Below are 182,110 nucleotides of genomic sequence, written 5' to 3' on the forward strand. Positions count from 1 at the left end.
GTATCATCCGGAGGCCTCCCCGGGGCCGCACGATTTGCGGTATCTTTTCGAGCAATTTGCTGACTGGATGGGCAAACGCTGAATCGCTTCGGCCTGACTGCGTCTGGAGGGACTCGAACCCCCAACCCTCGGTTCCGAAGACCGATGCTCTATCCAATTGAGCTACAGGCGCATCTCGGCTATACTATACCTCCAAAGGCCTCCGGCCGCAAGAGAAAGCTTGCTTTTGAGGACAGCTGCGTATGAAAAAGGACTTTGTCGTAATTGTTTCCGGACTGCCTCGTTCTGGGACCTCGATGATGATGCGGGCGCTGGAGGCAGGGGGGGTGCCGGTTCTGGCGGACCATATCCGAAAACCCGATGAGGACAATCCCCGCGGTTATTATGAATTTGAGCCGGTCAAAAAGACCAAGGAAGACCCTTCGTGGCTTCAGCAGGCCCCCGGCAAGGCCGTCAAGATGGTTTACCGGCTTCTTTATGACCTGCCGGCAGGGTATCAGTATCGTGTTCTTTTTATGCAGCGGGATATTCAGGAAGTCCTGGCTTCTCAGCGGAAAATGCTGTTAAGAGCCGGCAAAACCGTCGCCCCTGAAGAAGATGCCCAAATGGCCGTCTTGTTTGAGTCGGAATTAGCCCGCTGCCGACAGTGGCTCGCCCGTCAGCCCCATTTTTCTGTCTTTTATGTCGATTATCGAGCGATGATTGAAAACCCGCTGGCCCAATCTCAGCAAATCAGCGATTTCTTAGGCGGCGGCCTCAATGTCCAGGCGATGGCGGCCAGCGTGGATCCAGCCCTTTACCGAAACCGCAACCCCTCTGCTTAGAGAAGCTGCTTGAGGATGTCCAGAAGGGGGCGAAGACGACTTTGGGAAACAGGGCTCATCAGACAAATCTGTATCCAGTTTCTCTCTAATAGATAACCGCTCTCGTAGCTGACCCAGAACCCTGCCTTTTTCAGGGAGTCTCCGATTGTTCGGGAATTGTGCGGTTTCTGCAACGGCAGCGTCAGAATCCCCGGACATGCCTTTTCCTCCGATACGAGCGGCGACAACCCCAGAACAGATAGTTTTTTCCGGAGCCATCGGTCGAGAGAGGCGATTTGTGAATGACGGCACGAATAATCACATTCATTCAGAGCTGCCGATAAGGCCTTCACCCAGTTGGAGGCAATCGTAAACGGCACACCGTCGGCCTGTTCATAAGCATAGAGGTCTAAATAAGCCGGCAGCGGTCTGCTCGGTGGGGTCAGCGTATGATTATAAAAGACCAATGCCAGACCGGCTGCAGAACGCAGGCCTTTTGAACTGCAGGCCGAGGCCAGATACACATCACTCAAGTCAAGAGGCACGTTGCCGACGGCACTGATGCAGTCCAGACAAAGGTGCAGACGATACCGGCGGGCAAGGCCTTTCAGCAGGGTCAGGTCATTCAGCATTCCCGTAGAGGTTTCACAGCAGACGGCCCATATCCATCTCAGCGATGAAATCTGCTCGATCGTTTGGCGAAGAACAGATTCCTCGAAAGCATTTCCCCACGGCAGCCGCAGCGTTTCAAAGTCCAGCCCGAACCGGCCGGCCTGATGGATAAGCCGCTCGCCGAATTCCCCGTTGGACAAAATCAGTCCCTTGCCCGCCAGCAAAGTCAGCTGCGCGGCAATGGCTTCATTGGCCAGCGTACCGGAGCCGGTCAGAATCTGCACGAATTTGGCCCCAACCAATTTTGTAAGCTGCTCCTGTGTCTGACGATGCAGCTGCATGTATTCTCTGCTTCGGTGAGAGATAGGCGGTGCGGCCAGGGCATCCCGGACAGTCCGGGACAGTTCTACCGGGCCCGGAAGCAGATTGACCGGGACAACGTTTTGCGGCACAAAGGAGGTTTTGGCGGCGGCGTGATGCTCAACCGTCAGGTACATCGGCTGAAACCGGGCCTGTCCGCTGCCGACAATCGGGCCGAACGGAACAAAGCCCAAATGCCGATACAGCGGCACCTGATTCAAATAGCCGCTGATTAAAGCCGTATCGTATCCTTGTTCAAGACAATAGGCAGTGGCTTTAGCCAGCAGACCCCGGACGATTCGGCTGCGGCGGGCATCCTTCTTCACAGCCAACAGACGAACCTCACAGGGCGTCAGCCCTTCCGGAAGATAGGCATCCAGATTTTCCAGTTTTTTGTCGAGCGAAAAAGGACGCTTTCCCCGCACAGCCAGCATCCCGAGTACCTGCTGGTCTTTCGTACAGATTATGTAGGTGTTTTCGTCGTGAAACGCGTCTCGAAGGATTCGATGAGGGTTGGCGGGGTGCTGCGGGATTTCCTCTACGAAGGTTTCATAATTCAGCGAGAGGATTTGCTCAAACTCCCAGGGCTCACTGGCAATCTTAAAGGTGTATCCTTCGGTCAGAGTTTCGGTCATGGTTTTTCCCATCTCCATAAGCTCCATCTCCCTCTGAACTGTTTTTGCCTGCATAGAGCGCAATCAGATTCTTCCGATGGGCCAGCAGAATCAGGGCCGCCCAACCAGTCAAAATCCCCGTGGTGCTTCTTGGCAGTCCCAGCAGAAAGGAAACAGCCGGGACTGCGAGCACCGCAATCATTCCGCTAAGCATATAGCGCCGGCTCAGGAAATACAAGACCGCACATACCAGAAAACTTCCTATCGTAAGCTGCCAGTCAAAGACCAAAAGGGCCCCTAAGGACACCCCGAGTCCTTTTCCTCCGCGAAAGGCAAGCTGAATCGGGAAGATATGTCCGATGGCGGCGGCCAGAATACAGAGGGCTTTTACAGGAGCTGAAACCCCCAGACCCCAGGCGGCCAAACTCGCCGCTGCTCCCCGCAGAATATCTGCGGCCAGCACAGCCCAAAACCCCCATCGCCCCAGAAGCCGCCCGACGTTTCGCGCGCCGGCCGAACCGCTGCCGACGGTGCGGATATCCTGTCCGGTCTTCCATCGCACCAGATAATACCCCGATACCAGACACCCTAATCCATAACTGAGCAAAACCGCCAGGACATTTTTCCACAGCATTGTCAGCCGCTTCCTTTCTTGTCCAGACCTTTGAGCCGCTGGGCTCCCAATTGTCCGCAGGCTGCCAGAATCGAACGGCCCCTCTTAAACCGAATCACTGTCTCGATTCCCGCCTTTTCCAGTCGGGCGGCGAACGCCTTGATTCGAGCCGGAGGACTGCCTTCATACGGACAGCCCGGATAGGGATTCATTTCAATCAAGTTTACATTGGCTTTCAGATTCCCTATCAGACGAATCAGCAGGGTTGCGTCTTCGTGGGAATCGTTTGTGTCCTTGAGCATACAGTATTCAAAGGTCACCCGCCTGCCGGTCTGTTTCTGGTAATACCGAATGGCCTCCATCAGCCGTTTGAGCGGTTCTTTGCGGGCAATCGGCATTAATTCCTGCCGCAGAAGGTTATCCGCCGAATGCAGCGAAATCGCCAGCCGCGGCTGAACAGTCCATTCCGTCATCCGCCGAATCGGCTCCGCCAGCCCGCACGTAGAGACGGTGATGTGCCGCATCCCCAGAAACCGCCCCTTTTCATCGTGGAGAATCTCCAGCGACCGGGCCGTTTCTTCCGCATTGTCCAGCGGTTCCCCCATTCCCATATAGACCAGATTGTCTGCGGGCCCTGATTCAGATTCAATCTGATAAACCTGCTCGACAATCTCTGCTGCGGTCAGGTTGCGCTCAAAAGGAATCCGCCCTGTTGCGCAGAAACGACACCCCATCCGACAGCCCGACTGGGTCGATAAACACAGCGTAACCCGCCCTTTATCCGTCAGCCGTACGCTTTCTATCGAACCCCCGTCCGGCAGGCCGAACAGATATTTGGCAGTTCCGTCCGGGTCTGTCTGCTTTTCAAGAAGGGTCAGTGAGGATATCCGATATCCTGAGTCCGCTAACTGCTTGCGAAACGATTTTGATAGGGGAGTAATCCGGTCAAGATTAGAGATATGCTTCTGATGGATAAAGGTAAACAAATAGTCCGCACAGTATGGTTTCTGTCCGAGCCCGACAACCAGCTCGGCCAACTCCGCCCGTGTTTTATTCTTCAAATCATAATCCATCCTGTTCAATATAATAACACAATCTCATTTTTGGGGAAATCGGAAACACAATCAAACGATATTTACCTGTTTTCCATATCTTCAAGTCTGGATTCCCGCCTGCACGAAACCGTCAAGGAGTAGCGAGGGGAATGACAGCGGGTTATAATTAGATACTACGGATTGATTCCCATGCTGCTTTCACCGAGGGTCTGGTTGAGGTCGATATCGGAAATTTCATCGATAATGTCTTCAAATGAATCCTCTGCCGGGACGGTCTTTTTCTGCGGCGGCTGAGCAGCAGGGGGGACCTCTGCCGGACGCATTATCTCAATGTTTTCCGGCCGTCCATCAATCTGAACCCCGAAATAAAGTGTTCCAATCTTCAATACATCCCCCGGCTTGACCGGCGATTCAGAAACCTTTACCCCATTCAGAAAGGTCCCGTTCTTCGACCCGAGGTCTCGCACCGTCAACCGTCCCTGGTCCAGATTCAATTTACAGTGCCGGCGAGAAACGGACATCAGGGGTACACAAAGGTCGCAGTCTTTTCTCCTGCCGATTACTGTGACGGTGCTGGGCAGATGAAAGGCGCGGGTACTGCCGTCTTTTTTGAAGAGAATCAGATTGACCTCCATCCGGCGCTCCTTTCTGACCGAAGATTTCATTTATCATAATATTTATTATATCTATACACAATCTCTGCTTGCAAGACAAAAGACAAAAAGACCCAGCAGATACGCTTATATCTGGTTTTACAAATCCGGCAGTTCGATATAGTCATACCGAATCCCGCCCCAGCTGCGGATAATCTGGATAGTATTTATCCCGGCGTTCAGAGAAATGGGTATCGGTCCGAAAAGGGTCCATCGGCCGTCCGGCGTATTGCCGAACTGGAAGAACTGATTGGGCCCGTTGTTGACCTTCAGATAATCTCCTCGTCCGCTGTAGCAGCAGACGCCTTGTGAGCGAACATAGAGATTATATATCCCTGCGGCAGGGGCCTGAACCGTCCAGATGATACGCGGTGTGCCGCTCCAGTCTATCAGGCAATAGCGTCCGCCGCCGGCCGTTGGGTCATTGTAAATCCCGCTGCTGCCGCCGACCAGCTGCGAAAGGTCGGCATCCTCCGCCTCAAACCGTCTCGGATTGGAAAGCACCTCTACACTCACATCGGCACTGTTCGATTGATTCAGGGCATTGGTGACCGTAAGTGTGAGCCGATACATACCGATTTGGGAAAAAGAAAAGGACGGATTCGGCTCTCGGGGATTGGAGCAGATGTCTTCGATTGGCGGAATCGGCTGGGCCGGTCCTGTGTACTGAAGCGTCCATTCAAACGTCAGCGGTCCCACGGCTCGAACTGTCGGATTCATTTGTATTGAGGGGGTTGTGCTTCCCTGCAGGACCAAAGTTCGGTTTTGACCGGCTGAAAGCACCTGCGGGGGACTCTGATAATTTTTCAAAAGCATCCACTGCCCGGCCATCCAGGCAAAATCCTTTTCATCGACGCGGCCGTCCCCCGTCCAGTCGCAGGCGAGATTGACGCCGTTTTGAAGCCATTCACCGGCAAGGGCTGCCAGATTGTCTAAACCCATCACCTCAGTAATTTTCACGGCAACATCCCGTTCGAACATTGGAATCGAGCTCTGCAGGATGCCGCTGGATGAATAAGCGGATGTCCCGTAAGCCGCTCCGCCCGGTGCGCGCGTCAGATAATAATCCAGATTATACCAGCCGTCATCCAGCCCCTGAACCGTCAGTGTCTGCCCCTCAATCCAGCCGTGAGCAGTTCGACCTTCCTGGCTGTCGATATCATAAATCCAGAGCAAGGCCCGCCGCTGCTCGGCAAGCCCCAGTGTATCCACATAGGAAACCGTGTTCGGTCGGAACTCATACCGCCGTATCTCTATCCAGTCCGGCCCGGTGTTGACGACTCGAACGATATGAACACCGGCTGAAATCGGCACGGAAACCTGATAATTGCTCCCGCCTGCCGGCTGCGATTGTGAATAGACAGTATTTCCGTCAATTGTAATCTGAACAGTGGCCCCGGACCCGGACACATTTTTGACAAAGAGGATAAATTGTCCCGCCTCCGGCATATTCACATGGAAATAAGGATTGGACTTTTTGCTGCTCCAGGGCGCGTGCAGATAAACAGATAAAAAGGCCTGTCCAGTAAAACCGTCATCTGTCTGACAGCAATGCAGTCCCTCGATCGGCATATCCTCAAAACCATCCATCAGCGGTTCAGCGACGATGATTTCATTCCCTCCGACAGTGCGAGTCAGGGGTGCCAATGCGGCCAAATCCTCCCCTTGGGCGAAAAGACTCAGCGGAAGAAAATCCTCGCTCCAGCCGTATGGGTCAATTCGGTCCCACCACCACGGATGAGCGCTTTGTCCCAGAAAAAGGCCCGCCCAGATGCCGTTGCGAATCAACAGGCGGTCATCATCCATATTCTCTGAAATATTGCCGAACTCTCCGACCAGCACCGGCTTATGAAATCGTTCCCAAAGAGCCGGTATCATTTTCTTGGCTATGTCAATCGTGGGGCTTTCATAAGAGTGCTCCTGCACAATATCAATCTCATCCAACTCATACAGCGAGGAAGAGAGCTGATAATAATCACTCGTGGTTACCGGGTGCCGATGCGGGTCGATGCTTTTGATATAAGCGGCCATCTGCTGATGCCATTGCCGGACTTCCTCGCGGTAGGAAGCCGTCCACCAGTTCCATGCATCCGAGCCGGTGTACTGGACCTCATTCCATAATTCCCACGCAAAAATCGCCGGCGAGTATCCCCAGCGGGCGACAATATACCGGTATTTATTTTTGGTCAGACGAATAGCCTGGGGATGCGTAAAGAACTGTTCCGGGGCTGACAAAAATCCGCCTTCAGATGCGTATATCTGGTTATACGGGTTCTCATTCCAGTTCGGATTTACACGTGTGCTGAAGGCCCCGTGATACTGCAGGGTCAGCTGAATGGCGATGCCGTTTTGCTCCGCTGCCTCGATGACGGCATCCAGCCGCTGCGCCGTCTGCATACTCAGCCGACCTACGCCCTCAAAATACGGATGCCCCCGCCATTCGAGAATCAGTCCGCCGTCTCCGCTCCACGGGCACATCCAGATACGCGCCCAGTTTTCGCCGACATTCTTCATTTGTTCAAAATAGTGACAAAAGCCGGCCACGCCCGCCCAGCCGCTGCCGGTCCAGGCAACATTTCGTCCGATATGGATTCGCGGCTGGCCGTTGTCATACTGGAAGGTCCGACCGTCGGAATGAATCCGGATAAATCCTTTGTCCTGCCCCGGAACGCACACAAAATGTCCGCCGGTATAAAGTGTTTGCACCCCCGATGCATCCTTCAGATAAATCGAATACGTATAAGGCCCGACCTGCGTTGGGGAGAAGCGGAATCTCCACTGTTCCGGTCCCGGATTGGAGTAGGTTTCCGGATTCGAACCGCTCACTTGATAGGGACGGTAATAAAAAGCGGGTACATACAGTGCGGTTGAATCCGGACAGGTCATCTCCGCCCAGATTTCCACAATGTCGGCATCAAATGGATTGCTGTAGGATGTATCGAGGGTGAAGACGGCTTCGTATTTTTTGTACTGTTCAATTGTGTCGGCATTCTGGGAAAAGGAAGTCAGCACAGCGGCGTATGTATTCAGGCAGAACAGCCCAAAGAGCCACATTGAGAATCCGCACAGGTGCGGATGACTGGTTTGCCCCCTCCGTCTTCGGCGGCTTGTCATCGGTCCTCTCCTCAAATCCTAACTGCCGTACCTGATTAGATTAGACCAAAATTGCCGCCGTTTTTCAAGAGCTGAACGGTCCGTTATTGCTGGATTTCAACCCTGACTTCGTCCGCTTCTCGGGCGGCTTTCTCGATTTGAGCTTTGGCCGACAATCGCTCCGGAATATGGGGCCGCCATTCCGAAAGGGTCAGACACTGTTCCCCAATCGACCGAAGTTTCCGGTATCGGGCTTCAAGCAACTCGTCGATGCTTTTGCGTTTTAACTGATTGAGTGTCCGCACAAGATACTGTTCAACGTTGTAAAGCGTATCGTGCAGATTTCGATGCGCACCGCCCAGCGGTTCCGGAATAACTGCATCGATTACTCCCAGTTTGATGAGTTCTTTGGCCGTCAGTTTCAGGGCTTCGGCCGCTTGCGGTGCCTGGGTGCCGTCGTGCCAGAGAATCGCTGCACAGCCCTCCGGCGAAATCACCGAGTAATAAGCATATTCGAGCATGGCCAGCCGGTCGCCTACCCCGATTCCGAGTGCTCCGCCTGAACCGCCTTCGCCGATAACCACACAGACAATCGGGACCCGCAGCCGCGACATTTCCATCAGATTGACGGCGATGGCCTGGGCTTGCCCCCGTTCTTCGGCTCCTACCCCCGGATAGGCCCCGGGTGTATCAATCAGGGTTACAATCGGCAGGCCGAATTTCTCAGCAAACTTCATTTTCCGCAGTGCCTTGCGGTAGCCCTCCGGATTCGGACAGCCGAAATTGCAGGCGATTTTTTCCTTGATTTCCCGTCCTTTGTTTTGCCCGACAATCATCACCTTGTGTCGGCCGATCTGTCCCAGCGCTGTAACAATCGCCTTGTCATCCCCGAAGCAGCGGTCCCCGTGCAAGGTCCGAACGTCCTTGAACATCATGCTCAAATAATCCCCTAACAGCGGCCGGCGCGGGTGTCGGGCTACCTGAACGGTCTGCCAGGGGGTTAAGTTGCTGTATATTTTCTGCAGGAGCTCCGTCTGTTGGACCTGAAGCTGGCGGATTTTTATGGCATGTTTGCCTTGGAGGGAATCTTCGCTTTCCAACTGGGCTATCTGCTGGTCAATCTTGGCTACTTCTTCCTCAAACGGAAGATAGGGAACCGGCTGGCCGTTGCTGTTTGCACTGCTCATCGTTTAGAGGTTTCCTATAAATAAAAAAACTCTGAACACCTTTCGATGATTCAGAACATGATTTTCGCTTCTTTTTATCCTGAAATCTGGGGTGTTATGATACCAATTTCTTGGTCCAAAAGAAAGAAAAAAATTGACTTTCGGAAGCACCGGCGGTACTTTCTTAAAACATTACAATTCTCCGTTTTTTGCTGTAACTAATTTTCAATGAAAGAGTTAAAAAAAATCAGCGTCATTGGAATGGGTCTGTTGGGGGCCAGCATTAGTCTGGCGGCCCTTCGGGCTTTTCCATCGGTTCTGGTCTGCGGGTTCAGTCATCGTAAACAGACGCGTCAAAAAGCCCGACGGCTCCAGGTCGCCGGAGAGATTGCCGAATCGCTCGAGGAATGTGTTCGGGATGCAGATGTAATTATCTTTGCTACACCAATAAGGACATTTCCGGTATTGTTTGGGCAGATCCGCCCTTTTGTAAAACACTCCTGTGTTATTACCGATGTCGGTTCAACCAAGCTGATGGCTCATCGGTGGGCCCGGGAGATTTTCAATTCTAACATTGCGTATGTAGGTTCGCATCCTATTGCCGGCTCCGAAAAAAGAGGGGTGGATTTTGCCCGGGATGATTTGCTGGCCGGGGCCAATTGTATTCTTACGAAAACTCCCTCCACCCGGCTGTCAGCTTTGCGTCTGTTAAAAAAATTTTGGGGACGGCTGGGCTGCCGGGTTCTGGTTATGACGCCCCAGCGTCACGACCGCATTTTCGGGCATATCAGCCATCTGCCGCATATTGCTGCGGCGGCTCTGGTGAACGCCAACAGCGCTGATATTCTACCTTTTGCCGGCAAGGGCTTTCTGGATACCTCCCGGGTGGCCTCCGGCCCGGCCAATATTTGGACGGACATCCTTCTGACCAATCCGCGCAACTGCATTCAGGGGATTGACCGGCTGATTGCGGAATTGAAAAAAATTCGCACGGCCATCTCGCAGCAGGATGAGCGAAAAATTGAATTTCTGCTCGAAAAAGCCCGAACCAAACGGGAAAAAATGATTGCCGCCAAACTCAAACAGAAAGAACTCTTTTAATCCTCATACGGAGTTGCAAGCAGGTCATGACTGTCAAACTGTGGCGTTTTGAAGTTTCGAGTAAACCGGGTTTTCGTGATGTGCACGGACAGGCCGTCTTAGCGGATATCCGCGAATGCGGGGTTTCGTCCGTTCAGGAAGTTATTTTTGCCAAAGTGTATCTGATTGAAGCCGATTTTGATGAAGTGTTTGCCCAGCGGGTCGGTCAGGAACTTCTTTGCGACCCAGTCTGTCAGGAGTTTTTAATCGGGCGAAGCACCGTGCCGGCCGGACCGATGCCCGCCTGTGTTCTGGAAGTGCATCTGAAAAGCGGTGTAACCGACCCGGTGGCAGAGTCTGTCTTATTAGCCCTCCGGGATATGGGGGCCCAGACGGTCGAGCATGTTCGAACGGCCCGCAAGTATATTCTGCTCGGAGCGCTGACCGATAAAGACCGCGACCGGATTATCCGCCGCGTTCTGGCCAACGACTGCATCGAGGAGGTAGTCATCGGTTCCGATGCCGAACCCCCCAGTCCTCATACGCGTCCTTACGAACTCCGCCTGATTGAACTGCCGATTCGCGACCTGGATGACGAGGGGCTTGTTCGCCTCAGCCGCGAGCGCGATTTGTTCCTCAATCTTCTCGAAATGCAGACCATTCAAAACTACTACCGGCGCATCGGACGGGAGCCGACGGATATCGAGCTGGAAACGCTTGCGCAAACGTGGAGCGAGCACTGCGTTCACAAAACGCTCAAAAGCAGTGTGGAGTTTGACTGCGACGGACAGGTGTTTCACTTCAGCAATCTCCTCAAAGAGACGGTTTTTAAGGCCACGAAGGAATTAAGCAAACCCTGGTGCATTTCGGTTTTTTCGGACAACGCCGGCGTGATTGAATTTGATGAGGATACGGCGGTCTGTTTTAAGGTCGAAACTCATAATCATCCCTCCGCTCTGGACCCGTACGGCGGAGCGGCCACCGGCATCGGCGGCGTCATTCGGGACCCAATGGGCACCGGCCTTGGAGCCAAACCCATCGCCAATACGGATGTTTTCTGCTTCGGCCTGCCGAATACACCCCATGACCAGGTTCCCAAGGGGGTGCTGCATCCCCGGCGTATTATGAAAGGGGTGGTGGCCGGTGTACGCGACTACGGGAACCGAATGGGGATCCCCACGGTCAATGGGGCGGTTTATTTTGACAACCGATACATTGCCAATCCGCTGGTTTTCTGCGGCAATGTCGGCCTGATTCCACGCGACAAGTGCTTCAAACATCCGCAGACCGGCCATTTGATTGTGGTTGTCGGCGGACGCACCGGACGCGACGGCATCCACGGCGCTACCTTCTCCAGCGGGGAAATGACCCATCAGCATGAGGAAATCTTCTCACACGCCGTGCAGATTGGAAACGCCATCACGGAAAAGAAGATGCTCGACACCCTCCTGCAGGCTCGGGATGCCGGTTTGTATGAAGCCATTACGGACTGCGGGGCAGGGGGGCTCAGCAGCGCCGTCGGCGAAATGGGCGCCGAGCTGGGAGCGGAGGTGGACCTCGAAAAGGTCCCTCTCAAATATCAGGGGCTGAGTTATACGGAAATCTGGATCAGCGAGGCCCAGGAGCGGATGGTTATCGCCGTCAAGCCCGAAAATCTGGAGGCGATTCTGCAAATCTTCGCCGCCGAAGATGTTGAGGCCACCGTCATCGGCCGATTTACCGATGATAAGAAACTTACGCTCCGGTATAACGGTGTTCAGGTCGGCCAGCTGGAGATGGATTTTCTCCACGAAGGCATCTGCAAATACAGTCGAAAGGCCGTCTGGCGGACGCCGTGTTTGCCGGAACCTCAGTTTCCGTCCAAAGACTCCTACACCGAAGACCTGCTGGCGATTTTGTCCTCTTATAATGTTGCCAGCAAGGAATGGATTATCCGCCAGTATGACCACGAAGTGCAGGGCGGCAGCGTGATAAAGCCGCTGATGGGAGCTGCTAACGACGGCCCGTCGGATGCGGCGGTGATTCGTCCGAAATATCATTCCAACCGCGGGATTGCGATTGCCTGCGGGATGAATCCGTGCTACGGTGATTTGGACCCGTATCAGATGGCTCTTTCCGGCATCGATGAAGCCGTCCGCAATCTGATTTGCGTCGGCGCCCGATTTGACCGAATCGCCCTTTTGGATAATTTCTGCTGGGGGGACTGTTCCCGCCCGCAGACGTTCGGCTCGCTGGTGCGGGCCGCTCAGGCCTGCTATGACGGGGCCAAGGCCTTCGGAGCCCCCTTTATTTCCGGCAAAGATTCGCTGAACAACGAGTTTGTCTGCGAGGACGGCACGCGGATTATCATTCCGCCAACCCTGCTGATCAGCGCCGTCGGTCTTGTGGAGGATATTCGCAAATGCGTTACGATGGACCTGAAAGAGCCCGGCAACTTTCTCTTTATTGTGGGGTTGACCCGCAAAGAAATGGGCGGTTCTCATCTGAGCCGTCTGCATGGTCAAACCGGCGGCAGGGTGCCGACGGTTGACCTGAATCTGGCTCCGCAGATTGCTCAGCGGCTTTCCGAAGCGATTGCCGACGGTCTGGTGCGCAGCTGCCATGACTGTTCGGAAGGCGGGCTGGCCGCGGCCCTGGCAGAGATGGCATTTGCCGGCGGGTTGGGCATTCAGGCGGATTTGCGGGGACTGCCGGTTTCGCAGGACTGCCGGACGGCCGCCGAACAGCTCTTCAGCGAATCCAACTCGCGGTATCTGGTGGAAGTGACGCCCGCCTGTTATCATGCCTTCGCCAAACGGATGCTGAATCTGCCGTTTGGGCAAATCGGTGAGGTGGTGGAACAGCCGCGGCTGCAGATTCGCGATGCCCAGCAGCGGCTTGTGATTGATGCCGACCTGGATGCGCTCAAAGCGGCCTGGAAAACCCCCCTTTCCCTTGGGTGAAATTTTTTGTGAGGATTGCATAGAGTATGACGACTGTTCACGCTGTTGTGCTTCGGGCCGCTGGAATCAATTGTGATTTGGAAACCCAGCATGCGCTGGAACTGGCCGGCGCCGCCGTTCAGCGGATTCATATCAACCGGCTCAAGGAAAAGCCGGCTTTGCTGGATGAGTTCCAGATTCTTGTTCTGCCGGGCGGATTCAGTTATGGGGACGATGTCGCCGCCGGCAAAATCTTGGCTAACCAGATTCTTCATCATCTGCGGGATGCGATGAGAACTTTTCTGGAAAAGGGCAAACTGATCCTTGGAATCTGCAACGGCTTTCAGGTACTGATTAAGACCGGGCTTCTGCCGGGCTTCAACGGCGGCGGGCAGACCTCGTTTACTCTTACGGACAACGACAGCGGGCGGTTTGAAGACCGCTGGGTTTATCTGCAGCCCGGCACCGACCGGTGCGTTTTTCTGGACCCGGGCCGGCGAATCTACCTGCCCGTCGCTCACGGCGAAGGCAAACTGGCTGCCAAAGACGCGGCGGCTCTTGAGCAGGTCCGGCAGGGCGGCTATGCCGCCTTTCGCTATGTGGATGCCGCCGGCAATCCGGGGCCGTTCCCTGTCAATCCGAACGGCTCGGTCGATGACATTGCTGCTTTGACGGATTCCACCGGGCGCATCCTCGGCCTGATGCCCCATCCGGAGCGGTTTGTCCGCTGGACGCAGCATCCGCACTGGACGCGATTGAAAATCAACGAACAGGAACCTGCGGACGGAATGATGATTTTTACCAACGCCGTCCGGTATATTCGTGAGCACTTTTGAAGAATGATTTGAGGCATCTATGATTCGAGTCAATGAACACTTTCTCAAACTCAAAGCGGGCTATCTGTTTCCTGAAATTGCCCGGCGTGTGGCGGCTTTTGCCAAGACGCATCCGAATGCATCGATTATCAAACTCGGCATCGGCGACGTGACCGAACCGCTGCCGCCGGCCGTCTGCTCGGCGATGGAACAGGCCGTTCGGGAGATGGCCCGCCCGGAGACTTTCCGCGGCTACGGCCCTGAACAGGGCTATGAATTCCTGCGCAAGGCCATCGCAGAAAATGATTATCAGGCAAGAGGGGCTCAGGTTTCACCGGATGAAATTTTCATCAGCGATGGGGCCAAATGCGACACCGGAAATCTGCAGGAAATCTTCGGACTTGACATCAAAGTAGCTGTGACTGACCCTGTATATCCTGTTTATGTGGATACCAATGTGATGGCCGGCCGAACAGGACCGGCTGATGCGTCCGGACGATACAGCGGAATCGTTTACATGCCCTGCACGCCGGAAAACAACTTTGTTCCGGACCTGCCTAAAGAACCGGTGGACCTGATTTATCTTTGCTATCCGAACAATCCTACCGGGGCGGTGGCCACACGGGAGCAGCTGAAAAAATGGGTCGATTATGCCCTCGAGCACAAGGCTGTCATTCTCTTTGACGCCGCGTACGAGGCGTTCATTCAGGATGAATCGATTCCGCATTCAATTTATGAAATCGAGGGGGCCCGTAAAGTTGCCATCGAATCCCGCAGCTTCTCCAAAACCGCCGGTTTTACCGGTGTCCGCTGTGCATTTACCGTTGTTCCGGACGAGCTGACGGCTTATACAGCCGACGGCAAGCCGGTTGCCCTTAAACCCCTCTGGAATCGCCGTCACTGCACGAAATTCAACGGCGTCAGTTATATCACGCAGCGGGGCGCCGAGGCCGTTTATTCTCCGGAAGGCCGCCGACAAATCCGGCAAATCATCTCGATTTATATGAAAAATGCCGACCTGATGTGCCGCTCGCTTGGCCGGCTTGGTTATTCCGTTTACGGCGGTCAAAATGCTCCTTATGTCTGGCTGAAGACTCCGAAGGGGATGGGCTCATGGGAATTTTTTGACCTGCTTTTGGAAAAACTGCACGTTGTAGGCACACCGGGAGCCGGCTTCGGGGCCGCCGGAGAAGGGTTTTTCCGACTGAGTGCCTTCAATCACCCCCAGAAAGTTCAGGAGGCGATGGACCGTTTTGCCTCTCTGCAAATATGAGCGGCACCGTCAAAGCATATGTCGGACTGGGCAGCAATCTGGGCGATCGCGAACAGACTATTCGCCGGGCGGCACAATATCTGCAGCAGCAGGCTGGGGTTTTGTCGCTGCGGCTCAGTTCACTGAGCCGCTGGCCCGCTCTGGGTGATTCGGAACAGGCCGAATATCTCAACGCCGCGGCTGAAGTTGTCACAACCCTTTCCTGCCGGCAGCTGTTCGACCTGCTCAGGCAGACAGAGACCCAATTCGGCCGGCATCGAAACAGACGCTGGGAACCTCGAACCCTTGATTTGGACCTGCTGTTGTACGACACCCTCGTTCTCGAGGAGCCCGACCTGGTTGTGCCGCATTCCCAAATGCATCTTCGTTCTTTTGTCCTGAAAGGGCTTATCGAGCTGAACTCTGACCTTGTATGCCCCCGCCTGCACCGTCCGCTTCGTGTTCTTGCTCAGCGGCTCAACGGCGGCAATTTTGCTCTGGACCCGGGGCGGCTTCAGCTGGTTTCGATAGGGGGGCTCATCGGTGTCGGCAAGTCCACGCTGGCGGAGCGGCTGGCCGGCGTTCTTTCTGCCCATCTGCTCAAAGAAGAATACGACAAAAATCCTTTTCTCGAAAAGGTCTATTACGGCCAGTCTCATCTGGCGCTTGACTCAGAGCTCTTTTTTCTGGGCAGCAGCGCCTCCCAGCTCCGCAAAGACGGCAAACTTCGACAAGGCGCTGCCGTCAGCGATTACGTTTTTTTTAAGGCCCTCATTTACGCCCGGCAATGGCTCGATTCCGATGCATTGAGCCAATACATGCAGGTGTATGAATCGGTGGCCAACCAAGTCCATACGCCTGTTCTGGTGATTTTTCTGGAAGATACGGTTTCGAACTGTCTGGAACGCATTCGCCGCCGAAATCGTCCCTATGAGCAGGGAATTGATGCCTCTTTTCTGGAGGCCCAGCGGAACGGCTATGAAGAAATTCTCGCCCGCTGGACGGCTTGTCCCGTGATTCGGCTGAATGCCGCCGAATGTGTTCATCCGGAACAAATTCTTCCTCTCGCAAAGGAAATCTCCTATTATCTGGCAGGAGAAAAACTATGGAAGTCATAACGACCGTTTCGGAAATGCGGCAAAAGGTCCGGGCGGCACGTTTCGCCGCCAAATGGATTGGACTGGTTCCGACGATGGGGGCCCTCCATGAAGGTCACGGCTCCCTGATTCAACGAGCTGTTTCTGAATGCGATACAGTCATCGTGAGCATCTTTGTCAACCCCACTCAGTTCGGCCCGAATGAAGACCTGGCCCGTTATCCGCGGACTCTCGAGGCGGATATCCGTTATTGTGAAAAACTCGGCGCTCATTGGATTTTTGCTCCATCCGTCGAAGAGATGTATCCGCAGGAACAGCTGGCCTGGGTGAACGTCGAGAAGGTAACCGAAGGTCTCTGCGGAGCCCGTCGTCCGGGACACTTTCGCGGCGTGGCCACTGTTTGTGCAAAACTCTTCAATATCATCCAGCCCGATATTGCCTATTTCGGTCAAAAGGACGCCCAGCAGGCCGTCGTCATCCAAACGATGGTTCGGGACCTCAACTTTCCGCTTGAGGTTCGGGTCTGTCCCACCGTCCGCGACAAGGACGGGCTGGCCCTCAGCAGCCGCAACCAGTATTTGTCCAAAGACGAGCGGAAAAAGGCCCTTTGTCTCTCGCAGGCCCTTCAGAAATGCAGGGATCTTATCCAGTCCGGACAAGCCAATCCCGATGAAATCCGCCGGGCTGTGCTGCCGTTTTTTGACCAGCCCGATGTGTTTCTTGAATATTTTGAACTGGTGGACCCGCAGACCCTCCGGCCGCTGACGGAGATTCGAGGTGCTGTTCTGGCTGCCGCCGCCGCCCGGGTCGGAACGACTCGGCTTATCGACAATCTTTTGATAGACTTGCAGGCGCCGTCCGCTTGAGGTACAATATCCCTTTTTGTGAGAAAGGAACAAAGCGGATGCTTATCAAGGCATTAAAAGGCAAGATTCATCGCGCCCGGGTAACCGATACAAAGATTGACTATCCCGGCAGCGTCGGCATTGATGAAGACATGATGAAGGCGGCGGGGATTCTTCCGTATGAAGAAGTCCTGCTGGCCAATGTTTCCAACGGAGCCCGTGTTGAAACCTATGTGGTTCCCGCACCCGCCGGGAGCAAATCGCTGATTGTGCTCGGAGCCGCCGCCCGTTTCTTCAGTCCCGGCGACATTGTCATTGTGATGAATTTCGGCTACTTTACTCCGGACGAAATCAAAACTCACAAGCCCCGCATTATCCTTTGCGATGAGCACAACAGGTTTTCCCCTCTGGGTTGAGCTGGATGCATCCGGAACTGTTTGAAATCCCGTTTCTGCATCAAACCGTCAAAAGCTGGGGGGTTATGGTCGTTCTGGGCTTTCTGGCGGCCCTGTGGCTGATGCGCCGGCTTGTCAAGACGCTTGGTGAAGACCCTGATATCCTTGGCAATGCCGCCGTTTATGCCCTCATTGCGGGCGTCATCGGGGCTCGTGTCTTCTTTGTCGTTCATCACAGGGATCTGTTTGTCGGCCGCTGGATGGAGGTCTTTGCCGTCTGGCAGGGCGGGGTGGAACTGCTCGGCGGAGTTTTGACGGCCCTGCTGGTTCTCTGGCTGTATCTGAAGAAGCAGAAACGCTCCATTCGTCTGTATTTTGATGTGCTGGCCATCGGACTGATGGTCGGCATCGGCTTCGGACGCATCGGCTGCTTCTTCAGCGGCTGCTGCTTCGGCAAATGCACTGACCTGCCCTGGGGTGTCCGCTTCCCTTACGGCTCTTTGGTCTATCAGAGTCAGATTCATCCGGACCCGAAGCGTCATCGGGACAAGCCCTATCTGGACCTGCCTGCCGACTTTTTTGGCATCCCCGGTCCCGATGGCAAATGGCTTCCGGTCGATGAGCCCAACAAGCACAATGCCTATCTAAAACCCTTTGAAGAGCTCACCCCCGAACAGCAGAAACAGGTCTCTGAAGGTCCGTATCGGTGTCTGAAGGTTCATCCCACGCAGCTGTATTCGAGTGCCAACGGTTTTCTGCTGGCGGCTGTGCTTTTGGGGCTCTGGAAAAAGTTCGGACGGATGCGGCCCGGTGTGACGGCTGGTTCAATGCTTATTCTCTACGGGATTACCCGCTTCTTTCTTGAAACCCTCCGGGATGACAATCCCTTTGAATACAGCGGTTTCTGGCTTCTGTATCGGGGCGGCACCATCTCGCAGAATATGGCGATTTATCTGATTTTGTTTGGGATTTGCGTGATTGCATATTCGCTCTGGAAGCCGTCTCCGCTGCCCGCTGTTTCTCCCGCTGCTTCCCCAAAGAAAAAATCCTCCAAATCCAAATAGGTTTTCTTTAGTAGGCCGCTAATTGACTGAGGACGCGGCAGAGGCCGTCCATCTGCTCTTGTGTATGGGCGTATTGTATGCTCAGACGAAGCCGAGCTGCACCCTTAGGGACAGTCGGGGGGCGAATGGCGGTCACGAAATACCCTTCCGCCTCCAGCCGGCCGGCCCACCGGAGGGCTTTTTCGCTTTCGCCCAAGATTATTGGGATAATTTGAGAGGCCGTTTGCCCGATATTCAGGCCCATTTTCATCAGCTGATTGCGCAGGTAAGCGGCGTTTTCGGACAGTTGTTTGCGGCGATGGGGCTCGTTTTGAATAATTCGAATGGCTGTGAGGGCCGCTGCCGCACAGGCCGCCGGAGCAGCGGTTGTATAAATCAAAGGCCGTCCGCGATTGATCAGCAGGTCGATGACCGCCGCCGGTGCCGCCGCCAGGGCCCCTGCACATCCGGCCGCCTTGCCAAGTGGGGCAATCAGAATATCAACGTTGTCCAAAATCCCCAGCTGTTCGGCCAGTCCGGCACCGCTCGGACCGAAGCAGCCCAATCCGTGCGCCTCATCCACAATCAGCACCGCCCCGAACCGTTCCTTGAGTTCTGCCAGGATGTCCAGCCGGGCCGGGTCGCCGTCCATAGAGAAGATGCTTTCGGTCACGATGTATTTGCGGCGGTATTTTGCATCCGCCAAAAACCGCTGAAGCCGTTGGTCGCTTTCATCCCGGTATGTCCGAAAATCAGCCCCGCTGGTCCGCACGGCATCCACAATCGATGCATGGCAGCGGTGGTCCATCAGCACCAAATCCCCCTTGGCCGGCAGGGTCGTCAAAATCGTCTGATTGGCCGACCAGCCGGAGGGAAAATACAGCGCCCGCTCCTTGCCTGCCCAGTCGGCGAAGGCCTCCTCCAGCTCCGTGTGGGGACGGAGGGTTCCGCAAATCAGTCGGGAGGCTCCCGCTCCCCAGCCGTACTTTTGAATCGCTTCGACAGCGGCTTTCCGGAGCCGCTCATCTTCCGCCAGATTCAGGTAATTGTTGCTGCAGAACAGCACCTTCTCCCGCTGCGGCTGGTCGGCTGTGCGGACTGTCGTTCCGTGAACCTCGGCAATTGTCCGCAGCCGACGACGCAGATTAGCCGCCTCAAGAGACGCCAGCTCCTGTTCGAAATCTTCAAATCCGTGCATTCGTCTTACGCCTTTTCTCTGCAATTTGTTGGAAAAGACATCATTTTCCAGTGCTTTTGCGGTTTTGGCAAGTTTGTATCGGCTTTTGGTTTTTGAGGTGTCGTGGACATTCGGCATTCACCACGGATTACGCGGATTTGATAATGAAGAAAGGACGGGCGAGTCGAGTCAACAGGGAACAGTGAAGAGGGAGGAGGCATTCGTTTCTTTGGGCTTATCGCCTCGAGCTGTTTTTCCGGCAGGTGGTTTTATAGGCCGGCGGGCGGGTTTGGCCGGCAGGGGAACAGAGTTTGTCTATAGACAAAAAAGCCGGCGGAGGGCCGGCTTGGAAAAAACAAGGAGGATTCCGGGATTACATATACATTACGTCGGGGTGTTTTTCGAAGGGTATTTTGCGGAACCAGGCGGGGGAGGCTTTGATTTTGATTTTGACGATGTCGTTAAGAATCAGCATTCGGATGCGGCTTGGGCCGAGCGTCGGATGTTCGAACTCCAGACCCTCCAGCCAGCTGAGGTGTGAGGCCAGTGCCGGGGATTGTTCGAGTTTGATCAAAACTGACTGGAAGAGCTGACTGACCATCATGGCGGAACTCTGCAGTGTCCCGCTGTCGGCGGTGACCTGAAGGGCATCGTTGTTAAACTGCTTCTGTACTTCCTTCAGGACGGCGATAAAACGGGCATTCTGAGTGGGATAGGCCGCATTGAGGACCTGCTCATCGAGGACTAATTCCGCATCCAGCCGGACCTTGGGCCGCGGGGGAGCGTTAGGGCCCAGACGCTGTTCGACGCAGGAAAAGCCGTATTTGCGGACGGCCAGCAGAGACTCTTCGTCAAAGGCGACCATGTTGAACCAATGGGTGCGGCCTTTGTCCCGTTCATTCCAGGAGGCCGCAACGCTTTCGCTCTGGCTGAGGTATTCGAAGAGGGGATCGCAAATGGAAGAAAGGACCTGTGCCGAGGTGCTTTGCCGAAGAATGGTACCGTCGTATTTTTCAAAAACGACTTTTTCTTCGTTGAAGGTCTGAACACAGCCGCTCAGCAGCAGGAAGGCCGGCAGTGCGGCCCATGTGATAAGGCCCGTTCGGTTCACAGTGTGCCCCTTTCGTTTGACAGTTAGATTTCCTTGGCGTGAATCCATTTCATCATTTTTCGCAGTTTTCGTCCGACTTGTTCAAGCTGGGAGTTGTAGTCTTTCTGGTAGAGTTCGTTGAACTTTTTGAGGCCGGACTGGTATTCGGCGACCCATTCTTTGGCAAAAGCACCGGAGGTAATTTCGCCGAGAATCTTCTTCATTTCGGCTCTGGTTTGTTCGGTGATGATTCGCGGGCCGCGGGTAAGGTCGCCGTATTCGGCGGTGTTGGAGATGCTGTAGCGCATGTAGCTCATGCCGCCCTGATACATCAGGTCCACGATGAGTTTGACCTCGTGCATGCATTCGAAATAGGCGATTTCGGGCTGATAGCCGGCTTCGACGAGGGTTTCAAATCCGGCTTTAATCAGGGCCGTCAGGCCGCCGCAGAGGACGACCTGTTCGCCGAACAGGTCGGTTTCCGTTTCTTCTTTGAAGGTGGTTCGGAGGATTCCGGCCCGTGCGCCTCCGATGCCGTTGCCCCATGCCAGGGCAATCTGGAGGGCGGTTCCGGTGGCATCCTGCTGGACGGCCACGAGGCAGGGAACACCGCCGCCTTTTTCAAATTCACTGCGGACGAGGTGCCCGGGGCCTTTGGGGGCGATCATGACGACGTTGATGTCGGCCGGCGGTTTGATGTAGCCGAAATGGATGTTGAACCCGTGGCAGAAGCCGAGTGTTTGGCCCGCTTTGAGGTTGGGAGCAATCTCCGTCTGATAAACCTTGGACTGCACTTCGTCGGGGAGTGTGACAATAATCAGAGCAGCCCCCTTGACGGCGTCTGCAATCGGCCCGGGTTTAAACCCGTGTTCCAAAGCGAGTTTGTAGTTGTCGGTTCCTTTGAGTTCTGCGACGGCGACTTCGATACCGCTGTCGCGGAGGTTTTGGCTGTGGGCGTGGCCCTGGCTGCCGTATCCGATGACGGCGACTTTTTTGCCTTTGAGGGCGTCAATCGGGGCGTCCTGTTCATAATAAATTTTTGCCATTGTGTTTTATCTCCTATTGAAGACTTTTGTTGTATATTTTTTGGTTTTTTCAGGATAAGCAGGAACCGGATTGTTTTCAACTTTTTTCTTTGCTGTCCGTGCAGTTTTACCGACCGCTTTTTTGAAGATTCGAGCTGTTTATTTGCCGTCGTCGGAGTTTTCCGCCTGGACGACTCGGCTCTGACGTGCCATGGCCACGGTGCCGGTGCGGACGAGGTTTTTGATGCCGTAGGGTCGGCAGGCCTCGATAAAGGCCTCGATTTTGCTTTCAGGACCGGCGACTTCAACCATCACGAATTTGGAGCCGATGTCCACAACTTTTCCCTGAAACATCTCGACCAGAGCAAGGATTTCCGGGCGTTTTTCAGGCGGACAGGCGACGCTGATGAGCATCAGGTCCCTGGCAACGACATCCATGCCGGCAAAGTCCTGAACTTTGACGACGGTGACGATTTTGGCCAGCTGTTTGCGGACTTGTTCGACGACGCGGTCATCGCCGATGACGACGATAGTCATGCGCGACAGGGAGGGGTCGTCGGTTCGGCCGACAGCAAGGGAGTCAATATTAAAAGCCCGTGCGGCGAACATTCCAGCCACGTGGGCCAGAACACCGGGTTTATTCTGAACTAAAGCGCTGAGAATATGTTTCATTGTTCATCCTTTCCTGTGAAAAGATGGTTTCGGTTTTCAGGCCATTTCGAAGATATCCAGACCGTCCATTTCGTGGAGTGATTTTCCGGCCGGGACCATGGGCCAGACGTTTTCCTCCGGGTCTACATGAAAATCGGCCACACAGGGTCTTTTTTCTGCGAGCATGGCTTTGATAACGGCTGGGACTTCCTCTTTTTTCTCGGCGCGGAGTCCGACGGCCCCGAAGGCCTCGGCGAGCCGGGCGAAATCAGGGCTTTTGAGGGAGCTGCAGGAGTAGCGTTTGCCGTAAAAGAGTTCCTGCCACTGGCGGACCATCCCCATATAGCCGTTGTTGATCAGGCAGACTTTGACAGGCAGTTCATACATAACGGCGGTGGACAGTTCGGTCAGGGTCATATTGAAGCTGCTGTCGCCGTCGATGTCGATGACAAGGGCATCGGGGTTGGCAATCTTGGCGCCGATGGCGGCCGGCAGACCGAAGCCCATCGTGCCCAGTCCGCCGGAGGTGATGAACTGACGCGGCCGGTTGAAACGATAGAATTGGGCTGTCCACATCTGATGCTGGCCGACACCGGTGGTGATAATCGCCTGGCCCTGAGTCTGTCTCCAGAGTTCTTCGATGACATACTGGGGTTTGATGGTTTTGGCGTTCCGATTGTAGCGGAGCGGATGGCGTTTTTTCCATTCGGCGATTTGGTCGAACCATTCTTTTCGCTCTTTGTATTCGACCAGCTCGAGCATTTCCGTCAAAACGTGTCGGGCGCTTCCGACGACCGGAATATCCGCCGGGACGTTTTTGGAGATGCTGGACGGGTCTAGGTCAATATGGATGACGCGGGCGTTCGGGGCAAAGGCCTTGAGTTTTCCGGTGACACGGTCATCGAAACGAGCTCCCACACAGATAAGCAGGTCACAGTTCTGCACCGCGAAGTTGGCATAGGCGGCTCCGTGCATGCCGAGCATGTCGAGAGACAGAGGGTCATTTTGGTCGAAGGCCCCCAGTCCCATCAGGGTCATTGTAACAGGGATGTTGGCTTTTTTAGCCAGTTTCCGCAGGGGTTCGGAGGCATTGCCGCTGATGACGCCTCCGCCGACGTAGAGGACGGGTCTTTGAGAGCTGTTGACGGCCTCTGCGGCGGCTGTAATTTGGCGGGCGTGTCCCCGTTCGCGAATGCGATAGCCCGGCAAATCAAGCGGCTGCGGGGGTGTGGCCGGCACCTGAGCGATTTGCATATCCACGGGAATGTCAATCAGGACCGGCCCCGGTCTGCCGGTGGAAGCAATAAAGAAGGCCTCGCGGATGGTTTGGGCCAGTTCATTGGGGTTTTTGACAATCACATTGTGTTTGGTGATCGGCCGCGTAATGCCGGTTGTATCGGCTTCCTGGAAGGCGTCGTTGCCGATCAGTTCCGTGCGGACCTGTCCGGTTAAGGCGACGAGAGGGACGGAGTCCATCATCGCGGTAGCCAGGCCGGTGGTCAGATTGGTGGCACCCGGACCGGATGTGGCGACAACGACACCCACCTTTCCTGTAGAACGGGCATAGGCATCAGCCATGTGGCAGCCGCCTTGCTCATGTCGGGGAATGACGACGCGAATGGGGGAATCATAGAGTTTGTCAAACAGCGGCAGTACGACGCCGCCGAGGTATCCGAAGAGCACATCGACCCCGTGCTCGAGGAGGGTATCGACAATAATCTGGCTGCCGGGTTTGGTTTGAACGGCTGTTTTTTCGCTCGTATTGTCTTTCATTGGAAACTCCTATACAGAAAGTATTTTTCTGCGTCCGGATGCCTAAGTTTGCGCAGAAGAGCGGTATTTTTCGGAAGTCGGTTCGAAACACGGGGGAGTCGGCTGTACGCCGCAAAAGGCATGTCTTTTCATAATGTTTCTCCTGATAAACATACTGTTATACCGAATTCTGCGGCATTGAAGGCATCGGCCGTCGGTCTCCACCGGCAAACCCCGAGTCTGTCCGGCAGAAACGAACGGGTTTTTTGAGCCCGCCGCAAAATCGTCATCACAACGCTTTGTTGTGTTTCAGGACGATTCTTCGCCTGATTACGAAAGAACCACTACACAGTATATCGGTTTTTTTCGGAAAATCAATTCCTTTTTTGTTTTTCGGTGAAAACCTGTGTAAAGTTCGATTGCAAGCGGCGATTTTGGCGATATAATGTCGAGTATAAGAATGGGTCACGGAAGATATCCTGCGGTGGGAAGGATTGTAAGATGTTTAATTTTAACAGGTTAGCAGTTTTTGGACTCTGTGCGGCTTGGGGCTTTTCCGTGCCGGGAATGTGTGAGCAGACTTGGCGATTGTCGCCTGAGTCGGGCTGGCAGGAGGTTTCCGCAAGTCCGGAGGGGCAATTTCTGCTGAAACTTTCGGAAATCAAGCAGCAGATTGAACAGGGTGACAGCGGGGCAGCGGAGCGGGCCCTTGACCATTTGCAGACGGATTTTCCACAGTTTTCCGGGCCTGATTTGGCCCTTTATATCCAGGGGGAGAAGCAGTATATTCGAAATAACTGGTCGAAAGCGGCCAAGCAGTATAAGAAATGTCTGACGGATTATCCGGACAGCCCCCTGCTGATGGCGGCGGCCGAACGGCTGTATTCGATTGGAGCGGCTTATATGGGGGGGCAAAAGAGGCCGTTTTTGAAGATTTTCCGGCTGCCGGCTTACGAAGAGGGAGAAAAAATCCTGCGGGACCTGGCTGACCGCTGGGGGCGGGCACCGCTGGCGTATCGGTCGCTGATTACGATTGCGGAAAACCAGGAACGTCGGGAGCAGTATCTGGATGCATATCAGACATGGTCGGAGATTGCCGACCGCTGGCCGACGGGAGAGAGCGGACGAATTGCTTTGCTGCGAATGGCTCAGACGCTTCATGCTTCGTATCGAAGTCCGCATTATGATGCAACGGTGCTGCGGGGGGCCTCGAGTTATTTTGAGGACTATCGAAAGCGGTATGAAGCCAGTGCATCGGAACTGGGGATTGAACAGACGCTGGAGATGATTGCGGAACAGCAGGCCTACAAGATTTTTTTTGTGGGGCTTTATTATGAACGAACGGAACAGACAGGGGCGGCTCTGATGTATTATCGAACGGCGATGGAGCAGTTTCCTGGGACCCGGGCGGCCCAGATGGCGAAAGAGCATACGTCGGCCCTGGAAGCGGGGCGGAGTCTGCTGCCGGCCAAGAGTTTCCGGCGGAAGTGCATCGAAGCGGGGGCGAGTTTTCTGGACCACTGGTTTGGTTTGGGATATGTGCTGGATTTGCCGACGGGAAAAGAACGGAAACAGCTGAATCCTGCGGAGGGAGTCTAACGTATGGATAAGGGACGGCAAAGATGGATTCTGTTTGCCGCGGCGGTGTGCGGACTTCTGATGACGTTCGGATGTTCCGGATATACCAACCGCTGGCCGTATCCGGAGCAGATACGGACGGTTTATGTGGAGATGTTTGATACGTCGGATTTCCGCCGCGGGTATGAGTATCTGCTGACGGATGCAGTGTGCAAGCAGATTGAGGCCCAGACGCCTTACAAGATTGTATCAGACCGGAAGGCGGCGGATTCGATTCTGAGCGGAACGATCCGAACCGGACAGGGGGTTTTGACGGTGGACCGTCATACCGGCAGGCCCCTGGAGCAGGAGGCCCTGGTGCATGTGACGTTTACGTGGAAAAATCTGCGGACAGGGGAGGTTCTGATTAATCAGGAGACGGTGGCGGCTTCGGAGCCCTATTCGGCTTTTCTGAATCAGGATTTTGAATATTCGGCCGCCCGTGCTGTGAACAAGGCGGCACAGCGTCTCGTAGAGCGGATGGAATCGGGCTGGTAAACGGCGGAAACGAAAAAGACCCTTTCAAGAATGATTGCAGTTCAGAACCGGCAAGGAAAAGACAAATATCTATGACAGAAAAAGAATCCAAGCGCGGACCGAAAGTTCCGCTTCCGAATTATCAGCGGGGTCCTTTAAGCTGGCTTTTGATTGGGCTTGTGCTGATGCTGATGATTTCGACACTGATGCGGATGCAGCGTGTGCAGGAATTGACCTATTCGCCGGAATTTCTGGACCACGTTCGAGCCGGACATGTTAAGTCCGTCGTGATTCACGAGGGCAAGGGCAAAATTCTCGGAGAATTTGACCCGAAATTCATTTCAGACGGCAGGCCCGCACGGTTTGAGGTATCTGTGTCCGAGGTGCTGAAGGATGAAACTCTGCTTCCGCTGCTGGTTTCCCAGCGGGTTGAAGTGAAGATTCAAAAGCCCGATATGTGGGCCCCTCTGCTTTGGAATCTGCTTCCGTTTGTGCTGCTGATTGCGCTGATTTACTTTTTCTTTATCCGAAACATCCGTACCGGCGGCGGGATGCTGATGAATTTCGGCCGCAGCAAGCACCGGGTCCAGGGCAAGAATACCAAGAAGACTTTTGATGACGTGGCAGGGATTGAGGAAGCTAAGGAGGAAGTGGCGGAAATTATTGAGTTTTTGAAGAATCCGAAGAAATTTCAGAAAATCGGGGGCCGTATTCCCCGCGGAGTTCTTCTGGTCGGCCCGCCCGGCTGCGGCAAGACGCTTCTGGCTAAGGCGATTGCCGGCGAGGCGGATGTTCCGTTTTTCAGCATTGCCGGCAGCGATTTTGTGGAGATGTTTGTCGGGGTCGGGGCCAGCCGCGTGCGGGATTTGTTCCGGCAGGCGAAGGAAAACTCCCCGTGCATTATTTTTCTGGATGAGATTGACGCCATCGGCCGCAAGCGAGGGCCGGGATTTGTCAGCGGGGGCCATGATGAGCGGGAACAGACGCTCAATGCAATCCTGGTGGAAATGGACGGTTTTGACACGAATGACCAGGTGATTGTGATAGCAGCGACGAACCGTGCGGATATTCTGGACCATGCGCTGACGCGTCCGGGGCGGTTCGACCGGCAGGTAGTAGTTCCGCTGCCGGATTTGAAGGGGCGGATGAAGATTCTCCAGATTCACGCTCGGCGGGTCAAATGCGGCCCGGATGTGGATTTTGAGCGGCTGGCCCGCGGGACGCCGATGTTCAGCGGAGCGGAACTGGAAGCGCTGATTAATGAGGCGGCCATCAGCGCGAGCATGCAGAACAAGGATTATGTGGAGATGAGTGATCTGGAGGAGGCGCGGGATAAGGTGCGGTGGGGCCGTGCCAAACGCAGCCGGGTGATTGATGAGTATGACAAGCGGCTGACGGCGTATCATGAGGCCGGCCATGCCCTGGTGCAGTCGCTGCTGCCGGATGCCGACCCGCTGCACAAGGTGAGCATCATTCCGCGGGGGCCGATGGGCGGGGCGACGTTTGCACTGCCGGAAAAGGACCGGCTGTATTATTCGAAACGATTCTGTCTGGCGCAGCTGCAGATTTGCTTTGCCGGGCGGATCGCCGTCAAGATGGTTTTCAATGACATAGACAGCGGCGCTTATTCCGATATTCGGCAGGCGACGGCGCTGGCTCGTCAAATGGTGACGGAATGGGGGATGGGCGAAGAGGTCGGGCCGGTTTATTACGGGGCGGACGGGACGGATTCGTATTTCTACGGGCCGATTGGAGCGGAATATTCCCAGAAGACGGCGGAGTTAATTGACCGAGAGGTCAAGAAGCTGCTGGACGCGGCTTATGCGAAGGCAGAGGAACTGCTTGTGCAGCATCGGGATGCGCTGAACCGTCTGGCGGAGGCCCTGCTGAAGTATGAAACGCTGGATGCCGAGGAGGTTAAACTGATTATCAGCGGGGGCAAATTGGAGAAGCCGACGGTTTCGGATCTTCTGAGTATGGAGCAGAAAAAAGTTCCTCCGTCTTCGAAGGAAGAAGATTGGAAAGAATAACAGGGCGGTTTAAGGCGGGTATATGACCGGCAGGTTCGCGGGGATTCGGCGGCTGATTGTCGGCGGTCTTTTTGTCTCTGTTTCTTTTTTTTCGAGGGGCGGGGAAGCTTTGTCTGTGAACCAACCGAAGGGGAACGGTTCTTTTTTTGTGATACGAGTTGTCGATGAGCAGACAGGGCGGGGGGTACCGCTGATGGAGCTGAAGACCACCAACGGAATTTCCTTCTGGACGGACAGTCAGGGAGTCATTGCCTTTTTCGAGCCGGGTCTGATGGAGCGGGAGGTGTACTTTTTTGTGCGGGGTCCGGGGTATGAATATCCGGCGGACGGCTTCGGCAATCGGGGGGTGCGGCTGCAGGTGAAAGCGGGGAAAACGGCTGAAGTTCGGGTTAGGCGTGTGAATGTTGCCGAACGGCTATATCGCATTACGGGCCAGGGCATCTATCGGGACAGTCTGCTGGCAGGGCTTCCGGTACCGCTGAAAAATCCCGATTTAAACGGACAGGTGATGGGGCAGGATTCCGTTCAGACCTGCTGGTACAAAGACAGACTGTACTGGTTTTGGGGAGATACGAATTGTCCGTTTTATCCGCTGGGGAACTTTGCGACCTCCGGGGCAGTATCTGTGCTGCCGAGGCAGGGCGGAGTGGACCCGGCTGTTGGAGTGGACCTGCACTATTTTACGGACGAGAGGGGCTTTTGCAAAAAGATGGTACCGCTGCCGGAGGAGGGGGTCGTTTGGATTGAGGGGGTTTGTGCTGTAAAGGATTCGGAAGACAGGGAACATATGACGGCCTTCTTTTCGCGACGCAAAGGACTTGCAGAGCCCCTGGAGTACGGCCTTCTGGAATATGACGATTCGGCCTGTCAGTTTCGTCCGGTGCTTCGAAGCGAGAAGAATTTGGTTCCATTCGGCGGCGTCGGTCATCCCTTTGGGGCGGTCTGCGGTGAAAAACGCTATTTTTATTTTGCTGTGCCGTTTCCCCTGAGTGTTCGACTGCGGATTTCCGCCTCCTGGGAGGATATGCTTTGTCCGGAACGGTATGAGATTTTCACGGCGTTGGGCGGTTCTCCGACAGGTTCGAGCGGCGGCGGGGCGGGGTATCGGTGGATTTCTTTGAGGGAATTGCAGACTCAATGGAAATCCGCAGATGAACTGAAGAAGGCCCTGCAGAAAGAAAGACAGAACAGTGCCCTTTTGTATGATATCAGGAGCGGGGCTTCCGTTGTTCCTCATAACGGTTCAGTTTCCTGGAATGCGTACCGGCGGAAATGGATTCTGATTGCGGTTCAGCAGGGCGGGGAATCCTCCTATTTGGGGGAGGTGTGGTATGCGGAGGCCGACACACCCGCAGGGCCGTGGGGATATGCTCAAAAGGTTGTTTCGCACGAGCGGTATTCCTTTTACAATCCGAAGCATCACCCCTATTTTGACCAGGAGGAGGGACGCATCATTTATTTTGAGGGGACGTACAGTTTTACCTTCTCCGGTTCGGCGGAGACGGCTGTGCCGCGGTATGATTACAATCAGATAATGTACCGGCTCGATTTGTCGGATGAACGCCTTCGGCTTCCGGAACCGGTTTATGAGATTCACAGGAATGACGGCAGGCCGGAGTATTTGTTTGGTTCGCAGGTCAGAAGTGAACAGAAGGAGGGAAACGTTGCAGGGATAGCATTTTGGACCGTCAGTCCGGACAGGGCTTTTGAAGGACTGATTCCGATTTATGCGGCGAGGATGGAAGACGGACAAATCCGATTCAGCAAAGAATCGGGCGGCGGGACGGAAAAACCTCTTTTCTATGCCGTGCCGGCGGGGACGGAAGCATCAAGTCGTGTCCTTGTTCCTTTGTTTGAGTACAGACACAAGGAAACCGGTTTGTTTTGCTATTCGGTTGGAATGCAAAAGGGGACAGAGTGGGAAAAGGGTTCAGAGCCGCTCTGTTGGGTCTGGAAAAATCCGTCCGAAAAATGGACGGCGGACTGGGAAGCGCGGCCCTGGACTGCGTGGTAAGGCCGAAACATTTCTTTTCAAAAACCTGACGGGTTGTCTTGTCATTTTGGCAGGATTTTTCTAAAAGACATCGGAGATTGAAAATTTTGTATCTTTCTGTATTACAAGGACTTGTGCTCGTTTGTCTGTTCTGGCACGGATTTTGTATTATAGAAAAGTGACGGTTGAACAAGAAAAACAAGTCAATCGTACTTTCAGGAAAGGGAGGTGAGATCTATGGCACTGATTGAATTGGTACCCTGGAGAACAGGACGCAGAAATCTTTCGGTACGAGGCAGCGAGCTTGAAAATCCTTTCGTGGCGCTGCAGCGGCAGATGAGCCGACTCTTTGATGATTTCTTCAGTGATTTCGGTCTGCAGCCCTGGAAAGGATGGACGGGTTTTGACGGCGGATTCTATCCTCGAATGGATGTGGCTGAAACCGATAAGGAAATCACGGTCACCGCCGAACTGCCCGGGATTGAGCAGAAAGATATCGAGATTTCTCTGGCAGACGGCGTTCTGACCCTGAAAGGGGAGAAGAAGCAGTCGTCTGAAGAGAAGAAAGAGGGCTACTATCATTCCGAGCGCAGCTTCGGGGCCTTCAGCCGATCGGTGGCGTTGCCTGCGGAGGTGGATGAAAACAAGGTGGAAGCCACATACAAAGACGGTGTCTTGAAGATCCGCCTGCCCAAAACCGAAAACCAGAAGGCTCGCGCCAAGAAGATTGAGGTCAAAGCCGGATAATTCCGGCTTTCCAAAAGAGGGCCCGGAAGGCCCTCTTTTTTCTTTTTTTAAGATTGGACATTTGAATGGAAAGGAAGGGATCTATGTTTCGAAACATCCGGAGTCGAGCGGTCTTAACGGTTTTTGCAGGAGTATGGATGCTGAGTCTGCCGGTGCTGGCGGGCTCAAACGAGACGGCGGAACTTAAGCGAACATCCAAAGCCTTTACGGAAGCAGTCAAAGAGGTTCTGCCGGCGGTAGTTGCGGTGCAGTCGGAATATACGGTGCAGGGGATTTCCTACCGCTCACCGTTTGAAGACGATTTTTTTGAGAGATTTTTCGGACCGAGATTCCGGATGCCTGTGCCCCGGGAGGAAAAGCGTATTGGTCAGGGGTCAGGTTTTCTGATTTCCGAAGATGGGTATCTCCTGACCAATCATCATGTTGTGGCGGATGCAAGCAAGATTACAATTCTGCTGCATGATGGCCGTCGTTTTGAAAACGTGGAGATTGTCGGTTCGGATGAGAAGGCCGATTTGGCTTTGCTGAAGATTCCGGATGTGAAGGGGCTGCCGACTGTGAAAATGGGCAATTCCGATTTGCTTGAGGTGGGCGAGTGGGTGATTGCGGTCGGCAATCCGTTCGGGCTGACGGAAACAGTTACGGTTGGGGTTGTCAGCGCCAAGGGGCGGCGAATCCGAGGCGATGACCCCGGTGTTTATGAGGATTTTATTCAAACGGATGCAGCGATAAACCCGGGCAATTCCGGCGGACCGCTTTTGAATATTGACGGGGAGGTAGTGGGGATTAATGCGGCCATTGTAACGGGCGATACGGGTGTTCGCGGCTATATGGGAATCGGGCTGGCAGTGCCGATTAATATGGCCAAGTCAATGGCCGAACAGATGATGAAGACCGGCAAATTCGTCCGCGGCTATGCAGGAATCGGGCTGCAGGATTTGACGGAGGATATTGCACAGGGTCTGGATTTGAAGATTCGCAAGGGGGCGATTATTACACAGGTGTATGAGAACTCGCCGGCGGAGGAAGCCGGTCTGCAGGCGGATGATATTGTCATTTCAATTGACAACCGGGAGATTCACAACAGTCAGGATGTCCGCAATGTGGTTGGATATTCGGCGCCGGGGACGAAGCTGACCTTTGTGGTTTTGCGGAACGGAAGTGAGAAGAAGATTACTCTGACGGTCGGGGCCCGTCCGGTGGCGGAGGATATGATTGAGCAGCTGGGGATTCAGGTCAAGAACAGCGATGACGGAGTCGGTGTAGTGATTACGGATGTGAAGGAAGACAGCGATGCAGCACGGGTAGGGCTTCAGTCCGGGATGGTCATTCTGAGCGTAAACCGCGAACGGGTCAATTCGGTCAAGGAGTTCAAAGAAGCTCTTCGAAAGGCCGAAGGCAAGGACAAGGTTATTTTATCCGTCAAGGCGGATCGAATGACGTATTATGTGGTGCTGCCGCTGAAAAAATAACGGCGGAAGATGTGCGGCGAATTCAGCAGGCATCGAGAGGATTCTCTCGATGCCTGCTTTTTTTATTGTTTTTGGGTTAACTGACGTGTGAGATTTTCAATTCGCAGGCGAATCTGTTCATCGGTTTTGAAGATTTCTTCGATTTTGGTGCAGGCGTGCAGGACGGTGGAGTGGTCTCGTCCGCCGAGGTGACCGCCGATTTCCTCCAGACTGTGGCGGGTAAGCTGTCGGCCCAGATACATACAGATTTGCCGGGGCAGGGTGATGCTTTGGCTTCGTTTTTTGCTTTGGAGGTCTGTAATGCGGATATCGAATTCCCGGCTGACGGCTTCGATGATGTCGGCCATGGTGATGGTTCGCTGGGCGGCGGTCTGCTGAATGCCGAGCGCCTGGCGGGTCAGTTCGGGAGTAATGGGCTGGCCGACGGTTCTGGCGGTGGCATACAAAACCGTCAGGGCGCCTTCGATTTCACGAATGTTAGACTGGACGTGTTCCGCAATCATTTCTGCAACGCCCTCGGGCAGGTGAATGCCGCGAAGGCCGGCCTTCTTTTTGACGATGGCGATGCGGGTTTCATAACTGGGCGGGTCCAGCCGTGCAACCAGACCCCACTTAAAGCGGCTGATGAGACGCTCTTCGAGAGAAGGCAGTTGAGCGGGCGGGCAGTCGGCGGTCAGAATGATTTGCCGGCGGTTGTTGTAGAGGGCGTTAAATGTATGGAAAAACTCCTCCTGACTCTGTTCGCGTTCCCGGAGAAACTGGATATCGTCAATAATCAGAACATCGACACTGCGATGCTGATTTTGAAAGTCGGCCAGTCGTCCCTGTTCAATCGCGCTGATAAAGCCGTTGACAAACTGTTCACAGCTGAGAAAGCGGATGGACAGATTGCCGTTGTTTTCACGGGAGGCATGACAAACGGCGTGAAGGAGATGGGTTTTGCCCAGTCCCACGCTGCCGTATAGAAAGAGGGGGTTGTAAACCGTGCCGGGATTCTGGCTGACGGCGATGCAGCTGGCGTGAGCCAGACGATTGCAGGGACCGACGACGAAGTTGTCAAATGTATAGTCGGGATGCAGACGCAAACCGTTCAGGGAGGCCGTGAAGACATTTGAGTCCGCGGAAACGGGGTGAATAGAATGGAAACTGACGGAAACAAGGAAGCCGGTGATTTTCTGTGCGGCTTTGGTAAAAACGGACAGGCAATGGTCATTCAGGTAGTCGACTTTAGTCTGATCCGGGCAGCCGATGTCGAGATGGCCGCCGCTGAAGGACAGTGCAGTCAGGTCGCTGAACCAGGTGCGGACGTTGACGGGGTCCGTCGAGCGGACTTCCTCGAGAATCTGCTCCAAAATATATGCCGGTTCCTGCTGTTTCACCTTTTCTTTCCGCGAGTACGGGGCAGAAGATTTTTGTAAGAACCCTCCTGTCCTTGCTGTTCCCGAAAAAGATACTGTATCGATTCCCGGCGGTTCTGTCAACGCTGAAACAATTCGCATCTGAGCAAAATCGTCAGAATTGAGCTTGCAAAAGATTCAGGATTTTGGCACACTGATTGCTTCATCAAAATGAGAATCGAGGATGTGGTGCTGATATGGGTTTCTTTACTAAAACGGTTCAGTATCTCCGCGAACATCTGAGCAAGACGCGAAGCAAAATTGCCTCCGGGTTGGCCGCGGTGCTCGGGTTGGGCCGGGATTTGGATGAAGAGATTCTCGAACGCCTGGAAGAGACACTCATCAGCGATGATATCGGGGTGGAAACAACCCAGCGGCTGATCGAGGATTTGCGGAATGCCTACAAGAAGAAGGAGATTGTCAAGACCGATGAGGTGATTCCGTTTTTGAAGGAACATATCAAGAACTACTGGCCTGTGGAGGACCGTCGGCTTAAGACGGCGGCTTCCGGCCCGACGGTGATTCTGGTAGCCGGGGTGAACGGGTCGGGCAAGACGACAAGCATCGCCAAGCTGGCGTATATGCTCAGCCGCGGGGGCAGAAAAGTGATTGTGGCGGCCTGCGATACGTTCCGGGCGGCGGCGGTCGAGCAGCTGAGTATCTGGGCGGAGCGGATTGGGGTGCAGATTGTCAAGCACAAGCAGGGGGCGGACCCGGCGGCGGTGGCCTATGATGCGGCGTCGGCGGCCCTGGCTCGTCAGGCGGATTACCTGATTCTGGATACGGCCGGACGGCTTCATACCCAGAAGCATCTGATGGAGGAACTAACCAAGATTCGAAATGTGGTTTCCAAGCATATCCCCGGTGCACCGCACGAGGTGCTGTTGGTGGTGGATGCTACGACGGGGCAAAATGCCATTCAGCAGGCCAGGATGTTTACACAGGCGATTGATGTGACGGGGATTTTTTTGGCAAAACTGGACGGAACGGCCCGGGGGGGAATCGTGATTGCCATCAAGGATATGCTGAATATTCCGGTGAAGTTTGTCGGGCTGGGGGAAACGCCGGAGGATATTGCCGAGTTTGACCCGCAGGAGTTTGTGGAGGCCCTTTTCAGTTAGCAGCGGAATTTTCTTGACAAAATTTCTCGGTTGTCTTATAGGTCAAGTCTGATGGAAGGAAGACGGCGGTTGAGAGCCGGAAAGGGTTATAAAGTCTTTTGAATATGTGATTTAGCGGGCGTAGTTCAGTGGTAGAACACCAGCTTCCCAAGCTGGATACGCCAGTTCGATTCTGGTCGCCCGCAGTCATGGAGAGGGGGGATTGATTATCTTTAAGTTGTCACCGGTGTCTTGGAGTTCGTACAGTCGTGCGCGGGACTGGGGGCTCATTGTGGGGTGGTGGACGACGAGCATCAGTCGGCCGTCAAAGGTTTTAAAGATCATGCCGTGTCCGCTGTTGTCGGTCAGAAGCGGCGGAAGCTGCCGCCAGGGGCCGATGAGGCGTCCGGAGAGAGAATAGGCCAGGGCCTGGGCGTATTGGCCGTCCTGAATCCAGCTGGACCAAAGCATCAGGAGCCGGCCGGTTTTGGTGCGCCAGAAAAAGGGGCCGTCTGTAACGAAATTTCGCGGCGGGTCATTGGGTTCTGCCTGCCAGGGCTGTATCCAGGGTGCGTCGGAACCGCGAAACAGCAGGACGGGTTCCCCGACAGCAATGGACAAGTCATCTTGGAGGGGGACGGCTTCAATTGTACCATCAGTAATCTGAATCCATTCGTGACAATAGACCAGCCAGGGCCTGCCGTCTTCGATAAAAAGGGTTCCGTCCAGCGTCATTCGTTCCGGCGGGGCGGTCGGGCGGTCTGTGAGGGGCTTAAAGGGGCCTTCCGGACTGTCGCTGACAAAAACCTGTGTGCCCCGCATATGAGTCGTTTGTCGGCTGCGAGGGCCCATCGGGAGCCGTTTATCGCGATTGTGGAGGGTGACGAACAGGTAATATTTGTCTTTGTATAGATGAACTTCCGGGGCCCAGGCGCCGTGGGCCGGGTTGGCCCATCCGTTTTTTGGAACTTCGAAGACAACCTTGGGACCCTGCCATTTGTTGAGGTCTTTGCTGGTATAGACGACAACGCCCGCCTGACCCCGCGGCAGAGCACCGGAGGTGACGGAGGTATAAAGGTAATAGGTTTGGCTTTTGGAATCGGGCAGAATGAAGGGGTCGTGGACGCGAAAATCCTGCAAAGACATTTCAGAGGCAATCAGGATACCTGACAAGAGGACTGCCGGTGTAAGAAGGGACCGTATATGCTGTTTAAAACTCATTTTTATTTTTCCTTGTTTCCCGGGTTTTCCGGGAAATAGTTTATTTTCGTTTTGGGGTTTTTGAAAGGGTTTATTGAAAAAAGAGTATGCGGAGTTGTCTTCGGTTTGAACAGAGGATAAAATGGAGGGTATGAAAATGGGGCGAATGATTCGGATGGGGGTTTTGGGGGTGTGGGCAGGCGGGGTTGTTTTTTTCTTATGTTCCTGTCGGAAGCTGCTTCCGAATTCTTCAAGGGAGGACAAGCCGAGGACTTCTGCTGAACGGACTGATGCGGCGGCTGTGCCGGAGCGTTCGGCGGGGTGGAATCGTCCGCGTACGGCGGAACGGCAGCGCGAGCGGATGCAGATGGTCAATCGGATTCGGCAGGAATACGGCCTGACGGATGAGCGGGTTTTGGAGGCGATGCAGAATGTGCCGCGTCACTGGTTTGTGCCCGCCTCGCAGCAGCCCTATGCATATCTCGATTCGCCGCTGCCGATTGGGTACGGGCAGACGATTTCACAGCCGTTTATTGTGGCATATATGACCAGCGTGCTGAAGTTGGAGCCGAATGAGCGGGTGCTTGAGATTGGCACCGGGTCAGGATATCAGGCGGCGGTGCTGAATGAGTTTACGCCCCATGTGTTTACGATGGAAATTGTTCGTCCGCTGGCCGAGCGGGCGATCGAGACGTTTTCCCAGTATGGATACGAGACGATTCAGGTACGAATTGGGGACGGCTATAAGGGCTGGCCGGAGGCGGCGCCGTTTGATGCCGTTATCGTGACGTGTGCGCCGGACGAAATCCCCAAACCGCTGCTGGAGCAGCTCAAGCCGGGCGGAAGGATGATTATTCCGGTGAGCAGCGAGAGGAGCGTGCAGGAACTGGTCTTGGTGGAAAAGGACAGCCGGGGAGACATTCGCAGACGTTCTGTAATGCCCGTGCGGTTCGTCCCGCTGATACGGGAGAAAGACTAATTTCAGAGACGGATGAAAGGCCGTAGGAAAAACGGCGGCTGTCCCTGATTTTAGGCCGGTTTCCGAGCGGCGGAGGCGCAGAAACGGCCCATCAGCATCATTACACGGTTGAGTTTGTCGGGGGAGCCGTCCATTTCGGCATAGGCAGTGATTAATTCGAGCAGTTCGGGGTCAGGGTCTTTGCGTCCGTACTGATGGGAGGTATTCACAATGCCGGCATCCAGGCCGTATTCCATAGCCTTGGCGACATAGGCGCGGCAGATGCCGATTTTGCGTCCGGGCAGGTCTCGGCAGCAGTTGCTGATGCCCAGCGAGCAATGACAGTGTTTGAGTTTGGGGTCGCTTTTGATGCGTTTGATGGTTTCAAAGGCGCGGTAGGTATAGCCGGGAATGCCGGGTTCCATCGGCAGGTCAATGGCGATGGGAAAGACGGTAGAGTCGAAGAAGATTTCTTCGGGCTTGAAGCCGTACTGCATGGCTTTGTCGTAGAGGCTGTGGGCCAGCTGGACGAGCTCCTCGACGGAATGCGAGCCGCCGGGGCCTTTGGGACGGCCTTCGGTCACCAGCAGGCCGATGAAACGGAAATCATACTGACGCTTGAGGGGCATAATTTGATCGGCCGTGAAGACTTTGATGGAATTGAGCAGCGGAGGCTTGACGGGCTGGTCGGTGTTGTACCATTCCTGCAGGCCGGCGATGAGGACGTCATTGTTGCTGGTATCGATGCAGACAGGGACCCCTTTGCCCCAGCGGCGGACGAGTCTGACGTATTCTTTCATCATCCGCACGGCGGTTTGCGGATTGTCTTCTCCGAAGGCATCGAGGTTGACGGCGATATAGTCGGCTCCTTCATCGGCTTGGGTTTCAATGAGGGCCTGGATGTACGACAGCGGGCCGCTGGGGGCGATATAGGCGTTCGGGCCGAGGGCATCCAGTTCTTTCATCACAGCGCCGGTTTTGGGAATCGAGGCATGGATGGCTTCGCCGATTTGAATCAGAGGTGCATGCATCGTATGGTCCTTTCCGAATAGATAGTTGATAATCGAGCTCGTATGTTCAAGGGACGGGATGCGCGGTTTGTTGATGCGGGTGCGGAGAGTCTGCCGGCCGTCGGGCTCGGTAAGGGCGAATTGATAGACCGTTTCGCCGACGCAGATACGGTTCAGATTATTGCCGCAGAAGCCGTCCACGGCCGCATCCCCGCAGGGGACATTGTCGAGGCCTTTTTCGCATTCCCCGATGGTGCAGCTGCCGAAATTTTCAGGCAGATAACAGTCGCCGCATTCTTCGCATTCGAAGAGGAGGTATTTGACGGGTTTCTCGACGGCATTAAAGAGTTTATAGGTACAGTTTTGTTCGTTATCGGCTCGGAAGAAACGAAGAGTCTTTTTGAAGGCATGAAAACCGATATGGTTTGGGTCAAGCAGGAACCGGTGCATAAAGTCAAAGAATCGTTTGCGGACGGTTTTTCCGGGAGTTGAGAGCGGGGTTTGTCGGCCGGTGTCATCGTAGAGATAAAAGGTCTTTTTCGGGGGCCAATAAAGGTTGTCTTTGAAGGGCTGCCAGTCGGTTCCGATTTCGGCGGCTCGACGAAGGATACGAATAAAGGTTGAGTAGTCGTGGACGCCGCCGACATCGATGCCCGCGGCACCGAGAGCTCGGTACATCGCAATCTGCTGCGCGGCCCGCTCGATGTGCTGTTCAACGGATTCAGATTGGAGTTTGGCCAGAAGTTCATCACTCACGAAGCATCCCGGCAGCTTGATGTCGTGCATCAGGCGGGGAGCAGGGGTAAGGGTCGTGAGCCAATAGACATTTCCGATAACGGGAATGCGGATATGATTGTCTCGGAGATACTGCATTAACTCGAGGGATTTTCTCCAGTCCCAGCCGACCTGAGTGATGAGGAATTGGGCACCGGCGGTGATTTTCTTTTCCATTTTGTAGTATTGCTGCATCAGGGACGGCTCGGTGTATTTGAACGGCGATACGGCCGCACCGGGAAAGAACTGATGGATCGAATCCCACTGGCCGGGTTTGGCATTCAGGACGGCTTTTTGGTTTTCGCGTTTGATTAGAGAAAGCAGGCCGATGGATTCGAGTTCGAAGACGCCTTTGGCGGCGACGGGTTTGTCGCCGGTAAGGGCAAGGATGCTTTCGATGCCGCGCTGACGGTATCCGATCAGGGAACTCAGGAGCGAATCCGCGTTGGCGTCTTTGCAGGTCAAGTGAGGTATGATATCCAGATTGTCTGCAAGGTGATTTTTGTCGAGGACGGCGATGACATCGGCGGGGTCGAGATTCGCGATGCCGCCGGGATTTTGAGGCAGTGTGATGCCGGCTAAGATAAATTCGGCAGGGATATCCTGGCTCCCTTTTTCCTGATATTGTTTCAGGAAATTCAAAATGGGGGCAAAGCTGTAATTGGGGCCGCCGGTCAACTCGGCAATGACGGCAAATTTTTCCTGTTTCTTTAAGATTTGTCTGAGAGTTTGTTTGCCGGCCATAAAGTTCTCCACAGGGCTGATTCCCGCTTTCCTTCTTCGCGGAAGCTTCGAAGGATAGGATGCGGAAATGACAGCGGAACATTTTCTTAGCAAGTATTATGCATAAAGCCGGAGAAGAATAAAGAACGGAACAATTAGAATTTTCGCTCTCGAATAAAGATTTTCTATTCCCTCAGAAATAGAAATGTGGAAAACCTGTGAATAAACTCCATGTTTTTAAGTTGAAATAAGATATATTAGACCGGTATACTTTTCTTTTAATGATATAAAAATCCAAAAATCGAGAAATAGGGGATCTTTCTGAAATTCTTTATATTCGTAATTCATTTTTAAAAAATGACTTATATGCGTATTGCTGTTGAAATGAAGTAGGATACCGACCAGTATGTATATTATTATTGATTTGTTAGATTTTTGTGTATTTTGGATTTTACAACATGACAATTGTGAATGATTAGTGGATAAGTAGTTTTTCGCGGAGGTTCTTTCCCGCCTAAATAAATAATGGAATGAGCAAAGGATGCAGAAAATCTGCTGAAGAAAAAGATTTCTTGACAGGTTGGGTTTTGTTTATTACTAAGTCATCAAGAGAGTTCAAGAAAAGAAAATGAAAAAGGAGGTCAATGTATGGTTCCAAACATGGAGGGTCAAAATCCGGCCGCTGCAACCAATGAAAGTGCAACCCCATCCAAGGATGCTTTGAATCTAGCGGTTTTGTGCCATGTGCTGGGGTTTTTTACGAGCATTCTGGGGCCGCTGATTTTATGGCTGATGAAGAAAGATGGCGATGCTTATGTGGAACATCACGGGCGAGAGGCCCTGAATTTTCAGATTACGCTTTTGATTGCTTATCTTGTCGGCGGGATTTTGAGTTTTGTTTGCATAGGATTTGTAATAATTGCGGCGGCGTGGATAGCAAATATTGTTTTTTCTATTTTAGCGGCGGTAGCGGCGTCGAAAGGACAGCGGTACCAGTATCCGGTATCTCTGCGGCTGATTAAATAATGAGGGGAGAAAACGAGGCGGCATGTCTTTTTCCTGTGAAAGGAAAGGACATGCCGTTTTGCTGCGCCCGCAGAGCGGAAGAGTCGTTGCAAAACTGCCGGGCGTTGTTATGATGGCCCTGATGGCAAAAGATAGGGAAAAAGAACATCCGTTGGGTACAGGGCCGATCGCCCAGAACAAGAAGGCCCGTTTCGAGTATGAAATCGTTGAAACGGTCGAGGCGGGGATTTCTCTGTTGGGAACCGAGGTCAAGAGTCTGCGGGCCAAGCAATGCGACCTGGAGGGAGCTTACGCGAAGATTCAGGATGGGGAATGCTGGCTGATTGGGTGCAAGATTGCTCCGTACCTGCAGGCGGGGGGAGCCAATCATGACCCCATCCGAAAGCGAAAGCTGCTGCTGCATCGCAGTCAGATTCGCAAGATTCGAAGCAAACTGGAACAGCGGGGGTTTACGCTGGTGCCGCTGAAAGTCTATTTCAATGCCAGAGGATATGCAAAGGTGGAATTGGGGCTGGCGCGGGGAAAACGCCAGTACGACAAACGGCAGAAGATGCAGGAACGCCAGATGAAGCGGGATTTAGAGAGGGGCAGGAAGAAATATAAAGGGAAGTTTTAAATCCTAAACCCTAAATCCTAAACAATTCAGAAAACCAAACGGGAGAATGCCGATGGCTGATGAAAAAAAGATTATTGTTGATGAGGATTGGAAAAGTCAGGCCCAGAAAGAAAAAGAGCAGCTGAAGGCGCAGGAGGAGGCCTCCAAGAAGGACGGCTCGGATAAGGGGCCGATGGAAATGCCGCCGGCGGATTTTCTGGGGCTGGTAAGCATTCTGGCTTCGCAGGCGTTCTATGCGCTGGGGGTGATTCGCAGTGCGGCGGACAAGGACAAGGAGATTGAGCCGGACCTGCCGATGGCACGATACCACATCGATTTGCTGGCGATGCTGGAGGAAAAGTGCAAGGGAAATCTGACGAGAGAGGAACAGGCCGTCCTGACGGAAACGCTCTCTCAGCTGCGGATGGTGTTTGTGAAGCTGTCGATGTAAAGGGATTGTCCTGGGTATTGAGAGAACGTTCAGGATGGAGACGGAGCGGTTGTATGTGCATGGGTATTCGGAGCGGGAGGCCCTTCGGCTGTCGGACCAGGCGGAGACGCTTTCGTCTCTGATTCATCGGGATGTGCTGTATCCGCCCGGCTTGAGGGTGCTGGAGGCAGGCTGCGGAGTCGGTTCCCAAACGGTGATGCTGGCTCGGCAGAACCCGCAGGTGTCATTTGTATCTGTTGATATTTCCGCGGATTCGCTGGAGGAGGCCCGGGCTCGTGCCGCTCGGGAGGGGTTTCGGAATGTGAAGTTTGAACAGGCGGATTTGTTCGAGTTGCCGTATGGGCCGGGCAGCTTTGACCATGTTTTTTTGTGTTTTGTGCTGGAGCATCTGCCCAAGCCGGCGGAGGCCCTGCGAAAACTGATGCGAGTGCTGAAAGCCGGTGGGAGCATAACCGCTGTGGAAGGGGATCACGGGTCTGCGTTTTTTCATCCGGATAATTCTTTTTCACGCCGGGCAATTGAATGTCTGGTAACGCTGCAGGCGAGGGGCGGAGGGGATGCACTGATCGGCAGACGGCTTTACCCCCTGTTTGTGCAGGCAGGGCTGAGAGAGGTTCGGGTGGAGCCGCTGGTGGTTTATGCAGATGCAAGCCGCCCTGCTATGGCGGAGGGGTTTACAAAAAAGACCTTTGCGGCGATGGTAGAGGGGGTGGCAAAAGAGGTCTTAGCGGCGGGTTTGATGAGTCCGGAGGAGTGGAGAATGGGGGTGGAAGGGCTTTATCGTGCGGCCGAGCCGGACGGAACGTTTCATTATACATTTTTTAAGGCCAGGGGAATCAAAGAGCTGTGAGTACGATTCTGGACGAAATTCTGGCTCATAAGCGGCAGGAGGTGGCGGTTCGGAAGGAACAAGTGCCGCTGGAGGAACTGCGCAGGAAGATCAGCGGGCTTCCAAAGTGCCGCAATTTTTATCAGGCAGTAACGAAGAAAAATCCCCGCGGGCTGAATGTGATTGCGGAGGTCAAGAAAGCCTCTCCATCGGCGGGGATCATCCGAGAGCATTTCGAGCCGGTGGAGATTGCGCGGATTTATGAGCGGTGCGGAGCGGATGCCGTCAGCGTCCTTACGGATGAAAAATATTTTGGGGGGAAACTGGAGTATCTGACGGCAGTTAAAGAAGCGGTGCGTCTGCCGGTGCTGCGGAAGGATTTTATTGTGGACGCCTATCAGGTGTATGAGGCGCGGGCGGCGGGGGCGGATGCGATTCTGCTGATTGCCGAGGCACTGCCACAGGGCCAGATTATGGATTTGATGATTCTGGCCAATCAGCTGACCCTGACGGTGCTGCTGGAGGTGCACGAGGCGGATCGTTTGCTGCAGATGCGCAGTCTCATCGGGTTTCCGCAAAAACACTACAGTGTGCTGGGGATTAACAACCGGGACCTTCGGACGATGAGGGTGGATTTGAATCATACCCGTCGGCTGGCGGAACTGGCGGACAATCGCCGGGAGGTGATTGCCGAAAGCGGGATTCATACGCGGCAGGATGTCGAGATGCTTAAAGGGCTTGGAATCGGAGGAGTGCTGATCGGTCAGGCCCTGTGCGGGAGCCGCTCGATTCAAGAAAAGTTTGAGGAGCTGTTCGGCGGCGGGAGCGCATAGGTGGACGGTCTGATTCTGCTGAGTATTGGATTGGTGATGGGGCTGTTTGGGGGGCTTTTGGGGATTGGGGGTTCGATTGTGATGATTCCGGCGCTGACGCTGGTTTATGGTGAAAATCAGCATCTATATCAGGCGTCTGCGATGATTTGCAATTTTTTTGTGGCCGCCGCTTCGATTGCGGCGCATTGGCGGGCGGAGGCATTTGTCGGGTCGGTCTTGAAGCGGCTGCTGCCTGCGGCGGTGGCGGGGATTGTCCTTGGGGTAGCCATGAGCAACTGCCGATGCTTTGAGGGCCGAAACAGTTTCTATCTGGCTCGAATGTTCGGGGTCTTTTTGGTGTATGTGGCGGCGTACAATTTGTGGAAATTCTGGTCTCCGCCTGAACCGAAGAGGAAACCGCCTGTCTCAGAGCGGGTTCGAGGATTTTTTTCGGCAGGAATCGGGTTTTTGACAGGTATCGGAGCCGGGCTTTTAGGAATCGGTGCGGGGACGGTCTCCACGCCGCTGCAGCAGCTGTGTCTGAAAATGCCGCTTCGGAATGCAATGAGCAATTCGGCAGCGGCGATTGTTTCGATGGCATGGCTGGGGGCGATTTATAAGAATGCGACACTGACCGAACATGGAATAGCGGTTGGGGACTCCATACGCATTGCTCTTTGGGTGCTGCCGGCAGGGATGGTTGGGGGATATTTGGGGGGGATTTTGATGCACAAATTGCCGAAAAACCTTGTGCGGGCGGTTTTTACGGCGGTGTGTATTTTTGCGGCCTATCGTCTGCTGACGATTCAGCCGAGCCGATAAAAGAGCAAGAGGCTCAAAAAAATAAGAAGGAGCCGGCTGTCTTTACACCACGGGCTTGTGCCCGTGGCTATATACAAAAGAAAGGCCTTTTGAAGCCCTCCAAAATAACCGTATTTTCCTCAAAAAATACCAAAGTCTGGGTTTGTTTACATCTGATAGAAAGAAGAGATTCCGAGAGCAATAAAGGGATATATGGAGTCTAAAGATACATTTTTGAAGTTATTTCTTGCTCACAACACCCATTTGTTCAGTTTTATCCTGACGCTGGTTCCGAATTATTCAGATGCGGAGGATTTGCTGCAGGAAACAGCTTCCCTGATGTGGGAAAAGTTTGAAACCTATCGTCCCGGAAGCAGTTTCTGGGCGTGGGCGCGTCAGATTGCCCGGTACAAAGTCGCCAATTATTATCGGGTGAAAAAAAGCCAGTTTCAGCTGGACGAAGATTTGCTGGAGGATTTGGGGGCGGCTCATGAACGGATGGTCGGCCATTTGAATGAGCAGAAAGCAGCATTGACCGGCTGTCTGAAAAAACTGCGTCAGGAGGATTTGAATCTAATTCGGATGAAGTATTTTCAGAATCTGTCGATTGCCGAAATTGCCCGCCAAAGCAATCGGTCGATTCATTCGCTCTATAAGCGAATTTCCTTTATTTATTTTCTGCTGCAGGACTGCGTACAGAAAACCCTGGCGGCGTGGGATATCCGGTATGAATCAGAATGAGCAAATCCGGTTGTATGAACTGATTACAGCGTCTGTCGATGGGACAATCAGTCCTGAAGACTTTGCCCGTCTGAGGGAGATTCTTCGGCGGGATGTCCGGGCTCGCGAGTTGTATGCCGATTATATGGCGATTTTGACCCACATCAGAACTTTGCCGGAGTTGCAGGAACAGATGGAGGCTGAAAACGGCGAGGACAGCGGGCTGGATATGGAGCTGTGGGCGGCGCTGGCGGCAACGGAAAGGACGGCGGAAACGATTGACCTGCCGAAGAAAGAGGAACCGGTATGCCGGGAAGAGAGGAAGGAAAGCCGGCGAGAACAGCCTGTTATCAGCCGCCTGTCGCTTTATGCTCTGCTGATGTCGTCGGCGGCACTGATTTTTCTGGTGGTATATGCCTTCTTATTTACGGGGGTTTCGCGGCCGACTGTAGCGCGGCTGTCAAAAACAGCCGGAGCGAAGTGGGGAGATGGGAGTGGGCCTCTGAGCTGGGGCAGCGAGCTGAAGACCGGCCCGCTGCATCTGGCGGAAGGATATGCGGAACTTCTTTTTGAGGGCGGAACGACTCTGGTGGTGGAGGGACCGTCGGTGATGGTTCTGGAATCAGGCAGTCAAATCTTCCTGCAGGAAGGCAAGGTGGTGGCGAAGATGGAAGGTGGAAAGGAGGGGTTTGTCGTTCGTTCGCCTTCGGCCAGCGTAGTGGACTATGGGACGGAGTTTGGGGTTCAGGTGCATCCGACAGGCCATACGGAAACTTATGTGTATGAGGGGCAGGTAGAGATTCGGGATTCTTCTAATCCGATTCGCTTTCGCCAGCGTCTTCTTCTCAGTGCCGGTCAGGGTGCGGAGGCGGATGCGGGCAGCCGAATTGCCGTCAAGCAGATTGACCCGACTCGGTTTGTCCGGACGGAAGAGATGGACGTCCGTTTTCAGGCCCAGAAAGAGGGCGGTTATTATCGTTGGAAGGCCTATTCGTATTCGCTTCGCCGCGACCCGTCTCTGGCGGCTTATTTCCCCTGCGAGCGTGTCCTGTCGGACTCGGACGTACTGGAAAATGTTGTGTCGGAGCGATTTGGAGTCGGACACGGCCGACTGGGGGGCGGCTTTGCCGCTGCGCCGGAGTGGACGAACGGGCGATGGCCGCAGAAGGGCGCCTTGCAGTTTGACCGACGGAAGGGACAGGGGGTTCGAGTGCCTTCCCATCCGGCGCTGTGTCTGACCGGACCGATTACGCTGGCGGTGTGGGTAAACCTGCAGGAAAATCCGGAGGCGATGGGCGGTCATATTCTTTCCTGTCGGGACAACAATCGGGTCAATTTCCAGCTCAGCTATTTCAACGGATGGACCAGCGCCGGCCAGGAGGATTATACGATACAGTTTCTGCGATATCAGACTTTCACGAAGCTCAGCAGTCAGCCGCTTTTGCTGAAACCGGGTCAGTGGACATTTCTGGCGGTGACGCATGACGGCAAGACGGTGTCGTTTTATGTCAACGGGATGCTTCACAGTACAGTCCCCTATGTGTATCAGGCGGAACCGGTGTCGGCGGATTTGCTGCTCGGCGATGTGGACGTGCCCGGGGTGGATTATTCGTTCAAGAGGTTTCACGGGATTTTGGATGAGGCGGCGATTTTCAATCGTGTTTTAACTGCGGAGGAGATTCGGCAGATGTATGAAGCCGGCAAACCGTGAGGGGATGGGCGTGCAATTTTAGCGGAGGTGTGATGAAGCGATGACGCAAAGAAGCGGCGGGGAGAAAATGAGCCGTCAGATGGGGGTTGGAACGAAGGGTTTGTTCGAAACAAGCGAGGGGATTTCCTCTCTGAGGAAGGGAACTTTTATTTCTACGAGGCAGTTTTTAAGGGAAAGGGTCTGACGATGAAGAGGATGAGAGGCGGAATTTTGGAATTATTTGTTTGGCTGGCCTGCGGGGCGGCCGCCGTGGGATGGACAGGGAGCGTATATCAGGGTGTTTATGTGGATGCGACGGAAAGCAGCACGGCGGCGGTCAGCGGTCAGAGCCCGTGGAACAGCGGAACGGGGGATACGGCGGGTCTGTGGAAGCTTCGCAACACCTTTGGCAACGAGATGATGCTGTGGGAGGCCAACGGCAACACATCTTACTTGGGGGACTGCCCGATGCTGGTGACGACGGTTTCCGGACTGATGCCGGGATTTCGGTATGCGGTTTCCGTGGTGTACTGGAATCCGTCGGGGCAGAATATTCGTTTGCTGGCGGGGTTGAGTTCAGACAGTTTAAGCGAGTTTAATACGAATAACGGCAGCAGCCGACAGACCGGGGCAGTGGATGCGGACCGGTATGAGTATGAAGGTCTAATTGGAACGGCTCAGGCGGACGGCGCGGGGACGATTCGGGTTTATATCGACGACATCGCCAATACGTACCGGAGCTGGTACGACGGGCTGACGGTTCGGGCGCTGGGGGCTTCGGAGCCGAGTCCGGCGCACGGGGCGACGGATGTGCCGGCCGGACAGAATCTGACGCTGCAGTGGGCGATGCCGGCCGATGCAGCCAACCCGAATCAGCCGAGCCCCTATGTGAGTAAGCATTATTTGTATTTGCGGAAGAATGACCCGAATCTGGCGGGAGTCGTTCCTCTGGAAGTAACGGTCTCCTCGAATCCGGCGGCTCAAAGCCAAACGGTGTTTGTGGAGAACAATGCCGTCTATTACTGGCGGGTCGATGAGAGCATTCAGGGGTCGGGACCGAATGACCCCAATACGGTTCGGGGTGACGTATGGTCGTTCCGGACGACACAGACGATACCGAGTTTTGAGCCGCCGTACGGCAGCCAGCCGAGCGGGGCGGCGGTATTTGTCGGACAGGAAATTACTTTAACGGCGCAAGCGGGCGTTTCACCCGGTCAGGACAACGCCTTTTCTTATAAATGGTACAAAGGGCCGTCCGGTGTAACGACTAACCCTGTGCTTAATGAAGCGGGGCATATTGAGGGAGCGACGACGGCGCAGCTGAAGATTTGGGTGCAGCCGGGCGACGAAGGATATTACTGGTGCCGGGCGACGAACAGTCAGGGCAGCGGCAATTTCGCAGCGGCCCGGATTGTGCTCAAGAAGCTGCTGGCTCATTACACATTTGACGGCACGCTGAATGATTCGGCAGGAGCTAATCATGGGACGATGAGCAGTCCGGTTTATACGGCCGGCATCAGCGGCCAGGCGCTGGTATTTGACGGCACGCAGCCGATGAGCATCGGAACGGGCGGGTATCCGAACGGCACGGAAGGAGGCGGGCTGTCGGAGGGAACGGTTTCGTTCTGGATTAACTCGTCGGTAACCGGAGCCCACAGTTTTATCGGAAGCGCCAATGCCGCCGACGGGACGATGCTGAATATTCACTACTCCAATGCCAATGCGGTGCAGCTGTATGTGCAGAATGCGGCGTCCAGTCAGATGCTGGTGCAGTTCTCGTCTCCCATCAATCTGCGGAACGGGCAGTGGCATCTGCTGACGTTTGCGTGGAACAGCGGGACGGGGCAGGGTTGGATTTACCTGGACGGACGGCTGGCCTATACGGGAACTTCCACGGCGGTCAGCGGGTTTACAGGCTGGCAGTATCCCCTGACAGTGGGGGCATTCAACAACGGAGGGACGCCGGCTTCTTTTTATAACGGAGCGATGGACGACCTGCGGGTGTACAACTACACGCTGACGGCGGCGGAAGCAGCACAGCTGTATGTGGATTTTGTTCCCGGAGCGACGATTTGTCCGACGGCGCCTGGATATGATTTTGACGGAGATTGCCGGGTTGACCTGGCGGACCTGGCGGAGTTTGCAGTCGGCTGGATGGACTGTGGTCTGATTCCGGCGGATGCATGCAGGCAGTAGGGTTGAGAGAGAAAGACATAAACAGGAGAAGAAACCATGAAAACGGCAAGATATATAGGCAGTTTGATTTTGATCGGGCTGTTGTGCGGGAGTGGATATGGGGCGCAGAGTTATCTGGACGCCCGGGGCGGAGCGAGCGGCAATACGGTGAATGCAGCAACAGGCAGCCCGACGGACTGGTGGGTTTCCTCCCCGTTGCAGGATAACCTCTGGGGTCGACGGACGGGCTTTGCGAACAATCCGAGTTTTACGCTGGGCGGTGACAGCGATATTCTCGAATCGAGCGGAACCGGCAGCGGACGGGAAAACAGCCCGATGATCAAGACGACAATTTCCGGTCTGCAGCCGGAGATGTATTACAACCTGTGGGTGGTGTACTGGTCAGCCAATGGTCAAAACTGGTGTGTTCGGGCGGGGCTGACGTCCTCGAATCTGCCGCTGTATGACTTTACCGGTGCGGCGGGAGCGACGGCCGGGACTCGCACAGGCAAAACGGAAGGAGACCGAAACGAACTGACGGCCTATCTGGGCTATAAAGCCGCCGGCGCAGACGGGAAACTGTCGGTATTTGTTGATGACAAGCCGTCGGATGCCTCCCAGGGCGGCTGGTATGACCGGACGTGGTATGATGGACTCCTTTATGAGGTGTACAATGTGCCGTTTGCTCCTTCGCCTGCGGACGGGGCGGTGAATGTGCCGACCTCGACGGCGGTGCTGTCTTTTACGCCGATGCGGGACCCGAATCATCTGAATCAGGAGAATCCGAAGATTCTGATGCACAAGGTTTATTTTGATGATGACCCGAATCTGGCGGATGCGGACGATTTGCTGGCGACGGTGCCGGCGGGACAGAGCCAGACGCAGATGCCGACTCTGCAGCCGAATAAGACGTATTACTGGCGGGTAGATGAGATTCTGGAAGATAACAGCGTAGTAACGGGTGTTGTCTGGTCCTTTCAAACGGTCAAAACGATGCCTGATTTCAATCCGCCCATCGGGTATCAGCCGGTCAATACGGCGGTCTTTGTCGGAGAGGATGCCGTGCTGACGGCGGCGGCGGGCGTCGGCAACTTTACGTACCAGTGGTACAAAGGGACCTCCGGGGATACGAGTCAGCCGCTGTCGAATGAGCCAGGACACATTTGGGGAGCGAACAGTTCCCAATTGACGATTACCGCGGCGGCGGCGGATGAAGGGCTGTATTGGTGCCGGGCGAGCAATGAGCTGGGTTCGGCGAATTCCAATGCGGCGAGCATTGCTGTCAAACGGCTCGTCGCCCGCTGGACGATGAACCAGTCGGATTATCAGGCGGGGCAGTATCTGGATGCAAGCGGAGAAGGGCATGCGGCCGTCCCGAACGGAGCTCCGGCTTTTCTGGAGGGTGCAGACGGCCAGGCGTTTGGGGCTGTTCAGGTGAATTCGGAAAACGGATTTGCCGATGCAGGAACGTGGAATCCTTCCGCTTACACCGGGCAGATAACGGTTTCGCTGTGGGCCCGATGGAACGGACAGACGGAGCCGGCCAGCTGGCAGGGACTGATTGCCAAGCGGGCCTCTTTTGCGGCAGACGGAATGATGTGGCAGCTCGAGGTGGACCAGACCAACAACAACGTGGTGTACAAAAACGGAAGCAACACGGCGGTTTCATCAGGGCCGCTGCCGATTGGACAGTGGGCGCATGTCGCGGTGGTGTTTGACGGGACGACGGCGGTGCTGTACCGCAATGGTCAGCAGGTCAGCAGCGGAGCGGTTCCGTTCAGCACCGGCACATCCGCTCCCCTGGTGATCGGAGCTTCTGAAAAAAGCACGGCGGGAGTCTTCAGCTGGCCGTTCTCGGGCGGGCTGGATGATGTGCGGATTTACAATTATGCTCTCGATGCGGCGGCGATTGCCCAGCTGTACGTGGATTTTGTGCCGGGTGCATCTGTTTGTGTGGACAACCCGGAGATGGATTTGAGCGGTCCGGAAGGACAAGCAGACTGCAAAGTGAATTTGTATGACCTGGCGGAAGTGGCACGGCAGTGGCTGGTCTGCAATCTGATACCGGCGTCTGCATGTGATTAAAAGGTAAGAGAATGTTCACAACGGGGTCTGTGCCGTTCGGCACAGACCTTCTTTTGGGGGGACTTCCAATGAGAGGACCTCAGAAAGGCATCATGATGAGAACGGCTGGATGGATTTGGATTTGTCTGCTTGGAGTGAGTGTTTGTACGTTTGCCGGGCCGCTGGTTGTGTTAAACGACAACGGCGGGTGGTGCTGGTATCAGGATGAGCGGGTCATTGTGCAGGGACGCAAGCTGATTGTCGGCTCGATTGCCAACGGGGCCGGCGCCGGAGGAAGCACACGCAGCGGGGATATTGAGGTGGTGTCCTATGACCTGGACAGCGGTGCGTTGGTTCGGGTGACGCTGCATGACAATCTTCAGGCGGATGACCATGATGTGCCTGCGTTTCTGGAACTGCCGGACGGCCGGCTTTTGGCGATGTACACGCGGCATTTGTCGGACAATCTGATTCACCGGCGCATCAGCGTCAATCCGTTTGATGCGACGGTGTGGGGGAGCGATGTTCAGCTGACGCGCGGAGCCAGCACGTCGTATTCGAATCTGTTCCGGCTGGCCGGTGAAAACGGCGGCAGCGGACGGATTTATGATTTTTATCGGGGTGAAAATTACAATCCGAATTTTATTGTTTCGGATGATAACGGACAAACCTGGTCGTATGGGGGCTGGCTGCTTCGAAAGGACGGACAGCGTCCGTATGTGAAATACGCCTCCAACAATTTCGACAAGGTTTTTCTGGTTTGCTCGAATGCCCATCCGCGGGAGTATTACAACAGCGGTCTTGGAGGAACAAGCATTTTTGCGGGCTATGTATATCAGGGCGGGCTGTATCGGATGGACGGGGTGAAGGTGCGGGATATTACGACGACGGATGCGGCGGCACCGGAGACCCTGACGCTGGTGTATGCAGGGGATTGGACGCATCGGGCCTGGCCGACGGATATTCATCTGGATGCGGACGGCAGACCGGTGATGATTTTCTCCGTGCAGGTTGCCTCCAGCGGAACCTTTGACGGCAGCGACTTGCGGTATTTTTATGCCCGATGGGACGGCAGTCAGATGCGGACGTATCCGCTGGCGTATGCGGGCACCGCGCTGTATTCGGCGGAGAATGACTATTCGGGGCTGGCGGTGATTCATCCGGAGCAGACAAATGTGGTTTATATTTCCACAAATGCACATCCTGTGACGGGCCAGCCGCTGATCAGCGGGGCCGACGGAAAACGTCATTATGAGATTTTCCGGGGGACAACTGCGGACGGCGGAGCGACGTGGACATGGGAGTACATTACGAAAAACTCCACGGCGGACAATCTTCGGCCGATTATCCCCATCGGGGGCGAGGAGACGATTCTGCTCTGGATGCGGGGGACGTATTCGACATATACGAGCTATAACACGCAGGTGGTTGCGATGTTTGACCCGGAGCCGATTTTGCCGTATGAGCCGGAGATTCTCAAACAGCCGGAGCCGGTGAGCGTTCCGGCAGGCGGACGGGCCGTTTTTAAGGTGGAGGCAGCGGGGCTGGAGCCGCTTTCGTTTGCGTGGTATAAGGCCAATCCGTCCGGTTCGGATGTTCTAATCGTGGAAGGTTCACCGGTTCTGGTTCTGGAGGAGGTAGAGGCCGGTGATTTCGGACGGTACTACTGTGTGGTATCGAATTCGGCCGGGTCGGCCATTTCCTCCTCGGCAATGCTGATGAAGGCGGATTTGCTGGCCTATTGGCCGCTGGATGGTTCCTATCAGGATGTCAGCGGAAATGGATATGATGCGGTGGGCGTGGGGAGTCCCTCGTTTACAACCGGCTATTTCGGGCAGTCTGTTTCTCTGAACGGCAGCAGTTATCTGAACTGCACGAACAGCGCTGATTTAACGCTGGCTGGCGGCGGGACGATTTCCGTATGGGTCAAAACCAGCGGGTTGAGCACAGCATGGGCGACAATCATCGGCAAGGGACGGTACTCGTGGCGGCTGTGCCGAAACAATTCGACCAATGCTGTCTCCTTCCATTTCAATTCGCCCAGTTATGAATATCAGGCCAATGGTGATAGTCCGGTGGTGGATGGGCAGTGGCATCATCTGGCGGCGACGTATGACGGTCAGGTCATTCGGCTCTACGTGGACGGACAATTGGATGCCTTTGCTCTGACAGCGGAGGCCGTCAATGAACGAACAGACCCGGTGTATATCGGAAACCGGTCGGATGCGGCCCGATACTGGACGGGACAGATTGATGATGTGCGGATTTACAGTTTTGCGATGGGGCCGGAGGAGATTGGGCTGCTGTATGAGGAAGGGCGGGCGTGTTATTGGATTGAGCCGTTTGATTTTGACCGGAACTGCCGAACGGATATCGCGGATTTGGCGGTTTTGGGAGGACAATGGCTGGACAGCGGCTGGGAGGGGGATGTGTGTGTGAGCCGTCCGGAGGCGGATTGGACGGGAGCTTCGGGTGAGCCGGATTGTGCCGTGGATTTGTATGAGTTTGCGGAGCTGGCATCGGGCTGGCTGGAGTGCACGGTGGTTCCGTCCGCTGATTGTCTCTGATTGAAAATAAGAGTGTGTGAAGTGTGTTGTGAAGCATACGAGAGGATTTGAACGGGAATTGTAAACTTTTTGTGGAGGAAAGAATGATGAAAAAGGGTGGTTTGATTTTGCTGATGCTTCTGCTGGCTGGTCTGCCGGCATGGGGGGTCATTTATGTCGATGCCGAAGGCGGGGCATCGGGGAATACGGCCCGTGCCAGTGATGGAGATGTGAATGCCTGGTGGACGACGGCTACGGCTCCGGATGGATTGTGGGGCCGGAGGGCGTTCGGGTATGACCAGGACGGTGTGCTGAACGGCGCCACGAAGGATATCTTTGAATCGAGCGGCACCGGCAGCGGTCGGGAAGACAGCGTAGCGATTGTAACAACCGTTTCCGGCCTGACGCCTGGGCAGTTCTATCAGGTCGATGTAGTCTATTGGTCTTCGAACAGCCAGAATTGGTGTATTCGGGCGGGATTCAGTCTGGACAGTATGCTGCTGTTTGACCGGCTTGGGGATGCCGGCAGCGGAGCCATTGCGGGCACTCGGATTGAGGGGATTCAGGACGGCGACCGGTGGGTTTTTACAGGAACCATCGGAACGATCGCGGCGGATGGGAACGGCCGGATTCGGGTTTATCTGGATGACAAGCCGTCGGATGCCTCCCAGGGCGGCTGGTATGACCGGTCGTGGTATGACGGGCTGATTCTGACGGAAGTGCCGGAGCCGACCACAGGTTTGCTGGCGGCGGCCGGGGCTCTGCTGGGAATTCGTCGCAGGAAATAAATTCTGTTTTTGCACACAATTTCTGTTTTTTAAAAGCCGTCTCCACACGAGACGGCTTTTTTGTTTTGCGGCTTTTAGCGAGAGCGGCTGTTGAGTTTTTGGACGGCGGAGGCAGCCAGGGCGCGGAGGTGAGGCAGGGCGTGGTCCAGAAACATCTTGTAGGACCGGCAGAAGTAACTGGGGGTTTTTTCTGTTCCTGTTAGGGGGATTCGGTCTTTGAGGCATCCGCCGCCGCACAGGTCCAGGTAGCGGCAGACCAGGCAGGAGTCGGCGATTCGGCGTTTTCGGCGGATAAAGTTCTGCTTAAGCGGGGAGGCCGCCAGCTGTTCGAGCGGGGTATCGAGGAGATTGCCCAGACGCGTTTCCGGTGTGACGAAAAAGTCGCAGCAGTAAGCGCTGCCATCGTGCTCGATGGCCAGATAATCGCTGCACAGCCGGCCGAAAGTACACTCGGCGGCAGGGCCGCCCGCCAGGACATTTATGAAGTTGTCGAAGGTGCGGACGCTGAGTTTTTCCGTCCAGCCGTCCAGCCAGCGGTCGAAAAACCGGCACAGGAAGCGGCCGTACTGCTCCGGAGTAATGCTCCATGAAGCAGGCTGAGAGGGATTATCAGGGTCGATTTCAAAGCAGGGGACCAGCTGGAGGTAGCCGAAACCCTGGGCGGTAAAGAAGTCAAACAGGAGGTCCGGCTCGGGGATATTGCGGTCATTGAGCAGGACAAGGATGTTGAATTCGACGGCGGCCTTTCGGCAGCTGTCAATCGCGCGGAGGACTCGGCTGTAGGTGCCGCGGCCGGCATAGTCTTTCCGATAGTAATCATGGATTTCCTGCGGTCCGTCCAGACTGATGCCCAGCAGGAAGTTATGTTCGGCGAAGAAGCGGCACCAGTTGTCATCGATAAGGACAGCATTGGTCTGGAATGTGTTCTGGACGGATTGTTCTTCGGTTCGGTATTGTGCCTGGAAGCGGACGGCTTTTTTGTAGAAATCCAGACCCATCAGGGTTGGTTCGCCTCCCTGCCATGCGAAGGCATTCATAGGAAATCGCAATTGAAGGTACTGTTTGCAGAGGCGTTCGAGGACGGCTTCGCTCATCCGGCAGGGCGAGTTGGGAAAGAGTGCCTTTTTGGGGATGTAAAAACAGTACCGGCAGGCCAGATTGCAGTCCGGCCCGGCAGGTTTGATGAGCAGTGTAAACGGCTGAACCATCGTTCGGTTATCCTCTGGCTCCCCTCAGAATAACTCGGTTTCCGTCCGTCCAGTTGTCGCGGTAGTAAGTGACGGCTTCGAAGGTGTCGCTCAGGGAGGCCATTTTGTCATTCAGTTTGCTGCGAAGTTCATGCAGGATGCTCTGGTACTCCGGATTGGAGACCAGATTGGTCGTCTGATAGGGGTCGTTTTGGTTGTCAAACAGGAGCTCCTGCGGTGCATTCGCCTTGGGGATGCGGAATCTGGCATAGGTAAAGCGTTTGGTTCGGACGGCCCGCCACTTGTGGCCGACATCCCAGGCGGCGGTGGCCCCGGTCCCCTGCAGAAAAGCAAACTCCGGCTGCGGGCCCGATTGTCCCAAAGCCAGATGGGCCAGATTCATCCCTTCCCATCGAGAGGGGATGGGCAGCTCGAGTAGGCCGAGAAATGTCGGGGCGAAATCGACGGTCGACAGACAGGCATCGGAGACGGCACCGGCCGGGATATGTCCGGGCCATCGAATTAGGAAAGGAATGCGGCCGGCTTCTTCGTAGAAAATGTTTTTGGCACGGCGGCCCTGGGAACCGAACATTTCCCCATGGTCGGAGGAAAAGACAACGATGGTATTTTCAGCCAGGCCGCTGGAGTCGAGGAACTGCATCAGTCGTCCGAAGTTCCAGTCGAGGTTGGTTGTCATGGCATAGTAGTTTCGTCTCCACTTTTCGAGGGAGGCGCGCTCCGCGTCAGACAGACGAGCCCAGTTGTCTGCGTAAGGGTCGTTGGTCGGTTTGTAGTTGGGCGGGTTGGGCAGAGAAGTCTTTGCAAACATGTCCCGGTATTCGGCGGGGACGTTTTCGTCGTTCCAGGGGTCGTGCGGCGTGCCCCACGACAGAACCATCGCAAAAGGCCGGGAGGTTTTGACGGCATTGCATCGAAGCCAGCTGATGGCCAGGTCGGTTTGGGCATCGGGTTCATAGACCCCCGGGCCGTAATAAATTTTTTCTTTGGATTCGGTGTGGTAATAGGTGTTGTAGTAGTCGTGATGGAAGTTATAGGCGGCCCAGAAGCCGTTGAAGCCGAGCCGGTGGACGCCGCGCGGGACAAAAGAGTTGTTGGGGTTGTCGTGGTCACCGAGAACATTGGCGTAGAGGTGCCATTTGCCGATATAGGCAGTTTGGTAGCCGGCACGGGTCAAAACATGACCGAGGCAGTCCTGGTATGGGTTGAGCCGCAGCTCGTTGATGACCATTCCGTGACTGGTGGTGTATTTGCCGGTCATCAGCGTAGCCCGGAAGGCCGAACAAACGGGGGTGTTGGCGACAGTGTTGACGAAGTTAGTGCTTTGAGCGGCAAACCGGTCCAGATTCGGAGTGACGGCCTGCCCGGTATAGTGAGTGCCGTTCCAATAGCGGGCATAGCCGCAGTGGTTAAGTCCCAGCTGGTCAGCAAGAACAATCAGCAGGTTCGGTTTTGAGGGGGAGGAGCCGGCGAAAAGAGAAGGAGCCATTCGGTTCAAAAGCAGCCCGGCGGCTCCGAGAGTGCCTTGTTTGAGAAGAGTTCGGCGGCTGATTTTGTCTGACGGATTCATTTCCATCTCCTGTGTGTCATCTTAACAAAGGAAACAACGGATGAAAACGGTTTCTTCCTGTCACGGACGGGTCATTTTCGGACAGCGGTTTGATAGAGATGCTGAATCTCTTTTTCCGAAAGGACCCGATTGAAGAAGGCGATATCCGTGATGGCACCGGAAAATCCGGTCCCCAATTCATCGAGAGACTGTCCGAAGGACAGCTCTGTGTACCGTTCAAGCGGGGTTTCCTGCGGACGGGCGGATTGGGCACACAGGCGTCCGTTGATATACATCAATTTCCGAGCCCCTTTAGCGTGCGTGACGGCAAAGAAATACCAGCGGCCCGGCTCGAGGGGGCGGTCGCTGACAATCGAATTGACTTTCCGAGCATCCGGCCGGCGGTTCGGGTAATAGGCGGTATGTTCCAGGTTGCCTGTTTCGGTGATGCACAGGACTCGATAATAGGAATTGTCCGCAATGGCCGGAACAGTTTGGGCGGTCCGGTGAGACCAAATGAGCTGCGGCTCAATTGTATTCGGCCGAAGCCAGCAGAGAACGGTATAGTCGCCGGAGTCATTTTCAAAAATCGGCCAAATTTCAGAGATTCGGACAGACTGCTCAGGCATCATTGCAAGGGCGTAAGAAGGGCTGTCCGGAGTCGAAAAAGGCCCTTGAACAACTTGCAGATCTGAGGAGAAGTGAATCTGGAAGCCGGTTTTCCCTGTAATGTCGGTGAAGGTTTGGGGAAGTTTTTCTTTGAGCCGGAAATACAAAGTCGGCTTCAGTGCCTGGATGGATGCCTCAAACGGGGAAGGAATCTGATAAATAAAATCCTGGACTTTCGGCGGAATAAGAATAAGGGTTTGCCCGGAGGCGGAGGCGGCCTGAAAAGCGGTGAGACGCACGACTTTCTGGGAAGTGCGGAGGTTGGAGCCGAGACGCATTTCCACCGTTCCTTCAAGGACGTGGGCTTCTGTGCTGGCGTACTGGTCCAAAAGGACGCCGAATTTGGTTCCGTAATCAATAATGCACGCAGAGGGCGTCCGAACCGTGAATCCTTCGGCGTTTTTCGAGACATCAGCGGTCAGCTTTCCCTGAATCAAAAACAGCTGGTTGTCATTTTCGAGCCGGAATTCGGCGGGACCTTCGAGAAGAACAAATGCTCCCTGGTCGGTGCAAATCCGTACGAGCCCCTGCAGAAGGCGAAGGGTTTGTTTTCCGAGCGAAGTACCGGGGGAGAAATGTTCAAACTCCTCGTCAAAACGTGCCTGAAACGTTTCGAGAATTTGTCCATGCTGTTTGTCCTGAACCGGCATCCAGTGCGTGTACAGAAGAATCATCAAGGCGGCGGCAATCGAGGCAAGCATCGGCAGCAGACTGCTTTTTCGAAAGGCCGGAGAGGGTTTGGGGAGCGGAGCCGGAGGAGCCGGAGGCTCTTTCTCGATTGCAATAGCCGGAGACGCTTGTTCCATTTCGGCCAAAGAGTGCCACAATTCCGGCTTGAGAAGACCTTCTTCGCCTTCTTCCGATAGTTCCCATTGAAAAAGGCCGGGAACTTTCTGGAAGTGGGCGGTGTTTTCAATAATAGAAAGATAGAACGTTCGCACCTCAGGGTTGTTCTGCAGCAGCTGCTCGAACGCGTCGAATTCCTCCGGAGAAACCGAGCCGTCGAGAATTCGCACGATGGTTCGGGTCAGTTCAAATTTTTCGCGGACGGATTCCATCAGGACTGCTCCAAAACGAGGTTTCGCTCGATGCATTCAAAGAGAAAGTAATGAACTTTGGCGAGGTTTTTATAAATCAATTCGATGGATTTTCCCCACTGCTGGGCAATTTGTTTGACCGGCAGGGACTGCTGATATCGAAGATTGAGCAGCAGCCGTTCTTTTTCTGACAGCCGTCTGATGCAGGTCTTCAGGGCTTCAATTCTGTGGGGTTTTCCGCTCTGATGCGATGTGTACGATTCGGAGAGGAGATGAATCGTTTCAGAAGAAAACCGCAAAGGGCAGCGAGCGGTTTTACGACGGTGCTCCAGAATCAGAAAATAGGCAATTTTGCAGCCCCAAGCGGAAAAACTGGTTCCCGGCTTGAACTCCTCAAATTTTCGCCACATCAGCGAAGAGGTTTCCTGAAAAATGTCTTCGGCGTCGGCGGAGTTGGGAACCATCGTGAGAATGTAAGTATAGATTTCGCCTTGGCATTGGGTGTAATGGCGAAAAAAGATATCTTCTTTGCAGAGATTTATCTTTTCGTTATGTTCTGCCGTCATTTAGAGGTCATCCTGCGTAGTTTTATAAAAATCCTCTCTGTATTATAACCGTTGCCCCCCTGTTATTTTGTAAAAAAAAGAATGCGATATAGAGGGTTGTGGATACATATAATCTGCTATTGGGCAATTGATTTTTCTAAAGTCTATTCCTATTAGGGACTTTCGTTTTTCTTGGGTGTTTTTTTGAGATTTTCCTTCCAATTTTTCGAATAAGAATCAAGTAAAAGTAGGAAAGATTGGAATCTTTCCGATTAAGTGTTTTGTGGATTTGGACGTTCCACAATCAAGGATAATAGAAAGGAATTTGGACGAATGGAAAGAACGTTCTTAAAATATGAGCAGGACAGGGAGGGATGAGCGAAAGGGTTTACATTAATTGAGCTGCTGGTGGTGATTGCGATTATTGCTCTGCTGCTGGCAGTGCTGATTCCCGCCTTAAGCCGGGCGAAGACCTATGCCCAGAAGACATTGTGCACGAACAATCTCAAGCAGCAGGCCTTAGGGGCCCTTTTGTATTCCAACGACAATGACAGCAGGTTGCCTTCGTTCCAGCCGGATGGCGGAGCAAGGTTGTGGTGGCTGTGGGATATGTTGTTCGAGACCACCAATCAAATGGCTCATTATGCGGGTTTTGACGACAACAAAACGTTCTTTTGCCCGGCCAATAAGGTCAAACGTTATGATGATGCTCGTTTTTGGCAATTCAGCTGGTTGGGAAGCGGACCGTATCCGAATCCGGTTCCGCTTCGGGAGGAACGGGGAATTAATCTGAAGGCGTATTATCGGGTTTTGCCGTATATTTATATGTTTGACATTATTATGTACATGAACGGCACCACCCCGGTTTATCGGTCTCAGCAGTACACCACCTTGTCCAATCCGACGGAACCTGCGCATTGGATTCGTCGGATTTCCGACCTGAAATCGGCCGGCACACGAGAGATGATTATGGATGCGGTGATCAGCAACGGAACAAGCCGTCAGGGCAGCAGTTTTGACCAGTTGACGGAGGGCGGGATTGATGAGCTGAGCGGCGGCAATTTATGGGACAATACGAATCATTTTGCCCGTCAGCGGAACAATGCATCTTTGCTGCCGGAAGGGGGAATGATTGCTTATGCGGACGGGCATGTGGAGTGGAAGAGTTTTGCTCGGATGAACCCGCGGATTCAAATCGGGATGTGGTTCTGGTGGTGATGTTTTTTCAAGATCGGCATTTTTAGATGAATTCAAACAGTTCTCAACATGCAAGATTTTTGCGGCTGTATACGGGCATCCAGACGAAGCTGTTTGCGTTTATTTTGTCTGTGATTCATAACCGCAATGACGCGGAGGAGCTGTTTCAGGAGACCAGCGTGATTCTGTGGGAACGGTTTGAAACGTATGAATCCGGCAAACCATTTGCCGCCTGGGCACTGGGAATAGCCCGCAATAAGGTTTTGGAATATCTGCGGGCCAACAAGCGGTCTCGGAAGCTGTTTTCGGATTCGGTTTACGGACAGATTCTTCGGATTGCAGAAGGAGGGCAGGACGACATCGGACAGCGGGTTTCAGCTCTGAAATCCTGTTTGCAAACGCTCAAGGATGTGGACCGCAAGCTGATTTCCTTCCGATTTCATGACAATATCCCGGTGAAGCTGCTTTCGCAGTACACCGGTCGTTCGGCGGATTCACTGTACAAGAGTCTGTCAAGAATTCTTCATTTTCTGAAGTTATGCATTGAGCGAAAGGTTGCCGGCGGAGCTTTATGAACCCTTCTGACTCATTAAAACCATACCGGAAATATGAGCTGCTGCTGCGGCTGATTGAAGGTGATCTGAATGATGCGGGTCTTGCAGAGCTGGAACGCTGGTTTCAGACTTCAGGTGCGGCGGAGGACTATTGGGAGTTTATCAAGAATTATACAGCTGTGAAGATATATGAGGAGTCACGGCTGGATTCTGCGGATTCTGCAGGATCGGCAGACAGTCTGCTGAATGCGGATTTATGGCAGGCGCTGGCTGAAGATGAGCAGACGGCTCCGGAGGTTCCGGTAGTCAAGGAAACCTTCGATCCTGTATCTGCCCCTTCGAAAGAGATTCAAAAGACGCGTCCGCGGGTGAGCAAGCTGTCGATTTATACGCTGATTCTGTCAACAGCGGCGATTCTGATGGTGGTGGTCTATGCTCATCTGGTTGCGTTCCGCCGCGGGGTGGAGGTAGCGACGCTGGAGGACAGCATTCAGGCCAAGTGGGGAGAGGCGGACGGGGCTTTAAAGGCCGGAACGCGTCTTGCGACCCGCAGGAATCATTATCTTCGCGGTGGGGTGGCGAGTCTGAAATTTGACAACAATGCATCGGTGACGGTGGAGGGTCCTGCTGAGTTTGAAATCGTGTCGGAGGACCGGATTCGGATGCAGTATGGACGGCTGTACTGCATTGTGCCGCAGGAGGCGCTGGGATTTTCCGTCGTAACGCCGACGGTAATGGTGGTGGATTTGGGAACGGAGTTCGGGGTTCAGTCGGACTTTAACGGGACGACGGAACTTCATGTGAGCCGCGGGCTGACGCGGCTGTTGGCCGGAGACAAGCAGCGGAAGGTGAGTGTCGAGGCCAAAGAGGGGATGGGCTGGCGAGTGTCCGGGCTGACATCGGAGGTTCAGGAGATTCCGCTGGCGGAGTCTCTTTTTGTTCGTCAGATTAATTCGAAGGCGAATGTGGTCTGGCGGGGCCAGAAAGCCCTGAGTCTGGCGGATATTGTCGGCGGAGGCAACGGATGGGGGACTGGAGCTCCGGAAATCGGCATTGACCCGCGCAGCGGCAAGCGCGGGGAGATTCGAGGCGAAGACCGGGAAGGAAGCCGGGAATACCGGTCCCTTGCCGGCGAACGATATATTGACGGGGTGTTTGTGCCGGAAGGCAGCCGGCCGCAGGTTGTCAGCAGTCAAGGGCATATTTTCCAGGAGTGTCCGCCGACCAATAATGTTTTCTTTGCGGAGATTGTGAATGGGGCGGCGAGAGACCTGACAACGGCGATTTACCGACAGGCGACCTGCCGGATTGGGGGTCGGGAGTTCGGGACGGCGGATTATCCGGGTCTCTTTATGCACGCCAATCTGGGGATTACGTTTGATTTGAAGGCGATCCGGCGGGATTTGCCGACAGGATTTCGGTTTACTCATTTTGCGGCGGAGGCCGGTTTGTCTTCGGATATTGATCGAACGCCGAATGCAGAGGTGTGGGTTCTGGTGGACGGGCAGGTGCGGTTCCATACGCGTCTGCAGGACAAGAGCCAGTGTGTTCCGATTCGGATTGAGCTGAAGGAGACGGAGCGGTTTCTGACGCTGGTGACGACGGACGGCGGAGATGTGGACCATCCGGGCCAGCCGGGAATGCGAGCGACGGATTCGGACTGGTGTGTTTTCGGCAATCCGCGGCTGGAGATGTGAGCGCCTTTTTGTGAACAGATTGATAGAAGTGTGAAGTGTGTGTGTGAAGTGGAGTGTGTTGTGAGGAGTTTGGGAGAAGTGAATTCATGAACCCTTATTTTAGTGGAGGAAAGAAGCGATGAAGAGCAGGATTCTTACGGTACTGGGATTGATGTGTATTGCGGCGATGTCGGTTCAGGCATCGACCATTGCGTACTGGCGGTTTGAGGAAGGCCCGGACCGGGCTCAGGTTTCGCACGGCGGGCTGCCGGATGGTGTCTATTATGAAGGGACAGCCGACAGTTCCGGCAACGGCTATGGTCTGTCTGTGTGGACGGAAGGATGGGCCGGATATGAATATCGCAGCGATGTAGGGATTTCGTATGTTCCGCGGACAGGCCAGCCCAATCAGTTTGCCGTCAAGAATACCGGCGGATATCCGACTCTGTTTACGAATCCCGATGATCCGATTCGGACTATCACCCCTTCGGCCTTTACGATTGAGGCGACATTCAAGCTGGAAAACGGCGGATGGCGGACGATTGTGGGTCGGGACAGCCGCGGGGCTTATGCGGGGAATCCGGACCTGGCGGCACTGTATTTCCAGGCGATTCCGGGCAACGGCCTTGCCATCAAGTTCTGTGATGTTTCGGGCTATTGGCATGAAGCGGTTTCGGCTTCGAACATCTTTACGGGATTTGACTGGGGCACGAATCCGGACGGCATCGGCGTTCCGTGGTACAGCATGGCGGCGGTGAGCGACGGTTCGACGCTTTCGCTGTATCTGCTGCAGATTGGAGCCGGCACCGGCTGGCAGCTGATTGCCCAGACGGATATGACGGCCAGCGGCAGTCCGAATACCGCGCTGACGATGGGGCAGGGCAGCGGGTCTGACTGGATTGCCGGCACGTGGACGGTCGGCCGCGGAATGTATGCCGGCGGTCATACGGACCGGGCGTACGGGTTCCTCGATGAGGTTCGGATTTCGGATGAAGCTCTGTCGGTCAGCGAGTTTCTGATTCCGGAACCGGCCAGCATTGTTCTGATTGGTTTGGGTGCTTTGGGACTGCTTCGTCGCAGGCAGTAAGAAAAAACGGAAGTTTTGCAGGAGACAGATATGAAAAAGTTGTGTATGGCAGCGGCAATTTTGTGTTTGATCAGTGCTCCTGTACTGGCCAACACGGTTGCTTATTGGCGGTTTGAAGGCGGAACGCCGGCGTCTTGTGTGGTTCATACAGGGTCGAACGGGGTTTATTATCCGGATATTCCGGATGTGTCAGGGAACGGCAATCATCTGTGTGTCTGGCAGACCTGCGGAGGCGGCGGATATATCTATCGCTCTGAAGTGGGCACGCCGAAACTTCGTCTGACCGGAGAGGCGAATCTGCTGAGCGTGAAGAACTCCGGCGGCGGGCCGGCGATGTGGTGTTCGGCCCCGGGGCTCCAGTATATGACGCCCGCTCAGTTTACGATTGAAGCTATTTTCAAGCTGGAAAACGGCGGCTATCGAACGATTGTGGGGCGCGACAGTTATGGAACCAATACGGCAGGGACCCCCACCAATACGGCACTGGCAGCGCTGTATTTCCAGGCGGTACCGAACAATGCGCTGGCGATTAAGTTCTGCGATGTGGCCGGCTATTGGCATGAGGCCGTTTCCGAAACCAATATTTTCACCGGTTTTGATTATCCGACAAATCCGGACGGCGTCGGAGTTCCGTGGTATGCGATGGCGGCCGTCAGTGACGGCAAGACCCTGTCGCTGTATTTGATGGAACTGGGCGTTGATACGGAATATCGACTGATTGCCCAGACGGATATGACGGCCAGCGGAAGTCCGAATACAGCTCTGACGGCCGGAGCCGGCGACGGCGGGGACTGGGATGCGGGCGACTGGTCGGTCGGCCGCGGGCTGTATAACGGCGGCCATACAGACCGGGCGTACGGCTATATCGATGAAGTGCGGATTTCGGATTCGGCTCTGACCCCGGATTCATTCCTGATGGGCTCCAGCGCTTATTCGCCTTCCGTTCAGCTTCAGGCGGATTTGGTGCATAACAATGTCCAGGCAACCCTTCAGTGGAAGGCCCCGCGGGATCCGGATTTGAATTCGAGCAATTTGGTCAATCCGGCGGTGGTGGATCAGTATGTGTTTGTCCGGAATGCCGCATCTGCTGATCCGAACTTGTATTATGTCGGAGCGACAGGGACGGATCCGGGGAATACACCGGAGTCTTCCTATCAGATGACTTGGGCCTTCGATGCGGTCTATCAGTGGGCGATTGTGGCTGCGCTGGAAGGTCATGAGCAGTCGTTTACCGTTGGGCAGAGCACGCTGATGAATGTAGACCCGAACAATCCGGTCAGCGAGATTTGGACGTTTGAGTCGCTCTACTCTTCCCCGGTGATTACAGAAGATCCAGCAGGCGTGACGGTGGATGCGGGCGGAACCGCTGTGTTTGAAGTCGAAGCATTCAGCGTCAGTCCGGCCGTCTATCGATGGTACAAGTCTGCGGATAAGTCGAATGCGACGCCGGCAGATGATGTGCAGGTGGGCACCAGCAGTCCGACGCTGACGATTTCCAACGTGTCTGTTGCGGATGAAGGATTCTATTACTGCGTGGTCAGCAACGACAGCCCTGTGACGGCAAGTTCTGCTCCGGCTTATCTGGAGGTCAAACGGCTGATGGCGTGGTATGCCTTTGAGAACAATCTGAACGATTCCATCAATGGGTATCACGGGACGGCGATTCTGCCGGATCCGAATCTGCTGATGACCTATGCGGCCGGTGTGCAGGGACAGTGCATTTCACTGAACGGCACGAATGAAGCGGTCGAGATTCCGCGAACCATCCAGAACGGTATGACGATTGCGATGTGGATTAAAACCACCTCCACAGCGGGTGTCGGCAACGGATGGTTTGACGGCAACGGATTGGTGGACGGCGAGATTGCCGGCTACAATCACAATGACTTCGGCACGGCCCTTCGGGACAGTGTGTTCTGCTTTGGGGTCGGAGACGTCAGCGGTGCCTACGGGAATGTTCAGTCCACAAAGATTGTGAATGACGGCCAGTGGCATTACTGCGTGGCAACACGAGATGCCCAGAGCGGCGAGATTCGGGTGTATGTGGACGGGTCTCTGGAGGCGACCGGCAGTGCTCCGCTGGGTACCAAGGACGAACCGCAGGTTCTGCGGGTTGGGTCGCTGCAGATCAACCTTCATTTCTTTGCCGGTCAGATTGATGAGGTGAAGCTGTATAACTACCCGCTGTCTGAGACGGAGATAGCGGCGATTTACAATCTGGCGACCGGCCAGTCGGTCTGCGTCACCTCAGCTCGTCCGGATGCCAAGTATGACCTGAACGGCGACTGCATTGTGAACCTGGGAGACCTGGCTCAGATCGCCGCTCAGTGGCTCAACTGCGGTCTCTATCCGGATTGCTTATAAGGAAACGTCTTTCGGTAAGGCGGATCCAGTTGGCGATGGGAGAAGCGGATGGAGGGAAACCTCCATCTGCTTCTTCTCTACATTCTTATTTGACACACAATAATTTGGGAAAGCAAGTTCCAGAAGATGGGGGGTATTCAGGCCTTTGTTTGCCCCGTCGGGCAAAAAACCTGAATGGCCAGAGAAGTCCCTCTGTCAGCCGGCAGATCACGGAGACTGTCTTATGCGCAAAAGCCGAAAAAAATTGTGGATAGCGATGCTTTGGATTGGTTTGGCCGCATCGGCCGGTTTGCAGGCGGCGGCGACCTATACGAATCCGATTATTTCGGACGTTGGGCCGGCGGACCCGGCGGTTCTCTATTATGAGGGAATCTATTACCTGTATCCTACGGGGGATAATGTCAGTTATCATGTTTATACTTCATATGATTTGGTTCATTGGAGCAAAGGGCCGAAGGTTTTTGAGCCCGGGGGGGTGAATGTCTGGGCCTCGGATGTATTTTACAATCAGGCGGACGGGAAATTTTATCTCTATTATACGCAGGATTCGAAAATTGGGGTGGCTTCAGCGGATAAGCCCACCGGGCCTTTTGTAAATCAGGGTATTTTGCTGAACGGTTTTATTGACGCTCATCTGTTTCAGGATGAGGACGGCAGTTTGTATTTGTATTTCAGTGATGTCGGTCATATTTATGTGCAGCCGATGTCCAGTCCGACCCAGCTGACGGGCAGTCGTCAGATGATTCTGCAGCCATCCCAATCGTGGGAGATGCAATGGGGGTCGGTGACGGAAGGTCCGTGGATGCTCAAGCACAATGGGATTTATTATCTGGTTTATTCAGGCAGCGGTGCGGATTCACCGTATTATGCAGTCGGTTATGCGACGGCGACGAATCCAATGGGGCCGTTTACAAAATATGCAGGCAACCCGATTGTTTCCAGCGGCAGCGGTGTTTACGGGCCGGGGCATGGAGCGATTGTGAAGGATGCCCGGGGGAATCTATGGCATATTTATCATCAGAAGACGGATACGGAAATCAGCTGGAATCGTTTTATCTGTCTGGACCCAATGTGGTTTGACGGACAGGGGATTCTGCACGGGACTGCTACACGCGGTGTGCCGCAGCCGGCACCGGCTGTTGCGGAGAATGCGGGGGCGGCGGCATACTGGCGGTTTGAGGACGGCACAGCGGGCAGTTTCGTTGTTCATACAGCCTCCGATGGAGTGTACGCTCCGGATATTTTGGATGTGACAGGACGAGGAAATCATTTGAGCGTCTGGTCTACGGGCGGGGGCGGCGGGTATGCCTATCGTTCGGAAGTCGGCGTAACCCCGATTCCGCAGACGGGGGCTGCGAATACGCTGAGTGTGAAGAATACGGGCGGCGGGCCGGCGATGTGGTGCTCGGCGGATGAGCTGCAAACAATGACGCCGGCGGCTTTTACGGTCGAAGCGATTTTTAAGCTGGAGAACGGCGGGTACCGGACGATTGTGGGCCGGGACAGTTATGGAACAAACACAGGTACGCCGGCGTTGTCGGCGTTGTATTTCCAGGCGACGCCGAATAATCGGCTGGCGATTAAGTTCTGCGATGTTTCGGGGGTTTGGCATCAGGCGGTTTCGGCAACGAATGCCTTTGCCAGTTTTGATTATTCGACAAATCCGGACGGAGCGGGGGTTCCGTGGTATGCGATGGCCGGCGTCAGCGACGGACAGACGCTTTCACTGTATCTGATGCAGCTGGGGGTTGATACGGCCTATCGGCTGATTGCGCAGACCAACATTGCGGCCAGCGGCAGCCCGAATACCTCCCTGACGGCAGGGGCCGGCGACGGCGCGGATTGGGATGCAGGCGACTGGTCGGTCGGACGAGGGCTTTATAACGGCGGACATACAGACCGGGCCTACGGCTATATCGATGAGGTGCGAATCAGCCAGGCGGCCTTGGCACCGGAGGATTTTCTGTGCAGCCGGCGTGGGATGCCCGGTGTGATGGCCTACTGGCGGTTTGAGGAAGGGCCGGCGGATGCGCGGGTGCCGCACGGAGGACTGTCCGACGGTGCGTTTTATCCAGCGGTTTTGGATGCATCCGGCAACGGAAATCATTTGTCCTGCTGGTCGGATACCTTTGCCGGTCATGTGTACCGAACGGATGTGCCTGCCTCGCCGGTTCCGCAGATTCAGCAAACCAATCAGTTCAGTCTTCAGAATGAAGATTCTCTGCCGGGATTGTTTACGTCTTCGGCGGGCCGGACGGATGTCGTACTGGATTTGGAAACGTGGGAACCGTTTGCGTTTACGATTGAGGCGTCGTTTAAGCCCGGCGGAAGCGGATATCGGACCATTGTGGGGAGGGATGGAAGGGATGTGGCGACTATCAACAGTTCCTTGGCATCGCTGTATTTTCAGATTCTTCCAACGGATGCCGTAGCGATAAAGTTTGCGGATGTATCGGGCTACTGGCACGAGGCGGTATCGGCATCGGGTGTGATTCGCTATGACGGCCGGTGGTATCATATGGCGGCGGTTTGCGACGGGCAGCGGCTGCGGCTGTATCTGAATGATGTTTCCTCCGGGCTCGGTTATCAGCTTGTCGCTGAAACGAATCTGGCTGCTTCCGGCAGCCCGGATACGCGGCTGGTGGCGGATGATTCGGTCGGGACGGACTGGCACGGCGGCGGCTGGTCGGTCGCACGGGGGCTGTACAACGGAGGGCATACCGACCGGTTTTTCGGTCTGATTGATGAAGTTCGCATTTGCAGCCGAGCACTGGATGTATCGGAGTTTCTCTTCTATGAAGTCAAGTATGCCGGCATTGTTGCAGAGCCGGCGGACTTGACAATTCCTGAAAACGGCGGGCAGGGGTCATTGTTCTTCTCTCTGAAAAATCCGCCTGCTGGAACGGTGACGGTGCATCTGGCTGAACAGCAGCAGCGGGGACAGGTGCTTCTGGACAGGACCTCTCTGACCTTTACGCCGCTGGACTGGAATATGCCGCAGGCGGTGCTGGTTACGGCTGTGGATGACAATGAACTGGAAAATGACCGACAGGAGATTGCTCTTTCGGTGACGGTCGAGAGTGCCTCAGATCCGGAATATGACGGGCTGGAGGTCGAGCCGGTGGTTGTGACGGTTCTCGATAATGAATGCGGTGCGCTGGGATATGCCGTCTCCGACTTTACACTGGATTGTGCGATTGATATGGAAGATTTGGTCTATCTGGCGGAGGAATGGCTTGCGTGCACAGTGCCCGGTCAAGACGGATGTGAGAATCGAAGCGGACAATAGACAATAAACCCACCTGAAGGTGAAGATGGGAAAGGATAAGGTATGAAATGTTTTCGGAATGCCTGGATGACGGTGATTGTGCTGACGGCTCTTTTGGGGACAACAGGATACGGATGGACGCTCAAGCAGGCCCCGCTGATGACTCCGTGGGCCCAACAGGTGAATCCGGATGCTGTTTTGCCGGAGTATCCGCGTCCGCAGATGGTTCGTTCGGACTGGCTGAATCTGAACGGGCTCTGGCAGTATCAGCCGGGCAATGCAGGAGACCCGGTGCCGACGGGACAGACACTGTCGGGAGAGATTCTGGTTCCGTTTCCGGTGGAGTCAGCGATATCCGGAGTGATGGAGCATCATGAGCGGCTGTGGTATCGGCGGACATTTGAAGTACCGTCCGGCTGGCAGGGCCGACGGATTCTGCTGCATTTTGATGCAGTGGACTGGGAGGCGGAGGTGTATGTCAACGGTACCTCTGTTGGGATTCATAAGGGCGGATATGATCCGTTTACTTTCGATATTACTTCGTATCTGACCGGCAACGGACCGCAGGAGGTGATTGTGCGGGTGTATGACCCGACGAACAGCCAGGCGATTGCCTGCGGCAAGCAGGATTTGAATCCGAGCGGCATCTGGTACACGGCAGTCACGGGCATCTGGCAGACGGTCTGGCTGGAGCCGGTGCCCGAAGTGTCGATTGAACGCATCAAGATTGTGCCGGATGTGGACAATGGGCTGGTGCGGGTAAAGGCGATTGTTAGCGGCTCCGCGCAGGGGCTGACCGTGGAAGCTGTTGCCTATCAGGGAACGGAGAAAGCCGGCCAGGTGAGCGGGGCGGCGGGTGAAGACCTGAAGCTGCGGCTGCGAAATGTGCGGCTGTGGTCGCCGGACGACCCGTATCTGTATGACCTGAAGGTGCGGATTAAACAGGGGTCCCAAGTGCTCGACGAGGTGCAGAGTTATTTTGGAATGCGCAAGGTCGGGATTGGCATGGTCAACGGAGTCCAGCGGCTGCTGCTGAACGGAAAGTTTGTTTTTCAGATTGGACCGCTGGACCAGGGCTGGTGGCCGGACGGGCTCTATACGGCTCCGACGGACGAAGCGCTGAAGTGGGATTTGGATATGATTAAGGCGTTCGGATTCAATATGGTGCGAAAGCATGTAAAGATTGAGCCGGCGCGGTGGTATTACTGGGCGGACAAGCTGGGGCTTCTGGTTTGGCAGGATATGCCGAGCATGCGAAGCGATTCATCGGCGGCGCAGCGGACCCAGTTTGAGTGGGAACTGGAGCAGATGGTCGAGGAGCTGGGCAACCATCCGTCGATTATTATGTGGATTGTGTTCAACGAGGGATGGGGCCAGTATGATACAGTGCGTCTGACGCAGAAAGTGATGGAACAGGACCCGTCGCGGCTGGTTTCATGTGCCAGCGGCTGGACGGATTATCCAGTCGGGCATCTGATTGACAAGCACAGCTATCCGGCGCCCGGCGGTGTGGCTCCCACGGAAACCCGAGCCAGTGTCTGCGGGGAATTCGGAGGCATTGGAATGCGGGTGGACGGGCATATGTGGAATCCGAATTCGTGGGGCTACACGATGGTCAATACGGGCCAGGAGCTGGCACAGCTGTATGATGCGTATATTCAGCAGCTGGCCGGTCTGCGGGATGAACTGGGGCTCAGTGCCGGGGTTTATACGCAGATTACGGATGTCGAGGTGGAAATCAACGGGCTGATTACCTATGACAGAAAAGTGATAAAAGCCGATGTGTCGGCGATTCGACAGTCCAATGCAATGAATCGCTCCTTTGAAGGGGTTGTTCCTACGTCGGAAAAAACGGCTCAGATGTGGCGTTATACAACGAGTCAGCCGAATTCCGGCTGGATGAATGAAGGATACAATGATTCCGGCTGGTCGGAAGGCCCTGGAGGATTCGGGACGACGGGTACACCGGGTGCCGTGGTGGGGACGGTGTGGAGTACATCGGATATCTGGATTCGGCGGACGTTTACGCTGCCTTCGCTGACATCGGAGCAGATGGATCGCCTCGTGCTTCGGATTCATCACGATGAAGATGCCGAGGTGTATCTGAACGGCGTTTTGGCGGCTGCGGTGACCAATTATACGACCAGTTATGTCTATCTTCCGATATCCAAGGCGGCTCGAGCGGCCCTGCGGGCAGGCCAATCTAATCTGATTGCCGTGCATTGTCATCAGACGACAGGCGGGCAGTTTATTGATGTCGGTCTGGCCCTCGAGACCGTGCAGGCAACGGATGCCTGCGGACAGTGGGGGTATCCGTATGCGGACCTGAATCAGGACTGCCGGGTGGATTTCAGGGATTTGGCGATGCTGGCCTCCGAATGGTCCGGAATGCTGTGAGAAAACGTATGAGAGCTTGGATAGAAAACGACAGACAGATTATGGAGATGAGAATGGTTCGAATGAGTACGGCGAAAGAGAAGGGAGTCGGTTTTGGAGTTGTTTCAGCGTTTTGTGTACTTGGGCTGTTTGCCTCTGCGTGGGGGCTGCCGGCCTCGTCCCTGGTGCGTCCGCCTTCGGTGCCGCTGGCGGTTTGTGATCCGTATTTCAGCATTTGGTCGGCTTCGGACACGCTCTACGGGGATGTGACCCGGCACTGGACGGGGCGGCCTCATCCGCTCACTTCGCTGGTGCGGATTGACGGGACGACGTACCGGCTGATGAGCAAAGAGCCGGCGGACTTTCCGGTGCTTCAGCAGACCGGCCTTTCGGTGCTGCCCACTCGAACGCTTTATACCTTTGAAGGGGCCGGCGTTCGTCTTCAGATGGAGTTTCTGCAGGCGGCCCTGCCGGATAATATTGACCTGATGAGCCGGCCCGTGGTCTATCTGACATGGCGATGTTCCGCATTAGACGGGAAGAATCACGCGGTCAGTGTATACCTGGATGCCGGGATGGAACTGGTGGTTAATGAGCCCTCCCAGGAGGTTGTCTGGGAGACGCCTTCGATAGAAGGCTTGAAGGTCTTAAAAGCCGGCACGAAACAGCAGAATGTGCTCGGACGCAAAGGCGATGATGTGCGGATTGACTGGGGATATTTCTATCTGGCGGCATCCGAAAAGCAGCCGGTGCAGACCGCTATTGCCAAGGCAGAGGACTGCCGCAGGGAATTTACGGACAAGGGGGCGATGCCGACCCAGATGGACCGGCAGATGCCGCGGGCTGTTCGAGACAATGCACCGGTGATGGCAATGGAGTTTGATTTGGGCAAGGTCGGCGGCGACGGCAAAAGCTGTCGGGCTATTCTGGCCTATGATGATATTGAATCGATTCTGTATTTCGGCAAGCGGCTGCCGGCCTACTGGAAGCGGAACGGCAAGACCATCCAGACACTTCTGAGCGAGTCGGATAAACTGTATGACTCGCTTGTGCAGGCGTGCGAGCGTTTTGATGCGGAGCTGATGGAGGACTTATACAAGGCGGGCGGAGCCGATTATGTCGCCATCGGCTGTCTGGCATATCGGCAGGCGCTGGGGGCCAATAAAATAGCGGCCGACAAAAACGGCATGCCTCTGATGTTCAGCAAGGAGAACTTCAGCAACGGCTGTATGGGGACGGTGGACGTGTTTTATCCGTTTGCTCCGTTGGTGCTGCTGCTGAATCCGACGCTGGCGAAGGCCTCGTTTGTGCCGATTCTCGAATATGGACGCAGCGAGCGGTGGAAATTCCCGTTTGCCCCCCATGACATCGGGACCTATCCGCATGCGATGGGACAGGTATACGGGGGAGGCGAGCGTTCCGAGGAGAACCAGATGCCGGTCGAGGAATGCGGCAATATGCTGCTGCTGGTCGCCGCAGTGGCGGAAGCCGAAGGGACTATTGATTTTGCCCGTCAATACTGGGATGTATTGAGCCGCTGGGCGGAGTATCTGAAGGCCAAGGGACTGGACCCCGAAAATCAGCTGTGCACAGATGATTTTGCAGGGCATCTGGCGCACAATGTTAATCTGTCAATGAAGGCGATTACCGCGCTGGGGGCCTATGCGAAGATGGCCGAGCAGATGGGGCAGAAAGACACAGCGGCCGTCTATCGCAAAACGGCGGAAGAATATGCCAAGCAGTGGATGCAGATGGCCGATGACGGTGATCATTATCGGCTGGCGTTTGACAAGCCGGGCACCTGGAGCCAGAAGTACAATCTGGTCTGGGACCGTCTGCTGAAGCTGAATCTGTTCCCCTCGTCGGTGGGGGAAAAGGAGATGGCGTTTTATCGGAAGGTTCAGAAGCCTTACGGGCTGCCGCTGGATAACCGCAGCGATTATACGAAGCTGGACTGGATTGTCTGGACGGCGTGTCTGACGGGCAAGCAGGAGGACTTTGAAGCCCTGATTGCGCCGATTGTGCGGTTTCTGAATGAAACGCCGGACCGGGTACCGATGACGGACTGGTACTGGACGCACAATGCCAAACATCGCGGGTTTCAGGCCCGCCCCGTTGTCGGCGGTGTCTTTATTCGGCTGATGGACAATCCGGAGGTCTGGAAGAAGTGGGTTTCTCGTGCCGAACGCATACAAGGGATTTGGGCCCCGCTGCCGAAGCCGCCGGTAATTACAGAAGTGGTTCCGACCTCGCGAGACAGTGCCCAAATCTGGTTCTATACGTTTGAGAAGCCGTCGGACAACTGGATGCAGGTGCGTTTTGATGCGGCCTCGGCGGGCTGGAAGCGCGGGCCCGGCGGGTTTGGCACGCGCGGCACGCCCGGCAGCCGGGTGCGGACTGTGTGGAACACGTCGACGATCTGGCTGCGGCGGACCTTTACACTGGACAAAGAGATTCGCCCAGACCTGTGCCTGCTGATTCATCACGATGAGGATGCCGAGGTGTATATCAATGGTGTCCTGGCGGCCAAACTGGAAGGATATTCTACCGATTATCAAACCATCCCTCTTTCTCCCCAGGCACGGGCAGCTTTGCGGACGGGGAACAATGTGCTGGCAATTGCCTGCCGTCAGACTGGCGGAGGCCAATATATTGATGCTGGGTTTGCCTATGTAACCGAGCAGGAATAAGAACAGCGAACAGCCGGCGCAAAAGACGATAGGAGATTTTCAATCGGCACAAAGGACGGCCGACATTCTTCCATTCCCCAAAGCGGGTCTCTTCGATTGACGGATAACAGTTTCAGGAGCTGTTCTAAGGCCTGTCAGCCGTCGCGAGGGAAAAGACGGTACAAATTCCGCTCTCTCAGGACGGTTGGTAAGTGAATGCGGACAGGAAAATAAAGGATGTATTTATGACAATCCAGAGGTATTTTTGTGTAATTCTTCTTTGGGTGGGGCTGGCGGCAGCGGATTCCGTTACGGTTGTCGAGCGTCCGGATATTGCTTCGGTGAATCCGCATTATGTCGGCAGCCGAGCCCCCTTAAAGCCGATTTACTTTCTGGAACTGCCGGTCGGGTCAATTGAGCCGACCGGCTGGCTGAGAGAATATCTTAAGAGGCAGCGGGACGGAATGACAGGGCATCTGGAGGAAATCAGTGCCTGGCTCCAGAAAGAAGACAATGCCTGGCTGAGTCCTGACGGCAAGGGCAAATGGGGCTGGGAGGAAGTGCCCTATTGGCTGCGGGGCTATCAGGATTTGGCGTATCTGCTGAATGAGCCGGCGATGATGGCAGAGACAAAGTTTTGGATTGAGGGGGTCCTTCGCAGTCAGCGTCCGGACGGGGATTTCGGGCCGGATATGCGGCTGGAGGACGGCTCGAGGGACTTCTGGGGCAATATGGTGATGCTGTATTGTCTTCAGTCGTATTATGACCGGAGCGGAGATAAGAGGGTTTTGGACCTGATGCAGCGGTATTTCGCTTATCAGCTGACTGTGCCGGAGGAGAAGTTTCTGACGGGCTACTGGCAGCGGATGCGCGGCGGAGACAATTTGTACTGTGTGCTGTGGCTGTACAATCGGACAGGCGACAAACAGCTGCTCGATTTGGCGGAGAAGATTCATCGGCGGACGGCCGACTGGCGGATGGAGGGCGACCTGCCCAACTGGCACAATGTGAATATTGCCCAGGGCTTTCGGGAGCCGGCGGTTTATTTTCTCCTGAGCGGCAGTTCCCGTGATTTGGAGTTTGCCAACAGAAATTTTTGGGAGGTGCGGAAGCGCTTCGGGCAGGTTCCAGGAGGGATGTTCGGCGGGGATGAAAACTGCCGAGTCGGATTTGACGACCCGCGGCAGTGCATTGAGACCTGCGGCATTGTTGAACAGATGTTTTCGGATGAGATGATGATGCGCATATCGGGAGACCCGTTCTGGGCGGACCACTGTGAGGAGGTCGCATTCAATATGTATCCGGCGGCGGCGATGCCGGATTTCCGGGCCCTGCGGTACCTGACGGCGCCGAATCAGCCTGTCAGCGATGGGGCGGACCACCATCCGGGTCTGGATAACAGGGGTCCGTTTCTGATGATGAACCCGTTCAGCCACCGGTGCTGTCAGCACAATCATTCGCACGGCTGGCCCAATTATGCCAAGTCGCTCTGGTGGGCAACCCCGGACAGCGGGCTTTGTGCAGCGATGTACGCGGCCTGCCGGGTCAAGGCCAAAGTCGGCAAGGGAGTGCAGGTCATCCTTGAAGAAGAAACGAACTATCCGTTTGAAGACCAAATACGGCTGACGGTGCAGCTGTCTGAGCCGACGGCGTTTCCGCTGTATCTGCGGGTGCCTTCATGGTGTTCAAAGGCCTCTGTGCAGCTCAACGGACAGCGTGTGTCGATAGAACCAAAGGCGGGCCGATACATCCGGATGGAGCGTACCTGGCGGGACGGAGACCGGCTGGTGCTGAATCTGCCGATGGAGCTGCGGGTGCAGCGGTGGACGGCCAATCAGAACAGTGCAGGCGTTTCCTATGGGCCGCTGATGTTTTCGCTGAAAATTCAGGAACTGTATGTGCAGGCAGACAGCACAAAGACCGCCGTATGGGATTCAAAGTGGCGGGCGGATGTCAGAAAGGAACAATGGCCTTCCTTTGAGATATACCCGGCGTCGGCGTGGAATTACGGTCTGGTGCTGAAGGAAACCCGGCCGGAGGAAGGATTTGAGCTCATTCGAAGGCCCTGGCCGGCCGATGATTTTCCGTTTACGCCGGAGGCGGTGCCGCTGGAGCTGAAAACCACGGCGAAAAAGATTGTCAGCTGGACGCTGGATCAGTACGGCCTGTGCAGTCCGCTGCAGAACAGTCCCGTTCGGTCCAATGAGCCGTCGGAGACGGTGACGCTGATTCCGATGGGGGCGGCACGGCTGCGGATCTCCGCCTTTCCGGTGATTGGAGAAGGCCCGGAGGCGAAGGAATGGAAACCCCAGACATTTCCCAGGCCGCCGCTGACTTCCCTGACGGCTTCGTATTTGCACGATGAACTATCGGCTTTGTGTGACGGGCTCGAACCGAGCCGTTCCGCAGACCATTCCATCCCGCGATTTACCTGGTGGGACCGAAAGGGGACAACGGAATGGGTGCAGGTCTGGTTTGAAAGGCCGCAGGCGATTTCAAAGTCTGAAGTCTATTGGTTTGATGATACCGGTATCGGACAGTGCCGAGTGCCGGCATCGTGGCGTCTGCTGGTTCTGGAAGGGGCGGCGTGGAAGCCGGTGCATGTTTCAGGGGACTATCCGGTTGTCAAGGACGGCTGGAGCCGCGTTGCGTTTAAGCCGGTTCAGACGCGGGCGGTACGTCTGGAGGTTCGGCTGCAGGACGGCTTTTCCGGAGGGATTCTTGAGTGGAAGGTGCAGTAGAATACAAACCTTTTTGGATGGGTTGGGGGCTGTGCTTTCTTGTCGGACTTACAGGTCCGGGTGTGATGTCATTTGCCTGTATAGAAGACCTTCCGGCCGGCAGCATTTTTTCACAGTGGGGTCGCGAGACGCTGGAGACAATCGAACGAGACCATCGGCTGGCGGGCGGCGGGTATTCGGAAGACCAAAGCCGCACGGAACCGGCCTATGCATGGGGACATTCCATCCTGCTGCTGGCCTATGCGCAGGCGGCAAAAGCGGATTCTGTCTTTTGCGAAAAGACGGAGAACCTGATTGACTTTCTGCAGTCGTATTGGGTTCAGGAAAACGGCATCGGCGGCTATGACTGCTTGCCGGAAGGGCGCAAGAAGGTCGAACGGTATTATGATGACAACGCCTGGATTGCCATGGGCCTGCTGGATGCGTATGAGGCCTGCAGAAAAAAAGACTTTCTGGAGCAGGCGAGGAAAACCATCGAGTTCTGTTTGAGCGGTGAAGCGCCGCAGGGCGGCATCTGGTGGCGCCAGGAGCCGGCCTCCCCCGGACGCGGACGAAATACCTGTTCGACGGCACCGACGGCCTTTGCGTGTCTGCGCTATTGCGAGCTGACGAAAGACACGGGCTTTCTGGAAACGGCACAGCGGCTTTTGCAATGGCTGGAAAAGACGCTCCAGGATGAGGATGGACTGTTTTTTGATCACATTCGGCAGGACGGGCGAATTGGGCGGCGGAAATGGTCGTATAACTCGGCGATGCCGATTCGAAGCTGGGTCCGGTTGTATCGACTGACAGGCCGAGAAGAGTATTTGCAGAAGGCTCTGCGGACGGCGCTGGCCGCTCGAGAGCGGTGGCTGGACGAAAAGACAGGGGCTTTGCACTGTGAAGCGATGTTTGCCTTTACCCTGATTGAGGCGTGGGTCGAGTTAGCGGAGGTTTCCGGTCAGGAAGAGTGGATGCAGAGGGCCCGAAAAGGGATGGAGTATGTTTATCAGCAGGTGCGGGACAAGGAGGGGCGTTATTCAAAACGTTGGGACCGGCCGAATCCGGAACCGATTCAGGAATGGAAGCTGCTGTATCCATCGGCGGCGGCCCGGGGATATTGGGCCCTGGCGGCGGCTTACAAAAACAAAGAAACCAACCAATCAATACGGGAGTGACGATGAAGACGGGATGGAAAATGTGGCGGAACGGAGTCGGGATCGCGGCAATCCTTGCCTTGCAGGCCGTTTGCGGGGCGGCCAAAGAGAAGACGGCGGAGCCCGTTGATTATGTCAATCCGCTGGTCGGGACGGATTCGTGGTTTGGGTTTTCGACGGGCAACACATATCCGGCGGTCGGGCTGCCGCGGGGACTGAATTTCTGGACGCCGCAGACGGGCAAAATGGGCGACGGCTGGATTTATCAGCACGATGCGCACAAGATTTGCGGATTTCGCCAGACGCATCAGCCCAGCCCCTGGATTAATGATTACGGGGCGTTTGCTCTGATGCCGCTGGAGGGCCAGTTGGTTTTTGATGGAGAGAAGCGGGCCAGCTGGTTTTCGCACAAGACGGAGATTGCCAAGCCCTATTATTACAAGGTGTATCTGGCGGATTCGGATACGACAGCGGAGATGACAGTGACCCAGCGGGCGGCGCAATTCCGTTTTTGGTTTCCGGATTCAGAGGCGTCCTATGTGGTTGTGGACGGTTTTCACAAAGGCTCATGGGTGAAGGCCGTTCCGGCAGAGCGGAAGATTGTAGGATACTGCCGCAATCACAACGGCGGAGTGCCGGACAATTTTGCCAATTATTTTGTGGTGGTTTTTGACCGCGATTTTGAAGAAGTGACGTTCTGGTGTGACGGGCAGATTCACGAGGGGGCTCCGGAGCAGAAGGGCGAGCATGTGATGGCGGCGGTTCGGCTGAAGACCCGGCGGAATGAGCCGGTTTGCCTCAAAGCGGCCTCCTCTTTTATCAGCGTCGAGCAGGCGGAGCTGAATCTGAACCGGGAGGTTGGAAGCGATACATTTGACCAGACCTGCCGGAAGGCTCGGGATGTCTGGAATGAACATCTGGGGCGTGTGGAGGTTCGCGGCGGAACCAAAGAGCAGTACCAGAATTTCTATACGGCGATGTATCGCACCCTGCTGTTTCCGCGGGATTTTACAGAGGTCGATGCGCAGGGACAGATTGTGCATTACAGCCCCTATAACGGCAAGGTCCTGCCGGGGCCGATGTACACGGACAACGGTTTCTGGGATACCTTCCGGGCGGCCTTTCCGCTGACAACGCTTTTGTATCCGGAAGAAAACGCGCAGATGATGGAGGGGCTGGCCAATACGTACCGGGAAAGCGGATGGCTGCCGGAATGGGCCAGCCCGGGACATCGGGACTGCATGATTGGTTCGCATTCGGCGTCAATTATCGCCGATTCATATCTGAAAGGAATCCGGGGCTACGACATCAAGACGCTATACGAGGCGATTCTGAAAAATACGGAAAACAGCGGACCGCTCGGGTCTGTAGGGCGGCAGGGTGTGTCTTATTACAACGAACTGGGCTACGTCCCGTCTGATGTCGGCATTCGGGAAAGCGCTGCGAGGACACTCGAGTACAGTTATGATGACTTTACTATCTGGAAGCTGGCGCAGGCCCTTGGGCGTCCGCAGGAGGAAATCGAGCGGTTCCGCAGGCGTGCTCAGTATTATCGAAATCTGTTTGATTCCTCCACGAATTTTATGCGGGGACGCAACAAAGACGGAAGCTGGGCCGGCCCGTTTGTTCCGGAAAAATGGGGCGGCGATTTTACAGAGGGCTGTGCATGGCATTATACCTGGTCGGTTTTTCATGACCCGCAGGGGCTGATTGACCTGATGGGCGGGCGGGAGGCGTTTGTCGCCAAAATGGATGCGGTCTTCACCACACCGCCCAAGTATGACTGTTCTTATTATGGATTTCCGATTCACGAGATTATTGAGATGGCGGTGATGAATTTCGGCCAGTATGCCCACGGCAACCAGCCGATTCAGCATATGATTTATCTGTATGCCTATGCCGGACAGCCCTGGAAGACGCAGAAATGGGTGCGGGAGGTGATGGAGCGGCTGTATCATCCGACGCCGGACGGCCTTTGCGGGGATGAAGACAACGGACAGACCTCGGCGTGGTATGTGTTCTCGGCGCTGGGGTTTTATCCGGTCTGTCCGGGGACGGACGAGTATGTGCTGGGAGCGCCTTTGTTTGAGGAGGCGGTGATTCGGCTTTCAAATGGTAAAAAGTTTATCATTGCAGCCAGGGGGAACTCTCCGGAAAATCGGTATATTCAGTCGGCCAGACTGAACGGGCGAACCATTACCCGGACTTATTTAAAACATCAGGAGTTGATAAAGGGAGGACGACTGGAGCTGAGGATGGGACCGGTACCCAATGAAAAATGGGGCAGCAGGCCGGAGGATGCGCCATATTCGATGTCTCGGGAAAAATAGAAACGGATTTCTGCTCTAAAAGAAACGGGAACATTGTACTGGATTGAAGAAGAGGAACGTATGAAGAACAAAACCGGAGCGATTTTGCTGGCGTTTTTTGTGATGGGGGTCGCCGATGCGATGGGGCCGTTTTCGGAGGCCGTGCGTCAGAATTATCAGCTGAGCAATGTGATGGCGACGCTGCTGTCCTTCTTTGTGTTTATCGCCTTTGCGGTGTTCAGCGTGCCGGGCGGCGTTCTGGCGGCTAAAATCGGTAAGAAGAATCTGCTGCTGCTGGGGCTGGGGCTGAATGCGGCGGCAATGCTGATTCCCTGCCTGTTTGAGCCTGGATTCGCCTTTCTGCTGGGCTGTATTTTTGTGCTGGGGGTGGGCACAACCCTGCTGCAGGTAGCCGGCAATCCCATTTTGCGGGATGTCGGTGCCGAGGGCAAGTACAGCCGGAATCTGAGTCTGGCGCAGGGGTTCAAGGGGGTCGGCAGCACGATTTCGTCTTATCTGGTCACGGCAGCGGCCGGATTCTTTCTGCTGGAGCGTCTGGGCTGGCGGGCGGTCTTCCCGATTTTCTTTGTCCTGATGCTGATTACCTTTATCTGGGCGGCCTTGCTGAAGGTTGAGGAAACCAAAGCCGATGTGCCGCCGAGCATCGGGTCCAGTTTAGCCCTGCTGGGCAAACCGTTTGTTGCCTTTGCCGTCTTTGGAATATTTCTGTATGTAGGGGCGGAGGTGTGCATGGGGCGGTTTTTAATGCCCCTGATGAAAGGAATGGGAGTGGCGGAAGGCACGGCTTCCAAGTTCGGGCCTGCGTTCTTCTTCCTGATGCTCACGGCCGGGCGGCTTTTGGGGCCGGTGGTGCTGCATTGGATTACGCCGCGGATATTTTTCGTGATTTCAGCGGTCCTGGGGCTTGCAGGCGCGCTGACTTTGATGTTCGGCAATGCCATGCTGGCGCCGCTGGGTGTCCTGGCGGCCGGATTGGGCTATGCAAACATCTGGCCGATGCTGTTTTCCATTACGGTCGAAAAAGACCCCAAACACAGCAGTGAGCTGAGCGGGCTGATGTGTATGGCAATCGCAGGCGGGGCAGTCGTGCCGCTGCTGATGGGCAAGTTTGTGGACAGCGGCTGGGGACAGAACGCCTTTTTGGTTCCCGCGGTCTGTTTTGTGTATTTGCTGGTGCTTTCGCTATGGAAAGAAGCAAAAAAAGAGGCGGTTTGTGGCTAATCCTTGCGTTTGGGAGAACAGGAAATGGAGAATTGGAAGAAAGACCCGAGGACAGTACTGACGCTCGATGCGGGCGGTACAAACTTTGTTTTTTCGGCGATGCAGGGTTTTGAGGAGGTTGTCGAGCCGGTTCATCTGCCGGCCTATGCGAATGACCTTGCCAAGAGTCTGGAAACGATGGTCAGCGGGTTTCGGCAGGTGAGCAGCCGATTGAAAACAAAGCCGGCGGCCATCAGTTTTGCCTTTCCCGGGCCGGCGGATTATCCGAACGGAATTATCGATAATGTCGGGAATCTGCCGGCATATGCGGGCGGCGTGGCCCTGAAAGATTTTCTCGAAGAGACCTTTGGGATTCCGGTTTTTATCAATAATGACGGCGATTTGTTTGCATATGGAGAGGCCATTGCCGGGTTCCTGCCGAAGGTCAATCGGATGCTCGAGGAGGCCGGCTCGCCGAAGCGGTATTCAAAGCTGTTCGGCGTGACGCTGGGAACAGGATTTGGCGGCGGGATTGTGGCAGACGGCCGGCTGTATGTCGGGGACAACTCCGCAGCCGGAGAAATCTGGATTGTCCGCCAGAAACGGCATCCGAACAGTTTTGCGGAGGAAGGGGTGAGTATCCGTGCAGTGCGGGGTTCGTATGCCCGGCTGGCGGGAATCCCGTTTGAACAAGCTCCCAGTCCCAAGGAGATTTATGAAATCGGGATCGGCCAGAGAGAGGGAAATCGAGCGGCGGCCGTCGGGGCCTATGCGGAACTGGGTGAAGTCCTCGGCGATGCCCTGGCAAACGCCATTACATTGTTGGATGGGCTGATTGTCATCGGCGGCGGGCTGTCAGCGGCGTATCCTTTGTTTATCGAGGCGGTGCTGAAGGAAATGAACAGGCAGCTGGAAAGCTACAGCGGCAAGAAGTTTAACCGGCTGGTGCAGCGGTGCTTTGATTTGGAAAGCGAAGAGGGACGCCGGGCCTTTCTAGCCGGGCAGGTCAAAGAAATTACCGTTCCCGGCTCCCGGCGGACGGTTTGCTATGATTCGATGAAGCGGATAGGGCTCGGACGGGCGGTGATGGAAACCAGCCGGGCCGTTTCGGTAGGGGCATATGCCTTTGCGTTGAGTCAGCTGGACAGATAATCGCACAATTCAGGAAAGGAACTGAAGATGATTCGGCTGGAAGCCGTAAGCGGATTGATTCAATGGACGGTCTTGCTGGGATGGGCGGCAGGCGGGATTGCCCAGGCGGCCGAACAATATGTCTCCCGCCGTCCGCCTGTGGAAAAGAGAACCTTTGTGAGCGAGGCGGTGGAGGAGACGATTCGGCAGGTCAAACCGCAGATTCGAGATCCGAAACTGGCCTGGATGTTTGAGAATTGTTTTCCGAATACCCTCGATACGACCGTGGATTTTGAAATCATCGACGGAAAACCCGACACCTTTATTATTACGGGCGATATTGATGCAATGTGGCTGCGGGATTCGACCTGTCAGGTCTGGCCTTATATGCCGCTGATTCAAAAAGATGCAAAACTGCGTCAGATGATTGCAGGACTAATCAATCGTCAGACAAAGTGTGTTCTGCTGGACCCGTATGCGAATGCGTTTTACAAGGATATGAATCGTCCTTCTCACTGGGCGTCGGACCGTCCGGCGCCGGGGCCGAGTGTTCATGAGCGCAAATGGGAGGTGGATTCGCTCTGCTATGTGATTCGGCTGGCGTATGAATATTGGCGGCAAACGGGAGATATGTCCTGTTTTGATGCCGACTGGGACCGGGCGATGCGGCGGATTGTCTCCACATTCAGAACAGAACAGCGAAAGGACGGGCAAAGTCCCTACCGATTTATCCGGGTTACATCGCGAATGACCGATGCGCCGGTCTTTGACGGGACGGGTCAGCCGATGCGTCCGGCGGGAATGATTGCTTCGATGTTCCGTCCCTCCGATGATGCGACCGTGCTGCCGTTTTTGGTCCCTTCGAATCTCTTTGCGGTCCAGACGCTGCGGCAGCTTGCGGAAATATACGAGAAGGGGCGAATAGATAAGACCTTTGCGCGGGAATGCAGGCAGCTGGCCGACGAGGTGGAAAAGGCCGTTTTGAAATGGGGGACAGCCAGACATCTGCAGTTCGGGACGATTTACGCCTATGAGGCGGACGGATTCGGCAATGTTCTGTTTATGGATGATTCGAATGTGCCCAGCCTGCTGTCGCTGCCGTATCTGGGCATTTGCCGTCCGAAAGACCCGCTGTATCAGCGGACGCGTCAGTTTCTGCTGAGTGAGTGGAATCCCTGGTATCTGAAAGGCAAAGCCGCCGAAGGGGCCGGCAGCCCGCATACCGGCAAGACGCATATCTGGCCGATGGGCGTCATTTTGCGGGCGCTGACCAGTCAGGACCCGCAGGAGATTCAGATGTGTCTGCATCTGCTGAAAACGACAGACGCCGACACGGGTTTTATGCATGAGGCCTTTCATAAAGACAATCCAAACGATTTTACCCGTCATTGGTTTGCCTGGGCAAATACCCTTTTCGGCGAACTGATTCTGAAGGTGTATCACGAACATCCGGACCTGCTGAAGCTGGAAGAGATTTAAGGGGCGATTTATGAATTTTCTTGTTTTGACGGCTGCCGTCCTGTGTCTGGGCGGCAGTACGGCGGAGAGTGTGTCTGCAGAAAAACTTTCCATCCAGCGAAGTCCGCTGTATGGCCCCCTCAAGCCGCTGGAGACAGGGCAAACCATCTATGTGTTTGTCAAAAAAGCGGATACGCCGGACAGTCAGTTTGTTGCCGTGCAGACCCTGCAGGGGATTGCGGCTCGAACGAGCGGCCCTCGGATTTGGATTGACTTGGGAGATCCGACGTTTCCGGAATATCTTTCCGCCAAATACCGGGTTGTATTTGACCGAACGTATGCAGAAGATTTTGCAGGCCTCCTTGCTGCCCTGAAGTCCTGTACGAGCAGCCGGTATGTGTTGTATGATTTGCGTGATCGGCCCTCGCTGAGTGCGGCGACGACGATGGCGGGGCTTCTGGACGCGCCGGCGGCGGATGTCAGTCTCCAGGAGGTTTTTGAAAGGGCCGGCTATTCGACGGCTATGGATCTGCGTGAGAAAGACTGCCGATGGGTGTATGAGAATTATAGGAAGCAGATAAGTCCGGAGGCGATTATCATTCACACCCATACCCGCCGGCAGCATCCGAGTGCGGCCTTTCTCCGAGACTGGGGACCGGCGCTGCGGGCACTGGACTGGTGGTATCCGGATAAGGAGCTCTCACGGAAGGTCTATCAGGAAATCGCTGTCTGCTCACCGGTGTACGGCTGGCAGTCACCGACTTCCTCCGATGAAGGGGTGACGATTCAGCAGCATTCGGAGTCCGGTTTTTTTCAGATTCCCTCGGACTGGATGGTGAATCTGTCGGTTCACGCTTCTCTGGGGCCGGTGATGAAGGAGCGGCGGTTTGTCCAAAAAGCCGAACGAAAAGAGCCCGTACGGCAGGAAGGGGTTCATACCGTTACCTTCATTCTGAGTGATATGGACAACATTTTGACGGAAATCGGCACACATTCCTTCTTCTCGAACCGCCGGTTTTACCGAAATCCTCATCGGGGACAATTTCCGATGGGCTGGGGAATGGCCCCGGCTTTGGTCGAGTTATCCCCCGGTGGGGTGGAGATGTGGTACGAGAAGGCGACGGAAAAAGATGCCTTTGTCGGATACTGCGGACTGGGGTATTTTTATCCGAGTCATTTTCCAGCCATGGACGTGCATGCAGAACGGCTCAAAGACTATTTGGAGCGGGCGGACCTGCGGACGCTTTTGCTGATTGACCGGCTGGAGCCCGCCAAACGGCTCACGGAGGATTATGCCCATATCCTCGAGCCCTTTGCACAAATCGACTGCCTGCGGGGATTTTTCTATCTGGAGTATATGGCGTATGCTCATTCAGAAGGGCGGATTTTCTGGGTCGGCGAAAAACCCATTGTAACGGCCCGTTTTGATTTCCGGCAGGAAAAATTTTACCCGCATGTGCGTTCCAGTCCGGAGGAACTTGCGGCGGCTCTGAATGCCATGCCGAAAAATCCGAACAGCCCGGATGGATACAGTTTCGTAACAGTTCATGCCTGGAGCCGAGGGTTGGACGAGGTGTATGAGACCATCCGACTTCTGGAGCCCGACGTACGCGTTGTCGGTCCGGAAGAATTTATTGAGCTGATTCGGCTGAATCTGTGGCCGAAGTGAGCGGCTTGGGCTTAGATTCGGCTGAAAATCGCCACGACAGAAAACTGATGTACAAAAGCATCAGATGAGCGGCCGTTTCGAGCACTTCCTCCAGTCCGACATGCAGTTCGTGTTCAAGGGGGAGATGGAGTATACGAAATCCGCGTCGGGCTGTGAATTGAGAAAGACCGTACGTGATAAAGGCGGCAAAAAGCCAGATTTTCATGGGATGCCACTGATGAAGGATTTTCAGGGCTTTTTTCCATCTCCATGCGAACGCAGCCAAAACGGCTAATGCTATGTAAATGCCTGTACTCGTGCCGTTGAAGTGCCATTCGCGGAGAAAGAAGGCCCCCGTCAGGGTGGTTAAGAGGATAAAGAGCGGATGGCGTTCTCGGCAGGTTCTCGCAAAAAAAACAAGGAAAGCGGGGGCCAGAATAAGCAGGGCCAGGATTTCGTGCGTGCTTTTTTTGTAAAAGGCGGTCCAGCCCGTAAAATAAGCCAGGTAAACTGACAGAAAAACAGCCAAAGGCAGCCCGAGCGGCAGCCGGAGCCAAACCGATTCCTTGTTCCCTGTGGGAATGGTATTTGTTTTCGTACCGGTCTCAAGACGAGCCCGGAGAAAGCTGAAAACTTTTGCGAAGGATAAGGCCGAAGCGGTTTGATTTATTGTCTTCCGTCCCATAGATACATCAGTTGAGGTGTGGTCCATTGATGGAGAGTTTTTGTGTCGAATTTGAACGAAGTTTTTTCCTGTACGGCCAGCAGGTCCCAGAAAGCCAAACGCTCTTTGTATTCAATAACCCGGCAGCCCTGAATCCCGGCCAATTGTTCGGTGACGGCCACGGCATCGTGAAGGTAGCCGATTTGATCAATCAGCCGTTTTTGGAGGGCTTCCGAAGCGGGATAAATGCTGCCGTCGGCAAGACGGCGTACTTCTTCGGGAGTCAAAACATCGCGTCGGCCTTCGCAGACGACTTCGAGAAATCGCTCAAAGGCGGGCTGAATCAGTTTTTCCTTCAGGTAGGCGGTTTGTTCTTCCGTTGTTCGATGGAAAAGACTGGGCCAGTCTTTCTTTTCGCCGCTTTTGACAACTACCGGATTGATGCCGAGTTTCTGCTCGAGCAGGTCCTGAATCACCAGATGGCTCATAATCACGCCGATGGAGCCGGTGATAACGGTCGGTTCTGCAACAATCTTGTCGCAGGCGACCGCAGAATAGTAGCCGCCGGAAGCCGCTACAGACTGCATAAAGGCGACGGCGGGTTTGCCTGTCTGTTCCCGAAAACGTTTGATTTCATTATAAATCTGGTCGCTGGAGGAGACATATCCGCCCGGGCTGTCGATTCGGACAATCACGCCACGTACAGAGGAGTCATCAGCGGCCTGTTCAAGCTGTTTGCGTACCAGTTCACTGGCGGTTTCATCAATGAGGTCTTTGAGATTGATAACGGCCAGTGTTTGGTGACGGGGACCGTCAATGAGGACGGATTCTTCAAACGGCTGCTCAAGGCCGCTGAAAGCAGTACTGGAGACGAGGGCGGCCATGCCCCCTAAAGCCAGCAAAAGGAGCAGGTTGGTCAGGATAGAAAGAACCAGCACTACTCCCCAGAAAATTTTCCAGCCGAGTCCTTTTTTGCGAGGAGGAGGCGGAGGAGGAGACTGCAGGGGAATCGCTGTCGGAATCGGAGCCGACTGTGACGGCTCTGCCGGTGTATAGTGGTCAAAATCCATAATAAATCCTTTCAGACACTAATTTTATTGGAATTGTAAGAAGCCGGCGGAGAGCTGTCAAGGAACTGTTCTTGGCGATCTGGGATGGTCAAGCCCGGGGGAACTCCCTGCGGTGACATTGCGGCTCCGGAATACGGCTGTGTCTGTTTTATGAAACGATGGGCAGGTCGCTCCAGCGGGTTGTGAAGGCGGGGGATTTACACCGGAAGATGGTTCGCCAGGGCTGCCGGATTCCTTCAGATGCGAAGAAAACCTGTTTTTTGGCGGCATTGAGGCGGTCAAGAACCTGCATCAGCCGACTATCTCGTCGGCGGACCGGCAGATTGTCGAACAGATTGGGCTGCACCTTATCCGCCGGCACCAGACCGCTCAGCAGAACGCCGGCTTTGTGGAATGCAACATTCGGACGGTACACCCGAGGCAGGAGAGTTTGAGCGGCTTTCATCATTTCGAGGGTGCTTTGTGTAGCGGTTTCAAAGATAAAAGAGGCCGAAGGAGCACAGAAAGGAGCACTGCCGAAGGGGCTGTTTCGGGCAAAGACGGTCAGGATTTGGGCGCATAATTTCTGCTGCCGCAGTTTCTCCGCCGCCCGCGACAGGTAGGAGCTGACTGCTTCCTGCAGATGTTCCAGCGTCCGGACGGGCTGACCGAAACTCCGTGAGACCATAATATTTTGGTTGGCTTCAGGCGATTCTTCCAGCCGAAAACACACCTGGCCTCTTAGTTCCAGAACCGTTCGGGCCGCACTGACGGAAAAGCGTTTCTGAATCCAGCCGGCATCCGCCTGTGCCAGATGAAGGGCGGTCCGGATACCCAGCGGCCGCAGTTTTTCCGAAAGGCGGCGTCCGATTCCCCAGACCTTTTCTACATCGATTTGCTCCAGAATGGACGGAAGGCATTCCGTTCGGCTCAGGTCGAAAACGCCTTCGAGGTCCGCATGATTTTTAGCCCAATGATTGGCAATTTTGGCCAGGGTTTTGGTGGGGGCGATTCCGACGGAGACAGGGATACCCGTCCACTGAAGAACCGTGCGGCGGATTCGGCGGCCGACGTCCGATGAGGCGCCGGAAAGCCCCTGAAGGGACAAAAAGGCCTCATCAATCGAATAAATCTCCAAAGAAGGGGTAAACGTCGCCAGCGTCTGCATCACGCGGTCCGACATATCAGCATAAAGGGTATAATTGGATGACAAGACGGCCGCCTGATGGTCTTCAAGAAGCTCCCGGACACGGAAGTAGGGGATTCCCATCGGGATGCCGAGTGCCTTGACCTCCTCGCTGCGGGCTACGACGCATCCGTCATTGTTGGAAAGCACCACAACCGGCCTGCGGTGCAGCTTCGGATTGAAGACCCTCTCGCAGGAGACGTAAAAATTGTTGCAGTCCACCAGCGCAAAGAGCGGGCCTATAACGGATGAATGACACTGGTTACCACACCCCATACTTCAAATTCCGTTTCTTTTTTGATTTCCTGGACGGGGTATTTGCTGTTTTCCGGTTCGAGCACGGGCTTGCCGCGTTTGATTCGAAGCCGTTTGACCGTCAGCTCCCCATTGACGACGGCGATGACGACGTTGCCGGAGCGGGGCTCGAGGGAGCGGTCCACCACCAAAAGATCGCCGTCGTGGATGCCGGCCCCTTCCATAGAGTCGCCTGAAACCCGCACAAAAAATGTGGCCGGAGGATTTTTGACAAGGTACTGATTCAGGTCCAGTTTGTTCTCTTCATAGTCCGCCGCCGGCGAGGGAAAACCGGCCCGAATCCGGGCGGTAAAAACCGGGAAAGCCCGCCTGCTTCGTTTGATGCGGTAAATGGATTTGATCACGGCCATTTTTCAAAACCCCTGCGGTTTTTCTATCCCGACAGCATACTCGGGACGGAAAAGGATGTCAAACACTTGCGAGGAGAAAGGATTAGTAGCCGATAACGGCAATCCCTAATTGGTCGGCCAGAGCGAGGGTTTCGGATTTATCCAGAATGAGTACTTTTCCCTTTTCGACAACAAGGCAGGCGGCTCGATTTCGATGGAGGGCTTCGATGGTGTCTTTGCCGACGCAGGGAACATCAAACCGCATATCCTGCTGGGGTTTGGCGGCTTTCAGGAGGGTCCAGCCGCCTTTTTTGCACAATTGTCCGGCCCGCTCAATCATAGCCGCGGTTCCTTCAATGGCCTCGACGGCGATGATTTCCCGTTCGCGGACGGCGATGGCCTGGCCGATATCGAGACGTCCGAGCTCTTTGACCAGCGGCCAGCCGAATTGGACATCCTCCCAGATAGAATCGGACGGTCGGCAGCGGGTCATTAACCCTTCCGAAGCCATATGTTCCTGACAGTACATAGTCGAATCCTCCAGAATGATTCCGGCCGAGGCGAATTCATCAGCAATGGCCTGCAGAACGGTATCGTTTCGTTTGTCTTTGCCCCGCAGCCGGACATACCAGATGCGAAGAGCCCGCCAGTCAGGCAGATATTTCAGGATGCGAAACGGCGTGAAAATTTTGGCTTTTTCCACCCGGCCGACCATGATTGTTTGGCGGACGCCGTGTTTTCGGAGTTTTCGAAGCCATCCGCCCGGACGTGCAATCGCCCCCCAAAAAAAGACATCCACGTGCTCGGCCAGTGAAGGATCTGCGTTCTCCGCTATGCCTGCACAGACGACTTTTCGTCCGGCTTTGCGGGCGCCGTCGGCAACCAAAAAAGGGAAGCGTCCCTGACCGGCAATGAGACCTAATGGTTCAGGGAGTTGTCTGTCCATTTTCTTTTGATAGGTCATTCAATCGGCGCTCGATTTCCTTCAGTTTCTTGCGCATCTCCGGCAGAAACTCAATCAAGGCATAGGCCCGTTTTGCTTTGTTGACATCGATAGCCGGTGTGCCCCCGATGGTTGCCTCATCCGGCACATCATTGATAACACCGGCCTTGGCGGCGATTTTGACCATATTGCCGACCCGAATATGGCCGACGACGCCGACTTGACCGCCCATTACGACGTGATGGCCGATGACGGCCGAGCCGGCGATACCCACTTGAGGGACCAGCAGGCAGCAGGGACCGATTTTGGTACCGTGGCCGATGGCGACGAGGTCGCCGATTTTGCTGCCTTTGCCGATGACGGTGTTGTCCAGCGTGCCCCGCTCGATGGCGCATCCGGCGCCGATTTCCACATCATCTTCCAGAATGACCCGACCGATTTGCGGGATTTTATGATGCTGGCCCTTGTGAGTGGCAAAACCGAACCCATCTTGGCCGATGGAGGCGTTGGACTGAACGATGACCCGATTTCCAATGATAGTGCCGTCATAGATGACGGCATTGGGGTAAAAGATGCAGTCATCCCCGATTTGTACCTTTGGGCCGACAAAGACGCCGGGGTAAAAATAGCAGTTTTTGCCTATTTTCACGTGCTCACTGATGGTCACGCCTTGACTGACTTGACAATCCGGGCCGAGCTGGGCTGTCTGGGCAATATGAGCGGCAGGGCTAATCCCGACTTTCGGATGCTCACGATGTCCGTGAAGCAGCACCACAATCTGCATAAAAGCATAATAAGGGTCCTCGACAATCAGCTGGGCGGCGGTGCATTCCATCTCCTTTTGAACAATGACAGCGCTGGCCTTAGTTTTTTTGACCAGCGGTTCATATTTCGGATTACTCAAAAAAGTAATCTCGCCGCAGCCGGCTTTGTCGAGCGTGGAGGCCTCTCGAATTAAAATATTTGGGTCACCGACCAGCCGGCCCCCGACGTGTTCGGCTAATTCCTGGAGTGTTTTTGTCTTCATATTGTTCTCGTTTTTCGTTTCTTCAAATGTTGTGCCATTATAGGCAAGGAATTCTTGACGTCAAATCAAAGTATTTCCCGCAACAGAGTCAGAGCCTGATGAACGCACGGTTCAGAAAATTGCTTAAAGAGGGTTCGTTCGAGCCGTAAAATGCGTACTTTGGGACCAACCGGGGCGAATTTGGCTGGGTCTGTCGGGCCGAAAACCGCCAAGGTCGGCTTGGCCAGAGCAGCGGCAAGGTGGGTAATTCCGCTGTCGTTTCCAACATAGCCGTCCGAACAGGCAAGAACCTGCAGAATCTGCGTGAGCGATAACTCCGAAAAGTAGGGATACTGATGAAAGGTCCGGAGGGTTCTCACAGAAAACCGCTCTCGTTCGGCCGGGCCGAGAAGGAAAATAACTTCGTATCGTTCCTGCCGGAGCATCTGAGCCAGGAGAATGAAGTTTTCGGCAGCCCAGCACTTTGTCTGTCCGCCGCTGCCGGGATGAATCAATACAATCGAACGGTCCGGGTTGATTCCGAGCTGCTGGATTTGTTCGCGGCCGGCTGAAAAATCGGTTGGATGGGGTTCAAGGAGCGGAGAGGGTGTCTGCCAGTTGTCCAGGGAAATTTGATTTTCCGCCGCTATTTCCTCCAGATAAAAACGCCCGATGGGACCTTTGTATGATTCTTTATCGGGCGGCAGGACCAAAACCTGAGCGGACTGGCTGCAATGCACGGTAAACAGAAGATTTTGTTCAAAATCAGGGTTTTCATGTCCCAGAAAACTGACGACCTGTTCATATCCTGCAAAGGAATAGACCAAAGGGTCGTGTTCCTGGACTTCGAAGGATTCTGTTTTTTGGAAAAGGCGGTGAAGGGGGATTGAATCGAGGGAGCGAATCCGGTCCACAGCGGAACGGCCCGGATAAAACTCAATATATTCGGTGCGGCCGATCCAATCGACCTGTTCAATTCCCAATCGCTGTTTCATCAGGGAAGCGGTCGGCAAAGCCAGCAGGCAGTCACCAATGGCTCCCGGGTGGAGGATAAGTCCTTTTCGATACGTTTGTTTGCCGAATATCGCTTCCATTATTCCCTCATTGCCTGTGCAATCCATCCGCCGCCGGCCACCTGCAGGGCAGGTTCTGCCGTTTGGTAAAACACGGCTGCCTGTCCCGGTGTAACGGCGGAGACAGGCTCATCAAAAACCACCTCTGCCGTCTGGGCAGAAAGAGGGGTAACCGAGGCCCAGGCACCGCCGTGATTATACCGTATTTTTACCAGGGAGCGAAAGGGCTGCGCCGGAGGTTCAACCAGCCAGTTGATCTGTTCAGCCAGCAGCCGGCGGCTGGTAAGTTCTTCACGGCTGCCCAAAACGACCGTATGAGTCTTGGCATCGATGCGGACGACATACGCCGGTTTGCCCAGAGCAATGCGAAGACCCCGCCGCTGTCCGATGGTAAAATGATGGATACCGTTATGCTGTCCGAGCACTTTTCCGGCGGTATCTACAATCGGCCCCGGCCGGAAGGCCGTTGGTCGCCGCTGAGCCAGAACGGCGGCATAATCGTCATCCGGAATAAAGCAGATTTCCTGTGAATCTTCTTTGCTGTGGATGTGCAGGCCGAATCGCTGGGCGGTCTGGCGGGTATCCTCTTTGCTGACCTGCTCGGCCATCGGCAAGAGAATTTTCGAGAGCATTTCCCGACGGACCATCGAGAGAACATACGATTGGTCTTTGGCGGTATTGGAGGCCTGATAAAGGCCGTATTGTCCGTTTCGGCAGTCGATGCGGGCATAATGGCCGGTGGCCAGAAAGTCCGCCCCGTGCTCACGGGCAAAATCCCACAGGAGGCCGAATTTGATGATTCGGTTGCACAAAACGCAGGGGTTTGGGGTTTTGCCCTGCAGGTAGGTGTCACAGAAATAATCGAGGATTTGCTCGAAGCGTGTTCGAAGGTCCAGCACATAAAAAGGGATTCCCAACTGCCGGCAGACTGTTTCGGCATCCTCCATGGCCGGCTGAAAACGGTCATGGGTGATCATAAACACTCCCGCACAGTCATAGCCCTGCTGACAAAGCAGAGCAGCGGCCGTCGAACTGTCCACCCCTCCGCTGACGGCTGCGAAAACACGCTTCGTTGTCATTCAAAACTATTCTTCTTTCTTCTTAAAGAGTCCCTGGACAGCTTCCCCGACGCCTTTACCAAGTTCTTTGCCTTCTTTCAAAATAGTCTGTCCGGCTTCCAGAACCTGCCTTCCGGTTTCTTTGAGGGCATCATTGAGTGGATTGAGCAAATCGGCCGGCAGGAGGTCTTTGCCTTGCTGGGCGATTCCTGCGGCGATAGCGGTCAGCACTTTGGCGGTCAGCTCCCCCACATTGACCTTGCCGTCTTTGCCGACATCCGTCATCCGAATCGGAGCCAGTTTGAGCGTAATCGTATCGGCCTTGCCGGGAACCGGCAGCAGCTTGACCTTGACAGATACCTCTTCGAGCAGGAGCTCTTTGATAAGCAGATTTTTGCCGGCGGGTTTTTCCTCCGGTTTGGGTTCAGTTTTCGGCAGATTTTTCAGGATTTGCTGAAGATTGTTTGTCAGACCTTTCTGCTCGATTACCACCTCGACTTTCTGGAGGCGGATTTGTTCAATCTGAACCGTGTCGCTGAAGAGACTTGCCGTATTTAGGCGAATATGTCCATAGCCCATGCTTAACAGATGCGGATGTTCATATCCCTCGGGGTTGCTGATTTGAAGGGCGGTCATTTCCAGTTTTCCCTGCCAGGGGGCCAGCGAAACAGACTGCACAGTAACCGGCACCTTCAGGACGGCCGAGCCGGCTGTCTGAATGGCGGCCTTCAATGCCGTTCCGCCGAACAGCTTCAAAAGGAGTGAAAGAACTGCAAGCAGGGCAATCAGAGCCAGCAGGACGGTCCAAATCAGGTTTTTCTTTTTGTCAGCCATATAAGCTCTCCTTATTTTAAAAGTTCCTCCTCGACATTCCAGCCGAGCGAGCGGGCAATTTGGGCATGTTTACGGCAGGCAGGTTTATCATTCATATAATAATAACAGACAGCCAGGCCGTGATGTGCCGCAGCATAGTTTGGTTCCAGACGAACGGCCTGCTGATAATTTGAAAGGGCCTTTTCATACAGTTTCTTCCGCAGGAAGGCCACGGCCAGATTATAATAAAGGCCGCTGGCGGGGCTGATTTGTATGGCCTGCTGATAGGCCTGTACGGCTTCGTCGATTCGGCCGGCATCGAGGAGAACATTGCCGAGATTTTGAAGTGCGGCGGTATTTTGCGGATCCCGGGCCAATACCTGCCGGTAGGCATAGACGGCGTCCTCATATCGTTTTTCCTGATGATAGGCACTTGCCAGTCCGAACCATGCATAAAGAGATAGGACATCGTCGCCCTGCAATGCCTTGGAAAACTCCTCAATGGCCCAGTCGTTTCTGTTCATTTCCAGATAAACATTGCCCAGTTCGATCCGTGCCGCCGTCAGAGATGGATTGTAATGCAGGGCCATAGCGAGCATTTCCTGAGCGGCAGGAAGATTTTTTAATTCGAAATGCAGCCGCCCAAGGGCCAAATAATTTTCCGCTTCCTGCGGAGCTATCCCGACAGCAATACGCAAATGCTCGAAGGCCTTCTCTGTTAATCCCTGTCGGCGATATACATGGGCCAGATTGCGGTGAGCATCCGTCAGCGACGGGTCAAAATCAAGGGCTTTCAGATAACTCTGTGCCGCCTGAGGCAGGTCATTCTGCTGAAGATAGGCGTTTCCGAGATTGTTGAGCGTCTTGGGGTCGTCCGGAAGGTATTTCAGGGCCTGCCGATATTCCTGAACGGCCTGTGCAATTTGACCTTTCTGCAGGTAGATATTCCCAAGATTGGTGCGGGCTTCAGCCAGCGTCGGATTAATCTGAACGGCGCGGCTTAATTCCAGCAGGGCCTGGTCAATTTGTCCGACGGCTTTGTAGCTGTTGCCCAGATTGTTAAAGAAGCAGCCGAGGGTCTGCCGTTTGTCGAGGTTGGCCATATAAAGAGGGTGCCCGACCGGGGGCTTGAAGGTGTCTCGATAGTACGCATCGTCCGCTGTGCCGCCGCCGGCGGTTGTTTCAATGTTGAAACGGATTTTTCCGTCGTCGTAGCGGACAAAAAAATGTCCGGGCACAACAACTCCGTAAAGCGGCAGGCCGAGTCGTTCTCCGACAGCCAGATACAAAACCGACAGACTCAAACAATACCCGCGTTTTTGGTCAAGAACCGTATGGAGGAATAAATCGTCAGGATTGTCAGCGGTTTTTACGCTCTGGAACCGCTGTTCTTCAAACAAATATCGGTTGATTTCCGCTACGGCCCGGGCGTCGAGAGGGATTTTCTTTTCGTGAAGACGCCGCTGGATTTCTTCGGCCATGGAATCAATTTTCCTGCGGTAGGTGTAGAGGGTTTTGTTGGTTCCCCAATTTCGGGAGATAATCAAAGCGGCGGTTCCGAGGTCAATCTCATCTGCCGGCAGCCGCAGTACCCCCTCGACCGTATGAACCTGCAGCCCCTGAAGACGCGAATTGGCCAATTCGGCATTGGCTGTCGTTCTCTGCGTTCCGAAGGCGATAAAGCAGACAAGAATTGTCCAGGCAAATGTTCTATTCATTTGTGAGTTTCCTGATTGAATGCCTGATGAACTTGCTGAGGCGTAATCTCGGCAACCTGCAGGGTTTTGACCGGGGAAGTCGCACCGGCTGAAATTGTAATCTGCTTTTTGTGAACCCCTAAAAATCGACTTAGGAATTCGATAAGCGTCTGGTTGGCCTTTCCTTTTTCCGGCGGAGCGGCAATCTTGACTTTCAGCATTCCCCCGAGAATACCGGCAATGATTGTTCGACTGCTGCCGGGAATCACTTTTACGCAGAATCGAACTCCATTACTGCATTTTTCAACTCGTAAAGCGGGTTCATCAGGGATTTTCACGATATTTTTTCCCAATCGAAAACTGAATATACCGCTCAATTTGATCCGCCAGTACATTGATGGATTTAAAGTCAAAATCTACATACTGGTCCTGAATCCATTGACCGTTGAGCATTTTTTTGAAAAACTTTACGCGGATGAAGACCTTTTCGTTTTCCGGAGAATCCAAAGGGCGTTTCCTGTGCTCCCACATCTCCACTTTCCAGTCTTCACTGACAAGCACCAGGCAAGAGCCGGTGTTAACGGCTGTTGGGAAAAAATCATACAGCGAGTTCAGAATTTCCATCTTCTGTCAGTCCATATTATCGCCGGGAACTTCTTTCTTGCGAAGACCTCATTATACCAGGCGGGTCTGTTTACTGCAAGCCGCCGGTGAGCTCGGAAATGTGAGAAATTTGATGTTTTCTGCAGTATGCTTCAAGACCATTGCGAATGCGGACGGCTGTATCCGGGTGGATGAAGGTGGCTGTTCCGACAGCGACAGCCGATGCACCGGCCAAGAGAAACTCGACGGCGTCGGCGGCCGTTCGGATGCCGCCCATTCCGAGCAGGGGAATCCCGGCGGGGCGGGCCGCTTCCGTATAAACCTTGTGAACCAGATAAACGGCAATGGGTTTAATGGCCGGTCCGCTCAGTCCGCCGGTTCGGTTGGCCAGAACAGGTTTTCTTTTTTCAATGTCGATGACCATTGCTGTGAAGGTATTCACCAGACTGAGGGCATCGGCGCCGCCCTGTATGGCAGCCCGGGCTGTAACTGAAATATCGGTCACCGTGGGGGTTAGTTTTACCATAAGAGGTTTTCTGCCGACCGCTTTTTTGGCTGCGCGGGTAATCTGCTCAATCTGATGCGGATCTGTACCGAAAGTAATTCCGCCCTGTTTGACATTGGGACAACTGATGTTCAGTTCAAAACCGTCAATTGCCTCCAGGGGAGCCAATCCTTCGATGACCGAAACATATTCTTCCACCGTCCGGCCTGCAACATTGACAAAAACGGCCGTAGGCAGGAATTGGAGAATCGGAACCTTCTCCTGAATAAAGGCCTTCAGGCCGATGTTGGCCAGTCCGATTGCGTTCAGCATTCCGGAGTCGGTTTCGACAATCCTCGGGGTTGGGTTGCCGGGCCGAGGGTGGAGTGTAATGCTTTTGGTCACCAGCCCCCCAATGTTTTCCATATTGAAAAATTCTGTGAGTTCATCCGCATAGCCGCAGGTGCCGGAGGCCAAAACAATCGGATTCGATAACTGAAGACCGGCAAAATTTACAGACAAATTCGGGCGGTTTTCCGTCATCGGCCTTCCCCAAAAAGAACTGTACGGCTGTCAAAAACCGGGCCCTCCTTGCAGCATAACCGGTAAAGGGGGGCCGGCGAGTCGGACTGAATTCGAACGGCACAGCTCTGGCAGAGCCCGATACCGCAGGCCATCATCCGCTCCATACTTACCTGGCAGCTGATCCGATGCTTCTGGGCAAGCTCCGCACAGGCAGCCAGCATCGGTTCAGGGCCGCAGGCATAAATGACGGTCTGTTCCGGAGCGGGCTTTTGGGTCTGGAGCCATTCTTTGAGAGACTCTGTAACAACCCCCTTTCGTCCAGCCGAACCATCATCGGTCGATACGTAAGCAGGAATAGCGAGCCGCTCAAATTCCTCCAGCATGATACCGGTTTTGTTGCCGATTTTTATCTCAAACGGCAGCATATCGATTGACCGGGCACCCACAAAAGCTGTACTTTCAATTGAAGGATAATGCTTTTTCAAGAAAGAGGCCAGATGAAGAATCGGAGGAGCCCCCATTCCGCCGGTTACAAGAAGGGCGTATTTTATATTTTCCGGGTACCAAAAACCGTTGCCGAGGGGGCCGAGAACAGAAATCACATCGCCCGGTCGAAGGGAGGTCATTCGGACTGTTGCGGGTCCGAGGACGCAGTATATCACTTCAAGAGAAACATAAGTTCCTTCACTGGAGTAATTTATGAAAATGTCAGAGAAACTGAACGGTCTGCGAAGAAGAATCGTTCTGCCGGCATGTTCCCGCAGATTTTCTGGAATCAAATCCATCGGCGGCAAGGGGGTGTTAGTTAAATCAAATTCAGCGAACTGTCCCGGCAAAGCATTCAAAAAAAAACGGCTTCCTTCTGCATCCAGTTTTAAGAGCAATTTCCAGAATTGCGTCCGGATAGGCTGGTTTTTGATGACCGCTGCCTGGACGAGTCCTTTAGGGCCGGGCTTGTTTTTTGATTCCATAAGCAGCTGATAAAAAGTACCTTAGAATTTTTCTCAAAAAAAAGCTTCCGGAATATTCATCCACAGATACTCCGGAAGCCCGCCACGGCAAAGAAAACCGCTGTTTCCATAAGTTTGGCACTAACAAGAACACTATAGCGGAAGCAAAAAAGATTGTCAATTGACTAAAAAAAATAATATTACAGGATAATATGGAGGTATTCTATTCTGTATAGGGAGGATCTTAACGGCTTTTTCGGCCGTTTTTTTATTTTTCTTGTGCCTGCAGGGGGTTCAGGATATAGTACCAGAATAAGGAGAGGGGTGTTCTTAAAAGAACCGCCTAAGAAGCAAAAGGGGGTATAGGATGAAAAAGAAGGCGTTTGTTTTGGTTGCAGAAAACAATGATGCGGATTTTGCTGTTATTGAAAAAAACCTGCAGCACAACGGTTACCCCTCCGAAATCATTCGCTTTTGTGACGGACAAAAACTCCTGAATGCTTTAAGTCAGATTCAGGAGGCCGAAACTGTATTTTGTCGCCCCTGTCTTCTTTTCGTTGATATTCAGCTGCCTCAAGTTAACGGATTAGAGGTTCTTGGGACGATCAAGACCAACCCGCAATTGAAAAAGATTCCGGTCATAGTTCTTCTGACATCGGAAAATGAACAACAGGTTCTTGAGCAATGTTATCGTTACGGATGCAGTTTTTGTCTAAGAAAACCGGATATTCCGGAGCATTTTTCCGAAATGTTCCGACAAGTATCAGATTTTTTGTCCGTAGTGGAACTGCCGGAGCTGCCGGTTCCGGAGGCCATGGGAGCAGTTTTATGAGTCAAACCGCCCCTACAATTCTCATTGCGGAAGATGATTTTGGACACTTTGCACTGATTCAGAAGAATCTGAAACGAAGCTGTGTTCCCAAGGAAATTATTCATTTTCGAAATGGGGAAGAACTGCTCAATTTTCTTTTTCATCAGGGACCGGAGCGGCTGGAAGGCGGACGATATCTGATTTTGATGGACATTCGCCTGCCGGGGAAAAACGGCATTGAGGTATTGCGGTGTATCAAGGAAGACCCTACTTTATATTCCATTCCTGTTTTTATGCTCACCACCTCTACAAATCCGGCTGATGTGGAGCGAAGTTATGAATTGGGATGCGCCGCTTATATGAACAAACCGGGCAATTACAGCGAATTTGTCAAGTCAGTTGATCGTCTGGGACATCTTATTTCGTTATCGGAGTTTGACTGGCCGCCGCTGAGATATTCCTCCTTCGTATCCCGCTGAATTTTGAACCACTGTTTCCCGGTACGGACTTGATTCAGCTTTGTATTTGTGGTAAATAGCCATTCCCTATGAAAAAAGAGCGAATCAATCTGATATTGTTTGTTTTAATCGCTTTGACTGCCGGCGGGGCGGCCCGGAAGGAAACTGCATCTGTCTCTGAGCTTCTCCGTTCGATCAATCCGGCGAAAGAGAAAATCTCCGTAACGGTGGTTCAGGCCGATACAGGACAAACTCTGTTTTCTCATCAGAGCAGGGAGCCGATGATTCCGGCTTCCAATATGAAGCTGATTGTTTCGGCGGCCGCGCTGCATTATTTAGGGGCGGAATATGCTTTTGAAACTCGTGTCGGCCTGCTGGACAGTCATTTGGTTGTCATCGGCGGGGGAGACCCGCTGCTGGGCGAACCCGGACTTCACGGGCCGTCAGCGGTTTCTATTTTTGAGCAAATTGCACAGGACCTTCTCGGTCAGGGCGTCAAAACCCTCGGCGATGTGATTTTGGATGACACTTTTTTTGACAGCAACCGGGTTCACCCGCACTGGCCTCCGGACCAGCTCAATCGATGGTATGCCTGTGAGGTGTCCGGATTGAATTTTAATCGAAATTGCGTTCACCTGACCGTCCGTCGGGGCGGCAAAGGGGCGATTATCGAACTGGACCCGCCGACAGAATATGTGACGATTGTAAACCAGGTAAAACTGGTTTCTTCCGGAGCCAGTGCAGTCGGTGCTTATCGAAATAAAGTCCCAAACGTGCTGACGGTGAAGGGGAATCTGAATCAAAGTACCGGCTTTGATGTGGCCATTGAGAATCCGGCAGGGCTTTTCGGCAGTCTTTTGTTGGAAAAACTGGCTGAAAAAGGGATTCAGGTTCGCGGAAAACTGGTGCAAAAGTACATTAAAACAGACCCCAATATTCGGGTTTTTCGGGTTTTCCGCACTCCTTTATCAGAGGTTCTGAACCGCTCAAACAAGGACAGTTTAGGACTGGCGGCTGAAGCCCTTGTGAAGACCATTTCTGCGGAAAATACGCAAGGGCGGATTAACGGGGAGTGGCCGCACGGGCTGCATTTGATTCGACGGTATCTGCTGTCGTTGGGGATTCCGGAAGAACAGTTTGTTCTCAAAGACGGCAGCGGTCTCAGTCGAGAAAATCGGCTTACTTCGGAGGCCATTGTCAAAGTCCTTCAAGATATGTTTCAGGGGCCTTGTCGGCAGATTTATGAGTCGTCTCTTTCGCAGGGGGGGGTAGACGGGACCGCTGAACGGTATTTCCGTGAACCCCCGTATAAGGGAAAAATCGCCGGCAAGACCGGTTTTATCAGCGGTGTAAGAGCTTTTTCGGGCATTTGTCACAGCCCGCAGGGGGATTTACTTTTCAGCATTTTGACGGAAGGGGGCGGCAGTGAGATGCGCAGCAAAATCAACGATATCACCAAAGCCGTTTTTGACGGACGCTGGTGAAAGCGCTTTTTTAGGGCAGTTCTCCGGTAAACTCTTCAATTAAATCTCGGCAGGTAACCAAACCGAGAATTTCCTGGGAATGGGCAGAGGATGTTTCCGATACAACCAAAGCCAGCGTTTGTTTTTGACGGCGCATTTGATGAAGAGCGGAAAGAACGGAACAGCCGGCAGATACAGTCATAATGGGTTTCAGAAAAGGTTCCAACGTCGTGAACCCTGCTGAGCATGCGATGACATCGTACACCTCGACCCATCCTCGTATTTTTTGGGTCGTTTTATCGTAAACAGGCAGACGGACAAAAGGAGACTGGATCAGCTGGGCAATGATTTGTTCGCTGGGGGTGTGGAGGTCAAGCATCCGGACCTGCCGCCAGGGGGTCATCACGGAGGTAACCGGCAGAGAGGGAGTCCGAAGCAGTCGATCCATCATTGATTTTTGGATATCGCTGAGCAAACCCTCTTCACGCGTTTCGTGGAAAATCTGCTGAATCTGCTCTCGCTGCGTTAAATCGACGGCCAGCGGCATATCGATTGAAGTGTGAAAGAACCGATTCAGCCGTCCTGAAAACCATTTCAGAAGGGATGTAAGACCGGTCCGGGTAAACAGGTTATAGACAAACCAAATCAGCGGGGACAGCGTGAGCAGAAAAGAATCGGCTCTATAATAAAAAAGATTTTTGGGAAGGATGTCCACAAAGATAAATAACAGCGGTGTCATAACGGCACTGGAGTACAGTTCCGCGAGTCCCGGATTTTTTAAGCGGGTGTAGAACAAATAGGCGGCCAGACTGGTGGCAAAATAGTTTGCCAGATTGTTGGCCATTAGAAGACTGAGAATCAAACCGTGGCTGTCCTGAACCACGTGAGAAAGAAGAAGATGAAACGGTCTTTTTTGTTCGCACCCCAGTCGAAGCCGGAAACGGCTGAGCCGATAGGTTCCGGTTTCTGCACCGGCCATAATTCCGCTCAGACCAACAAGAATAACCAGAACTGTCAAAGCGGTAAAAAAGGTCATTGTGATTCCTCCCTGATAGGTTGCTCCGAGGAGGAATGCAGCGTAAGGATGAGCGAGGAAATGCGGTTCCTGGAGACGTTTTCGACGGTAAAATCAAGGTTTTTCCATTGGACTCGATCGCCGGGACGCGCCGTCCGACCAAGCAGGGCAGTCACGAGTCCGCCGACAGTTGCCAAATGGCGGTATTCCGGCTCTATTTCCTCAGGTTCTATCCATTCATATAAAGGCAAGTCCGCCGCAAGCCGGTAGGTCAACGGTCCGATGACCTGAATCGGCTCTTCTTCTTCCGCTGAGTCCGAAGTTGATACGAGTTCTTCGAGCAAGTTCTGCAATGTAACAGAACCGGCGACACCTCCGTATTCATCCACTACGACAGCGAATTCTCTTTTTTCTTTTCGAAATGTTTCCAGAAGAGATTCGGCGGTTTTTTGTTCCGGGACAAAAAAAGGGGGGTGCAGCAGAGAAGAAAGCGGGGCATTTCTCCGCTGCAAAAGGTCCGGAAGATAAAGGACGCCCAGAATGTTATCAATCCGTTCGCGATAGACGGGCAGATACTTCTGACGAGACTGGGCGAACAGTTTTAAGACGGCTGGAAGGGGGGTTTTTTCTTCGCAAGCAGGCATGTCCACACGGGGAACCATTACATGGCGGACTTTCAGGAAACCAAAATGGACTACTTCCGTTAAAATTCGGTTTTCATCCGGTGTGAGCAAACCCTGACGAGCTGAGGAGTTCAATATCAGATTCAGGTATGCGGCATTCACAGAACGCGGTGTCTGATAACACTGATTTCCCAGAAAAAGACGGCAGAACGGACGGACCAATCCAAAGTCCAGAGCGGACATAAGAGGACCGAGCACCTGAAGCCCCAGCCAGCAGGGCACAGAGGCCCATCGACAGAATCGAGGTGCGTTGGAATAAGCCAGCGATTTTGGAAGCATCTCCCCAAACAGAACCAGAATGATAAAGAACAGGACGGCACAAAAAGACCCTGCCATCGGATTTACATTCTTCGCAACTTTGAGAGAAAAAACGCTGGCCAGAGAATAAAACGAGACATTGACCATCATATTGCCGAAAAGAATGGCGGTCAGAAATCGGCTGGGCTGAAGAAGGAGCTTGTGGACAAGCTGTTCAGTCGGCAAAGCGGATTTCGAAAACAAGGACAATTGACGATGAGAAAGATGGAAAAAGGCGGTTTCAGATGCTGAACAGAAGGCCGAACCGCATAACAGGGCTGCCATCAGAAGAAGCCGCCATCCATATTGCCACCCTGCTTCCATGGAGCAATGTAATCCTGAAAGATTTTAAGAGCCGTCCGGCAGCCAGAGCGTAAAAACAGTTCCCCGGCCGCAGACGGATTGAACCTCAATAGTTCCGCCGTGATTTTCGAGTACCCTTTTGCAAAAAGCCAATCCAACCCCATTCCCTTTCCGCCGGCCCTGTTTTCCGTCTTTAGTTGTGAAAAAAGGTTCAAAGATATGGGGGAGCTGCTCAGGAGGAATGCCGCAGCCGGTATCGGAAATAGAGATTTGAAGGCCTTTGCCGTGCGGATTGGCCCGAATCTCCAGGCGACCGCCCTTGCCGAGCATGGCTTCCCGAGCATTGAGAATCAGATTGATCAGAACCTGACGCATTCCTATCGGGTCCAGCGGGGCGGAAAGTTCCTCGGGAATCTCTTTGATGACCCGGATTCCGTCCTTGCGAAAATCGCGAGCCATCGTGGAAAAAGCGTCTTCGAAGAGCTGCCGGATTGAATAACGAATTTTGGCCATTTCCTTTTGTCCGGCCAAAACAGGAACCTGTTGAAGAATTTCTGCGGCTTGGCTGCCGAGTCGAACCGCTTTCTTTAGGGCCTTCTGGATTAATTCCGTGTCTTCGGAGTCCTGAAGAGCCATCTGGGCATAACTGGTAAGGGGGGTCAGCAGGTTGTTGATTTCATGAGCCACCATCGCCCACGCCTTGCCGACCATGGACAATTGTTCCATCTGTTCCAGTTGAGCGGACAATTCCTGATTTTTTCGCTTTACCAGTTCAATCTTTCGGTGCAGACTTTGCCGTTTCTCTATGGTGTTCAACAGGTTTTTCTCCTATTTTAACACAGAGGAACAAGAAAAACTCTTGTCATTTCTCACTATAAAAGATACCTTATCTCTATCAAGTAATATCGGTTAACCTGCGATTTTTCTTGAGATTATGGATTATCAGGCCATTCTTGATGAGTTTCTGGAATTGCTGTCGAGTCAAGGGGTGCAGGTTCGACAGGAATCGATGGGAGGGGGCGGAGGGGGATTGTGTGAAATTCGCGGCCGAATGATATTTTTTCTCGACACCCAGGCCTCTGCTTTGGATAGTGCTGTTCAAGCCGGCAAGGCGGTTTTAAAGGTAATTGAAGACCCGGAGACGATTTTTCTCAAACCGGCTGTTCGGGATTTTCTTGACAGGGTCCGACAGATGGAGTGAAGTATAATGAGAGGGAACGGACAATTATGACTCATAATATCGACAATAAATTGCCTTTGGTTTTGGTGGTGGATGACAACCCGCAGAACCTTGAATTGATATTGGCTTGTCTGGAAGATGTGGAATGCAGGACGATTTCCGCTCCGGACGGATATACGGCCCTCGAGTTGGTAAAAACTCAGCATCCGGATTTGGTCCTGTTGGATGTAATGATGCCCAAAATCAGCGGGTTCGAAGTCTGCCGGAGAATCAAAAGCAATCCGGAAACGGAAGAAATTCCTGTCATTATGGTCACTGCACTGAATGAATTGGGGGACATCGAGCGTGCGATTCAATCCGGGACGGATGATTTTCTCAGCAAACCCATTAACAAGTGGGAATTGGTAGTTCGTGTTCGCACGATGCTGAAAATAAAGCATCTGAGCGACAAACTTGAACGCACGTTGGCTTACTTGAATGAAATTGAAAAAACCTCCGAGGCCGACAGGGGGGGCTAATCCTCTTCGTTCTTTTCGGACATTGATTCAAATTCTTCCTATGAAGGTCTTTGGCGGAGAATTTACCGCGAGGAGACCGCTTTATATCTGCTGATTTACAAAGGAGTTAAGGAGGTATTCTTTTCTGATACAGTTCCTTTTATCCCGTCAGCCCCTACAGCCGCTAAAATTGGGCGATTCGAGAGGGTTTGGGGCATTTTTTTCATTTATCGGGTCTTGGGTACATTAACCGCCCTTAAGGGCTTGACGATAACACCAGCGGAAAGACTTGCAAAGAACCCCAATAACAACTGTGGATGGTGCTCTTTATGAGTAAACTGCTTGAGATATTTGGAAAGGCAATCACGGTCGATACGGCCGAATTAATATGGCATTGGCTAATGACCATTCGCACGCAGCATCAGCCGGCTCCGCCGCCCTGGCAAAATGATCTGGATGAGGTGCTTGAACATTTGGGGCAGCGGGAATATCGGGCTGCCGGAGAGAAACTCAAACACTATTTATTTGAGTATCCGGATTGTATTTTCGGACATATGACCGCTGCGTCTCTGTGCTTATATCAAAATGACCTTCAGGAAGCCTATGAACAGCTCCAAAGTGTCTATCTGAGGCAGCCGAGCAATACCATGGCGCTGTATGCAATGGGCTATTGCCGGGAGCGAATGGGGCATTTAAGTGAAGCGATAGAGTTTTACCAGGACTGCATCAAATTTAAAAGCCATCTTCAGCTTCCGCGTCTTCGGATGGCGGCTGTTTATTTTCAATCCGGCCGGTTGGATAAGACGGTCCGGGAATATGAAATGCTGACTACAGAACATCCGGAAGACATCAGTGCCCACGTCCTTCTGGGGAATCTTTATCTGCTGGACGGAAAAGCCGAACAAGCCATTGACACCTTCAACATGGCGATTTTGTCGCATCCCGATAATTTCCGACAGGACAGCCCCAATGAAGAACTTCAGCAAATGCTCGACAACGGCCTGTATGACGAGGCGGTTGCGAGCATCATGGGGCTGATGGAGCAGACAGGGCCTCAGCCGGATTTGTATCTGTATCTGGCGGATATTTACAGTCAGACGGAAAAGTCCGCAGAAGCGGTTGCCCATTACGAAAATGCCCTTCGTCTTCAGCCGAATTATCTGGAAGCAGCGATCAAACTGGGGACCCAGTACCTTCGCAATCATCAGTACACCCTTGCGGCGGAACAATTCAATCAAGCGGCGGAAATCAATGACGAGATTGTGGATGCGTATATGGGACTTTGCAGGGCCCAGTATGCCGCCGGACAGCATGACGAAGCCGAGCAAACGCTTGCTTTGGGGGCGGCCATCCAGCAGAACAGCGGTCTTCTTTATTCAGAAACGGCTTTGCTTTATTTTCAGGGCGCTCTGGATGCGCATCGCATTCTTCATGGGGATATTGAGAAGACAACCGTTCAGATTGAAGATGTGCTTTGGGCACACAAAAAGCAGATTGACAGACGGATTAGCTGTGCGGATGTCTATTACAAATATGGGATTTTACTGATGGGTTCAGGGCGGTATGAGGAGGCAGTACAGCATTTTCGAAAAGCCGTTGAAATCAACAGCACTCACTACCGGGCCAGAACCAAACTGGCTATGTGCTGTTTTGAAATGGGACGCACAGAGGAGGCGCTGCACTGGATAACCACCGAGCCACCTCTGGACAGCCGGCTGCTTCAGCTGCATTACCGAACCGCCATTCTGTTTTGCGATCAAAGGCAATTTACGAGGGCTATGCGGCATCTTAAAGCGGTTTTTCAGCGAGACGATGCGTCAGACCTTTACCAGAATATTGAACTTGTTCTGGAAAATCTAGGTCTGATTGACAGAACACTAAGCACATGGAAGCAGCTTTCTGAGATGTCCGAGAACATTTTGCCGCAGACAACCGGTCCTAAAGAATAAATTTTCTCATAAGCTCCGTATAGACAAATTGTTACGAAAAGACCGGTTTTGGCCGAATGCAACATAAGATACATTATAGGACGTTATAGGGGGGCTCAAAAAATAAAAAGCCCGCTCATTTTTAATGCGGGCTTTAGAGAACTCCTCACAGGAACTTTCACCGCAAAGCCAGCGGTTTTTCTAAAATCTCGGATGCAGCTACTACGTATCGCAGGTGTTTGGGATTTTTAAGCATTTGCCTCAACAGCCGGATATCTATCCCTGCCTGAACAGGCGATTTTTCGGGTTTACCTGACGCTGCTGGCTTAGATGAAGTTGCAAGCTGACCTTTTTGCGGTTCAGGAGCGTCCGTTTCAAATGGTTCCGCAACTTTGATTTCTGCGGTTTTCAATGTTTCTTGCGGCAACGTTGATGGAAACGCAACAGGCAAAGGACGATCTTTACGGCTGAGAGGCGGATGAGATGCTCTCTGTAAGCCCTGCGGTGTCGGTTTGTCTGAGCTTTTGGCATATGGCAGCCGTTGGTACTGACGAGGCGGCTTTTTTTGAACCGCAGGTTTTTCACGGTCGGTTGTCTTGCCTCTCTGCATTTCACTTTCGCGAAGCTCCTGCTCATTTTTCTCTGCTTTTTTCTTCAGGGCATTTCCGACCGCGGTAAGTATAGCAAAAATGGCAAGGACTATAATCTCGGCAAACTCGTCTAATAAACTCTCTATACCCGACAAAATCGGGATGAAATCTCCGACCTGATGCATTTTTTATTCCTCTTTCTTTTCCGTGCCTCCGCGTGCGATAGAATCCCTCATTGTTGTGTCAGCCTTAATATTCTGCATCCGGTAGTAGTCCATAATGCCGAGGTTGCCCTGACGGAACGCCTCCGCAATCGCCTTGGGAATTTCCGCTTCAGCCAGGACGACTTTGGCCCGGTTTTCCTCCACGAGGGCTTTCATTTCCTGTTCGCGGGCAACGGCCATTGCGCGGCGTTTTTCCGCCTCGGCTTTAGCACGCTTCAGGTCGGCTTCGGCCTGGGCGCCCTGCAGCTGAGCCCCGATGTTTTCGCCCACATCCACATCGGCAATATCAATGGAGAGAATCTCAAAGGCCGTTCCGGCATCCAGACCCTTGTCCAAAACGGATTTGGAGATTTTATCCGGATTTTCCAGAACTTGTTTGTGGGTAATCGCACTGCCGATGGTGGTTACAATTCCTTCACCGACGCGTGCGATGATGGTTTCTTCCGTGGCTCCGCCGATGAGCCGGTCGATATTGGCCCGGACAGTAACCCTTGCTTTGGCTTTCAGCTGAATCCCGTCCTGTGCAACGGCATCAACGGTTTCCTTGCCTTTTCGGGGATCCGGGCAGTCAATTACTTTCGGATTGACGCTGGTCTGGACGGCATCGAGAATATCTCGTCCGGCCAGGTCGATGGCGGTGGCGACTTTCCAGCTGAGGTTGATGTTGGCTCGGTCGGCGGCTATCAGGGCTCGAACGACATTGGGAACTCGTCCCCCTGCCAGGTAATGGCTTTCCAGCTGTGAGGTACTGATATCCAGTCCCGCCTTACAGGCCATAATTCGGCTTTTGACGATAATTCGAGCATCCACCTTTCGGAAGGTCATCCCAATCAATTCAAGCAGCGAGACGTGGGCTCCGGAAAGCCAGGCCTGTATCCATAGACTCCCGTATTTTAAGATGACCATCAGGAAAGCCAGTACAATGATGCCGACAATAATAAAGAGAGCAATTTTGAACTGAACCGGAATTTCCAATAGAATAAGGTACTGCAAACTGTTCATATCAAATCCTTTCAGAAAAGACCTTCCTTATCAGACAGATTGTTGCCCTTTGCTGTTTACTTGATTTCCTCCACAGGCCGAACGGTCAGAGCAGTTCCTTGTACCCGTATGACCTGGACTTTCTGGTCCACCTCAATAAACCCCCTCTCAGAGACGCACTCAAAACGCCGTCCGTCAAAATCACATATGCCGACCGGCCGCAGCGGGGTTCGGACGACTCCAATCTTCGAAAGCATCTCCTGAAGGTCTCGGCAGTCTGGGACGGCGTCCCCCTTCCCGACATCCGGTTTTCCGAGAATCATTTTACGGCCGAGGGATGTCTTGGGGAAAAGCCGATAGGTTATAATCCAAATCAAAGGAATCAAAACGGCCGCTGCGGCTACTCCAATCCATCCGGTGAGAGTCCCGTATTCAAAAAAAATGGCAATTCCTGCTCCCAGACAGACCAGAGAGGAAACCGTCAAAAGGCCGAAACTCGGTACAAAAATCTCAAGCACCAGAAGAATCGCGCAGGCAGCAAAAAGAAAAACAGCCAATACAAGCCAAAGGATATCTGTTATCATTCTTTTTTCTCCTGCTCTTTGACGATAACACGATTTCCCGATATCCGGCAAATAACGACGGTTTTGCCGGGCTCGATAAACTCCGCTTCTGACACAACATCGACGATTTTGTTTCCAAAACGGGCCTGCCCTGCCGGACGGCATGTACTGACGACTTTGCCGATATCTCCGGGCTGGAGAGTTTTTTCCTGATGTTCCGGCAGACCTGTAGCAATGACGGATAAGGAGGCGGAGGGGACCGTCTCTTTAAGAACCAGTCCTTTGACAAAAAAGCCCTTGGGAAAGACATACTTGGCCAACAGGTATGCTATAATAATGAAAAGCAGAAATCCAAGGGAAACCCCCGTCAGATTATCCAGAAACTCCTTCCATTGACCATCTCCCTGCGGCCAGGGAAATTCGTCCGGAGCATTTTTAATCAGCATTCCGAACAGCCCTGCCAGAATGCAGAAAATGCCGGCCGCGCCGGTCAGGCCGAAGCCGGGGATGATGAAAATTTCAATCAGCAGAAGCACAATACCCAGCAGCAGGAACGCAATTTCAATCCAGTTGGCCATTCCGATGAGGTATTTGCTGCCGACCAGGATAATCAGACAGACGAGGGCAACCAGACTGGGCAGACCGACACCGGGGGTATTGAGTTCAACATAAATCCCTAAAAGTATGCCCAGAATAAGAATGCTGACGACAAGAGGAGAGTTCAAAAAACGAACCATTTCTTCGGACCAGGTTGTTTCGAACGTCGGAATGGGCCGTTCAAAAACCACACCGTCTCGTTTTTCCAGAAAAGCAATCGCCCCCTCCAAATCAGGAACAACAGCCCGGGCGATACCGTATTCGAGTGCTTTGGAGGCCGTCAGGGTCAGCAGCTCTCCCTCTTTGACAATCAGTTTCCGATTGTCCAGATCATAGGTGTTGGGGTCTGCCGGAAGATATTCTTTTTCGAAGTACTCATTTTGTCCGGTTTTTTTGTTTCGGACCTGCCAGACCTCCAGGTTCTGGCTGACCATGGCCTTCAGAAGGGCCTCCGGGTATCCGTTGGCCTGAGCAGCCCGGCTGAAGGCGGCCCGAACAAAACTTTCAATTTTTTCCCGCTCACCCCCTTCAATCTGACCGCCCATCGAGACCGGTGCACTGCATCCGATCGTCGTGTTTTCCCGCATAATGATATCTTTGCAGGACGTACTGATCATGGCCCCGGCGCTGATGGCCTCTGTGCTCACATAGGCGACGGTGTGGATTTTTTTGCCGATGTCAAGAATCAGATATTTGCTGATGTCATCGGCGCTTTCCACCAGACCGCCGTATGTGCTGATGTCCAAAATCAGATAGTCCGCCCCCTGCTCAACGGCCTGATTGCCTCGGCGGACAATGGATTGATAGAGCCCGTTGTCTATCATTTCGTAACAGGAAATAACCACAGCGCGTTTGACGGGAGGATTGAGTTTTTCCTCAGCGGCTGCCAGAAGCACCGCCGACATTGTCCACAGGAGCACCCCACTTTTGAACAGCGCAAAGCGTTTTCCTTTTACGGCCTGTTGCGTTGAGAAATCCTTCATTGTTCGGCTCCTTAGGCTCTGCATTCCTGTATTGTATACGGCCTGGGAAAAAGAACAATGAAAAATTTTTTCCGGCAACCCTCTGACTTTCTTATTTTTCACCGACGAGCACTTCTGCAATGTTAAAGGCATGATCCTTGATGCGGCGATAGGAAGAAAGCATATCTGTATAAATCAGACTTTTAAGAGGACTGACTTTGCCGGCTTCCACGCGGGCCAGATGGTGAGCCCGGCATTCCTTCATATACTTTGTAATGGCTGTGCCTTTGCTCTGGGCTTCGCTGAAAAATTCCGGCGTAGGATTATCTTCTTCCAGAACCGTCTGGACCATTCGAAGATAGTCGGCCGCCTTCTTATGAAGGGTGCGAAGTTCCTCTAAGCCCTCCGGGCTGATGGTCAGCTGATTATCGCGAAGCTTCAGACGCAGCTTCAGAATAGCGGCAATATAATCGCTGACCGACTCAAATTCATCCGCCATACGAATCTGTCGGCGGCTTTCATCAATCACGTCGTGGGAAATATTCCCGGACAAAATATCGCCCAGGAACTGCACAATCTCCATCTGGATAATGTCCAGGTCGTTTTCTTTCTGGAAAATCTCATCCGCTTTCTTTTCTTCAGGCGGCTGATTGGACAGCATCGGTTCCAGCTCATTCATCATCTGAATGACGGTCTGCCCCATTCGAATGACTTCTTTCAGAGACTGCTGGATGCCGATTGCCGGGGTATCGAGCATCCGGATATTCAGGTATGTCAGCCGCGGGATTTCCGGCGCCGGCTCTTCCCGAACCAGCCACATCAAAAGGCGTGCAAGCAGCCCCGCTAAGGGCAAAAAGATCAGAGTATTAACAATATTAAACAAAGAGTGTGTCAAAGCAATGGCCGGTTGGGAAAAGGGGTATTTGACAAATCAGTCTTTGTTATAGACCGGTTTTTCGGGCAAATTTCGTTTTTCGAAGGCCTCTTTGAAATCAGCCGCCATCATAAAAGGTTTATCCGGAAGGAGTTCTTTCTGCTCAGGATTGTTCAGCGACGGAGAAGAAATTTTAAAAAGTGCGTTTTCCGGCAAACGTGCTTTTTGAGCGTACTCGTAAACAACGGCATCATCCTTTTCCGTCACAACAACGGCCTGGACGGCCCCGATATTCCGAATGGTGATGATTCGTTCAATGAAACCTGCATACCATGGGAAAATCAATGTTATCCAGCAGACCCCGAGCAGATTAAAGAAAGAATGCGCCAGAGCCGCCCGCCGGGCATTGCTGTTGGCTCCAATGGAAGCCAGCAGAGCTGTAACGGTTGTCCCGATATTTTCTCCGAGAATTAAGGCAGCTGCCGTCGGAAAACCAATGATGCCGATGTCCGCCAGTCCGAGCGTAATGCCAACGGTTGCCGAAGAGGACTGAAAGACGGCGGTTAAAAGGGTGCCCACCAAAACGCATTTCCAAATGCCGAAGTAGCTGTCCGGCTGGAAACGGTGAAACCAGCTGATGAATCCCGGCATATCTTTCAGGGGGGAAAAGCCGTTTTTCATCAGCTCAAGGCCGAAGAAGACCATTCCCAGCCCCATCAGAAACATTGCGGTGAAACGGACACGGTCTCGTTTGGAAAACAAATAAAAGAATGACGCAGCCCCGAGCATGGGCAGTCCGTATTTACCGATATTGATTACCAGAATCCAGCCGGTGATGGTCGTTCCGATGTTGGCCCCCATAATGACGCCGATGGCCTGCAGGAGCGTCATTATGCCCGCATTGACGAGTCCGACCACCATAACGGTTGTCACAGAGCTGGACTGAATAATCATTGTCACCAGCAGCCCGACACCGCAGGCCAGAATGCGGTTGTTTGTGACGGCTCCAATCATTTTCCGAAGCCGCTCCCCTGCCACGGCCTGCATCCCTTCGGACATATTCTTCATTCCAAGAAGAAAAATCCCTAGTCCGCCGCAGACTTGATAGATAATCTCGAGGGTTTGGTTCATTTTACAGTATCCCCTTGCTTAGAGTTCGTTGACGGTTAAAAGCGGACAATTTTCAGCCGGTTTTGGTATGGATATATCCGCCCTTTTGCCCTCTGTCAAGGACGAAAAGTTCTCTATTGAAAGAAGTCGCCGTTTTTGCGGTCAGCGTTTGGCCAGCTGTCTTAAGATTTCAATCCCGCGGTCAATGGTCTGTTCCGTTGCGGCATAACTGATGCGAAAATGGGTATCTTTTTCGCTGAAGACATTACCCGGAATGATCAGGACGTTGTTTTCGATGGCAGTTTTTACAAATTCGGTTGCGCTGGCTGCCCAATCCGGCTTTTGAACAAACAGATAAAAGGCCCCGCCGGGCTTTTCGAGGTGATAATATCCTTTCAGGCCCTCGACCAGACGGTCGCGTTTCTGCCTGTATTGTTCAACGTAGGGGCGAATGTCAAATTCGAGAGCGGCGATAGAGGCGATTTGAAACGGTGTCGGTGCACAGACAAAGGTGTACTGCTGAATCATATTCATTGCTTCCATCAAAGGAGCCAGTGCTTTTGTGCAGGCGGCATAGCCCATCCTCCAGCCGGTCATCGCGGCACTTTTGCTGAATCCTTTCAGAAGCAGGGTTTTTTCATAAAACCGCCCTACACAAGGATTGGAGTGGTCATAGCTGAAGACATCGTAAATCTCATCACTGAGAATGATAAGGTCGTGTTTGCGGGCAATCTCCGTCACGGCACGGACTTCGTCTTCCGTATAGACCGTACCGGTTGGATTGGCCGGAGAGTTTAAGATAATCATTTTGGTCCTGGCCGTGACGGCCTGAGCAATTTTTTTAACCGGCAGTCTGAAATCGGGATAACTGTCTACGAAAACACATTTTCCGCCGAGGAGATTCACTACGTGTTTGTAAATCACAAAATATGGATCAATCAAAATCACTTCGTCGCCCGGGTCTACCAGAGCCATAAAGGCCAGGAGCAGTCCCCCGCTTACGCCGCTGGTGATCATACACAGCGGTTCCTCCCAGCCGGTCTCCTGACGGACTTTGCTGCGAACTTTCTCCAGGAGTCGTGCATCGCCGCTCGTCGGAGAATATCGATTTAGTCCATCCAGAATGGCTTTGACGGCGGCCTGCTTAATGGGGTCCGGGACATCGAAATCCGGCTGCCCGATAGAGAAATTCACAGGGTTTTGAAGCTTGTCTGCCAGTGCAAAAACCTTGCGGATTCCGCTTGCGTCGATTTTTCGGGTTCGCTGTGCCAAATAATCTGCCATGGTTCAACTCCTGTCAGCGCATAAAAAAAGCCGTTCCGAAAATATAAGCGGGAACGGCAAATAAGTGAACGCTTTTTATTTTTTGCCCGCAGCACCTGTCGCAGCCGACGGAGCAGCCGCAGGAGCTGCTGCGCCTTCCTGACCGCCTTCGACAGCTTCTTTCTTGGCAGCCGCTTTCTTTCCAGTGCTGCTTTTCCGATGAGCCACCTTCGGCAGTCCCATCACTTTGCCTTCTTCCCAGCGTTCTTCCTTTTTAAGGATTTCAATTCTTTCCCCTCTCGAGAGGACATTGCGGTGTCTCCTGAGGGCATCTTTCAGTTTTAAAGAACGATCAATCGACATTTCTCTGACTCCTCGAATGACTCAAGTACTAATTCACTTTTACTTTCATCCCATACGCATCCTGAAAAGGAGTGCGTCCAAAACTTTCAAAGCCGTCCGGGGCTTTGTATTGTGCCCCGATAGATTTAATTTTGTTCAGCATTTGCTGTCCGTCTGTTCCCGACTTTAAAGGGGACTCAAAACGGTCCTTTGTAACCAGCAAGTAGTAGCTGCCGCGACGCATAATCTCTGTTTGAATCCCGTTGGCTTCAAAATAGGTCTGAACCGGTACAAGATGTTCCCGATTTGCATAGGTAGCAATGACAATAATATGGTCCTTCTCCGGCCCTGTCGGTTTGGGAGGTTCCGGTGCCGTTTGAGTCGGCTTCGGTGCCGGCGTAGGAGCAGGGCTTGGGGCTGCCGCCGGTTTTGCCGCCTGGGGAGGCTGAGAAGCAGAGATCGGCGGTTGTGTCACTTTCGGAGCAACCGGTGCGACAGGGGGTGGTGCGGCCTCTTTGGGGGCGGACGGTTCCGCCGGAACGGTCGAAATAATTTTGGGAGTCGATGAGGGGGTTGGCTCCAGCCTCTCTTTGCTTCGATTCACCCAAAAAAGGAAGGCAATCACCAAGATAAACACCGCAGCTATGATAAACGTACCCTGATTTAAACGGAACGGCTTTTCTCGTTCTGCATGCGGCGGACGAATTGTAACCGTCACCGGGCTCCTGTCCGGTTTTAGAATCTGCGGCTCCGGAATCTCTGTTTCGGCACGTTGGTTCTGCATCATCCGTTTCATTCGGGCCTGGCCCTGACGGATGGCCTCGCTGAGTGCCTTATGGTCATATTGTTTAGCCGCCATTTCTTTATTCCTAATTGTTTTTATGAACAGACCTTTTTCCCCTTTCTGTCCATCAGAAAATATTGAGTTTACCTGAAAAATGCAATTTGAAAAAGAAAAATCCGGACTTTTTTTTGTCAGGAAACAGCGTTTTCGTGCTTGACAAAATGCCGCAGGAGGGCTATACAAATCCATCCTTTTCAAAAATTTTCTTTACGAACCTCAGTTGTTTTGGTAGTTAAGAGGGTTCTTTTGTGCAGATTTAGATTGTTTTCCTGTAAACCGCAGAATAGAGATTGCGGTTAAAGGGGATATTTTTTGTATACTATTTGTTATTTGTGTCCAATTTTGGAGAAAGCGAATTATGCTTCCGGCAAAAAAAACCAGCAAAACGTGAACCCGTACTCGTCGGAGTCACCACGCCTTAAAGCCGACAAACTATTCCTATTGTCCCCACTGCGGGCAAGCCAAATTGCCTCATGCGGCGTGCGGAAAATGCGGATATGTCAATCCTAAAATCACTTTAAAGATGGGTCAGGAGTCGGAAGAGTAACACCATGCGGATAGCCATAGACGCGATGGGAGGCGATTATGCACCGGCTGAAATCATCGCCGGAGCATTAGAGGCCAAGGAGGTCCTCGGAAAGGAACATGAAATCGTGCTGATCGGGGATGAGCCCGTTATTCGGGAACATCTGGTTCGATTGAACGCCGATCCGGACACATTTCGTATTTTTCATGCCCCGGAAGTCATCGGAATGGATGAGCCGCCCGTTGAAGCCCTGCGTCGGAAAAAAAAGAGTTCGATTGCCGTAATGGCCAGGGCTGCTTCTCACCGACAGGTTGATGCGGTTCTTTCGGCGGGCAATACCGGGGCTTGCGTGGCGGCCTGCCAGCTGCGAATGCGGAATCTGGAAAACGTAATCCGCCCTGGGATAGCGACTGTTTTTCCGACTTTAGGCGGGCCGGTAATTGTCTGCGACGTCGGAGCTAATATCGTTTGTAAACCCATTCATCTGTATCAATACGCCGTAATGTCCTGTGTCTATGCGGAGGAAATGCTCGGCATTACGAACCCGCGAGTGGGAATTATGAATATCGGCGAGGAAGAGGCCAAGGGCAATGATTTGGTCAAAAAAACCCGGGCTTTGCTGAAGGCCGACCCCTCCATTAATTTTGCGGGCAATCTGGAAGGCAGAGACATTTTTGACGGTCATTTCAATGTGGTGATTTGCGAAGGGTTTGTCGGCAATGTGGTTCTGAAAACCGCCGAAGGCCTGGTCAACATGATTTTTCGGGCCATCAAGGACGAATTGAAAAGTCACTGGTGGCTGGCTCTTCAGTTCAAGAAAGTGATGACCAACATTTACAAAAAGTATGATTATAATGAATATGGGGGGGCCCTGCTGCTGGGGGTGAATGGAACGGCGGTAATCTGCCACGGTTCCAGCAAGGCCCGAACGATTAAAAATGCAATTTTGGCCAGCCGGAAGTTTTCTACCCAGCGAATTAACGAAAAGATTGTTCAACGCCTGTCTCAATCGACGGTTATGTCTAATGGTCAATAATCCAACCATTCAATCTTCCCTGCGTCTTCGGGCTGTCGTGGCCGGCACGGGTTCGAGTGTTCCCGCCAAAGTGATGACCAATGAAGACTTTATGAAGATAGTTGACACGTCGGATGAATGGATTGTCACCCGAACCGGCATCCGGGAGCGCCACATCGCCGGCCCTCAAGATACAACAGCAACTCTGGCGGCGCAGGCCGCTCGAAATGCTCTTGAGCGGGCGGGAATGAAACCGGAGGAAATTGAGCTGATTATTGTGGCCACGGTTACCCCGGAGATGGTTTTTCCCTCGACGGCCTGTTTTGTCCAGGCCATGCTCGGGGCTTCCAATGCGTGGGCCTTTGACCTGAACGCTGCCTGCAGCGGTTTTGTGTATTCTCTCTCGATTGCCCAGCAGTTCCTCAGTTCAGGTCGGTATCGAACGGCATTGATCATCGGGGCGGAAACCCTCAGCCGGATTACCAATTACAAAGACCGCAGCAGCTGCATTCTCTTTGGAGACGGCGCCGGAGCCGTGGTTTTGAAAGCTGTTTCCAGCGGGCCGGAGGGAATTATGTACAGTACTTCCTTTTCGGATGGAAGCAGCTGGGAAGCCCTTAAATGCCAGGCCTATGGTTCGCGTCATCCCGTCAGCATCCCGCTGGAAAATCCGGATATGGTTTATATGGATATTAATGGGCGGGAGGTTTATCATACCGCGGTCCGGCGGATTGTCGAACTGGTTAACGAATGCCTCGAAAAGTGCGATCTGCAGGTCGAAGACATTGCAATGTTTATCCCGCATCAGATGAATGCGAGGATTATTGAATCAGTCGGTAAGCGTCTTCGTTTTGCAGACGAGAAAATCTTCATTAATATTGATAAGTACGGAAACACGTCGGCGGCCTCCATTCCAATTGCTCTGGATGAATGCTGCAGAACCGGAAAGGTGAAAAGCGGGGATATTGTCCTGCTGGTGGCCTTTGGAGGCGGCCTGACCTGGGGCGCCAACGTTATCCAGATGTAACCCTTCGCTTTCAGGGATGAAGATGAACAAGAAAATCGCATTTCTGTTCCCCGGTCAGGGGGCTCAGGCAATCGGAATGGGGATGGACCTTCCGGCTCGATGGCCTTCCGCTGCACGCCTTTTTCAAAGAGCTTCGGAGATTCTGGGGTATGATATTCAGCAGCTGTGTGCCGAAGGCCCGGAAGAAAGACTGAATTCAACGGTGTATTCCCAGCCGGCAATTTTTGTTGTTTCCGCCGCCCTTCTGGAGATTTTGCGGCAGGAACGGCCTTCTTTGAGCCCGGATGTGACCGCCGGGTTGAGTATGGGAGAATACACGGCTTTGTATGCGGCCGGCTGGATTGAATTCGAAGATGCTCTGCGGCTGGTTCAGAAACGCGGTCAGGCCATGCAGGCCGCGGCGGATGCTTCGTGCGGTTCCATGGTCAGCATTCTCGGACTGGACGAGGAGAAGGTGCGTCAATTGTGCACGCAGGCCGCTCAGGGACAGGTTCTGGAGCCGGTCAACTTCAACTGTCCGGGGCAGATTGTTGTCAGCGGACACAAAGAGGCCTGTCAGCGGGCTGCGGACCTTGCAGAAAAGTTCGGAGCCGTCAAAGCCGTTCCGCTGGCTGTGGCTGGTGCCTTCCATACGGTTTTGATGGAACCGGCCGCCCGACAGCTCTCAGAGGCCCTCGAACAAACTGAGATCCGGACGTCCGATAAGGTGAAGGTAATAGCTAACATTGATGCTTCTTATTATTCCACGCCGCAGTCCGTTCGGGATGGACTGGTCAAACAGCTCATTGCCCCGATTTTGTGGCAAACCTGTATGGAACGGCTTCTTCGGGAGCAGGTGGAAGAGTTCTATGAAATCGGTCCGGGACGTGTTCTGACTGGTTTAATGAAGCGAATAGACCGAAAAGCCAAGGTTATTACCGTCAATTCGGCAGAGGCGTTTGCCGCCCTGCCGGGTGAGTAACGATATCAGGAGATTGAGAATGGCAGAGCAGAGATTAGCAGTTGTTACGGGAGCCGCGAGGGGAATCGGAAGAGCCATTGTACTGGAGCTGCTTCGTCAGGGCCGCAAGGTTGCCGGGCTGGACTTGAATGCCCAGCAATTAGAGGAACTCAAAAAGGTTGTATCCGAGAATGGGTTTTCCGTCATTACCAAGGTTGTGGATATTACCAAGACAGATTTGTTGACCCAGATTCTCGAAGAACTGGCGGAAGAACATGGCGGCATAGGCATCCTTGTGAACAATGCCGGTATTACCCGGGACAAACTGATGATTCAGATGGATGACGAAGATTTTGACCGGGTTATGTCGGTAAATCTTCGTGCCGCTTTTACCGCCACACGTGTTGCGGCCCGTTCAATGGTTCGAAACAAATTCGGCCGGATTATCAGCATCAGCTCCGTCGCCGGTGTAATGGGACAGGCCGGTTCAGCCAACTACGCCGCCAGCAAGGCAGGCCTTATCGGGATGACCAAGTCGGTTGCTCGTGAGCTGGGAAAGAAAAATATAACAGCCAACTGTATTGCTCCGGGCTTTATTATGACCGATATGACCCAAGGGCTGCCGGATGCCGTCAAGGAAGGAGCGATGGCGGTTATTCCGCTCAAACGCTTTGGAACACCGGAGGATGTGGCTCGTGCCGTGGCCTTTTTGGCCTCAGACGAAGCCGGCTATATTACCGGTCAGGTCCTCTGTGTGGACGGCGGAATGGCCATGTAAGAAAATTGCCCAAAAAAGGATTGAAAAGGGATTTTGGTCTGGTTATATTACCGCCGAAATCCCGGAAATCGAGTATAAACGGATTGGAAAAACACAGAAAGGATATCATTTAACTTAGGTAAGGAGTTAAACCAGTGGGTGCGGATATTGATGTTCAGGCAATTGAAGCAAAGGTCATTGAAATCGTCAGCGAACAAATGGGTGTGGACAAGTCCGAAATTACCCGCGAAACCTCTTTTATTAATGATTTGAACGCAGATTCGCTGGATACCGTTGAGCTGGTGATGGAGTTTGAGGATGAGTTCGACATGAGCATCCCCGATGAGGAAGCCGAAAAGATTCAGACGGTCGGGGCAGCAATCGATTACATTGTCGATATCATGAAGAAAAAAGGCAGCGAGGGCGCCACGAAGAAGGAAGAGGAGTAAGCGGCACACCCATGAAGTTTCAGCGACGTGTTGTTATAACAGGACTTGGGTGTGTAACGGCGTTGTCAGAGTCGGCGGACGGGCTTTACGAAGCCCTCTGTCGGGGTGAAAACGGGATTTCCACCATTGAGTCATTTGATACGTCGGATTTTCCCGTTCATTTTGGCGGTGAAATCAAGAAGTTTGACATCGACAACTATGTCCCATCTCGGGAAGGCCGACGAATGGACCGTTTCACCCAAATGGCCCTTGCGTCAGCTATTCAGGCAGTCAATGACAGCGGTCTTGACTTTGAAAAAGAAGATAAGGATCGAGTAGGGGTTATCATTGGCACCGGTATCGGCGGGATTAAGGAGATTGAAGAACAGTATCTTCGTCTTCTTCAAAAAGGCCCTCGAAAAGTATCCCCCTTCTGTGTGCCCAAGCTGATGGGCAATGCCGCCAGCGGATGTGTTTCGATCCAATATGGGCTCAAAGGCCCGAATATGTGCGTCGTTACAGCGTGTGCTTCTGCGGCCCATGCGATTGGAGAAGCTTTTTACAATATCCTGTGCGGCCGAAGCGAGGTTGTTATCACCGGCGGTTCGGAAGCGGCTTTGACTCCCGTTGGGTTGGCTTCCTTTTGCGCATTAAAGTCGCTGAGCACTCGAAATGATGACCCTCAACACGCCTCCCGTCCCTTCGATGTGGACCGGAACGGCTTTGTTCTGGCTGAAGGTGCCGCAGTTCTGATTCTGGAAGAATACGAGCATGCCCGAAAACGAGGGGCAAAGATTTATGCGGAAATGCTCGGCTATGGGGCTACGGGGGACGGCTATCACATCACCGCACCGCTGGAAGATGGTTCCGGAGCGGCAAAAGCGATGCGATTGGCTCTTGAGCAGGCCCAGCTGAATCCGGACCAGATTGACTATATTAACGCGCACGGAACCAGTACCGAGCTGAATGATGCCGCCGAATCACTGGCCATCAGGACGGTCTTTGGGGAACATGCATATAAACTGTCGGTCAATTCGACCAAAAGCTGTCTGGGACATTCGCTGGGGGCCAGCGGCGCAATTGAACTGCTGGTTTGCGCCAAAACAATCGAAAAAGGGATAATCCATCCGACGATTAATCTGGAAACCGTGGCTCCGGAATGCGACCCGAAAATGGATTTCGTCCCAAAGAAGGCCAAAGAAAAGAAGGTTCGCTATGCTCTGAGCAATTCACTGGGGTTCGGAGGCCATAACTGCAGTTTGATTATCGGGAAAGTATAGTTTTTCTGATACAAGCCATAGATATCCGAAGCCCCGGGCATTCCACCCGGGGTTGTTTTTTGAAAAATTCGGGCAACAGAATCTGTTTGACAGAATTCCATTAGAGATGAAGATTCTTTTCGACTTGATAGGTCTTTGTTTTGGAATCGGCCTGCTCTTGAAAGGAGCGGATTGGCTGGTAGAGGGTTCTGTTTCTCTGGCACGCCGTCTTAGCTTAAGTCCACTGATTATTGGTCTTACAATTGTGGCTATGGGTACATCCGCTCCGGAAACAGCCGCCAGTATTGCCGCTGCTCTTGTTGGTTCCGGAGACATTGCCGTCGGGAATGTTTACGGCTCGAATATTGCCAATCTTGCTTTGATTGGGGGGCTTTGTGCGGTAATCCGCCCCATTCAGGTTCAGAGGATTTCTCTTCGCCGTGATATGCCTTTTATGATCGGCACAGCTCTGCTGCTGTGGCCCTTTTTTGTAAATGGCGGAATAGGCCGTCCGGCCGCCCTTTTGCTGATTGTGTTTTTTATCGTTTTGATGGCTTTTATGATTTCCAGCGAAAAGAAACGGTTTTCGACTGTGCAGGAATTTTCTTTGGAAGAGAAACTCTTCCTTCAGAAAATCCCAAAACAGCTGGGCATAAGCATTCTGTTTATCCTTCTGGGACTGCCTGCCTTGGCTTTCGGGGCCAAACTGACAATCTGGGGAGCTTCTTCGCTGGGACGGCAAATCGGGTTGTCTGAAGCGGTCATCGGTCTGACAATTGTGGCGGTAGGCACCTCCCTGCCGGAAATGATTACGTCGCTGGTGGCCTCCTTCAAGAAACAGGATGACCTGTCAATCGGCAATCTGGTCGGTTCCAACATTTTCAACACCCTGTTCGTAATCGGTTCGGCAGGATTGGCTCGGCCCTTTTCCGTCAGCCAACAGCTTCTGGGGATAGACTACTGGATTATGGTTGTCGTAAGTATTTTGTTCGCCTGCTTTGCCTTTGCCCGGGACAAAATCAGCCGTTCTGCCGGGCTTCTTCTGCTGGCTGTTTACGCGGCCTATCTGATTTACCTTCTTTCTTCAAACCGCATCGAGTCGCTGTAAATATCTTGAAAATCGGGCTGTCGGGCCAGCTCGATATACTCTATCTTCTGGGCCAATCGGGAAGCAGTCCGCCTGCATTCGCGATTCAGCAAAATCATCTGAGCCCCTGCGCCCGCCGCATTTCCGATAAACCGTATTTTGTCGAGCGAAATAGAGGGCAAGAGCCCGATTCGTATGGCGCTGGTCTTTTGAATGTAATTCCCAAAAGCACCCGCCAAAAAAAGAGTCTCTATCTCTTCTAATTTGACGCCCATTTTACGGAGCAGAATGGCGATTCCTGCGGAAGTAGCGGCTTTGGCCAGCTGAACTTCTCGAATATCTTTCTGCGTCAGCAGCACAGCCGGTTGGCGGGTTCCGTTTTTCCAGGCCAGCACGAAAGCCGGCTGGTTTTCAAAACGGATGAGCCGCTCAAAAAGAGCTGACGACAGTTTTTCTCGAAGATTTTGGAAAGGAGCAAACGCTCCGGAGGGATCAAGGATACCCGTTTGAAGCATTACAGCCGCGGCATCAATCAGTCCACTGCCGCAGATGCTTCGGGGAGACCCTGTGCCGATTGTATCCAGAACGATATCTCCCTCGGCAAGAAGAACACGCTGAATGGCTCCGTTTTCAGCACGGCTTCCGTACATGATGCGTGCTCCTTCAAGGGCCGGTCCTGCGGCACAACTGGCCGCCAGAAGCCGATTTTTATTTCCGAGGACAATTTCGCCGTTTGTGCCGATGTCCACAAGCAGGGAAATCGATTCGAGTGTATCCATCCCGGCCGCCAGGACAGCGGCAACCGTATCCGAGCCGACAAATCCGGCGATGTTTTCTACCGTGTAGAGTCGCCCGGCCGGATGGATTTGCAGCCCGATTTTGGAGGCCGGTGCGTCGCAGGCGGTCAAAGAGTAGGCCTTGTAGGGTGCCTGCCCGAGTGATTGGACAGGGTATCCCAAAAGCAGGTGGTTCATTGTCGTGTTGCCGACTGCGGTGATTTCGTAAAGATTCTCGGGCGAAATCTGCTGCTTTCGGCACAAAGTGACGAGCATTTCATTGAGTTTGACAATCAAACTCTGCTGAAGCTGCCGGAGACCTTCGGGGGCTTGGGCGTGAACGATACGGCTGATGACATTATCGCCGTATTGAATCTGGGGATTGGCGGCGGAAACGGTTTGACAGATTTGTCCGTTTTTCAGGTCGATTAAGTACAAAACGACTGTCGTTGTGCCAATATCAGCCGCTGCTCCATAAAGACATCCTGTCGTGTCGCCCGGCTCCAGACAGAGAAGAAGACAGGTCTCTTCTTCAACCGTCAGAACGGCGGTTGTTCCATTTTCAAAACCGTTCCGGCTTTCCGGAAGACAGGCGTCCGGGTGTACGCACACAGGCAAATCGAGAAAAGAAGAAAGTTGTTCGAGGAGTTGTGCGGTGGAGGCGGGAGACGACGGGAAAAAAAGTTTTTGAAAACGCGGGTCTGCGGTCTTTTCGCCCTGAATACCCCGCTCAAGAATCTGGCTTACCCCCCCCCTGTTTTCCGTCGGAATACGAACCGTCAAGTCTTCGTAAACATAGTACTGACACGCCAATACCTCTTTTTCATACGGCTCCAGGACCACCCGACATTTTCGACAAACACCGGTGCCCTGACACGGCGAATAAATGGAAAGCCCAGCCTGAGCTGCGGCCTCTAAAAGGGTGATACCCTGATGAACCCTGATGGTTTCTCTGTCAGGCAGAAATGTAATCGTACAGGATTTCACCCGTTGTTCCCCTTTTTAAAAAAAGAAAGCGAAATGAATCGTTCGATTCGATTCTATTCCGCATCTTTCCGCCCTTGCGAATGCGCAGGCGGTCTCCAATCTGCCGGCTCAGCTGATTTTGTGCCGGATTTTCCAACGCATATGCCGTTTTTTGCTGCCAATCTTGCGTCTTCGTCTCGGTTTTCCCATTCGGTTCTCCTGCAAAAAAATCGTTTGCTTGTCGGGGGTATAGTAAGGTGATATGATGAAAAAATCAAGAGGATGTTCTTTTTTTGGAGGTTTCAAAAATGATTCAATGTAAAGATTGTGAATTGTTCGAAATGGACCCGTCTGGGAGGCGAATATTCCATTGCGACCCTTTTTTAAACATAAAGGAGCCGGAATGTCTCCAGAAAATGCAAATCCTCTGACTGGATATTTTGATATCAATGTATCGGGGGATGTCGGCCTGGCAGGAAAAGATGGGGCCTCTACAGGACAAATTGATTCGGTATTTTAAACGGGAGATTGAAGAATTGGATGAATCAGAGAATTGGAAGATTGACCCCGAAGAAGATGAAGATACGGATGAACCTCTTTTTTAATCTCTTTGAATTCGAATAATATAGATATACAAGATATAATACATCCTCCATAAAAAGAACTTCTTGTAAACAAAGCAATAGAACGGCAAGTTCAGACGTCTAACCTTAAAGAAAAAGATGCCTTAGAAATGAGTGAGCAGCCGGAAATTGTAGAACTTCTCGATGAATGCAAACGCGGAAATCCGGACGCATTAGGCCGATTGGTCGAGTTGTACGCAGCGCGTTGTTATGGCTATTTTTACCGGTTGACCGGAAACCGAGAAGTCAGCGAAGAACTTTTGAGCGAGTTGTATATGCGGCTGCTCGAAAAAATCCGCTCTTTTGAAGGCGGTTCTTTTGAAAAGTGGCTCTTTACCATCGCTTCGAATTTATTTCGCGACCGTTTGAGAAAACAATATCGCCAGAAGCGCCTTCTTGAGGAAAAGACTCGAATTGCCGAAATAGAATCGGAGCCGGAGCGGGAGATTGACAGTACTTTATCGGACCGCCTGCAGCAGGGATTGACCCGGTTGGATGCGGAGACGGCCGAATTGATCGTGTTGCGGTTTTACGGCGATTTCAGTTTTAAGGAACTGTCTGAAATGCGTTCGGAGCCCATCGGCACAACCCTTTCGAAGGTCCACAGAGGGCTGAAAAAATTGAAAGAATGGATGGAACAACCTGATGAAAGAAAGCAGAGAACAACTTGAAAACCTTCTTCGCTGTTTTTATGACGAAGACCAGGCGGTACAGGCGGCCTCGGACATGGAGGCGGCAGAATCGCTTTTGGCTGCCGATTCCCCCCTGCCTCGGCCTGAAGTATTGGTCCATATTAAGCAGTCGCTTCGGCAGCGAGCAATTGCTCTGTCCAGAAAGAGACAGCTTTATCGGCACATTCTGACAGCGGCAGCCGCCTGCCTTGCAGCGGCAATAGGCCTTTGGAATATTCCTCTGCGGCCTGAAAGCCCTGTTGTTCTGCAGAATAAAATAGTTCAGGATTTTTTTGCGGATGATGCCGTCCAGGCAATCTCCTCATCACTGGATGATATTTCCGAACAGATTTATACCGGCTCCTCTGCAGAAAAAGAGGATTCATGGGCAAATGAGGTGGGAAATGAAATTGAAGAAATGGTGCTGATAGCCCAAGCAGATTTCTGGAAAGGATAGTTTGAATGATGGCTCTGTCCTGGAAGTTCAATCGGGTATGGATTGTCGCCTTGACGATATGGCTTTTGATGAGCGGTTTGCCGGTTTTTGGCGGCCAGGAGACCGGCTCAGATATATGGACTGAAGATACCCCGCCTCCGGCAGAGGATCCCTGGTCCGGGCGGCGTTTGGAAGGGTTCCTGGCTCGTTTGGAGCAGCAGGATCCAAATCGTGCAGCGGAACTCCGCTCGCTTCGCCAGAAGGATCCTGAAAAGTTTCAGGAAGCCGTGCGGGCGGAAATGGAACGCCTCTTCCGTCCCGGAGAGCGTCCTCGTCCCCAGGAACCTGCCGGAGGACCGCAGGGGCCGATGGGGCCTGGGCGAGGTCCTGAAGGCGCAGGCCCCGGCGGCCCGGGAGGCGGTCCCGGCTCCCGATGGCTGGAACATCTTCAGCGGCGGCACGAAGAATTTATCCAGTGGCTCCAAAAGAATAATCCTGAATTGGCGGCTGAACTGGAGCAGATTCGGGAAAAAGACCCGGGTCTCTATTTCACCCGTGTAATGGATGCCCGCCGGCGGTATGACCCGATTATTGATACGGAAAAAAGAAATCCGGAACTGGCGAAAGTCCTCTTGGAAGACCTGGCGATGCAGAAACAGCGGGATGAGCTGCTTAAGAAACTGCGGGGAACCGAAGGAGCAGAACGGCAAAAATTGCTTCAAGAGCTCAAATCGCTTGTTTCTCAGCGGTTTGACCTGATTATTCGCAAGAAAACTCTTCAATATCAGGAACTCGAAGAGCGGCTCAAACGTCTTCGGGAGGAGATTGAAAAACGCCGCTCGGAAATTAACAAACTCAAAGACAGCAAAGAACAGGCCGTTGAAGAACATCTGAAAGAATTGACAGCCCAGGCGGAAAAGATTCAGTGGGACTAAGAGGCAGACTCTAAAAACGACGGGCTGATTGCTCCCGTCGAGTGGCTTCCTGAAGAGTTCGTTTTTCTTTAGCTGTCAGGGAATGTATTCCTTCGCGATTGACTTTCTCAAGAATACGGTCCACTTCGGCTTCAAACTGCCGTTCTTCCTCGAGCCGGCGCTGCCATTTTTGCTTTTTTCGAGACAGGCGAAACTTTGTAAACCATGGTTTGTAAATGACATACAAAGCACCGGCAGCCAATCCTGTCAAATGGGCAGCTTCTCCGCCGGCATTTTGACCTGTGGCAAATCGAAGCAGACTCAAAATAATCATAATTCCCACAAGAAACACAATGCGGACGGGAATTAGACCATAAATAAAGACGAGCATATTCGGATAAAGAATCGCCACAGCCATCAGAACGGCGTTCAGGGCCCCGGAGGCCCCTGCCATCGGTCCGGCCGGCAGAAGATCAAGAAGAACCAGCAGGATATAGACCAGTCCGCCGGCGGCCCCGCTGACAAGATAGAACCGCAGAAAGGTGCGGCTGCCCCACTGGTGTTCCAGAATCGGTCCAAAGAAATACAGCACAATCATATTGAAAAGAAAATGCATAGTATCCCAGTGGAGGAACTGGTAGGTAATCAGCCGCCAGACCTGCAGGGAACGCAGAAGCGTTTCAGGCCAAACGGCTCCCCAGGTAAAAAAGAAGTCTCCCAGCGTCGGCGAAATACAGAGGACAAACACAACAAAATTCAGCACCAGCAGCCATTTGACGACACTCCATCCACGAAAGGCCTCCCCCAAACGGAGGGTTCCCCCTTCACCCCACGAATCCCGCACATATTCTCGATCGTATAATCCCATTCGCTGACACTCGCATAAAAAATGTTTCTTTTTAAATTTTTCCCGGATGCCTATTGGATGCCCGGATTCCCGCTTTGGCGGGAATGACAGCGCTCCAAGGGGCCGGAGAGCTGACTGTGAAGGCTTGACCGCACCCAACAACAGGAATCCGAAAGTCCGGACTTCCGCCTGCCGGCGGTTTTGTCAGAACCCTTTCAATATCCCTGAAAAAAGCAAAGGTTTCAACCGGAAAATCAGCGGATTATCAGACGCGGGACAGATTTGAAATGGGCCGGGGTGGATTCGAACCACCGTAGGCGCTAGCCAATGGATTTACAGTCCATCCCCTTTAGCCGCTCGGGCACCGACCCATTCGGTCCTATCAGTTTAAGGATTTTTTCCCTTTTTTCAACAGGAATTTTTTTAAACTTTCTGGAAAACTTCGGTCAGATCTTCTAATAAAAAAGCCCGGCGGCGAACCGGGCTTTCTTTGTCCTGTTATCAGTTTTTACCACTTGCCGGATTTCCGCATCTCGGCTTTCGGATAATCCTTCAGGCACGCCTCCGTCTTGGCGAGTTCTTCATCGGGCAGTGCATACGGTTTGAGTTTTCCGGACATAAAAGCATCGTATCCGGTCAAGTCCATCAAGCCGTGCCCACTGTAGTTGAAGAGGATGACTTTTTCTTTGCCCTCTTCTTTGGCCTTTTTGGCCTCCTGGATGGCACATGCAACAGCGTGCGAGGTCTCCGGGGCACAGATAAAGCCTTCGGTTCTGGCCCAGGTCATTGCCGCTTCGTAGCATTCGACCTGGTCGATGGCCCGGGGTTTGTGAAGCCCTTCAACGATGCACTGGCAGACCAGCGGGGCCATCCCATGATAGCGGAGTCCGCCGGCGTGGATGGGAGGCGGTACGAAAGCATGCCCTAATGTAAACATGGCCAGCAGCGGGGTCGTGCCGGCGGTATCCCCAAAGTCATAGGCAAACGGTCCGCGGGTCATAGTCGGACAGGCGGTCGGCTCGACGGGGATAATCTCCATTTCGGCTCCGTGGATCTTTTCGAGTGTAAATGGAAAGGCCAGCCCGGCAAAATTGCTTCCGCCGCCCGCACAGCCGATCACGACATCCGGCAGTCTTTCGCCTATGCTTTTCAGCTGGGCCTTGGCTTCCAGCCCAATGATGGTCTGATGGAGCATCACGTGGTTGAGGACACTGCCCAGGGAGTATCTCGTCTTTCCGGTCGGGTCCGTAACGGCCTGTTCGATAGCTTCAGAGATGGCGATTCCCAGACTGCCCGGCGTATCAGGGGTTTTTGCCAAAATATCGCGTCCGGCCTTTGTCTCCGTGCTGGGGCTGGCAACGCAGTTGGCCCCCCAGACCTGCATCATCAATTTTCGGAAGGGTTTTTGGTCGAAACTGATGCGAACCATAAAGACTTTGCACTCGAGACCGACCAATTTGCAGGCAAAGGCGAGGGCCGAGCCCCATTGTCCAGCCCCGGTTTCCGTTGTCAGACGCTTGATGCCGAACTGTTTATTATACCAGGCCTGCGGAACGGCTGTGTTGGGTTTGTGGCTGCCGGGCGGACTGACGCTTTCATCTTTATAATAAATTTTGGCCGGGGTGCCCAGATACCGCTCGAGACGTTCCGCCCGCCGAAGCGGAGTCGGCCGCCATTGATAGAGAATATCCAGAATCTCCTCCGGAATATCAATCCATCGCTGGGTGCTGACCTCCTGTTCGATGAGATTCATTGGGAAAACCGGAGCCAGCATCTCCGGAGTAACGGGTTTGCCGTCCGGAGTCAAGGGCGGCAGCGGCGGAGTCGGCAAATCAGCCGCAATGTTGTACCACTTTCGAGGAATGTCTTTTTCCTGAAGCAAAATCTTTCGAGTCATTGGCTGCTCCTCTTACTTCAAGTATCGATTGGTTACAGAATCGGGATTTTTAAGAATTTTTGAACCGCGGGTAATCTTGCACAAACTGATTTTTAAGATTGCGGCAATCTGTCTTTGTGGAATCCCTTCTGAGAGCATACGCATCAGTTCCCATCGCAAAGACAAGTCATGAAGTTCCGCCGGGGTAAGGATTTCAGTCAGAAACTTCTTCATCTCCTCAGGAGTGCGGATTCGGCATAAGGTCTCTACAAGTCCCTCCACCCCCGATTTTTCCGCTTGTTTTATTCTGTTTGGCATACATTCTTTATAGTTTCTGTAAAAAGAAATGTAAAGAAGAAACCTTTAAATGTCGGAAAATCTCTTCATCCTGCATAATTGTGAAGTCCTTTGAAAAAAGTAGAGAGGTTGACCAAAAGAAGTGTGCAAAGAACCGCCAGAAAGCCGACAAGAAGCATCCATAAATTGGCATTTACATAACGAACTCCGAAATCAGCCCGCCAGTGAAAGTAAGCCAGATAAATCAGCCAGCAAGCCAAAGACCAGAGTTCTTTGGGATCCCAGCTCCACCAGTCTCCCCAGGCAATTTTGGCCCAGATGCTGCCGAGAATCAGGCCCATTGTTAAAAATGGAAAGGCCAAACGCACCAACCGGAAGGCCCGGTATTCCCGCTGGACAGGAGCGGCAAAGAGCCCCCCTGCTGCCTGGACGGCTGCATGGGCCAGAAGGATGTAGGCAAACATATATGTTCCCACATGCGGGATAAAAAAAGGGCTTTGCAGGGCCGGCGGCAACGGGCGAGGGTATTCCGGAAAAACGAATCCGGCGGGAAACAGGATGCAGAAACCGAGCAGACCTTCGGCCAATTCGGAAAGCGGGTCTGTCATACCCAGCCATCGTCGGCAAAACCAGGATAACGGGCCCAGAAGCATTCCGAGGGTCAGGAAGATTTCAAACATAGTCTGCAGGGGAAAGCCGAAGGCCCTGAACCAATGAAACAGCCAGGCCGCGGCCGAAGCAATGCAGCCGGCCTTCCAGAACAATCGGCGCATTCGCAAGGCCGGCAGAAAAACCCCTGCCGCCGAAAGGGCATAAAAAACCATTCCCAGATAAATCAGCAAACCAATGGGCGACGTTTTAATCTGAATGGCGATGCTCCTTTCGAATTGTCTTGACAAGGGGAACCAGCCAAAAATGTCCTGCTGCACCGAGCATTACGAGACAATAACCTGTCAATACAGCCGGAACCCCGCGATTGCTCACAACACCGAGTATGGTATAGCATCCTTTCTCGTTTTCTCTCCAGGATTGCTGAAAAAAAGTGTATCCGCCGTAAAAAAGGGGATGATTTACCCGGATGGAATGAACCGTCGGTTTTCCGTTCTGTCGGAGGACGATGCGGCTTTCATACTGTCTGGGCATTTGCGGGGCTGAGTAAGAAACGATGCAGCGGTTTGAAGACGGCATCCAGAAACCATTTCGTTCCCATACATAATAATATTCCTCGGTTCCATCCGGCCAGAGAAGTTTGAGTTCAAAGCCGGGATTTCGAATCTGAGCCGGTCCTTCCTCGGGAACAGCGAGGCCCTGCTGACGGCGCAGCTGAAGATTCTTATATCGGCCGAGCACTTCGAGGCGAAGCCCCCCTTCCAGCTCGACAGGCCCTTCCGGAATCTGCTGAAGGGTGCAAAGATTTTGCCGGGTGTTTTTGTCGAGTATGGAAAGAGCGGGATTGTCATAATACGTTATAGTGAATTGCTCTAAATAGAGGTCAAAAGGAAGAGAGCCGATTTGGCGGCCGGAGGCGTCATACACCTTGTTGGTTTCTTCCTGTTCCGAAAGAATCAGATACCCTTTTACAATTTCCGAAGTTCTCCCAAAACGATTTCTCCAATCCTGGGCTTTCGGAGACCCCCATAACCCACCCGAAATGACCATCAATACTCCTGAATGGAGCATAAAAAGGAATGGATGTGTCCGGAAATGTGTGTTCATCAAAGAAAAAAGCAAAAAAAGGTCAAATATCACCCAGAAAAAGAACAAGGGGAGGGACTGAAAAAAAAAGACAGCAGATTGACTGCCGAGGAATGAACCATAAATACAGAGTATGGCCCACAAGCCGAGAAGAATAACAGAGGTGAGCAGCCAAAAATGACGCATTTTCCTACTCCATATTTTTCGATTGGAATTGCGGGTTTATTATGTCGTTTTTCAACCCGCTTTCAAGGGAAAATACAGGTCTAACATTCAGCATTATTCTATCCATATAGTCCTGAAAAATCGTATTGCTTTTCTGAAATGAACTTATATAATGAGCGATTTAATTGATTTCTGAGAAAGAGCGTTTTTGTCTTGAAGAATGGAAAATCAGGGACGGCTTCCCGGACAGGAGGCCCCAAAAGGACAACGGATTAGGAGCGTTTTTTATGGTATCCCTTATTCAGGCAGATGCGGAATTGTTTGAAAAAGATGCGCCCTCAATCGAGGCGATGAAGCAAATGTGGCTTTCTGCAAATTCGAGTGAGCGGGCGCGAACGGCTTTGCTCGAAAAGGCCCGCAATTCTAAGAATACGCTGGCCTGCGGACTGGCTTATTTGTTCTGCGGCCAGAGCAGCCAAGCCGTCAGTGTCCTGGAGAAGGCGGCGGATAGTGTTCAAAAATATATGGGATTGGGGTACGCTTATCGTCAGCTGCACGAATATGAAAAGGCCGCAGCGGCTTTTGATAAGGCGGCCGGGTATCAGACGGATGCTATGACGGCGGCGATGGAAAAGGCAGCCACCTACCGAATGGCCGGGGAACTGGAAAAAGCAGCCCAAACTCTCTCCGCCTTTAGTCAGATGGAAAACATCAGCGCCAAGTACCACTTCCAGATGGGCAAGCTGATGGATGCTCAGGGAGATTACGAGAAAGCGATGCAGCATTATCAAACCGCTCTCGAACTGGACCCGGCACATGGAGAGGCACGCTTTGCGCTGGCCTATGCCTGCGACCTTCGGGGCGATGAGGAAACAGCTATTCGTCTTTATCAGGAGCTGATTGCTCAGCAGCCGACCCATGTGAATGCTCTGCTGAATCTGGCTGTGCTTTATGAAGATGCAGGGCGGTATGACCAGGCCCTGCAGTGCGTGGAGGCCGTGCTTCGGTCACATCCGAATCATCCCAAGGCCCTTCTGTTTCAGAAAGATATCGCCAGTTCCAAAGTAATGGTTTATGATGAAGAGCGGGAAAAACGGAAAGATCGTCAGAATAAAATCCTGGAGATTCCGATTTCTGATTTTGAACTGTCTGTACGGAGCCGGAACTGCCTGAAAAAAATGAATATTGAAACGCTCGGGGATTTGCTTCGGACTACCGAAGCAGACCTGCTTTCTTATAAGAACTTCGGCGAAACGTCCCTGATGGAAATCAAGCGGATTTTGGAGTCGAAGGGGCTACGCCTGGGAATGGCGCTCGAAGAAAAACCGGCCGGAGCGGTTGAACCGCCTGTGGTGCCGGGAGCCAGTCCGGAAATCCTGTCCAAGTCGGTCGATGAACTCGAATTATCGGTTCGTGCCCGGCGTGCGATGACCCGGCTGGGTGTAAAAACTCTGCTGGACCTGATTGGAAAAACCGAGGCCGAATTGCTCGGCTGCAAAAACTTCGGAATGACCAGTCTCAACGAGGTCAAGGAGAAACTCAGCAAATACGGTCTGAGTCTGAGGAAACTGGAATAAGGTTCTTCCCAGGACTCGGTGTCGAAACAATCCGGCGGATTTTGAAGCAGACGAACCTCTATTTGAGATGCGTCGTGAGAAGGAAGAACTGGATACGGATTCTGGCAGCCGGGATTCTGCTGTATGCCGGATGCAGCCGAAACCCCTTGCCGAGCGTAACCAGCGGCATTGACGACTCCGAAGAACGCTGGATACGAGTTTTGCTCTTTGGCAATTTGAGTGAGTGCACACTGTACAGCTACAGTGCTCTGGTGATAGAAGACCGTCAAACCGACAGTCGGGTTCGTTTCGAACGCCCCTACCAAACTCTTTCTGTTCAATGGCTCGGAGACGGATTCGGGATTGGGGACCAGCGTTTTCAGAATGATATTCTGATCCGCACGGAAAGCCCCTTTGTTTTTGAAGTGAATAAGGTTCCGTTTCGGGGGTATCTTCGGCTGGTTCAGAATCCGGAAGGCAGCGGCTTTCTGGCGATTAATCATGTTCCGCTGGAATCTTACCTTCGCGGGGTTGTGCCTGCGGAAATGCATTCGTACTGGGAGCCGGAGGCCTTAAAGGCACAGGCGGTTGCCTGCCGGACCTATTCCTTGTACATCAAAAATCGTTTCGGCTCCGGACGGCTTTGGGATTTGAAGCGGACTCAAGCCAATCAGGTGTATAAAGGTGTTTTGGCGGAAACAGCGCCGACCAACCATGCCGTTGCTCAAACAGACGGTCAGGTGCTTGTCTGTCCTGATTCCAAAGGGCAGCGGCGTCTTTTTCCTGCGTATTACAGCTCGGTTTGCGGAGGTCATACGGAAAACAGCCGAAATGTCTTTGGAGATTCGGTCAAAGCCCTCGAAGGGGTTGAATGTCCGTATTGCCGACAAACGGCCCGTCCGGATTTTTATTCCTGGTCCGGTGTTCTGATAGACCGTCAAATCCTCACAGAGCGGTTGGTGCAGCGGTATCCGTCCCTGAGCCGACTGGGCGAAATTGAGCGGATTGAGCCGGTCCGTGTATCGGAAAACGGCCGTATTACGTCCCTCCGTCTAGTCGGTTCGAACGGCCAGACCGCCTTTCTCCGAGGGGAGGATTTCCGGCTGACAGCAGATTCAAGCGGCCGCAGACTGAAAAGCACAATTTTTACGCTTCGGACAACGCCGCATGGATTTGAATTTACGGACGGAAAAGGGTTCGGTCACGGCGTCGGCCTTTGTCAAAGCGGTGCGCAGGCACTGGCTCGGCAGGGAAAAACGTATCGGGAAATCATAGAGTACTATTATCCGGGCAGTCAAATTGTGCGACTGGCGGAGACCCAATGAAGCATTTTACAATCGAGGTATCTGATTCGCAAACGGCGGCACGGTGCGGGATTTTGTACACCGGCCACGGTCCCGTCCGGACCCCCGCCTTTATGCCTGTGGGGACTCGCGGCTCTGTCAAGGGCATTCTGCCGGACCAGCTGAAGCAGACCGGTGCGGAAATGATGCTGGCCAATACCTACCATCTGCTGCTTCGGCCCGGTGTGGAAGTGATTGAGTCCCTGGGCGGTCTGCACCGGTTCAGCGGCTGGGAGGGACCGATTCTGACGGACAGCGGCGGCTACCAGGTTTTTTCGCTAAGCAGTTTGAATCGGGTGGATGATGACTGTGTTGAATTTGCCAGCCATATCGACGGCTCTCTGGTGGTGTTGGATGCCTGCTCGGTTATCCGAATTCAGAATCGGCTCGGTGCGGATATTATTATGTGCTTTGATGAATGTACTCCTTATCCCTGTCCGCAGAGCCGTTTGGAAAAAGCCGTTGAACGCACCGTTCGCTGGGCCCAATTGTGCCGTCAGTCCCACCAAAATCCGCAGCAGCTGCTGTTTGGAATCGTTCAGGGGGGAACGGATTTGACCCTGCGTCGTCAGTGTGCTCAGGCCCTGACGGCAATGGATTTTGACGGATATGCGATTGGGGGTCTGAGCGTGGGAGAGGGACATGATGCCCTCGTGGAGACAACGCAGTTTACGGCCCCCCTGCTCCCGTCTGACAAGCCGCGGTATCTGATGGGAGTAGGAATGCCGGCGGATATTGTGGCGGCGGTGCGGGCCGGGGTGGATATGTTTGACTGTGTTCTGCCGACCCGCAACGGCCGCAATGCTTTTGCCTTTACCGATGACGGGCCGATTCGTCTTCGAAACAGCCAGTGGACGCAGGATTCCGGGCCGATTGAGGAAGGCTGTCCCTGCCCGGCATGTCGAACCTTCTCCAAAGCGGCAATTCGGCATTTTTTCAATGTCGGAGAAATGCTCGGGCCGATTCTTGCGACGCTGCATAATTTGACGTATTATCAGCGTTTGATGAACACGATACGCAAAACCATATGGGACGGAACGTTTGAGGTCTGGTCCCGGACATTTATTGAAAAACACAAAAAAGAATCCCAAATGGAAATTTCAGAAACTCAAGAGAGGAAGGAATGCCTATGAAGTCAATATGGATGCTGGCCGCCGCCGAGCCGACGGCGGAACAAACGGAAGTCATCACCGCACAGCCCCAGGGCCAGACGGAAACAGCGGTTACGGAGCAGAAAGACTCCGGGATTTCTGCAGAAGGCCCTGAGAAGCCTCAGCCGAATCCCTGGGTCCAAATGCTGCCGTTTTTTATCATTCTGATTGTGATGTATCTGCTCCTGTTTCGGGGCCCCCGCCGCAAGCAGCAGGAGCACCAGAAAATGGTCTCTTCCTTGAAGAAAAATGACCGGGTTCGGACTATCGGCGGCATTTACGGAACGGTGGTGGATGTACGGCCGGATGAAATCATCCTGAAGGTTGATGAATCCACGAATACAAAAATCCGGGTCATTCCGTCGGCTATTGCAACAGTCATCTCCGACGAGAAGAAGTAACGGCAACGAAAAGAACAACTCTCAAATAGGAACCATTATGAACAGGAACTTGATCTGGAAACTGCTTCTGATTGCGGCTCTGATGATTCTGGGGATTTGGGTTGTTTATCCTCCGCAGGAACGGCTGAAACTGGGACTGGATCTTGCCGGCGGCACCAGTCTGATCTATGAGATTGACACAACGGGGCTTTCTCCTCAGGAACGCAAGGGACTGGCGGAAAGCATGATTCCCATTCTGATGAAGCGAATCGACCCCAGCCATATGGCCAATCTCGTGATGCGTCCGCAGGAGGATACCCGCATTGAGATTCAGCTGCCGGTGTCCAGCCCGGAAACCCGCCGGAAACGGCAGGCCTTTCAGGAAGCGTTGCAGGACCTTGAACGGCAGAATCTGAACCTGCTCCAGGTCAAGAAAATGCTTTCTCTGCCGAAAGAGGAACGGCAGGCCCGTCTGGAGTCTCTGGCACAGAACAATCCGCAGCGGCTGGCTGTCTTAACTGCTCTGGCTGAAGTATACGACCTGCGGACCGCCAGGCAGAATGAACGGGATCAGACTTGGGCACAGATGGAGGCACTGCTGAAACCGCTCCAGGAACAAGGGTTGGATACGGATTCGATTCGTTCCAATATCCCTCTTTGGTATGAACAGCCCGAGGAACGCCGAACTCAGGCGATGCAGGGATTTGTCAAATGGCTCAAACCCGCAGAACCTGCCCAGGACCAATTGACTCCTGAACAGACGGCATTGCTGGATGTTCTCAAGCAGTATTTGGCTCTTTACGGGCGCTGGGCGGAAGCCGTCAATGAATTGACGCGTCCTGACGATGGAGCCAATGCTCGCTGGAACAAGGCGGTGGCAGACCTGAATCGGCTGAACCTGAATCTCCAGCAGCTGCAGGATATTCTTGAACTGCCGGCCAATTCAATACGCCGCCGCGAGGCGCTGGATGAGCTGAAGAAGCAGTTCCCGGACCGACAGGAAAAAATCGCTCAGATTGAGACCCTTTATGAGGAATACCGCAAGGTAGCCGGTCTGCTGGATGATCCGGAAGACCTCAAGCGGATGCTCAAAGGGTCCGGTGTGCTGGAGTTTCGAATTCTGCCGACACCGGACGACGGCCGGACCAATATGGATGAAATGCGCGGCTATCTGGAGGCGCTTCGGCTGAAAGGACCGCGACAGGCATCGGATGCCAAGTATGTATGGGTGGAAATTGAAGACCCCGCCAATTGGCCGGATGGACTAGGCATTGTCGGCACATTCGGGGATAAGAAATACGTCCTGGCGAGCAATCAGCCGAAGGAGTGTATGCTCCATTCGCCGGACAAGAAGTGGAAACTGCGTCGTGCCTATCCGACTCGCGACGACAAAGGACTGCGTGCGATTGGTTTTACCTTTAACCAGACGGCCGCGAATCTGTTTTTCAATCTGACACAGGATAATCTCAAGCGGCCGTTGTGCATTATCCTTGATGACCGAGCCCTGTCGGCTCCAACCATTCGGGCCGCTATCAGCACCTCCGGAATTATCGAAGGGAAATTCAGTCCCACAGAGCAGACGGATTTGGTCAACAAGCTGAATGCCGGCTCATTCCGGGCCAAATTGTCGGAAGTACCGATTTCGGAGAAGACCATCGGTCCCCTGCTGGGTGCGGATAATCTCCGACAGGGGCTGCGTGCAGGGTATATCGGTCTGATTGCAGTGGCCGGTTTTATGTTCCTTTACTATCTGCTGGCGGGTGCAATCGCAGACATCGCCCTGCTGCTCAACCTGCTGTTTGTGCTGGCGATGATGGCGGCTTTCAATGCCACCTTTACTCTGCCGGGCATCGCCGGTTTGATCCTGACAATCGGCATGAGCGTGGATGCGAATGTGCTGATTTTTGAGCGCATTCGGGAGGAACAAAAGCGAGGTTCGAGTCTCCGTGCCGCGATTGCCAATGGTTACGGTCGGGCCTTTCGGACGATTTTTGACGCCAACCTGACGACATTCGGTGTTGCGTTTATTCTGCTGATGGTGGCCTCGGAGGAAATCAAGGGATTTGCCATTGTTTTGATGCTCGGCATCATTTCGAGCATGTTTACGGGCTTGTTTGTCACCCGAGTCATTTTTGATTTCCTTATCGGTCGACGGATACTCAATCAGCCGCTGAAAATGTTTGCAATTCTTCAAAATGCCCGCGTAAACTGGATGGGAATGCGGCCGCTGTTTTTGGTGATTTCCGGATCTCTGATGATTGGCGGTCTGGCTGTTTTCTTCACGCGAGATGAGACGACAAACAGCAAATATGATATTGAGTTTACCGGCGGTACCAGTGCCCAAATCGACCTAAAGCCTGGAACGGCTTATACCCGAAAGATTGTGGAAGACAAGTTCCGCCAATACGCCGAATCCATTGGAAATCGCGCTTTGGCGGCCGCCAAAGTTTACAGCATCGGAGACAGCGGTCTGCAGTATGAAATTACCACGACGGAAACCAACCGGTGCCGGGCTCAGATTGTTTTCAGCGAGGCCGGTCAAACGGTTCAGAGTGTTCTGGATGCCGTCCGGTCGGCTGCACGAAAACTGGATCAGACGCTTCCCGCCCTGGAAGTGAAGTCTCTGGACGAGAAACGCTTTCAGATTACAACACGGCGACTGAATCTTTCTCTTGTTCAGGAAGTTCTTCAGGAGGCCTTCGGGGACAAAATGACCATTGCGGAGCTGAAGATCGATGAAATTGTCAGCGATGCGATTCGAGCGGCTTTTAAAGATCTTCTGGCGGTTAAAGAAGACCTCAAACCCCAAATCGTCTGGGCTCGGGAAGTACCGGTGGGCACTCCGGAATTGGCAGACTTTGCCGGGGGAGTCCAGATTTTGGTCAAATTAGGAGTGCCCTCTACCGCAGGGGAAGTTCGGACCCGCCTGCAGGATTTGAAATTCAAACGGGATACAGAGAATCTGCAATGGTATTCCTTCCAGATTTTCCAGCCCAATCTGAATGAATTGCCCGACAGTCAGCCGATAGAGGAATTCCTGTATGTGAGCATGCACCCGGAAGCGGCCTTTCGGACGCTGACGGAGGAAGAACGCACCCAATACACAAACAATGAGACAACACGGATTACGCAGGCCCTTTCGATGGAGACCTCTCTGTCGCGTGTCACGCAAATTGATCCGTCAATCGGCTCGGAGGCCAAAGTGCGGGCGCTGCTGGCCATTGTCTTGTCGCTGGCGGCTATTGTGCTCTATATCGGCTTCCGATTCGGCAGTGTCCGCTACGGCATGGCGGCTATCATCGCTCTTGTTCACGACGTCTGCATTACGCTGGGGTTGGTTACGGCCTGCACCTATGTGGCCGGTACCCCGTTGGGACAGGCACTGGGTATTTTGGATTTCAAAATTAATCTGGAAATGATTGCCGCTTTTCTGACGATTATCGGTTATTCGCTGAACGATACCATCGTGGTATTCGATAGAATTCGTGAGAACCGCGGCAAGACGATGATGCTTACGCCCAGACTGATTAATGACAGCATCAATCAGACGCTCTCCAGAACAATCCTGACCTCTTTCACCACGTTCCTGGTTCTCTTCATTATGTATGTGTGGGGCGGAACAGGAATGAGGGGATTCAGCTTTGCGATGCTCGTGGGGATTGTAGTCGGGACATACTCCTCCATAGCCATTGCCGCCCCCATTTTTCTGTTAGGCAAAAAAAACCAGGATAACACCTGATTATTAGCAGTTTGACGGACAAACAAGGCAGGCCGCCGGTTTCTCTGAGCGGCCTGCTTTTTTTGTTGGTTTCAGAATCGGAGCTGATAGCGAACGCCCACCATTGTCGGCTCTTCAATCCAGGCACTCTTGTCCGGATAGGGTTTTTTGTAGCCGGAAGAATAGGAATAGCGTTTGTTGTCTCCGAGCACGGGAATATTCTGGACATAGAAGGTCAGTTCGGCCGCCTTGCTGATGTGATAGGTAAGCGACAGATTGGCCGTAATTTCCATATCGTAAGCATCATGTTTTTTGACATCGCGAATTCTTGCCGCCGTGCCGCCGGCTTCTTCCAGAGCATCCAGCCCGTCACGGCAGCCCTCAAAGCCCCAAAAGGTTTTCAAATCCCCATGGAGGGTCAGTTTGCCGTCAAAAAACTGGATATTGCTGAACAGTTTTGTTGCATGATTGGACCAGTTGTTCAAATCATTTCCCTTCGAAGTAATAATGACGCCGGAGCCCGCATTGACATAATAATCCGAATAACTGATGCCGGAAGCCTCCATCCCCTTGTCGAGCTGCCAATCCAGCTGTTTGACAAATGAATGATTCACACCGAGATTCCAATTTTCTTTTTTGTACTGGGCTTCGAGTTCAATTCCGGCGGTTCGCAATGTTCCGATGGGTGCGCTGCGGCGGGCCGTCCAGTCCCAGGCAATCACGGCATTTTTGTTTAGGAATGTCGAGGCCTGATAAAACAGATTTTTCCCGCCCTTGCCGGAATAAATCAATTCGAATGTGTCCAGTTTTTCCGGTTTGTTGGATGTGCCGATTTCGTGGCTCATATACAGCTCTTCCTGGGTATTCATCCGAACAGACCGCTGGGTAATAAACTTAAGATACTCGTCCTCTTTCAACTCATATATCCAGGCAAACCGGGGAGAAAACATGTAATCCGTATAGCTGTGCTTATCCAATCTGGCCGACCACAGGGTGCTCATCCGGGAGCTGTGTTTGAGGTTGACTTCACCGAGAAAGGCATAGGTGCCCGTTTCCCATCCTTCTCCGACGGGAAAATAGCGGTCGCTGTCTTCGTTTACCTGACCCGTCCCGGCCGTGCTGGTGCCGTACGCTTCCGAAGTAGGCCCGCTGATAATGCCTGTCGCCAGTCGAAGTCCGTCATCTTTATCCTTCCCCCAGGCAGGACGGATTAAGTCATAGCTGTACTCAAATCCTATCGCCGCCTTCAGCCAGTCCTTCTCCGGCTCGTAGTTCAGCATGAACCGTGCAAAATACTCCCATTCAGACCAAATCCAGCCGATGTTCTGCAGGTTGTCCTTGTCGTTATCGAGCTTGGAATCCCACTTCTCAATGTTATGAACATCGATAGAACTTAAGCCGAAAGTGCTTTTTAAATTCAGCTCGTCTGTCAATGGAGCCAGATTCTCGAGGGCAAGCTGAAAATAACGATAGCGGGTTTGACGGAAATCCTTGTATTGGCCGTCGAACTCATATTTGACGCCGGACCCCTGGGCTAACTCAGAGGAGGTATTGGTATAGCGTGCCCAGAACCGCCAGTTTTCCCAGAAGTTGAAATCCACATGGGCTTTGATTTGGGGTTCATTGAAGAAATCCGTCATATACGTAAACGGCGGACGAGGCCGGTAAGGAGAAGTAGGATATCCCTTTACATAACCGCTTCGAGTCGCATTTTCAACGCCGAACAGGTCCGGGTTAATTCCCGCCGTATCCACGACACTCAGATATGTATAAAGAGAGGTTTTCTCCCCCTGATACCCGTAACTGACGGAGTTGCCGATGCTGTCGTATTTGTCCCAGAATTTCCCGGCCAGCTGCAGTCCCGGATAGTCTTTGGCTTTTTTCGTGGTGATATTGATGACACCGCCGATGGCTCCCGGTCCATAGGTAACGGAACCGGGTCCGCGGATAATTTCCACCCGTTCAATATCGCCCAAATCCCAATTGAGCAGCTCCAGCCGTGCTCCGTAATGGGCCTTGATGTTGACATTGATTCCGTTGACATTCACAAGGAACTTGTAGGGCCGATCGGCGATGATGCCGCGGATGCCGGGCACGGGACCGACACTGTGGTTCATATACAGAGCGCCGGGCACATAGATTTCAATCAAATCGAGCAGGTTTCGAGCCGGTGTGCGGGCGATATCTTCCGCCGTGATAACTGTAATGCTGGCCGGCACCTTGAAGGGATCTTTTTCTGTAATGGAACCGGGAACGTAGACTTCAATATCCATCAACTCAGTCAAAGACATGTCAAAGAGGTCTTTTGCAACAGGTTCTTGTGCATGGGTCAGTGCGGCAGCAACACAGAAAAATCCTCCATAAAGCGCCCGGAAGAAGGCAAAAATTTTCGTATTCCGTGTTCGCATCGGTTGACACCTCATTTTTCACTAACCGATTTAGCGGCGGGTCTTTACGTATTTAGTATCGGCTAAGTAAAAAAACGGCTTTGTTCAGAAAAAAACCTGCTGCAGAAAGAACATATACATTAGGCTGGGTTCGATAATAACTCGGAAAGCAGCAAATATTTGCGGTCTTGGACGAGAAAAGGCCGTTTTCAGACGGTGCTTGTTTTTATATAAAAATGAAAAAGGGACGTTTAAAACACAGAGTGAGCTCCTGCCGGTGCTTCTCTTTTTCCTGCCGGATTTAATTGCAGACGGCAATCTCAGGAGATGGACCGCTGACTTTGAAATAATCGATGTTGGCACAGCCGTCGCTGGTGAGGGCTTCAAGGCGAACTTCTTTGAGTCCTGCTGTTAAGGAAAGCTCTATCGATACGGTGGTATAGTTTTCCCATGCACCCGTTGACGGAAAATCGATGCCTGCTGCCGCCTCAATTCCGTTTATCAGCAAGCGGGCGGGACGGGCAGTTGAACCGTTGGCAAACCGCCAGGTAAAAGTGTAGGTTCCCGATTCGGAAAGGGAAATCTTCCAGTTGATGCTGCTTCCTGCCGCATTCGTTGTATCACAATATCCATAGCCGGTATAGCCCGGATGCTCTTCCGTATCCACAATGCCGTTTAAATCACACAAGCCGGTGATTGTCAGGGTCGGGTTTTCCTGAATGATGATGCTGTCTGAAGCGTCATCAGGAACGGCGCATGCTTGGGCCGAATAGACGGATTCATTGTGATTGTTGTCCACGGCCGACACGACATAATAATACATCATACCATTCACAGCAGCTTCGTCCGTATATTCGGAAGCGGACAAAGGAGCCGCATTCAGTTTTACGTATCCTGTGTCCCAGGATGTTGAACGATAAATGTTGTAGCCCGCCAGGTCTTGTTCGGAATTGTCATCCCACTGCAGGAAGACGCGGGCATTCTGCCCCACAGCTCGCAAATTCGCCGGAGCGGCCGGCGGGGTTGTGTCCGGAGGGATATAAAGCCAGTTGCTCACAAACAGAGCCAGTTCCTCCAAATCGATAATGCCGTTCGCATAGTAGTCTGCGTTTTCGATTCCGCTGACGGCCTTCCAAGACCCTGCAAAGACGGCAAAATCGGTGTAATCGATCTGTCCGTTCAAATCAAAATCGCCGTACAATCCGAACAGCCAGTGCGGCGGATAGCCGTCTTTGCCGTCGGCTCCGGCTCCCCACTGAACAATCACCGGAACCATCGAAGCGGCATCCAGGCTATAGGCATACGGCGGTGTGAAAACGCTGTCAGTGCCCGGATGCACCGTGCCGGTGCAGTTGTCCAGAATATTTCCAGAAGCAGCGATTTTGCCCTTTACCGTATCATCGTAGTCAATATTGTAATAAGGATTATTTACTTCTTTGAAGTAGTTGTTTTCTATCAGACATTCGGCATAGAGCCGCGCCCAGACGCCGTAGAGTGTCTGCACGCCTGTACAGTGGTAGTAATTGTTGTACAGATGCACCTTTCCAAATCGCACGGACGGGATTCGCTGCAGACACATTGCCCCGAACCAGTTGTGATGGTACGTGATATGCAGTTTGCCGTAGTCATCTGTTGCGCTGTCGCTGCTGCCGACCAGACTGACCCGCTGATTGTTCATCGGCTGGGTAAAATAAAATTTGCACCAGGATACAGTGATGTTGTCGGAACGGCGCGTGATATCCACCAGACCGTCATAACAGTCGTAAATGGTACATTTTGTGATAAAAACATTCGTGATGTCTTCCTTGACGGCGATTCCGTTTCCCTCCCCATAGCCCTGTGGACAACGAATCGTCAACCGCTGAATAATGACATTCGAACAGCCCTTCTTAAACCCGAGCATGCCGATAATCGTGGGATTGATTCCTGTACCTTCGATGGTTTTGTTTGATTGAATACTGATTTTGCCGCCGATGGAAGCCAGGTCCAATGTGCCCGAGACCTGAATAATATAGGGGGTATTGACTGTTTCCGCATAGGTCTTCAGCTCTGCAGGAGTGGATACGACAACAGTGATCCCACCCGCCCCGCCGGTTGTATTCTGACCAAATCCATCTGCTCCGCGAGAAGCGGCCCCGGACACAATTATCAGAAAAACAAGCACTATTTTTTTCATCGGGTTCCTTTCCGCTCCAGCCGGTAAACCAGCCCCATTCTGGAACAATCTATTACTATATTTTCGCTCTGTTTTAGCCGTTTCACAAGGCAATCTTGCGCCCAAAAAAAGACAATTTTGCGCAGGGTCCCGTCTTCTGACCGTCTCTGCGGAAAGAGATTTGCGTAAAATTCTGAAAAAACTCTTCTTGCACTCGCGCAAAAGGTTCCTATAATGGCCTTCAGTAATCGATTACTGAACGATGATATTGGGAGAAAGCAATGTACCTGCTTGGTTACGATTCCGGCACCTCCTCTATCAAAGCCACTCTTTTGGACTCCCAAACCGGGAAAGTCGCTGCTTCCGCCGCCGCACCGAAAAAGGAAATGCCTATCGAAGCTCCTCAGCCGGGCTGGGCCCAGCAGAATCCGCAAGACTGGTGGGTCAACCTGAAAGCGGCCACCTCAGAAGTCTTAAAAATATCCGGAGTGAATCCGTCCGATATTAAAGCCGTCGGGATTACCTACCAGATGCACGGGCTTGTCTGTATTGATAAATCCGGGAATGTGATTCGTCCTGCGATTATCTGGTGTGACAGTCGAGCCGTTGAAATTGGCAATCAGGCCGCCAAAGATCTCGGGGCGGAGCGATGCCTGCGTGAACTGCTGAACTGTCCGGGCAACTTTACGGCCAGCAAGTTAAAATGGGTCATGAAGAATGAACCCGACCATTACAAAAAAATCTGGAAAATCCTGCTTCCGGGCGACTGGCTGGCGTTGAAAATGACCGGGCGGGCGGTCACGACGGCCTCCGGATTGTCGGAAATGATACTCTGGAACTTTCCGAAGGCCGCTCCGGCTGATTTTCTGATGGATTATTACGGATTTGACCATTCCTTTCTTCCTGAATTGGTGCCGACGTTTGGCCCTCAGGGGGAATTGACAAAAGAGGCTGCCGCGGAGCTGGGGCTGAAAGCCGGTACTCCTGTAACGTATCGTGCGGGCGACCAGCCCAACAATGCTCTGTCACTGAACGTGCTCGAACCGGGCCAGATTGCGGCTACGGCGGGCACCAGCGGGGTTGTCTACGGCATCAGCGACCGCCCTGCCTATGACCCGAAATCTCGTGTCAATATCTTCCTCCATGTCAACAATACCCCTGGGCAGATTCGCAACGGCGTTCTTCTGTGCATCAATGGGACGGGGATTCTGAACAGCTGGCTCAAACATACGGCTGCGGCCGGCAGAGATTACCCGGAAATGAATGCCTTGGCCGAGCAGGTCCCCATCGGCAGTGAAGGTCTGGTGATTCTGCCCTACGGCAACGGAGCGGAGCGCACGCTGGAAAACCGCAATCTCGGGGCTTCAATACACAATTTGAATCTGAATCGCCATCATCTCGGTCATCTGCTGCGGGCCGGCCAGGAAGGAATTGTCTTTGCACTCCAGTACGGGCTGGAAATTATGAAGGATATGGGGATTCGGATGGACACGGTCCGGGCCGGAAAGGCCAATATGTTCTTGAGTCCTGTTTTTGCTCAGACTTTTGCGACCCTGACCGGAGCCGTCGTCGAATTGTACAATACAGACGGTTCGCAGGGAGCTGCCCGCGGTGCCGGTATCGGGGCCGGCGTTTATAATACATTTGCTCAGGCCTTTGAGACCCTTCAAAGGGTGGAAACCATCGAGCCCAGGCCGGCACAGGCGGACCTGTGCCGTCAGGCCTATGCGGCATGGCGGAATATCCTGCACAAACAGCTCGGATAACCTATACTAAGAAAGGGGAAAACAATGACGGAATATTTTCCTGAAGTCAAAAAAGTGGTGTATGAGGGGCCTGATTCCAAGAATCCTCTGGCGTTTAAGCATTACAATCCCAAAGAAAAGGTGATGGGCAAAACGATGGCCGAGCATCTGCGGTTTGCCGTCTGCTACTGGCATACAATGAAGGGGCTCGGGGCGGACCAGTTCGGGATGAATACAATTGTCCGCAGCTACAACAAGGCCTCTGACCCGATGCAGCGGGCCGAACAGACCCTTCAGGCGGCGTTTGAATTCTTCACCAAACTGGGGGTTCAGTTCTGGTGCTTCCATGACCGCGATATTGCGCCGGAGGCGGATAATCTGGCTGAAACCAACAAGCGTCTGGACAAAATTGTGGCGATGGCCAAGAAGCTGCAGTCGGATACGGGCGTAAAGCTCCTCTGGGGCACGACCAATGCCTTCTCTCATCCGCGTTTTATGGCCGGAGCGGGAACGAATCCGGATCCGCACGTGTTTGCCTATGCCGCCAGCCAAATCAAGAAGGCGATGGAAATCACCAAAGAGCTCGGCGGTGCAGGATATGTCTTCTGGGGCGGCCGCGAGGGGTACGACACGCTGCTGAATACCGATATGAAGCGGGAGCTGGACCATATGGCCCTGCTGCTGCAGATGGCGGTCGATTACAAAAAGAAAATCGGCTTCAAAGGCCAGCTGTACATTGAGCCCAAGCCGAAGGAACCAACCAAACATCAGTACGATTTTGATGCGGGCAACTGTTACGCCTTCCTGCAGAAGTACGGTCTGGTAGAGCACTTCAAATTGAATATCGAGGCCAATCATGCCACGCTGGCGGCTCATACGTTCCATCATGAGCTGGCCTTCTGCGCCGCCAACAACCTGCTCGGGTCGGTGGATGCCAATCGCGGAGACCTGCTGCTGGGATGGGATACGGACCAGTTCCCGACCGATTTGTATGATACGACGCTGGCGATGTATATCATCTTGAAGGCGGGCGGATTCACGACCGGCGGTCTGAATTTTGACGCCCACGTGCGTCGGCAGTCTATCGACAATGTGGACCTCTTTTATGCCCATATCGGCGCGATGGACGCCTTTGCCCGCGGGCTGAAGATTGCTGCTCGTCTGATTAAGGACAAGGTGTTCGACAAAGCCGTTAAAGAACGCTATGCCGGCTGGGATACTCCGTTTGGGCGTGCCATTGAGGCAGGCAAAATGGACTTTGTAAAGCTCGAAAAATACATTCTCGAGAATGGAGAACCGAAACTCCGTTCCGGACGGCAGGAGCTTCTGGAAAACATTCTGAACGAGTATATTTGATAGGACAATTCTGCGTTTCCAAAAAGCCCGTTCTCCAGAGAGAGCGGGCTTTTTTATTCAGAAGACTTTTCCTTGTTTTTTGCGTTTTTTCTTGATATTTTTCCTTTTCGTGTTATGTTTTATGGCCTTTTCAGAGAGTCAGAACCACTCTGAAAGGCGGAGGCGTAGCTCAGCCGGTAGAGCAACGGCCTTTTAAGCCGTAGGTCCTGGGTTCGAGTCCCAGCGCCTTCATTGTTCATAAGGTCTTTCCAGAAAACAAGTTAGATTTTTACGTTTCCTTCATGCAAATCGGTTTCCATCGGAAAAGGAACCATCTTTTTCTGTCAAACCTTCTTTACTCGCTCCAACCGGCTCCTTACAATGCCGGCTGCTCGGCCGTCTTCCAGAACGCGTTTATGGGTATGCCGGAAGACGCCGCGGAACCGGTAAGAACTGAACCATTGTAGCGAAGAGGATTTTGCTCTATGAAACAGCTGGGGATTTCACGCTGTCGATTTTTTGCAGGGATTGCTTTTGTTTTGGCATTTTTGATGTTGGGGCTTGATTCCTCGGGGCGGCCCCGTTCTTTGTCTTCTTATGACCCTCAGGCCAATCAGCTGCTGGCCCGAATGACCCTCGAGGAAAAAATCGGCCAGATGATTCAGGCGGAAAGCACTTCTCTGCTCAAAGAGTCTGACATCGAAACATATTATCTGGGTTCAATCTTGAGCAGCGGGGATGCAGACCCGCCGTCGGGAAATACGCTGGAATACTGGACGGAAAAATATGAACGGCTTCAGAAAAGAACCCGATATACGCGACTGAAAATCCCTCTTCTTTACGGGGTGGATGCTGTTCATGGGCACAGCAACGTGCTCGGTGCCGTCATCTTCCCGCACAATATCGGTCTGGGATGTACCCGCAATCCGGAATTAGTCCGGGAAATCGGACGCATTACCGCCCGGGAAGTCCGAGCGACCGGTATCCAGTGGACCTTCGCTCCCTGTGTTGCCGTTCCGCAGGATGAACGCTGGGGACGTACGTATGAAGGATTTTCGGAAGACCCGCAGCTGTGTGCGCTGCTGGGCGCGGCGGCCGTTCGGGGCCTTCAGGGAGATAATCTGCGAAATCCGTACTCCGTGCTGGCCTGTGCGAAACATTATGTCGGAGACGGCGGAACCCTCTTCGGCACTTCTGAAAACGGCAGAGGGCTGGATCAGGGCGATGTCAGAACGGATGAAGAGACTCTGCGACGCATCCATCTGACCCCCTATCCGGCTGCCATCCAGGCCGGAGTTGGAACCATTATGCCTTCCTACAGCAGCTGGAACGGCGTAAAGTGTTCCGCCAACAAATATCTGCTGACCACCGTTCTGAAAGAAGAACTCGGATTCGAGGGCTTTTTAATCTCTGATTACAATGCCATCCGGCAGGTTCACCCGGATTTCAAGACGGCTATCGGCATCTGTATCAATGCCGGGATGGATATGGCGATGGAGCCGAACCGCTATCGGGAGTTCTTTGTCTATTTGAAGGAACTGGTGGAGGAAGGTACGGTTCCGATGTCTCGAATTGACGACGCCGTCCGCCGAATTCTGCGTGTCAAGTACGCCATGGGCCTGATGGATAAGGGATACTCTCTGAAAGCCGACCGCCGTCTTCAGAAGGAATTTGGTTCGGAGGCCCATCGACGGGTTGCTCGACAGGCCGTTCGGGAGTCCCTTGTTCTGCTTAAGAATGAAAACCGAACGCTGCCTCTTTCCAAAAAAGCAGCCCGAATTCATGTGGCCGGCCGGAGTGCTGACAACCTTGGCAATCAATGCGGCGGCTGGACCATCACCTGGCAGGGCCAAAGCGGCCCCGTCACGCTTAATGGAACCACTGTTTTGACCGCCATCCGCCGGACTGTGTCCGAACAAACCCTCGTGACCTATTCAGATGACGGAAAGCGTGCAGAGGGAGCAGATGTTGCAGTGGTGGTAATCGGGGAAAGACCGTATGCAGAGGGGTATGGAGACAGGGAAAATCTGGAAATTTCCCGAGAGGATAAGCGGGTAATCGAAAATGTGAAAAAAGCTGGAATCCCGATTGTTGTTGTCCTGTTTTCGGGCCGTCCTCTGATTCTCGGTGAAGTTCTCGACCAGGCGGATGCCCTCATTGCCGCCTGGCTGCCCGGAACCGAAGGACAAGGCATTGCGGATGTTCTTTTCGGGGATTATAAACCGACCGGGAAACTGTCCTTTTCATGGCCTAAGTCAATGGACCAAATCCCCATTAACCTCGGCGATAAGCCCTATGAACCTCTGTTTGAGTACGGATACGGCCTGACTTATTAATCCTGACACGGCCGAAGGAGCCGGCAGATTTAGACTGAAAGGGTTCTTTTTTACAGGACAAAAGTCTGGCTGTGCTGCTTGCGAAGGGCTTTGTTCAAACTCTTCAGAAAATATTTTTCTACAACGGCCTCCCATCCCATATGGCTGGCCAGTTCGTAGCCGCTGTGAAGCAGCCGGTTGAATTCATCGTCATTTTTCGGCAGTCGAGCACAAATTTCCAGAGCCACTTTCTCGCTCACTTTGTACTCAATCTGGTCGCGGAACTCCCGGTCAATCTGAAGCAGATCCTCCAGGGCCATCCCTCTTTGCCCGTTCAGGTTTGTATAATCCACTTCAATCACATTTGGAACTTTTTGGCCGCCCGTGACCGCACGGACAAATCCCGCACAGCCGCACAGACTGGTCACAACACACAATCCCCCAAAACACAGCGGCTCCAGCTGCGCAATGCCGAACGGCTCATAGATGCTTTGGCCGAACTCTACGTCGGTTCCTTTGCGGATGTCCATAAACTCCATATCATACGGCATCCGATGTCCGCAGCACTGCCGATTAAAGCCGAACTGGTTGATGAAAATCACCTTGATATTGCGGCTCCGCAGGTTAAACTCCTGCACGCCGGCATAATAGGCCGCTTCCCCGCCGGACAGGTCCGGCATCCCTTCGCGATGGGCTGCGGGCCAGTGATAATCCGCCTCCATCTGATAAATGTCGCGATCTCGGCGTTTGTGGGTTTCCGTGCTGAGCACAAGAAGCACCGCCGTCTTGTTAAGTGTACGGAATTCCCGATCCAGATGCTCCAGCACACGCAGGTCGCGCCACAGCCCTTTGCTGATAACCAGTCGCGTCACATGCGTGAAAATAAAGTCCGGTTTCCAGCCGAGCAGATTTTCGCAATACTGCCGCAGCCGATTGCGGGATTCATATTTCTCCGCCAGCCCGATCTGATAGGCCGGGATGCCGTTGTAGGTCAAATCAATGTCGGCCAGATTAAACTCCGGCGCCAAAAAACGCAGTTCATCCACGACACAATCCCCAACCGCCAGGATGTTATCGCAATGACGGGAGGCCTCTACCAGAGCGTATTTGAAAAAGTGACTTTGATCTCCGAAAACATCGTTGACATACAAATCCTGCTCACGGGCCTTGCGGAGAACATTGTAGAACATTGTATCGTGCCCGCTGTGGCTTTCCACAATCCGGCGCATCGGAGCGACTTCATGGGCATAAAAGACCGTCTTAAAATCATAGGGGTCGAGAATGCCGGCCAAAGCCGTCGGAATCCCCATAAACTCGTGAGCAACCAGAACAGTAGGAATCTCCTTTTCAGCAGCCCCTACAACGCGAAGGGTTTCTAATGCAGGAAGTGCCAGGCGAACATACTGTTCATATTCCCACAGGTTCTCATACAAATCGCTTCGGATGCCAAACTCCCGAAACATAGCCCCCTTGAATTGATTGACCGGATTGGGGTCCATTCGGGTGACATCGATGAGAATGACTTCCGGCGTGCTCTTGATATGGGTCATCGGGTCCAAAAAGACCCGCCGGCCGTAAACAATATCTACATTGAACTGGTCTTCAATTCGCTGGAAGCCGGCGGCATAACTGCTGCGTGTTCGACCGTCCAATGAGGAATACAGGACTTCTCCGCCCGGCCCCAAACGAGAATCGACCCCTTCATCCCGAAAGAACAGCGGACTGATTAAGATCGTTCTGCCCGCGGCGTTCAGGTAGTTTTGGCTGGTAAAAAGCCCCTCCAGGACAGCCCCTATACCCCCGATTTTTTCAATGGCCTCATGGGTGATGTGAACAATCGTCGGACGCTGGTTCATCGTTTCACCTCGTTTCTGCCTTTCCTATCCAAAACAAATCTCCCGTATAAAATATACCAAATAATTTCAGGATGCAAAAACAGCATATCCATATTTTTACTGATATACTAATCGGAAAAATCCCCGCTCTTCCTCAATGCCCTTTTCTTTTTTTTATTATCGGATGTTTCCTTCGAAAGGTTCAGCGAAAAACACAAGATACTCCTGTTGAATAGTGCCTATAACGGCTGGTGTTTATCTTTTTTGGTCGTTATCCAGGATTTCGCTGAATTCACAGCAGTAATCTTTTCTTCCGCAATTCGGACAAAAATCTCCCCGCCAGACGCTGTCAAACTGTTCCATCATTTTCCCCAGCAGCTTAGGCTCGTTTGTGATAATTCCGTTTTCGAAGTTCCTGCGATTGTCTGCCTTGCCGCCCATTCCAGCTCCTGTCAAATTCGCACTGCCGAAATACCCGAAGAGTCCGTCCACAATCACCATTTTGAAATGGACCCGTGGACAAAGCATTCGCTCCATTCCCTGCAGAAGAACAGGATAACGGTCAAAATCCATCTGGAATCGTTTGCCGGGCTCTTTCGCATGAAGCAGACGAATCGAGACGCGTCTGTGAGCCAATTCGGCAAGAATTTTTAGAAAAGGAATCCATTTCCCCCGCAAGAGGATATGTAAATCCTTTATGTCGCTTGTGCCTAACCAGAGGAAGGATTTGGCGGAAGGCACTTTTTCCAGCAATACTTTTTCATATAGACTTCGGTCGGTTATATATTCGAACGTCATCGGGGTTGTCTCTGAAGGAAGTGTTGAAATGCTGCCGGAAGATATTCAATCACGTCCATTGCCGTCAAAGAGATTTCCCCCTTGTCTTGTGCAGCCAAATCGCCGGCAAGACCGTGTATATAGACACCGAGGACAGCCGCATCAAAATCCGTGAGTCCCTGCCCAGCCAGAGCCGTGATAATCCCGCTTAAAACATCCCCCGAACCGGCCGTGGCCATTCCGGGATTTCCGGTCGTGTTCACGTAGTATCGTTCAGAATCTGCAACAATGGTTCCTGCTCCTTTGAGAACCACTGTACTGCCGACATGTCGTGCCATTCGGCTCGCCTGTTCGATACGCTCAGTCGGTATCGGTTCACGAAACAGCCCCCTCCAAAGGCGAGCGAATTCTCCGGGATGCGGAGTCAGAATCATTGATGCTTTTCTATTGGACGGCCAGTTGCCTGCAGCACCCAGAATATTCAGTCCGTCCGCATCCACAATAAGCCGTACATTCGGCTTGGCAAGCAGATGAAGCAGCACTTCCCGCGTTCCGGTTCCTGTTCCCACGCCGGGACCGAAGCAAATCACATCGTTTTCTTCAGCAAAGCGATCGAGGAGTGCTGATGCAGTCACATCGATGCGGCCTAAAGGATCTTCCGGCAGCCCAATGGTCGTATAACAGGGATCCAGAGAAGCCGCTATCGGCTGAATGGATTTCGGGACAGCTGCGCGGACCAGACCTGACCCGCTGCGAAGGGCCGCTTTGGCCGCCAGGACGGGGGCTCCGCTAAAGCCCACAGAACCGCCGATGATGAGAACCTTCCCAAAGGTTCCTTTGTGCCCGTCACGGGGCCGCGGGGCCAGATCAGGCACCTTATTGATTTGATTCATTGTTTTCCTCAGCAGGTCTCATTTTTCGATGCATCAGACAGGCTGCCACGGCAGCCCCAAAACCGTTATCAATATTCACGACGGTAATGCCTGCCGCACAACTGTTTAACATCGTCAAAAGGGCTGACAATCCTTCAAAAGCGGCCCCATAACCCACGCTTGTAGGGATGGCAATCACCGGACAGTCCACCAGCCCCCCTACCACGCTGGCTAAGGCCCCTTCCATGCCGGCTGCTACAATTACCACATCCGCCTTTCGAATCTCATGAATGCAGTTTAAAAGCCGATGCAGGCCGGCCACACCAACATCACAAAAAAGCTTTACTTGGCTCCCAAATAATTCTGCCGTCACACGGGCCTCGAATGCGGCCGGCAAATCTGCTGTGCCTGCCGTCACGACAGCAATATAGCCGGGCCGATAAAGTATCGGTTTTTGCACAAGAGCAATCGTCTTTGCCTGTCTGTCATAAGAAAGACCTTTGCCGGGAAAGCCCTCGCTCACAAATGCAAAGACTTCCTCTGAAGCGCGGGTAGCCAGTACGTTATGCCCTGTCTGGGCCATTCGCAGAAAGATTTCCCGAATTTGCTCTTTTGTTTTAAAAGGGCAGAAAATCACCTCCGGAAAACCGCAGCGGAGAGAACGATGATGGTCAATCTGGGCAATTCCGATGTCCTCAAAAGGAAGACGCCGGAGCTTCTCGACGGCCTCCTGGATAGAAATCCGTCCGGTTTTTACATCTTCCAGTAAGGTTTCTATGGTTTTCACATCCATGAGTTAGTCCAGAGATGCTTTGGGTTCCAGTGTCAAATCAGCAAAAAGTCCTGCTTTGTATTTAGGATAGGCCAGAGCGGCCACCATGGCCGCATTATCCGTACAGAGGGGTTTCGATGCTACGAAAAAGGCCAATCCGCGATTCCGGCAAAACGCTTCCAGGGCGGTCCGCAAGGCGTTGTTGGCGGCCACACCACCGCCGAGCAGAACCGTGCGGGCCCCTACTCGTTCAATCGCACGACGTGTCTTTTCAATCAGTACGTCAATCACAGCGGCTTGGAAGGAAGCGGCAATATCTGCAACTTCCTGCCGACTCATCAGATGCGCTCGGTTCTGGCCTTTCATATCTTGCCCCTGACAATAGTAAAGGACGGCTGTTTTCAGACCGCTGAAAGAGAAATCAAGCGAATTTTTTTCCATCAGAGAACGGGGAAAGCTGATGGCGTTGGGATTGCCTTCGCGGGCGATTTTTTCGATTGCCGGACCGCCGGGGTATCCTAAATTCAGTATGGAAGCAACTTTATCAAAAGCTTCTCCGGCAGCATCATCAATGGTGGTTCCCAGAAGCTGCAATTGGACAGAAGAGCAGACTTCGTATAAGTTCGTGTGACCGCCGGAAACAATCAGGGCGACTGCGGGCAAGTCGATGACTTCACAGTTCATAAGTGCTGGCTGCAAATGTGCATGCACGTGGTTGACAGCGATGAGCGGCTTGCTCCATGCCCAGGCAAGGGTCTTGGCGGCTGTCACACCAACCATCAGCGCGATGGACAGGCCGGGCTGATTGGCGACGGCGACGGCAGAGATATCATCAGATGTAAGTCTTGCATCTTCAACAGCTTGCGAGACAACCGGAAGGATGTGTTCTACATGCGCACGAGAGGCCACTTCCGGGACAACGCCGCCGTATCGGCTGTGAAGATGGGCCTGGGAGGCGACAACAGAGGAAAGAATATCTCGGCCGTCAGCGACAACTGCGGCAGCGGTTTCATCGCAACTCGTTTCGATACCGAGGATTATAATCCGGTCTTTTTTCATCCTGTTTTTGCTTTTATTCTTTACACCGTAGCGGGTTTGGGTGATTCTGTCAATCGAAATGACAATTCTTGACAACAGCTGTCCGTCAACCTACAATTCTTTTCAAATTTGCCGCCTTACAAAAAGTGTATACATCAACGACAAAAAATGTATATAGAGCTGCCCTTGGAAACACAGCGGATATTCAGCTTTGAGTATGTTCAGAATGCACAAGCACTTACAGCAATGCTTGAGCAAATTCAAACTGCAAGCCGTCTCGCCCTCGACACAGAAGCGGACAGTTACCATCATTACTATCCAAAAGTTTGCCTAATTCAACTTTCGACGGAGGATTCACATTTTATTGTTGACCCGCTTGCCGACTTTGAACTCAAAGCCTTTTTTGAGATTCTCTGTCAAAAGAATCTTGTACTCCACGATGCCGGCTATGACTTGCGGATGCTGAAGGCATCATTTGGTTTTGAGCCGAAGGGCGAGATATTTGATACAATGCTGGCGGCACGGCTGATTGGGCGGGAGCATGTCGGTCTTTCGGATTTGCTGGCCGACTTTTTGGGAGTTCAGGTCCATAAGAAAAATCAGCGGGCTGACTGGTCAAAGCGTCCACTGTCTGATGAACTGCTGAAGTACGCTATGGACGATACATGTCATCTGCTGGAGCTCGCGGATATTCTGTCTGGCAAACTGGCCGAACTGGGTCGGCTCGAGTGGCATCGGCAGAGCTGCCGCTGGTCGGTTCGCTCGGCTCTCCAGCCTGCAAAAAATAACAATAATCCGGATGAAATCTGGCGGATTGCAGGTGTCAGCCGTCTTAAGCCCAAAGAAATGGCTTTCGTAAGGGAACTGTGGCACTGGCGGGAAAAAGAAGCCCAAAAGGCGGATGTTCCCCCCTTCCGAATTATGTATCCCAAACAAATGCTGGCCTTGTCCGTATGGGCGGCGGCACAAAAGAAAAAGATTGAAATCGACCCGCATCGACTTCCCCGAAGCTGTCGAGGAGAACGTCTGGCATCGCTGAAGCGTGCCATTGAAAAAGCATCTCAGCTGTCTCCGGAAGAGTGGCCGGACCGCAAAAGACCGCAAACCGGACATCAGCCCAGTTTCGAACAGCAAAGCCAGATTGAAATGCTGCGAAAGAAGGTTGTACAGATTGGAGCGGCTCTGAATCTGTCGCCGCAGTGGATCGCCCCGAAGGCAACACTCACCAGCATCGTCCTGCGAAAACTGAATACGCCGGAGAAAATCATCCAGTCCAATCTTCTGACCCCCTGGCAGGCCGAACTGCTCGCCGGTGCCCTCGAAGAGGCGTTCGGGGAAAGCGGCCGTCTGTAAACGGGAAAAAGTTGTTTCCGGAAACTCAGGAAGGAGGAGAATTATGAGTCAGGAAGGAGCGAAAGCGGAGAAACCGAAAAAGTTTTTCTCATTTTTCTGGAAATTGCTGCTGCTTCTTTTCGGGATGGGGCTTTTTGTATTGGGGATGCATTTTGCATACAGCGGTCTGAAAATTCACAAAAAGGTGCAGCAATTGTCACGGCCTCTTCTGGAGACCGATGTTGATTTTTCCGCTCCGACTGAATATACCTTTTCCCTACCCGCCGTTGAGTATTATTTTCATGGGCTCGGCCTTGGACTGGAGGTGAACGTGCCGGTGCCCGTTCAAGAGAAGGCATGCCTGAAGGAACTCCAATGCACTGCAATTCTTGTCAAGGGAAACGGAGAACCGGTAGGCACGTTGGATTTGAATGAAAACAACTTCTTCGTTTACAGCGACTATGAGCCCCTATTAGGAACCATTTCTTTTCAATCTCTGGAGTACTTCCGTGGGTACGAGGCGGAAAACAGCCGACTGACTCTGAAGGTGATTCAGGGGGCTGATGGACTAAAGGGCTGCAGGCAGCGGCTGACTGTTTTCTACCGCCTGTGCGGATTGGAGAAGCAGCTTGCAAGCATCTGTGCATTTTTTGCTGCTATCCTTAGTACAGCCGGATTGGGCATCGCTATACCGCTCACGCTCCATCTTTGGAAAGCAGCAAAAGAGCACACCAACCCCTTCAAAGATCCGGAACTCCTTGAACGTTTTTAAACGCTCTGTTTTTCTGCTGTTTATTTTTTGACAGGCAGCAGCGGGCTTGAGGGCTGAGGAACGGAAGACTGCTTCACAAAGAGATAATACAACTGCCCTTCCTCATACGTCTGCCCGGCCATCTGCCCGGCCTGGTCGCCGATGCCCATATACACATCGCAGCGTCCGGGAGCCCGAATGGCTCCGCCTGTGTCCTGGTCCAAAGCAAACCCGGTATAAGGGGCCTTGAGAATCCGGGTGCCGGCCGGACGCGGCAGAACGGTCTTCAGGAAAGCCAGGCAGCCGCGGGGATAAATCGACTTATCCGTGGCTATCGTCCGCAGCGGTGTGACCGGCTCGTTCAGGCTTCCGCGAGGATTGCCCTGCTCGATTCGGAAAAAGACGTACCGAGGATTGCGGTAGACGTATTTGTCAATCTGGTCCGGATGTGCCTTGAAATAATCAATCATCGCTTTCAGACTCATTCCGGAGGCGGGAACCACTCCATCCCGAATCAGTTCCTGAGCTACGCTGTTGTACTCATGTCCGTTGTTGGCGGCATAACCGAGCGTAACCTGTTTTCCGTCCGGCAGGCGAAGAATCGCTGAGCCCTGTACGTGAGCAATATAAACTTCAAATGGGTCCGCCAGCCAGGCAACCTCCTGTCCCTTGAGCATGCCGGTCTGTTCAATCTCCCGCCGGGAGGGATACGGTACAATCGAACCATTCGGCATTTTCCGCCCGAGTATTTCTCCGTTGGGACCCTTCACCAAATCCTCCGGCTGCTTGTAAAGCGGATAGCGGTATCGTGAATCCGCCGTCAGAGAACCCTCAAAAATCGGCGTGTAATAGCCGGTAAAGAGCACCGTTCCCCTGTCATCGCACCCAACAGACTGGTAGAAGTCAAACCGTTCTAATATCGCATTTTGAAGGGCTTTGCCCCGCAACCCCTGATCCAGCAAATCCGCCATCGTCTTCAGAGAATCAACCGCCATCTGATGAGTAATCTCCCCCTGCGGAAAGTATTGTTTGCTGGACGGCTTCGACAGATAACTCAGACTATGGTCGATGGCTTTTCGCAAATCGACCGTGTCGTAACAGGCCAAACTGATATCCGGAATCATAGCCGGGTCCGTAATTTTTCGAAGAGCATATTGTCCGGGCGGCAGCTGCCGGTCATACTGCGGGGCCTCCAGTTCCCTCGCTGTTTTACATCCGTTCATCAGCAAAACCGCTGCTACAATCCCTGCTGCTGCAAACAGCTGTCTGCAAAGATTCATATTCTCTCCATGAATTTGTTCTTTATTAACTTTCAATTTCCCAAAGAGTTAAGGATACTACCTTTCCGAGGTTTTTTCGTCAAGTCCTTTCTATAAATCGCCCTCCGCAGGGGAAAACCTTGAGAGAAAAAGATTGACAAAAAAGCTGCTTTCCGGACAATACAGGAAAAAAATAGCCGGTTTTTCGAAAGGAATTCAAACCATGAGACTGTTCATAACGGCAGGATGTGTAGTGTCTTTGGTTCTTCTGAGCGGCTGCACCAGCGGAGAGGGGTATTACCGCAAGGATTACGACTATTCAAATGTCCAAAAGATTGCCGTGGTGGATGTCATCGGTCCGGTCGGGGGAGAGGCCGCCCGCAATCAAATTGCCGACTTTTTTGCGATGGAGCTTCTGAAAAAGGGATACTCCCCGATTGAACGGGCCCAAGTACATGTGCTTCTGAAGGAACAGGAGTTTCAGGCCTCTGCAATCACCAGCAGTGAGGATGCCGCCAAAGCCGGACGAATTCTGAATGTACCGGCGGTGCTGATTGTCAACATTCCCAAATTCGGCGAAGACATTCAGATGACTGCAAAAATGGTGAATGTGGAAGACGGCAGCATTCTGTGGATGTCCACCGGCAAGGGGAAAGGCGGGAAAACCCTCGGCACGATCGTCGGAGCGGCTGCCGGTGCGATTATTGGGTATGCGGTGACAGGAGAGGATGACAAAGTTCTCGGGGCCATCGGCGGAGGCGTTGCAGGCGGAGCCGCCGGCAACCTGCTGACACCGGATGAGGCGGAAAAGATGCTCGAGATTATCCGGAAAGTCTGTGAAACCCTGCCTTCCAGACAGGTCCGATATCAGAAAATAAAAGATTAAGTTCCTCACTGTGCTAACCCTACCGACCGCCGCTGAATCTGCAAAAGAAAAGGATTATCGATGGAAGAAACGAAACTCCGAGTGGGCTTAATCGGCTTTGGAACCGTAGGAACGGGAGTGGCCAAGCTGATTCTGGAAGAGGCCGATGCCATAGCTGCTCGAACCGGAGTTCGACTGGAACTGGCTTGCGTCATTGACAAAGACACAACTACTCCTCGCCGGATTCGACTCCCGGAAGGGCTTTTAAGCGACAATCTCGACCGTCTTTTGAATGACCCGAGCATCGCGGTTGGAATCGAGCTTGTCGGAGGCACAACAGCCGCCCGCCAAATCCACCACCAGCTCCTCTGGGCAGGCAAACATATTGTAACCGCCAATAAGGCCCTTCTGGCGGAATACGGAGAGGAGCTGTACAGCGCCGCCGTGCAGGCAAATCGATGCATCGGTTTTGAGGCCAGCTGCTGCGGGGGAATTCCGATCATTTTGGCGATTCGAAGCGGTCTGGCCGCCAATCGGATTCTGGGACTGTACGGCATTTTCAACGGGACCTGCAACTACATCCTCAGCAAGATGACGAAGAGCGGTTCCGATTTCAAAACGGTCCTGGCAGAAGCGCAGTCCAAGGGATATGCCGAGGCGGATCCGACGCTTGATATTAACGGAACCGATACGGCTCATAAACTGGCGATTCTGGGCGGGCTGGCTTTTGAACGCAGAATTTCGATGAGCGATATTTATGTTGAAGGCATTGAGCGGATTGAAATTGAAGATATTCGCAATGCCCGGGAGATGGGCTATGTTATTAAACTGCTGGCGATCGGCCAGATGAACGGTGATGGAACCCTTTCGTTGCGGGTCCATCCGTCACTGATTCACGAAGATACCCCTTTGGCGGCTGTGTCAGGGCCCTTCAATGCCGTCAGTATCCACGGGCACGCCGTCGGACGGACAATGTTCTATGGGCGCGGTGCGGGAATGATGGCCACAGCCAGTGCCGTTGTTGCCGACTTGATTGAAATCGGACTGGGCTCTGTCCAGCGGACATTCCATTCAATTCCGATGGTCTCCGGCAGACAGAAGACTATTCCTATTAAGCCCATCGATGAAATCGAGTGCCGGTTTTATATTCGTCTGATGGCCAAAGACGAGCCCGGCGTAGTGGCCAAATACGGGCGGATTCTGGCCAACCACAAAATCAGCATCCGCGGAGCCATACAGCACGAAGGGCGCGGACCGGAAAATACGGTGCCGGTTGTGATTACAACCCATCCGACCCTCGAACGAAATATGTTTAATGCACTGGATGAACTGAGCCGCCTGAAGGTCATCAGCGGCCGGCCGGTGTGCATTCGCATTGTTGATATTCCGGAGGATTCGGAATGACCGCCAAATACGTGATTATTGTACCGGATGGGGCTGCGGACAACCCGCAGGAAAGTTTAGGCGGCAAAACGATTTTTGAAGCTGCCGATATTCCCAATATCAACAAAATCGCCCGCCAGGGCAAACAGGAAATTGTTCACACCGTTCCCAAAGGAATGCAGCCCGGCAGCGACGTGGCAATGATGAGTCTGCTCGGATATGACCCGAAGACAAATTATACCGGACGGGCTCCCATCGAGGCCGCCGCCCAGGAAATTCCTCTGGGTGAGTCGGATTGGGTATTCCGCTGCAATTTGGTTACCACAGCGGACGAAAAAATGGTGGATCACAGCGCGGGCCACATCACCACAAAAGAAGCGACCGCCCTGATTCAGGAATTCGCTGAACTCGTCGATAATCCTGCCGTACGGTTCTATCCCGGCGTCAGTTACCGGCATTTGTGTGTCATCAGCGGACAGGACTTTACTAAGGTTACCACCTATCCCCCGCACGATTATCTGGGCCAGAAACTGAGCAAAATCATGCCCAAAGGGAAAGGGGCCGATTTGCTGAAAGAAATGATGGCCAAATCTCAGCAGTTTTTTGAAGACCATCCAATCAACAAAGTGCGGAGGGACCTGAAGGAAAATCCTGCTACAACCATTTGGCTCTGGGGCCAGGGGCGAAGGGCCTATCTGGAAAAATTCCAGACAAAATATGGAAAGACCGGTGCCGTCATCACGGCGGTGGATTTGGTTCGCGGACTGGCCAAGCTGGTTGGTTTTGACCTAATCCAAGTACCGGGTGCAACCGGTTATCTGGATACCAATTATGCCGGCAAAGGGGAAGCCGCCATTGAAGCCCTCGACAAGTACGATCTTGTACTGGTTCATATTGAAGCCACCGATGAGGCCGGGCACAACGGCAATCCGCTTCAAAAAAAGAAAGCCCTCGAAAATATCGACAAGTTCATCATCGGGCCGATTTATGAAGCCATTCAGACGTTCGAACAGTGGCGCATCCTTGTGATGCCGGACCACCCGACCCCCTGCGACATCCGTTCGCACGTCGGAGAACCGGTTCCTTTTGCCATGGCCGGCAGCGGCATTAAGAACATCCTCGACGCCCCATTCAGCGAACCGAACAGTTTTGAATCAGGTTTTGAGATCGCCTGCGGCGCGGATTTGATGGAATATTTTTTGAAGTTATAACAGAACCCAAATAATGTTCGCTCCTCTGAGGAGGTTTTTACGATTGCATACGCTGACCAGGCAGAAGGGGCTGAGAGAATACCGCCTTCAACATTTCGCCGCTGAAAAACCGGGCAACGCTGCTTTTGAGCAGCTCTGGGACATGCCGCTGACCCCGCTGGATCAGCCGAATCGGAAAGAATCCGGTTTCAGCCAGGTATTTCTGTGGAAAGCGGAAAGAGGAAACTTGATTGTCAAAAGGCAATCCGACTATTTCAGCCGGACATTGCTTCATCCGCTGAGAGGCATTCCGACTCTTCAAAGGGAATTTGAGAATCTGCTGCTTCTGGAGCGGAAAGGAATCGCAGTTCCCCGACCGCTTTATTTCGGCTGCCGCCGCAAGGACGGACATACGCAAGCCGTTCTGATCACCGAATATGCGGACGGTTTTCTATCTCTGGAGACACTGCTGTCTCAGTGGGCCCATGAACGGCCGTCTCTGCTTTGCCGAAAAGAAATGATTGCCGCCGTCGCCGCTGCGGTTCGAAATCTTCATCAGCATCGAATCTCTCATCGTCATTTGGTCCCCAAGCATATTCTTTTAAAACCGGACAGTGCACCGATTCGGGTCATTCTGATTGATTTGGAGGCAGCGGAGCCGTTCCGTCCTTTTCGAAAAAACCGGCAGGCGGATTTGGCATCTTTGAATAATCGCTGCCGTTTTGTGAGCCAAACCGACAAACTCCGGTTTTTATTTTCTTACCTTGAAATCTCAAAATGGACCCCTTCTGCCAAACACTTCGCACGAGAAATCCTTCGAAAGACTTATCAGAAAAGCCGAAGCTCCCTTCAAAAAAGCACAAACAGGATGTCTTGTGTATAGAACATTTTTTACAGTTCTTCTCCAAAGAAACCTTTGGTTTTCTGTCGGCCGCAGCGATAGAATATCCGTAGAAAATGAAAAAGTGAGAGGTCCGGGATGGGCGGAAAATGGATATGGATATGCTTGTTTGTCGGCGGTCAGGCCGTCCTCACAGCCGATACCTTCCGGCATTTAACGGAGAAGAATGTTGTTTTTCATGGGTATGTGGCTGCTGTGGATGAGAACGGACAGGCCGAAGTGCAGACGCAGGAAGCCGGCATTCAAAAAATCAATCTTTCCACTTTTGAAATACAGATAAATCAGGAAGGACGCAATCGGCTTGTGCCGGTGCTGTCCATCTCGGATGAAATCGCCTACGAGATTGAGACAGCCGCCTTTGAGGAAGCGATTCAAAAAGAATCCCGTCGAGGTCCCCTTTTTATTCTTATTGAAATTGACACTCCCGGCGGACGTGTGGATTTAACCCGCCGGCTGTGTGCCGCCATATCTGAACTTCGTTTTTGCCCGACGGTTGCCTTCATTAAAGGCGAGAAGAATCTGGGTGCTTATTCTGCGGGGACAGCTGTTGCGCTGGCCTGCGATAAGATTTACATGGCCCCCAATACGGCGATGGGTGCGGTCACGGCTATTGTGGAAACCGATGAAGGTTTTAAGACGGAAAAAGAGGTGTACGGGGAAGCCATCGGGGAAAAATTCGGTTCGGCCTGGAGGGGATATCTGGCTGCTTTGGCTGAAAGGAACAATCGCCCGGGGATTCTGGCTAAAGCCATGGAGAATATGGATATCGAAGTTCTGGAGGTTCGTCGGGGCAATCAAAACCTGTTTATTGAAGCCAAAGATAAACAGCCGGGTGATCAGGTCATAGAAATCTTTTGTAAAAAAGGGGAACTGCTGACCTTGACCCCCGAACGGGCCGTTCGCTGCGGAATGGCGGAGGGAATTGCAGATACCCGAAGCCGCCTGCTGGCTGCCTTAAATGCCTCGGATGCCCGGGTTGAGGTTAATCAGGATATTCTCAAGGCCCGAGAAGAACTGGAATTGGTGATTAAGCGTTTTAACAGACTGATGGAAAACCTCGACCTGCGATTTAAGGAATTAAGCGCCAGGCAGAATATGAATCGGGCGGAGGCCTTAAAAACCCTTCAGGATATTCTTCGACAAACCGAATCACTGGTTCGTCTTAAGCAGAAATATCCGGATGTGCCTGTGAGTGAAGAAAAGGTCATCCGATTTCGCAATACGGTAAAAGCCGAGTATGAAAGCGTTCGAACCATGCGTTAAAGCCGGCCGGACAGACGCAGAGAAACATGGAGGTCATTATGAAAACAAAAAGTCAGGTTTTTCTTGCATTTTTAATGCTCATTTCCGCACTGTCCCCTGCGGATACGTTCAAACACCGTACGACAGGTGAAACGTTTACGGGTTTTCGAACCCATAAGAAATCTGTTGGAAAAGTTCTGGTGTTCAACGCCGCTGCAAACAAAACCATTCCGATGGATTTAAGTGATTATGAAATCACACGGGATGACCAGGGACGGAGGGATTCCGTGATGGTCATCAAACTGGAACAGCCGGAAGTCCTGATTTCTGAAGCAGTAGCTCAGGAAGCCGCCCAAATGATCCTGAAAGCCGCAGATCAGGGCCCTAAGGGAATTATTATTCAAATTGACCTTCCCGGCGGACAGGGAGGACCAATGCGTCAGATTGCCGAAGCCATCACCACAGCCCTGGACAACACCGGCTGTCGGGTGGCTGCCTTCCTGTCGGGCGGTCAATACGGAGGCGCTTTTTCGGCAGCGGGCGTAGTGGCTCTTGCCTGTGAGAAGATTTATATCGCCCCTACGGCCGCAATGGGGGCTGTAGGGCCGATGGGCAGCGGAGGCATAAAGACAGACGATGAATATCTCCAAATGCTTCAAACGTATGCTCCGGACACGCTGGCTTCATTCAGTGTCTATGCAGCCACCCTGGCTCAGCGAGGCAATCGCCCCGAACTGCTGGCCCAGGCCCTGATCGACAAGCATTTATCCATTGCAGAGGTTCGAACCCCGGACGGCAAACTGTCTGTTGTGGAAATCTCCCGCAGACAGGAAAATCAGGCCGTTGTACGGATGATTGCGGAAGGATTGCCGGAAACGGCCTCTGCCGGCGGTTCCCCGCTTCGTTCTGTGGGCAAACTTCTCTCACTTCCTTCTGCGGAAGCCGTTCGCTGGAAGTTGGCTGACAAACAAGCCGCTTCACTGAGTGAGGTCCTTTCTGATATGGGACTGAGTGAAGTCCCTGTTGTAAATGTGGGCGGCCTGTCAAGCACAATTCAAAAATTCACCACAGCCAAGAAAAATCTCGATCAGCTGCTTGCCAAGATTCAGGCAGAGGAAGACCGCGTCAGCACGCTGGAAAACCATCTGAATACCCTCGAAGAACTGGCCATTAAAAGTACTGTCACCCGTGAGGTGACTCGCGGCGGTCAATATGAAAATTACCGTCGCGGAACGGTACGGCTGATTGACTCGGACCGACTTTGGGATCGTTATTATAATGAAAGAGACTCGGGAAATACCGATATTCCGCTGCAGGACCGCTACGGCCGTGAGATAACGACCCGTGAGCGTTCAGGTCCGCAAGCTCGCGAAAAGGTTGTGGAAGAGCAACCCACCGGAAATATTGACGATATTCGGCGTCAATTAATTGCTCTTACTGCCGAAATGATTGCTGACTACCAAAGGGCTATCGGCTTGGCCCGTCGCTGGCCTGGGGCCCTGCCGGCGGGTATTTCTTTGGAAACCCTCCAGAAAAATCTGCTCTCTGCCCAAACTCTCCTGACCATACAGCAACGAAGATTAATGCAGGGATACTGATGCAAAAAGAAAGACCGCAGGCCCAATCTGTTGTGTCTGCGGTCTTTCTGAATAAATAGAGTTTGTGCTTGACGCTACGGGTGCTTTTATCTATCCTATTTTACCATTCCCATCGATTTGGAAATAAAAAACGAGATAAACAGCCTTTTTTTGCCTGTTTTATCGAGGGAGTATTATGAAAACAAAAAAACTCTCTGCTTTCTGCCGGCGGCAGCTCGGTGCAGCCTCCCTTTTGATGCCGGTTTTTTTGTTCAGCTGCGCAACAGAACAAAAACCAGCGTTGCCGCTCGAACAGCCCGTAGATTTAAATAAAACTATAGGAAACCTTGCCGACCTTTACCAGTTTAATGCGATTGAAGTCCGCGGATTCGGGATAGCAGCGGGTTTAAACGGGACCGGCTCCTCTGAATGTCCGCCGGCACTGCGGGCGGAACTGGAAAAATACATTCGCCAACAGCTTCCCAAAACAGGCGGTCTAAGCCCCAGGCAGTTCATCGACAGTCCTAATACAGCTGTTGTAGAAATCAACGGCACAATTCCTCGTCTTGCGGAGAAAAAGGAAACCTTCGACCTGCTGGTTTTTCCAATCGACCGGACGACCGCGTCTTTGGATGGGGGATATGTTTATACAGCCCCTCTCAAAGAACGCAGCACCTTCGTTCGTTACGACCAATATGCAAAGACTTTTGCCTCCGCCCACGGCCAATTGTTCCGCAATAAACTGGATCAGGAGAATGCTTCCAACTGGTACCTGCTTGGAGGCGGAACAGTCGAAAATGAGGCCGCCCTGTCTTTGGTTCTGCGGGAGCCGTCCTTCCAGGCCGTCAATGTTATTCGCAACCGGCTGAATGAGCGTTTCGGCCCGGATACGGCAACAGCGGTATCTTCTTCAGAGATTTCCCTGAAAATACCGCCCCGTTATCGGGAACAGAAAGAACGTTTTCTTTCTATGGTTCATAAATTCTACTTAATGAATGAGGAGGCGGCGGTCAAACGCCATATAGAAGGTCTCTTAGAGAAGTTGAAAAAAGAAACTGACAAAACCGATGCAGAAATCGGTTTGGAAGCGGTCGGAAAGAGAGTATTAAATCGATTGGCGCCCCTGCTGGGTTCCGCAGATGACAAGATTCGTTTTCATGCCGCCCGATGTATGCTGAATCTTGGAGATGAAGAGGCCCTGTCTGTTATGGAAGCCTTTTCCAAAGATACGAACAATCCTTATTGTCTTGCGGCTCTTGAAACGATTGGGCTGACGGTTCGCCCCCGAAAATCAGAACCGATTCTTCTTCGGGCGGCCTCCAGTGACCTTCCGGATGTGCGGTTGACTGCCTACAGACAACTGGAAAGAATCCAGAGTTCCTCCATTTCCCGCAATCTGATTGCAGATAGTTTTGTCGTGGACAGGGTTTTCTGCAGCGGACGCCCTCTCATTTACGTCTTTCGCTCCGAAGCACCCAAAATTGTCCTTTTCGGCAGTCCCATTCACTGCAAACCCGATGTCTTCCTCCAATCCGAGAATACAGGGATTCTTCTGAATGCCAAACCCGAGGATAAAATGATCGCTGTATCCCGAAGGCATCCCAATCGTCCCCGACTGATTGGGCCGATTTATTCAAACCGTGAATTGTCCGCCTTGATTCGGACACTCGGAGAAAGCGCTGATCCGAGCGATAATCCGAAAAAACAGCCGGGTCTGGCGGTGCCCTATCAGGATATTATCCTTCTGCTCAAACAGTTAGCGGAAAACAAAATGGTGGATGCGGAATTTCTGGCCGGCCCTATGACTCAGGCGGGTTCTTTCTTACAGAAAACGGCACAAAACGACCGATAACTGAGAAAGAAGAAGCCTTTTATTAAGACATATTGGACAGAAGATATCGGATAAAGAGGTATATGGAATAATGAAGTTAGAAAAGGTTGTCATCAATGGATTTAAGAGCTTTGCGGACAAAACTGAACTTCAGTTTAACCAGCCGATTACAGGCATTGTCGGCCCCAATGGATGCGGGAAAAGCAATGTAGTGGATGCTATCAAGTGGGTTTTGGGCAGCCAAAGCCCGAAAAGTTTACGAAGCGGCCAGATGGCCGATGTGATTTTCAGCGGTTCCAGCAGCCGAAAACCCAGCGGAATGGCAGAAGTTTCCCTCCACTTTTCCGGCGGGCAGACTTTGGGGCTGGAGCAGGATGAATTGACCATCACACGACGTCTGTTTCGCAGCGGAGAAAGTGAGTATCTTCTCAACGGAAAATCCTGCCGTCTTCGCGATATACGCAATCTCTTTTTGGATACAGGCGTCGGCGTCAGTGCTTATTCGATTATTGAGCAGGGCCAGATCGACCAGCTGCTCCATGCCTCCAAGGTAGACCGTCGGATTATTTTCGAGGAAGCCGCAGGGATCAGCCGATTCAAAGTGCACAAAAAAGAAGCAGAACGAAAACTCGAACGGGCGGAACAAAATCTGCTCCGATTGGCCGACATCATCAATGAGGTCCAGCGGCAGCTGCGGAGTATCAAACTGCAGGCCGGGAAGGCACGCAGCTTTCTTGAATACACCCAGCGACTCAAAGAACTGCGCATCCGTTTTTCTCTTGCTGAATTTCACAAATATAAAACCCAGCAGAAGGAAAAAGAACAGACTCTCGGCCAGTGGCAGGAGCGTTTTGCACAAACCGCTGCGGAGGTGTCCCGTCTGGATGCAGCCGAGAGCCGTCTGCACAGTCAGCTCACCCAGGCCGAGGCGGAAATCGGCCGCTGGGACAATACCCTGATTGCCGCTCGCAGCCGAATTGAACAGCAAATAGAGCGCATTCGTTTCCTGAAGGACCGACTGTCTGAACTTCAGAAGAGAAAAAACGAGGCGAACGAGCAGGTTCGCACCATCAGCCGCCAATGCTCTCACTTTGTGGAAAGTATTGAGACACTTCGAGAAAAACTGCAGGCTGGAGAAGGACGTCTGCACGAACTGAATCAACGGATGCAGCGGCAGGAGGAAAAGATTCGCCAAAGCAGCCGGTTTTATGCGGAACTTCAATCACAGCTGGATGATGAAAAGTCCGGCATTCTCGACATCGTTCGTCGAACGGCTCAGCTGCATAACGAAATCCAGAGTCTGAATACGTATCGAAATAATTTGTCCGGCCAAAAGACCCGTCTAAGCGGAAAGGCGGCCCAGGTCCAGGAGCAAACAGCTGTATGGCTTACGGAAAAAGCCCAGCTTCAAACACGTCTGGAAGAGATTCAAAGTGTCCTGCGGCAGCTGAATCATACCTTATCGGAGCAGAAAGCATCGATGGAAGCCGTCGGTCAGGAAGAGGCTCTGCTGCGAAAGAGTCTCGAGCAGCTCAAGGAACAGCGAAGCGGACTTACGGCCGAACGAAATGTTCTCCGAGAGATGGAAAACCGGCGAGAGGGGCTCAATGAAGCCGTGAAAACCATCCTCGACCGATACCGTCACAATAAGCAGTCCGGCCTGATTGAGGGAGTTCTGGCGGATATTCTTCATACGGATGTAGAATATGCCCCGGCTGTGGAGGCCGCCCTCGGGCCCGCTCTTCAGGCCCTTCTGGTCAATGACACGCGGCAATTTCTCGATGAAAAATCCATTTATTCCGACCTGAACAGCCGGCTTCAGGTGCTTTGTCTGGATCGCTTTGAGCCGTTCCGGGATTTTCTGGATGTTCGAGAAATGAACGGAGTTCGTGGCCGGCTGATTGAATTTGTCAGTTTTGAGGAGCAGTATGCTCCCCTCTGCTGGTCGCTGCTGGGGAAAGTGCTTCTTGTAGATTCTGTAGAAACGGCTTTGGATTTAGCCGCCCGGCTGGACCGAGAATACCAATTCGTCACGCTCGGCGGACACCTTGTAAGCAACGGAATGCTTTTGTCTGTGGGGCCGCTGAATCAGTCTGCCGGTGCGGGGCTGCTTTCCCGCAAAAGCCGAATTGAACAGATTGAATCTGTACTCAACAACCTGCAGGAACAGATCAGCCGACAGGAGGAACATCTGCAGCAGGCCGATCAGAAATACGCTCATCTTTCGAAGGTCTGTCAGGACCTTCGCACGAGCATTTATGAGGCAACTGCGGAACGGGTGGATACGGAGTCGCGTCTGCGTCTGATCGAACAAAATCTCAAACGGCTGACGGACGAACAGCCCCTGATTTTCGAAGAGATGAAGCAGCTGGAGGAAGAAATTCAGCAGTCTGTCCGGCGTGAGCATGAATCACAGGGCAAACTGAAGGAATTGGAGGAGCTGAACCGCCAGCGGACGGAACAGATTGCCGCTCTTCAAAAGTCGCTGGACGAGAAAAAAACAGAGCTGGAAAAGGAGACGGCCGCTCTGACGGACTTAAAGATTCAGTACGGGCAGGCCGTCGAACAGCAGAAATCCATTCATCAGCAGATTTCCTCGCTTCAAAGTCAGCTGCAGCACAGCCGAATAGCTCTCCAAGCTGCCCGGACCGAGTTCCACAGCAGTCAAGAACAGATTGTACAAACGGAACGGGCTGTGCTGAAGACCGAATCGGAGATGAATCGTCTATATTTGGAAAAGGAAACAGCTCAGAGGCAAAGCCGTCTCCTGCACAAACAGATTGAAGCCCTTCAGGCCGAACAGAAGGAAAGTGAACAGCGCCTTCGTCAGAGCCGGCGGGTTCAGCAGGAGATTGAAGAGTCGATTCACCAGATTCAGATTGATCTGGGGCAGATTCAGGTGCGTCAGGAAGACCTGATTCAGCGTGTTCGGGAAGAACTTCAGATGGACTTGGCTGCTCAATACGAAACCTTCCGGGAGGAGCAGACCGACTGGGAAGCCGTTCAGGAAGAAATCCGCCAGCTGCGGGAAAAGATTGAACGGTTGGGACACGTGAATGTGGAAGCCATCGATCAGCAGGAAGAACTGGAGAAGCGGGCAGCTTTTCTTAGTGGTCAGGCCGAGGACCTTCAGCAAAGCAAGGCCCAATTGATGCAGCTGATTGAGCGAATCAATCGGGAAAGCCGGGAAAAGTTTGCCGCCACCTTCGAGCAGGTGCGAACCCATTTTCAGCAGATTTTCCGGAAACTGTTCGGCGGCGGCAAAGCGGATATCTTTCTCGAAAATCCGGAGGACCTGCTCGAAAGCGGCATTGAAATTGTCGCTCGCCCCCCCGGAAAAGAAACCCGAACCATCAGTCTGCTCAGCGGCGGCGAAAAGACAATGACGGCCATTGCTCTGCTGTTTGCCGTTTTTCAAAGCAAACCGTCTCCTTTCTGTGTTCTGGACGAAGTAGATGCGGCTCTGGATGAGGCCAATAATGAGCGGTTTAACCTCATTGTTCAGGAATTCAAGCAGCACAGTCAGTTTATCATTATTACACACTCCAAAAGAACCATGAGCATCGCAGATGTTCTTTACGGCATTACCATGCAGATGCAGGGGGTCAGCAAAAAAATCAGTGTTCAGTTTGAAAGCATAGAGAAGGCCGCAGACACAGCAGTGGCCTGACCGGATGCTGAACGCAAAAAGTCTTGAGACACACAGTGAAAGAAACAAAATGGAATCTGTAGAACAAATGACTCTGCCCGGGGGCCTGACTGTTCTGGTCCAGCCCGTCAGCGGTGTAGAATCGGCCTCTTTTTCTTTTCTGCTGCCCGGCGGCAGTGCCGCCCTGCCGGACGGCTGCTGCGGCGCGGCGGCGGTTCTGAATGACTGGCTCTTTCGCGGAGCCGGACCCTATGACAGCCGCCGTCTGGTGGAAGAACTGGATGGCATCGGCCTTCACCGCCAAAGCAGCGTAAGCCCGGAGTACCTCAGCTACGGCGGTTCTCTTGAATCCGAAAACCTCTCCAGAGCTCTTGAACTGTACGCCGACATTCTTCTGCGTCCGCGTTTAGAGGAGGACCTGTTTGAACCCAGCCGGCAGCTGGCTCGTCAGGAGCTGGAGGCTCTCGACGACGACCCCCGACAGAAAGTCAGTGTCTGCCTTTATGAGCGATTTTACCCGGATCCGCTCGGACGACCCTGTGTCGGAAAAGAAGAGGACCTTCGCCAGTTAACACCCTCGCAAACCAAAATCCTCAAAGAGCGGCTGTTTGCCTGGTCCGGAGCTGTTCTTGCGGCGGCGGGAAAAATCGACACGCACGCCTTCCTGAAACACATAGAGCGGCTGTTCGGAGAGATTCCCCCCTCTCGGGAATGTCCCCCTGTTTTGCGTGCAGCCGCCGGAGGGTATCAGCACTTCCCGAATCCGGGTGCTCAGGTGCACATTGGTTTTATGACGGAGGTTCCTCCGTTTGATTCACCGATGTACTATTCGATTATGGCGGCCTGCATGGTTCTTGGCGGAGGAATGAGCAGCCGGCTCTTTACAGAAGTACGGGAAAAAAGAGGACTCTGCTACGCCGTAGGGACGCGGTATCATTCCCTCCGTTCCTGCGCCGGTATTGCCGGATACGCGGGAACTACGCCGGACAAAGCGGAAGAAACCCTTTCCGTTATTCTTTCAGAATTCCGCCGGCTTCGAAACGGAATCAGCGAAGACGAACTCCTTCGTGCCAAAACGGGGCTGAAAAGCACACTGATTATGCAGAATGAATCGACCTCCGCCCGTGCTTCCCGGCTGGCGGCGGACTGGTTTTATCTCAAACGCATTCGACCTCTGGAGGAAATCCGCCAGGCCATCGAATCGCTCAGAATTCAGTCCATTCAGGAATTTTTGGACGGCCCCTACGGACGGAAATTCACCTTTGTCTCATTTGGACCGCAGCCTCTTCAGACGCTTCAGAAGAAGGAGTAAAAAAGAGCCATGCAATTCCAGCACACCCAATTAGAAAACGGCCTGACTATCATCGGCGAAGTCAACCCGACCGCCCAGTCCGCCGCCTTCGGCTTTTTCGTACGAACCGGCTCGAGAGATGAAACTTCGTCCGTCAACGGTGTCTCTCACTTTCTTGAACATATGCTTTTTAAAGGAACGGAAGACCTTTCTTCTCTGGAAGTCAACGAGGCGTTTGACCGGCTTGGTGCCAAATTTAATGCCTTCACAAGTGAAGAAAACACCGTGTATTATGCCGCCGTCCTTCCGGAATATTTCCTCGCAGCGGTGGAACTGTGGTGCCGTCTGATGCGGCCGGCTCTTCGAATCGATGACTTTGATGTCGAGAAAAAAGTCATCCTCGAAGAGATTGCGATGTACAAGGACCTGCCGGAGTTTCAGGTGATTGATCAGGCCAGACAGCTTCACTTCGGTTCGCATCCCTGTGCCAACAGCGTTCTTGGTACCGAGGAAAGCATCGGCAATCTGACAGCCGAACAAATGCGGGACTATTTCAGACGCCGGTATGCACCGAACAATCTGGTGGCAGCCTGCTGCGGACAGTTCGATTTCGACCAAACCTGTCGGCTGATTGAACGTTATTGCGGCTCCTGGCAGACCATGGAAGCCGGCCGTTCTCTTTCTTATTTTGAAGGGACCGGACAACAATGCCGTCAAACAAAAGAGGGATTAAACAGCGAACATATTTGCCTGATGAGCCCATCCGTCTCGATGCAGGACCCCCGTCGTTATGCGGCGTCCCTTTTATCGCTGATTATAGGCGATTCGACCGGCTCTCGTTTTTTCTGGGCTTTGGTGGATCCTGCGATTGCCGACACTGCTGTGATGCAGTGTGAAGCAATGGACGGTGTCGGGATTTTCTCCAGTTACTTCCGTTGTCCGGCCAGAAATCGACAGAAAGTTCTCCAAATTGTCCAGGATATTTTCAGAGAGTTGGCAGAAAAAGGTGTTTCAGAAAAAGAGTTAAATGCTGCAAAAAACAAGGTGCTCAGCGCCATTACTATCGAGTCTGAACGGCCGATGGGACGGCTTGTAAGTCTCGGTTTCAACTGGGTTTATCTGAAGTCATATCGTTCTGTTTCGGAAGATGTTCAAGCCGTCAAAGCCGTCACTATTGACCAAATTAACGACTTGATTCGTGAGTATCCTCTTCATAAGTACACTCAAGTTAGTATTGGGCCTGCGGATGTATTATAGACATCAAAAATGTTTGAAAAAACTTCCGCTCTTTGCTATATTGCCTATTTTCATAGGTGATTAGGGAGCTCTGATATGGCACCGGATGAGAATCTGGATGATGACATTCTTCAGTGCAGGGCGGAAATCTTGCGTGCTCTCGGCAAGACTGAGGAGAACACACAAGCAAAGGAGGATGAATCCGCAGATGCAGATAATCCGGATACAGAAAATTCATTTCCAAGGTCGGATGAGGGCTTGACAAACTTGGCAGAACCACCGTCACAACAATCCGCTGAAAGTGAGAACGAAGACCTCAATTCAAAATCCGGCTCCTTTGGGGAGACCGCGTTTGAACTTTTTGAGGAAAATCCTTCGGATACTCAGCCAGTTCCTTCTGATGCCGGAGAGTCCCCTGAGTCTTCAGAAAAGTCCGCTTCTTCCAGTCCGGAAGCCAAAACTTTGTTTTTCCCAAAAAATTTCGAATCCCTTCAAAAAGTCCTCCATCTCCTGAAAGAACAAAAGGAAAATCTTTCCCAAACCTGTCAGGAGCAGGAAAAGCATATTGGTTTTCTGAACGAGGAGATCGAACATCTCCGGAATGAACTTCAAAAATCTCAGCAAACCTGCTCCGCTCTTGCAGAAGAGAATACCCAACTGAAGACGATTCAGAAGCAAATAGAACAATTGGAACTCCAGTTTCAGCAGATGGAGGCTGAAAAAAAGGATTTGCATCGGCAGATTTACTCTTTAAAAGAGGAAAATCTTCGTCTGCTTCAAGAAAAAACACAATTGTCTGAAGAGATTGCCGCGGAGCGTCAGAACAGACAAACGCTCGAAAACAGAAAAGTCTCCGACCTTCACGAAATCAACACACTCCAAAAGAAGCTCGAAGACCTTCAGAAAACCATTGCATCTCTCAACCAGGAAAATGAGAGCTTAAGACAGCATAATTCCTCCCTGCATCAACAGATTCATCTGCTTGAGAAGACGATCGGAAAACAGCAAACAGAATCGCTGAACACCGTTGCCGCCCTTCGAGAAGAACTGCAGGAAAAGACCCGGCAGCTCGAAATATGGAAGATGGAGTACGACCGATTGTGTGAACAGGACGAATCGGAGCAGGAGTCTGACTCAGACTTTTCGCTTTCTGATACACAGATCGGAGAACCGGGCATCCCGGCAACCGAAAAGGAAATAAGTTTCCCTTCAGAATCTCCTGTCTTTTCGGAAGAAAATAAGGAAGATTCGTCCATCCCCCATTTTGACCTGTCTGAACAGATTCTTTCTGCCCAGCGAAAAGAAAGCAGCGCTCGCCGTCAGCCCCCTTCCGGAGGTACAACCGGCCCAAAGGAATCGGTTCGAAAAGTCGTTCATCAGTTTCTTAGTTCTTCGCGGACTGATGATTCTTTGGCGGCTGTCCCTGCCGGAGAAAAACCCCTCCATTTGGAGTTGGAACCTGCAGTCTTTTCTCAAAAAGCAGCGGCCGCAGATGCAGATGCTGTTCTTTCTGAAATTGTTCGGCGGGACATTGAGCGGTTTTGCCGCAACCATCAAGGAGTCTATATTGAGTTTCCGAGCGGATAAAATAGATGGCCGGGATAATCCAGACCAGCGGACTCCAGGGATGGTTGGATACGATTTTCGGGACAGTCTGGACGTATTTCGTTCTTGGACTTTTCTTTGCGGCTGTCCTGGCAGCTGTTCTGATTCGCTCCCTTCAGCCGGGATTCCTTTCCCGGCGTAAAAATGCTGAAAAACAGGGCCTATTGTACAAGGGGTTTACCGTCGGCCAAGAAACTTTGCTTTTCGAAATCCTTCAAAAAGAATCCGCAGCTTCTAAAACAGTGCTTTTGGCCGCGGCCGGTCTCGATTGTCTGCCGGTCACCATTCCCATACGGCTGGCCCTGCTTTCCAGTCAGGCCAAATGCCGCTGCCTGCTGATTGATTTGAACACCAAACGCAACGCCGTCTGGAAGGCGTTCGCAAACTCCTCCTCCAACGGCTCAACCGCGCTGCCGGCGGAATCCGGCCTGGACAATCTGTTTTTGGTTCCGGCACATTATTTTGACCAAACGCGACAGATGAATCTGGCCCCGCTTCTTCGGCAGGTGAAAAATCAATACGAACTGATTCTGATTAACGCCCCTTATCTGGACGGCCATCCGGACCGCAATATGATTGCTTCATCGGCGGAGCGGGCCTTTCTTTTTGTAAAAAAGGACAGCCAGGCTCAGCGGCTCATCAGCCTCTGTCAAAAACAAGGGTGCAGAATCCTCGGCTGCTACAAGCCGCTCACATCCCCGGCTTCCGACCGTTCCCCCAGCAGAGAAGCCGCCGCCGCATCCGCAACCCAAACCGTTCTCGAAAGAACCGGCCAGAGGCAGTGAGCCGGATAAAGCGCCGGAGCCGGCGGATGCGTCAGCAGGGTACAGAGAATCGGCGCCTTTTCCTTTCCGCTGAGCACAACCAGAATTGAATCGGCTTTCTGAATAACCGGAATTGTCAGGCTCAGACGCTTTCGTCCATCCGGACCCTCTACCGCCTGCACCAGTCGGCGGTTCTCTGAAATGGCCGGCGAACCTGGAAACAAGGACGCAATATGGCCGTCGGTGCCGACTCCCAGCAGAACCAAATCCAGCCCCGGAACCTGCCCGGGCTGCAAACCGAAAACCTCCCGCAGTTTTTTTTCATAGTCGGCTGCCGCTTCCTGCAAATCAGGTGCCTCCCCTTCCATCCGATAAACTCGCTCCTGTGGAATGCGCAGGGTTTTCAGAAAGGTTTCCGCAGCCGGCCGATAATTGCTGGCTGCATCGGAAGGACTTACAGCTCGCTCATCCGTCCAGAACCAATACACGTTTTCCCAGTCAATCTTTTGGGCATCGGGCGATTGGCTCAGAAGCTCAAAAAAACGCCGGGGAGTTCGTCCTCCGCATACAGCGACTGCAAAGCGGCCTTTCTCCTTGAGCGCCCGTTGTGCACAGAAAAGAAACTCCGACAGCACCTCCTGGGCCAGCGTTTCTTCATCCGGCATTCGGATAAACCGTCCCGGAAAGTCAGCCAATGCCTGTTTTCTGGCCTCCAGAAACCCCTCCAGAATTGCCGCGGCCGCCACGGCATCCAACCGCTTCTTTCTTTTTTTTCGCGTAAGCTCCATTGCGGACAGTTTCTCCTGCGCCTCAAAACTGCTCAGCCGCTCGTCGAAGAAAAGAATCGGCAGCGGAAGAGATTTTCTCAGTTCCTCTGCAAATCGGCGCACCTTCGCCGCACGCGGTCCTTCCGTTCCGTCCATATTGTAAGGCAGTCCGACAACCACCGCATCGAGTCGATAGGATTCAAGAGCCCTGCGAATCCCCGCCGGGGAGTTTTCAGCCCCTTCGAGCACCGTCAGAGGAGAGACAACCTGTTCAGAGGCGTCACAAATGGCCAGCCCTGTCCTTTTGTCCCCGTGATCAATCGCCAAAAACCGCATTGGAGGGCCTTTGCCGATTACAGATAGTTTGTTTTGCCTTCGCTCTCCAGCCGGCGGAGGAGCTCTTTTAAGCGATGGGCCTGGTGAATCGGACAAATCAGGGTCGCATCCGGGCTGTGGGCTACGATTACATCTTCCATCCCAATCATCGCAATCAAATGGTCAGGAGATTCCGCAGCCACAATCGTATTTCGGCAATCCAGCAAACAATGCTGGCCGGCAATGACCGTATTCTGATTCGAATCCGAGGAGATAATGTCGGCCAGGGCTGCAAAGGACCCCATATCCAGCCAGCGGCATGACAGCGGTATCCCGTAAATCTGAGGGGCCTTTTCCAGAACGGCATAGTCGATACTGATTTTCGGAAGGCGGGGAAACCATTCCTCCAAAGCCGAATACTGCTCCGGCCCTCCCCAGGCAGAGCGAATTTTTTCCAGCGGCTCGCTCGATTCGGGCAGAAATGTCTTCAGATGCTTCAGAATCGTTTTGGCCTTCCAGACAAACATCCCCGAGTTCCAGAAATACCCGCTTTGGGCTAAAAAACGTTCCGCAGTTTTTTGGTCGGGTTTTTCCCGAAATTCGGCAACGGGAAAAATCCGGTTGTTCCCATCTTGAATCTGCAAACGGATATAACCATACTGTGTCGCCGCAAAAGTGGGTTTGATTCCAAACGTCAGCAGGGCCTCTGGATGTTCTTTCACGAAACGAATCGCAGCCTGCAGAGCATCCAAAAAAGGTTCCGCCGGCTGAAGAATATGGTCCGAAGTTGCCACCGCCATTACCGCTTCCGGGTCCGTTTTTTGAAGGACAGCCGCCGCCAGACCGATGGCTCCTGCCGTATCCCGAACACACGGCTCCGGAATAATATTGTCCTTGGGCAGTTCACTTAAGTTTTCAGAAACCTGCTCAGCGTAATCGGCATTCGTTAAAACCAGGATATTGCGGAGGTCAAACAGCCGATTCAGGCGTTCGAAACTGTCCCGCAAAAGCGTTCGGCCGTTCAGGAGTTTTAATATCTGCTTCGGGCGTGACTGGCGGCTCAAAGGCCACAACCGCTGCCCGGAACCGCCCGCCATAATGACGGCAAAATCCATTCGACCTATCTCCTTTTCCCACCAGCCGCCCTTGAGCGGACCGCCTGCCGATTTACCGCTTCACGCGGGCATTTCCTTCCCAGATGCTCCAAATCTGCTCTTCATCCGCCGGCTGTGCATAATCTGTCAAAAGCGTTGTTGCCAGGGCTCCGGCCGCCCATCCGAACTGAACCCATTTGGCCGGCTCCCAGCCCTTCAAAATGGCATACAGCAGACCGCCGACAAACCCATCCCCCCCGCCGATTCGGTCCAGCACGGTGATTTCGCGGGGTTCAATCACATACCAGTTATTCCCCTCCGCCATAATCGTCCCCCACAAATGACGCTCGGTGCTGAGCACCTGCCGCAGCGTTGTGGCAAAAACAGATGCATTCGGGAAGGTCTTCTTGACACAGGAAATCATCCCCTTGAAACTGTCAATCTTGGCGGCAATGTCTTTGCCCCCTGCTTCCGGCCCCTCGATGCCGAGTGCCAGCTGGAAATCCTCTTCATTGCCGACCAGAATATCCGAAACCGACGCAATTTCCGTGAAGATGGCCCGCAATTCTTTCTCCCGATTCTTCCAGAATGAGGCCCGATAGTTCAGGTCGAAAGAAATCTTCGTCCCATACCGTTTGGCGGCACGAGCCAGTTCCAGACAAAACTGCCCTGTCTCCGGCGAAAGAGCCCCAATCAGCCCCGACATATGGACAACCTGCACCCCTTCTTTTCCGAAGAGACGCTCCAAATCAAAATCTTTCACATTCAATGTCCGTCCCACCTCACCGGCCCGGTCATTGTGCACACGGGGCCCGCGGCTGCCGTATCCGCTGTCGGCCAGATTGAACTGATGCCGGTACCCCCACGGCCCTCCTTGCGGGACTTCCCTGCCTTCATATTCCATATGGCGAGAGGCCAGGTCATCTTTGATAAATTGGGCAATTGGGCTGTCTTTGACAAAGGTTGTCAGGACTTTGACGCGGAGCCCCAAATACGATGAAACGCTGGCGACATTCGTCTCCGCGCTGGTGGCCTGCATCATCAGCAGGCGTGCACAATGCATCGGCTGACCATTCAGCGGCGTCAAACGAACCCCCATACTGGTTGGAACAACGAGATGGTACTGACAACCTTTCTTCAATTCGAGACCCATGAAAATACCCTTTCCTTACCCAAAACACAGACTATTTTCCACGCCGATGTCTGGACAGTTTGTACCGCAAAAAGACAGATTCATCAAGTCTTTTCTGACGGGAGAATCGGAAACAGGAACGGTCTTTAAGCCGTCTTGACAAAAGGACTTAACTGGCGAAGGCGATGAATAATCGGCCCGATTTTCTCGCCGACAAAATCGACCTCCTGCTGGGTGTTGAAACGGCTCAGACTGAACCGTACGGAGCCGTGAGCCGCCGTAAAGGGGACCCCCATCGCCCGCATCACATGAGAGGGCTCCAGAGAACCGGAGGTACAGGCCGAGCCGGAACTGGCACAAATGCCGTACTGATTGAGCATCATCAAAATCGATTCGCCTTCCACGTACTCGAAACTCACATTGAGTGTATTCGGGAGCCGATTCTGACGGTCGCCGTTGACCATCGTATCCGGACACGTCGCCAGAATTTTGGCCTCCAGGCGATCCCGAAGGGCCCGGACCCGTGTATTCTCGTCCTCCATATAGGCTCCGGCTAATTCGGCGGCCTTGCCCAGACCGATGATGCCCGGCACATTTTCCGTCCCTCCCCGCCGGCCTGCTTCCTGATGCCCTCCCAGGATAAAAGGCACCAGACGAACGCCGCGGCGGATATAAAGGACGCCGATTCCCTTAGGAGCGTGGAGTTTATGTCCGGACAGACTGAGCATATCAATCGTGCTGTCCTTCAGATTCAGCGGGATTTTCCCGACGGCCTGAACCGCATCGGTGTGAAACGGAACTCCTCGAGCGCGGCAAAGAGCCCCGATTTCCTCTATGGGGAAAATCACACCGGTCTCATTGTTGGCATACATAATCGTCACCAGGGCTGTATTGTCATCGAGCACCTCCGCCAGCTCATCCAGACTCAGCCGTCCCTGTCGGTCCACGGACAATTCATAAATCTCATAGCCGTGCTGTTCGAGATGCCGGCAGGGACTTAAAATCGCCGGATGTTCCACGCGGGTGGTAATAATTTTTCGCTTGCGCGGATAGGCCGCCAGCGTGCCGTGTATCGCCGTATTGTCGCTTTCGGTGCCGCCGCTGGTAAAAAGAATCTCATCGGGCTGGCAGCCGAGCAGCGAGGCAATCCGTTCACGGGCCTGCTGAATCTTCTTGGCCACACGGCCTCCGAAACTGTGCATGCTGGAGGGATTGCCGTACCATTGCTCAAAATACGGCAGCATCTCCTCGACAACGGCTGGGTCCACCTTCGTGGTGGCGTTGTTATCCATATAAATAACGGGGTCCATCTTAACTCTCCTGATGGCTGTGAGGCCGCTGGGCGGAATCCGCCTCTTCTTCAACAATCAAATCCGGGCTGACATACTCGTGGAGTTTGGCCTCGACGATTTCCTTCATCGTATAATCGGCCAGTTTGCAGCTGGCGCACATCCCGCGAAACGCCACAATTACACGGTTGCCGACCACATCAATCAATTCAATATCGCCGCCGTGAACCCGCATGGCAGGCCGGACCTGTTCCCCGAGCACTTCCTGAATCAGCGCGATTTTCTGGATATTGGTCAGTTTTCGGGGCGGCGGCTCCGGAGCGGTTCGCAGCTGGCGAACTTTATCCCCCTGAACTTCCTCAATCAATTGTTCGATTTGTCCTTTGCATCCGCCGCAGCCGCCCCCCGCTTTGCAGTAGTTCGTCACCTGTTCCACCGTTGTCAGATTGTTGTCCCGGATAACCCGCCGGATTTCCTCATCCGTAACACCGAAACAGGTACAGACAATTTTTCCGGTTTTGACAGGCAGCGGAGTCCCTTTGCCTTTCGAACGGTAATACGCGATGGCAGCCATCAGTGCCTCATGGCCCATCACCGAACAGTGCATCTTCTGTTCCGGAAGCCCGCCCAGCCGCTCCACAATATCCTTGTTGGTGATTTTTTCCGCTTCTTCAAGCGTCAGTCCCTTAACCATTTCCGTCAGAACGGACGAAGAGGCAATGGCACTGGCGCATCCGAACGTCTGAAACTTGGCATCGGCGATCCGCCCGTCCGGGCCGAGCTTGAACGTAAACGTCAGGGCATCGCCGCAGGCCAGTGAACCCACCTCGCCGATGCCGTCCGGATTCTCAATCCGGCCGACGTTTTTCGGATTCAGAAAATGTTCCATCACTTTATCTGTATAATCCCACATGGCTTGAACTCCGTTTTTGGACCGTCTTTTACCCTTCCGGCAAAATTTCCATCATTCGTTCAAGGGCTTTTCGGGCCCTGATTGCAACCGCTTCCGGCACTTCAATTCGGTATTCCATATCCTGGAGCGACCAGAGCAGTTTTTCCAGGGTAATCTTCTTCATATTTGGACAAACGGCAAACTCGCTGATCGGCACAAATGTTTTCTCCGGATACTTCTTTCGAAGGGTGTGCACAATGCCTTCCTCAGTGGCAATGATAAACACGTTGGCTTTGCTCTGGCCGGCAAACCGAATCATTCCGCCGGTACTGAGCAGCTCATCAGCCATCCGACGGATTTCAGGTCCGCATTCCGGATGAGCCAGCACAAGGGAGTTCGGATACTGCTGCCGGGCTTTTTCTATATCTTCCGGG

Annotated in this window: 148 protein-coding genes, 4 tRNA genes and 1 pseudogene (1 of these 153 running past the window's edge); 86 read left to right on the plus strand and 67 right to left on the minus strand. The window is 53.1% G+C overall.

Annotated features, from left to right (window positions below; genetic code table 11):
* A protein-coding gene (gene carA, locus PKY88_02765) for a glutamine-hydrolyzing carbamoyl-phosphate synthase small subunit (protein HOQ04123.1) crosses the window boundary here: on the plus strand, positions 1 to 82 show its end. The gene continues 1,037 nt to the left of window position 1, outside the view; 82 of the gene's 1,119 nt are visible here — the last part of the coding sequence; its start codon lies beyond the left edge, outside the window; its stop codon occupies positions 80 to 82.
* A gap of 16 nt (positions 83 to 98) precedes the next feature.
* Here the strand turns inward: carA and PKY88_02770 are convergent.
* Positions 99 to 172, minus strand: a tRNA-Arg gene (locus PKY88_02770).
* Between the two features lie 70 nt (positions 173 to 242).
* On the opposite strand from PKY88_02770, the gene PKY88_02775 reads away from it, so the two are divergent.
* Positions 243 to 824, plus strand: coding sequence for a sulfotransferase domain-containing protein (locus tag PKY88_02775; GenBank protein HOQ04124.1), 582 nt, complete (start codon positions 243 to 245; stop codon positions 822 to 824).
* Here the strand turns inward: PKY88_02775 and PKY88_02780 are convergent.
* From PKY88_02780 to PKY88_02805, 6 genes are all read right to left on the minus strand, one after another.
* The gene (locus tag PKY88_02780) at positions 821 to 2,428 is read right to left on the minus strand and encodes a GNAT family N-acetyltransferase (GenBank protein ID HOQ04125.1); all 1,608 of its coding nucleotides are present in this window, start codon (positions 2,426 to 2,428) and stop codon (positions 821 to 823) included. The genes PKY88_02775 and PKY88_02780 overlap by 4 nt on opposite strands.
* Positions 2,376 to 3,023, minus strand: coding sequence for a glycerol-3-phosphate acyltransferase (locus PKY88_02785; GenBank protein HOQ04126.1), 648 nt, complete (start codon positions 3,021 to 3,023; stop codon positions 2,376 to 2,378). Before PKY88_02785 ends, PKY88_02780 begins: the two co-directional genes overlap by 53 nt.
* Positions 3,024 to 3,025: 2 nt before the next feature.
* Positions 3,026 to 4,063, minus strand: a complete 1,038-nt coding sequence (gene rlmN, locus PKY88_02790) for a 23S rRNA (adenine(2503)-C(2))-methyltransferase RlmN (protein ID HOQ04127.1) — start codon at positions 4,061 to 4,063, stop codon at positions 3,026 to 3,028.
* Positions 4,064 to 4,230: 167 nt separating this feature from the next.
* Positions 4,231 to 4,692, minus strand: a complete 462-nt coding sequence (locus tag PKY88_02795) for an FHA domain-containing protein (protein HOQ04128.1) — start codon at positions 4,690 to 4,692, stop codon at positions 4,231 to 4,233.
* Positions 4,693 to 4,809: 117 nt separating this feature from the next.
* Positions 4,810 to 7,824 (minus strand): DUF5060 domain-containing protein, encoded by a 3,015-nt coding sequence (locus tag PKY88_02800; protein ID HOQ04129.1) that lies wholly within the window; start codon positions 7,822 to 7,824, stop codon positions 4,810 to 4,812.
* A gap of 83 nt (positions 7,825 to 7,907) precedes the next feature.
* Positions 7,908 to 8,990 carry an acetyl-CoA carboxylase carboxyltransferase subunit alpha gene (locus PKY88_02805; GenBank protein ID HOQ04130.1) on the minus strand — a complete coding sequence of 361 codons (1,083 nt, stop codon included), beginning with the start codon at positions 8,988 to 8,990 and terminating at the stop codon, positions 7,908 to 7,910.
* 207 nt (positions 8,991 to 9,197) lie between these two features.
* On the opposite strand from PKY88_02805, the gene PKY88_02810 reads away from it, so the two are divergent.
* The 8 genes from PKY88_02810 to PKY88_02845 are packed head-to-tail and all read left to right on the plus strand — an operon-like array spanning position 9,198 to position 18,438.
* Complete coding sequence (locus tag PKY88_02810) at positions 9,198 to 10,070, plus strand: prephenate dehydrogenase (GenBank protein ID HOQ04131.1); 873 nt, start codon at positions 9,198 to 9,200, stop codon at positions 10,068 to 10,070.
* A 26-nt stretch (positions 10,071 to 10,096) separates the two neighbouring features.
* Positions 10,097 to 12,991, plus strand: coding sequence for a phosphoribosylformylglycinamidine synthase subunit PurL (purL, locus tag PKY88_02815; GenBank protein ID HOQ04132.1), 2,895 nt, complete (start codon positions 10,097 to 10,099; stop codon positions 12,989 to 12,991).
* Between the two features lie 26 nt (positions 12,992 to 13,017).
* Positions 13,018 to 13,806 (plus strand): phosphoribosylformylglycinamidine synthase I, encoded by a 789-nt coding sequence (purQ, locus tag PKY88_02820; GenBank protein ID HOQ04133.1) that lies wholly within the window; start codon positions 13,018 to 13,020, stop codon positions 13,804 to 13,806.
* Between the two features lie 19 nt (positions 13,807 to 13,825).
* Positions 13,826 to 15,058 carry an LL-diaminopimelate aminotransferase gene (locus tag PKY88_02825; GenBank protein ID HOQ04134.1) on the plus strand — a complete coding sequence of 411 codons (1,233 nt, stop codon included), beginning with the start codon at positions 13,826 to 13,828 and terminating at the stop codon, positions 15,056 to 15,058.
* Entirely contained in the window at positions 15,055 to 16,155 is a 1,101-nt protein-coding gene (gene folK, locus PKY88_02830; protein HOQ04135.1) for a 2-amino-4-hydroxy-6-hydroxymethyldihydropteridine diphosphokinase, read from the plus strand. Before PKY88_02825 ends, folK begins: the two co-directional genes overlap by 4 nt.
* On the plus strand, positions 16,143 to 17,000 hold the full coding sequence (gene panC / locus PKY88_02835) for a pantoate--beta-alanine ligase (GenBank protein HOQ04136.1): 858 nt from the start codon (positions 16,143 to 16,145) through the stop codon (positions 16,998 to 17,000). The genes folK and panC overlap by 13 nt, the downstream gene beginning before the upstream one ends.
* Positions 17,001 to 17,038: 38 nt before the next feature.
* Positions 17,039 to 17,395 (plus strand): aspartate 1-decarboxylase, encoded by a 357-nt coding sequence (locus PKY88_02840; GenBank protein ID HOQ04137.1) that lies wholly within the window; start codon positions 17,039 to 17,041, stop codon positions 17,393 to 17,395.
* A gap of 5 nt (positions 17,396 to 17,400) precedes the next feature.
* Positions 17,401 to 18,438 (plus strand): prolipoprotein diacylglyceryl transferase, encoded by a 1,038-nt coding sequence (locus PKY88_02845; GenBank protein HOQ04138.1) that lies wholly within the window; start codon positions 17,401 to 17,403, stop codon positions 18,436 to 18,438.
* A 7-nt stretch (positions 18,439 to 18,445) separates the two neighbouring features.
* Here PKY88_02845 and PKY88_02850 read toward each other — a convergent pair whose 3' ends face one another.
* From PKY88_02850 to ilvB, 5 genes are all read right to left on the minus strand, one after another.
* On the minus strand, positions 18,446 to 19,615 hold the full coding sequence (locus tag PKY88_02850) for an 8-amino-7-oxononanoate synthase (protein ID HOQ04139.1): 1,170 nt from the start codon (positions 19,613 to 19,615) through the stop codon (positions 18,446 to 18,448).
* Between the two features lie 352 nt (positions 19,616 to 19,967).
* The gene (locus PKY88_02855; protein HOQ04140.1) at positions 19,968 to 20,705 is read right to left on the minus strand and encodes a hypothetical protein; all 738 of its coding nucleotides are present in this window, start codon (positions 20,703 to 20,705) and stop codon (positions 19,968 to 19,970) included.
* A gap of 23 nt (positions 20,706 to 20,728) precedes the next feature.
* Entirely contained in the window at positions 20,729 to 21,730 is a 1,002-nt protein-coding gene (ilvC, locus tag PKY88_02860) for a ketol-acid reductoisomerase (GenBank protein ID HOQ04141.1), read from the minus strand.
* Positions 21,731 to 21,868: 138 nt separating this feature from the next.
* Positions 21,869 to 22,381: an acetolactate synthase small subunit gene (gene ilvN / locus PKY88_02865; GenBank protein ID HOQ04142.1), complete on the minus strand. Its 513-nt coding sequence runs from the start codon at positions 22,379 to 22,381 to the stop codon at positions 21,869 to 21,871.
* Positions 22,382 to 22,417: 36 nt separating this feature from the next.
* Positions 22,418 to 24,133: a biosynthetic-type acetolactate synthase large subunit gene (gene ilvB, locus PKY88_02870; GenBank protein ID HOQ04143.1), complete on the minus strand. Its 1,716-nt coding sequence runs from the start codon at positions 24,131 to 24,133 to the stop codon at positions 22,418 to 22,420.
* Between the two features lie 480 nt (positions 24,134 to 24,613).
* Between ilvB and PKY88_02875 the strand changes: the two genes are divergently transcribed.
* From PKY88_02875 to PKY88_02900, 6 genes are all read left to right on the plus strand, one after another.
* The gene (locus tag PKY88_02875) at positions 24,614 to 25,711 is read left to right on the plus strand and encodes a hypothetical protein (protein HOQ04144.1); all 1,098 of its coding nucleotides are present in this window, start codon (positions 24,614 to 24,616) and stop codon (positions 25,709 to 25,711) included.
* Positions 25,712 to 25,714: 3 nt separating this feature from the next.
* The gene (lptE, locus tag PKY88_02880; GenBank protein ID HOQ04145.1) at positions 25,715 to 26,227 is read left to right on the plus strand and encodes an LPS assembly lipoprotein LptE; all 513 of its coding nucleotides are present in this window, start codon (positions 25,715 to 25,717) and stop codon (positions 26,225 to 26,227) included.
* A 71-nt stretch (positions 26,228 to 26,298) separates the two neighbouring features.
* Entirely contained in the window at positions 26,299 to 28,236 is a 1,938-nt protein-coding gene (ftsH, locus tag PKY88_02885) for an ATP-dependent zinc metalloprotease FtsH (GenBank protein ID HOQ04146.1), read from the plus strand.
* A 22-nt stretch (positions 28,237 to 28,258) separates the two neighbouring features.
* The gene (locus tag PKY88_02890; GenBank protein ID HOQ04147.1) at positions 28,259 to 30,250 is read left to right on the plus strand and encodes a hypothetical protein; all 1,992 of its coding nucleotides are present in this window, start codon (positions 28,259 to 28,261) and stop codon (positions 30,248 to 30,250) included.
* A gap of 216 nt (positions 30,251 to 30,466) precedes the next feature.
* On the plus strand, positions 30,467 to 30,976 hold the full coding sequence (locus tag PKY88_02895; GenBank protein HOQ04148.1) for an Hsp20/alpha crystallin family protein: 510 nt from the start codon (positions 30,467 to 30,469) through the stop codon (positions 30,974 to 30,976).
* 83 nt (positions 30,977 to 31,059) lie between these two features.
* On the plus strand, positions 31,060 to 32,448 hold the full coding sequence (locus tag PKY88_02900) for a Do family serine endopeptidase (protein ID HOQ04149.1): 1,389 nt from the start codon (positions 31,060 to 31,062) through the stop codon (positions 32,446 to 32,448).
* A gap of 62 nt (positions 32,449 to 32,510) precedes the next feature.
* Here the strand turns inward: PKY88_02900 and dnaA are convergent, their stop codons facing one another.
* Positions 32,511 to 33,827: a chromosomal replication initiator protein DnaA gene (gene dnaA, locus PKY88_02905; protein ID HOQ04150.1), complete on the minus strand. Its 1,317-nt coding sequence runs from the start codon at positions 33,825 to 33,827 to the stop codon at positions 32,511 to 32,513.
* A 215-nt stretch (positions 33,828 to 34,042) separates the two neighbouring features.
* Between dnaA and ftsY the strand changes: the two genes are divergently transcribed.
* Positions 34,043 to 34,966 carry a signal recognition particle-docking protein FtsY gene (ftsY, locus tag PKY88_02910; protein ID HOQ04151.1) on the plus strand — a complete coding sequence of 308 codons (924 nt, stop codon included), beginning with the start codon at positions 34,043 to 34,045 and terminating at the stop codon, positions 34,964 to 34,966.
* 114 nt (positions 34,967 to 35,080) lie between these two features.
* Positions 35,081 to 35,151 (plus strand) — tRNA-Gly (locus tag PKY88_02915).
* 1 nt (position 35,152) lies between these two features.
* Here PKY88_02915 and PKY88_02920 read toward each other — a convergent pair.
* On the minus strand, positions 35,153 to 36,166 hold the full coding sequence (locus PKY88_02920; GenBank protein HOQ04152.1) for a glycoside hydrolase family 43 protein: 1,014 nt from the start codon (positions 36,164 to 36,166) through the stop codon (positions 35,153 to 35,155).
* Between the two features lie 136 nt (positions 36,167 to 36,302).
* Here PKY88_02920 and PKY88_02925 point away from each other — a divergent pair, with 136 nt between their 5' ends.
* Positions 36,303 to 37,124: a protein-L-isoaspartate(D-aspartate) O-methyltransferase gene (locus tag PKY88_02925; protein ID HOQ04153.1), complete on the plus strand. Its 822-nt coding sequence runs from the start codon at positions 36,303 to 36,305 to the stop codon at positions 37,122 to 37,124.
* Positions 37,125 to 37,174: 50 nt separating this feature from the next.
* On the opposite strand, the gene PKY88_02930 is transcribed toward PKY88_02925, so the two are convergent.
* Complete coding sequence (locus tag PKY88_02930) at positions 37,175 to 39,631, minus strand: methylenetetrahydrofolate reductase C-terminal domain-containing protein (GenBank protein ID HOQ04154.1); 2,457 nt, start codon at positions 39,629 to 39,631, stop codon at positions 37,175 to 37,177.
* 627 nt (positions 39,632 to 40,258) lie between these two features.
* On the opposite strand from PKY88_02930, the gene PKY88_02935 reads away from it, so the two are divergent.
* The 12 genes from PKY88_02935 (at position 40,259) to PKY88_02990 (ending at position 54,107) form a co-directional block, all read left to right on the plus strand.
* Positions 40,259 to 40,636, plus strand: coding sequence for a DUF4870 domain-containing protein (locus tag PKY88_02935; protein ID HOQ04155.1), 378 nt, complete (start codon positions 40,259 to 40,261; stop codon positions 40,634 to 40,636).
* Between the two features lie 58 nt (positions 40,637 to 40,694).
* Positions 40,695 to 41,252, plus strand: coding sequence for an SsrA-binding protein SmpB (gene smpB / locus PKY88_02940; GenBank protein ID HOQ04156.1), 558 nt, complete (start codon positions 40,695 to 40,697; stop codon positions 41,250 to 41,252).
* 52 nt (positions 41,253 to 41,304) lie between these two features.
* Positions 41,305 to 41,682, plus strand: a complete 378-nt coding sequence (locus PKY88_02945) for a DUF1844 domain-containing protein (protein HOQ04157.1) — start codon at positions 41,305 to 41,307, stop codon at positions 41,680 to 41,682.
* Positions 41,683 to 41,716: 34 nt separating this feature from the next.
* Positions 41,717 to 42,532, plus strand: coding sequence for a methyltransferase domain-containing protein (locus PKY88_02950; protein HOQ04158.1), 816 nt, complete (start codon positions 41,717 to 41,719; stop codon positions 42,530 to 42,532).
* A complete protein-coding gene (gene trpC, locus PKY88_02955) occupies positions 42,529 to 43,344 on the plus strand; it encodes an indole-3-glycerol phosphate synthase TrpC (protein HOQ04159.1) in 816 nt (271 codons plus the stop codon). Before PKY88_02950 ends, trpC begins: the two co-directional genes overlap by 4 nt.
* Positions 43,345 to 44,145 (plus strand): sulfite exporter TauE/SafE family protein, encoded by an 801-nt coding sequence (locus PKY88_02960; GenBank protein HOQ04160.1) that lies wholly within the window; start codon positions 43,345 to 43,347, stop codon positions 44,143 to 44,145. It begins immediately after the preceding gene.
* A gap of 213 nt (positions 44,146 to 44,358) precedes the next feature.
* A complete protein-coding gene (locus PKY88_02965) occupies positions 44,359 to 44,865 on the plus strand; it encodes a sigma-70 family RNA polymerase sigma factor (protein ID HOQ04161.1) in 507 nt (168 codons plus the stop codon).
* Entirely contained in the window at positions 44,852 to 46,555 is a 1,704-nt protein-coding gene (locus tag PKY88_02970) for a FecR domain-containing protein (protein ID HOQ04162.1), read from the plus strand. Before PKY88_02965 ends, PKY88_02970 begins: the two co-directional genes overlap by 14 nt.
* A gap of 186 nt (positions 46,556 to 46,741) precedes the next feature.
* Positions 46,742 to 48,730: a hypothetical protein gene (locus PKY88_02975; GenBank protein HOQ04163.1), complete on the plus strand. Its 1,989-nt coding sequence runs from the start codon at positions 46,742 to 46,744 to the stop codon at positions 48,728 to 48,730.
* 36 nt (positions 48,731 to 48,766) lie between these two features.
* Positions 48,767 to 50,794 (plus strand): immunoglobulin domain-containing protein, encoded by a 2,028-nt coding sequence (locus PKY88_02980; GenBank protein ID HOQ04164.1) that lies wholly within the window; start codon positions 48,767 to 48,769, stop codon positions 50,792 to 50,794.
* Positions 50,795 to 50,805: 11 nt separating this feature from the next.
* Positions 50,806 to 53,340, plus strand: coding sequence for a BNR-4 repeat-containing protein (locus tag PKY88_02985; protein HOQ04165.1), 2,535 nt, complete (start codon positions 50,806 to 50,808; stop codon positions 53,338 to 53,340).
* Between the two features lie 83 nt (positions 53,341 to 53,423).
* On the plus strand, positions 53,424 to 54,107 hold the full coding sequence (locus PKY88_02990) for a hypothetical protein (GenBank protein ID HOQ04166.1): 684 nt from the start codon (positions 53,424 to 53,426) through the stop codon (positions 54,105 to 54,107).
* Between the two features lie 74 nt (positions 54,108 to 54,181).
* Here the strand turns inward: PKY88_02990 and PKY88_02995 are convergent, their stop codons facing one another.
* The 4 genes from PKY88_02995 to PKY88_03010 all read right to left on the minus strand — a co-directional run bounded on the left by PKY88_02995 (position 54,182) and on the right by PKY88_03010 (position 59,133).
* Positions 54,182 to 55,315, minus strand: a complete 1,134-nt coding sequence (locus PKY88_02995; protein HOQ04167.1) for an anaerobic sulfatase maturase — start codon at positions 55,313 to 55,315, stop codon at positions 54,182 to 54,184.
* A gap of 7 nt (positions 55,316 to 55,322) precedes the next feature.
* Positions 55,323 to 56,882, minus strand: a complete 1,560-nt coding sequence (locus PKY88_03000; GenBank protein HOQ04168.1) for a sulfatase — start codon at positions 56,880 to 56,882, stop codon at positions 55,323 to 55,325.
* Between the two features lie 71 nt (positions 56,883 to 56,953).
* On the minus strand, positions 56,954 to 58,588 hold the full coding sequence (locus PKY88_03005) for a FecR domain-containing protein (protein HOQ04169.1): 1,635 nt from the start codon (positions 58,586 to 58,588) through the stop codon (positions 56,954 to 56,956).
* A complete protein-coding gene (locus tag PKY88_03010) occupies positions 58,588 to 59,133 on the minus strand; it encodes a sigma-70 family RNA polymerase sigma factor (protein HOQ04170.1) in 546 nt (181 codons plus the stop codon). The genes PKY88_03005 and PKY88_03010 overlap by 1 nt, the downstream gene beginning before the upstream one ends.
* A 366-nt stretch (positions 59,134 to 59,499) precedes the next feature.
* Here PKY88_03010 and PKY88_03015 point away from each other — a divergent pair.
* The 15 genes and pseudogenes from PKY88_03015 (at position 59,500) to PKY88_03085 (ending at position 85,968) form a co-directional block, all read left to right on the plus strand.
* Positions 59,500 to 60,330, plus strand: a pseudogene (locus PKY88_03015) (type II secretion system protein).
* A 59-nt stretch (positions 60,331 to 60,389) separates the two neighbouring features.
* Entirely contained in the window at positions 60,390 to 60,884 is a 495-nt protein-coding gene (locus PKY88_03020; protein ID HOQ04171.1) for a sigma-70 family RNA polymerase sigma factor, read from the plus strand.
* Positions 60,881 to 62,560, plus strand: a complete 1,680-nt coding sequence (locus tag PKY88_03025; protein HOQ04172.1) for an NPCBM/NEW2 domain-containing protein — start codon at positions 60,881 to 60,883, stop codon at positions 62,558 to 62,560. Before PKY88_03020 ends, PKY88_03025 begins: the two co-directional genes overlap by 4 nt.
* A gap of 118 nt (positions 62,561 to 62,678) precedes the next feature.
* Complete coding sequence (locus tag PKY88_03030) at positions 62,679 to 63,626, plus strand: PEP-CTERM sorting domain-containing protein (GenBank protein ID HOQ04173.1); 948 nt, start codon at positions 62,679 to 62,681, stop codon at positions 63,624 to 63,626.
* A gap of 30 nt (positions 63,627 to 63,656) precedes the next feature.
* A complete protein-coding gene (locus PKY88_03035; GenBank protein HOQ04174.1) occupies positions 63,657 to 65,990 on the plus strand; it encodes an immunoglobulin domain-containing protein in 2,334 nt (777 codons plus the stop codon).
* A 223-nt stretch (positions 65,991 to 66,213) separates the two neighbouring features.
* The gene (locus PKY88_03040) at positions 66,214 to 69,279 is read left to right on the plus strand and encodes a family 43 glycosylhydrolase (protein ID HOQ04175.1); all 3,066 of its coding nucleotides are present in this window, start codon (positions 66,214 to 66,216) and stop codon (positions 69,277 to 69,279) included.
* A 42-nt stretch (positions 69,280 to 69,321) separates the two neighbouring features.
* Positions 69,322 to 71,655: a glycoside hydrolase family 2 TIM barrel-domain containing protein gene (locus PKY88_03045; GenBank protein ID HOQ04176.1), complete on the plus strand. Its 2,334-nt coding sequence runs from the start codon at positions 69,322 to 69,324 to the stop codon at positions 71,653 to 71,655.
* A gap of 8 nt (positions 71,656 to 71,663) precedes the next feature.
* Positions 71,664 to 74,324, plus strand: coding sequence for a DUF4965 domain-containing protein (locus tag PKY88_03050; protein ID HOQ04177.1), 2,661 nt, complete (start codon positions 71,664 to 71,666; stop codon positions 74,322 to 74,324).
* Between the two features lie 224 nt (positions 74,325 to 74,548).
* Positions 74,549 to 77,044, plus strand: a complete 2,496-nt coding sequence (locus tag PKY88_03055; protein ID HOQ04178.1) for a glycoside hydrolase family 127 protein — start codon at positions 74,549 to 74,551, stop codon at positions 77,042 to 77,044.
* The gene (locus PKY88_03060; GenBank protein HOQ04179.1) at positions 77,029 to 78,201 is read left to right on the plus strand and encodes a glycoside hydrolase family 76 protein; all 1,173 of its coding nucleotides are present in this window, start codon (positions 77,029 to 77,031) and stop codon (positions 78,199 to 78,201) included. Before PKY88_03055 ends, PKY88_03060 begins: the two co-directional genes overlap by 16 nt.
* Before the next feature lie 2 nt (positions 78,202 to 78,203).
* On the plus strand, positions 78,204 to 80,510 hold the full coding sequence (locus tag PKY88_03065) for a GH92 family glycosyl hydrolase (GenBank protein ID HOQ04180.1): 2,307 nt from the start codon (positions 78,204 to 78,206) through the stop codon (positions 80,508 to 80,510).
* A 60-nt stretch (positions 80,511 to 80,570) separates the two neighbouring features.
* Complete coding sequence (locus PKY88_03070) at positions 80,571 to 81,731, plus strand: MFS transporter (protein HOQ04181.1); 1,161 nt, start codon at positions 80,571 to 80,573, stop codon at positions 81,729 to 81,731.
* 24 nt (positions 81,732 to 81,755) lie between these two features.
* Positions 81,756 to 82,862, plus strand: a complete 1,107-nt coding sequence (locus PKY88_03075) for an ROK family protein (GenBank protein ID HOQ04182.1) — start codon at positions 81,756 to 81,758, stop codon at positions 82,860 to 82,862.
* Between the two features lie 27 nt (positions 82,863 to 82,889).
* Entirely contained in the window at positions 82,890 to 84,320 is a 1,431-nt protein-coding gene (locus PKY88_03080) for a glycoside hydrolase family 125 protein (protein HOQ04183.1), read from the plus strand.
* A 10-nt stretch (positions 84,321 to 84,330) separates the two neighbouring features.
* Positions 84,331 to 85,968: a GxGYxYP family putative glycoside hydrolase gene (locus tag PKY88_03085; protein HOQ04184.1), complete on the plus strand. Its 1,638-nt coding sequence runs from the start codon at positions 84,331 to 84,333 to the stop codon at positions 85,966 to 85,968.
* Here PKY88_03085 and PKY88_03090 read toward each other — a convergent pair.
* From PKY88_03090 to PKY88_03155, 14 genes are all read right to left on the minus strand, one after another.
* On the minus strand, positions 85,931 to 86,632 hold the full coding sequence (locus PKY88_03090) for a hypothetical protein (protein HOQ04185.1): 702 nt from the start codon (positions 86,630 to 86,632) through the stop codon (positions 85,931 to 85,933). The genes PKY88_03085 and PKY88_03090 overlap by 38 nt on opposite strands.
* Positions 86,614 to 87,681 (minus strand): signal peptide peptidase SppA, encoded by a 1,068-nt coding sequence (gene sppA / locus PKY88_03095; protein ID HOQ04186.1) that lies wholly within the window; start codon positions 87,679 to 87,681, stop codon positions 86,614 to 86,616. Before sppA ends, PKY88_03090 begins: the two co-directional genes overlap by 19 nt.
* A gap of 148 nt (positions 87,682 to 87,829) precedes the next feature.
* Positions 87,830 to 89,122 (minus strand): Y-family DNA polymerase, encoded by a 1,293-nt coding sequence (locus PKY88_03100; GenBank protein ID HOQ04187.1) that lies wholly within the window; start codon positions 89,120 to 89,122, stop codon positions 87,830 to 87,832.
* On the minus strand, positions 89,086 to 89,511 hold the full coding sequence (umuD, locus tag PKY88_03105; GenBank protein ID HOQ04188.1) for a translesion error-prone DNA polymerase V autoproteolytic subunit: 426 nt from the start codon (positions 89,509 to 89,511) through the stop codon (positions 89,086 to 89,088). Before umuD ends, PKY88_03100 begins: the two co-directional genes overlap by 37 nt.
* An 82-nt stretch (positions 89,512 to 89,593) precedes the next feature.
* A complete protein-coding gene (lpxI, locus tag PKY88_03110; protein ID HOQ04189.1) occupies positions 89,594 to 90,436 on the minus strand; it encodes a UDP-2,3-diacylglucosamine diphosphatase LpxI in 843 nt (280 codons plus the stop codon).
* Positions 90,417 to 91,460 (minus strand): UDP-3-O-(3-hydroxymyristoyl)glucosamine N-acyltransferase, encoded by a 1,044-nt coding sequence (lpxD, locus tag PKY88_03115; protein ID HOQ04190.1) that lies wholly within the window; start codon positions 91,458 to 91,460, stop codon positions 90,417 to 90,419. The genes lpxI and lpxD overlap by 20 nt, the downstream gene beginning before the upstream one ends.
* Positions 91,461 to 91,525: 65 nt before the next feature.
* Positions 91,526 to 92,533 (minus strand): glycosyltransferase family 9 protein, encoded by a 1,008-nt coding sequence (locus tag PKY88_03120; GenBank protein HOQ04191.1) that lies wholly within the window; start codon positions 92,531 to 92,533, stop codon positions 91,526 to 91,528.
* The gene (gene mnmA / locus PKY88_03125) at positions 92,533 to 93,591 is read right to left on the minus strand and encodes a tRNA 2-thiouridine(34) synthase MnmA (protein HOQ04192.1); all 1,059 of its coding nucleotides are present in this window, start codon (positions 93,589 to 93,591) and stop codon (positions 92,533 to 92,535) included. Before mnmA ends, PKY88_03120 begins: the two co-directional genes overlap by 1 nt.
* A gap of 6 nt (positions 93,592 to 93,597) precedes the next feature.
* Positions 93,598 to 94,404, minus strand: a complete 807-nt coding sequence (locus PKY88_03130) for an AsmA family protein (GenBank protein ID HOQ04193.1) — start codon at positions 94,402 to 94,404, stop codon at positions 93,598 to 93,600.
* 11 nt (positions 94,405 to 94,415) lie between these two features.
* Positions 94,416 to 96,101 carry a tetratricopeptide repeat protein gene (locus PKY88_03135; GenBank protein ID HOQ04194.1) on the minus strand — a complete coding sequence of 562 codons (1,686 nt, stop codon included), beginning with the start codon at positions 96,099 to 96,101 and terminating at the stop codon, positions 94,416 to 94,418.
* Positions 96,098 to 96,418 carry a DUF167 domain-containing protein gene (locus PKY88_03140; protein ID HOQ04195.1) on the minus strand — a complete coding sequence of 107 codons (321 nt, stop codon included), beginning with the start codon at positions 96,416 to 96,418 and terminating at the stop codon, positions 96,098 to 96,100. Before PKY88_03140 ends, PKY88_03135 begins: the two co-directional genes overlap by 4 nt.
* Positions 96,405 to 96,704, minus strand: coding sequence for a hypothetical protein (locus tag PKY88_03145; GenBank protein HOQ04196.1), 300 nt, complete (start codon positions 96,702 to 96,704; stop codon positions 96,405 to 96,407). The genes PKY88_03140 and PKY88_03145 overlap by 14 nt, the downstream gene beginning before the upstream one ends.
* A 70-nt stretch (positions 96,705 to 96,774) precedes the next feature.
* On the minus strand, positions 96,775 to 97,710 hold the full coding sequence (locus PKY88_03150) for a dihydroorotate dehydrogenase (GenBank protein HOQ04197.1): 936 nt from the start codon (positions 97,708 to 97,710) through the stop codon (positions 96,775 to 96,777).
* The gene (locus PKY88_03155; protein ID HOQ04198.1) at positions 97,707 to 98,537 is read right to left on the minus strand and encodes a dihydroorotate dehydrogenase electron transfer subunit; all 831 of its coding nucleotides are present in this window, start codon (positions 98,535 to 98,537) and stop codon (positions 97,707 to 97,709) included. Before PKY88_03155 ends, PKY88_03150 begins: the two co-directional genes overlap by 4 nt.
* 472 nt (positions 98,538 to 99,009) lie before the next feature.
* On the opposite strand from PKY88_03155, the gene PKY88_03160 reads away from it, so the two are divergent.
* The 3 genes from PKY88_03160 to dacB all read left to right on the plus strand — a co-directional run bounded on the left by PKY88_03160 (position 99,010) and on the right by dacB (position 101,395).
* Positions 99,010 to 99,474 carry a response regulator gene (locus PKY88_03160; protein ID HOQ04199.1) on the plus strand — a complete coding sequence of 155 codons (465 nt, stop codon included), beginning with the start codon at positions 99,010 to 99,012 and terminating at the stop codon, positions 99,472 to 99,474.
* Positions 99,471 to 99,932: a response regulator gene (locus PKY88_03165; GenBank protein ID HOQ04200.1), complete on the plus strand. Its 462-nt coding sequence runs from the start codon at positions 99,471 to 99,473 to the stop codon at positions 99,930 to 99,932. Before PKY88_03160 ends, PKY88_03165 begins: the two co-directional genes overlap by 4 nt.
* A 68-nt stretch (positions 99,933 to 100,000) precedes the next feature.
* Positions 100,001 to 101,395: a D-alanyl-D-alanine carboxypeptidase/D-alanyl-D-alanine-endopeptidase gene (gene dacB / locus PKY88_03170; GenBank protein ID HOQ04201.1), complete on the plus strand. Its 1,395-nt coding sequence runs from the start codon at positions 100,001 to 100,003 to the stop codon at positions 101,393 to 101,395.
* A gap of 10 nt (positions 101,396 to 101,405) precedes the next feature.
* Here the strand turns inward: dacB and PKY88_03175 are convergent, their stop codons facing one another.
* The 3 genes from PKY88_03175 to PKY88_03185 are packed head-to-tail and all read right to left on the minus strand — an operon-like array spanning position 101,406 to position 104,488.
* Positions 101,406 to 102,410: a CNNM domain-containing protein gene (locus PKY88_03175; GenBank protein ID HOQ04202.1), complete on the minus strand. Its 1,005-nt coding sequence runs from the start codon at positions 102,408 to 102,410 to the stop codon at positions 101,406 to 101,408.
* Positions 102,407 to 103,693 (minus strand): hemolysin family protein, encoded by a 1,287-nt coding sequence (locus tag PKY88_03180; protein HOQ04203.1) that lies wholly within the window; start codon positions 103,691 to 103,693, stop codon positions 102,407 to 102,409. The genes PKY88_03175 and PKY88_03180 overlap by 4 nt, the downstream gene beginning before the upstream one ends.
* Positions 103,694 to 103,717: 24 nt before the next feature.
* Positions 103,718 to 104,488 carry an ATP-binding protein gene (locus PKY88_03185; GenBank protein HOQ04204.1) on the minus strand — a complete coding sequence of 257 codons (771 nt, stop codon included), beginning with the start codon at positions 104,486 to 104,488 and terminating at the stop codon, positions 103,718 to 103,720.
* A 118-nt stretch (positions 104,489 to 104,606) separates the two neighbouring features.
* Between PKY88_03185 and PKY88_03190 the strand changes: the two genes are divergently transcribed.
* The 3 genes from PKY88_03190 (at position 104,607) to PKY88_03200 (ending at position 107,298) form a co-directional block, all read left to right on the plus strand.
* Positions 104,607 to 104,873 carry a hypothetical protein gene (locus PKY88_03190; protein HOQ04205.1) on the plus strand — a complete coding sequence of 89 codons (267 nt, stop codon included), beginning with the start codon at positions 104,607 to 104,609 and terminating at the stop codon, positions 104,871 to 104,873.
* Between the two features lie 26 nt (positions 104,874 to 104,899).
* The gene (locus PKY88_03195) at positions 104,900 to 105,370 is read left to right on the plus strand and encodes a response regulator (protein HOQ04206.1); all 471 of its coding nucleotides are present in this window, start codon (positions 104,900 to 104,902) and stop codon (positions 105,368 to 105,370) included.
* Positions 105,371 to 105,678: 308 nt separating this feature from the next.
* Positions 105,679 to 107,298: a tetratricopeptide repeat protein gene (locus tag PKY88_03200; protein ID HOQ04207.1), complete on the plus strand. Its 1,620-nt coding sequence runs from the start codon at positions 105,679 to 105,681 to the stop codon at positions 107,296 to 107,298.
* 157 nt (positions 107,299 to 107,455) lie between these two features.
* Here PKY88_03200 and PKY88_03205 read toward each other — a convergent pair whose 3' ends face one another.
* The 9 genes from PKY88_03205 to PKY88_03245 all read right to left on the minus strand — a co-directional run bounded on the left by PKY88_03205 (position 107,456) and on the right by PKY88_03245 (position 115,642).
* Positions 107,456 to 108,052 (minus strand): hypothetical protein, encoded by a 597-nt coding sequence (locus PKY88_03205; GenBank protein HOQ04208.1) that lies wholly within the window; start codon positions 108,050 to 108,052, stop codon positions 107,456 to 107,458.
* Between the two features lie 3 nt (positions 108,053 to 108,055).
* Positions 108,056 to 109,093, minus strand: coding sequence for a flotillin-like protein FloA (floA, locus tag PKY88_03210; GenBank protein HOQ04209.1), 1,038 nt, complete (start codon positions 109,091 to 109,093; stop codon positions 108,056 to 108,058).
* A 56-nt stretch (positions 109,094 to 109,149) separates the two neighbouring features.
* Positions 109,150 to 109,656: an NfeD family protein gene (locus PKY88_03215; GenBank protein ID HOQ04210.1), complete on the minus strand. Its 507-nt coding sequence runs from the start codon at positions 109,654 to 109,656 to the stop codon at positions 109,150 to 109,152.
* Positions 109,653 to 111,215 carry an NfeD family protein gene (locus PKY88_03220; protein HOQ04211.1) on the minus strand — a complete coding sequence of 521 codons (1,563 nt, stop codon included), beginning with the start codon at positions 111,213 to 111,215 and terminating at the stop codon, positions 109,653 to 109,655. Before PKY88_03220 ends, PKY88_03215 begins: the two co-directional genes overlap by 4 nt.
* 91 nt (positions 111,216 to 111,306) lie before the next feature.
* Positions 111,307 to 112,047: a PhoU domain-containing protein gene (locus tag PKY88_03225; protein ID HOQ04212.1), complete on the minus strand. Its 741-nt coding sequence runs from the start codon at positions 112,045 to 112,047 to the stop codon at positions 111,307 to 111,309.
* A gap of 78 nt (positions 112,048 to 112,125) precedes the next feature.
* Positions 112,126 to 113,199, minus strand: coding sequence for a Na/Pi cotransporter family protein (locus PKY88_03230; protein ID HOQ04213.1), 1,074 nt, complete (start codon positions 113,197 to 113,199; stop codon positions 112,126 to 112,128).
* A 141-nt stretch (positions 113,200 to 113,340) separates the two neighbouring features.
* Positions 113,341 to 114,462: an aminotransferase class I/II-fold pyridoxal phosphate-dependent enzyme gene (locus PKY88_03235; GenBank protein ID HOQ04214.1), complete on the minus strand. Its 1,122-nt coding sequence runs from the start codon at positions 114,460 to 114,462 to the stop codon at positions 113,341 to 113,343.
* Between the two features lie 75 nt (positions 114,463 to 114,537).
* Positions 114,538 to 114,804, minus strand: coding sequence for a small basic protein (locus tag PKY88_03240; protein HOQ04215.1), 267 nt, complete (start codon positions 114,802 to 114,804; stop codon positions 114,538 to 114,540).
* 28 nt (positions 114,805 to 114,832) lie between these two features.
* On the minus strand, positions 114,833 to 115,642 hold the full coding sequence (locus tag PKY88_03245) for a hypothetical protein (protein ID HOQ04216.1): 810 nt from the start codon (positions 115,640 to 115,642) through the stop codon (positions 114,833 to 114,835).
* Between the two features lie 536 nt (positions 115,643 to 116,178).
* On the opposite strand from PKY88_03245, the gene plsX reads away from it, so the two are divergent.
* The 7 genes from plsX to PKY88_03280 all read left to right on the plus strand — a co-directional run bounded on the left by plsX (position 116,179) and on the right by PKY88_03280 (position 122,687).
* Positions 116,179 to 117,189, plus strand: a complete 1,011-nt coding sequence (gene plsX / locus PKY88_03250) for a phosphate acyltransferase PlsX (protein ID HOQ04217.1) — start codon at positions 116,179 to 116,181, stop codon at positions 117,187 to 117,189.
* A complete protein-coding gene (locus tag PKY88_03255) occupies positions 117,179 to 118,195 on the plus strand; it encodes a beta-ketoacyl-ACP synthase III (protein HOQ04218.1) in 1,017 nt (338 codons plus the stop codon). The genes plsX and PKY88_03255 overlap by 11 nt, the downstream gene beginning before the upstream one ends.
* Positions 118,196 to 118,217: 22 nt before the next feature.
* Positions 118,218 to 119,156: an ACP S-malonyltransferase gene (gene fabD / locus PKY88_03260; protein ID HOQ04219.1), complete on the plus strand. Its 939-nt coding sequence runs from the start codon at positions 118,218 to 118,220 to the stop codon at positions 119,154 to 119,156.
* A gap of 19 nt (positions 119,157 to 119,175) precedes the next feature.
* Entirely contained in the window at positions 119,176 to 119,913 is a 738-nt protein-coding gene (fabG, locus tag PKY88_03265; protein ID HOQ04220.1) for a 3-oxoacyl-[acyl-carrier-protein] reductase, read from the plus strand.
* 146 nt (positions 119,914 to 120,059) lie between these two features.
* Positions 120,060 to 120,341, plus strand: coding sequence for an acyl carrier protein (gene acpP, locus PKY88_03270; GenBank protein HOQ04221.1), 282 nt, complete (start codon positions 120,060 to 120,062; stop codon positions 120,339 to 120,341).
* Positions 120,342 to 120,352: 11 nt separating this feature from the next.
* Positions 120,353 to 121,600 (plus strand): beta-ketoacyl-ACP synthase II, encoded by a 1,248-nt coding sequence (fabF, locus tag PKY88_03275; protein ID HOQ04222.1) that lies wholly within the window; start codon positions 120,353 to 120,355, stop codon positions 121,598 to 121,600.
* 106 nt (positions 121,601 to 121,706) lie between these two features.
* Positions 121,707 to 122,687 (plus strand): calcium/sodium antiporter, encoded by a 981-nt coding sequence (locus PKY88_03280; protein HOQ04223.1) that lies wholly within the window; start codon positions 121,707 to 121,709, stop codon positions 122,685 to 122,687.
* Here PKY88_03280 and PKY88_03285 read toward each other — a convergent pair.
* Positions 122,651 to 124,429, minus strand: coding sequence for an ASKHA domain-containing protein (locus tag PKY88_03285; protein ID HOQ04224.1), 1,779 nt, complete (start codon positions 124,427 to 124,429; stop codon positions 122,651 to 122,653). The two genes, PKY88_03280 and PKY88_03285, sit on opposite strands and share 37 nt — an antisense overlap.
* Before the next feature lie 461 nt (positions 124,430 to 124,890).
* Here PKY88_03285 and PKY88_03290 point away from each other — a divergent pair, with 461 nt between their 5' ends.
* The 4 genes from PKY88_03290 to PKY88_03305 all read left to right on the plus strand — a co-directional run bounded on the left by PKY88_03290 (position 124,891) and on the right by PKY88_03305 (position 127,073).
* Complete coding sequence (locus PKY88_03290) at positions 124,891 to 125,013, plus strand: hypothetical protein (protein ID HOQ04225.1); 123 nt, start codon at positions 124,891 to 124,893, stop codon at positions 125,011 to 125,013.
* 128 nt (positions 125,014 to 125,141) lie between these two features.
* Entirely contained in the window at positions 125,142 to 125,702 is a 561-nt protein-coding gene (locus tag PKY88_03295) for an RNA polymerase sigma factor (protein HOQ04226.1), read from the plus strand.
* The gene (locus PKY88_03300) at positions 125,677 to 126,159 is read left to right on the plus strand and encodes a hypothetical protein (GenBank protein HOQ04227.1); all 483 of its coding nucleotides are present in this window, start codon (positions 125,677 to 125,679) and stop codon (positions 126,157 to 126,159) included. Before PKY88_03295 ends, PKY88_03300 begins: the two co-directional genes overlap by 26 nt.
* Before the next feature lie 5 nt (positions 126,160 to 126,164).
* Positions 126,165 to 127,073, plus strand: a complete 909-nt coding sequence (locus tag PKY88_03305; GenBank protein ID HOQ04228.1) for a hypothetical protein — start codon at positions 126,165 to 126,167, stop codon at positions 127,071 to 127,073.
* 10 nt (positions 127,074 to 127,083) lie between these two features.
* Here the strand turns inward: PKY88_03305 and PKY88_03310 are convergent, their stop codons facing one another.
* The 6 genes from PKY88_03310 to PKY88_03335 form a co-directional block, all read right to left on the minus strand.
* Complete coding sequence (locus PKY88_03310) at positions 127,084 to 127,920, minus strand: rhomboid family intramembrane serine protease (GenBank protein ID HOQ04229.1); 837 nt, start codon at positions 127,918 to 127,920, stop codon at positions 127,084 to 127,086.
* Positions 127,921 to 128,187: 267 nt separating this feature from the next.
* Positions 128,188 to 128,270, minus strand: a tRNA-Tyr gene (locus tag PKY88_03315).
* A 137-nt stretch (positions 128,271 to 128,407) separates the two neighbouring features.
* Positions 128,408 to 129,796, minus strand: coding sequence for a TrpB-like pyridoxal phosphate-dependent enzyme (locus tag PKY88_03320; protein ID HOQ04230.1), 1,389 nt, complete (start codon positions 129,794 to 129,796; stop codon positions 128,408 to 128,410).
* A 12-nt stretch (positions 129,797 to 129,808) separates the two neighbouring features.
* A complete protein-coding gene (locus PKY88_03325) occupies positions 129,809 to 130,093 on the minus strand; it encodes a Trp family transcriptional regulator (protein HOQ04231.1) in 285 nt (94 codons plus the stop codon).
* Positions 130,094 to 130,158: 65 nt separating this feature from the next.
* A complete protein-coding gene (gene ccsA, locus PKY88_03330; protein ID HOQ04232.1) occupies positions 130,159 to 130,971 on the minus strand; it encodes a cytochrome c biogenesis protein CcsA in 813 nt (270 codons plus the stop codon).
* Positions 130,931 to 131,731 (minus strand): cytochrome c biogenesis protein ResB, encoded by an 801-nt coding sequence (locus PKY88_03335; protein ID HOQ04233.1) that lies wholly within the window; start codon positions 131,729 to 131,731, stop codon positions 130,931 to 130,933. Before PKY88_03335 ends, ccsA begins: the two co-directional genes overlap by 41 nt.
* 488 nt (positions 131,732 to 132,219) lie before the next feature.
* Here PKY88_03335 and PKY88_03340 point away from each other — a divergent pair, with 488 nt between their 5' ends.
* From PKY88_03340 to secD, 5 genes are all read left to right on the plus strand, one after another.
* On the plus strand, positions 132,220 to 133,509 hold the full coding sequence (locus tag PKY88_03340) for a DNA-directed RNA polymerase subunit alpha C-terminal domain-containing protein (protein ID HOQ04234.1): 1,290 nt from the start codon (positions 132,220 to 132,222) through the stop codon (positions 133,507 to 133,509).
* A gap of 74 nt (positions 133,510 to 133,583) precedes the next feature.
* Positions 133,584 to 134,813, plus strand: coding sequence for a SpoIID/LytB domain-containing protein (locus PKY88_03345; GenBank protein HOQ04235.1), 1,230 nt, complete (start codon positions 133,584 to 133,586; stop codon positions 134,811 to 134,813).
* A complete protein-coding gene (gene tgt, locus PKY88_03350) occupies positions 134,810 to 135,964 on the plus strand; it encodes a tRNA guanosine(34) transglycosylase Tgt (protein HOQ04236.1) in 1,155 nt (384 codons plus the stop codon). Before PKY88_03345 ends, tgt begins: the two co-directional genes overlap by 4 nt.
* A complete protein-coding gene (yajC, locus tag PKY88_03355) occupies positions 135,961 to 136,383 on the plus strand; it encodes a preprotein translocase subunit YajC (protein ID HOQ04237.1) in 423 nt (140 codons plus the stop codon). The genes tgt and yajC overlap by 4 nt, the downstream gene beginning before the upstream one ends.
* A 37-nt stretch (positions 136,384 to 136,420) precedes the next feature.
* Positions 136,421 to 140,101, plus strand: coding sequence for a protein translocase subunit SecD (gene secD, locus PKY88_03360; protein HOQ04238.1), 3,681 nt, complete (start codon positions 136,421 to 136,423; stop codon positions 140,099 to 140,101).
* Between the two features lie 71 nt (positions 140,102 to 140,172).
* On the opposite strand, the gene PKY88_03365 is transcribed toward secD, so the two are convergent.
* Together PKY88_03365 and PKY88_03370 are read right to left on the minus strand one after the other, a co-directional pair.
* The gene (locus tag PKY88_03365; GenBank protein ID HOQ04239.1) at positions 140,173 to 142,371 is read right to left on the minus strand and encodes a TonB-dependent receptor; all 2,199 of its coding nucleotides are present in this window, start codon (positions 142,369 to 142,371) and stop codon (positions 140,173 to 140,175) included.
* 397 nt (positions 142,372 to 142,768) lie between these two features.
* Positions 142,769 to 144,643, minus strand: coding sequence for a carbohydrate-binding protein (locus PKY88_03370; GenBank protein ID HOQ04240.1), 1,875 nt, complete (start codon positions 144,641 to 144,643; stop codon positions 142,769 to 142,771).
* A 260-nt stretch (positions 144,644 to 144,903) separates the two neighbouring features.
* Between PKY88_03370 and PKY88_03375 the strand changes: the two genes are divergently transcribed.
* The 4 genes from PKY88_03375 to PKY88_03390 all read left to right on the plus strand — a co-directional run bounded on the left by PKY88_03375 (position 144,904) and on the right by PKY88_03390 (position 150,038).
* On the plus strand, positions 144,904 to 146,388 hold the full coding sequence (locus PKY88_03375) for an FGGY family carbohydrate kinase (GenBank protein ID HOQ04241.1): 1,485 nt from the start codon (positions 144,904 to 144,906) through the stop codon (positions 146,386 to 146,388).
* 24 nt (positions 146,389 to 146,412) lie between these two features.
* Positions 146,413 to 147,723: a xylose isomerase gene (gene xylA / locus PKY88_03380; protein HOQ04242.1), complete on the plus strand. Its 1,311-nt coding sequence runs from the start codon at positions 146,413 to 146,415 to the stop codon at positions 147,721 to 147,723.
* Between the two features lie 158 nt (positions 147,724 to 147,881).
* A tRNA-Lys gene (locus PKY88_03385) sits at positions 147,882 to 147,954 on the plus strand.
* A 233-nt stretch (positions 147,955 to 148,187) separates the two neighbouring features.
* The gene (locus tag PKY88_03390; GenBank protein ID HOQ04243.1) at positions 148,188 to 150,038 is read left to right on the plus strand and encodes a glycoside hydrolase family 3 N-terminal domain-containing protein; all 1,851 of its coding nucleotides are present in this window, start codon (positions 148,188 to 148,190) and stop codon (positions 150,036 to 150,038) included.
* 50 nt (positions 150,039 to 150,088) lie between these two features.
* Here PKY88_03390 and PKY88_03395 read toward each other — a convergent pair whose 3' ends face one another.
* The 5 genes from PKY88_03395 to tsaD form a co-directional block, all read right to left on the minus strand.
* Positions 150,089 to 151,873 carry a hypothetical protein gene (locus tag PKY88_03395; GenBank protein ID HOQ04244.1) on the minus strand — a complete coding sequence of 595 codons (1,785 nt, stop codon included), beginning with the start codon at positions 151,871 to 151,873 and terminating at the stop codon, positions 150,089 to 150,091.
* Positions 151,874 to 152,107: 234 nt separating this feature from the next.
* On the minus strand, positions 152,108 to 152,650 hold the full coding sequence (locus PKY88_03400; protein HOQ04245.1) for a phospholipase D-like domain-containing protein: 543 nt from the start codon (positions 152,648 to 152,650) through the stop codon (positions 152,108 to 152,110).
* On the minus strand, positions 152,647 to 153,522 hold the full coding sequence (locus PKY88_03405; GenBank protein HOQ04246.1) for an NAD(P)H-hydrate dehydratase: 876 nt from the start codon (positions 153,520 to 153,522) through the stop codon (positions 152,647 to 152,649). Before PKY88_03405 ends, PKY88_03400 begins: the two co-directional genes overlap by 4 nt.
* Entirely contained in the window at positions 153,506 to 154,294 is a 789-nt protein-coding gene (larB, locus tag PKY88_03410) for a nickel pincer cofactor biosynthesis protein LarB (GenBank protein ID HOQ04247.1), read from the minus strand. The genes PKY88_03405 and larB overlap by 17 nt, the downstream gene beginning before the upstream one ends.
* A 3-nt stretch (positions 154,295 to 154,297) precedes the next feature.
* Positions 154,298 to 155,332: a tRNA (adenosine(37)-N6)-threonylcarbamoyltransferase complex transferase subunit TsaD gene (gene tsaD / locus PKY88_03415; GenBank protein ID HOQ04248.1), complete on the minus strand. Its 1,035-nt coding sequence runs from the start codon at positions 155,330 to 155,332 to the stop codon at positions 154,298 to 154,300.
* Positions 155,333 to 155,479: 147 nt separating this feature from the next.
* Between tsaD and PKY88_03420 the strand changes: the two genes are divergently transcribed.
* Both PKY88_03420 and PKY88_03425 read left to right on the plus strand, forming a co-directional pair.
* On the plus strand, positions 155,480 to 156,664 hold the full coding sequence (locus PKY88_03420; GenBank protein ID HOQ04249.1) for an HRDC domain-containing protein: 1,185 nt from the start codon (positions 155,480 to 155,482) through the stop codon (positions 156,662 to 156,664).
* A gap of 43 nt (positions 156,665 to 156,707) precedes the next feature.
* Positions 156,708 to 157,415, plus strand: a complete 708-nt coding sequence (locus PKY88_03425) for a hypothetical protein (protein ID HOQ04250.1) — start codon at positions 156,708 to 156,710, stop codon at positions 157,413 to 157,415.
* 20 nt (positions 157,416 to 157,435) lie between these two features.
* Here PKY88_03425 and PKY88_03430 read toward each other — a convergent pair whose 3' ends face one another.
* A complete protein-coding gene (locus tag PKY88_03430) occupies positions 157,436 to 158,674 on the minus strand; it encodes an MltA domain-containing protein (GenBank protein HOQ04251.1) in 1,239 nt (412 codons plus the stop codon).
* Between the two features lie 202 nt (positions 158,675 to 158,876).
* On the opposite strand from PKY88_03430, the gene PKY88_03435 reads away from it, so the two are divergent.
* The 10 genes from PKY88_03435 (at position 158,877) to PKY88_03480 (ending at position 173,839) form a co-directional block, all read left to right on the plus strand.
* Positions 158,877 to 159,539 (plus strand): glycine zipper 2TM domain-containing protein, encoded by a 663-nt coding sequence (locus PKY88_03435; GenBank protein ID HOQ04252.1) that lies wholly within the window; start codon positions 158,877 to 158,879, stop codon positions 159,537 to 159,539.
* Positions 159,540 to 159,599: 60 nt separating this feature from the next.
* A complete protein-coding gene (locus PKY88_03440) occupies positions 159,600 to 160,922 on the plus strand; it encodes a homoserine dehydrogenase (GenBank protein HOQ04253.1) in 1,323 nt (440 codons plus the stop codon).
* Complete coding sequence (locus PKY88_03445; protein HOQ04254.1) at positions 160,919 to 162,112, plus strand: cofactor-independent phosphoglycerate mutase; 1,194 nt, start codon at positions 160,919 to 160,921, stop codon at positions 162,110 to 162,112. The genes PKY88_03440 and PKY88_03445 overlap by 4 nt, the downstream gene beginning before the upstream one ends.
* 43 nt (positions 162,113 to 162,155) lie before the next feature.
* A complete protein-coding gene (locus PKY88_03450; GenBank protein ID HOQ04255.1) occupies positions 162,156 to 162,974 on the plus strand; it encodes a lipopolysaccharide kinase InaA family protein in 819 nt (272 codons plus the stop codon).
* Positions 162,975 to 163,070: 96 nt separating this feature from the next.
* Positions 163,071 to 164,255, plus strand: coding sequence for a hypothetical protein (locus PKY88_03455; GenBank protein ID HOQ04256.1), 1,185 nt, complete (start codon positions 163,071 to 163,073; stop codon positions 164,253 to 164,255).
* Between the two features lie 38 nt (positions 164,256 to 164,293).
* On the plus strand, positions 164,294 to 165,832 hold the full coding sequence (locus PKY88_03460) for a hypothetical protein (protein HOQ04257.1): 1,539 nt from the start codon (positions 164,294 to 164,296) through the stop codon (positions 165,830 to 165,832).
* A 175-nt stretch (positions 165,833 to 166,007) separates the two neighbouring features.
* Positions 166,008 to 167,663 carry a flagellar basal body P-ring protein FlgI gene (locus PKY88_03465; protein ID HOQ04258.1) on the plus strand — a complete coding sequence of 552 codons (1,656 nt, stop codon included), beginning with the start codon at positions 166,008 to 166,010 and terminating at the stop codon, positions 167,661 to 167,663.
* A 70-nt stretch (positions 167,664 to 167,733) separates the two neighbouring features.
* A complete protein-coding gene (gene smc / locus PKY88_03470; protein ID HOQ04259.1) occupies positions 167,734 to 171,312 on the plus strand; it encodes a chromosome segregation protein SMC in 3,579 nt (1,192 codons plus the stop codon).
* A 49-nt stretch (positions 171,313 to 171,361) separates the two neighbouring features.
* On the plus strand, positions 171,362 to 172,603 hold the full coding sequence (locus PKY88_03475) for a pitrilysin family protein (protein HOQ04260.1): 1,242 nt from the start codon (positions 171,362 to 171,364) through the stop codon (positions 172,601 to 172,603).
* Between the two features lie 9 nt (positions 172,604 to 172,612).
* On the plus strand, positions 172,613 to 173,839 hold the full coding sequence (locus PKY88_03480) for a pitrilysin family protein (GenBank protein ID HOQ04261.1): 1,227 nt from the start codon (positions 172,613 to 172,615) through the stop codon (positions 173,837 to 173,839).
* A gap of 295 nt (positions 173,840 to 174,134) precedes the next feature.
* Here PKY88_03480 and PKY88_03485 read toward each other — a convergent pair whose 3' ends face one another.
* Entirely contained in the window at positions 174,135 to 174,608 is a 474-nt protein-coding gene (locus tag PKY88_03485) for a hypothetical protein (protein ID HOQ04262.1), read from the minus strand.
* Between the two features lie 2 nt (positions 174,609 to 174,610).
* Here PKY88_03485 and PKY88_03490 point away from each other — a divergent pair, with 2 nt between their 5' ends.
* Together PKY88_03490 and PKY88_03495 are read left to right on the plus strand one after the other, a co-directional pair.
* Positions 174,611 to 175,405, plus strand: a complete 795-nt coding sequence (locus tag PKY88_03490; GenBank protein HOQ04263.1) for a hypothetical protein — start codon at positions 174,611 to 174,613, stop codon at positions 175,403 to 175,405.
* Between the two features lie 5 nt (positions 175,406 to 175,410).
* The gene (locus tag PKY88_03495) at positions 175,411 to 176,208 is read left to right on the plus strand and encodes a hypothetical protein (GenBank protein ID HOQ04264.1); all 798 of its coding nucleotides are present in this window, start codon (positions 175,411 to 175,413) and stop codon (positions 176,206 to 176,208) included.
* On the opposite strand, the gene pgl is transcribed toward PKY88_03495, so the two are convergent.
* From pgl to nadA, 6 genes are all read right to left on the minus strand, one after another.
* Positions 176,103 to 177,290: a 6-phosphogluconolactonase gene (gene pgl, locus PKY88_03500; GenBank protein ID HOQ04265.1), complete on the minus strand. Its 1,188-nt coding sequence runs from the start codon at positions 177,288 to 177,290 to the stop codon at positions 176,103 to 176,105. The genes PKY88_03495 and pgl overlap by 106 nt on opposite strands.
* Before the next feature lie 17 nt (positions 177,291 to 177,307).
* Positions 177,308 to 178,384: a sugar phosphate nucleotidyltransferase gene (locus tag PKY88_03505; protein HOQ04266.1), complete on the minus strand. Its 1,077-nt coding sequence runs from the start codon at positions 178,382 to 178,384 to the stop codon at positions 177,308 to 177,310.
* A 52-nt stretch (positions 178,385 to 178,436) separates the two neighbouring features.
* Positions 178,437 to 179,516, minus strand: coding sequence for a sugar kinase (locus PKY88_03510; protein HOQ04267.1), 1,080 nt, complete (start codon positions 179,514 to 179,516; stop codon positions 178,437 to 178,439).
* Between the two features lie 125 nt (positions 179,517 to 179,641).
* Complete coding sequence (gene nifS, locus PKY88_03515; GenBank protein ID HOQ04268.1) at positions 179,642 to 180,805, minus strand: cysteine desulfurase NifS; 1,164 nt, start codon at positions 180,803 to 180,805, stop codon at positions 179,642 to 179,644.
* Position 180,806: 1 nt separating this feature from the next.
* A complete protein-coding gene (nifU, locus tag PKY88_03520) occupies positions 180,807 to 181,697 on the minus strand; it encodes a Fe-S cluster assembly protein NifU (GenBank protein ID HOQ04269.1) in 891 nt (296 codons plus the stop codon).
* 28 nt (positions 181,698 to 181,725) lie between these two features.
* A partial coding sequence (gene nadA / locus PKY88_03525) for a quinolinate synthase NadA (GenBank protein HOQ04270.1) occupies positions 181,726 to 182,110 on the minus strand: 385 nt, incomplete at its 5' end.

The sequence above is a fragment of the Anaerohalosphaeraceae bacterium genome (genome assembly GCA_035378985.1).
Lineage (GTDB): Bacteria > Planctomycetota > Phycisphaerae > Sedimentisphaerales > Anaerohalosphaeraceae > JAHDQI01.

Coding starts and splice junctions, on each gene's coding strand:
- PKY88_03435 (HOQ04252.1), top strand. CDS start 158,877: ATGAGACTGTTCATAACGGCAGGATGTGTAGTGTCTTTGGTTCTTCTG.
- ftsH (HOQ04146.1), top strand. CDS start 26,299: ATGACAGAAAAAGAATCCAAGCGCGGACCGAAAGTTCCGCTTCCGAAT.
- ftsY (HOQ04151.1), top strand. CDS start 34,043: ATGGGTTTCTTTACTAAAACGGTTCAGTATCTCCGCGAACATCTGAGC.
- PKY88_03005 (HOQ04169.1), bottom strand. CDS start 58,588: ATGGAATCCGTCCGCGAAAAATTTGAACTGACCCGAACCATCGTGCGA.
- PKY88_03075 (HOQ04182.1), top strand. CDS start 81,756: ATGGAGAATTGGAAGAAAGACCCGAGGACAGTACTGACGCTCGATGCG.
- secD (HOQ04238.1), top strand. CDS start 136,421: ATGAACAGGAACTTGATCTGGAAACTGCTTCTGATTGCGGCTCTGATG.
- PKY88_02945 (HOQ04157.1), top strand. CDS start 41,305: ATGGCTGATGAAAAAAAGATTATTGTTGATGAGGATTGGAAAAGTCAG.
- PKY88_03085 (HOQ04184.1), top strand. CDS start 84,331: ATGAATTTTCTTGTTTTGACGGCTGCCGTCCTGTGTCTGGGCGGCAGT.
- PKY88_03300 (HOQ04227.1), top strand. CDS start 125,677: ATGAAAGAAAGCAGAGAACAACTTGAAAACCTTCTTCGCTGTTTTTAT.
- PKY88_02995 (HOQ04167.1), bottom strand. CDS start 55,315: ATGGTTCAGCCGTTTACACTGCTCATCAAACCTGCCGGGCCGGACTGC.
- tgt (HOQ04236.1), top strand. CDS start 134,810: ATGAAGCATTTTACAATCGAGGTATCTGATTCGCAAACGGCGGCACGG.
- PKY88_02825 (HOQ04134.1), top strand. CDS start 13,826: ATGATTCGAGTCAATGAACACTTTCTCAAACTCAAAGCGGGCTATCTG.
- PKY88_03420 (HOQ04249.1), top strand. CDS start 155,480: ATGTATATAGAGCTGCCCTTGGAAACACAGCGGATATTCAGCTTTGAG.
- fabG (HOQ04220.1), top strand. CDS start 119,176: ATGGCAGAGCAGAGATTAGCAGTTGTTACGGGAGCCGCGAGGGGAATC.
- PKY88_03510 (HOQ04267.1), bottom strand. CDS start 179,516: ATGGGTCTCGAATTGAAGAAAGGTTGTCAGTACCATCTCGTTGTTCCA.
- PKY88_03455 (HOQ04256.1), top strand. CDS start 163,071: ATGGGCGGAAAATGGATATGGATATGCTTGTTTGTCGGCGGTCAGGCC.
- PKY88_03030 (HOQ04173.1), top strand. CDS start 62,679: ATGAAGAGCAGGATTCTTACGGTACTGGGATTGATGTGTATTGCGGCG.
- PKY88_03220 (HOQ04211.1), bottom strand. CDS start 111,215: ATGAAGGATTTCTCAACGCAACAGGCCGTAAAAGGAAAACGCTTTGCG.
- PKY88_02850 (HOQ04139.1), bottom strand. CDS start 19,615: ATGCACGGATTTGAAGATTTCGAACAGGAGCTGGCGTCTCTTGAGGCG.
- PKY88_03200 (HOQ04207.1), top strand. CDS start 105,679: ATGAGTAAACTGCTTGAGATATTTGGAAAGGCAATCACGGTCGATACG.
- PKY88_03195 (HOQ04206.1), top strand. CDS start 104,900: ATGACTCATAATATCGACAATAAATTGCCTTTGGTTTTGGTGGTGGAT.
- panC (HOQ04136.1), top strand. CDS start 16,143: ATGGAAGTCATAACGACCGTTTCGGAAATGCGGCAAAAGGTCCGGGCG.
- ilvB (HOQ04143.1), bottom strand. CDS start 24,133: ATGAAAGACAATACGAGCGAAAAAACAGCCGTTCAAACCAAACCCGGC.
- PKY88_02980 (HOQ04164.1), top strand. CDS start 48,767: ATGAAAACGGCAAGATATATAGGCAGTTTGATTTTGATCGGGCTGTTG.
- smc (HOQ04259.1), top strand. CDS start 167,734: ATGAAGTTAGAAAAGGTTGTCATCAATGGATTTAAGAGCTTTGCGGAC.
- PKY88_03100 (HOQ04187.1), bottom strand. CDS start 89,122: ATGGGGTGTGGTAACCAGTGTCATTCATCCGTTATAGGCCCGCTCTTT.
- PKY88_03215 (HOQ04210.1), bottom strand. CDS start 109,656: ATGATAACAGATATCCTTTGGCTTGTATTGGCTGTTTTTCTTTTTGCT.
- PKY88_02875 (HOQ04144.1), top strand. CDS start 24,614: ATGTTTAATTTTAACAGGTTAGCAGTTTTTGGACTCTGTGCGGCTTGG.
- PKY88_03370 (HOQ04240.1), bottom strand. CDS start 144,643: ATGAAAAAAATAGTGCTTGTTTTTCTGATAATTGTGTCCGGGGCCGCT.
- xylA (HOQ04242.1), top strand. CDS start 146,413: ATGACGGAATATTTTCCTGAAGTCAAAAAAGTGGTGTATGAGGGGCCT.
- PKY88_03055 (HOQ04178.1), top strand. CDS start 74,549: ATGACAATCCAGAGGTATTTTTGTGTAATTCTTCTTTGGGTGGGGCTG.
- PKY88_02785 (HOQ04126.1), bottom strand. CDS start 3,023: ATGCTGTGGAAAAATGTCCTGGCGGTTTTGCTCAGTTATGGATTAGGG.
- fabF (HOQ04222.1), top strand. CDS start 120,353: ATGAAGTTTCAGCGACGTGTTGTTATAACAGGACTTGGGTGTGTAACG.
- PKY88_02975 (HOQ04163.1), top strand. CDS start 46,742: ATGAAGAGGATGAGAGGCGGAATTTTGGAATTATTTGTTTGGCTGGCC.
- PKY88_03305 (HOQ04228.1), top strand. CDS start 126,165: ATGATGGCTCTGTCCTGGAAGTTCAATCGGGTATGGATTGTCGCCTTG.
- PKY88_03010 (HOQ04170.1), bottom strand. CDS start 59,133: ATGACGGCAGAACATAACGAAAAGATAAATCTCTGCAAAGAAGATATC.
- yajC (HOQ04237.1), top strand. CDS start 135,961: ATGAAGTCAATATGGATGCTGGCCGCCGCCGAGCCGACGGCGGAACAA.
- PKY88_02845 (HOQ04138.1), top strand. CDS start 17,401: ATGCATCCGGAACTGTTTGAAATCCCGTTTCTGCATCAAACCGTCAAA.
- PKY88_03405 (HOQ04246.1), bottom strand. CDS start 153,522: ATGAATCAAATCAATAAGGTGCCTGATCTGGCCCCGCGGCCCCGTGAC.
- PKY88_03375 (HOQ04241.1), top strand. CDS start 144,904: ATGTACCTGCTTGGTTACGATTCCGGCACCTCCTCTATCAAAGCCACT.
- PKY88_03135 (HOQ04194.1), bottom strand. CDS start 96,101: ATGAATAGAACATTTGCCTGGACAATTCTTGTCTGCTTTATCGCCTTC.
- PKY88_03280 (HOQ04223.1), top strand. CDS start 121,707: ATGAAGATTCTTTTCGACTTGATAGGTCTTTGTTTTGGAATCGGCCTG.
- PKY88_02970 (HOQ04162.1), top strand. CDS start 44,852: ATGAATCAGAATGAGCAAATCCGGTTGTATGAACTGATTACAGCGTCT.
- PKY88_03080 (HOQ04183.1), top strand. CDS start 82,890: ATGATTCGGCTGGAAGCCGTAAGCGGATTGATTCAATGGACGGTCTTG.
- PKY88_02795 (HOQ04128.1), bottom strand. CDS start 4,692: ATGGAGGTCAATCTGATTCTCTTCAAAAAAGACGGCAGTACCCGCGCC.
- PKY88_03335 (HOQ04233.1), bottom strand. CDS start 131,731: ATGGTCATTTCGGGTGGGTTATGGGGGTCTCCGAAAGCCCAGGATTGG.
- ilvN (HOQ04142.1), bottom strand. CDS start 22,381: ATGAAACATATTCTCAGCGCTTTAGTTCAGAATAAACCCGGTGTTCTG.
- PKY88_03235 (HOQ04214.1), bottom strand. CDS start 114,462: ATGGCAGATTATTTGGCACAGCGAACCCGAAAAATCGACGCAAGCGGA.
- PKY88_02780 (HOQ04125.1), bottom strand. CDS start 2,428: ATGGAGATGGGAAAAACCATGACCGAAACTCTGACCGAAGGATACACC.
- PKY88_03120 (HOQ04191.1), bottom strand. CDS start 92,533: ATGGAAGCGATATTCGGCAAACAAACGTATCGAAAAGGACTTATCCTC.
- PKY88_03150 (HOQ04197.1), bottom strand. CDS start 97,710: ATGACGGAAAACCGCCCGAATTTGTCTGTAAATTTTGCCGGTCTTCAG.
- purQ (HOQ04133.1), top strand. CDS start 13,018: ATGACGACTGTTCACGCTGTTGTGCTTCGGGCCGCTGGAATCAATTGT.
- PKY88_03245 (HOQ04216.1), bottom strand. CDS start 115,642: ATGGCGGCTAAACAATATGACCATAAGGCACTCAGCGAGGCCATCCGT.
- PKY88_02950 (HOQ04158.1), top strand. CDS start 41,717: ATGGAGACGGAGCGGTTGTATGTGCATGGGTATTCGGAGCGGGAGGCC.
- tsaD (HOQ04248.1), bottom strand. CDS start 155,332: ATGAAAAAAGACCGGATTATAATCCTCGGTATCGAAACGAGTTGCGAT.
- PKY88_03390 (HOQ04243.1), top strand. CDS start 148,188: ATGAAACAGCTGGGGATTTCACGCTGTCGATTTTTTGCAGGGATTGCT.
- PKY88_03465 (HOQ04258.1), top strand. CDS start 166,008: ATGAAAACAAAAAAACTCTCTGCTTTCTGCCGGCGGCAGCTCGGTGCA.
- PKY88_03320 (HOQ04230.1), bottom strand. CDS start 129,796: ATGACTCGAAAGATTTTGCTTCAGGAAAAAGACATTCCTCGAAAGTGG.
- pgl (HOQ04265.1), bottom strand. CDS start 177,290: ATGCGGTTTTTGGCGATTGATCACGGGGACAAAAGGACAGGGCTGGCC.
- PKY88_03505 (HOQ04266.1), bottom strand. CDS start 178,384: ATGGATTTTGCCGTCATTATGGCGGGCGGTTCCGGGCAGCGGTTGTGG.
- PKY88_02900 (HOQ04149.1), top strand. CDS start 31,060: ATGTTTCGAAACATCCGGAGTCGAGCGGTCTTAACGGTTTTTGCAGGA.
- PKY88_03230 (HOQ04213.1), bottom strand. CDS start 113,199: ATGAACCAAACCCTCGAGATTATCTATCAAGTCTGCGGCGGACTAGGG.
- umuD (HOQ04188.1), bottom strand. CDS start 89,511: ATGGCCGTGATCAAATCCATTTACCGCATCAAACGAAGCAGGCGGGCT.
- PKY88_03045 (HOQ04176.1), top strand. CDS start 69,322: ATGAAATGTTTTCGGAATGCCTGGATGACGGTGATTGTGCTGACGGCT.
- plsX (HOQ04217.1), top strand. CDS start 116,179: ATGCGGATAGCCATAGACGCGATGGGAGGCGATTATGCACCGGCTGAA.
- PKY88_03325 (HOQ04231.1), bottom strand. CDS start 130,093: ATGCCAAACAGAATAAAACAAGCGGAAAAATCGGGGGTGGAGGGACTT.
- PKY88_02775 (HOQ04124.1), top strand. CDS start 243: ATGAAAAAGGACTTTGTCGTAATTGTTTCCGGACTGCCTCGTTCTGGG.
- PKY88_03165 (HOQ04200.1), top strand. CDS start 99,471: ATGAGTCAAACCGCCCCTACAATTCTCATTGCGGAAGATGATTTTGGA.
- PKY88_03480 (HOQ04261.1), top strand. CDS start 172,613: ATGCAATTCCAGCACACCCAATTAGAAAACGGCCTGACTATCATCGGC.
- PKY88_03090 (HOQ04185.1), bottom strand. CDS start 86,632: ATGGGACGGAAGACAATAAATCAAACCGCTTCGGCCTTATCCTTCGCA.
- PKY88_03145 (HOQ04196.1), bottom strand. CDS start 96,704: ATGGAAATTCTGAACTCGCTGTATGATTTTTTCCCAACAGCCGTTAAC.
- mnmA (HOQ04192.1), bottom strand. CDS start 93,591: ATGACAACGAAGCGTGTTTTCGCAGCCGTCAGCGGAGGGGTGGACAGT.
- ilvC (HOQ04141.1), bottom strand. CDS start 21,730: ATGGCAAAAATTTATTATGAACAGGACGCCCCGATTGACGCCCTCAAA.
- PKY88_03495 (HOQ04264.1), top strand. CDS start 175,411: ATGGCCGGGATAATCCAGACCAGCGGACTCCAGGGATGGTTGGATACG.
- PKY88_03395 (HOQ04244.1), bottom strand. CDS start 151,873: ATGAACCAGCGTCCGACGATTGTTCACATCACCCATGAGGCCATTGAA.
- nifU (HOQ04269.1), bottom strand. CDS start 181,697: ATGTGGGATTATACAGATAAAGTGATGGAACATTTTCTGAATCCGAAA.
- PKY88_03050 (HOQ04177.1), top strand. CDS start 71,664: ATGAGAGCTTGGATAGAAAACGACAGACAGATTATGGAGATGAGAATG.
- PKY88_03340 (HOQ04234.1), top strand. CDS start 132,220: ATGGTATCCCTTATTCAGGCAGATGCGGAATTGTTTGAAAAAGATGCG.
- PKY88_03190 (HOQ04205.1), top strand. CDS start 104,607: ATGGATTATCAGGCCATTCTTGATGAGTTTCTGGAATTGCTGTCGAGT.
- PKY88_03065 (HOQ04180.1), top strand. CDS start 78,204: ATGAAGACGGGATGGAAAATGTGGCGGAACGGAGTCGGGATCGCGGCA.
- PKY88_02800 (HOQ04129.1), bottom strand. CDS start 7,824: ATGACAAGCCGCCGAAGACGGAGGGGGCAAACCAGTCATCCGCACCTG.
- PKY88_02920 (HOQ04152.1), bottom strand. CDS start 36,166: ATGAGTTTTAAACAGCATATACGGTCCCTTCTTACACCGGCAGTCCTC.
- PKY88_03475 (HOQ04260.1), top strand. CDS start 171,362: ATGGAATCTGTAGAACAAATGACTCTGCCCGGGGGCCTGACTGTTCTG.
- floA (HOQ04209.1), bottom strand. CDS start 109,093: ATGAACAGTTTGCAGTACCTTATTCTATTGGAAATTCCGGTTCAGTTC.
- PKY88_03040 (HOQ04175.1), top strand. CDS start 66,214: ATGCGCAAAAGCCGAAAAAAATTGTGGATAGCGATGCTTTGGATTGGT.
- lpxD (HOQ04190.1), bottom strand. CDS start 91,460: ATGAAGACAAAAACACTCCAGGAATTAGCCGAACACGTCGGGGGCCGG.
- lpxI (HOQ04189.1), bottom strand. CDS start 90,436: ATGGACAGACAACTCCCTGAACCATTAGGTCTCATTGCCGGTCAGGGA.
- PKY88_03460 (HOQ04257.1), top strand. CDS start 164,294: ATGAAAACAAAAAGTCAGGTTTTTCTTGCATTTTTAATGCTCATTTCC.
- PKY88_03070 (HOQ04181.1), top strand. CDS start 80,571: ATGAAGAACAAAACCGGAGCGATTTTGCTGGCGTTTTTTGTGATGGGG.
- PKY88_03180 (HOQ04203.1), bottom strand. CDS start 103,693: ATGGAAGCAGGGTGGCAATATGGATGGCGGCTTCTTCTGATGGCAGCC.
- PKY88_03205 (HOQ04208.1), bottom strand. CDS start 108,052: ATGCATCAGGTCGGAGATTTCATCCCGATTTTGTCGGGTATAGAGAGT.
- purL (HOQ04132.1), top strand. CDS start 10,097: ATGACTGTCAAACTGTGGCGTTTTGAAGTTTCGAGTAAACCGGGTTTT.
- PKY88_03240 (HOQ04215.1), bottom strand. CDS start 114,804: ATGTCGATTGATCGTTCTTTAAAACTGAAAGATGCCCTCAGGAGACAC.
- PKY88_02925 (HOQ04153.1), top strand. CDS start 36,303: ATGGGGCGAATGATTCGGATGGGGGTTTTGGGGGTGTGGGCAGGCGGG.
- PKY88_02895 (HOQ04148.1), top strand. CDS start 30,467: ATGGCACTGATTGAATTGGTACCCTGGAGAACAGGACGCAGAAATCTT.
- dacB (HOQ04201.1), top strand. CDS start 100,001: ATGAAAAAAGAGCGAATCAATCTGATATTGTTTGTTTTAATCGCTTTG.
- PKY88_03440 (HOQ04253.1), top strand. CDS start 159,600: ATGGAAGAAACGAAACTCCGAGTGGGCTTAATCGGCTTTGGAACCGTA.
- PKY88_03130 (HOQ04193.1), bottom strand. CDS start 94,404: ATGGCTGACAAAAAGAAAAACCTGATTTGGACCGTCCTGCTGGCTCTG.
- larB (HOQ04247.1), bottom strand. CDS start 154,294: ATGGATGTGAAAACCATAGAAACCTTACTGGAAGATGTAAAAACCGGA.
- sppA (HOQ04186.1), bottom strand. CDS start 87,681: ATGGATTTTGACCACTATACACCGGCAGAGCCGTCACAGTCGGCTCCG.
- fabD (HOQ04219.1), top strand. CDS start 118,218: ATGAACAAGAAAATCGCATTTCTGTTCCCCGGTCAGGGGGCTCAGGCA.
- PKY88_02930 (HOQ04154.1), bottom strand. CDS start 39,631: ATGGCCGGCAAACAAACTCTCAGACAAATCTTAAAGAAACAGGAAAAA.
- PKY88_02805 (HOQ04130.1), bottom strand. CDS start 8,990: ATGAGCAGTGCAAACAGCAACGGCCAGCCGGTTCCCTATCTTCCGTTT.
- PKY88_02840 (HOQ04137.1), top strand. CDS start 17,039: ATGCTTATCAAGGCATTAAAAGGCAAGATTCATCGCGCCCGGGTAACC.
- PKY88_02985 (HOQ04165.1), top strand. CDS start 50,806: ATGTTCACAACGGGGTCTGTGCCGTTCGGCACAGACCTTCTTTTGGGG.
- PKY88_03310 (HOQ04229.1), bottom strand. CDS start 127,920: ATGGGATTATACGATCGAGAATATGTGCGGGATTCGTGGGGTGAAGGG.
- PKY88_02810 (HOQ04131.1), top strand. CDS start 9,198: ATGAAAGAGTTAAAAAAAATCAGCGTCATTGGAATGGGTCTGTTGGGG.
- PKY88_03425 (HOQ04250.1), top strand. CDS start 156,708: ATGAGTCAGGAAGGAGCGAAAGCGGAGAAACCGAAAAAGTTTTTCTCA.
- PKY88_03400 (HOQ04245.1), bottom strand. CDS start 152,650: ATGACGTTCGAATATATAACCGACCGAAGTCTATATGAAAAAGTATTG.
- PKY88_03365 (HOQ04239.1), bottom strand. CDS start 142,371: ATGTCTTTGACTGAGTTGATGGATATTGAAGTCTACGTTCCCGGTTCC.
- PKY88_03035 (HOQ04174.1), top strand. CDS start 63,657: ATGAAAAAGTTGTGTATGGCAGCGGCAATTTTGTGTTTGATCAGTGCT.
- PKY88_03445 (HOQ04254.1), top strand. CDS start 160,919: ATGACCGCCAAATACGTGATTATTGTACCGGATGGGGCTGCGGACAAC.
- PKY88_03160 (HOQ04199.1), top strand. CDS start 99,010: ATGAAAAAGAAGGCGTTTGTTTTGGTTGCAGAAAACAATGATGCGGAT.
- folK (HOQ04135.1), top strand. CDS start 15,055: ATGAGCGGCACCGTCAAAGCATATGTCGGACTGGGCAGCAATCTGGGC.
- PKY88_03000 (HOQ04168.1), bottom strand. CDS start 56,882: ATGAATCCGTCAGACAAAATCAGCCGCCGAACTCTTCTCAAACAAGGC.
- PKY88_03295 (HOQ04226.1), top strand. CDS start 125,142: ATGAGTGAGCAGCCGGAAATTGTAGAACTTCTCGATGAATGCAAACGC.
- PKY88_03430 (HOQ04251.1), bottom strand. CDS start 158,674: ATGAATCTTTGCAGACAGCTGTTTGCAGCAGCAGGGATTGTAGCAGCG.
- nifS (HOQ04268.1), bottom strand. CDS start 180,805: ATGGACCCCGTTATTTATATGGATAACAACGCCACCACGAAGGTGGAC.
- PKY88_02890 (HOQ04147.1), top strand. CDS start 28,259: ATGACCGGCAGGTTCGCGGGGATTCGGCGGCTGATTGTCGGCGGTCTT.
- lptE (HOQ04145.1), top strand. CDS start 25,715: ATGGATAAGGGACGGCAAAGATGGATTCTGTTTGCCGCGGCGGTGTGC.
- PKY88_03255 (HOQ04218.1), top strand. CDS start 117,179: ATGGTCAATAATCCAACCATTCAATCTTCCCTGCGTCTTCGGGCTGTC.
- PKY88_02990 (HOQ04166.1), top strand. CDS start 53,424: ATGATGAAAAAGGGTGGTTTGATTTTGCTGATGCTTCTGCTGGCTGGT.
- PKY88_03290 (HOQ04225.1), top strand. CDS start 124,891: ATGGGGCCTCTACAGGACAAATTGATTCGGTATTTTAAACGGGAGATT.
- PKY88_03025 (HOQ04172.1), top strand. CDS start 60,881: ATGAACCCTTCTGACTCATTAAAACCATACCGGAAATATGAGCTGCTG.
- PKY88_03175 (HOQ04202.1), bottom strand. CDS start 102,410: ATGACCTTTTTTACCGCTTTGACAGTTCTGGTTATTCTTGTTGGTCTG.
- PKY88_02935 (HOQ04155.1), top strand. CDS start 40,259: ATGGTTCCAAACATGGAGGGTCAAAATCCGGCCGCTGCAACCAATGAA.